Genomic DNA, 226,338 nt, shown 5'->3' with positions numbered 1-226,338 from the left:
CACCCTCGGCCGCACCTCCAGCGGCACGGTCGCGCTCGGCCACAACGGCAACCTGACCAACACCGCGCAGCTCATGGACCTCGTCCACGAGCGCTACCCGCAGCTCGACGGCGAGCTGAGCCGCGGCAACACCACGGACACCGCGGTCGTCACCGCCCTGCTCACCGGCGATCTCGACCACACCCTTGAGGCCACGGCGCTCGAGGTGCTTCCGCGCCTGCGCGGCGCGTTCTGCCTCGTCTTCATGGACGAGCACACGTTGTACGCGGCGCGCGACCCGCAGGGCGTGCGCCCGCTGGTGCTCGGCCGTCTGGAGCGCGGCTGGGTCGTCGCCTCCGAGACCGCGGCTTTGGACATCGTCGGCGCCAGCTTCGTGCGCGAGGTGGAGCCCGGCGAGCTGATCGTCATCGACGAGAACGGCCTGCGCACCCAGCGGTTCGCTCCGGAGAAGCGCGCCGGCTGCGTCTTCGAGTACGTTTACCTCGCGCGCCCCGACACGACCATCGCCGGTCGCGGCGTCTACGAGGCGCGCGTCGAGATGGGTCGCCAGCTCGCGCGCGAGCACGAGGTGGAGGCCGACCTCGTCATCCCGACCCCCGAGTCCGGCACCCCGGCCGCCATCGGCTACGCCCAGGCGTCCGGCATCCCGTTCGGCCAGGGCCTGGTCAAGAACTCCTACGTCGGCCGCACGTTCATCCAGCCGTCGCAGACCATCCGCCAGCGCGGCATCAAGCTCAAGCTGAACCCGCTGAAGGAGGTCATCAAGGGCAAGCGCCTCGTGGTGGTCGACGACTCGATCGTCCGCGGGAACACGCAGCGCGCACTGGTCTCCATGCTCCGCGAGGCGGGCGCCGCCGAGGTGCACGTGCGCATCTCCAGCCCGCCCATCACCTGGCCCTGCTTCTACGGCATCGACTTCGCCTCCCGCGCCGAGCTGATCGCGACGGGCCTCGGTGTCGAGGAGGTGCGCCAGTCGATCGGCGCGGACTCGCTCGGCTACCTCTCGGAGGACGGCATGATCGGCGCGACCGAGCAGCCCCGGGAGCGGCTCTGCACGGCCTGCTTCACCGGCCAGTACCCGATCGAGCTGCCGGACGCGCACCACCTCGGCAAGAACCTGCTGGAGCGTCCCGCGGGCGCCGAGACGGTGACCGCGACCGACGACGGGTCCGACGCCGCGAGCGACGGCTGCGAGCCGGGACCGGACGCCGAGTACGAGCGCCTGCTCAGCTACGGCGACCCCGGCCGCCAGGAGTAGCGCTCAGGCGGGCCGGCTGACGCTCCGCGCATCCCGCCGGTCGCGCAGCCACGCGAACGCGGCGTGCGCCTCCACGGCCTGGAACGGCCGCAGCTCCGGCATGCGCGGGGGCGCCGGGTTCAGCGACCCGGACAGGAACAGCCCGGCCAGCCCGGCGAGCGCACCGTCGACCGTGGATGCGGTGACGCCGTCGAACGCGGGATGCTCGGCGAGCAGGGCGTCCGTGTCCGGCGACCCGAGCCGCCGCGCGTCGATGAGCATGGTGAGCGCGTCGATCCAGGGGGCGCCGGCCGACGCCCACGCCCAGTCGACGAGGCGGGCGCGCCCGGTCCGGTCGATGAGCACGTTGTCGGCGCGCAGGTCGAGGTGCACGACGCGCTCGCCCGCGGTCTCCTCCGCCGCCGCCACGGCCAGCGCGTCGAACTCCTCGGCGAGCGGCAGCGTCCACTCTGGGACTGCGTCCGGGTGCTCCACGGCCAGCGATGGCCACACCGCGAATGCGACGCTCAGCGACGCCTCCGTGTGCGGCACCTCGTCCGGGTCCGCCCACGCCGGCGCCTGCGCGACCTCGTCGAGGATCGCGACGAGTTCCTCGCGCGTCGGCGGCTCGGACGGGTGCGTCCCGTCGATCTCCTCGGTGACGATCGCCACCCAGCCGTCCTCGCCCACGACGCCGAGCAGCTCCGGCGCCCCGACCTCGGGCGGCAGCAGCGCCAGCGCCGCCGCCTCCGCGCGGTAGAGGTCGGCGGCGGCGCCGAGACTCTCGGGCGCCGCCTTGACGAACGCGCGGCGGCCGGACGCCGTGACGACACGGTCTGCGTGACCGGGGGAGAAGCCGGAGGTCTGGCTCACCGCCGCGACCACCGGCGAGCCCAGGAGCACCGCCACCGCGTCCGTGACGAAGGCCGGCAGATCCTCCCAGGGCGGTCGCAGCGCTGTCATCCGCCGAGCGTAACAGCGGGGATGCGCGGGGCAGGGGGCGGCGCCCGGTGCGGATACCATTGTCCGGTGACCGAAGCCACCGAATCCTCCTCCTCCTCCTACGCCGCCGCCGGCGTCGACACGGCCGCGGGCGACCGCGCCGTCGAGCTGATGAAGGCGGCCGTCGCGCGCACGCACGGCGCCGAGGTGCTGGGCGGCGTCGGCGGCTTCGCCGGACTCTTCGACGTCTCCTTCCTGAAGGACTTCCGCCGCCCGCTGCTGGCGACCTCCACCGACGGCGTCGGCACCAAGGTGGCGATCGCGCAGGCGATCGACAAGCACGACACGATCGGCCAGGACCTCGTCGGCATGGTCGTGGACGACATCGTCGTGGTGGGGGCGAAGCCCCTGTTCATGACGGACTACATCGCGTGCGGCAAGGTCGTTCCCGAGCGCATCGCCGCCATCGTCGAGGGGATCGCGCGCGCGTGCGCCGAGACCGGCACGGCGCTGGTCGGCGGCGAGACCGCCGAGCACCCCGGCCTGATCGCCCCGGACGACTACGACGTCGCCGGCGCCGCGGTCGGCGCGGTCGAGGCGGATGCGCTGCTCGGCGCGGACCGCGTGCGCGACGGCGACGTCGTGCTGGCGCTCGCCTCCTCCGGCCTGCACTCCAACGGCTTCTCGCTGGTCCGGCACATCCTCGCGGGCCGCGGCATCTCCTTCACCGATCACTCCGACGAGTTCGGCGGCGTGGTCGGGGAGGCGCTCCTCGAGCCGACCCGCCTGTACACGTCGCCGCTGCTGCGCGTGCTGCAGGATGCGGCGCTCGGCTCGGCCGTCCACTCGCTCAGCCACGTGACCGGCGGCGGAATCGCGGCGAACCTCGCCCGCGTGCTCCCCGTCGGCTCGTGGGTGGAGGTCGACCGCGGCACCTGGTCGCCGACCCCGGTGTTCCGCATCCTGAGCGACCTCGCGGGCAGCACACTGGAGTCGAGCGAAGGCACCTGGAACCTCGGCATCGGGATGTTCGCCGTCGTCGCCCCCGAGGCGGCGGACGCGATCGCCGCCGCGGTGACGGCGGACGGCATCCCCACCTGGAGGGTCGGCACGGTCTCGACGGCCGCCCGGGACCTGGCCGGGTTCGAGCAGGGCGCGAAGGGCGTCGACGGCGGCGCGGTCCGCCTCGTCGGCTCCTACGCCGCCTGACCGCAGAGGGCCTCCCGCGTCACCCGTTCGTGGAGACGCGCCGGATGCCGGCCGGCCGCTAGAGTGGCGCGTGTGATCCGACCGCGTGCCAGCCTCCGTGCGGCATGCGCGATCGCCGCGGGACTCGTCGCCTCCGTCTCCCTCGCCGCCCTCGGCGGTATGGCCGCCGCGACCGCGGCGCCGGCTCCGGTATCGGCTCCGGCATCCCCGCTCACCCCCTTCGTCGACTGCGTGCAGGATGCTCCGCTCGGCGCCGTCACCGCGCGCACCGTCGTGCTCGGCTACCGCAGCACCGCGGACGCGGCGGTGGAGCTGCCCGCGGGCGGCGGGCGGAACGACTTGTCGTCCGCTCCGGCCGATCGCGGCCAGCCAACGGCCTTCCTGCCGGGCGAGCACCACGGCGCGTGGCTGCTGACAGTGGATGCGGCGGCAGAGCCCTCGCTCGGCTGGCAGCTCGACGGTGCGACCGTCGCGATCGACGGGGACGCGCCCTCCTGCACCACGGCCACCTCCGTCGCCGTCAGCGCTCCCGCCACCGCCGCCGCCGGGTCCACCGTCCCGGTCAGCGCCGCCGTCACGCGCGCCCTGCTCGCCGCGCCGGGGGACGGCACGGTCGAGTTCTCGCTGGACGGCCGCGTCGTCGCGCGGGTTCCGGTGACCGCGGGAACCGCGCGGGCCGACATCCCCGCCCCTGCGGCCGGCGCGCACACCATCGCGGCGGCGTACGCGCCCGCGGACGGGTCGGCGCTGCGACCGGCGTCCGCGTCCGCCCGGTTGACGGTCGTCCCCGCGGCGGGCCCGCTCGCGATCGCGGCGGACAGCGTCGTCGGCGGCAGCACCTCCGCGCGTGTGATCGTCAGCAGGACGTCTTCCGCGGGCGCCGCCACGGTGGAGTTCGCCACGACCGACGGGACGGCCAGGTCGGGTGCCGACTACGTCCGCACCGTGGGCACGGTCGCGCTCGCGGACGGACAGACCCAGGCGATGGTCATCGTGCCGCTCGCCGTCAGGAAGCCCGGTGCTCCGGCGTCCACGTTCTTCGTCGTGCTGCGCCGGGCGAGCACGGACGTCAGCACCGCGGTCGCGGCCGTGTCGCTCCCCGCGGTGCCGGTGGCGCGCCCGCCGGCCCCCGCGGCGGCGGCGATCGGCGGCGGTGGCGGCTCGCTGAGCGCTGCGGCCGCCGGCCCCTCCTCCGCGCTTCCCGAGGGCGACCCGACCGCCGCGGCTCCCTCGGCCGTCGGCGCATCGCAGGACCTGTTCTGGATCGTGGTCGCCGCACTGCTCACCGGCGGCGGCATCGCCGGCGTGCTGGGTCTGCTGCGCGCCGCGGGCGGCCGCCGCGGCGACCTCTGACCCACCGTCGCCCGGCACCCGTGACATTCGTCACCCCGGGATCCTGACACCCGCCCTGCGCGGGCACCCGGCCCGCCGGGCACGCTGGATGCTGTGAACGAGACACCAGCCATCCGCCTCGCCGGCCTCCGCAAGTCCTTCGGCTCGCTGACCGCCGTCGACGGCGTCGACCTCAGCGTCCGCGCCGGGGAGGTCGTCGCCCTGCTCGGTCCGAACGGCGCCGGCAAATCCACCACCATCGACCTGGCCCTCGGCCTCGCCCGGCCGACCGCAGGCACCGCCGAGCTGTTCGGCGGCGAGCCGTCCCAGGCCATCCGCGCCGGACGCGTCGGCGCCATGCTGCAGGGCGGCGCGCTGCTGCCGACCCTCACAGTTGCCGAGTCCGTCGCGCTCGTCGCCGCGGCGCACAGGCATCCGCTGAGCGTGCAGGAGGCGCTGGAGCGCGCACGCTGCACCGAGATCGCCCGCCAGCGGGTCGCCAAGCTCTCCGGCGGCCAGATGCAGCGCGCGCGGTTCGCGGTCGCGGTCGTCTCCAACCCGGACCTGCTGTTCCTGGACGAGCCGACCGCCGCGATGGACGTGGAGGCGAGGCGCACCTTCTGGCAGTCGATGCGCGAGTTCACCGATGCGGGCCGCACCGTCGTCTTCGCCACCCACTACCTCGACGAGGCGGACGCCTACGCGGACCGCATCGTCATGCTCGCCCGCGGTCGCATCGTCGCCGACGGCACACCGACGGAAGTCAAGGCGGTCGTCTCCGGCCGCCGCATCCGCGCGGCCGTCGAGTTCGCCTGGGACCCCGCCGTTGAGGCGCGGCTCGCCGCGCTGCCCGGCGTCCGCACCGTCGAGCACCGCACCGGCCAGGTGACCCTGGTCAGCGACGACTCCGACGCCACTCTGCGCGCGCTGCTGGCCGCGCACACCGACATCCACGACATCGAGGTCACCGCGCACACCATGGACGAGGCCTTCCTCGCCCTCACCGAGTCGCGGGAGCCGGAAGGAGCGATCCGATGAGCATCGCGTACCTGGGACGGGAGTCCCTGCGCCAGCTGAAGAACATGCGGGCGATGATCTTCACGCTCGCCGTCCCCCTCGTCATGCTGCTCGCCTTCGGCGGCACCTTCGGCGGCAACGGCCAGGTCGACCCGGTGACGCACCTGCCCTGGATCGTCGTCACGACCATCCAGGTGGCCGCGTACGGCGGGATGATGGCCGCGCTCTCGCAGGCGTTCGGCATCGTCACCGAGCGCTCCCTCGGCTGGAACCGCCAGCTGCGGGTCACTCCGCTCACCGGCACCGGCTACCTGGTGTCCAAGGTGGTCGCAGCACTGGCGCTGGCGCTGTTCAGCATCCTCGTGATCGTCGCGGTGTCGATGGCGCTCTACCACCCGGTGCTGTCGGTCGGGAGCTGGCTGCTCGCCTGCCTCGGAATCTGGTGCGGCGTTGTCCCGTTCGCGCTGCTCGGCATCCTGGTCGGTCAGCTCGCCAAGCCGGAGTTCGCCCAGCCGCTGTTCATGGCCGTGTTCATGGGGATGGCCGTGCTCGGTGGTCTCTGGATACCGCTGCAGATCTTCCCCGCCTGGGTCGCGAACGTCGCGCAGGCCGTGCCGTCGTACTGGCTGAACCGGGTCGGTCAGCTCGGCGCGCTGCAGAGCGGGGACGCGCTCACCCCGGCGCTGGTGCTGGTGGCATGGACGCTCGCGCTCGGCGCGCTGATCATCTGGCGCTACCGACGCGACGCGGCGCGCGGCTGACCGGCCCTAGGGTAGGGACGTGTTCACGAGCGACGTCGACGCGCGGAGGCCGGCCGGTCTCTGGGCCCGGCTGGCCCACCCGGCCGCCTACCGCTGGTACCCGGGCGCGGCGATCGGGCTCCTCTACCAGATCTCGGTGCTCGGCGGCCTGTGGGCCTCCGACGGGACGCTCGGGATCAAGATCCTCGCGACCGTGCTGCTCGCCGTCGTCTACGCGGCCTTCCTCGCCCTCCCGCCGGTGCTCTGGTGGGAGGGCGAGCGCCTGCGGATCGCGGGCGTCGCCGCGTACTTCGTGCTGACGCTCGTGCTGGTGCCGTTCATCGGGATCGCCGCCTGCTGGACGTGGGTGTACGTCGCCTGCGTCGCCGGGATGGTCATCGCCCGGTTCGCGGTGGCGACGGGGATCATCCTCGGCCTCGGCGCGCTGCAGCTCATCGTCTTCGTCGTCGCAGGCACGTTCGAGGACGACTGGTACATCGCCCTCATCACGGTCTCGATCGGCATCATGATGAGCGCGTTCGCGCGGCAGATCGACGCGCTCCGCCGCCTGCGCAACGCCCAGGGCGAGATCGCCCGGCTCGCGGTGGTGGAGGAGCGGGCGCGGTTCTCCCGCGACATGCACGACGTGCTCGGGCACTCGCTCACGGTCGTCACCGTGAAGTCGGAGCTGGCGCGCCGGCTCATCCCCGTGGATCCCGCCCGGGCGGAGGAGGAGCTCGCCGACATCGAGCGGCTCACCCGCTCGGCGCTGGCCGACCTGCGCGCGGCCGTCGCCGGCTACCGCGAGATGAGCCTGTCCACGGAGCTCGCCGCCGCGCAGGCGGGACTGGCCGCCGCGGACATCCAGGCGCACCTGCCGCGGAACGGCGAGGAGGTGGCGCCCGACCTGCGGGAGCTGTTCGGCTGGGTGCTGCGCGAGGGCGTCACGAACGTGATCCGCCACTCCCGGTCCCGCAACTGCTGGGTGACCGTCGGGCCGGACAGTCTGGAGATCGAGGACGACGGCCGCGGCCCGGTCGCCGTCGGTGAGGCTCCCGTGGGAGCTGCGGGCGTCGAGCGGCACGGCAGCGGGATCGCCGGGCTCAGCGCCAGGGCGCAGGCGTCCGGCGCCACCGTCAGCGTCACCGCGGGCCCCCGCGGCGGGACGCTGCTGACCGTGAGGAGGGCCGTGTGACCATCCGGCTGCTGCTGGCCGACGACCAGGCGCTCGTGCGCGGCGCCCTGGCGGCGCTGCTCGACCTGGAGCACGACCTGGAGGTGGTCGCCCAGGTCGGCCGCGGAGACGAGGTGCTCGATGCGGCGCGCGCGGCCTCCGTCGACGTCGCGCTCCTGGACGTGGAGATGCCCGGGCTCGACGGCATCCAGGTCGCGTCCCGGCTCGCCGCCGAGCTGCCGTCCTGCCGGTCGCTGATCGTGACGACGTTCGGCCGTCCCGGCTACCTGCGCCGGGCGATGGAGGCGGGAGCATCCGGCTTCATCGTCAAGGACACTCCCTCCGGCCAGCTCGCGGATGCGGTGCGGCGCGTCGCCTCCGGCCTGCGGGTGGTCGACCCGGCGCTCGCCGCGGAGTCGCTCGCCTCCGGAGCCTCGCCGCTGACGGCACGGGAGGCCGAGGTGCTCGCGGTCGCCGGCGGCGGCGGCACGATCACGGACATCGCGCGCCGGCTGCACCTGAGCGACGGCACGGTGCGCAACCACCTGTCGAGCGCGATCGGCAAGACGGGCGCGCGGAACCGCTCGGAGGCGGTGGCGATCGCCACGCGTCAGGGCTGGCTCTGAGCCTGCCCATATGCCGCGGGCGGCATCCGGCCTCAGGTCAGGCGCGGCGCTTCGGCGTCTCGGGCTCGGTGCCTTCGAGGTCGTCGTCGGCGTCGTAACCGCCGTAGTCGCCCTCGGGCTCGTAATCGGACCACGCGGCGTACGGGTCGCCTTCGTGGTGGGAGTGTCCGGTGAGCTCACGCTCGAGCGCGTCGTAGTTGACGTCGGGGCTGAACGACTTCAACTGTCGAGCGATCTTGGTGTGCTTTGCCTTCTGACGGCCGCGCCCCATGCGTGACCCCCTTTTGGTCCCGTCCCGGGGATGGCTACCGGGAATCGAACAGAAACGATGAAAACTAGCATCGAGTTTAGCATGCAGGCCCTCGTGAGCCTGGAGTTCGCCCACAGCGAGAAATGATGGAATGAGCGCGTGACCGCAGCAGTGAACGACACCCAGGTGGTGATCGTCGGGGCCGGCCAGGCGGGCCTCGCCGTCGCCTACTACCTGCGTCGCTTCGAGCTCACTCCCGGCACCGACTTCGTGGTCTACGACAGGGGTCCGGGAACGGGAGGAGCCTGGCAGCACAGGTGGGACGCGCTCCGTCTCGGCAGCGCCCACCACGTGACGGATCTGCCAGGGATGGCGGAGCTCGGTCTCAGCTTCGAGACCGCCGACCGCCTGCTCCCTGCGAAGGATATCGTGGCCGGCTACTACCGCCGCTACGAGGAGCACTACGGGCTGGACGTGCGGCGGCCCGTGAACGTGCACAGGATCTTCGACCGCGGCGCCGACCTCGTCGTCGCACACAACGAGGGGGAGACGCGCACCCGCGTCGTGGTGAACGCGTCAGGGACCTGGGGTGCGCCGTTCATCCCGTGGTACCCCGGGATGGACGGATTCCGCGGCAGGCACGTACACACCTCCACCTACGTGTCGGCGGAGGAATTCGCCGGCCAGGACGTGGTGGTGGTCGGCGGGGGCACCAGCGCCATCGGCTTCCTGCTGGAGCTGGAGGGCGTCGCGTCCTCGCTCACCTGGGCGACGCGCCGGCCCGTCGACTTCCGGGACGAGTCCGAGCTGACGATCGAGGGCGGCGTCGCTGCGGTGGCCCAGCAGGACGCGGCGGCCAGGGCGGGGGCGGCGCTGCCGAGCATCGTCTCCGGCACCGGGGTCCCGCGCACGCGGCGGATCGCGGCGGGCATCGACCGCGGTCTCCTGGTGGAGCGCCCGATGTTCTCGCGGGTGGAGCCGGACGGCGTCCGCTGGGACGACGGTTCGTTCACGCGGGCGGACGCGATCATCTGGGCGACCGGCTTCCGGCCGGAGCTGCGCCACCTGTCGCCGCTGAAGCTGCGCGAGAAGGCGGGCGGTCTGACCGTCGCCTCCGGCGCCTCCTGGCAGGACTCCCGCATCTTCCTCGCCGGCTACGGACCGCAGGCCAGCACCATCGGCGCGAACCGCGCCGGGCGCGTCATCGCGCGCCAGGTCGTCGCCCAGCTCTAGCCCCGCGCCGCGCACGCCCCGCAGGCCCGGTACGCCCGGCGGCCGGGCACGCTCCGCGGGCCCAGCGCGCCCGGTACGCGAAGACGCCCCCACCCGGTGTGGATGGGGGCGTCTCCTGCCCCTCGATGGGGCGAGGGCAGGCGGGCGAGGGCGGCGCGGGTCAGCCAACCTCGATGTCGCGGGCCTCGCCGGCGAACCGCACCCCGCTGACGCGGATGCGGCCGGCGCCGTCGCTCGGGTTCACCTCGAGGGTGCCCTGCTGCGCGTCGGCGCGCAGACCGAGTCGCGCGGCGAGCACGGCGACCGCGGCGGCCGCTGACCAGGCCTGCGGACGGCACGCGGCCGGGTAGGGGACCGGCGTCGCCGTGTCGGCGGCGCTGTCGCCGGAGTGCAGTTCGGGCATCCGGTAGCCGAAGCCCTCCGCCGCCGCGAGCAGCCCGTCGGCCAGGACGTCGGCCTCCGCGGTGTGGCCGTCCTTCGCGAGTCCCGCGACCGCGATCGCGGTGTCGTGGGCCCAGACCGAGCCGCCGTGGTAGCTCAGCGGCCAGAAGCCGCCGGCGTCGGTGGACATGGTGCGCAGGCCGTAGCCGGAGGAGAGCTCGGGCGAAGCGAGACGGCGGGCGATCAGGGCGGACTGCTCCGGGGTGAGGATGCCCGTGCCGAGCAGGTGGCCGATGTTGCTGGTCACCGTGTCCACCTTGCGCTTGGCCGCATCCAGTGCGACCGCAGGGTATGCGCCGGCGGGGTCGTCGATCCAGAACGCCTCGGCGAACCGTGCCTTGAGCGCTCCGGCCCAGGCGCGCCACTCGTCGGCGCCCTGGCGCCCGAACGCGGCGAGCAGCTCCGCGCCGCCGACGGCGGCCTCGTACGCGTAGCCCTGCACCTCGCACAGCGCGATCGGGCCGTCCGCCAGGGTGCCGTCCCCCCACTGGATGGAGTCGCCCGAGTCCTTCCAGCCCTGGTTGGCGAGGCCGTGACCGGTCGTGTCGACGTACTCCAGGAAGCCGTCCCCGTCGCTGTCGCCGTAGTCGCGCATCCAGGCGAGAGCCGCCTCGAGGTGGGGCAGGAGCGCCTCGACCTCGGCCGTGGGCATGCCCCACTTCCACGCGTCATGGAGCAGCATCACCCACAGCGCCGTCGCGTCGACCGTGCCGTAGTACAGCGGGGGCAGCACGACGCCCTCGCCGGGGATCGTGAGCGCGGCCGGGCGCAACTCGTGCATGATCTTCCCCGGCTGTTCCGCGGTCTCGTCCACGGACCGGGTGCCCTGGAAGTGCGCGAGGATGCGCAGGGTCGATGCGGCGATCTCGGTGCCGAGCGGCAGCAGCATCCGCGCGGCCCAGATCGAATCCCGCCCGAAGAGGGTGAAGAACCACGGCGCGCCGGCCGCGAGGAACACCTCGTCGGGCTGCGCGGCGGTGGACATCCGCAACGCCTGCAGGTCGCCGATTGCCTTCTCCAGCCAGCCTGCGAGCCGGGAGTCGCCGGTGGATGCGGCGAACGCCGACCACTCCGCCGACGGCGACGCACCGCTGACGACAGCACTGGGATCGTCGACGGTCACGCTCCAGGCGACCTCCACGGAACCGTGCGCGGGAACCTCGACGGCCCAGCGCAGCACGCTCTGCACACCGTCCACCGCGATCTCGGCTCCCTCGGCCGTCAGCCGGGCGCTGACCGGACCGGAGGAGAGGACGAGACCGCCCTCCTTCTGCGCGACCGCGACCGGGTGCTCGGCTCCGGTGAGCCCGGCCTTGATGACCTGCATCGGGCTGAAGTCCGCGCGCAGCTCCACCGAGACGCTCGTGCGCACCGGGGCGGACAGCGCGTTGCGGACGATCACCGACTCCCGCAGTTCGCCGGCTCTGACGCGGCGCGTGCGCTCGACGCGCACCCGCGGGTCGGCCGTGGCGTCGTCGATCTGCCGCGCGAGCGAGGTGAACACCGCGGTCGCGGCGTCGGGGCCGGCGGACTGGATGTGCTCGGGCACGGCGTCGCCGACGCGCAGGACGATGCGGTCGAGCACGCGCAGATCGGAGTGGTAGAACCCGTGGATCCCGCGGCCGTCCACAGTCCCGTCGACGGCGGACCAGGCCTGGCTGGGCGCGGTCAGGACGACGGTGCTGTCGTGGAGCAGGGGTTGGAGCGGCTGGGTCATCGGGGCGTTCGCGCCTCCTCGATCGTGGATGGTGTGGTGGATGGTGTGGATGCGGCGGGGGAGTCGGACACCGGGCGGCCGAGCACGCGCGGGACGATGCGGGTCTCCTCGGTGCCGTTCGTCGCGGTGCCGTTCGCCTCGGTGCCGTTCGCCCCGGTGCCGCCGTCGGTGCGCCGGACGCGCCAGGCCGAGACGCCGGGGCGCTCGGCGACGACGTCGACCAGTTCCGTGCCGAAGTAGACGAGCCCGACGCCCTCGTCGAGGGCGTATCCGTCGGGCAGCACCCCCGCGGCGACCGCGCGCTGGTGCGCGGGGCGCCGGTTCGGATCGGAGTCGTAGTGGACGGCGAGCGAGCCGGGGACCAGCCCGAGTCCGTCGGCGAGCGGGGAGATGTCCGGTCCGAACGACGCGGTGGTCCCGCCCTCGTGCCAGCAGACCGCGCCCGCCGAACCGCCCGCGAGCACGACACCGGCCCGCCAGGCCTCGGCGAGCAGCTGGTCGAGACCGTGCAGCCTCCAGAGCGCGAGCAGGTTGGCGAGGCTGCCACCGCTGACCCAGATCACGTCCTGAGCGAGCAGGTGCGCACGCATGTCCGGCAGGTTCGGGTGCGGGAACAGCCGCAGGTGCGTCGCATCGACGCCGGCCGCGCGTGCCGCCTCCAGCTCGGCGCCCTCGATGTGGCGCTGGTCGCCGCCCGCGGTGTTGATGTGGGTGACGCGGGGCGGCCGTCCCTGCACGCGGGCGAGCTCGATGGCGTGCTCCAGCAGCGGACCGTACGCGGAGTCGGTCCACGCGCCTCCGGTGAGTCCGCCGCAGGTGGCGACGATTGTCGGCTGTCCCGCGGTCACTCCTTCACCGCGCCCTCGCTGGAGTTCATGATGCGGCGCTGGAAGATGAAGAACAGCACCGCGACGGGGATGGTCATGATCGCAGCGGCGGCCAGTTTGAGCGGGTACTGGCTGCCCTGGCTGAGCTGTCCGCTCGCGAGACCGGCGACGCCCTTGGTCAGCGTCGTCAGCGACGGGTCCTGCGTCGACACGATGAAGTGCGCCAGCTCGTTCCACGATCCCTGGAAGGACAGGATGATGATCGTGATGAGCGCGGGGCGCGCCATCGGCAGCACGATCGACCAGAACACCCGGAAGGTTCCTGCGCCGTCGATGCGTGCCTGCTCCTCGACGCTCGCCGGGATGGATTCGAAGAAGCCCTTCATGATGAACACGCCGGCAGCATCGGTGAGCAGCGGCAGGATCATGCCTGCGTACGAGTCGTACATCCCGAGCTGGTTGATCACCAGGAACTTGGGGATGAGCAGCACCACCATCGGCACGGACATGACGGCGACCAGCGCGGCGAAGACGACGCTGCGTCCGCGGAAGTGCAGCCGGGCGAGGGCGTAGCCCGCGAGCGAGTCGAAGAACACGCGGCCGATGGTGACGAACACGGTCACGATGGCGGAGTTCATGAACCAGATCGGGAAGTCGGAGTTCACGAACAGCTTCGTGTACGCCGCCGCCGTCCACACCTGCGGGATCAAGGAGACCGGGTTTGCCGTCGCGTCAGCATCCGTCTTGAACGACGTGGCGAGCTGGATGAGGAACGGCATGATGTAGACGATCGCGAGCACGACGAGGATCGCGTACGTGATCGAGGTGGCCGCGATCGTGCTCGTCGAGCGCCGCCGCGGTGGCAGCGGACGGGGTGCGGTCGTCGGCGACGCCGCCGGCGCCCCGGGGGTCACGGCGGACGTGGTGGCGGTCATCGCCGTCCTCCCTTCGTGGCCGAACCGGCCGATTCCATCAGTGCCGTCGATGCGCTGGGCGCGGTGGAGGCCGTGGAGGCGACGAGCGCCGTCTGGTACGGGCGCATCCTGCGCTTGGAGACCTTCCGCTCGCGCAGCACCCAGCGCTGGAAGATCGTAAAGAGCACGATGATGACGAAGAGGATGAACGCGATCGCCGCGCCCTGGCCCCACGACTGGTTGACGAACGAGGTCTGGTAAGAGAGGTACGCCGGTGTGAGGGTGGTCTTGCCCGGAGCGCCCCTGCTGCCGGTGTAAATCTGGTCGAAGACCTGCCAGCAGCCGATGAGGCCGAGGGTGAGCACCGTGAAGAGAGTGGGACGCAGCTGCGGGAGCGTGATGCGCCAGAACCGCTGCCAGCCGTTGGCGCCGTCCATCATCGCCGCCTCGGTGATATCGCCGCCGAGGTTCTGCAGCGCCGCGATGAACAGCAGCATGAACGTGCCGCTCGTCGTGAAGATCGCCATGATGATGTACGCCGACATCGCGACGGACGGGCCGCCCAGCCAGTCCCACCAGGAGACGCCGAGCAGCGTGTTCTGCGTCAGCGCGGATGGCCCAGTGGTGATGCCGAAGGCGCCGAGCAGGTTGTGGATGATGCCGTCGGGATCGTTGAACCAGTTCGGCCCGTTGATGCCGAACCAGGCCAGCACCTTGTTGACGGCGCCGCTGGTGCTGAACAGGAAGAGCCAGAGCACCGTGATCGCCACGGAGCTGGTCACCGACGGGAAGTAGAACGCGGTGCGGAAGAAGCCGCGGCCGCGGAGGATCGCCCGGTTGACGAGCACCGCGAGCAGGAGGGAGACCGCGGTCTGGATGGGGACCACCAGCACGACGTACCAGGCGTTGTTCTTCAGCGACATGCCGAAGTCCTGCTCGGCGAGTCCGCCGCCGCCGAGAAGAGATGAGTAGTTCTTGAGCCCGACGAAGTTCACGTCGGAGCCGAAGGGGCTGCCCCGGCCTCCCCAGTCGGAGAAGCTGACCCAGAGCGCCATCAGCACGGGGACGACGAGGAAGACGCCGAGCAGCAGGATGACCGGGGCGGTGAACAACCACCCCGAGGCGGCCTCGCCGCGCCGGATTCCGGAACGGCGAGACCGACTCGTGGCTTGCGACATTGTGTGATCCGATCCCTACTTCAGAAGAGCTTCGAGGTTCTTCTGGGTGGCGTCGAGGATGGCCTTCGGGTCACCGGTCTTCAGGGACTCGAGCTTGCTGTTCAGGTCGGTGACGACGTCGGCCGAACCCTTCGCGGTCGGAACGCCCTTGGCGTAGTCGGCAGCGGCGAGGAACGGGACGAGGTCCGGGTTGGCCGACTTCCAGTCGTCGGCCGCGGACTTGATGGACGGCATCGGGCCGAACGCCTTCGAGAAGGCGAGCTGCGAGTCCTTGCTGGTCAGCTGCTCGACGAGCTTGAGCGCGGCGGCCTGGTTGGGGCTGTCCGCGGCGATGCCCCAGCAGTTGGTGAACTGCAGGGTGCCCTGGCCGGCGGGGCCGGCGGGGAGCTCGGCGACCGTGTACTTGATGTTCGGGAAGTCCGACTTCAGGGCGCCCGTGATCCAGTTGCCCTCGATGGTCATCGCCGCGAGGCCCTTGCCGAACGCCTCGCCGCCCCAGCCGGCGCCGAGGTCCTTGGCGTACTTCAGCTCGCCGCCGTTCAGCATCTTCTTGACGAAGTCGAGCGCCTGGACGTTGGCGTCGCTGTTCGCCGTCGCCTTGGTGCTGTCCTCGTTCATGAGGTTGCCGCCGGCCTGGACCATGAAGGAGCCGACGCGGGCGTACTCACCGGAGATGCCGAGGCCGACGTGGCCACCGGTGGTGAGCTTCTTCGAGACGGCCTCGAGCTGGTCCCACGTCTTCGGGACGTCGGAGTCGGTCAGGCCGGCGGCCTTCCACATGTCCGTGTTGATGATCAGCTGCAGCGTCGAGAAGTCCTTCGGCGCGCAGTAGAACTGGCCGTCGTAGGTGAAGGACTTCACCAGGCTCGGGTAGAAGTCGCTCTTGTTGCTCAGCTTGTCGCCGTACGCGAGCAGCGAGCCGTTGGATGCGTAGCCCGCGAGCGCGTCCGTCGACAGGTAGAAGACGTCCGCCGGCTTCTTCGCCGCGAAGCCCTGCGAGAGCTGCTGGTTGAGGTCGCTGGCCGCGACGACGCTGGCCTTCGTGCCTGAGTCCTTCGACCAGCCGGCGACCGCCGACTTCACCGCGGCGGTCTCGGCGTCGCCCGACGAACCGATCATGACCGTGAGGGCCTTGTCGGACGAGGTCAGCTTGCCGGTGTCGTCGCCGCTGCTTCCCCCGCTGAAGCCGGAGCCGCAGGCCGTGAGTGCGAGCGCGGCCGCTGCGGCGACGGCGCCGCCCGCGAGCCAGCGGGATGTGGTTTTGCGCATGTGTTTCTCTCCTTGGTGTGAGTGTGCCCGAACGGTACGAGCGCACGCGTGATGGGTCGGCGAAGTCGTGGAGAATGCCGCTGGCATGCGGACCTGTGGAGGACCGTACGCCGCTCGGGGAGCGTCGCCCGGACGCCAGGGCTCGCCGAGGGAGGGGACGCTCCGCGTCGTAGCGCGCATCCGACCTCCTCTGGTCCGGTACCTTTCGAGCCCCCGACTTCTTTGATCGATCAAATCCACAAGTGCTACGGTGGGTTTGAACGATCAAATCGGGATGCCATCACCATAACCACGGCGTTTCGAGGGTGTCAAGCTCGCTGGCGGTAGGGTCGAGGCGCGCGGCACCGCGCGGGAGAGGAGCAGGCATGGGGGCGCAACCGACGGTCAGCGATGTCGCCGGCGTCGCCGGCGTCTCGCGGCAGACGGTGTCGAACGTCCTCAACTCCCCCGAGGTGGTCAGGCCGGAGACGCGCGAACGCGTCGAGGCGGCCATCCTCTCGCTCGGCTACCGACCGCACGCCTCGGCCCGGCGGCTGCGCACCCAGAAGAGCTCGACCATCGGCATCCGGCTTGACCCGCTGACCAGAGACGGCATCTCCGGGAGCGTGCTCGACCGCTTTCTGCACGCGCTGACGGAGCAGGCGGATGCGCTGGGCCTGCGGGTCCTGCTGTTCACGGCCCGTGACCCCGAGGATGAGATCGAGCAGTTCCGGCGGCTCTCGGATGCGGCCGACGTCGACGCCTTCGTGCTCACCTCCACCTTCCACGGCGACCCCCGCACCGAGTGGCTGATCGCGCACGGTCAGTCGTTCGTGACCTTCGGTCGCCCGTGGGGCATCGACGACATGACCGATCCCGAGCATCTCTGGGTCGACGTGGATGGGAGGTCGGGCCTGCGCGCCGCGACAGAGCACCTGCTCGACGCCGGCCATCGGAGGATCGGCTTCCTGGGCTGGCCCGCCGGCTCGGGGACGGGCGACGACCGCCGGGCCGGCTGGCTGGAGGCGATGCGCGCGGCGGCCGCGGTGGCCGACGAGGATCTCGGCGGACTGGAGGAGGCGGCGGAGGACGGCGTCACCCCCGGCGCGGACGCGATGCGTCGTCTGGACGCCCGGCTCGGGGGAGAAGTGGATGCGGTGGTGTGCGTCTCCGACTCGCTCGCGCTCGGTGCACTGACGGCGACGGGCGGCCGCATCCCCGTCATCGGCTACGACGACACCCCCGTCGCGTCCTCGCTCGGGATCTCCAGCGTGGCGCAGCCGCTCGACGAGGTGGCCGCGGGCGTTCTCGAGCTCCTGACGGGCGAGCACGGCGGACGGGTACGGCCCGGCTCCGACGTCGCGGACGCGCGGCACCGACTCGTCGTGCCGCGCCTTGTCGTGCGCGACGGCGCCACCCTCATCCCGCCGCGCTGATACCGCCCGGCTGTCCTGGCCGACTGTGCCCGTTCGGTGCGTTGCGCCGGTGCTCGAGCAGGGTCATGTGTACCGAACGGGGTCGCTCGGGCCCGCGAAACGTGCGCGAAACGCGAGGCGGCGACAATGGGGGCATGACTCCACAAGAGCCGATCGCGGACGCGCCATCCCTGCGTTCCGCCTCCCGCACGGCATCCACAGAAAGCGCGGCCCGGACCGCAGCCACCACCCCGCTCCCCGTCACAGTCTCGATCACGCGCCGCGTCGACCGCGAGCGCCTGCCCGAGGTCACCCACTGGGTGCAGGCGGGCGTCAACCTCGCGAACACGTATCCCGGCTTCCTCGGATCGGGATGGGTGCGCGCCCACGCCGACTCGGACGAGTGGCACATGCTGTACCGCTTCGCGGACGCGGCCACCCTCGACGCCTGGGAGGCCTCGGACGACCGCGCCGGCTGGCTCTACGACGGGCGCGAACTGGTGGAGGTCTCCCGCGTCGCCCGGCGCACCGGCATCGAGGGCTGGTTCGACGAGCCGCAGCCCGGCGTGCCGGCCGCGCCGCCGCGCTGGAAGCAGGCGGTCACCATCTGGCTCGGGTTCTTCCCGCTGTCCCTGGCCTTCACCTGCCTGACCGGCTGGCTCGTCCCGGGCTGGCACCAGCTCTGGCCGCTCGCCACCGTTCTCATCACCACGCTCTGCCTGACGCCGACCATGACGTACCTCCTGCTCCCCTTCGTGACGCGGATGCTGCAGCCCTGGCTGCGCCGGTAGCCCGGCTGCAGTCCCGCGCCGGCCGGGCGCCGACCCGGGGCGGGTCGGGGGAGACCCTGACCCGACCCTGAGAATCCCTCGGAGCTCTTGCGCCCTCACAAGACGCGATATATCGTGAATCCCGTCAATCGCGATATATCGTGAATCAACAACGTGAGGAGCCAGGACATGGCACAGGAGAAGTGGCTGATCCAGCCCGGAGAGAGCCGGACGATCGACCTCGAGGTCGTTCGCTCGCTCAAGGTCGGGCTGCTCGGCGGACAGGTGGACATCATCGGGCACGACGAGCCCGGTGCTCGCGTCGAGATCCACTCGGTGAGCGGACGCGACCTGAAGGTCACGATCGACGGCGACCGTCTGGAGATCGACCACCCGCAGCTGCGCTGGGACAACTTCATCGAGGTCTTCCGGTCCATGAAGTCCAGCGCCCGCGCCGACATCAGCCTGCTGGTGCCACGGGATGTCGCGCTCAAGTTCGGGGTGGTCTCCGCCGGCGCGCTGATCTCCGGCCTCAGCACGGACGCGCGTCTCAGCACCGTTTCGGGCGACGTCGTCGTCGACGGCGTGACCGGCGACCTCGAGCTGAACTCCGTGGGCGGTGAGCTGTCGGTACGCGATCACCGCGGCCGTATCAACGCGCACACCGTGTCCGGTGACGTGACGGCAGCGGGCGACATCCCGCGCTTCAGTGTCGATGGCGTCTCGGCGGACGTGCTGCTGGATGTCACCGGCACGCCGGACGAGATCCAGATCAACACGGTCTCGGGCGACACCACGATTCGCATCACCGAGGCGATCGGCGCGCGTTACCGCGTCAACACGGTCTCCGGAAAGATGCAGCTGGACGGCGTCATCGTGATCGGCTCGCCCGGCCGCGCCTACGCGGACACCACGGGCACCCTCGACGGGTCGTGGGTCGACATCAGCGTCAACTCCGTCTCGGGCAACGTCGCCGTGCTGCGCAGTGCGGCGGCCACGAGCTCCACGGAGGCGTCCGCGTGAGTCCCGTCTTCGCCCATGGCAACCTCCGGCTGTACCTGCTCAGCCTGCTCGCCGACCGCCCCATGCATGGGTACGAGCTGATTCAGGCGCTCAGCGACCGCTTCGGCGGCACATACACGCCGAGCGCCGGCACGATCTACCCGCGGCTCGCGAAGCTGGAGGAGGAGGGCCTCGTCGTGAAGACGGTGGACGGCAGGAAGACCGTCTACACGATCACCGAGGCCGGCCGGGCCGAGCTCGCGGCACGAGGGCATGAGCTCGATGCGATCGAGGACGAGGTCACCGACTCCGTCCGCCGGCTCGCGGACGAGGTGCGCGCCGGCGTCGACGACGCCATGCGCACCCTGCGCGCCGAGCTCGCCTCGGCGGCACGGGAGGCGAAACGGAACGCCACCCGCGTCGACCCCCGCCAGGAGGTGAGGGACGCCGCACGGGATGCGCGCGCCGCCGCGAACGCCGCCGCGCGCGAGGCCGAGGTCGCGATCAACGACTTCCGTCAGCAGCTGCGCACCGACCTGCGGCACCGCGCGGCACGCGGGGTGCTTCCGGCCGACATCGTCCCCACGATCAAGGACGAGCTGACGCGCGTGCGGCGCGTGATCACCGAGGCGCTGGACCGGCGCTGAGGCGCTGGACCGGCGCTGAGGCGCTGGACCGGCGCTGAGGCGGCATCGACGCCACTGAAGAAAGACTCAGGCCATGCTCATCTCACTCCCAGTGAGACCCCTGGTGGGGCCTTCCGCCGCGGGATTCCGCGGCGGCGGAGCAGTCCGAGGTGCGGCCACCAGTGTTGCCAGAATCACCCGCTGACGACGGGCCGACGCGCCGACTTGACAGTCAATTGGCAGCGAGTATTCTCGTCCCTCGTGACAACTGAGGGGAGATCCCCGAAGCGGTGGTTGATCGGCGACCCGCTTCCGAGTGAAAAACTCGAAGGACAGCTACTCCCGAAGCACCTCGCCCTACCCATCTTCGCCTCCGATGCTCTCTCCAGCGTCGCCTACGCGCCGCAGGAACTCCTGATGATCCTGCTGCTGGGCGGACTGGCGTTCCTGAGCTTCGCGCCGTGGGTCGCCGCGGCCGTCGTCGTGCTGCTGGTGACCGTCGTCCTCAGCTACCGGCAGCTCGTCAAGGCGTACCCGTCCGGCGGCGGGGACTACGAGGTGGCCCACAAGAACCTCGGCGAGAAGGCGGGCCTGGTGGTCGCCTCCGCGCTGCTGGTGGACTACGTGCTCACCGTCGCGGTGTCGGTCGCCTCCGGCGTCGACAACATCATCTCCGCGCTGCCGTTCCTCTCTCCCTGGCGCGTCGAGCTCGCTGTGCTCTGCGTCGTCATCCTGGCCGCCGTGAACCTTCGCGGCGTCCGCGAGTCGAGCAAGGCGTTCGCCCTGCCGACCTACATCTTCATCGGCAGCATCTTCGTGATGGTGATCACGGCGCTCGTCCGCACCGTGTTCGGCGATGCGCCTGTCGCCGAGTCGTCCGCCTACTCGGTGCACGCCTCCAGCCTCACGCAGGCCGCGGTCGTGCTCCTCCTGCTCCGCGCGTTCTCGAGCGGCTGTTCCGCCCTGACCGGCGTGGAGGCGGTGGCGAACGGCGTGCCCGCCTTCCGCACGCCCAAGATCCGCAACGCCCGCATCACCCTGGGGCTGATGGGCAGCATCGCGATCGTCCTCTTCATCGGACTGACCGCGACGGCGCTGATCAGCGGCGTGCACTACGCCGAGAACCCGTGCGACCTGCAGGGCTGGGCGCAGTGCGCCACCCAGCCGCAGCGCTCGCTGATCGCCCAGATCGCCGCGGCGACCTTCGGCAACAACACCGTCTTCTTCTTCATCGTGCAGGCCGCGACCGCCGTCGTCCTGCTGCTGGCGGCCAACACCGCGTTCAACGGGTTCCCGCTGCTCGGCTCGGTGCTCGCCCGCGACTCCTACGCCCCCAAGGCGCTGAACACCCGCGGCGACCGCCTCGTCTACTCCAACGGCATGATCGTCCTGGCGCTGGCGGCCACCGCACTGCTGGTGGTCTACCAGGCGAACCTGACCAACCTGATCCAGCTGTACATCATCGGCGTCTTCGTCTCGTTCACGCTCGGCCAGTCCGGCATGGTGAAGCACTGGATCACGCTGCTGCGCGGCGGCGGGCTGACCGGTCGCGAGCGGACCAGCACCGTCCGGTCGCTCTGCATCAACGCCTTCGGGGCGACGCTCACGTTCATCGTGCTCATCGTGGTGACCATCACGAAGTTCACGCACGGCGCCTACCTCGTCTTCATCTTCATGCCGATTCTCTGGTTCCTGATGCTCGGCGTGAACCGGTACTACCGGGACGTGGAGAAGGAGATCGAGGTCGACCCGGTCACCACGTTCGGAAGCGTCGGCGACCACGCGATCGTCCTGGTCGGAAAGATGCAGAAGCCGGCGCTGAAGGCGCTCGACTACGCGATCGCCGCCCGCCACGACTCCATCGAGGCCGTGCACGTCTCCATCGAGGAGGAGGCGACGCAGAAGCTGCAGCGGCAGTGGGTCGAGCAGAACATCCACGTGCCGCTCACGATCATCGAGTCGCCGTACCGCGACTTTGGCGTCCCGCTGGTGAAGTACCTGAAGCACCGCCGCGAGGAGCACGGCTCCGAGGTGGTCACCGTCTACCTGCCGCAGTACATCGTCGGGCACTGGTGGGAGACGCTGCTGCACAACCACCGCGCCCGCCGGCTGGCGAAGCAGCTCATGCTGTGCCACGGCGTCACCGTCGCGCTCGTTCCGTGGCTGCTCGACTCGTCCTCGCTGATCTACGGCAGGCGCTCGCGTCCACTGCCCGGCCAGGATCGTCGCGGTGAGCCGGTGCGTCCGGTCGCGCGTCGTCCGCTCGCGCCCGCCTCGCGCGCGCACTCGCGCATCCACATCCACCCGAGCCCGATCACGATCGGCGAGCCGGAGAACGCGAACGGCGAGACCACGCCGCCGTCGGTGCCGGCGCCCGCGCCGGAGTCGGCGCCGGTGAAGGTCCCGGCGAAGGCCAAGCGCTAGAGCCGCAGCAGCGGGCCGTGGCCCGGCAGCACGATCGCGGTGTCGCAGAGGTCCAGGCTGCGTGCGCTCGCCGCTGCCGCGGCGACGTCGTGGTGGAAGAACGCCGGCAGCTGCTGCAGCTCCCCGGACTCGCGCAGCAGCGCGTGGCCGGTGACCACCACGTCCCCGGTGATCAGCACGCGCGCGTCCGGCTCGAAGAGGCAGGCGTGGCCGGAGGTGTGGCCCGGCGTCGCGACGACGTGCAGCCGGTGTCCGGTGCTCAGCTCGAGCGTGTCGCCGTCGAACGCCGTGGCCGAGGGGACGCCGACGTCGCCCAGCCCGCCCGCGCGGATCGCCTCGACCGCCCAGCGCACGGTCCCACGCTTCAGCACCGACGGCAGCAGGTCGGCGACGGTGACCTGCTCCGTCACCTCCCGTCGCACGTTGGGCAGCTCGGCCGCGGCGGTCTGCACCGCGGCGCCGTGCCGGACCGCCAGTTCCCGGCTCGACCCGAGGTGGTCGGAGTGGCCGTGCGTGATGAGGATGCGGCGGAGGTCTGCCGGCTCCGCGCCCGCCGCGCGGATGGAGGCCTCCACCAGCGGCCGGTCGGCGGGGTAGCCGCAATCGACGAGCTCGACGGCGCCGTCGCCGTGGAACACGGTCCAGTTGGAGGCGGGACCCTCCACGAACAGGATGCCGGGGGCCACCTCGGACGTCGATCGGATCTCACGCACGCGGAAAAGCGTAGCGGCCCCTGTTGACCTTGACGTAACGTCAACATCTACCGTGAGATGCGCAGCCCACGGGAGAGGAGAGGGACGTGACGGACACGGTGGCCGACTGGAGCATCCAGGACATCGCCCGGCTCGCCGGGACGACCAGCAGGACCCTGCGTCACTACGACGACATCGGCCTGCTCCCGCCCACGCGCGTCGGGTCGAACGGCTACCGCTACTACGACCGCGACGCGCTCGTGCGGCTGCAGCGCATCCTCATGCTCCGGGACCTCGGGCTCGGCCTCCCGGCCGTGGCCCGGGTGCTCGACGATCGGCGGGATGCAGCGCCCGCGCTGCGCGACCACCTGACGTGGTTACGCGCGGAGCGGGACCGGCTGGCGCGGCAGATCGCGTCGGTCGAGTCGACGATCCACGCGATGGAGGAAGGAGAGCAGATCATGGCGGAAGACATGTTCGACGGGTTCGATCACACCCGGTACAAGGACGAGGTCGAGGAACGCTGGGGGAAGGAGGCGTACGCCGTCTCCGACCGCTGGTGGCGCGGGATGAGCGAGACGGAGCGCGCCGCGTGGCAGCACCGCCAGCGCGCGCTCGCGGCCGACTGGATGGACGCGGCGGCGCGCGGCGTCGCGCCGGACTCGGACGAGGCGCAGGCCCTCGCCCGCCGGCACGCGGAGTGGCTGGGGGACATCCCCGCGACTCCCGGCTACGGCGAGGGCGGCCCACCGGCTGCGTACCTGACCGGGCTCGGCGACATGTACGTCGCCGACCCGCGCTTCGCCGCCAACTACGGCGGCGTGGAGGGTGCCACCTTCGTCCGCGACGCCCTGCGCATCTACGCCGCCGCCCTCTGACACCCGCCCCATGGCAACCGCCGAGTACGCAGATCCTCTGCGTACTCGGCGGTTTTCGCGCGACTTTCTGCGTACTCGCGGGTTACGCGCGGCGGGTGCGGGTGCGTGAGCGGGCGCGGGCGGTGAGCCGGTCGTCGAGCCAGTGCGCCGCGATGAGGCGGGAGCCCCGCGCCGGGCGCTGCGCCGGCTCGGCGGGGGCGCGGTCCGGCTGCGGACCGCGGACGAACGGGGAGTCGGCACGGTCGGCGCCGCGCGAGCGCGTGGCCGCGTCGGACTCGAGCAGGATGCCGTCTCGCACGTCGAAACGGACGGCATCCTGCTCGTCCCGAAGGCCGGCGCCTTGCACCGCCGTGCCTTCGAGCTCGCCCTCCAGCTCCGCGGGCGCAGCGACGGCCTGCGGGAGCCGGATGGCGAAGAACGGGAGGGTGATGCTGCATAGCGGCCCGATGAGCAGCGCCTCGGCGAGCGTCCCGATCCCGACGTTGCCGCCGAGGAACCAGCCGATCACGAGCACAGCCACCTCGATGCCGGTGCGGACGGCCCAGATCGGCCAGCCGGTGCGGGCGTTCAGCCCGGTCATCAGCCCGTCGCGCGGTCCGGGGCCGAGCTTCGGCCCGATGTAGAGGCCGGTGGCGACCGCGAGGAGCAGCAGCCCGGCCGTGAACACGAGCACCTGCGCCCACAGCACGGTCTGCTGCGGGATCAGCCAGAGGCCGAACTGGGCGCTCGGCCCGACCAGGAGCACGTTGAGTACGGTCCCGAGTCCGGGACGCTGCCTCAGCGGGATCCAGAACGCCAGCACGACGAGGCCGACCAGATTGGTCACCCAGCCGAACGCGATGCCGGTGTGCAGCGAGATGCCCTGCGCCAGCACATCCCAGGGTGAGACGCCGATGCCCGCGCGGATCATCAGGGCGATCGCCATCCCGTAGAGGAACAGGCCGACGAGCAGCTGCACGATGCGTCGAGTGAGGAGGAGGCTGCCGGACATGGTCACAATCCAATCGGTGGATTGGCCTTCCATCAAGAGTCCAATCGACATAGAGTGGCCTGCATGTCCGACGCGCACCTCACCGCCCGCTCGCTGGAGACCCTGCTCGGCAGCTGGCGGGGGGCCGCCCCGTCGTACCAGTCGCTCGCCGACCGCGTCCGGCTGCTGGTGCTCGACGGCCGCATCCCGATCGGGACGCGACTGCCCGCCGAGCGCGAGCTCGCGGCCCGCCTCGAGCTCAGCAGGACCACCGTGACCGCGGCCTACCGCCAGCTGCGCGACGCCGGATTCGTGGACAGCGTGCGCGGCTCCGGCAGCGTCACCCGTCTGCCGGGGCCCGCCCTCGCGCTGCCCGCCGCAGGTTCCGAGGGGATGCTCGACTTCACCAAGGCGGCGCTGCCCGCCGCCGCATCCCTCCCCGCCGCGGCCCGCGCGGCGGCGGAGGAGCTGCCGCACTTCCTGCCGGACTCCGGATACGACCCGGTCGGGCTCCCGCACCTGCGCGAGGCGATCGCCGAGCGCTACCGCGAGCGCGGCCTCCCGACCGACCCCGAGCAGGTTCTCGTCACCGTCGGCGCGCAGCAGGCCATCGCCCTGATCGCCCGCGCCTTCCTGACCCGCGGCGACCGGGCGCTCGTCGAGATGCCCACCTACCCGCACGCCACCGAGGCGCTCCGGCTGTCGGGTGCGCGCCTCGTGCCGGTGACCGTGACGCCGCCGGAGGACGGGCCGCACGTCATCGGTGCGGAGGACGACGGCTGGGATGCGGACGCGATCGAGCAGACGATCCGCCGGGCCAACCCGGCGCTCGCGTACGTCATCCCCGACTTCCACAACCCGACCGGCGCCTCCATGTCACCGGCCACGCGCGAGCGGCTGCTCGCCGCCGCCGCCGCGCACGGCACCATCGTCGTCGGCGACGAGACGACGGCGGAACTGGACATCGACCGTCCCGGCTCGCTGCTCCCGCTGCCCGCGTACGCCGAGCGCTCCGCCGGCGCCGCGCCGGTCATCCTCATCGGTTCGGCGAGCAAGAGTCTGTGGGGCGGGCTGCGGATCGGCTGGATCCGCGCGGACCGCCCGCTCGTCCAGCGGATGATCGCCGCGAAGCCGGCGACGGACCTCGGCACCCCGATGCTCGAGCAGCTGGTCGTCGCGCGGATGCTGCCGCAGACCGCCGGGATCCTGGAGGAGCGTCGCGTGCAGCTGCGGGAGGGCCGGGAGAACGTGCGCAGGCTCGTGGCGCAGACCTTCCCGGAGTGGACCGTGCCCAGCCTGCACGGCGGGCTCGCGGCCTGGATCGGGATCGGCGCACCGGTCAGCTCGGCCCTCGCCCTCGCCGCGCGCAACCACGGCCTGCTGATCGCCGCGGGGCCGCGGTTCGGACTGGACGGCGCCTTCGAGCGCTTCCTGCGCATCCCGATCACCTACTCCACCGAGGAGACAGAGCGCGCGTTCGTCGCGCTCGCGCGGGCGTGGGCGACGGCCGCCACGGAGCCGGCGCCGTACTTCGAGGCCGGCGCGCTCCCCAACGTCGTCTGAGCGACTCCACCCACTGCTCGCACCGGATCTCCACCCGGTAAGTGGTACCTGGGCATGAGGATCACGCTCATGCTGCGGTGAGATACTTTCGCTGCGCCGTCGTCGCCGTGCCTCCTGCATCCACACCCGCCGAGGGGAAACTCCGTGCATTTTCTCGCCGTTCTCAGCATGAAGAACCGTGCCCTGATCGCTCTGGTGACGATCGTCGCCGCAGTGTTCGGCGGCCTCGCGCTGACCAACCTCAAGCAGGAGCTCATCCCGTCGATCTCGTTCCCGCAGCTCGTGGTGCTCTCCAGCTACCCCGGCGCGTCGCCTGAGGTCGTCAACAACGACGTCAGCACCCCGGTGGAGGCGGCGATCCAGGGGGTCCCGGATCTCGAGAAGACGACGGCCGTCAGCAGCACGAACCAGTCGATCATCACGGCCCAGTTCCACTACGGCACCGACCTCGCGACGGCGGAGCAGAAGATCGACCAGGCGGTCAACCGGATCAAGTCGACACTGCCGGACGGCGTCGAGCCGCAGGTGCTCGCCGGATCCATCGACGACCTCCCCGTCATCCAGCTCGCGGTCAGCAGCGACTCCGACCAGCGGAAGCTCGCGGACGACATCACGAAGCTCGTGCTCCCCGACATCAAGCAGGTCGACGGGGTCAACGACGCCCAGCTGGTCGGCGAGGTCGGCCAGCGCATCACCATCACGCCGGACCCCGCCAAGCTCGCGGCGGCGGGGCTCAGCAGCTCGGCGATCAAGGACGCGCTGCAGCAGAACGGCGTGCTGCTCCCGGGCGGCTCGATCACCGAGGACGGCAAGACGCTGACGATCCAGTCGGGATCGCAGCTGAAGTCGGTCGAGGACATCGCGAACCTCCCGCTGATCGGCAGCAGCGCCGGGGCGGCGGGGGGCGCAGGCGCCGGCGCGGGTACGACCGGCGGCGCGGGCGCGACCGGTGGCGCTGGCGCGACCGGCGGCGCGGGCGCGACCGGTGGCGACGCTGCCGGGCAGACGGCCGGCGCGGGGGCCGGGGCCGGTGCCGGCGCGACGGGCGCGGCGATCACCGTCGTCACCCCGCACACGATCGGCGAGGTCGCGTCCGTGGCCAAGGCCGACGACCCTGTCACGTCCCTCTCGCGCGTCGACGGCAAGCCCGCGCTGACCATCGCGGTCACCAAGCTGCCGTCCGCCAACACCGTCGAGGTGTCGCACGGGGTGACGGCGCTCGTCTCCGACCTCGAGAAGAAGCTCGGCGACGGCGCGAAGATCACCGTCGTCTTCGATCAGGCGCCGTTCATCACCCAGTCGATCAACTCGCTCACCGAGGAGGGCCTGCTCGGTCTGCTGATGGCGGTCATCGTCATCCTGGTGTTCCTGCTGTCGATCCGCTCGACGCTGGTGACGGCGATCTCGATCCCGACCAGTGTGCTTATCACCTTCGTGGTGATGTGGGCAACCGGTTACACGCTCAACATCATCACGCTCGGGGCCCTCACCATCGCCATCGGCCGTGTGGTGGACGACTCCATCGTCGTCATCGAGAACATCAAGAGACAGCTCGTACCCGGCGCCGACCGCGCCGTGACGATCGTGCGCGCCGTCCGCGAGGTCGCCGGCGCGATCACCGCATCCACCATCACTACGGTGGCGGTGTTCCTGCCGCTGGCGTTCGTCGGCGACGTGACGGGGGAGCTGTTCCGCCCGTTCGCGCTGACCGTGACGATCGCGCTGCTGTCGTCGCTGCTGGTCGCGCTGACCATCGTCCCGGTGCTCGCCTACTGGTTCCTGCGCGCGCCGAAGCCGCGCAAGCACGAGGAGACGGCGCACGACGCCGCTTCCGCGCACCTCTCCATCGACGAGGCGACCGCCGCAGGCGAGGACGAGCTGGAGCACCCGTCGCGCCTGCAGAGCGGATATCTGCCGATCATCCGGTGGACGCTGAAGCACTCCGTGACGACGGTGGCGCTCGCGCTCGCCGTCCTGATCGGAACCGGCTTCCTCGCGCCTCTGATGAAGACCAACTTCCTCGGCTCCAGCGGCCAGAACTCGCTGACCGTGACGCAGACGCTCGCCCCGGGCACCAGCCTGCAGGCGAAGGACGACGCCGCCACGGTGGTCGAGAAGAAGCTGCTGGACACGAAGGGCGTTGACACGGTCCAGGTCTCGATCGGGTCGAGCGGGTCGTCGCTGCGGGACGCCTTCACCGGCGGGGCGGGCAACACCACGTTCTCGATCACCACGGACCCCGACGTCGACCAGGACGCGCTGCAGACCACCATTCAGGACGAGCTCGCCGCCATCGACGGCCAGGGCGAGATCCAGGTCTCATCGCAGAGCGGCTTCGGCGGCTCCAGCGACATCGAGGTGGACATCTCGGCAAGCAACGAGGACGACCTGCAGAAGGCGACCGACTCGGTCACCGCCGAGCTGAAGAAGCAGTCCGCGCTCGGCCAGGTCACCGACAACCTCAGCGCGTCGCTGCCGTACGTCTCGGTGGATGTGGACCGCACCAAGGCGGCGGAGGCCGGCCTCAGCGAGGTGGCGGTCGGCACGCTCGTCTCGCAGGCCATGCAGCCGACGCAGGTCGGCACGGTCGCCATCGACAACACGACCCTGAAGATCTACCTGCAGTCGGACAACCCGCCCACCACGGTCGCCGGGCTCTCGGAGCTGCAGATCCCGACGGCGACGGGCGTCGTGCCTCTGAACACCCTCGCGACCGTGAAGGAGGCGAAGGGCCCGGCGACGGTCACCACCGAGCGCGGACTGCGCACCTCGACCGTGACGGCGACGCCCGCGACCGACAACCTCACCACCGCCAACGAGCAGGTCTCGAAGGCGCTCAAGGCGGCGGACCTGCCCACGGGCGCCACGGCGACGATCGGCGGCGTCTCGTCCAGCCAGTCGGATGCGTTCGGCCAGCTCGGGCTCGCGCTGCTGGCGGCCATCCTCATCGTCTACATCGTGATGGTGGCGACGTTCCGGTCGCTGCGTCAGCCGCTGCTGCTGCTGGTCTCGGTGCCGTTCGCCGCGACCGGCGCCATCCTGCTGCAGATCGTCTCGGGCATCCCGCTCGGCGTCGCCTCGCTGATCGGCGTTCTGATGCTGATCGGCATCGTCGTGACGAACGCGATCGTGCTCATCGACCTCGTCAACCAGTACCGTCGTCGCGGGCTGTCGGTGTCGGACGCGGTGCTGCACGGCGCCTCCCGCCGTCTGCGGCCGATCCTGATGACGGCGCTGGCGACCATCGCAGCGCTGACCCCGATGGCGATCGGGCTCACCGGCCACGGCGGCTTCATCTCGCAGCCGCTCGCGATCGTGGTGATCGGCGGCCTGATCTCGTCGACCATCCTGACGTTGGTCGTGCTGCCGACCCTGTACAACCTCGTCGAGGGAGCACGGGAGCGGCGACTGGCGCGGAAGGCCGCGAAGGGCGGCGGCGACGCCGGTGCGGCCGGCCGCGGCGGCCACCCGGGACCGGGCGACGGCACCGGGGACGACGGCGACGCGACCCGACCGGAGCCGCCGGTGTTCACGGCGCCGGCTGGCGGGACGCAGGTGTGAGCGCGGCGACGCGCGCGGGCACGCGGCCCGAGCTCAGCACCGAGGGGCCGCAGCGTCAGCTGACGCAGCAGTCGTCGCCGGAGCTGTGGGGGCGGCTGGTGTTCGAGGCCACGCGCCTGGCGCACATCCGCGAGGGACGGAGCGCCGTCTCCCCGGTCGACTCGCGAGCCCTGCTCGTGGCGGACAGGGACGAGCCAGCGGTGCCGGAAGCGACCCTCGCGCCGGGGGCGCCGGTCGAGCCCGCGCACGTGCACGGGGTGCACGACACCAGCCTGCATCTGGTGCTGCCGCGGCAACGGGCCGAGCAGGTCTGCGCGGACGGCTGGGGTGTTCCGCACGCCTACGGCGACTTCGGAACCGAGATCCTGGTCTACGGGCCGCGGGACGCCGACGAGCTGGCGCTCGTGCTCGGGCTGGTCCGCGAGAGCATCGCGTTCGCGCGCGGGGAGTAGGCGCCGCGACGTGAGTGTGCCCTCTCGGTACGTTTGCCGGTGCTCGAGCACCGGGCAAACGTCCCGAAGACGGACAGTCGCGCACTGTCCGGGATGCCAGACGGTGCGGAACGGGGAGGGGCACCCGGGTCGGTGCCGCGTTGCTAGCGTCGCGGTATGAGCCTTCCCGTCGATCCCCTGTGGCCGCGTGCCGGGGGCTGGCCCGCATTCGCCGACGCGTCCGCGGACGGGCGTCCGGACCTGACGCTGCTCGGCATCCCCACCTGGCGCACGTCGCTCTCTCCGACCGGCGCGCACGCGACGCCGGCTGCGGTGCGGGAGGCGCTGCGACGCTACTCCGCGCACGTGCCTGGCCTCGACGTGGAGGCGCTCCGCTTCGTGGATGCGGGCGACGTGTCCGAGCCGGACGGTGCGGACGGTGAGGCGCGGGCGACCGCGGCGATGCGTGCCGCTGTCACCGCGTCCCGGCTGACCGTCGCGGTCGGCGGAGACAACGCACTGACGGTACCCGCGGCGCTCGGCGCGTTCGGCGACGACCTGCCGGATGCCGGGCTCATCACGCTGGATGCGCACCACGACCTGCGCGACGGCGTGTCCAACGGGTCGCCCGTGCGGCGCCTGGTGGAGGCCGGACTTGACGGTCGCCGCATCGTCCAGATCGGGATCGCGGACTTCGCCAACTCCGCGGCGTACGGCCGGCGCGCCGCCGAGTACGGCATCACGGTCGTCCACCGCGACGAACTGCACCGGCGCCCGATCGACGATGTGATGGCAGAGGCGCTCGCCGTCGCCGGTGCCGGAGGGGGACCGGTGCACGTGGATCTGGACGTCGACGTCTGCGACCGGTCGGTCGCCCCCGGCTGCCCGGCCTCCGTGCCCGGGGGCCTCGCGGCGTGGGAGCTGCGTCGTTTCGCGCGGCTCGCCGGCGCATCCCCTGCGGTGCGCTCGCTCGACATCGCCGAGGTGGACGCCACCGCCGACGCCGAGGACGCCCGCACCGTTCGCCTCGCGGCGCTCCTGGTCCTCGAGGCCGCCGCCGGCCTCGCCTCCCGCTGACCGCCCGCCCAGCCTCGCGCCGCCGCCAGGCCGGCGAGCACAGGAAAAGTGCTCCGATCCGCCCCGAATCGGAGCACTTTTCCTGTGCTCGGCGGCCCGCGCGGGGTCAGGGACGAGCGCGGTGGGTGCGCGCGACGAGGGGGACGCCCGGGCGGTAGGCGAGGTGCACGTGCGAGGGCGCGTCCAGAACGACGTAGTCGGCGCGGGCGCCGGGCCGGAGGTGGCCGACATCGGTGCGGCGCAGCGCCTCGGCGCCGCCGAGGGTGGCTGCCCGCAGCGCCTCCGCGACCGTCATCCCCATCTCGCGCACGGCCACGGCGATGCAGAAGGGCATCGACGATGTGAACGACGAGCCCGGGTTGCAGTCGCTCGCGAGTGCGACGCGCACCCCGGCCTCGATGAGCCGCCGCGCGTCGGGGTAGGGCTGCCGCGTCGAGAACTCGACGCCGGGAAGCAGCGTGGCGACGGTGCTCGAGCCCGCCAGCGCCGCCACATCGGCGTCGGTCAGATAGGTGCAGTGGTCGACGCTCGCCGCATCCAGCTCGACGGCGAGTGCGACACCATCGCCGGGACCGAGCTGGCTCGCGTGAAGCCGCACGCCGAGCCCGCGTGACGCGCCGGCGGCAAGGATGCGGCGCGACTGCTCGACCGTGAACGCCCCGCTCTCGCAGAACACGTCGATCCACCGGGCGTGCGGTGCACACGCGTCAAGCATCGGCCCGGTGACGAGCTCGACATAAGCCTGAGGATCCTCCGCATACTCCGGCGGCACCACGTGCGCGCCGAGGAACGTCGTCTCGTCGGTGACCTCGCCGGCCAGTCGGAGGAGGCGCTCCTCGTCCTCGACCGTGAGGCCGTAACCGCTCTTGATCTCGAACGTCGTCGTCCCCTGCGCCTCCAGCTCCGCCACGAACCGGGCGAGACGGGACCGCAGCTCGCCCTCGGACGCGGCTCGCGTCGCCGCGACGGTGCTGCGTATGCCTCCGGCGGAATACGGCCGTCCGGCCATCCGCGCCTCGAACTCCGCGGACCGGTCGCCGCCGAAGACGAGGTGGGTGTGGCTGTCCACGAACCCGGGGATGACGGCGGCGCCGCCCGCATCCACCACCTCGTCGACGTCGCGGGGCGCCGCCGACGCGGGGCCGGTCCACACGACCCGGCCATCCACCTCCAGCAGCGCCGCGTCCGCGACGATGCCGAGCGGACCGGCATGCTCAGGGTCGAGGGTGACGAGCTCGCCGATCCCGGTCAGCAGCGTCGCGCGGGACATCAGATGGCGCCGCCCTGCATGGGGATGCGCAGCCCGCGCTCGCGGGCGACCTCGGCGGCGTGCTCGTAGCCCGCATCCACGTGGCGCATCACGCCGGTTCCGGGGTCGTTGGTGAGCACCCGCTCGATCTTCTGCGCGGCGAGCGGGGTGCCGTCCGCGACGATCACCTGTCCGGCGTGGATGCTGCGGCCGATCCCGACGCCACCGCCGTGGTGAAGCGACACCCAGGTGGCGCCGGACGCGGTGTTCAGCAGGGCATTCAGCAACGGCCAGTCGGCGATCGCGTCGGAGCCGTCCTTCATCGCCTCGGTCTCGCGGTACGGGGAGGCGACGGAACCGGAGTCGAGGTGGTCTCGGCCGATCACGATCGGGGCGCTGACCTCCCCGGAGGCGACGAGCTCGTTGAACCGCAGGCCGGCGAGGTGGCGCTCCTTGTAGCCGAGCCAGCAGATCCGCGCTGGCAGTCCCTCGAAGTGGACCTTCTCGCCGGCCTGGGTGATCCAGCGGCGCAACTTGTGGTCGTCAGGGAACAGCTCCAGGATGGCCCGGTCGGTCGCCGCGATGTCGGCGGGGTCGCCGGAGAGCGCCGCCCAGCGGAACGGCCCGCGACCCTCCTCGAACTGCGGGCGGATGTACGCGGGAACGAAGCCGGGGAACGCGAACGCGCGGGAGTAGCCGCCCAGCTGCGCCTCCGTGCGGATGGAGTTGCCGTAGTCGAAGACCTCGGCTCCCGCATCCAGGAAGCCGACCATCGCCTCCACCTGCTTCGCCATCGAGAGGCGCGCGGCGATCGTGAACGCCTCGGGGTCCGCCTCGGCGCGCTCGTGCCACTCCGCGACGCCGATCTCCTCCGGCAGGTAGCTGAGCGGGTCGTGGGCGCTGGTCTGGTCGGTGACGATGTCGATCGGGACGCCGCGTCGCAAAAGCTCGGGGAACACGGTGGCGGCGTTGCCGACCAGTCCGACCGAGAGGGCGCGCCGCTCGTCCTTCGCCGCGGTCACGCGGGCGATCGCGTCGTCGAGGTCGTCGGCGAGCTCGTCCAGGTAGCCGTGGTCCACGCGCCGCTGAAGGCGGGTGCGGTCGACGTCGACGATGAGGACGGCGCCGCCGTTCAGGGTGACGGCGAGCGGCTGCGCTCCGCCCATCCCGCCGCAGCCGCCGGTGAGGGTGAGCGTCCCGGCAAGGCTGCCGTCGAACCGTTTGTCGGCGATGGCGGCGAACGTCTCGTAGGTGCCCTGCAGGATGCCCTGCGAGCCGATGTAGATCCAGGAGCCCGCGGTCATCTGGCCGTACATGGTGAGGCCGAGCGCCTCCAGCCGGCGGAACTCGGGCCACGTCGCCCAGTCCCCGACCAGGTTGGAGTTGGCGATGAGCACGCGCGGCGCCCACTCGTGCGTGCGGAAGACGCCGACCGGCTTGCCCGACTGCACGAGGAGGGTCTCGTCGGGCTCCAGGTCGCGCAGGGTGGCGACGATCGCGTCGAACGCCTCCCAGCTGCGCGCGGCGCGACCGGTGCCGCCGTAGACGACCAGGTCGTCGGGGCGCTCGGCGACCTCGGGGTCGAGGTTGTTCATCAGCATCCGCAGCGGCGCCTCGGTCTGCCAGCTCTTCGCGCTCAGCTCGGTGCCGCGCGGTGCGCGCACCTCTCGTGCTCCCTGCATTCGTGTGGTCCTCTCTCGAGCAACGGTCGAGTACGCGGATTGTCTACGTACTCGGCGGTTTCGGGGCGATCTTCTGCGTACTCGACGGCTGGGTGGGGTGTGGACGGGCTAGGCGAGGGGGCCGGTGGTCGTCTCGGCGGCGGCGCGGATGGCGCCGGAGGCGACGAGGGCGACGGCCGCCTCGATCTCGGGGGACAGGTGCCGGTCCGGCCCGGGGCCGGGGACCGTCGTGCGGAGCGCCGTGGTGACCGCCGACGTCGCCGGCCCCTGGCGCAGCGGGGCGCGCAGCTCGGCGCCGCGCGCCGCGGTCATCAGCTCGATCGCGAGCACGCGGCCGAGGCCGTCGATGGCGCGGCGCAGCTTGCGGGCGGCCGCCCATCCCATCGACACGTGGTCCTCCTGCATGGCCGACGACGGGATGCTGTCGACGGACGCGGGCGCCGCCAGTCGCTTCAGCTCGGAGACGATCCCGGCCGCCGTGTACTGCGCGATCATCAGCCCGGAGTCCACGCCGACCTCGTGCGCGAGGAACGGCGGCAGGCCCTGGTTGCGGGCCGGGTCGAGGAACCGGTCGGTGCGGCGCTCGGACATGCTCGCCACGTCCGCGACGACGATCGCGAGGAAGTCGAGCACGTACGCGACCGGTGCGCCGTGGAAGTTGCCGTTCGACTCCACCCGGCCGTCGAGCGTGAGCACCGGGTTGTCGACCGCGGAGGCGAGCTCGCGCTCGGCCACCAGGCTCGCGTGCGCGACGGTGTCGCGTGCGCCGCCGTGCACCTGCGGTGCGCAGCGCAGCGAGTAGGCGTCCTGGACGCGCGTGCACTCCGGGCCCTTGTGGCTCGCCACCAGCGGGGATCCGGCGAGCAGGCTGCGCAGGTTCCCGGCGGAGACCGCCTGACCGGCCTGCGGACGCAGCCGCTGCAGGTCGTCGGCGAAGACGGCATCGGTTCCGAGCAGCGCCTCCACGCTCATCGCCGCGGCGATGTCGGCGGTGGTGAGCAGGGTCGCGAGGTCGTGCAGCGCGAGCGAGAGCATCCCGAGCATCCCGTCGGTGCCGTTGATGAGGGCGAGGCCCTCCTTCTCGGCGAGCACGACCGGCTCGATGCCCGCGGCGGCGAGGGCGTCCGCCGCATCGCGCAGCTCGCCGTCCACGCGCACCTGGCCCTCGCCCATCGCGGCGAGCGCGCAGTGCGCGAGCGGGGCGAGGTCGCCGGAGCAGCCGAGCGAGCCGTACTCGCGGACGATCGGCGTGATCCCCGCGTTCAGGAGCGCCGCGTACGTCTCGACGGTCTTCCGCTGCGCGCCCGTGCGCCCGGTCATCAGCGTGGCGAGGCGCAGCAGCATGAGCGCGCGGACGACCTCGCGCTCCACCTCGGGTCCGGACCCGGCCGCGTGCGAGCGGACGAGGCTCGCCTGCAGCTGGGCGCGGCGCTCGGCGGGGATGAACGTGGTCGCCAGGGCGCCGAAGCCGGTGGAGATGCCGTAGTGCGGTTCGACGTCGTCGGCGAGGGCCTCGACGATCGCGCGCGAGGCGTCGACGGCGTCCAGCGCCGCGGCGTCCAGGCGGACGGGCGCGCCCTCGCGGGCGACCGCCACGACATCCGCGATGGTGAGCGGTGTCGCGCCGACGGTGATCTCAGTGGTGGTGGCGAGCATGCTCCGATCATGCGCCGGGGAGCGTCGTCCGCGCGCGGGAGGTACGCTCATCCGTGTCCGGGATTCCAGACAACGCGCTCGCGGCGCGCGCCGCGATCGGGAGGAGGCGATGCAGCCCATGCCGAGCAAGGTCCCGGCCGCGGAGAACACTCTGCGCATCCTCGGCCACCTGGCCGCACAGCGCGGCCCCGTCCCCGCTGCCGGCATCGCCTCCGCCCTCGGCCTGCCGCGCTCCACCGTCTACCACCTGCTCACGGTGCTCGTCGAGCACGGGTTCGTGCTGCACTTCCCGGAGGCGAGGCGGTACGGCCTCGGCGTCGCCGCCTACGAGCTCTCCAGCGCCTTCTCGCGTCAGGAGCCGCTCAGCCGGCTCGGCCGACCGATCGTCGCCGGGCTCGTGGATGCGCTCGGCGAGTCCGGGCACATCGCTGTTCTGCACGGCCGCGACGTCGTCTACATCGTGGAGGAGCGCGCCCGGCGGCGGCCGCGGCTGGTCACCGACGTCGGCGTTCGCCTGCCCGCTCACCTGACGGCCAGCGGCCGCGCCCTGCTCGCGTCCCTCCCTCCCGGGCAGCTGCGCGCGCTCTACCCGGACAGCGACGCCTTCGAGGACCGCACCGGCGCCGGCCCGCACTCCTACGCCGAGCTGCGCCGGCTGGTGGTGGACGCGCGCGAGCGCGGGTACGCGACGGAGGACGGCGACGTGACGCCGGGCTTCGCGTCCGTCGCCGTCTCCGTGCGCGACCACGCCGGCTGGCCCGCCGCCGGGATCGCCATCACCTTCCCGCGCGAGAACGTGCCGCCCGAACAGTGGGATGCCCTGGCCGGCCGGGTGCGCGAGGCGGCCGCCGAGCTGTCCCGGCGCATCCGAGGGAGCTGACGCCGGCCGCGCGGGGGCTCAGCGCAACGTCACCTTCGTGGTGTGCTCGCGGCCGCCGCGCACGTAGACGACGTCGACCGTGTCGCCCGCCGAGCTCGTCACCTGGACCGCGGTCAGCGCGTCAGCGCTGACGGACGGCTGGCCGTTCAGGCTGACGATGATGTCCCCCGGCCGGATGCCGGCCTTCGCCGCCGGTCCGCCGACGACGATCCCCTGCACGAACAGCCCGTCCGTGATCCCGTAGGCCGCGGCGACCGACGGCGGGATGGGCGTGACGGAGATCCCGGCGCTGGGATGGTTCACCTCGCCGTGCTCGATCAGCTCGTGCGCGATCGGCAGCGCCTGCGCGACGGGGACGGCGAAGCCGATGCCGACGCTGCCGGTGCTGCGCTGGCCGGCGGAACCCGGCACCGTCGCGATCGCGGTGTTCACCCCGACCAGCCGGCCGGAGCAGTCCACCAGGGCGCCGCCCGAGTTGCCGGGGTTGATCGAGGCGTCCGTCTGGATGGCGCCGGCGAGCACCGCGTTGGTGTCGTCATCGCTCGGCACCGGGACCGTGCGGCCGAGGGCGCTGACGATGCCCGCCGTCACGGTGCTGGACAGCCCGAGCGGTGCGCCCAGGGCCACGACCGGCTGGCCGACGACGAGGGACCCGGAGTCGCCCGGCTCGATCACCGGGAGCGGTTCGTCGTCGTGCACCTTCACAACGGCGAGGTCCGTCTTCGGGTCCCGGCCGACCAGCGTCGCGGGGAGTTCGTGCCCGTCGCTGAACCGCACCGTGAGTTCTCCACCGTCCGCCGCCGAGGCGATGACGTGGTTGTTGGTGAGGATGTGGCCGTCCTCGTCGATGATCTGGCCGCTGCCGTTGCCCGCCCCGCCCGCTCCCGTCACCTGGACGGTGACGATGGTCGGCAGCACGCGGTCCGCGACGCCGGCCGCGTCGCAGCTGCTCCGGTTGCCGGAGAGCAGCAGCGTCGTGAAGACGCCCGCGATCATCCCGCCCCCGATGAGCACGAGGGCGGCGCCGGCGGCGAGGAGCCCGATCACCCAGCCGCGGGTGCGGGCGGCATCGGCGGGCCGTTCTGTCGCGTCGGTGGTGCCGTCGCCGGTGCTTCGGGTGGTGCTGCGGTCGTCCGTCATCGCTGCCTCCCCAGGGGTGGCGCCAGGCTAGCGGCCCCGGGCAGCACCCGCTAGAGCCGATCGCGGCTGCCGGGATGTCAGCGCCGGGTCAGCGCCTTCTCGTAGCAGATCGAGTTGGGGTCGCCGATGTACTCGCCGAACAACGGGATGGGGGAGTAGCCGCGACGCTCGTACAGCGCGATCGCGGCCGGCTGCCGGGGGCCGGTCTCCAGCCGCAGGACGGCGACCCCCGCGTCGGCGGCGGCGCTCTCCACCGCGCCGAGCAGCGCGGACGCGAGCCCCCGGCCCCGTGCCTCCGGCCGGACGAACATCCGCTTCAGCTCCGCGGAACCATCGTGCTTGGCGACCAGCGCGGCCATCCCGAGCGCGGAGCCGCCCTCGTCGCGGCCGACGAAGACCGTCACGCCGGGGCGCTCGAGCTCCGCCACGTCGAGCAGGTGGCAGCTCTCGGCCGGGTAGAGCGCGCGGGTGAAGTCGTCTCCGAGCCGCAGCAGCTCCTCCACCTCCGGCTGGCGGGGCGGTTCCGGGCGGATCGAGGTCTGCATGCGCCCGATGCTAGCCGTGCCATGCGTCGAACATGTTTCGGTCGACACGGTCGAGTACGCGGAGAATCTGCGTACTCGGCGGTGTGGGGACCGGCTAGGCGGAGGCGGAGGCGCGGCTGCCGGCGAGGCCGCGGGCAACCCACTCCAGGCGACGCAGCGTCTCCACGTTGCGCACGTGCAGGATGACGTCCGCCAGCATCGACGGGATCAGCGTCACCGGGCCGCGCACCGGGTGCTCCTCCATCCGCACCACGCATCCGGGTCCGCGCGGGCTCGCCTCGATCTGCACGCGCTCCTCCCCGAACGGCCAGGTCCTGGCGGTGAGCACCATCCTCCGCGGCGGATCCCACTCCTCCACCTTCGTCTCGTCGTTCAGGACGAACGGCCAGACACCGATGGAGTGGTGCAGGCGCGCGCCCTGCTCCGGGTAGCGCCGGTCGGCCGCGCGCAGGCGGGAGGCGCCGACCACCCAGGTCGGGTACACCCAGGGGTCGGCGAGGGCGGCGAAGACGTCCTCGGGCGGGCAGCTGAAACGTCGGACGGTGACGGCCATCAGGCACTCCTCTCCGGTGCCAGCGAGGGCATCCTGGTGATCCCGAACTCGTGTCGAAGCGCGCTGCGCGCCGCGTAGTAGCCGGCCAGCCCGTGCACGCCGGGCCCGGGGATCGCGGACGACGACGCCAGGTAGAGGCCGCGCCCCGGCATCCGCCACGGGTCGGCGGAGAGCACCGGACGCGCGACCAGCTGGCCGAACGACGGCATCCCGGCCGAGATGTCGCCGCCGATGTAGTTGGGGTCGAAGCGCTCCATCTCCCGCGCGGTCTTGGTGGCCGTGCTCAGGATCAGGTCGCGGAAACCGGGGGCGAACCGTTCGATCTGCGCGATCACCGCCTCGCTCCTGTCGGACGTGGACCCGCGCGGAACGTGCGTGTACGCCCACAGCACGTGCTTGCCAGCCGGGGCCCGGGTGTCGTCGAAGAGCGTCGGCTGGGAGACGAGCAGGTACGGGTCATCGCTCTCCCTGCCCCGGGCGACGGTCCGCTCCGAGCGCGCGATCGCGGCGCGGTCGCCGCCGAGGTGCACCGTCGCCGTCTCCCCGAGCGCCGGGTTGCTCCACGGCACCGGGCCGGAAAGGGCGAAGTCGATCTTGAAGACGCCGTTGCCGTTCCGGAAGCGCGAGATCTTGCGCAGGTAGCCGCCGGGCAGCCGGTCCTCGCCGAGGCGCGCCGCCGCGTCGACATGCGTGTCGAACAGGATGGCGCGGGCGTCGGGCAGCTCGCCGAGCGATGCGATGTCGCTGCCGGTGATGACCTCCCCGCCGTGCGCCGTCAGGTCCGCGATCAGCGCGTCCGCGATCGACTGCGATCCGCCGACCGGGATGGGCCAGCCCCGGGCGTGCGCGTACGCGGCGAGGGTGAGGCCGGCGGCTGCGCCTGCGACGCTCGGCAGCGGCACGGTCGCGTGCGCGAACACGCCGGTGAGCAGGGCGCCCGGCTCCTCCGTGCGGAACGGCAGGTCCCACCACGGCCCTCCCTGGGCGATCGCGGTCAGACCGAACCGGGCGGCGACGAGCGGGTGTCGCGGGATGCGCAGCACCGGTGACCCGGTGAACTGTGCGACCGCGTCGGCCTCCCGAGCGAGCGGGCCGAGCAGTGCGCGCCAGGCGGGGCCGTCGACCCCGAGCGCGTCCGCGGTGCGGTCGATGTCGCGGTAGGCGATGGCCGCCCTGCCGCCGTCGAGGGGATGCCCGTACGAAGCCGACGGTGTGACGAACGGGATGCGCTCCTCCAGCCGGAACCGGCGGAAGAAGCCGGAGGCGAAGGCGAGGGGATGCACGGCCGAGCACATGTCGTGCCGGAAGCCGGGGAGGGTGACCTCCTCGGTGCGCAGGCCGCCGCCGGGGATGGCGCTGCGCTCGTACACGTGCACGGAGAGACCGGCGCGGGCCAGCGTGACGGCGGCGGCGAGCCCGTTCGGGCCAGAGCCGATGACGATCGCGTCGACGGAAGTCATAGCTCCCTTATACCCCTGCCCCTGCTTCGCGGGATCGGCAGCCCTTTCCCAGCCTTGATCCTGTAACGTAGGACGGTCGGCTCTTGACACGCGCGTGCTGCGCGAATGGGTTTGTAGTCAAGCGGGCCGGTTCCGCCCCCGATCGGTGGTGCGGACAATCACGATGTGAACGGCCCCGGACGATGTTCGATGGGGATTCCCCGGTGCGCTTCTGCGCGCCGCCGCGCACCTGACAGAACCCAGGAAGAAACACGCATGCCCCCCTTCAAGAAGAACGACCGACGACCGCAGCAGTCTGCGGGCAGCCGCAGCGCCAAGCACCGCGGCTACCGCGCCGAGGACCAGGCCACCGCGGGCAAGAAGGCCCGGTGGAGCGCCGAGGACCGCGCCAAGCGCGCCGGCGCCGCCGAGCGCGGCCGCGCCGTGTACGGCAGCCGCGACGAGGCCGGCGCCGGCCGTGGTCGCACCGAGCGCCCGAACTGGGAGCCCCGCGGCAAGGATGCGCGTCGCACCGAGCGCGAGTGGGACAACCGCGGCCGCTCCGAGCGTCCGCGTCGCGACTCCGACGACCGCGCCGACCGCCCTCGCCGCGACTCCGATGACCGTCCGCGTCGTTCGTTCGACGACCGCGCCGAGCGTCCGCGCCGTTCGTTCGACCGGGACGACCGCCCGCGTCGTTCGTTCGACGACCGGGATGAGCGTCCCCGCCGTTCGTTCGACGACCGTGCCGAGCGTCCCCGTCGTGACTTCGATGACCGCGCCGACCGTCCGCGTCGTTCTTTCGATCGGGACGACCGCCCGCGTCGTTCGTTCGACGATCGGGCCGACCGCCCGCGTCGTGACGCCGATGACCGTCCGCGTCGTTCCTTCGACGACCGCGCCGACCGTCCGCGCCGCAGCTTCGATCGGGACGACCGTCCCCGTCGTTCGTTCGACGACCGCGCCGAGCGTCCCCGTCGCGACTTCGACGACCGCGCCGACCGTCCGCGCCGCAGCTTCGATCGGGACGACCGTCCCCGTCGCTCGTTCGACGACCGCGCCGAGCGTCCCCGTCGCGACTCCTCCTTCTACCCGTCCCGCGAGGAGAAGCAGGCCTTCACTCCGCAGGACGACGTGGTGCTCGAGCGCCTCGAGGCCGAGGCCATCCAGGCCGAGGACGTCGACGGCGTGACGTTCGCCGACCTCGGTCTCGGCGGCAACGTGGTGCGCGCCCTCGCCGAGCTCGGCGCGGAGAAGCCGTTCCCGATCCAGGCCGCGACCGCCCCCGACGTGCTGGCGGGCAAGGACGTGCTCGGCCGCGGCCGCACCGGCTCCGGCAAGACCATCGCGTTCGGCGCGCCCCTGGTCGAACGCCTCATGCAGCTCTGGGCCGAGTCCGGCAAGTCCGGCGGCAAGCGCCAGATCGGCCGTGCTCCGCGCGCGCTCATCCTGGCCCCGACCCGCGAGCTCGCCCTCCAGATCGACCGCACCGTGCAGCCGATCGCGCGCAGCGTCGGCCTCTTCACCACCCAGATCTACGGCGGCGTCCCCCAGGGCCGCCAGGTCGGCGCGCTGCAGCGCGGCGTCGACATCGTGATCGGCACCCCCGGTCGCATCGAGGACCTGGTCGAGCAGGGTCGTCTCGATCTCAGCCAGGTCGTCATCACCGTCCTGGACGAGGCCGACCACATGTGCGACCTCGGCTTCCTCGAGCCGGTGCAGCGCATCCTGCGCGAGACGTCGGAGGGCGGCCAGAAGTTGCTCTTCTCGGCGACCCTGGACAAGGGCGTCGCCCAGCTCGTCGACGAGTTCCTCGTCGAGCCGGCCGTGCACGAGGTGGCGGGCGAGGACCAGGCGTCCTCGACCATCGACCACCGCGTTCTCGTCATCGAGCACCGCGACAAGCCCGCCATCATCGAGGCGCTGGCCGATCGTGAGGGCAAGACGCTGATCTTCGCCCGCACCCGCGCGTTCGCCGAGATGCTCGCCGACCAGCTCGACGACGCCGGCATCCCGGCCGTCAGCCTGCACGGCGACCTGAACCAGTCGCGCCGCACGCGCAACCTGGCCCAGCTCACGAGTGGACGCGTGAACGTGCTCGTCGCGACGGATGTCGCCGCCCGCGGCATCCACGTCGACGACATCGACCTGGTCATCCAGGCCGACGCGCCCGACGAGTACAAGACCTACCTGCACCGCTCCGGCCGCACCGGCCGCGCCGGCAAGCAGGGCACGGTCGTCACGCTCATCCCGCGCCAGCGCCAGCGCCGCATGGGCGAGCTGCTGCAGCGCGCCGAGATCGAGGCGGACTTCGTCCCCACGGCCCCCGGCGACGACCTGCTGCTCACGCTTTCGCAGGGCTGAGCCGCCCCGCCTCCGGGCGGACGCGTCTGCACGAATGCCGGTTCCCGCGCTGCGGGGGCCGGCATTCGTCGTTCCTGGCGGGTCAGCCGAGCGTGTCGGCAGCCAGCTGCGCGACGGCGTGCGCGCCGAGGGCCGCCATCCGCGGATTGTCGCCCGAGCTCGCCGCCAGCGCGGAGCCCATGGATACCGCCCAGCCGCGGGCGCGGCGCCAGGTGGCGTCGTCCGGCGTGGGACGCAGGGCGGCGCGGAACCGCTCGCGCCCGTCCGCGTCGAAGGTGAGCCAGGCGGTCGCGAGGTCGGTCGCAGGGTCGCCCGCGGTCACGTCCCCGAAGTCGATGACCGCGGCCAGCCCGCCCTCCGGGGTGAGGAGCAGGTTACCGGGATGCGGGTCGCCGTGCAGCCACAGGGCGGGTCCGGTCCAGACCGGCGCCTCGAGCGCGTCGTCCCAGGCGGCGACGAGCGGGGCCACGTCCATCCGATCGGCAAGGGTCCGCAGCCGGTCGCGGATCGCGATGTCCCGGTTGGCGAGCGGGACGCCGCGGACGGGGTTCTCCGGCGCGTCGTCCGGGGCCGGCGTGTGCACCGCGTCGAGGAAGGCGGCGAGCGGCTCGGCGATCCCGGCGCGCTCCGCGGCCGTCACCGAGGCGCCGTCGACGCCCTCCAGCCACGGGATGATGCTCCACGGCCAGCCGAACGTCTGGCTCGGCACGCCGATCCGCACCGGCGCGGGCACCGGCACCGCCACCCGCGCCGCGATGCCGGGAAGCGTCCGCTGCTCGTGCTCGATCAGGTGCGCGGCGACCTCCCGGCGCGGGATGCGCACCGCGAGCCGGTCGCCGAGCCGGTAGATCTGGTTGTCCCAGCCGTCGGACATCAGCCGCAGCGGCCCGGCGAGGTCGGGATGCTGCTCCTCGATCAGGCGGGCGACGAGCCGCTCGTCGGAGACGATGTCCGCGGGAGGGGTGAATGGTGAGGGCACCGGTCGACGCTAGCAGAGCCGGTCAGCGCACGTCAGACCGCGTCCCAGCCGGAGAGCGCCTCCTCTGCGACCTGTCGCGGGGTCCGGTCGTCGGTCGTGACGGTCGTGTCGGGGAGGCCCGCGCCGTCGAGCACCGCCTCCAGCTCGCCGCGCCGGGCCAGGTGCCAGTCGAGACCGTCGGGGTCCGCGGAGTGGCGGGCTCGCAGGCGGCGCTCCGTCACGCCGGGATCCGCACGGAGACGCACCAGGGTCACGGGGCCGCCCACCGCCTCCTCATACCGGGGGAGCGCCGCGACCTCCTCGACGACGCCGGCGAGCACCAGCACCCGGGCGCCCGCCGCGCTCGCGTTGCGGGCGTAGTCGCTCAGGTTGGCCAGCTCGAGCTCGGTCTGGAACGGGTCGTCCGCCGGTGCAGGCCAGACCCGGCGCAGCGCGTCCAGGTCGATGACCGCGTGCGGGATGCCGCGCTCGGCGAGCAGATCGCCGACGGCGTCCGCGGTGGCCGACTTGCCGGATCCGACCGTGCCGTTCAGGAAGAGCGCTGCCGTCATCCCGCCATCGTAGAGGCCTAAGGGGGCCGGGGAACGCCGCGATTGTTGTGTTATTGTCAAGACATAGTTCACTGGCGAAAGGAAGCCGATGACCGCGTCGACCCGGACCGGGATCACCGCATGAAGGCCACGGTCGCCGGCGCACCGGTGAGCTTCGGCGTCTTCGAGATGACGCCGCCCGACGCGGAGACGCTCGGCCCTGACGAGATGCTCGACCTGCTCGTGGAGACCGGCTACGCGGGCGTCGACCTCGGTCCCGTCGGCTTCTTCGGACGCGGGGCTGCGCTGCGCTCGCGACTGTCGTCGCGCGGCCTCGAGCTCGCCGGCGGCTGGGTCGAACTGCCGCTCGCCGATGACGACGCGTTCGCGGCCGCCCTTCCGGAGCTGGACGACGCGCTCGCCGTGTTCGCAGACGCCGCCGAAGGCGGCCCTGCGCGATTGCCGAAGCCGACCCTCGCCGACACCGGTTCCGCCGCCCGCAAGGCACGCCCGGGCTCGGCCGCCGAGCCGCTCGACCCCGCGCGCTGGGACCGCCTCGCCGCGAACGCCCAGGCGGCGGCCGACCGCGTCCGCGCCGCCGGCTTCGAACCGACCTTCCACCACCACGCCGGGACGTTCGTCGAGTCACCGGAGGAGGTCGACCGGTTCCTCGACCGCGTGGACGTCGGTCTCACCCTCGACACCGGTCACCTCCTGATCGGCGGCGGCGACCCGGTGGACGCGGTGCGTCGCTGGGGCTCCCGGATCAACCACCTCCACCTCAAGGACGTCGACACCGCCGAGCTGCGTCGCGTGCTCGCCGCGGGCGGCGGCATGACGGAGGTGTGGTCGTCGGGGGCGTTCGTCGCCTTCGGGCGCGGGGACATCGACCTGGCCGCCGTGCTCGACGCGGTCGACGCTGCCGGCTACGACGGCTGGGTCGTCGTGGAGCAGGACGTGCTGCCCGCGCCCGGCACCTCCCTCGCCGCCTTCCGTGCCGAGCGCGCGGCCGACCAGAAGCTCAACCGCGACGCCCTGTGCCCCTGGTGCTGACGGCCGTCTGACGAAAGGACTCCCGCTCCCGTGACCACGACCCCGATCCGCTTCGGCCTCATCGGCACCGGCCGCATCGGCCAGGTCCACGCCCGCAGCATCGCCGCCGACCCCGACACCGAGCTCGCCTGGGTGTGCGACCCGATCGTCGCCGGCGCGGAGGCCGTCGCCGCGCGCTACGGCGGCCGGGTGACCACCGCGGCCGAGGACGTGTTCGCCTCCGGCGGGGTGGATGCGGTCCTCATCGCCTCGCCGACTCCGACCCACATCGACCTGATCTCCGCGGCCGTGGATGCGGGCATCCCCGTGCTCTGCGAGAAGCCGATCGACCTCGACATCGCCCGCGTCGACACGCTGCGCCCGAAGGTGGCCTCGGCGGGCGTGCCGGTCGCGCTCGGCTTCAACCGACGCTTCGACCCGGCGTTCGCCTCGGTGCGCGCTCGCGTCGCCGCGGGCGAGATCGGCGAGCTCGAGCAGCTCTCCATCGTCAGCCGCGACCCGTCCGCCCCGCCCGCCGCCTACGTGGCGGTCTCCGGAGGCATCTTCCGCGACATGACCATCCACGACTTCGACATGGCCCGGTTCTTCCTGCCGGACATCGTCGAGGTGCAGGCCACCGGGGGCGCCCTGTTCGATGCGGGCGCGCGCGAGCACGGCGACTTCGACACCGCGGTCGTTGTGCTGCGCGCGGCCTCCGGCGCTGTCGTGACGATCACGAACTCCCGGCACAGCGCCGTCGGCTACGACCAGCGCCTGGAGGCGTTCGGAGCCGGCGGGATGCTCCAGGTCGCGAACGCGCGTACCAGCCTGGTCAGCCTGTCGACCGCGAGCGCGGTGGAGGCGAAGCCGCCGTACCAGGACTTCTTCCTGGAACGCTACGCCGAGGCGTACGCGGCCGAGCTGCGCGCGTTCGTGAGCCTCGTCCGCGGCGAGCCGTCGACCAGCCCCACCTTCGAGGACGGCCGCGCGGCCCTCCTCCTCGCCGACGCCGCCCAGCGCTCCGCCGAGCAGCACGCGGCCGTACCGGTCGACCTGGGCTGAGCCGGGACCGCACCTGCGGCAATTCCGGAGGCGTGGACCGACACGCCGGCGGAAGCTCCGGAGTTCCGGAGTCTGTGGGGCCGCGGCGGCAGGATCCCCGGATGGAGCGTCGGGAGGGCTGGGCCGGCCGCTGCGGCCGTTTGCTGCGCGCGGCCGAGCAAGTGCGCAGCAAAGCTGCGCCGCCCGTCAGAATCGTGCCGATCGGTTGTGTCACGATGGTCTGCGGAGGCCCGAATGACTGACGAGACCCGCATGCACGCCGTGACGCCCGAGACCCGTGAGCTCGTCGACCTCGTGCTCGACTACTCGCGGCGCCGCATCCTCAGCGAGGACACGCCGCTCGACAAGCCGCTGCCCGAGGCGGAGCTCCGCCGGCTCGCCGGACGCACTGTCTCCGAGAACGGCATGGGCGCCGAGCGCGCGCTGGCGCTCTTCGAGCACGTGCTCGCCCCTGCGTGCATCACCACCGACCACCCGCGCTACCTCTCGTTCATCCCGACCGCCCCGACGAAGGCGGCGACCGCCTTCGACCTCGTCGTCTCCGCGAGCGCCGTCTACGGCGGCTCCTGGCTGGAGGGGTCAGGCGCCGTCTATGCCGAGAACCAGGTGCTCGCCTGGCTGGCCGCCGAGTTCGGGCTCCCGGAGACCGCGGGCGGCGTCTTCGTGCAGGGCGGGACGCTCGGCAACCTCTCGGCCCTCGTCGCCGCGCGCGACCACGCCCGCGCCCAGCGCGGGAACCCCGCTGGACGCTGGGTGATCGTCTGCAGCGCCGAGGCGCACTCCTCCGTCGCCTCCGCCGCGCGGGTGATGGATGTGGACGTGGTCGCCGTCTCGCCCGGCGAGTCCGGCAGGCTCACCGGTGACGCCGTCCGTCCCGCGCTCGAGGAGTACGGGGACGCGGTGTTCGCCGTGGTCGCGACCGCCGGGTCCACCAACTTCGGCATCGTCGACGACATCGCCTCGGTCGCCGCCCTGAAGGACGACCATGCGTTCTGGCTGCACGTCGACGGCGCCTACGGACTCGCGGGCATGCTGTCCCCGCTGGCGCGTCCGCTCTTCTCCGGGGTGGAGCGCGCGGACTCGCTCATCGTCGACCCGCACAAGTGGCTGTTCGCCCCCTTCGACGCCTGCGCGCTGCTGTACCGCGACCCCGAGGCGGGCCGCCGCGCGCACACTCAGCACGCCGAGTACCTGGACACCCTCACGGAGACCGCAGAGTGGAGCCCGTCCGACTACGCGGCGCACCTCACCCGCCGCGCCCGGGGCCTGCCGTTCTGGTTCTCGCTCGCAAGCCACGGTGCGGCGGCGTACCGCGACGCGGTGACGTCGTCGCTGGAGCTCGCGCGGCGCATCGCCGAGGAGATCGAGCGGCGGGACGGCTTCCACCTCGTGCGCAGCCCGCAGCTGTCGGTCGTCGTGTTCGAGCGCGAGGGGTGGACCAAGGAGGACTACGCGCTCTGGTCGGCCAAGCTGCTCGATGAGCAGCGTGCGTTCGTCACCCCGAGTTCGCACGCCGGGCGCGCGAACACGCGGTTCGCCGTGCTCAACCCGCTGACGACGTTCGAGGATCTGGTGGGCATCCTGGACACGATGGAGCGCTAGCCTCCGCGCCGCGGATCAGCCGCAGCACGCACGTCCCTGCGCCGTCGGACCGCACGTCCATGACCCGGAGGGGACCGTCCACCCTGCCGAGCACACTGCGCATCACCGCGGCGTCGACGCCGCAGATCGTGTGCTGCTCCATCGACCCCTGCAGCTCGCCGAACGGGCAGGCGAGCCGGACCGCGAGCGCATCGCGGTCCACCCGGGGCCGGAACCCGCGACGGTCGAGGTAGTCCTCGAGCACGTCGATCTGCGCGGTCCCGTCCGCCTCGTCGGCGGGATCCGGGAAGCCGTACGCGTGCCGGTACGCCTCGCCGAGAGCGAGGGCGCGACGGGTCTGCGCGGCGGCGGAGGCGCTGAGGCCGACGCCTCCGGCGGCCGCCGAGAACAGCACGTGCGGCCGGCCGCGCTGCGTGCGGTGCTCCGTCTCGCGGACCACGAGGCCGTCGTCGACGAGGCGGTCGAGGTGCTCGCGCACGGTGTTGTGGTGCAGGTGGACGCTGTCGGCGAGTTGCGGCGCCGTCTGCGGGCTGTCCCGCAGCAGCCGGTCGAGCAGGAGGAGACGAGGGCGGGAGAGCAGCGTGCGCCGGGGGTGTCTCGTGGCGTCTCTCCTGCGCATGGCGTTCCTCTCCGGTTCTTCTACGCAGTGTAGAGGGAGTGCCGGATGAATTCCATCGCTGATATTTTTTACGGCACTTTTCGCCCTCGGGCCGCGCGTTCCCCGCAGAGAATCGAGCGAGCGGAAGGACACCCATGACGGCGATCACGACTCGGCCCGACACCAGCCCGGCAGCGCCGGTCGGCGCGCCCGCGAGGCCGCCGGCCAGGGCGACCCGCAAGGGCAACGCCGTCGTCGCCTGGATCACCTCCACCGATCACAAGACGATCGGCTTCCTCTACATGATCGCCTCCGGCGTCTTCTTCGGGGTCGGCGGGGTGATGGCGCTGCTCATCCGCGCCCAGCTCTTCGAGCCGGGGCTGAACATCGTCTCCCCGGAGCAGTACAACCAGCTGTTCACGATGCACGGCACCGTGATGCTGCTGCTGTACGCGATGCCGTTCTTCACCGGAGCGGCGAACTTCATCATCCCGTTGCAGATCGGCGCACCCGACGTCGCGTTCCCGCGACTGAACGCGTTCTCGTTCTGGCTGTTCCTGTCCGGCGGACTGATCGCGGCGGGCGGCTTCCTGACCCCGCAGGGCGCGGCGGACTTCGGCTGGTTCGCCTACCAGCCGCTCGCGGGGGAGACCTTTTCACCGGGGAGCGGAGGCAGCCTGTGGTTCGGCGGCGCCATCCTTCTCGGCTTCGCGACGATCTTCTCGTCGGTCAACTTCATCACCACGATCGTGTGCATGCGCGCACCCGGCATGACGATGTTCCGGATGCCGGTGTTCTCCTGGACGACGATGGTCACCTCGATCCTGGCGCTGATCGCCTTCCCGGTGCTCGCGGCCGCGCTGGTCGGCGCGATGTCGGACCGGGTGTTCGGCTCGCACCTCTTCGAGGCGGCGACCGGGGGTGCGCTGATGTGGCAGCACCTGTTCTGGTTCTGGGGACACCCCGAGGTGTACGTGATCGTGCTGCCGTTCTTCGGCATCATCTCCGAGGTCCTGCCCGTGTTCAGCCGGAAGCCGATCTTCGGGTACAAGACCCTGGTGTACGCGACCATCTCGATCGCGGCGCTCTCGGTCACGGTGTGGGCGCACCACATGTACGTGACGGGGTCCGTGCTGCTGCCCTGGTTCTCCCTCATGACGATGCTGATCGCGGTGCCCACCGGGGTGAAGCTCTTCAACTGGGTGGGGACCATGTGGAGAGGGTCGATGACCTTCGAGTCGCCGATGCTCTTCGCCATCGGCTTCCTCATCAACTTCACGTTCGGCGGTCTCACCGGAGTCATCCTGGCCTCCCCGCCGCTGGACTTCCACGTCTCCGACACCTACTTCGTGGTCGCCCACTTCCACTACGTGCTCTTCGGCGCCGTCGTCTTCGCGTCGTTCGCCGGCATCCACTTCTGGTGGCCGAAGTGGACCGGCAGGATGCTGAACGAGAAGCTCGGGTACTGGACGTTCTGGTTGCTGTTCATCGGCTTCAACACCACGTTCCTCATCCAGCACTGGCTCGGCGTGATCGGGATGCCGCGGCGCTACGCGAGCTATCTGCCGACGGACGGCTTCACCTGGATGAACCAGGTGTCGACGGTCGGCGCGATCATCACGGGCGTCGCGCTGTTGCCGTTCATCCTCAACGTCTACGTCACCATGCGGAAGGGCAGCAGGGTCGCGACGGACGACCCGTGGGGCACCGGGCGCTCGCTGGAGTGGGCGACATCGAGCCCGCCTCCGCGCCACAACTTCGTGTCCATCCCGCGCATCCGCTCGGAGTCGCCCGCGTTCGACCTGCACCACGGCCCGGCGGCGATGGCTGCGCTGGCGGCGAAGACCGAGGCCGGCGAGCCGCCTGTCCCGGAGGTCGCGTCGCGATGACCAGCGTCACGGTGATGACGTTCGAGGAGGCCACGCGCATCCGGCGCCAGGCCGAGCGCGGCGCCCTCGACCTGCGACTGCCCGGAACGGCGGAGGTCGTGTCCGAGGCGGATCGCGTCTGCGCGGCGGCGGCGGTCTGGGGCGACACCCCCGCCGACCGTCGCCGCTCGATGTGGGGAGTGGCAGGAATCAGCGCCGCCGTCCTCGCGATCGTCGCCGCTTGCATGCTCCCCCTCCCCTTCTGAAGCGTCCTCCCCACAGGATCAGCCGGTCGGTCATGGGCGGCGACGGTGACGCACACAGAGAAGCGGCCCGCGTCGGATGACGCGGGCCGCTTCTCTGTGTCGTACGGATCAGATGATGTCGTCGTCCCCGCTGGTGCGACGGGTGACGCGGTCACCGGTCGCGGGGTCCACCGACGTGTGCGTCGTTGCGACCGAGCGGCGCCGGCGCGTCAGCAGGATGATCCCGAGGATGATCCCCACGACGCCGGCGACCATCAGGATGTAGCCGACGAGGTGGAGGTCGATCCAGGTCACCTGGACGTTGAGGGCGAACGCGAGGATCGCTCCGATCACGAAGAGGAAGATTCCCGCGCCGAGGCTCATGTGAGGCCTCCTCTAAACCCGACGGCTGCCGGTGAGCAGCCGTACCAGCCAGACGATCACGGCGAGAACGAGCAGGATGATGCCTACCCAGAGGAGGAAGTTCAAGGACTGCACGAAGCCGCCGGTCAGCAGCAGGATGATCGCGATGATCGCGACGATGATGAGCAGGATGTTCATGAAGGGGTGTCCTTTCCTTGACGCGCCCCAGACAACAACTGTTTCGGTTGTCTAGGAATCCCCTTGACTCAGCGGCGGTTTCGGCCTATTCGCGTGTCGTCCGTCCGAGATCCGGTCCACGGTCTCGCGCATTTTCGTGAGGAAGCGCGTGACGGTGGCCGCCTCGTCGGGGCTGAGGTCGGCGGTCGCGGCCGCGAGCTCCTCGTTGGCGGCGGCGAGCAGGGGGCCGGTGTCGCCGATCGCCGAGGGCGTCGGGACGATGACGGTCGAGCGTCCGTCGGACGGGCTGGGCTGACGCTTCACGAACCCGCCGCGCTCCAGCCGGTCGACGAGTGCCGTCGTCGAGGCGCTGGAGATGCCGAGATAGGTACCGACGTCCTTCAGGGCGGTCGGACGGCCGGCCGCGGTGTTGTCGAGGAGCAGCCGCAACGCGAGCAGGTCGTTGTCGCCGATGCCCAGAGCGGCGCCGGTCCGGCGGCGCATGGCGGCCTCGGCCGCGCGGTAGACCTGGAGCGCCTCGAGCACTCCCGGCGGTTCCGGTACCTCGTTCACTCCTCTCAGTCATGCCCGAGGCGGGCACGGCTGCAACGGGGTGAACAGGACTGTCGGCGGATTCACGGCATCAGCCGGCGCGCGTATGCTCGCGTGGTGGATGACACCTCCCTGTACCTCGACCGCTACGAGCTGCGCGAGCGGCTCGGCCGCGGGGGCATGGCGACGGTCTACCGCGCGTACGACCGGAACCTCGAGCGCACCGTCGCGCTGAAGCTCTTCGCGCCGGGCACGGCGACCGACGACGCCCGCCGCCGGGCGGAGGCGACACTGCTCGGCCGACTCAGCCACCCGAATCTGGTCACGCTGCACGACGCGCACCTCGCCGCGGAGGGCGACACCACCCCGAGCCTGCTGGTAATGGAGCTCGTGGCAGGCGAGGATCTCCGCACCCGCCTCGAGCGCGGACCGCTGCCGGCCGAGGACGCAGCGGTCGTCGCCGAGAGCATCGCGGAGGCGCTCGCGGTGGTCCACGGCGCGGGGATGGTGCACCGGGACCTCAAGCCGGCGAACATCCTGCTCGCGGACTCCGGCATCCCCGGCGGGCGCCCGATCGTGAAGCTGGCCGACTTCGGGATCGCGCACCTGCTCGGCACCGAACGGCTCACCACCGCCGGCACCGTGATCGGGACGGCGGGCTACCTGAGCCCCGAGCAGGGGCTCGGCGGCGAGCCGGGCCCGTCGGCGGACATCTACGCGCTCGGGCTCGTGGTGCTGGAATCGCTGACCGGCGTCCGCGAGTACCCAGGCAGCCCGGTGGAGGCGGTCTCGGCGCGCGCGGCGCGCGACCCGCGCATCCCGGCGAGCCTTCCGGAGGACTGGCGAGGGCTGCTCGGGGCGATGACCACCCGGGAGCCCGGCATCCGCCCGACGGCGGTCGAGGTGGCGATCATGGCGCGCGAGCTCGCGCCGCAGCTCGCCGGCTGGGAGCCGGAGCCGGCGACGACGGTGCCTGCGGGCACGGTGCCCACGGTCGCGATGACCGCCATAGGCGGTGCTGCCGCGGGTGCTGCCGTGGGCCGTGCTGCCGCGGCCGATGCTGCCGGGGCGACGGGGCCGACGGCGGCGGTGCGGGACCGCGGCGTGACCCGGTCCCGGCGCAGGCGGCACACCCTGGATGCGGTGCTGGTGACGAGCGCCGCCGCCGCGGTCGTCGGGCTCGCCTTCTCGCTCGGCAGCATCCTCTCGCCCGGGCCCATCCCTGCCTCCGGCGACACGACGCCTCGGCCGACGCCGTCCGTCGTCGCGCCGCCGGCCACGGTCGCACCGGCCGACACCCCCGCGCAACCGTCCGATCAGCAGCAGACGGATCAGCAGCAACAACAACAGCAGCAGCAGCAACCTCAGCCGAAGCCGCAGCAGGACAACCCCAACAAGGGGCCGGGCAAGAACAACGGCAACGGCAAGGGGAAGGGCAAGGGCGGCGGCTAGAGCGCCGACCACTCTTGGTGAGTGGTGAATGGATGCGCTCATCCACGGCGGATAGCAGCATCGACTCACTCTTCGTCATCATCAACGCAGGCGGGATCGTCGCGCGGGTGCGTCCCCTCAGCCGGCATGGCGTACTGTCGCAGGCAGCATCGACGGAGGGAGACGGATGAGCAGGGCCGCGATCGTGGTCAACCCGGTGAAGGTGGACGCGGAGGCGTTGCGCGCCGCCCTGACGGCGGCGGAGAAGCGCCACGGCTGGGAGGACACCCTCTGGCTCGAGACGACCGTCGACGATCCGGGAACCGGCCAGAGTCGAGAGGCCCTCGAGCGCGACGTCGACGTGGTGATCGCCGCGGGCGGTGACGGCACGGTGCGCACGGTCGCCGAGGAACTGCGCGGCACCGAGACACCACTGGCCCTGCTGCCCTCCGGCACGGGCAACCTGCTCGCCCGCAATCTCGACTTGACGCTGGACGACGTCGAGCACGCCCTCGACACGGCGTTCGACGGCACGGACCGTCCGATCGACGTCGGGGTCGCGGAGATCCGGGACGGCGACGGCGCCACCCAGCGCCGGGCGTACCTGGTGATGGCCGGCCTGGGCATGGACGCCAGGATGATCGCCGCCACCGACGACGACCTCAAGGCCAAGGCGGGCTGGCTCGCGTACGTGAAGGCGATCGGCACGGTGCTGCGCGACAAGAACGAGCTGCGGATGCGCTACCAGCTCGACGGCGGCCGGGTGCACTCGGTGCACGCCCACACGATCCTGATCGGCAACTGCGGGTCGCTGCCCGCGAACATCCTGCTGCTCCCGGAGGCGGCGGTGGACGACGGCGAGTTCGACATCGTGATCCTCCGGCCAGAGGGATTCCTCGGCTGGCTGCGCATCGTCGTCAAAGTGTTCTGGGAGAACGGCGTGCTGCGCCGCACCTCGGTCGGGCGGCGGCTGATGGGAGCCGACCACGAGGTGCGGGCGATGAACTACCTGAAGGGCCGCGAACTGGTGCTGCGCCTGAGCCGACCCGAGGAGGTGGAGCTCGACGGCGACCTGTTCGGCCGTGCCTCCGCCATGCGCACGTACATCGACCCCGGAGCCCTGCGGGTGCGCGTGCCGCGGGACTGACGCCTACGTGCGGGCGGATCGCACGATCTGCACGAGGGCGGCGCGCAGCGCCTCCGGGTCGTCGACCGCCGGGAAGACGTCCTGTTCGAGCCCGCGCACGGCCTCGAACGCGCTCCGTCCGGCCGGGGTGACCGCGAGCACGTGACGGCGGCGGTCGAGCGGGTCCGGCGTGCGCGTGACCAGGCCCTCGCGCACCAGCCGGTCAACAGTGCGCGACATCGTCTGCGCCTCCACCTGCGCGAGGCGGGCCAGGTCGGCCTGCGAGTCGAATCCCGACTCGAGCAAATGCAGCGCGACGAGGCCGGCGTGGGTCAGGCCGCGGGCCTCGAGGGCGTCAGCCCAGGCGCGCTCGACCGCGCGGGACGCGGCGCCGAGCAGCCGGCCGAGCGGCCAGTTCTCGGGCCGGTGCTCGGCCGCCTCGATGTCGTGCTGATCCATCTGCTCATCGTACGTATGGCCGCCGCAGTGCCGCCGCACGCGACTGACCCCGTTCGGTACGTTCGCCCCCTGCTCGCGCAGGGTCAGTCGTGCCGAACGGGGTCAGTCGCGGTGTCCGCTGCGCTCAGTCGGTGCCGGAGTCGAAGGCCGCGCCTTCGCTCGACGCGTCGATCTCGCGGGACAGCTCCTCGTCCACCGGGGTGACGTCCAGCTCCAGGATGGAGCGGGCGCTGCCCTCCTCCAGTGCGCCGACGAGCTCGCCGGTCGGGCCGCCGATGAGGCCGGATGCGGCGTACTGCTCCAGTCGCGAGCGCGAGTCGGCGATGTCCAGGTTGCGCATGGTCAGCTGGCCGATGCGGTCGGAGGGGCCGAACGCGGCGTTGCCGACCCGCTCCATCGACAGCTTGTCCGGGTGGTAGCTGAGGGCGGGACCCGTGGTGTCGAGGATCGTGTAGTCGTCGCCGCGGCGCAGCCGCAGGGTGACCTCGCCGGTGATGGCGGAGCCGACCCAGCGCTGCAGCGACTCGCGCAGCATCAGCGACTGCGGGTCGAGCCAGCGGCCCTCGTACATCAGGCGGCCGAGGCGGCGGCCCTCGTTGTGGTAGTTGGCGACCGTGTCCTCGTTGTGGATCGCGTTGAGCAGGCGCTCGTAGGCGATGTGCAGCAGCGCCATGCCCGGGGCCTCGTAGATGCCGCGGCTCTTGGCCTCGATGATGCGGTTCTCGATCTGGTCGGACGCGCCGAGACCGTGGCGGCCGCCGATCGCGTTCGCCTCCAGCACGAGCGCGACCGGGTCGGAGAACTCGACGCCGTTCAGGGCGACCGGGCGCCCCGCCTCGTAGCGGACGGTCACGGTCTCCGGGGCGACCTCGACGTCCTCGCGCCAAGCGGCGACGCCCATGATCGGGTCCACGATGTCGAGGCCGGCGTCCAGCTCCTCGAGGCGCTTGGCCTCGTGGGTCGCGCCCCAGATGTTGGCGTCGGTCGAGTACGCCTTCTCGGTGGCGTCGCGGTACGGGAAGCCGCGCGCGACGAGCCACTCGCTCATCTCCTTGCGGCCGCCGAGCTCCTCGACGAACGCCGCATCCAGCCAGGGCTTGTAGATGCGCAGGCGCGGGTTGGCGATGAGGCCGTAGCGGTAGAACCGCTCGATGTCGTTGCCCTTGTAGGTGGAGCCGTCGCCCCAGATCTCGACGTCGTCCTCCATCATGGCGCGGACCAGCATCACCCCGGTGACCGCGCGGCCGAGCGGCGTGGTGTTGAAGTACGTCTTGCCGCCGGAGCGGATGTGGAAGGCGCCGCACTGCAGCGCGATCAGGCCCTCCTCGACCAGCGCGCGCTTGGCGTCGACGAGGCGTGCAACCTCGGCGCCGTACTCCTTGGCGCGGCCGGGGACGGCCTCGATGTTCGGCTCGTCATACTGGCCGATGTCGGCGGTGTACGTGCAGGGCACGGCGCCCTTCTCGCGCATCCAGGCCACCGCGCAGGAGGTGTCGAGACCTCCCGAGAACGCGATGCCGACTCGCTCACCGACGGGAAGACTGCTCAAGACTTTGGACACGGCTTCAAGCTTAGAGGTTGTGCGCTTCGCGGGCAGGCAGCGGGTCAGTGGCCGCCGTCGATGCCGGGGTGGACGCCTGCGCGGTAACCGGCGGCGGCGACCAGCTTGGTGAGGGTCGCGACGAGCGCCGTGCGTTCGGCGGCGTCCAAGGTGGCGAGCGTCGCCTCCTCCTGCTCGTCGGCGAGCCGCTCGCCGGCGGCCAGCACATCGCGCGCCGCCGGGGTGAGGTGGATGGCGTACGCGCGCCGGTCGTTCGGGTGCCGCCTGCGCTCGACGAGCCCGCGCTCCTCCAGGTCGTCGATCATCGCGACCATCGAGTTGCGGTGCAGCCCGAGCGCCGTCGCGAGCTCCTGCTGCGTCCGGCCCTCCTGACGCGCCAGGTGCGCGAGGACGCCGAACCGGTTGGGCGTGATGCCGAGCGGCGCGAGCGCCGCCGTGAACCGCTGGGCGCTCTGCATGCCGAGCTGGGAGAGGAGGAAGCTCGCGCGCGTCTCGAGCGCGGGGAAGTCGGACGACGACATCCCGATATCGTACCAATGCATGATTGCACATGACTGTGACGATCACTTACTATGACGACATGCGAGTGACAATCTTCGGAGCAGGCGGCCGCACCGGACGCCTGCTCGTCTCCCGGGCCCTCGACCGCGGCGACGCGGTCACGGCCGTCCTGCGCAGGCCGCAGGAGCTGGATCCGCGTGCCGAGCTGCGCGTCATCCCCGACTTCGCCGACACCGATGCGCTGCGTTCCGCGATCGAGGGATCGGGTGCCGTCCTCTCGGCGATCGGACCGCGCTCGCGGAAGGACGCACCGGTGGCCGCGCCGGCGACCCGGCTAATCCTGGCGGCGGAACCGGACCGCATCGTCGTGATCAGCGCCGCCCCCGTCGCGCCGCCTCCACCGGACGACAGCCTGATCAGCCGCCGCATCGCGCTGCCGCTGATCGGTCGCATCCTGCGCCCGGTCTACGACGACCTCCGCGCGATGGAGGACGAACTGGCGGCCTCGGGCTCGGCCTGGACGGCGTTCAGGCCGCCCATGCTCACCGGCGGCGCGGCGACCGGCCGCTACCGCACCAGGGTCGGCGGCAGCGTCCCGCGCGGTTTCACGGTGTCGCGAGCGGACCTCGCCGACGCGATGCTGGAGAGCCTGGGGCGACCGGAGACCGTGCGTCAGCCGGTCGGGATCGCCGGCTGAGCCGGGGCGACCGCGGGTTACCCCCGGGCCTCGACATGTCGCCGGCCTGAACGGCCGGCTGCGTGCTCCGGGGCCGGGATGTCTCTTCGAACTTAGATCTAGAATATTATATGCTCTCGTCACAACCGCTTCCGCGATGGGGTCAAGCGACGTGAATGAGGAGCGACATGTTCGAGAACCACGAACCGGATGATGCCGGCCCAACGTCGGGGCTGGGCCCGGTTGGCCGCCCACTCTCCGCGCGAGAACGGGAGATCCTCTTGCTCCTCGCGGACGGGCACACGAACCGCAGTATCGCGGAGGCGCTCAACATTGCGATCGGGACCGTCAAGCGGCACTTGGCGAATGCGTACCCGAAGCTTGGCGTCGATTCCAGGCTTGCCGCCGCGTTGCGTGTTCGTGAACTCGAGAGCGCGATCGGCGATCGGATGCCGCGACCGTGAGCACTCGGGTCATGAGGAAACGCGTGGCCGCACCTCTTTTCGCGCTCCTCTCGATCACACTATTGGGCATCGGATGGGTTCTGGCGTTCGTTTTCCAGTCGGGAGCGCAGCGCGAGGCAGCGGCAAGCGCCCCGCAGCCCCATCCGGTTACGAGCCAAGTGTTCCGGGGCACCCTCGAGCAAACGATGAGCGCACGCGCTGATGTGGGTCGAGAAGTCAATGAGAGGCTGCCGCTTCCTCACGTTGACGACACGTCAGTCATCACTCGTCGTACGATCAGCGCGGGAGACGACGTACAGGCCGGCTCTCCGCTTCTCGAGATCAACGGACGCCCGCTCTTCGTGTTTGCGGGCGCCTTTCCGTTCTACCGTGACCTCGAGCCGGGGATGGATGGGCCCGATGTCGCCCAGCTGCAGTCGGCCCTGAGCGCGTCGGGGCACCCGGTGTCGGTGGATGGTCGACTCGGGTCCGAGACCGTCGCCGCAGTAACGGCCCTGTACTCGGCAGCCGGGTACAACCCTCCCAGTGTGTCGACGCCTGCTCCGGTCGAACAGGGCATCGCGCCGTCGGAGATGGGCTCGGCCACGCACTCTCTGCCCTCGCCGACACTCCGAATCCCGCAATCGGAACTCCTCGTCGTATCCCAGACGCCTTGTTATCTTGTCGAGGCACCTGCCCTCGGCCAGGTCGTGACGCCTGAGACGACAGTCACCCTCGAATATGGCAAGGTCGTCGCCGTTGCCGAGATTGCGGCCGCTGCCGGTGGCCGCCTTGAGCAAGGTATGGCCGTGCACCTCGACGACGGTCGCGGTGAAAAGCTTCTCGGCGAGGTGGCGTCCGTTGGCGATGTAGCGACGGTTCCGCCTGACTCGTCCAAAGCTCCGGCTGCCGGAAGGGTGGAGTCAAACGGGTCTTCGGCCTCGAGCGCTCTTCGCTTGGTCTTTTCAGGAGCGGATGGGGGGTCCCTTCCCGAAAAGTGGCTGCATACGAACGTCCTCGCCGTGATCTCGATTCGCCTGGTGGCCACGGACTCGTTGATCGTTGCTTCGATCGCCGTCGTTCCCAACGGTAACGGTCCTCCCGTGGTCTACAAGCGGCTCTCAGACGGTAGCTTTCGGGCCGTCGACGTGAAGGAGGAGGCTGTCTTCGAGGGAAAGTCCGCGATCAGGCCCGTTTCGGAGGGGCAGATCGACGCAGGCGATGTTGTGAGGGTGGGCTAGCTGATGGTGCGTCTCCACATGAGGGACGTCACCCGCATCGTTGGTGCCGAGAGCTCGGTGACGGTGCTCAAAGGAATTTCGCTTGTCATCACTCAGGGCGAGTTCACCGCTATTGAAGGGCCTTCGGGCGCGGGAAAGTCCAGCCTTCTGAATATCGTCGGCGCGCTCGATGCTCCGACATCGGGTGACTACGCGATCGACGGTCAGCAGACCCGTTCCGCCGCCGACAGAGAACTCTCGCGCATTCGATCCGGAACATTCGCCTTCGTATTCCAAAGCTTCCACCTGATGGACCGGCGGCCCGCCGTCGATAACGTAGAGCTCGGGCTGCTCTATCGGGGCGTAAAGGCGCACGAGAGGCGGACGCGGGCGCTCGAAGCGATGGCGGCCCTCGGGATCGAGAGGCTCGCTCATGTTCGAAGCGGCAACCTTTCAGGAGGGGAGCGACAGCGGGTAGCGCTTGCTCGAGCGCTAGCGTGCAAGGCCCCGGTCGTCATTGCGGATGAACCCACCGGCAACCTGGATTCTGAGAATGCGCAGGTCGTTGTGCGAGCATTGCGCGAGCTCCACGAATCAGGAACGACGATTGTCCTGGTCACGCATTCGCCCGAGATCGCTGCGGTGGCTTCTCGGCGAATTGGCATCGCGGACGGACGAGTCGTTCGAGAGTCCCATCACGTCGACACGGCCGAAGCGGGGTCGACACGCGTGTCGAGCTCGCAAATTCCGGGCGCATCGTCGCGGCTGAGGCTGACCGATCTGCTTCGCGATTCCGTTGCGAACATCTCCTCTCGCGGAGGCAAGACGGCCGGACTCGTCGCTGCAGTCGCGCTTGCCGTTTCCTTGACGGTTGGGAGCCTTGGCGTCGCCGGTTCGGCGGGGTCTCAAGTGTCGGCGCGATTTGACGAACACGCCAACCGGGATGTCACCGTCGAATGGCCCTCGACCGGCCTCGACGATCAGTCGGCTGAGATGCGTAGCGGCCTGAGGGATCGGCTGGCAGGCGTGGCGGGCGTAGACAGCGCCTCCATCATTGAGAATCACGGGCAAACGAGTGTCCAGACCGGCAGTTCGCGAGAGGTACGGCTCGTCACGGGGTTCACAGGAACTCGCGAATCCGCTTCGTCCGCCCGGTTGAAAGTGACCTGGGCGCCGGGCGTCTCGAAGAAGTTGGCGCGGGGTCAACTGCTTATGGGGTCGACCTTTGCGCGGCAGCTGGAGCTCGCACCCCCCTCGCTCTCGCCGGTCGTCCTCATCGAAGGTGAGCCGTTCCAGGTCATCGGTCTCGTCACCCAGTCGCCGCGACTCCCAGAGCTGTTGGCAGGCGTCCTGCTGTCGACCGAGGATTCGGGCGTGCTCAATGCTCCCGAGAGAACGCGGGCTCTCATCCTCACCCGCTCAGGTGCCGCACAGCAGGTCGCACGTCAAGCACCGCTCGTGGTCGATCCTTTCGATCCGACGAGCCTGACGGTGAGCGCTCCGGTAGACCCCCGTACACTCCGCTCAGAAGTCGAGGCCGACGTGTCCACGACGCTGCTCGGCTTGACGGGTCTCGCGCTGTTGGCGGCCATCGCGGGACTGGCGAACGCGATGGTGCTCTCCGTGACCGAAAGGAGACAGGAGCTTGGGCTCCGGCGAGCGATCGGTGCGAGGCGCTTGCACGTCTCTGCGATGATCCTGTGCGAGTCGGCGTACATCGGCCTCATCGGTGGATGTGCCGGACTCGCGCTGGGGCTGGGAGGGGTTCTCGCGGTGACGATCAGCCAGCGGTGGATCCCCGTATTCGACCCGCTTCTCGCGCCTCTTGCGATTCTGGGGGGAATCGGCGTTGGAGCCTTCGCCGGAGTCGTTGCCGCATGGAGGGCATCGAGAATCCAGCCGAGTGAAGCCCTGCGCCTCTGAGAATGCATCCGTTGATACATTGTACTCCATATTAAGAACTGCAAATATCACAGATATTCACTGTTGGGCACGAAGGGTGGGAATCTGATGAAGTTCTTGAAGAAGGCTCTGGCCGCGGCTGTTGCCACGGGTGGAATCGCTGCGTTGAGTCTGGCGACTGCTGCTCCGGCCTCGGCGGCGGCCTCCAACTGTCCATCCGGCTTTAGCTGCCATTGGTCGGATGCCAACTACGTCACCCAAGGCTCCGGCGGGTGGTACGTCGCGTTCACTTCGTATGCGAGCGACTTCCAGCTGTACTACTACGGTTCGTACAGCGGGGAGGTGAACATTCCCGGAAAGATCGGAGCGAACGACTCTGCGTCGTCGATCTACAACAACGGGAACAGTTGCACGTCGGGCTACTATCGCGACGCCCGCTACGGCACTCTGGCCATCCGGACCACGAAGAAGACGGGCTGGGCGAATCTTGCGGTCTCCGGTGGGTACAACGACGACCTGTCCTCTGGCCAGTTCATCTGCTGAAACTGAACACCCAGTTGGGGCGGCGCGGACGCGATCCGCGCCGCCCCTCACCTGAAGTCAAGGGGAATCGGATGAAGAGGAATGCTCGCGTCGGCCTGGGAGTGACGTGTGCCGTTGTCGTGGCGACTGCATTGTGGGGATGCACTCACGAGAAGGGGCCCGATCCAGGGCCACTCCCAGCGAAGAATATCGCTCAATGGACGATGCCATTGGATGACTACGTGTACTCGCACACAATCCAGACGGACTACGCGGAGGACCTCCTCACGCGCCCGTGCATGACCGAGAAGGGGTACGACTGGGCTGTTCCGTGGCGAAATCTCGAAGCGCTCCAGAGCGAGTCGTACAACCACATCGGGCTCCGCCTCTTCAACCTCGGCCTGGCCAGCCAGTTCGGTTATCACAGCGCACCCAACACAGACCCGAGTGCTGTGGCACGGATGGAGGTCGTCAGACAGCACGCCACGATCCCTGCAGATGAGGACGCTGCACTAACCGCATGTCTGGCCGAGGTTCGAAAGACGCTCCCGGTGCTTCCGCTCGATGCCCAGAACGCCGCCAACTACTCGAATGACGCTCTCGACGAAGCGAGAACGAGCGACGTGGTCGTCAAGGCGGCCGCCGACTGGCGGGCATGCATGGAGCCAGAGGGGATCGCCGACCTTCCAGCAAACCCCGATGAGATGCCAACGCCCGGGCTCAGTCAGCAGTTCGGGCTCGTCGGGGATGGGGAGGCCGAAAGCGCAATCACTGCCGAGGAGATCCGGATAGCAACGGCCGACGCCACATGTCAGGAGTCCAGCGGATTCAAGCAAGCGTTGTACGACCAGGAATGGAGCAATCAAATCGCCGTCATGGCAGCGAACGCCGATGACCTGGCTCGGATTCGCGATCTCTTGTCCGAGAACAAGAAGCGAGTCCTGGACATCATTGCTCAGAACGCGCCCGACGAGCCACGAGAAGGACGATGAAAGCTAGCAACGTGATCGACCGCCAGCGCCGACGGCGCTTTGCCGGAGTGGCGTGCGTCGGAGTCGTGGCCGTGGTCTTGATGGGTTGTGCGGCTCCATCCCCGACTTCTCAGGAGATCCGGCCCGTTGAGGACTTCGCCGGTGTCCCGGACGGGACCTACGCGCCGCCCGGCACAGAACCCGGGACCGACTATGCCGTCTGGACCACGGACGGAAAGCACATCGGCATCGTTCTCTTCGGGAGTTCAAGCTGTCCGGAGCGAGCAACGAAGATGACTGTGCCCGAGGGGTTTCTCGAGTCGACCGTCGCGCTTGCGCCGCCTGACAGATCGAAAACCTGCACGACAGACTCGGCCCCGCACACGACGCTCTTCGATGCGCCTGAATTCTTCCGTGCGAACGGGTCCGACGTCATGATCGGCCTTCTGTCGGGCAAGGTCGTCCTTTCGCACGGTGGGGGAAACTGAAGCTACGACCCTCACCCGCGGCCGTCGGCGTCCTGCGCGGGGCACTCGCCGCCGGGCTCCGTGAGCAGCTCGAAGTGCCACGCCTCGTTGGCGTAGCGCTGGCAGAGCCCCCACTCGGCGCCGAACCTGCTGAGGAAGTCCATCGCGTCGGCGGTCGCGATGTCCACCGCCCGGCCTGCGACGTGCTCGGAGTCGGAGCCGCGCTTGGCCCAGCGCAGGGCCTCGTCCTCGCTCCCGTATTTCCGCACGGCCTGGGCGAACAAGTACTCCTGGTAGCGCTCCGACCGCCAACCGTCGGCGATGGTGATCGCGGTGCCGCGCTCCTGCTGTGCCGCCGCCGCGGCGGCGTTCAACGCCGAGCGCAGCGCCGGGTCGAGGCGCGTGACCGCGGGCCGGTCGCTGTCCAGCGGGAGGGACGAGCCGTCGGGGATGTAGCCGTCCGCGTCCGTGAGCTCGCTGCTGTCGGAGACGGCCGAGCGCGCGGGGGCCGGTGCCGACGGTGCGCCTGCGACCGCGGCGGAGCAGCCGGCGAGACCGCCGAGCAGGGCGAGCGCGGCGGAGGCGGCGATGGCGGCACGGGCGAGGCGGAGGGGATGCATCCCTCCACGCTCGCAGCCCCGCGTCCGGCGGTCGTCCGCCGGAAGGCGCATCCTTCTCCGTCGCTGGGGGGATGCCGCGGGCTACCCCAGGCGCGGCGTGCGCGGCGGCTCCGTGCGGCGGCTGCCGGTCGCCTCGAAGGCGGCGGCCAGCGTCAGGAGCGCCGCGTCGTCGTAGGCGCGGCCGGCGAACGTGAGCCCGACGGGCATCCCGATGTCGGACATCGTGCCCATGGATACGGTGACCGTCGGGATGCCGAGGTGCCGGGGGACGAGGTTGCCGTTGGCGACCCAGACGCCGTTGCGCCAGCCGAGGTCCGCGGACGCCGGGTTCACGTCCATGTCCGCCGGTCCCACGTCCGCCACGGCCGGGAACACCACCGCGTCGAGGCCGAGGCCGTCCATCCACTCCTCCAGGTCGACGCGACGGGTCTCCTCCAGCCCGCGGACCCCGTCTGCCAGGTGCGGGATGCTCTCCATCGTCGCGCCGGGATGCTCGCGCACCCAGGCCGGGTACTCCGCGATGTCGTCGTCGAAGCCGGTGTAGCGGTCGGGGAGCGCGCCCTCCGGGTGCGGGAAGATGCGTGCGCCGTCCACGTCCGCGAGCGTGCTCAGCGCCGGGTCGCCGTTCGCGGCGAGGAAGTCCTCCCATCCCCACGCCGAGAGGTCGACGATCTCGCTGCGCAGGTACTCGGGGCTCACGAGTCCCCGCGTGGCGATGGTCGGAGCGCCGGGACGGTCGCCCTCGTAGTTCGAGACGACGGGGAAGTCGGTCTCGACCACCTCGGCGCCGGCCGCCTCGAGGTCCCGACGGGCCGCCTCCCACAGCTCGATCACGGAGGGCCGGGTCTCGATCCGCCGGCCGGTGGGACCGCCGATGCCGGGGTGTTCGGCCGTGCCGGCCTCGTCGTCGGCGTTGATGTACATGCGCGGGATGCCGACGCGGACGCCCGCGAGCGAGCGCGATCCGGCGAGGGCGGGATACGAGTCCGGGCGCAGCGCGGACGCGGCGGGGATGCTCACCCACGGCTGCACGCGCCAGAAGTCGCCGCGGGTCTCGGCGTCGTCGGCGACGATCACGTCGAGCACCTCCAGCAGGTCCGCCATGCTGCGGGTGTGCGGGACGACGACATCCATCGTCGGCACCAGCGGCCAGTTGCCGCGCACCGAGATCACGCCGCGCGAGGGCGTGTACGCGCACAGCGCGTTGTTGGACGCGGGTGCGCGCCCGGACGACCAGGTCTCCTCGCCCAGGCCGAAGGCGGCGAAGCTGGCGGCGGTCGCGGTGCCGGAGCCGTTGGACGAGCCGGAGCCGAACGCTGCGGTCAGGTAGTCGCCGTTGTACGGGCTCTCGGCGCGACCGTAGACGCCGCGCTGCATCCCGCCGTTCGCCATCGGCGGCATGTTGGTGAGGCCGAGCAGGATGGCCCCGCCCGCCCGCAGCCGCTCGATCGTGAAGGCGTCGCGCTGGGCGATCAGGTGCTCGAACGCGGGGGACCCCGCGGCCGCGGTGAGACCCGCGGCGAGGTAACTGTCCTTGGCGGTGTACGGGATGCCATCGAGCGGACCGCGCGTCTCGCCGCGGGCGCGCCGCTCGTCGGACGCGGCGGCCTCGGCGCGGGCGTCCGGGTTGCGGACGACGACCGCGTTCAGGTGCGGACCGGCCGCGTCGTAGGCGTCGATGCGTGCCTGGTAGGCATCCACCAGCTCGACGGCGGTGACCTCGCCGGCCTCGAGCGCTCGCCGCAGCTCGGCGATCCCGGTCTCGACGACGTCGAAGCTCATGAGGTGGACCGTTCCTTCATCCGGAGGATGTGTTCGACACGCCGCGCGGATGTCCGTTCGAACGGAGATCCGGCCGCGGATGCGGAGACCAGTCCGGAGTTGTGAGGGGCGGCGACGTCGACGCTCATGCGGTCACCGCCGGCTGCTGCTGGGTGATGCAGTGGATGCCGCCGCCGCGCGCGAAGATCGGGCGCGAGTCCACCATGGTCACCCGGCGGCCAGGGTAGGCGGCCTCGAGGATTTCGGTCGCCTCGGCGTCGGCCCGCTCCTCGCCGAAGCCGCAGGCGACGATCCCGCCGTTCACGACGAGGTGGTTCACGTAGCTCCAGTCGACGAAGCCTTCCTCATCGCGCAGGGTCTCCGGGGCGGGCAGCTCGACGATGTCCCAGGCACGGCCCGCCGCGTCGGTGGTGCCGGAGAGGAAGGCGCGCAGCTCGCGCGAGACCTCGAAATCGGGGTGCTTGGGGTTCCGCTGGGTGTGCAGCAGCAGCCGGCCGGGGGAGGGGATGGTCGCGACGATGTCGACGTGACCGTTCGTGCCGAACTCGTCGTAGTCGCGGGTGAGCCCGCGCGGCAGCCAGATCGGATGGGTCGCCCCGATCGTGCGGGCGAGCTCCGCTTCGACGCGCGCCCTGTCCGCGTACGGGTTGCGGCGCGGGTCGAGCTGGACGGTCTCGGTGAGCAGGACCGTGCCGTCGCCGTCGACATGGATGCCGCCGCCCTCGTTCACGAGGACCGAGCTGACCAGCTCGGCGCCGGTGCACTCGGCGACGAAGCGGGCGATCTCCGCCGACTTCCGCCACTCGGACCACGCCGGGTCGCCCCAGCCGTTGAAGGTCCAGTCCACCGCGCCGAGGACGCCGGGGCGCTCGTCGTCGACCACGAACGTCGGACCGAAGTCGCGCATCCAGAACTCGTCGAGCGGCGCCTCCACCTGCTCGACGTGCGAGCCGAGCATCCGGGCGGCGCGCTCGCGCTCACTCGGGTCGACGACCATCGTGACCGGCTCGTACTCGGCGACCGCGTGCGCGACGTCGGTCCACGCCCGGTAGGCCTCCTCGGCGGACGCCGCGTCGTCGCCGAGGGTGATCCCGGCGCGGGGGAACGCCATCCATGTGCGCTCGTGATCTGCGGTCTCGGCGGGCATGCGCCAGCTCATCTGGAACCTCCGGGCTCTATTGATCGGATGATCAATAGATACCTATACTGGACCCACGATGTCAAGAGCAGCCCGCAAACCGCCGGCCGAGCGCCGCGCCGAGTTGGCCGCCGCCGCACGGTCCCTCGCGCTCGCCGAGGGCCTCGCCGCGGTGACGCTGCGCGGCGTCGCGGCCTGCGCCGGGGTCGCCCCCGCCTTGGTCGCGCACTACTACGAGTCGATGGACGCCCTGGTCGCCGACACCTTCTCCAGCGTGGTCGCAGCGGAGATCGACGACGTCCGCGCGCTGCTGGCCGCGGCACCGGATCCCGTCGCGCGCCTCCGCGCACTCGTCGCCACCCTCCTCGACGGCTCCCGCGACGACGTCACCCTGATCTGGGTCGAGGCGTTCGCACTGGGACGCCGCAGCGAGACGCTCGGCGCCGCGGTGCGCGTGCAGATGGACGCGTGGCGCGCGGTGATCGAGGGCGTGATCGCGGACGGCGTGGCCGCCGGCGCCTTCCGCACCGACGAACCGGAGGCCGTCGCCTGGCAACTGCTCGGCATGATCGACGGTCTGAACGCCCAAGCTCTCGTCCGCTGGGGCGGGGCCGCCGACCGCGGCTCCCAGCTGGCCCACGCGCTCGAGGGGATGCTCGGGCTGCGGCGCGGGGAGCTGCACTAGCGGCCCCGCACTCGCCGGCGCTCTGCGCCGCCATCGCTTCCGGAGGTGTTCACGCAACACGCCGGTGCGAGGCGTGAAGAACTCCGGAAGCGACGGACGCCACCGGGCTCAGCCGATCCAGGCCTGCAGCTCCGCCAGGAACTCGGCCGGCTTCTCGATGTGCGGGGAGTGGCCGCAGTCCTCGAAGACCACCTCGTGCGTGTCGCCCCCTGCGGCCGCGTAGCGTTCGAGCACCGCCCGGATCTGGGCGAGCATCGGCTGCGGAGGGGCCACCTCCTCGCCGGGCCAGCCGGGCACGATGCCGGCGGCGCCCAGCTGGTTGAGGTCGAAGAAGGAGGCGTCGTTCACGATCGCGTCGACGGCGCCGTGGATCCAGAGGATGGGCGGTTTGGGGTCGGCTTCGACGATGCCGGAGGTGTCGAAGTACGTCGGCGCCATCGTGTTCAGCACGCCCCGCGGTCCCGGCGCGAAGCCCGGCCACTCGGCGGTCGCGGTCGCGTCGCCCGGGTAGTTGTCCTCGCCCGTCGCGGTCGAGAGCATCGACTCCACCCACAGGTCCTCGTACTCGCTGGTGAACCCGGGCGCGACGTACGCCGAGCGGTAGACGGCCCGCGGCGAGGTCGGCGACTCCTCTCCCGTGTCGCCGGCGGCCAGGCGGGCGACGAAGTCGGGATTGGCGCCGCCACCGCCGGAGCCGGACGCGTCCGCGTTGAGCAGGCTGCCGTCCGCCGCGGTGCCGCCGAACCCGTACGGCGACACGGTCGAGACCAGGGTGAGGCTGCGCACAAGGTCGGGCCGATCGAGGAGCAGCTGCATCACGACCCCGCCGCCCATGCTCCAGCCCACCAGGTGCACCGCACCGGTGCCGAGCTCGTCGAGCACGGCCGCGACATCGTCAGAGAAGTCGCGGACGCCGCGGGTCGCGTCCACCGGCAGCGTCTCGCTGTCGCCGAAGCCGCGCAGGTCGACCGCCAGCGCACCAACCGAGGCGGGAAGGGCGAGCATGACCGGTTGCCAGAACAGCGACGACGACACGTTGCCGTGCACGAACACGACGGTCGTGGTGGCAGCGGGCGCCGGACGCTCGAGCACGTTGGCGGTGGAACGGGGAGTGCGGACGCTGCGGGCGTCGATGCCGGCGAGCAGGGTTCCTGGCATTCAGTTCTCCTTCGGGTGGTGTCCGATCCGTGGTGGAGCCGGCAGGTGCGGGGTGAGCTGGCGCGCGCCCTCCTGCGTCATCAGGATCGTGTAGTGGTTGACGTCCTCCGCCTCGAACGCCTCGAACCACGGCAGACGGCCGCGCCATCCCGCGACCGTCGACGGGTCGTACAGCGGCTCGGCGTCGAGCAGCCCGCGCGGGGCGCGCACGAACGCGATCGGGAGGGTGAGCCCGGCCAGCGCCTCCTCGTAGCCGGCGCTGCCGTCCAGCTCCTGCGCGTTCACCGCCATCGCCTCCTCCGAGACGCTGGAGCGGAGCTCCGGCGCGGTGCCGGTCAGGTCGTAGCGGGCGTACTCCTCGACCGCGTCGTTCCACCACGGGCCGAGCGCAGGGTGCCGGCGCCAGAACGCGAGGTACTCCTCGACGCTCGGGAACGTCATCCGGAGCCGGTCCCGCGCGGGTCCGAGGTCAACGTCGCCGTGCACCGGCAGGCCGCCGTCGATGAGGACGAGCCGCTCCACGCGGTCGGGATGGCGCTCCGCCAGCCGCACCGCGACGAACGCCCCCATCGAGTGGCCGACGACGATCGCGCGCTCCACGCCGAGTGCGTCGAGCATCCTGGCGACGTCGTCCGCGTGGTCGACCAGCCCGTACGGCCCGGGCAGGCCGCCGCTCCGGCCGCGCCCGCGCAGGTCGGGCGCGATGAATCGGACGCCGGGCAGGGCGTCGGCGACGACCGACCAGGCGACGTGGTTGGAGGTGATGCCGTGGATGCCGACCAGGGGCATCCCGGACGCATCGCCGTTCCACTGCCCGCCGGCGAGCTCGCCGCCAGGCACGGGGACCGCGAACGGGGCGGCACTCACTTCGCGCTCCAGCCGCCGTCGATGGTGTAGCTGGCGCCGGTGACCATCCGCGCGCCGTCGCCCGCCAGCCAGAGGGCGAGGCCGGCCACCTCCTCCGGCTCCACCAGGCTCTTGATCGCGGGCTCGCTCAGCATGATCCGCTCCAGGACCTCCGCCTCCGGGATGCCGTGCAGGCGGGCCTGGTCGGCGATCTGCTTCTCGACCAGCGGCGTGCGCACGTAGCTCGGCTCGATGCAGTTGGAGGTGACGCCGTGCGCCGCCCCCTCCAGCGCCGTCACCTTCGACAGGCCCTCGAGGCCGTGCTTGGCGGCGACGTACGCGGACTTGAACTCGGAGGCGCGGATGCCGTGGACGCTGGAGACGTTGATGATCCGGCCGAAGCCGCGCTCGTACATCCCGGGCAGCGCCGCCCGGATGAGCAGGAACGGCGCCTCCAGCATGATGCGCAGGAGGAGCGCGAACGACTCCGGCTCGAACTCGTGGATCGGCCGCACGTGCTGGAGCCCGGCGTTGTTGACCAGGATGTCGGTGTCGAGCCGCAGGTCCCCGAGCGCCTCGGTGCGGGAGAGGTCGACCTCCCACGCCTCCCCGCCGACGCGCTCCGCGGCCGCACGGGCGGCGTCGCCGTTCAGGTCGGCGACGGTCACGTGCGCGCCCGCTGCGGCGAACGCCTCCGCGCACGCCAGGCCGATGCCGCTCGCTCCGCCCGTGATGAGGGCTCTGCGCCCCGAGAGGTCCGCCATCGTCGCCTTCCTTCCCGGGCCTCGCGCGCCCCTCGGGCCGCACTCTACCCGCGGCCCGCCCGGACACGGAAGCACCCGGCACCAGCCGACGGCGACGGGAACGCGAACGCCCTCATCCGCACGGGATGAGGGCGTTGGCGTGCGCTTCGGGGGAGCCTCAGACGGTGGGAGCGGGAGCCGTCGCGGCCACCTCCACGCCGACCAGGCGGCCGTCCGCGGCGGTGACCGGGTGGACGGCGCCGGTCAGCGCGATGCGGGTCTCCGTCTCGCGCACGGCGCACGACGGGCCGACCCACAGCTCGACGTCGCCCGGCTCGACGATGCGCACACCGTCGCGGCCGGTGAAGGCGAGACGGGCGGTCGGGACGCGGAACCGGACGACCGCCTCCTCGCCCGCCGCCAGCGGGAGCCGGGCGTAGCCGAGCAGCTGGGCGACCGGACGCGTGACCGATCCGTAGACGTCGCGGGCGTAGAGCTGCACGAGGTCGGTGCCGTCGCGGTCGCCGGTGTTCCTGACCGTGACGGTCGCCTCGAACACGTCGCCGGCGGCGACCGCCTCGTCCGCCTCCAGCGCGCTGCGCTCGAAGGTCGTGTAGCCGAGACCGTGGCCGAACGGCAGCACGGGAGTGCTGTCGGCGCTCGTCACATCGGACGGCCCGCCGAGCAGCGGGTGCAGGTACGAGAACGGCTCTGCGCCCGCGGAACGCGGCAGCGAGACCGGAAGGTGGCCGGTCGGTGAGACGCGTCCCGAGAGGACACCGGCGAGCGCACGGCCGCCCTCCTCGCCGGGGAAGAACGCCTGCAGCACGGCCGCGGGCGCGTCCGCGCCCTCGATGGCCCAGCCGATCGCATACGGCCGGCCGGAGAGCACGACCACCACGGTCGGCGTCCCGGTGCGGACGACGGCCTCGACCAGCTCGCGCTGCACGCCGGGCAGCTCGAGGCTCTCCACGTCGTTGCCCTCGCCGACGGTGCCACGGCCGAACAGACCGGCCCGGTCGCCGACGACGACGATGGCGACGTCCGCGCCGGCGGCGGCCGACGCCGCGGAGGGGATGCCGGACCGGTCGTCGCCGTCGACGTCGCAGCCGCGCTCCGCGACCAGCTCGGCGGCGGGGAACTCCTCGCGCAGGGCGTCGAGCACCGGCGGGATGGCGAACCCGAGCGGCACCTCCGGGTGATGTGCGAGAACGTGGTTGGCGAACGAGTAGCAGCCCATCAGCGCCTCGGCCGCATCGGCGTTCGGGCCGATCACCGCGATGCGCCCGGCGTTCGCGGCGAGCGGCAGCGCGCCGTCGTTCGTCAGCAGCACGAGCGACTCCTCCGCGAGGCGGAGCGCGAGCGCCCGGTGCTCCGGGGTGTCGAGGTCGATCGCGGTGGGCGGGTTCTCGAACGTCTCGTCCAGCAGGCCGAGCTCCTCCTTCTGCGCGAGCAGCCGCAGCACGGCCCGGTCGACGAGCGTCTCGTCGGCGAGCCCGGCCCGGATGCGCTCGGCGAGCGGGGTCAGGAAGGCGTCGCCGGTCGGCAGCTCGACGTCGATCCCGGCGGTCAGCGCGAGCTCCGCCGCCTCGCCGCGGTCCGCCGCGATGCGGTGCATCGTGTGCAGGAACGCGACCGCGAAGTAGTCGGCGACGACCGTCCCGTCGAAGCCCCACTCGTCGCGCAGGATCCCGGTCAAGTACGCCGGGTTCGCCGCGACGGGCACGCCGTCGATCTCGGCGTACGAGTTCATCACCGAGCGGACGCCGCCGTCGCGGACGGCCATCTCGAACGGCGGGAGCAGCACATCCCGCACCTCGCGCTCGCCGGCGTGGACGGGCGCGTGGTTGCGCCCCGCCTGCGACGCGGAGTAGCCGACGAAGTGCTTGAGCGTTGCGTGCACGCCGGACGACTGCAGGCCGCGCACGTACGCGGTGCCGATGGTGCCGACGACGTACGGATCCTCGGCGATGCACTCGTCGACCCGGCCCCAGCGCGGGTCCCTGATCACGTCCAGCACCGGCGCGAGGCCCTGGTGGATGCCGAGCTCGCGCATCGAGGCGCCGATGGCCGCGCCCAGCTCCTCCACCAGCTCCGGGTCGAAGGCTGCGCCCCAGGCGAGCGGTGTCGGGAAGGTCGCCGCCTTCCACGCGGCGAGCCCGGTGAGGCACTCCTCGTGCACCAGCGCGGGGATGCCGAGCCGGGTCTGCTCGCGGAGCCTGCGCTGCTCCGACCAGAGCCAGGATGCGCGCTCCACCGGGTCGACCGGGCGGGTCCCGTACACGCGGGTGAGATGGCCGATGCCGTTCGCCGTCGCGTCCTCGTAGCTGGTCGCGACGACCATCTCGCCGTCGAGCGGCGCGACGTTGTCGTCGCCCTTGTCGACCCAGTAGCCGACGAGCTGAGCCAGCTTCTCGTCCAGGGTCATCTCGGCCAGCAGCCGTCTGACCCGTTCGGAGGCGGCCGGGAGTGAGGGAGTCGTAGTCATGCTTCTTTCCTGAAACGTGTGGGGACGGCCGGGCTCAGCCCTTGACCGCTCCGGTGAGGCCGCCGACGATGCGGCGCTCGAAGATGCTGAAGAACACCAGCGCGGGGATCATCGAGAGCGAGGTGAACGCGAGCACGGCCGCGGTGTCCATGGCGTATTGCCCGGAGAACGCCTGCACGCCGAGGGGCAACGTGAACGACGACTGGTCGTTCAGGATGAACAGCGGGAGCAGGTAGCCGTTCCAGCTTCCGATGAAGGCCAGGAGGCCCGTTGTGATCACGCCGGGCATCGCAAGGCGGATCACCATCCGGAAGAAGAAGCCGAGCCGGCCGAGGCCGTCGATGAACGCCGCCTCCTGGAGCTCGTCCGGGATGGCGCGCAGGAACGGCACCAGGATGATGATGGTGGTCGGCAGAGCGAACGCGATCTGCGGGATGATGACGCCGCCCAGCGAGTTCATCAGTCCGAGGTTGCGGATCACGATGTACAGCGGGGTGATCGCGACCGTGATCGGGAACATCAGCCCGGCGGCGAACAGGGCGTAGAGGACCCCGCGCCCGCGGAAGGAGTACCTGGCCAGGACGTAGCTGGCCATGAGGCCGAGGAACACGGCCCCGATCGTGGTGCCGAGCGCCGCGATCACCGAGTTCAGCGCCTGCTGCCAGAACGTGCCGCCGGTGAGGACGGTGAGATAGTTCGAGAAGTTCCACGGGTTCGGGAGCCCGGACGGGTCGACCGTGATCTGCGCGTTCGTGCGGAAGCCGCCGATGATGATGTACGCGATCGGTGCGAGCATCAGCGCGATCACCACGAGCGCGATGAAGTAGACGACGGGCGAACCCCAGGGGAGGCTCTTGCGCTCCGCGCGGCGCTTCGCACGGGCGGTGGGTGCGGCGAGGGCGGTCATCGTGCCTTCCTTTCCTTGGCGGCCTTCTCGGTCTTCTTCTGCTCCTTGGTGGTGAGGGCGCCCTCCGTGTCCCTCCGCAGGACGAAGCGCTGGTAGAACAGCGCGACGATCAGCGAGATGAGGAAGATGACGACCGCGACCGCGTTGCCGTAGCCGTAGGAGCCGGCGTTGCGGCCGTTCGCGACCATGTAGGTCGCCATGGTCGAGGTGCCCGCGGTGCCGGCGACGTACTGACCCCAGACGATGTAGACGAGGTCGAACAGCTGCAGGGCGCCGATGATGGAGAGGAAGGCCCAGATCCGCAGGGTCGGGGCGAGCAGCGGCAGGGTGATCCTGCGCTGGATCTGCCAGTAGCTCGCGCCGTCCAGCGCGGCTGCCTCGTACAGCTCCTCCGGGACGCCCTGGAGGCCGGCGAGGAAGAGGATGGTCGCGAAGCCGATGTACTTCCAGGTCAGGATCGCCATCAGCGTCCAGATCGCGATGCTCGGATCCGACAGCCACTCGGTCGCGAGCCAGCCGAGCCCGATGTTCTGCAGAAGGTCGTTGAGCGCCCCGTTGCTGGCGAGCATGAGGCTGAGGCCGGTTCCGACCACGACCTCGGAGATCACGTACGGGACGAAGATCAGCACGCGGATGATGGACTGGCCCTTCATCCTGCGGTTCAGCAGCAAGGCCAGCAGGATGGCGAGCGGGCCCTGGATGACCAGGGACATCACCACGATGAAGGCGTTGTGGCCGAGGGCGCTCAGGAATTCGGGATCGGTGAGGATGACGACGTAGTTCTGCAGGCCGATGAAGTCGGTGACGGGTCCGTACCCGTTCCAGCGGAAGAAGCCGTAGTAGGCGGCCATCACCACGGGCAGGATGACGAAGGCCACGAAGACGATGACGGCGGGGCCGGCAAGGAGGGCGATCTCGGCCCTGCCTCCCCAGCGGCCGCGGCGGGAGCGCGGCCGCGACGGGAGCGACGCCGTTGCGCCGCTCCCGTCGTGCTGCGCGAGATCCGCCGTCGACACGGAATCGGTCGAGGTTTTCTCGCGGATGGAGCTCACGGGATGTCTCAGCCCTTCTTGCCCGCGTTGTTCGCGGCGGCGACGAGACCCTTCGGGTCGCTCTTGCCCGCGAGCATGTTGACGACGGCCGTGTTGAGCGCGTTTCCGACGTTCTGGCCGAGGACCGTGTCCAGCCACTGCGAGACGAACGGCGCCTTGTTGTAGGCGGCGAGGACGTCCTTCAGGTAGGGCTCGGTGACCTTGGCCTGCGCCTCGGTGTTGACCGGCGGGGCGTTGAACGCCTTGTAGTAGGCCTCCTCGACCGGAGTGGTCGCGATGTAGTTCAGGAAGTCGACGCACTCCTTCGGGGCCTTGGCCGAGCAGGAGTAGCCGTCGACGCCGCCCATCATCGAACCGGGCTCGCCGTCACCGGCGTTGTCCAGCTCGGGGAACGGGTAGAAGCCGAGGTCGGGCAGCGGCTTCTGGTCCGGGGTGAGTGATGCGATCACACCCGGGTCCCACGCTCCCATGAGCTCCATGGCCGCCTTGTGGTTGGCAAGCAGGCCAGCGGACGAGCCGGCGCCCTGCTGTGCAGAGGTGGTGAGGAAGCCGTCGTTGAACGGCTTCTGCTTGGCGAAGTCCTGCAGGTCCTCAGCGGCCTTCAGCCAGCACGCGTCCGAGAAGTCCTTGCTGTCCGCGCTCTTCTCCATGGTGGAGGCGGAGCACTCGCGCAGCGCGAACCAGTAGTACCAGTGCGCCGCCGGCCAGGCATCCTTGCCACCGAGCGCGATCGGGGCGACGCCCTTCGCCTTCAGCTTCGCGACGTCGGCACTGAGGTCGCTGATGGTGGCGGGCGCCTCGGTGATCCCGGCCGCCTTGAAGAGGTCCTGGCTGTACCAGAGGCCGCCGGGGAGCACCGCGACCGGCATCGCGTAGATCTTGTCCTGGTAGGTCTCCGCCTTGAAGGAGCCCTCGGAGATGTTCTTCTTGGCGTCGGCGCTGATGCCGCTGGTGAGGTCCTTCAGCTGGCCGGCCTGTGCCTCGGCGTTCATCTTGCCGCCGCCGCGCTGCAGGAAGATGTCCGGGGCGTCGCCGGAGTTGAGGGCGGTCTGGAGCTTGCCGTCCAGGTCCTCGTTCTGCACCTGCTGGATCTTGATGGTGACGTTCGGGTTCGCCTTCTCGAAGCCCGCGACCGTGTCCTTCCAGAACTGAGCGCCGGGTCCCGTCGCAGCGTTGTGCCAGAAGGTCATCGTGACCTTGCCGCCCGACGCGTCGTTCGACGTCCCGCTACAGGCGCTCAGTGCGAGCGCACCAGCCGCCAGGACGGCGGCCCCGGTCAGGAACTTGGTGACTTTCATGTGATTCCAACCTGTTCTCTTCGTTGAGCGGCATCCGCGCGGATGCCCCGGTGTCTCGAGCGCGCCGGATATCGGCTGTGGTCCGCCTCGTGAGGGAGGAGGCGCGTCTCGCAGGGGGCCCGGGGCGACCCCGGACGCTGACGAGTGTCGCAACCCTCCTGCAAGGTGTCAAACGTTTTCGAAATCCTTTTCGAAATCCTTTTCGAGCTTGCTAGGCTGCACCGCTATGGGACGACGACCAACCATCAACGACGTGGCGCGCGCGGCCGGGGTTTCGGCCGCGACGGTGTCCAAGGCGGTCAACGGCCGCTACGGGGTCGCGGCGCACACGGTCGAGCGGGTGCTCGAGGTCGTCGAAGAGCTCGGCTATGAGTCCAGCCTCGTCGCGAGTAGCATGCGAGCACGGCAGACCGGCGTGATCGGCGTGCTGGTGGCGGACTTCGAGCCGTTCAGCGCGGAGATCCTGAAGGGCGTCGGCGCCGCGCTCAGCGACTCGCGCTACGACCTCCTCGCCTACAGCGGCAGTCGCCAGCTCGCACCCGAGGGCTGGGAGCGCCGCTCGCTCAGCCGCCTGAGCGGGACGCTGATCGACGGCGTGATCATGGTCACGCCGACGGTCGTCAACGTCTCGGCGGATGTGCCGATCGTGGCCATCGACCCGCACACGGGCCGCGCCGATCTGCCCACGATCGAGTCGGACAGCTTCGGGGGCGCTCGCAACGCCGTTGCCTTCCTCGCGGGGCTCGGCCATCGGCGGATCGGATTCGTCGCCGGCCGTCCTGACCTGCGCTCATCGGCCGCTCGCGACGCCGGGTACCGCCGCGCACTCGCGGATGCGGGCATCCCGTTCGACCCCGCCCTGGTCGCCGTCGGGAACTACGAGCAGGAGAGCTCCCGGGACGCCGCGCGCCGGCTGCTCGGACGGGCCGACCCGCCGACGGCGGTGTTCGCGGCGAACGACCTCTCCGCGATCGTCGTCATCGAGGTGGCGTCCGAGCTGGGGCTGGATGTGCCGGGCGACCTCTCCGTGGTCGGTTTCGACGACATCCCGGAGGCATCGCGGTTCTCGACGCCGCTCACGACGGTACGGCAGCCGATGGGCCAACTGGGGGCGGCCGCGGCGGAGATGGTGGTCGCACTGATGAACGGCGAGCAGCCGGACCCGACCCACATCCGGATGCCGACCCGGCTCATCCGTCGCGCCACCACGGCCCCGCCCGCCGCGCTCCGCGAGACGGCCTGACGGCGGCCTCGCGCTCCGGCTTCTCCGCCCGCTCCGCCCGCTCCGGCCTCGACGCGGAGCGCCCGGTCGCGGGAGAATGCACGCGACGGCGGAGGAGGCGCGCATGGGGGACGGCGGCAGGACGCGGGTGATCGAGCGGGCGGGGCCGTGGGGCTTCGTGTTCCTGCTCGCCTACATCGGTGCGGCGATCTACTTCGTCTCGGTGTCGGACGGCTCCTTCTGGGGCATCGTCCTCGGCCTGCTCCAGGCGATCGTCTGGCCGGCCTACGTCGTCTACCACGTGCTCGTGCTGCTGCACGCCTGACGCGCTTCAACTGCCGGGGTAGACCAGCCCGATCCGCTCGCGGACCGCATCCAGCGTCCCCATGATCTCGACGGACTGGCGCAGCGGCATCCGCGGGTCCTCGCCCCCGCCCACCTCGATCAGGCGCTCCATCGCCCGTGCCTGGTACTGCATCCCGCGGCCGGTGACGGTCGCCTCGAAGCGCTCGATCAGCCGGTCCTCGCTGTCGAGCACGCGGAACGAGGTGGGCGAGAAGAAGAACGGGTCCAGCTCGATGCGGCCCGACGTCCCGACGATGACGGCGTCGTTGCTGCCGCGCGCGTCGAGGCCGCAGGTGAGGACGGACTGCGCCCCGCCCGCGTGGGACAGCAGGATGGCGGTCTGCCGGTCGACGCCGGTGGCGGTCGACGCGGAGGCCGCCTGCACTGCGGTCGGGGCGCCGAGCACATCCCAGGCGAACGACACCGGGTAGATGCCGAGGTCGAGCAGCGCGCCGCCGCCGAGGGCCGGGTCGAGCATCCGGCCGGCCGGGTCGGCGCTCAGCCGCTGGGCGTGGTGCGCGACGACGGTGCGCACCTCGCCGATGGTGCCGTCCGCGATGACCTCGTGCAGCCGGAGGATGTGCGGCAGCCACCTGGTCCACATCGCCTCCATCGCCACGAGCCCGCGCTCCGTTGCAGCGTACGCGATCCGCTCCGCCTCCGCCCGGTTCATGGTGAAGGGCTTCTCGACGAGCACGTGCTTGCCCGCCGCGAGGGCGAGCAGCGCGTTCGGTGCGTGCTGGGGATGCGGCGTCGCGACGTAGACGACGTCGACGTCCGGGTCCGCCACGAGCTCCTCGTAGCTGCCGTGCGAGCGCGGGATGCCGTGCGCCGCGGCGAACCGCGCGGCCGACTCCGGCGCGCGCGAGCCGACGGCTCCGACGGTGTGGCCGTGCAGCTGCAGGTCTGCGGCCATGGCGGCGGCGATGCCGCCCGTGCCGAGGATTCCCCAGGAGGTCATCCCCTCAGCCTAGGGTCAGGCGGGTGCGACCGCCCTGGAGGGCTCGACCGCGACGGTGACGCGGCGCGGGGCGGCGTCTGCGAGGGCGGCCCAGGCGCGGTCGCCGTGGGTGTAGAGCGTGAGCGGGCGGCCCAGCGTCGCGGCCGCCTCACGGGCCGCGGAGCGCCACTCGATCAGCTGGATGTCCAGTTCGTCGGCCCGCACCATCACCGGCCCGGCGAGAAGCCGTCGTCCGATGTCCAGCACCAGCTGCGCGCGTCGATTCCTGTCCATGCTCCCAGTAGAGCCGGATCCGGTGAACCGCACCAGGGGATTGCGCGGGGCCTGCGGATGTGCCTACCGGTCGCGGTCCGGTTCGGCGCCCGGCTCGGCGTCCGCCCGGTGACGGGTGCGCGGGGACACGGGCAGGCGCGGCGAGCCGAGGATGGGGAGCTGCAGCCACTGCGGCACGCCGGCCCGTCGCCCGGCGAGCCAGAAGCCCGCGGCGCATCCCACGAGCAGGAGGAGCCCGCCCCAGAGCGCGAGCGGCGCCCAGGCGCCGAGCAGGTCGCGGGCGCCTTCGATCGAGCCGAAAGCGATGCCGGCGACGCCGACCACGAGGCCGAGACCGAGGAACCCGGCGCCCGCCTTCACCGCCTCCCCGCCGAGCACGGCGGCGATCGCGAGCGGCACCAGGACGCCGCCGACCACGACGCCGGCCGCGACGGCGCCGAGGGTCTCGCCCGCCTCGCCCGGCACTGCGTCGGAGGCGAAGCCGAGGGCGAAGCCGCCGGCGACGAGCACGCCCATCGCGATGAGCAGCGCGGTCGTGGCGACGCGGATGAAGCGGTCGCTGAACCGGTAGCGTCTGGCGGGCGTCACGCCGTCCACTCTACGAGGCGCGAGTGCGGCGTTACGGAACGACTGCGGTGGGGCGCCGGGCCGCAGTCGTGACACGGAGGCGCAGTCGCGGTCACTGGGCGCGGAAGAAGGCGGCGAGGGCGGCGGTGAGGTCGTCGGGCGCCTCCTCCGCCATGTGGTGGCCGGAGTCGATCGGGTGGCCGGTCACGTCGTCCGCCCAGGCCGGCCAGATGGCGAGCGGGTCTCCGAAGAGCTCCTCCAGGTCGTCGCGCGACGACCACAGCGCGAGCAGCGGTTGCGTGAGCCGGCGGCCGGCGGCGCGGTCGGCCTCTTCGTCGGCGCGATCCACCGTGAGGCCCGCGCGGTAGTCCTCGAGCATCGCCCGCACCACCTCGGGCCGGTGGATGGCGTCCCGCCGCTCCGCGAAGTTCTCCGGCCCCATCGTCGCGGGGTCGCCGCCGTACCAGGCGTCAGGGTCCGCGCCGATGACGCGCTCGGGGATGCCGGGCTGGGCGAAGAAGAACCAGTGGTACCAGGCGGTCGCGAACTCGGGCGTCATCCGGTCCAGATGCTCGACGATGGGGATGCTGTCGAGCAGCGCGACCGCGCGCACGGCCTCTGGGTGGTCCATCGCGAGCCGGAACGCGACGTAGCTGCCGCGGTCGTGTCCCGCCACCGCGAACGAGCTGTGGCCCAGCGCCCGTGCGACGGCGAGCACGTCCGATGCCATCGCCCGCTTGGACGCCTGGGAGTGGTCCGGCCGCGGCACCGGGGCGGTGGAGCGTCCGTAGCCGCGAAGGTCGGGCACGATGACGCGGAACCCGGCGTCCACCAGCGCGGGGGCGACGCGATGCCAGGTCGCCCCCGTGCGCGGATGCCCGTGCAGCAGCACGACGACGGGACCGTCCCCGGCGTGCCTGACGTGGATGCGCGCCTCCGGCGTCGCGACGTCCTCGACCGTGAATCCCTCGAACACGTCCCGGATGGTACGCCCGCGTCGGCCGGGCGCCTCAGCGGACGGCGGTCGGTGCGCCCAGTCCGTCCGCCGCCGCGCGCATCGCCGCCTCCGCGCTCTCGACGGTGATCAGGCTGTTGCCCGCGACGATGTGCAGGCCGTAGGCGTCCTCCAACGCGACCAGGTTCATGGCCAGGGTCTCGATCGGCAGCGCGGGGGCGAATGCGCCGGACGCTGTCCCGCGCTCGAGGATGTCGGTGTAGGTGGCGAGCTGCCTGCGGTACATCCGCTCGACGAGCTCGTCGTGCAGCGCCGAGGTGCCGGCGAGCACGTCGAACTCGTAGAGCAGGCGCATCAGCGCGTCGTCCGGTCCGCTCGGCAGGCCCTCCCGGATCGCCGCCGCGAGCTGCAGCTGCGGCTCCGGGATGCCCGCGACCACGGCGTCCCTCCGGTCGCAGAACCGCTCGAGGCCGGCGCGGTGCGCCTCCACGAGCAGCTGGTCGAGGTCCTCGTAGTAGTAGAGGATCGCGCCGCGGGTCAGCCCCGCCTTCTCGGCCACGTCCGCGAGCGAGAGTGAACGCAGGCCGCGCTCGCCGACCGCGCTGAGCGCCGCCTCGATGAGCCCGGCGCGGCGCTCCTCCTGCTTGCGGGGTCTGGCCATGCCTCGACCCTACCGGCGGGCCGGTCGCCCGCCGTCGTCGGGCCGCCCGCTGCGCGCGGCCCAGAGCAGCACGGGGATCAGCAGCAGTGCCAGGATCCCGCCCGTGAACGACAGCACGCTGTAGTCGCTCGCGGCCATGACGACCCCGGATGCGGCACCGGCGCCCGCCCCGGACAGCGCGATCAGCACGTCGATCGTGCCCTGCGTGCGTGCCCGGTTCGCCGGGACCGTGGCGTCGACGACGAGGGCCGTGCCGGCGAGGAGGCCGACGTTCCAGCCGAGGCCGAGCAGGGTGAGCGCGAGGATGAGCAGTCCGAGCGAGCTCTCCGGCGCGAGCGCCGCGACGATGCCCGCCGCCAGCAGCGTGACGCCGGAGGCGATGGCCATCGGCACGCGCCCGACCCGGTCCACGAGGATGCCGGTGACCAGCGAGGGCAGATACATCGCGCCCACGTGGATGCCGATCACGAGCCCGACCGCGGAGAGTCCGAAGTCCATCGCCCGCATGTGCACCGGGGTCATCGTCATGATCGCCACCATCGCGATCTGCGTGAGCACCATCACCGCCGCCCCGGCGATCGCGCCCGGCCCCGGCCGAGGGGGAGGCGAGGGCGGCAGGGCCGCGCCCGCCGCGCCCGCCGCGCCCGCCGCCTGTTCGTCGGCCGGGGCGGCTGCGCGCGCGAGCAGGAACGGGTCCGGGCGCAGGAAGACCAGGAGCACGATCCCGGCCGAGAGGTAGGCCACTGTCGCGAGCAGGAATGGTCCGGCGAGGGCGGGGATGCCCATCCCGAGCGCGAGCCGCCCGAGCGGGTCCACCAGGTTCGGGCCCGCCACGGCGCCCGCGGTGGTGGCGACGAGCGCGATGCTGGCCGCGGTGCCGCGCTGAGCCGGGGCGGCGAGGTCGGTCCCCGCGTAGCGCGCCTGCAGGTTCGTGGCGGTGCCCGCTCCGTAGACGAAAAGCGAGACGAACAGCAGCGGGACGCTGCCGGCGGCCGCCGCGACGACCACCCCGAGCGCGCCGAGGCCGCCCGCGGCGAAGCCGAGGCCGAGCCCGAGGCGGCGTCCGTGGCGCTGCGTGAACCGGCCGATGAGGAACGCCGCCAGCGCGGAGCCGAGCGTGAAGAGAGCGGTCGGGGCGCCGGCGAGGCCGTCGCCGCCGACGAGCTGCTGGGCGAGCAGCGCTCCCACCGTGATGCCCGCGGCGAGGCCGGCGCCGCCGAGCACCTGGCTGACCGCCACGACCGTCAGCGTGCGCCGCTGCAGGGCCCGCCGGGCGTCGTCGTCGGTGCGGATGCGCTGCGCCAGGGCGCTGAGGTCGTGCACGGGACCCGACCCTAGCCGCGCTTGACACCCTTCGCGGGCCCGTGACACACTTCAGGAATTATTTGACGCAAGCGTCAAAGAATTCTCCTCACCGTCGACGGGAACACCATGACCGCACCGCAGACCACCGATCTCCTCCTCACCGGCGGCCGCATCCGCACCTTCGATGACGCCCGGCCGTGGGCGGAGGCGGTCGCCGTGACTGCCGGCCGGATCAGCTACGTCGGCCCGGCGGCGGAGGCACCCGCCGCGCGCGAGACCCGCCACCTCGACGGCGCGCTCGTGACGCCCGGAATCATCGACAGCCACAACCACCTCCTGCTCGGCTTCGACCCGGACGCGGTCAGCCTGGAGGGCGCCGAGACGCTCGACGAGGTGCGCGACCGCATTCGTGACCTGGCCGACAGGCGGCCGGACCTCGACTGGATCTGCGCCGAAAACGCCGTCTACTCGGTCGTCACCGGCCGTCGCCCGAACGCGCGAGACCTTGCCGGCCTCACCGACCGCCCGGTCTTCGTGACCACCTACGACCAGCACTCCGTCTGGCTGAACGACGCCGCGCTGCGCGTGCTCGGCATCGCCGACGGCGGCGACATCCCGTGGGGCAGGCCCGAGCGGGATGCGCAGGGCGAGCCGACGGGATGGGTCACCGACTTCTACACGAGCGCCATGACCACCGCGGGCCTCGCCGGCCTGCAGCGCGACATCCCGATGTACTCGCCGGAGCGCCGCTACCGCAAGCTGCTCGGCAGCCTCGCCCTCGCCACCGCCAGCGGCATCACCACCGTGGTCGAGCCGCAGGTGCCGCTCGCCGAGCTCGGCCTGTTCGACCGGGCGCGCGAGGCGGGGCTGCTCAGCTCCCGCGTGATCGCAGCCCTCTTCCACCCGATCGACGCGGACGCCGCGTTCCGCCGCGACCTCCGCGACGCCGTCGACGGTGCGACGACGGACGACCGGCTGCGCTTCGGTCCCGTCAAGCTCTACGCCGACGACGTCATCGAGCCGCACACCGCCTGGATGCTGGACGACTACGCCGACCGCCCTGGCCACCGCGGGCATCCCTCCGCTCCCGTCGGCGAGCTCACCCGCATCGTCACGGAGCTCGACCGGCTCGGCTTCCAGACCCACACCCACGCGACCGGCGACGGCGGCATCCGGCTGGCGCTCGACGCGATCGAGGCCGCGGCCGGGGTCAACGGCGCCCGCGACCGCCGGCACGGGATCGTGCACGTCGAGTGCCTGCACCCCGACGACCTCGCCCGCTTCGCATCCCTCGGCGTCACCGCCGCGATGCAGCCGCGGCACTGCTCGCCCGACCTCGTCTCCGGCACGTGGATGGAGAACGTCGGCGAGCAGCGCTGGGACCGCGCCTGGCGCATCCGCTCGCTCATGGAGTCCGGAGCGCACGTCGCCCTCTCCAGCGACTGGCAGGTGGGGGAGATGGATCCGCTGGTCGGCCTGTACTCGGCGCTCACCCGCGCCGGGCTGGACGGTCGCGACTCCTGGACGCCCGACGAGCGGATCGGCCTCGACGACGCACTCAGCGGCTACACCCGCGAGGGCGCGTGGGCCTGGCACGCCGAGGACGACCTCGGCGTGATCCGTCCCGGAGCGGCGGCCGACCTGGTCGCCTGGTCCGGGGACCTGTACGAGCACGACGGCGACCCGGCCGCTCTGCTCGACCAGCACGCCGCCCTCACCATCGTCGGCGGGGACGTCGTGCACGACGCCGCCTCCGACGCTCCCGCGCCCGCGGTGTACGGCGGACGGGCGCACTGCTCAGCCGCCGCGCACTGATCCGCCCTCCCGCACCCCGCGCCTCCTCTCCCGCCGTCGCGAAAGGAACACCCGTGTCCCAGCTCGACCCCGCCATCGCCCCCACCCGCTCCGCCGAATCGCCCGCCGACCCGCAGACGGGACTGCGCCGCAGCCTGAAGCTGCGCCACATCGTGTTCCTCGGCCTCGCCTACATGGCACCGCTCGCGGTGTTCGACACCTTCGGGATCGTCGCCGACATCACGCACGGGCACGTCCCGCTGTCCTACCTGCTCGTGCTCGTCGCGGTGCTGATCACCGCGCTCAGCTACGCGAAGATGGTCCGCTTCTACCCGCGGGCGGGTTCCGCGTACACGTACACGCGGGAGGCGATCAACCCGCACCTCGGCTTCCTGGTCGGCTGGGCGGCCACCCTCGACTACCTGCTGCTGCCGATGATCAACGCGCTGCTCTCCTCCATCTATATGACGGCGGCCTTCCCCGACGTGCCCGCCTGGGTGTGGATCGTGTCCACGATCGTGGTGTGCACCGTCCTGAACCTCATCGGGGTGAGGATCGCGGCCAAGGTGAACGTGATCCTGGTGGGCATCCAGGTGGTCGTCGCTGTCGCGTTCGTCGTTTTCACGGTCAAGAATATCGTGGAGGGGGCGAACGGCTCGGCCTTCTCGGTCGCGCCGTTCTTCTCGGCCGACCTGGACGTCCCGGCGATCGCGTCGGGCGCGGCCATCCTTGCGCTGTCCTTCCTCGGCTTCGACGCCGTGAGCACCCTGGCGGAGGAGGCGGAGCGGCCGCGCAGGGACATCCCGCGCGCCATCCTCATCATCGTCGGCGTCGCCGGACTCTTCTTCGTGAGCGTCACCTACGTGATGCAGGTGCTCTTCCCGGACGTGTCGGCCGTCGGGAACATCGTCGGCGCGTCGCCGGAGATCGCGAAGTACATCGGGGGAGCGGCGTTCCAGGCGGTCTTCATCGGCGGCTACATGGTGGCGGTTCTCGGCTGCGGCATCACGCAGCAGATGAGCGCCGCGCGGCTGCTGTTCGCGATGGGTCGCGACGGCGCGCTGCCACGGCGGTTCTTCGGCTCGCTCAACCGCGCGGGCGTGCCGGCCGCGAACGTGCTCCTGATCGCGGCGCTCGCCTGCACGGCGGTGTTCCTCGACCTGAACAAGGCGGCATCCCTGATCAATTTCGGCGCGTTCGTGGCGTTCATCTTCGTGAACCTGTCGGTGATCTTCACCTACACCCGGTACGTGAAGGAGCGGGGCTGGCGGAAGGCGCTCGGGTTCGTCGTGCTGCCGGTGCTGGGCGTCGCGGTCAACGTGGCGCTGTGGTTCAGCCTGGACACCAGCGCGATGGTGGTCGGCGCCGTGTGGGTGGCGATCGGCCTGGTCTACCTGCTCTGGCGCACCCGGTTCTTCCGGGCGGCGCCTCCCGCCCTCAGCGGTCCGGCGCAGTTCGACTGATGCAGAGAAGGGAGGAACCCCCGAGCCGGTCGGCCCGGGGACTCCTCCCTTCCCGTCACGCCTGCGGCGTGTCGAGCGCGACGTCCTCCCGACCCGGCGCGCCCCGGCCAGCGCGGCGACGGCGCGGGGCTGCGGCGATCGCGAGACCGGCCACGGCCAGCGCTGCGCTCAGGTAGAGGCCGGGCCGGAAGTGATCGAGCTGCGCCGCCGCGCCCGATCCCTCGGTGCCGCCCGAGATCAGCGCGGTCGTCACCGCGAGGGCGAGCGCGCCGCCGACCTGCGCGCTGGTCTGCACGAGCCCGGCAGCGAGGCCCTGCTCGTCGTCCGTCACGCCCGTCGTGGCCTGCACCTGGATGGACGGGAAGCCGATCCCGAAGCCGACGCCGAGCAGCAGCACCGACGGCAGGATGTCCGTCCAGTAGACGGGAGAGGTGCCGAGCCGCAGGAACAGCAGGTAGCCGGCGGACAGCGCCCCGAGCCCGAGCACGATCAGCGGTGCCGGGCCGAACCGGTCGATGAGGCGGTCGGTGAACGGTGCGCTGAAGGCGACGACCAGGCCGGTCGGCAGCAGGGCGAGCGCCATGCTGAGCGGGCTCCAGCCGAGCACATCCTGCAGGTAGAGCGTCAGCACGAACTGGAAGGAGACGTAGGAGCCGAACAGCGTGATGGCTGCCAGGTTGGCGCGCAGCACGGCGGCGACCCGGAATATCCCGAACCGGATCAGCGGGCTGTGCACCCGCAGCTCCAGCACGATGAAGGCCGCGAGCAGGACGGCCGCGATCACGAAGCCCGCGACCGTCTGGAGCGATCCCCAGCCGGCGCCGGGAGCGGAGACCACCGTGTAGACGAGCGTGAGCATCCCGAGCGCCAGCGTCACGGCGCCGGGGATGTCGTGCCCGGCCCCGCGTTCGCGGGCGTCCTTGGGGATGAAGAAGAAGCCGAGGACCAGGGCCAGGACCGCGAGAGGCACGGAGAACAGGAACGTCCACCGCCAGCTGAGCGAGGTCATCAGGCCGCTCATGATCAGGCCGAGCGAGAAGCCGCTGGCCGCGAACGTGGTGAAGATCGAGATGGCGCGGTTGCGCTCCGGTCCCTCCTCGAAGTTCGTGGTGATGAGGGAGAAGGCGGCCGGGGCGGTGAACGCGGCCGCGACGCCCTTCACGAAGCGGCTGGCGATCAGCAGCCCGGCGTCGGCGGACAGGCCGCCCGCGAGCGACGCGACGGTGAAGACGGCGAGGGCGATCAGGAGCACGGACCGGCGGCCGAGCAGGTCGGCGAGACGGCCGCCGAGCAGCAGCAGGCTGCCGTAGCCGAGGACGTAGCCGGAGACGATCCACTGGAGCGAGCCGGTCTCGAGGCCCAGCTCCTTGCCGATGGAGGGCAGGGCGACGCCGACCATCGAGACGTCGAGGCCGTCCAGGGCGATCACGATGCACGTGGCGAGCAGCAGGAGCCAGCGGGCGCGCGACCAGCGGAGGCGGCCGGAGCCGCCGATCGCGCCGGAGACGGCGGGGCGGGATGCGGTGTCGGAGTTCAGCACCCGGCAACTATATGACACGGAATAGATTGTGTCAGCAAAGTATGCACATTCATTTAATTCTCATGGATGCGAGGTAGGCTGACGCCCGTGAACACCACGGTCGACGTCTCGGCCCGCTGGCGGGAGCTGCAGGTCACCTACCTGAACACCGCGGCGGAGCTGGAGCGCACTCTGCAGCAGACCCACCAGCTCGGGCTCAGCGAGTTCGAGGTCCTCGACGCCGTCGCCGGCTACGTGTCGGAGGGCTGCACCATGCGCAATCTCGTCGACGTGACGCCGATGACACAGAGCGCGCTCTCGCGCATCGTCGACCGGCTGGTGAAGGCGGGGCTCGTCGAGCGCAACACCTGCGACTACGACAGGCGGGCGCTCTTCGTCGGGATCACCGAGGCAGGAGCCGCGGCGCACGCGGCGGCCAAACGCGACTACGACACGCTCCTCCAGCGGGCGTTCGAAGGGAAGTGAGCGCGATGCGCGCAATCGTCCAGCACCAGTTCGGCGACCCGGCGCGGGTCCTCGACGTCGAGGAGCGGCCCCTGCCGGAGCCGGGACCGGGCCAGGTGCGCGTGCGCACCGTGCTCAGCCCCATCCACAACCACGACCTGTGGACGATCCGCGGCACCTACGGTTTCAAGCCGGAGCTCCCTGCGGGCGCGGGCACGGAGGCGGTCGGCATCGTGGATGCGCTCGGCGAGGGCGTCGACTCGGTGGCCGTCGGGCAGCGCGTCGTCACCGGCGGCACGTTCGGCGTCTGGGCCGAGGCGTTCGTGACCGGCGCGGCAGGGCTCATCCCGGTGCCGGACGGGATCGGCGACGAGACGGCATCCCAGCTCGTCTCCATGCCGTTCAGCGCACTCAGCCTGCTCGACTTCCTCGACGTGAAGGCCGGGGATGTGGTGCTCCAGAACGCGGCGAACGGCGCCGTCGGGCGGCTGCTCGCGCAGTTCGCCGTGTCCCGCGGCGTGACCGTGATCGGGCTGGTGCGCCGTCAGCGCGACGCGGACGACCTCGGCGCGCAGGGCATCCCCCACCTCGTCGCGACCTCCGACGATGGCTGGCGCGATCGCGTCCGCGAGCTCGCGGGCGGTTCGCCGATCGTCGCGGCCGTGGATTCGGTGGGCGGCGAGTCGAGCGGCGAGCTGCTGGCGCTGCTCGCCGAGGGCGGCACGCTGGTGTCGTTCGGCGCGATGGGCTCCGATGGGATGCAGCTGTCCTCCGGTGACCTGATCTTCAAGCAGGCCGTGGTGCGCGGCTTCTGGGGCAGCAAGGTGAGCGCGGCGATGGCGCCGGAGAAGCGCGCGGAGCTGTTCGGCGAGCTGATCCGCGCCGCCCTGTCGGGTGCGATCACCCTCCCCGTTGAGGAGACGTTCGCGTTCGCCGACGTGCGGGGCGCGGCCGAGGCCGCCGCTCGTTCCGGCCGGCGCGGCAAGGTCCTCCTCCGGCCTTAGCACCCGTCGAGTGCGCAGAAAGTCGCGCGAAAACCGCCGAGTACGCGGATAATCTGCGGACTCGCGCGTTGGGATGCCGGTTTCGTGCGTGAGGCGTGTCGCCCGAAGTGGGGTACAAATTCGTGTCCTCCATATGGCCCACAGACGGCGGTTTCTAGCTATGCTCGGGGCTGTCCTACTCCCCGGCGCGTCGTCGCAGGGCCAGGACCGCGCACCACCCGAGCACCGCGCACCACCCGACACGCACCAGCGCACCACCCGAACCAGCGCACCACCCGCACGCGCGCACCCGGCGCCGTACGGAGAGCAGTCACGTCTACCCGAAGGACACGCTGTGAACACGCACGCCTACGACCACGCCCGCGACCAAGCCCAGAGGCTCGCCCGACGCCACGAGCGCGACCTGCACTGGGCGAAGGAGCGCCGCCGTCAGCATGAGCGCGAGACCGCCGCCGCGGTGGCGCTGCTCGCGACCAGCCGCGCGGCCCTCGCCCGCCGGACGGTCGTCGTCTCGCTCATCCTGCTCATCGGCATCGCCGCGGCGCTCGCCGTCGCGCTGGCCGCCGGTCTCCCCGCCTTCTGGCCCGAGATCGCGGAGTCCGTCGCCACCGTCGCCGCGGCGGGCGTGCTCATCGGCGCCTTCGTCTCGCTGCAGCGCATCCGCGCCCGCCGGTCCGCCGCCCGCGACCTGCTGCACTCGCGGGAGGCGCGGCTGTCGCACACGCAGTTCCACATCCACGAGTCGGTGCACTCATACATCGACTCGCACGGCGAGGTCGTCGGCACGCGGCTGGCGCGCTCGGCCTGAGGCGCGGCGCCCCGCGCGAGGCCCGTTCGCGGGCGCACATTCGGCACACATGTCGGTCGCGCCGCGCTGATAACCGACATTCGGCGCAGATGTGAGCCGCCCGACGGCCGGCTCAGCCCGCCGCGCCGGGCAGCGGGCGCACCGTCAGGATCTGCTCGGCCGTCCCGACCGGCCCGGTCTCGTCGTGCAGTCGTGAGCTGGTGAGGCCCTGGCCGGTCGGTCCGAACGACACGGTCGTGTCCAGCCCGACCCAGCGTCCCCTCGGCTGACGGAACAGGTGGACGGTCAGGTCGAGGTTCGGGAACATCCACGTCTCCGGGTGCGTGCGCACCGCGATCCCGTTCGCCGTGTCGATGAGCGCGACGAACGACGCCAGCGCGCCCGCCTGCTCGCCCGCCACGAGCGGGACGTCCGTGGAGATCCAGGCGGCGGCCCGCCCTGGGCGGTGTGGTGTGATCTCGCGGGCGTCGATGGACGCGATGTAGCCGCCGGTCCAGGTGTCCGTCATCGCGCGCGTCGTCAGCGTCTCGGGGTCGGGCAGCGGCGTCCAGTCGGTCCCGGCGACGGCGGACGTGTCCTCCGAGGCGATCAGCCAGGCGCGCGCCGATACGGTGGCGCGGCCGCCGATCGTGGCCACCGCCTCCACCAGCTCGATGGTGCGACCGGGTCGCAGGGTCCGCACGGTCAGCTCGATGTCGTCGTGGGCGATGCGGCCGAGGATGTCGAAGCTCACCCTGCCGATCAGCATCCCGGAGGCGAGCCGGTCGCTCAGCTCCCGTTCGAGCTCGTGCACGATCAGCCCGCCGACCGGGCTGAAGTGCTGCTCCTGCGGGTCCCAGGCGCCGCCGACGTGCGAGGTGGGGCGGTACACGCCGTCGCGGATGCGGACGAAGTAGCTCGCCTCCCGGCCGGGTTCGATGCTCATGCGATCGAGCGTATGCGCGGCGGCCGAGGGATCACAATTGAGGGATGGCCTACCGCGCGACCGAGCGTCTGATCCCGGCGACCGTCACCCGCATCGAGCTGGAGGCGGACGTCCCGTTCGACACCCTCCGCCGCTCGCTCGAGGCCGAGGTGCCACCGCTGGACGTCGCGGCGCTGCGGCGGCTGCTCGACGACGGCGCCGACTGGTCGCGGCTGACGCGGGAGCTGGCGGGGCCGGGATCCCACCGCCTTGTGCGGTTCCTCAGCGACGACCCGACGGCGGTGATGCGGGTGGGCGGTGCGGACATCCCGAGCGCCGCCTACCTGATCGGTGACTATCTGACGGCGGCGAGGATGTTCCGCCACGATCCCGGCGCGCTGCTCCACACGCCGATGCGGCTGGTGCTGCACGCGCGCGGCCCGGCGCGGACGGTCCTGACCGTCGAGCAGCCGAGCAGTGCCCTCGTCGGTTTCGGCAGCAACAAGATCACGCAGGCCGGCTACGAGCTGGACCGGATGCTCGGCGACCTCCTCGAGGACATCGGCCTGCCTCGCCCCTCGTCCCTCCGCCTCTGACCCCCCGTCCACTTATCCACACCTCCCCCGGCGAGTACGCAGAAAGTCGCCCCGAAACGGCCGAGTACGCAGATCATCTCCGTACTCGGCGGGTGGGGAGGCGGGGTCACCAGCGGTTGCGGACGTCTTCGGCCCAGCCGAGGAGGCCGTCCACGAGCAGCGGGCCGGAGACCGTGGGGACCGTGCCCGAGTAGTGGCCGAAGCACTGGTGACCGCGGCTGCCCACGACGCCGAGCTCGGTGCGGCTGACGTGGTCCCAGAACGGCTCGAAGACCAGGTCCACCTCGCCGCCGCGGATGCGCCACGGCCGCAGCCAGTCGTCCTCGTCGTACGTCCACTCCAGGGTGTCGTGGATCTTGTGCAGCCTGCCGTCGAGCACGGTCGCGTTCTCGGTGCTCCCGGTGCCGTCGGTCCAGCGGCCGCCGAGCTGCAGGCCGAGGACGGCGCCGCCCTGAACCCCGGACGCCGCGCCCCAGTTCCAGCGCATCCGGTACGGCCAGCGGCCACGACCGTGGTCGAGCACGCTCCAGGTGTCGCCGTCGGCGAGCGTCGTGGCGGCGCCGCGGACGGTCACCGTGCCCGTCGCCGGGCGGGCCACATCCTTGACGGTGTACTGGAAGCGGCGGTCGCTCCACGGGACCACGACGCCGAGGCGCTCGTGGCCGGGAGGCAGCGCGGCGAGCACGTCGATGTCGACGTCGTCGCTGTGGGCGCGGAGACGCGTGCCCGCCTCCGTCTCCTCGATCGTGAGCTCCAGCCCGCGGGCGACCGCGTGCGCACGCCCGGTGCCGAGGGATGCGGGCAGCTCGGGACGGACCCAGGGCGGCGCCACCGTGCCGTGCTCGATCGTCTCCCCGCTCGCCCGGTCGTGGACCATGAGCGAGTGGACGCCGGAGTAGTCGAGCGAGGACACGGTGATGGCGACCAGGTGCGTCGGCGAGGTGATCGCCCAGTACTCCCAGCGCTTGTTGCGCCCCCAGCCGTGCCGCCCACCGATGCCGGACGTGTCGTGCAGCGGAGTGCGACTCCAGCCGACGGCGGCCCGGTTCAGCCGGCCGTCCGGGAGGCAGAGGGCGACGGGTGCGGTGAGTTCGCGCTCGGTCATGCCGGCGCCTCCGTCTCTCCGGCCGCCCCGCGCACCGCCCGGGCGCGCAACCACGCGAACGGGATCACGAGCACCAGCACGACGGCCGCGGCCAGGAAGATCCCCGGTCCCGGCACCGGAAGCGTCTGGCCCAGGTCGACGTAGTGCTGCGGGTTGCCGGCGATCACGGCGGCTCCGATGAACGGCCCGATGACCATCGGCACCATGACGGCAAGCAGCATCCGCAAGCCCTGAACCCCGCCGGCGCGGCCGATCGGGGTCGCGTCCCGGGAGAGTGCGGACACGGCGGCGATGGAGGTCATCATGCCCGTCATCATGACAGTGGCGGCGATCGTGACGGGGAGGAACTCGTGCACGAACGCCATCCCGACAAGCCCGGCTGCGAAGACCGGGACCGCGATCGACAGGGTGGGCAGCTTGCCGATGCGGTCCATCAGCCGGCCGGCCAGGACGCTGAGGCCGGAGGCGAGGATGAGCACGACACCGAGCAGGAGCGCGTACGACTCGATGCGGAGCGTGCGCTCGAGGTAGATGATCACGTACGGCAGGAACACCTGGGAGCTGATCCCGACGACCGCCCAGATCGCGAGGGTGAGGTAGAGCACGGGCTGCCGTCGGATGACCGACGGACGCAGGCCGTGGACGGTCGCGGCGAGAAGGCGGTCCGAGGAGGGGGCGGCGATACCGCGGTCGCGGACCAGGAACCAGGAGAGAACGCCCGTGATCGTCGTCGCGATGCCGACGATGCCGAAGAAGAGCCGCCAGTCGCCCGCGCGGGTGAGGCCGTCGAGCGCGCCGAAGACGACGAGCATCCCGAGTAACGGCATGACCGCGAGCGCGCCGTCGACGCGGCCACGGTTCGCGGGTGTCGTGGAGTCGGTGACCCACGCCATGAAAGCGGCGTCGTTGGCGGACGACCCGATGGCGCTCATCAGACAGTCGAGCAGGATGATGGCGACGACGCCGCCGATCGCGACGGTCGCGGCCGCGGGAGGGCCGGCCTGAGCGGCGCCCGCTCCGGTATCCGTGCCCGCCGCGCCGACGAAGCCGAACGCGGCCGTGCTGATCCCCCAGGCGACGTAGCCCCCGGCGATGAGGACGCGGCGGCGGCCGGTTCTGTCCGACCATGCGCCCGCGATGAGCGTGGCCAGCGTTGCGGCGACGGCGCTGAGCGCGACCATCGTCGCAATCACCGTCGGGTCGGTGCTGAGGGTGTCGTAGACGAAGACGTTGAGGTACATGTTCTCGACGGTCCAGGCGAGCTGGCCGGCGAAGCCGACGAGGACGACGGCGGTCCACGTCCGCGGGCCGAGGCGTCCGAGGCGTCGGGGAGGAGCGGGTTGCGTTCGGGGTGCATTTCCACGTTGAAATGACGTCACGAGGCCCGACTCTAGCTGGCTGGCGTCCCCGCGTGCAAAGACGTCGTCCCGATTGTGTACATTGGGGATGTTTCAACGTTGCAACATCCGTCGGAGAGGACCCGTGTGGACGACGCCATCCCGCTGCCCGAGTACCCGCGCCCGCAGTTGGCGCGCGACAGCTACCTCTGCCTCAACGGCGCCTGGGGTTACGCGATCACCGACGGCAGGGCGCCCGCGCCGTGGGACGGGGAGATCCTCGTCCCGTACTCCCCGGAGGCGCCCCTGTCGGGAGTCGGCAGGCGGCTGCTCCCGGGGCAGACGCTCTGGTATCGCCGCGCCGTCACGCTGCCGCAGGGCTTTCGTGCCGCCGGCGACCGGTTGATCCTGCAGTTCGGCGCGGTCGACCAGGACTGCGAGGTCTTCGTCGACGGTCGCCCGGTCGGTGCGAATCGCGGCGGCTACTGGCCCTTCGCCCTGGACGTGACGGACACCTTCGCGGATCCGGGCCCGCACGAGATCACGGTCGCGGTACGCGACGAGAGCGACGCGGGGTTCCGGGCCCGGGGCAAGCAGTCGCTGCGGCCGGGAGGGATCTGGTACACGCCGCAGTCCGGCATCTGGCAGACCGTGTGGATGGAGGCGGTGCCCGCGGTGCGCGTGGAGCGCGTCGACTACCGGACGCTGCTCGACGACGGGGTGCTGGAGGTGACGGTCACGACGAACGAGGACGTCGATGTCTCGGTGGAGGTGTCGGCCGCCGGGTCCCTCATCGCTCGTGCCGCGGGTCGCGCGGGCCGTCCGATCCGGTTGGGCATCCCCGAGCCGCGACTGTGGAGCCCTGGTGACCCGTTCCTGTACGACGTCGCCGTCACCGCCGGTGCCGACCGCGTGCGCAGCTACACGGGGATGCGGACCGTGTCGGTCGCGCCCGATGCCGCGGGGGTCCCCCGACTGACGCTCAACGGCGAGCCGTACTTTCACGCCGGCGTGCTCGACCAGGGGTACTGGCCGGATGGGCTCTACACCCCGCCGTCGGACGACGCGTTCGTGCGCGACATCCTCGCGATGAAGGAGCACGGCTTCACGATGCTGCGCAAGCACATCAAGGTGGAGCCGCTGCGCTGGTACCACCACTGCGACCGGCTCGGGATGCTGGTCTGGCAGGACCTCGTCAACGGCGGCCGCCGCTACAACCCGCTCGTCATCACTGCGCCGGTGCTCACGCCGCTGCGGCTCTCCGACCGTCGGCACCGCGCCTTCGGCAGACAGGACGCCCAGGGGCGCCGGGAGTTCCAGGAGGAACTGGACCGCACGGTGACGCTGCTCGCCGCGGCGCCGTCCATCGTGTGCTGGGTGCCGTTCAACGAGGGCTGGGGGCAGTTCGACGCGCTGGATGCGGTGGACCGCATCCGCGCGCTCGACCAGGACCGGCTGGTCGACCACGCGAGCGGCTGGCACGACCAGGGCGGCGGGGACCTGCGGAGCCTGCACGTCTACTTCCGCCGCATCCGCCCGCGCCGGTCGTGGGGACGGGACGGTCGGGCGGTCGCGGTGTCCGAGTACGGGGGATACAGCCACCGGGTCCCTGGGCACGGCCACAGCGACCGCGAGTTCGGTTACCGGCGCCTGCGCAGCACGGCCGCGCTCGGCGACGCCTTCGAGCGGTTGCACCGGGACGAGGTGCTGCCCGCGGTGCGGGCCGGCCTCTCGGCGATCGTCTACACGCAGCTCTCCGATGTCGAGGACGAGCTGAACGGTCTCCTCACTGCCGACCGCAGTGTCGAGAAGCTGAGCGCCTCCCGCGTCCGCGCCGTGCTCGACGCCCTGCGCGCCGCCTACGCTGCCGGGTCCTAAGCCACCTCCTTCGGCGGACAGCGGCGGGAGCCGGCTACGCGCGGCCGGTCGAGTCGCGGCGGACGACGGCGTACGGGGCGGGGATGGTCTGCGGCTCGCTGTCCGGCTCGTCGAGGCGGCGGAGCATCGCGGTGATCGCGAGGCGGGCCAGCTCGTCCATGTCGGGGGCGACCGTTGTCAGGCTCGGGGCGGAGAACGCGGCCTCGGCCGTGTTATCCCAGCCGACGACCGCCACATCCTCCGGAACGCGCACCCCGTGTTCGCGGAACGCCCGCAGCGCACCGATCGCGAGCAGGTCGTTCGCGCAGACCAGGCCGTCGATCGAGACGCCGGACGCGATCAGCTCGCTGGTGCGGTCGTAGCCCTCCTGGCGCGAGTAGTCGCCCTCCGGGTTCACCTGGTCCCACTGCGAGACGGAGACGACGCGGACGGGGGAGAGATCGGCGGCGTCGAGCGCGCGCATGAAGCCGGCGAGACGCAGATCCGCGGGCGCCGCTCCGACCGTGCCTCGCTCCACGTCGCCGAGGAACGCCAGACGCGTGCGGCCGTCGTCGAGCATTGTCCGGGTGACCTCACTGGTCGAGCCGACGTTGTCCACGACCACCGAGTCGATCCGGTCGCTGCGGAACCGCTCGCCCAGCAGGACCAGCGGCGTCGGTCCCCGCTCCGCCTCGAAGCGCTCGAGGTCGATGGTGAGTGGGCTGAACAGGATGCCGTCGGTCAGGATGGCCCGGAACCCGCCTGCCACCCGCAGCTCCCGCTCCAGGATGCCGCGGGTCTCGTCGATGACGACGTCGTAGCCGAACGTCTCCGCCTGCCCGACGACCGCGTGGGCCAGCTGCGCGAAGTAGGGATGCGACACGAACGGCACCGAGAGCGTCAGCAGGTTGCTGCGCCCGCTGCGCAGCTGCCGCGCCGCCAGCTGCGGGCGGTAGTCGAGCTCGGCGATCGCCGCCTCCACCTTGTCGCGGGTCGCCTGGCTGATGTACCGGTGCCCGTTCACGACGTTGGAGACGGTGCGGTAGGAGACGCCGGCCACCGCCGCCACATCCTTGAGCGTCGGCGGCCCGTTCGGTCGGCGCCCCGGTGGCGGAGTTTCGGTCGTCACCCGGTCATCGTAACGGCGGTGACGTGCAGCAGAGAGTGACACGCTGTTTCCACGTTGCAATATTGTGATGTTTCCACGTTGCAATATTTCGGTAATGCTGATTGAGTGGCATCTGCGATCGCGTGATGCACCCCCGCTCCACGGTCCCGGTCGCGGATCTTCCACAACGACGAGGAGATGAAACCATGACCCGTTCCCCCCGGGTGCGCCGGCTGCTCGGCATCGCCGCAGCGTTCACGGCAACGGCCGCTGCGCTCACCGCGTGCAGCGGCGAAGACGGCGGCACGAAGGCCGCCGACGGCGGCGGTCTCGGCACCGCCGAGAAGCACGTCGCGATCACCATGATGTCCAACGACGCGTTCGCCCAGCAGTGGCAGGAGCAGCTCGTCCCCGAGTTCAACAAGAAGTACCCGTACATCGACGTCACGATCGACTCGACCCCCTACGACGACCTGCTCGCCAAGGGGATGCTCAACGGCACGGACACCGACCCGCAGTACGACCTGATCACGCTCGACGACCCGTGGACCCCGCAGATGGCGCAGGCCGGCGTGCTGCTCGACCTCAAGAAGGACGCCGGCTCCTGGACCGAGAAGGACTACGACTGGTCCGACTTCAACTCCGCCCCGCTCGCGGCGAGCGAGTGGAACGGGGGCCAGTACGGTGTCCCGCTGCGCTCCAACATGCTGCTGATGTTCTACAACAAGGACCTCTACGCCAAAGCCGGTCTCGACGCGCCGACCCCGGAGCTCACCTGGGACCAGTATCTGGATGAGGCGCCGAAGCTCGTACAGGACACGAACGGCGACGGCAAGACCGACTCCTGGGCGGTCGGCCTCACCTGGCAGAAGGGCGTGCTGTCGCCGCCGTTCTGGCAGGCCGTGCTCAACTCGAACGGCGGGAAGCTCTTCACCGACGACATGAAACCGGCCTTCGACACCAAGGCAGGCGCCGCCGCGTTGCAGACGCAGGTGGACCTGCTGAAGTACGCCCCTCCCGGTGCGCAGGCCTACAACTACACGGAGCCACTCGACGCCTTCCGCCAGGGCAAGATCGCCACGATCTTCACCTGGGGCAGCGCGTACAAGTCGGCGGCCGTCGACCCGGCGGTGACCAAGCTCACCCCCGAGCAGGTCGGCATCCAGACCATGCCGGTCGGCTCGAAGAGCGCGAGCACGCACCGCGGCATCTGGAGCGGTGCCGTGTTCAAGAACTCGAAGCATCCGGAGGCGGCCTGGACGTTCCTGCAGTGGATGAGCTCCAAGGACGGCGAGAAGTGGTGCACCGACACGTTCGGCTCGTTCCCCGCCCGCAAGTCCACTCTCGCCTCCACCCCGGGTCAGCCGTGGCTCGCGCCGGTGTTCTCGACCCTGCAGAACGCGTACGACGTGGCCGCGAAGGGCGAGATGTGGCGGCCGCGCTCGCCGCAGTCCAACGCCATCCAGCAGGCGCTCGCCGACCAGACGAGCGCGGCGGTGCTCGGCCAGATCTCCAGCGCCCAGGCGCTGAAGAAGGCCGAGAGCCAGATCGACGAACTGCTGGCGGAGTAGGCGGATGACGATCGCGCTCTCGAAGCGGAAGACGCTGCCGTCCCGCCGCTCGGCGCGGATGCGGGATGTGCTCGGCCGCTGGTCGTTCATGATCCCCGCGACCGTGCTGCTGGTGGCCGTGCTCGCCTACCCGCTGCTGTACACCCTGCAGATCAGCTTCTCATCGTTCGACCTGAGCACCTTCTCCCCGTCCCAGTTCGTCGGGCTGGAGAACTACACGAAGGCGCTCGGCAGCGAGAGGTTCCAGAACTCGCTCGTCGTGACGGGCGTGTACCTGGTGCTCGCGCTGCCGCTGCAGATCGTGCTCGGGTTCGCGATCGCCTTCCTGCTCAACGCCGAGTGGAGGGGGCGCGGCGTCGTCCGCGCCCTCTTCCTCATCCCGATGGTGGTCGCCCCTGTCGTCTCCGGCGGCATCTGGAAGATGCTGCTCGACCCGCTCTGGGGCGTGGTCGGCTGGGCGACCTCGCTCGTCGGCCTGCCGCCGATCAACTGGTTCGGCGACGCGACGATGTCCATGATCAGCGTGGTCATCATCGACACCTGGCGATCGGTGCCGTTCGTCGTGCTGATCGCCTCTGCCGCACTTCTCGCCCTGCCGAAGGACGTCTTCGAGGCGGCGCAGGTGGACGGGGCGAACTGGTGGCAGACGCTCTGGCGGATCAGTCTCCCGATGCTCGCGCCGATCATCGCCGCGACCTTCATCGTGCGCTGGCTCGGCGCCGTGAAGATGTTCGACATCATCCTGACCACCACGAACGGAGGCCCGGGCCAGGCCACGGACGTCGTCAACCTCTACATCTACCAGCAGGCCTTCCAACTGCTCCGGTTCAGCGAGTCCTCGGCCATGGCGGTCATCGTGCTGGTGCTGACGACGGTGCTCACGCTGGTGTTCCTGTGGGGGAGCAAGAAGCTGGAGGACCGGGTATGACCGCCACCGCAGAACGGCCGGCCACTGCACCGTCGCACCGGGACATCCGCAGCGAGCGCCCCGCGCAGCGCCGCCGCCGCAGCGGCCACCGCGCCCGGGTCTGGGCGGGCGTCGTCGTGTGCATCCTCTTCATGCTGCCCCTGGTGTGGATGCTCATCACGTCGTTCAAGTTCCAGCGCGACATCTTCACCGTGCCGCCGACCATCTTCTTCGACCCGACGATCAGTCAGTACATCGACGCCTGGGTGAACCAGGGCCTCGGCCCGAAGATGGTGAACACCGTCATCGTCGCGCTCGGCGCCGGACTGGTGTCGCTGGTCGCCGGGGCGATGGCGGGCTACGCGTTGGCCCGGCTGCGCATCCGGGGCGCCGCGACGATCGGCGTGCTCATCCTCGCCTCCCGCGGGGTGCCGCCGATCGCGCTCGCCGTCCCGATGTTCCTGGTCGCCAGGACACTCGGGATCACCGACACCCACATCACGCTGATCCTCGCCTACTGCTCGTTCGTCATCCCCTACGTGATGTGGCTGATGCGGGGCTTCTTCCTGGCGCTGCCGAAGGAGCTCGAGGAGTCCGCGATGCTCGACGGCTGCTCCAGGATGGGCGCCTTCTTCCGCATCATCGTGCCGATCTCCGCCCCCGGCCTGATCTCCACGTTCATCTTCAGCATCATCCTGGCGTGGGAGGAGCTGCTCTTCGCGCTCGTCCTCACCAACCGCAAGGCGACGACCGTCCCGGTGGCGATCGCCGGGATGGTCGGCGACACCGAGCACGGGGCCAACTGGGGCGCGCTCGCCGCGGCCGGGATGCTGACCGTCATCCCCGTGGTCGTGCTCGCGCTCGTCGTCCAGAAGTGGCTGATCCGCGGCCTCGCCGACGGCGCGACCAAGGGCTGACCCGATCCGTTCCGCGCGTCGCCGCGCACAACACCGCACCCGCGAGAGAGAGGTTCCCGTGAGACTACCCCTGCGCGCCGTCGCGCCCGGAGGCGAGAGGATCGCCGAGCGCGAGATCGTCGTGCCCGTCGATCTGTGCCGTCCGGACGGCGCCCTCAACCCCGACGCCGTCGGCTGGACGCGGAGGGCGCTGCACCGCACCGGGCTGCCCGGCTGGGGCCGCAACAAGCGCTTCGAGTACTGGGCGATCACCACGCCGGACGCCATCCTCACCTTCAACATCTCGCACCACGACTACCGCGCGAACGTGTCGGCGACCTTCGCAGACCGCGAGCGCTACGCCGAGATCCGCCAGGGCGGAAACACCTGGTTCCCGGGACCGGGCGGGATGCGCGACGAGCACAACACCGCGCCGATGGAGGCGCGCCGGAAGGACGTGCTGGTGCGTTTCACTCCGCAGGGGACCGGGACGCGCATCCAGGCGGAGTCCCCGCGCATCCAGGCGGACATCCGGGTGCTGGCCGCTCCCGACCACGAATCGATGGGTGTCGTGGTGCCGTGGAGCACGCGCGCCTTCCAATACACGAAGAAAGACAACAGCCTGGCGGCGGAGGGCGTCGCGGTCGTCGACGGGGTCACCCACCGGATCGAGCCGCACACCGCGACTGCCGTGCACGACCGCGGCCGAGGGCGCTGGCCGTACTTCACGTTCTGGAACTGGGGCGCCGGCGTCGGTCGAACGAGCGACGGCCGGGCGCTCGGCCTGCAGCTCGGCGGCAAGTGGACGGACGGCACGCCGTCGTCCGAGAACTGGGTGCGGCTGGACGGTCGCCTGCACAAGATCCAGAACCACCTGGACTGGCGTTACGACCCGCAGAACTGGACGGCGCCGTGGACGATCGCCGGCCCAGACGTCCAGATCACGTTCCGGCCCGAGCACCACTCGCAGCACCTGTTCGACCGGTGGATCGTCAAGAGCCGCGCCGACAGCTGCTTCGGCCACTACGAGGGCCGCATCCGTCTCACCGGCGAGGAGATCGCCTTCTCCGGCGTGTTCGGGCACGTCGAGGAGGTGGAGCGCCGCTGGTGACCGACCGCTCCGGAGTGCACGGCGCACGTCCACGCGCCGCCGGAGCCGGGCGGGGAGCCGTCCCACACCGATGACGGTTCCCCGCCCACATCTTGTTCCGCCCACATCCACCGCAAGGAGTCGCCATGACCGACATCGCCGTCCCCACCGTGCTCCGCATCACCTCCGCCGAACTCGATGCCGCGTCGCCCGCAGACGGCGTCCACGGCCGCTACCGCGCCGTGCTCGACGGCCCCGCCGGCTCCGGCACCGCGCGCGTCGTCACCATCGCCGGCGGATCGGAGCCGCACGATCTCATCGTCGTCGACTACGCCAGCTCGCCCGGCTACAGCAGGGCCTGGCTTCGCGGCGCCGACGTCGGGGACGGCACGCATTACAGCCTGCTCGCCGAGCTGCCGGCGTCGTTCCCGGCGCGCGGGATCACCATCGTGCGGTAGCCGCCCGCGCCATTCTTAGAGCCTGCTCAGCGGGAACGCGGTTGACTGGTCCTCTCCCGACCCGGAAGGACCGACCCCGTGACCTCAGCCCTGCTCCGCATCCCCCGGCACTGGGTGATCTGGACGATCGTCCTGTTCGTCCTGACCTTCGCGCTCGGGTTCGCCGCCAAGGCGGTCGTCGCGCTGCGCTTCGCCTCCCTCGACGCGGCTGTGAACCGCACGCACTCCGGCGCCCTGGATGCGGTGGCGATCGTCCTGGACAAGCTCGACCATCCTGTCGTGGTGGTCGTCGTGCTGGCCATCGTCTTCGTCGTACTGGTCTTCCTCCGCGGCTGGCGGCTCGCGATCGCGGTCTGCGCGGTCACGGGCTTCGGCTGGATCACCACCCTGATCGTCAAGTACGCCGTCGCCCAGCCGCGCCCGACGACGACGGACCTGACGCATCCGCTGCACATCAGCCCCGCGACGCTCAGCTACCCGAGCGGTCACGTCGTCTTCGCCGCCGCCCTCGTCACGGCCCTCCTCATGGTGTGCCACGGCATGCTCTCGCGCACCATCGTCGGCATCGTCGGCGCGCTGTTCGTCGTCGCGGTCTGCTGGTCGCGGCTGTACGTCGGCGTGCACTACGCGACGGACGTCGTCGGCGGTGTCCTCAACGGCGTCGCGGGCGCGCTGCTGTTCGCCGGGCTCTGGAACCTCCTCGCGCTGCGGCTGTTCGGCGCGCGGCACGCGCCGGTGGTGGCGTGAGGCGCGCTACCCGACCGTCAGCGCGAGATTCACGACATCGGAGAGCGTGAACTCTCCCTCAACGGGCCCGAGGCTCGGCCTCCAGTTCGGTTCCACCGAAAGATAGCTCAGGTGATCGCCGGCGAGCAGCCCGATGAGCACCTCCGCCACGATCCGCCCGCCGACGGGACCGAGGCACTCGCCTGCGGCCCGCACCTCCGACTCCTTGAGGATGTAGTACCAGAGGGGCGTCCGTCCGCTCAGGTCGTCCACCGTCGTTTCCGCGAGGTGCACGCCGTCGAAGACCTGGGTCGGCGTCAGCGGCTCGATGCCCATCGCGCGCGAGACGTCCTCACCCGAGGGCAGGCCGAGGCGCTTGCCGCGGAGCAGGTTGCGGATGGCCAGCGACTGTGCGAGGTCGGCACCGCCGGCGGGCGTGACGAGCTCCGGCGCGGCGACCGACGCGGGAAGCGCCCTCAGCGGGGTGGCGATCTCCGCGTCGAGCTTGTAGCTCGGCTGCGGCAGCGTGGCGTCGGCCGGGTCGGAGCCGGTGATGCGGGGGAGGAGGAACGTCCAGTCCACTCCCCAGAACGCGGGCAGCGTCTTGAAGCCGTTCAGGCCACCGCGGTCGTGGCTCATGTCCGGAGTGAAGATCGGGATGCGCTGCGCCCCGTCGATCGCGGGGTCGGGGCGGGCGGTCCCGTTGATGAAGTAGCTCGGTCGCACGATCGAGTGCCCGAACCGGTAGGCCGCCACGCTGAACTCGAGGGGCATGAACGGGCTCTTCCGGTAGTGGTAGAACCGCAGCTTCGGGCGCTGCTGGCTGACGTGCGTCGCGGGTGAGGTCAGATAGCCCTCGTCGGGCAGGATGTCGGCCACGACATCGGCGCCGACCAGTCGCGGAAGGTAGTCGTGCACGACGGCCCACTGGTAGTGCCAGCGCACAAGCCGCTGCGCGTGCTTCAGGTGGTCGGCCGCCGACCAGCCGGGGAACTCGGCCGCGACGCGATCGACCACGGCGTTGTGGAAGCGCAGGAACACGGACTGCAACTGCGAGACGATGACGTTCTCGTCGTTGCGCGGGTCGCCGATGATGGCGCGCCCGTTGGCCGCGCGCGGCAGATCCGGTCCGCCGAGCGAATCCGACACCGACTGGCCGAGCGCGAGGTGGATGCCGTCGGAGTAGAGGTACGGCTGATCGGACGGTCCGCGGCCGTAGAGCGAGTCCAGGTCGAACTTCGGCGTGCGGAAGTTGACGATGGCGTTCGGGTCGTTCTGCCGGGTGAGGCTGGACGCCGGATCGAAGGTGATGTCGTGATCGATGAACTGGCCGAAGTAGGTGTACCCGGCGGGCAGGCGGAGTTCGCCCCCGAGTTTCGCGGTGTTCTCGTCCTCGTCGGGGACGCCGAGCTCTTTGGCAGGCTCCGGCGGCTGGATCATCGCTTTGCCGAGGTCGACAAGCGAGCCGTCGGCCACGTCGTACGTCGGTAGGTCGCGGAACATGCGGCCGTAGCGGCCGCCGTCGAAGCTCGACTCAGGGGTGGATTCGAGGCCTCGGGGCTGGGGTCCACCGTGCTCGCGCGCACCGGTGGGCGTCGTTGTGGACATGATTCCCCTCTTCTTCTTTTCTGGTGGGGTGGGTGACACGGTCGGTCTACTCCACACCCTGCCGATCGGCAAGAGGAATCCTCATGATTTCCCCGACGTTCATGAAGCGGCTTCCGATCTCTGCCGCAGGCGGCCTCTCGCGGATATATAGTTAACGCATATAAATCACCCGGATCTCTCCGCACCCGCCACGGAACGCACGACGAAGGACGCCTCCCCTTGCCCCGTACCGGCATCTTCACCAAGGACCACCCGCACTACCGCTGGGTGGCGCTCTCGAACACCACGCTCGGCATGCTCATGGCGACGATCAACTCGTCGATCGTCATCATCTCGCTGCCCGCCATCTTCACCGGCATCAAGCTGAACCCGCTCGAGCCCGGCAACGTCTCGTACCTGCTCTGGATGCTGATGGGCTACATGCTCGTCACCGCGGTCCTCGTCGTGATGTTCGGCAGGATGGGCGACCAGTTCGGCCGCGTGCGCATCTACAACCTCGGCTTCGTCATCTTCACCGTCGCCGCGATCGCCCTCTGCCTCGACCCGTTCAGCGGGGGACCGGGCGCGATGTGGCTGATCGCCTGGCGGTTCGTGCAGGGGGTCGGCGGCGCGATGCTGTTCGCCAACTCCACCGCGATCCTCACCGACGCGTTCCCGGCCAACAAGCGCGGCTTCGCGCTCGGCCTCAACCAGGTCGCCGCCATCGCGGGATCGTTCATCGGCCTCATCCTCGGCGGCGTGCTCGCCGAGATCGACTGGCGCGCGGTGTTTTTCGTGTCGGTGCCGTTCGGCATCATCGGTACCATCTGGTCGTTCAAGTCGCTGCACGAGGTCGGTCAGAAGAACCCCGGTCGCATCGACTGGCTCGGCAACGCCACCTTCGGCATCGGCCTGATCGCGCTGCTCACCGGCATCACGTACGGCATCCAGCCCTACGGCGACTCCTCCCAGGGCTGGGGCAACCCGTGGGTGCTCGGCTCGATCATCGGCGGGCTCGTGCTGCTCGCCGCCTTCGTGTTCGTCGAGCTGAAGGTGCCGTCACCGATGTTCGACATGCGGCTGTTCCGCATCCGCGCCTTCTCCTCCGGCATCTTCGCCGGCTTCCTCGCCGCGATCGGCCGAGGCGGACTGCAGTTCATGCTGATCATCTGGCTGCAGGGGATCTGGCTGCCGCTGCACGGCTACAGCTACGAGTCGACGCCGCTCTGGGCGGGCATCTACATGCTCCCGATCACGATCGGCTTCCTGATCGCCGGGCCGATCTCCGGCGCGCTGTCCGACCGGTTCGGGTCGCGCGCGTTCGCCACGGTCGGGCTGGTGCTCGTGGCGGCGACCTTCGTCGGCCTGCTGCTCATCCCGGTGAACTTCGAGTACTGGCAGTTCGCCCTGCTCACCGGCCTGAACGGCATCGGCTCCGGTCTGTTCTCCTCGCCGAACCGCACGGCGATCATGAACAGCGTGCCGCCGAACGAGCGCGGCGCCGCATCCGGTATGGCTGGAGTCGCCCTCAACGCCGGAAGCTCCCTCTCCATCGGCATCTTCTTCTCGCTGATGATCGCGGGCCTCTCGGTCGCGCTGCCGACCGCCCTGACCACCGGGCTGACCTCGCACGGCGTTCCGCAGAACATCGCGGCGCAGATCGGGAACACCCCGCCGGTGGGCAGCCTGTTCGCCGCCTTCCTCGGCTACAACCCCATCCAGAGCCTGCTCGGCCCGACCGGGATCCTGCAGGCCCCGCACGTGGACGGCAGCATCCTGACGGGCAAGGAGTTCTTCCCGCAGCTGATCTCCGGCCCCTTCCACGACGGCCTCGTGGTGGTCTTCATCGCGGCCGCGGTCATGAGCATCATCGGCGCCGTGGCGTCGTTCCTCGGCGGAGGCAAGTATGTTCATGAGGAGGCCGTCGCGTCCGTGCGACCGGCCCACGAGGAGGGCGAGGAAGTCGGTGCGGGACGCGCATGAGGATTCGGGACTGACGGGACGGCCGACGACCGGCGACAACGACGTCCCCGGTCGTCTGGCCCTGGCCGTCGGACGGCTGAACCGCCGCATCCGCTCGGCGACGGGCGGGCTCTCCCACGGGCAGCTGTCGGCGCTCTCCACCATCGTCCGGCGCGGACCGCTCCGGCCGAGCGAGATCGCGGCGATCGAGGTAGTCGCGGCCCCCACCATCACGCGGGTGGTCTCCGATCTGGAATCGCGCGGCCTCGTGCAGCGCACGCCTGATCCGGACGACGGCCGCTCGTTCTTCGTCTCCGGCACCGACGAGGGCATCGAGCTGCTGCTCGCCGCCCGCTCGGACCGAGCGCGCGCCGTCGCCGCCATCCTCGACGAGCTGGACCCGGACCAGGTGGAGGCGCTGCGCGCCGCCCTTCCCGCCCTCGAGCGGGCCGCACAGGTCGCCCGTCCCGCCTGACCCTCGCCGGTTCCCGCCGGTGCAGGCCGCCGAGCACAGGAAAAGTGTCGCGTTTCGCGCTGAAACGGAGCACTTTCCCTGTGCTCGCCGGCCTGGGGTGCGGGTCAGGGGGCGAGGAAGAGCGCGAGGGTGAGGAGCCAGAGGGTGGCGGTGAAGAGGGTATCGCGGGGGCGCCAGCGGGACGGTGTCCGCTCGGTGCGGGTGGGATGCGCGCCGAACGCCCGCGACTCCATCGCGAGCGCCATCCGGTCGGCGTGCCGGATGCTCGACGCCAGCAGCGGGACGACCGCCTCCAGCGGCCCCCGCAACCGGCCGACCCCGCGCACCCGCTGCGCCTGCCGGATCACCACCAGCTCGCTGCGGAACCGCGGCAGGAACCGGTACGCCGCGATCGCCGTGTAGCCGATCCGGTACGGCACCCGCAGCTGCGCCACCAGCGCCCGCGCCAGGTCCGGCCCGGTCGTCGTCAGCCCGCCGACGAGGGCGAGCGTCACCAGGGCCGTCAGCCGGAGGGCGGTCGCCAGTCCGATCGCGAACGCGCCCGCCGTGTAGGTGTACGCGCCGATCGTGAACAGCGGGATGCTGTCGGCGACCCGGGAGGGGTCCGTCCAGAACCCGAAGCTCAGCGCCATCACCAGCACCACGACCGGGATGCCGACGAGCAGCGCCACCACGACCGCCGCGCGCAGTCGCGCCCCCACGAGCAGCAGCAGCACCGCGGCCACGATCGCGATCAGCGGGGTCAGCACGTCCCGCGTGAAGAGCAGGCCGATCCACGCGGGCAGGATCGCCGCGACCTTCGCGAGCGGGTTGAGGTGGTGCAGGAAGCGGCCGCGCGGCGGAGCGCCGGTTCCGTACGGGTCGGCGGAGAGGAACGTCACGCGTCACCGCCCGGCAGGTCGCGGAGCCGGGTGACGCCCCGGAGCGGATCGGGGACGCCCGGCGCGCTGAGCGCGGTCGCGAGCGGCGGGCGTCGCAGGCCGTTCCGCCGCAGGAGGTGGTCGTCGCGGAGGACGTCCGCGGCCGTCCCGTGGGCGGCGAGCCTGCCGTCCGCGACGATCGCGACGTGGCTGGCGTACTCCGCGGCGAGGCCGAGGTCGTGGGTCACGATGACGACGGTGGTGCCGTCGGCGTTCAGTCGCGCGAGCATCCCGAGCAGTTCGGCGGCTCTTGCGCGGTCCTGGCCGAAGGTGGGCTCGTCGAGCACGAGCAGCGGCGCTCCGGCGATGAGCGCCGTTCCGACAGAGAGCCGGCGCTTCTGGCCGCCGGAGAGCAGGAAGGGATGCGCGTCCCGCTGCTCGGCCAGTCCGAGCGTCGCGAGCATCCCATCCACCCGGGCGGCGACCTCGTCGGCCGGGAGGCCGCGGAGCCCGAAGGCGAGTTCGTCCGCCACGCTGTGCCGGACGAACTGGTGCTCCGGGTTCTGGAAGACGAAGCCGACGCGGTCGGCCACGACCGTCCCGCGCGGCACGCGGAGCAGCCCGGCGATCGCCTGGACGAGCGTGGTCTTCCCCGCGCCGTTCGGTCCCACGACGGCGAGGAAGTCGCCGCGGCGGACCGTGAGCGTCACGTCGCGCAGCACCTCCCGTCGGCCGCGGCGGACGGAGAGGCGCCGCACGCTGACCGCGGCGGCGCTCTCGGGGATGGACGCATCGGCCTGGTCGGCTGGCGCGGCACGCCCCGCGGCACCCGCCATCGCCCCGAGTCCCGCCAACGCCTCCACCGGCAGTCCGCTCAGCGCCTCCGACAGCTCGCCCGGCGTGACCGGCAGCGGCTCGATCGGCACCCCCGCGCGGCGGAGCCGGAGTCCGGCGAGCGTCGCGGTCGGCAGCCACACCCCCAACGCGAGCAGCTCCTCCGCACGCGAGCGGAGCACGTCGGCCGCGGGGCCGCTGGCCACCATCCGGGCGTCGCCGTCGAGCACGAGCACCGTGTCCACGATCGCCATCGCCGCATCCAGGTTGTGCTCGACGAGAACGATCGCCCGGTCCAGGTCCGCGAGGATGCCGTAGAGCTCCTCCGCACCGGCCGGGTCGAGGTTCGCCGTCGGCTCGTCGAGCACGAGCAGGGGAGCATCCAGGGCGAGTGCGCAGGCGATCGCGAGGCGCTGCTTGCCGCCGCCCGACAGCGTGTCAGGGTCGTCCGCCCTGCGCTCCCACAGCCCGACCGCTCGCAACGCCGCCTCGGCCCTGCGCAGCACCTCGTCGGCCGGCAGCAGCCGGTTCTCGGGTCCGAAGCAGACCTCGTCGAGCACGGTCCCGGTGACGATCTGGGCGTCAGGGTCCTGGAAGACCATCCCGACGTGCTCGCTCAGCTCCGCCACCCGCGCGCTCGCCGTGTCCGTTCCGCCGACCGTGACCGTCCCCTCGATCACGGCGGGGACCGCGTGCGGGATGAGCCCGTTCAGCGCGAGCGCGAGCGTCGACTTCCCGCAGCCGCTCGGCCCGAGCACCAGCAGCACCTCACCCGGAGCGACGTCGAGGTCGACGCCGTCCGGCGTCCACGAGCCGGCGCCGTCGTGCTGGATGCGCACGCCGCGCGCACGCAGGAGTGCCGCCGTCGCGGGCATCCCGGCCTCAGGCGGCCGTCATCGGCAGCGCGTCGCGGTCGCGGCCCTGGCGAGTGCGCGGGCGGACGACCGGCAGCTGCAGGCCGCGGCCGGCGCCGGTGCGGTCGAGTCCCTTCGCGACCGTGCGGCCGATCCAGGTGAAGAGGATGGGGCTCGCCACGAACAGCCCGACGTGCACGATCTGCACCCACGGCGCCGCCTGTTCGGCGCCCTGGGCGACGAACACCCCGAGCCCGAAGAGCAGCCCGGCGATCGTCACCGCCAGGTAGAACAGCCAGGCCTTCCAGTACCGGTAGAGCGTGACGGCGAACGGCACCTCCTGCAGCAGCCCGATGGATCCGGCGGCCATGACCGCCATGAAGCCGATCGGCTGGAACGGAACGGAGACGAGACCCGCGATCACCGAGGTGATGAGGGCGACGCCGCCCCGCCGCAGCAGTGCCTGCGCCACAACGCCGGGCAGGAAGTAGACGCCGATGACCGCGCCGTAGAACATGGGCGCGGCGGCGGCGAGGGTCCCGGAGATGTAGGCGGACACCGAGAACACGATTCCGCCCGCGACGCCGATGGCGGCGCAGGTGAGCAGGAGGCGGGTGCTGGTGTTCGTCATGGCATCACCAGCCTAGGAGAGGTAAGGCTTGCCTTACAACGTTGCCGGCTCAGCCGCGGTCGCGGCGACGGCGCCGGGGCGGCCGCGCCGCGATCACGGGGTGCGCGCCGGTATAGCCCTGCCGCTGCTGCGCGATCTCGAGGATGCGCGACCGCTGCGCGTACCAGCCGAGGATGAGCAGCGGGATGATGACGACCAGCGAGGCCACCGTCCAGGTGCCGGTCGGGTAGTCGAAGGCCATCAGCACCAGCACCGCGAGCAGGAACAGCAGGGTGAGGTAGGCGGTGAACGGCGCCCCGAACAGCCGGAACGACGGCCGTGCGATCTTGCCCTGCAGCGCCCACCGCCGCAGCTGCATCTGGCAGAGCACGATCATCGCCCAGCTGGTGATGATCCCGAGCGACGCGACGTTCAGGACGATGTTGAACGCCTCCGCGGGCACCACCAGGTTGAGGAAGACGCCGAGCACGCCGATGCAGGCCGTGAGCAGGATGCCGCCGTAGGGGACGCCCCGCGTGTTCATGCGTCCGGTGAAGCCGGGGGCGGCACCGGTCTGCGCCATCGAGTGCAGGATGCGGCCTGTCGAGTACATCCCGGCGTTCAGGCTGGAGAGCGCCGCGGTCAGCACGACGAAGTTCATCACGGAGCCGACGATCGCGCTCAGCTCCGGTCCGCCGAGGTGGCTGAAGAACGTGACGAACGGGCTCTCGCTCCCGCTGTACGCGCTGGCCGGGAGAAGCAGAGCGAGCAGCAGCACCGAGCCGCAGTAGAACACGGCGATGCGGAACACCACGCTGTTGATCGCGCGCGGCATGACCTTCTCCGGCTCCGCGGTCTCACCGGCGGCGATGCCGACGAGCTCGATGGCCGCGTAGGCGAAGACCACGCCCTGCACGAGCACGATGGCCATGCCGATCGTGGCGACGCCGTGCGGGAGCAGCCAGCCGTTGGCCGCGAGCATCGCGATGCCCGTCGGTCCCTCGTCGGTCGGCCAGCCGGCCGCGAGAACGACGATGCCGACGACCAGGAAGGCGACGAGCGCACCCACCTTGATCAGCGCGAACCAGAACTCCATCTCGCCGAACACCTTCACCGAGATCAGGTTGAGGCTGACCACGACCACGAGCGCGATGAGGGCGAGCAGCCACTGCGGCACCGCCGAGAACGCGCTCCAGTACTTGACGTAGAGCGCGACGGCGGTGGAGTCGACGATCGCCGTCATCGCCCAGTTGAGGAAGTACATCCAGCCGGCGACGTACGCCATCTTCTCGCCGTAGAACTCGCGGGCGTACGACACGAACGAGCCGGACGACGGACGGTGCAGCACGAGCTCGCCGAGCGCGCGCAGCACCAGGAAGGCGAAGAAACCGCACACCGCGTACACGAGCACCAGCAGCGGGCCGCCCTGCTCCAGCCGCCCGCCCGCGCCGAGGAACAGGCCGGTTCCGATCGCGCCGCCGATGGCGATCATCTGCAGCTGCCGCGCGGAGAGGGTCTTGTGGTACCCCTCCTGCTCGCTCGAGAAGTCCTGGACCGACTGGCTGACGTCGCCCAGGTGCTCGTGGCGGTTCTCCAGCTCCCCTGCCGGATCGTGCGGTGTCGTCATTGCGGCGCGCCCTTCGTTCGTCCCCCGTACAGGGTACGCGTGGGGCGCGTTCGCGGCCGTCACGCCACGGAGAGCATCCCGGCCGCGGTGATCGCCAGTACCAGTCCCACCCACTGCACCGCGGCGATGCGCTCCCGCAGCACGAAGGCGGCGAGCAGGATGGTCCCGGCAGGGTAGAGGGCGACCAGGACGGACATCGTCGACAGCTCGCCGATCCGCAGGCCCAGCAGGATGAGCACGTTGGCGGAGGCGTCAAGGAGGCCGGCGCCGGCCGCGAGCGCCGCCCCGCGCCGGGTGAACCCGGCGCCGCCGGCTCCGCCGCGGGCACGCAGGACCAGGATGCCGACGACCGTCCACATGATCGCGCCGTTCACCGTGCGGTTGGCGATCAGCGGCACGAGTCCGGAGTCGGCAGGGGTCTGGTCGAGGAGGATGAGGAAGACCCCGATGAGCGCGCCCGCCGCCACCGCCATCAGCAGCGCGCGTCCACTCGGCCGCACGGCGCCGCGCTCCGGCACGAAGCCGACGAGCACCACCGCCACCAGTGCGAGACCCAGGGCGACGTAGCCGATCGGCGCGAACCGGTCCCCGCCGATGAGACCCCACGCCAGCGGCACGACCGCGGACACCAGGGCCGTCAGCGGCGACAGGATGCTCATCGGCCCGAGCGCGAGGCACGCGTAGAGGAGGGCGACCGCGACCGTCCCGACCGCGCCGGAGAGCGCGCCCCAGCCGACCGCGGAGGCGGACCAGACGCCGCCGACGAAGGGCAGTGCGATCAGCAGCAGGACGAGCCCGCTCACGGCGCCCGTCGCCGTGGTGCGCACCGGCCCGATGCGCCGGGAGGCGACGCCGCCGACGAAGTCGGCCGACCCGTAGACGAGAGCGCTGACCAGGCCGAGCAGTGCGGCCGGCATCAGCTCCCGGCCAGGCGGTAGGTGTGGAGGACCGCGCCGCTGGAGAAGCGGTCGAGTTCGGTGAGCTCGAACGCCCACTTCTCTCGGTCGTCAGGGAAGATCCGCTTTCCTCCGCCGAGCAGCACGGGGTAGACAAGCAGCCGCAGCTCGTCGACGAGGCCCCAGACGATGAGCGACCGGGCGAGCGTCGCGCTGCCCGCGAGCAGGATCGGGCCGCCGTCGGCATCCTTGAGCGCGGCCACCCCCGCGCGCACCCCGCCCGGGGCGTCGAGCCGTTCGGCCCTCCAGCCGAGCTCGTCGGTGCGGGTGGTGACCACGGTCTTCGGCATCGCGTTCATCTTCTCCGCGAAGGCGCCGTCGCGGCCGGGCCACGCCTCGGCGAACTGCTCGAACGTCCGCCTGCCGAGCAGCAGGGACTCCGCCTCCTGCGTCTCCCGCAGCTTGTACGCGAAGAGGTCGTCCGCGCCGTACGGGATGGTCCAGCCGGCGTGCGGATGTCCGGCCTCGCCGCCCGGCGCCTCGACGACGCCGTCAAGGCTCAGGAACTCGGTCACGATCAGCCGGCGCATGCGCCGATGCTACCGTGCGGCTCGGCGGGTTATCCACAGGGCGCCCGCGTCCCAGGCTCGCGTCGGACGCGGTCGTTACGATCGAGGGATGAGCTGGAACACCTGGGTGCCCGACGACCGGGACGCGCCGCCCCTCGACGAGGAGCCGCCGCCGCCGGACTTCGCGGACGACCCGTACGCCGACGGCGGGTGGGCGACGGCGGTGCCCGGTGCCCCGGCCATGTCTGCCGCCGGCACGCGCGCCGCGCCTGCAGCGCCTGCAGCGCCGGCTGCGCCCGTGATCCGCGCGACCCCGCCGCGGTTCGCCGATCCCGCCGAGGCGCTGCGGGCCGTCTTCGGCTACGACTCGTTCCGCGGCCAGCAGGCCGCCATCATCGACCGCGTGGTGTCCGGCGGAGACGCCGTCGTGCTCATGCCGACCGGCGGCGGCAAGTCGCTTTGCTACCAGATCCCGTCGCTCGTGCGCGAGGGCACCGGCGTGGTCGTCTCGCCGCTGATCGCGCTCATGCAGGACCAGGTGGATGCGCTGACCGCGGTCGGCGTCCGGGCCGCATTCCTGAACTCCACACAGGACCCGGCGCAGCGCGCCACCGTCGAGCGGGCGTACCTCGCGGGCGAGCTGGACATCCTCTACGTCGCCCCCGAGCGACTCTCCAGCGAGGCGACCAAGCGCTTCCTCGAGCGCGGCCGCATCGCCCTGTTCGCCATCGACGAGGCCCACTGCGTCTCGCAGTGGGGGCACGACTTCCGGCCCGACTACCTCGCCCTGTCCGAGCTCGCCGAGCGTTGGCCGGACGTGCCGCGCATCGCGCTCACCGCCACCGCGACCGAGGCGACGCACAAGGAGCTGACCGAGCGCCTGAGGCTGGAGCAGGCGGAGCACTTCGTCTCCGACTTCGACCGGCCGAACATCCAGTACCGCATCGTGCCGAAGGCGGAGGTGCGCAAGCAACTGCTGGACTTCATCACGGTCGAGCATCCCGGTGAGGCGGGCATCGTCTACGCGCTCTCCCGCAACTCCGTCGAGCGGACGGCGGAGTTCCTGTCCTCCCGCGGCCTGACCGCCCTGCCGTACCACGCCGGTCTCGACGCGCGGCTGCGCGCGCAGACCCAGTCCCGGTTCCTGCGCGAGGACGGCGTGATCGTGGTGGCGACCATCGCGTTCGGCATGGGGATCGACAAGCCGGATGTGCGGTTCGTCGCGCACGTCGACCTGCCCAAGTCGGTCGAGGGCTACTACCAGGAGACCGGTCGCGCCGGACGCGACGGCCTGCCGTCCACCGCCTGGCTCGCCTACGGCCTGCAGGACGTCGTGCAGCAGCGCAGGATGATCGACGACTCCCCGGGCGACCTGGCGCACCGGCGGCGGATGACGCAGCACCTGGATGCGATGCTCGCGCTCTGCGAGACGGTGCAGTGCCGCCGCGTCAACCTGCTGAACTACTTCGGCCAGCGCGCGGAGCCGTGCGGCAACTGCGACACCTGCCTCACCCCGCCGGAGAGCTGGGACGGCACGGTCCCCGCGCAGAAGCTGCTCTCCACCGTGGTGCGGCTGAAGCGCGAGCGGAACCAGCGTTTCGGTGCCGGCCACCTCGTCGACATCCTGCGCGGCAAGCGCACCGCTCGCGTCGAGCAGTACGGTCACGACGCCCTCGCGACGTGGGGCATCGGCGAGGACCTGAACGAGAGCCAGTGGCGCGGCGTGGTCCGCCAGCTGATCGCGCAGGAGCTGCTGAAGCCGGAGGGGGAGTACGGCGTGCTGACGCTGACCCCCGCGAGCGCCGCCGTGCTCTCCGGGGAGCGTCAGGTGGTGCTCCGCCGCGAGCCCGACCGGCCGGAACGCGCGTCGCGGTCCTCGCGCAGCACCGTCGCGGCCGATCTCGCGCCCGGCGACCAGCCGCTCTTCGAGGCGCTGCGCTCGTGGCGGGCCGGGCAGGCGCGCGAGCAGGGCGTTCCCGCCTACATCGTCTTCGGCGACGCGACCCTGCGTGCCGTGGCGTCCGCGCGCCCGGCGAGCATGGCCGACCTCGACGGCATCAGCGGCATCGGTGCGAAGAAGCGCGAGGCCTACGGCGAGGCGTTGCTGGAGGTCGTCGCCGCGAACGCGTAACGAGGTCGTTTGGTGAGAGGTGAGAAGACGCCCTCATCGAACGCGGAATAGCGGCATCTACTCACTCCTCGGCGTCATCAAGGCGAGCGCGCGCAGGGCCAGCCATGCCGCGGTGCGGTCGTCGGCGTCCGCCATCGAGAGTCCCGTCAGCTCCTCGACGCGGTGGATGCGCGCGGTGAGCGTCTGCCGGTGCACGCCGAGGCGCTCCGCCGTCACGCCCCACGCGCCGTTCTCCGCCAGGTACACCCGCAGCGTCTCGGTCAGCTCGCCGTGCTCGCCGTCGTGCTCGCCGCCGGCCTCGCGGAGCGGATCGAGCAGGTGCGCCACCCGGCGCGCATCCCCGTCGCCCAGCCGGTCGATCACGTACTGCACCGTGGGGATGGTCCGGTAGCGCACGACGCGCCGTCCCTCCGCCCGCGCCGCCTCGACCGCCTGGCGCGCCTCGGCGGCGCTGCGGCCCAGCGCGTCGGTCGGCGCGGGCGAGCCGATGCCGAGGAACATCGCGGACGAGTACGCGTCCACCCGCGACGCGAGGGCATCCACGTGGTCGTCGCGCAGGAACCCGGTGACCGTCCCGCGGTCGGCGGTGTGGATGTGCGCAGCGCCGAGCTCGTCCAGCCAGTGCGACACCAGGCGCTCCACCTCGACCGAGGCCGAGCGCGCCGTCAGCACGAACCCCGTCAGCGAGGTCTCGTGGACGCCCCACTTGCGCAGCAGGGCGGGAGCGGCGTCGCCGCCGCCGAGCAGCGCATCCACCATCACGGCCCGCCCGAGCCGCTCGGTGCGGGTCGGGTCGTCCGTGCGCAGCAGCAGGTCGAGCAGCGCCGCGGCCTGCGAGCCGAGCTCGCGCGCCCGGCTCGACGCCTCGGTGCGCGAGCTGACCACGAGCTGCGCGGAGAGGTCCTCGCCGGGTCCCACCGCGTGCACCTGGAGGCCGCGATGCCGCACGCGCACCGGGCGGCCGAGGGCGACGGCGATCGCATCCTGGATGTGCAGGCCGCCCGCGCCCGCCGTGGTGATGACCTGCCCGTGCCGGTCGAGCAGCACCGCCCAGCCGTCGATGCGGTGGGCCAGCTCCGCGACGACGCCCGATGCTCCGCCGCGCCGTGCCGCAAGCGTCAGCACCTTCATCGCCGTGGTCACCGCGCGGTCCTCCGCCGCCTGGTCGACTGCCAGCAGCGCGGTGAGCAGGGGCGCCAGCAGCTCGTCGGAGGGGCCTGCGCCGAGGATGGCCGTTGCGCCGGCCGCCTCGACCGTCCGCCGGGCGGCCGCACCCCCGGCGTGCGTCACCAGCACCGCCTGCCGCAGCGACGCGGCCCTCGGCGACCCGTCGCCGAGGGCGTCGGCGAGACGCCGCCCCGGCACGACCACGAGGGTCGCGAAGCCGGGGTGCCCCACCACCGAGAAGTCGTCGAGCCCCACCACCTCGTCCACCGGCGTTCCGGGCGTTCTGGGCCCGTCGACGAGCTCGCCGCCGAGGGAACGGACGATGGAGGCGATGTCGCGGGTCACCCGCCAAGTGTACGGAATGTCGATCCCGAGCACCCGCGTCCACAGTTTTGTCGAATGACAGTCCGCGCTCCGGCTTCCTAGCATCGAGCGAGGTCCCGAACCCGCCGGACACGAACACCTGAGGAGCACCATGAAGGCCGTCGTCTTCCGCGACCCGTCGTCCCCGATCGAGTACACCGACGTCGAGCTCGCGGCACCGGGCCCCGGCGAGGTCCGCGTGAAGATCGCCGCCGCCGGCGTCTGCCACTCCGACCTGCACGTCAAGCGCGGCGAGTGGGACGCCCCTGCCCCGCTGGTGATGGGACACGAGGGCTCCGGCGTCGTCACCGAGCTCGGCGACGGGGTCACCTCGCTCGCCGTCGGCGACCACGTCGTCCTCAGCTGGGTGCCGCCGTGCGGCGAGTGCCGGTACTGCCGCTCCGGCCACGAGGCGCGCTGCCAGAAGGTCGCCACGGTCGTCGCGCCCAAGGGCGTCCTCTTCGACGGCACCTCGCGGCTGTCCCGCGACGGCGAGCAGGTGCACCACTACCTCGGCGTCTCCTCGTTCGCCGAGGAGGTCGTCGTCCCGGCCTCCGGCGCCGTCAAGGTGCGCGACGACGCGCCGCTCGACGTGATCGCCGTCGTCGGCTGCGCGGTCGCCACCGGCGTCGGCGCTGTCCTGAACACGGCCGCCGTCGAGCCCGGCTCGACCGTCGCCGTGATCGGCTGCGGCGGCGTCGGCCTCAATGTCGTCCAGGGCGCGAAGCTCGCAGGCGCCGAGCGCATCGTCGCGATCGATGTGCTCGCCGACAAGACCCAGATGGCGCTCCAGTTCGGCGCCACCGACCGCATCGACGCCTCGCAGGCGGACGCGGTCGACCAGCTCTTCGAGCTCATCCCGGACGGCGTGGACTACGCCTTCGACGCGATCGGCCGCACCTCCACCACCGAGCAGGCCATCCGGATGCTCGGCCTCGGCGGCGCCGCCGTCATCGTCGGCCTGCCGCCGACGGGCGCGAAGGCCTCGTTCGAGCCGCTCGTGCTCGCGGAGGCGGACCAGCGCATCCTCGGCTCCAACTACGGCTCGGTGCGCCCCTCCATCGACATCCCCGCGCTGGTGGACCGCTACATGGACGGCCAGCTCAAGCTCGACCCGCTGATCTCGGGCCGGCGCCCCCTCGCCGAGGCCGCCGACGCCTTCGACGACCTCGAGAAGGGCTCGGTCCTGCGCACCCTGCTCATCCCGTAGGACCCGTAGCACCCGTTGCACCCGCAGTTCCCGCTCCATCCCACCCCCATCGGAAGCCCCACCCGACTCACTGGAGAGCCAGCCATGACAACGACCACCCGGGCGGACAGCCCCACCGACGCCGGCCTGCGGCGCGGCGTGATGAGCGGGCCAGAGCTCGCCGCTCAGGCCATCGCCAACATCGCGCCCAGCGCCGTCATCGCCTTCACCGCCGCGTCGATCTTCATCGGCGCCGGCAACGGCACGATCTACTCGTTCGTGCTCGCCACCATCGTCATCCTCTGCGTCGGCTACTGCGTCGTGGTGTTCGCCCGCAAGCACGCCTCGGCCGGGTCGCTCTACACGTACGTCGCGAAGGGCCTCGGCCCCACCGGCGCCTACCTCGCCGGCGTCTCGCTGGTCATCGGCTGCTGGGGTATCGCCGCGGGCTCGCTCGGCGGTGCGGTGTCCTACTTCAACCAGTTCCTGGTGCTGCTCGGCGTCCCCGCCGGCGGACCCGGCTGGTACATCGCGCTCGCGATCGTGCTCGGCGGTCTCGCCACGCTCTTCACCATCCGCGGCATCCGCCTCTCGGCGCGCGTCTCGCTGGTGCTGGAGCTGGTCTCGGTCACCATCATCACCATCCTGCTCATCGCCGCGCTCGTCTGGGCAGGACCGGCGGCGTGGGACCCGGCGCAGGTGTTCGCGAAGGGCGCCCCGTTCCAGGGCGTCGCCGCCGGCATGGTGCTCGGCATCCTCGGCTTCGTCGGCTTCTCGTCGGCTGACGCGCTCGGCCGCGAGGCGAAGAACCCGTACACGGCCATCCCGCGCGCCATCATCTGGAGCGCCGTCGTGGTCGGCGTGCTCTACGTGTTCGCCGCGTACACGCAGATCGCCGTGCTGCACGACGGCCTGGCCACCAGCGCCAGCCCGCTGGAGGACATCGCGAAGCTGATCGGGATGCCGTCCTGGTTCGCGCCCATCCTGACCTTCGGCGTCGGCGCGTCCTTCTTCGCCGTCGTCGTCGCCCCGCTGAACGTCGTCGGCCGCGTCATGTACGTGATGGGCAAGGAGGGCGTCCTCCCGGAGCGCTTCGGCCGCACCCACGAGCGCCACCTCACCCCGCACCGCGTGCTGCTGGTCGCCGGCCCCGCCGCCATCCTGCTCGACGTGATCCTGCTGCTGGTCGGCTCCGACCCGATGGACATCACGGTCTGGGTGGACACCTACGGCACCTACGGCTACATGGTCGCCTATGCGCTGGTCGCCATCGCGTGCATCGCGTACACCCGCCGCGCCGGAATCCCCAACACGCTGGTCTGGGTGTGCGCCGTGGTCGCGGTCGCCGCGATGGCCTACGTGTTCTTCGCCAACGTCTGGCCGGTGCCCGCGTTCCCGCTGAACGTCATCCCCTACCTGTTCCTGCTGACGATCGTCGCCGCGGTCGGCTGGTTCGTCTACCTCGCGCGCCGCCGGCCGCAGGTGATCCAGAACATCGGCAACACCGAGACGGACGCCCTCGAGGGCGTCGGCTGACCCGTCCCTCCGACCGCCCGCACCGGCAGTTCCCCCGCTGCCGGTGCGGGCTTTTCACGCCCTCGGCGCCGGAGGCGGCTACGCCTAGCGCAGCCAGGTGGCTGACGCGACCGCGGAGGCGGCCGTGAGGGCCGCCAGTGCGCCCAGCCCGAGCGGCAGCCCGGCGGCGGCGCCGATCGCTCCGACCAGGAGGGGCCCGCCCGCGTCGCCCACCTCGCGCCCGAGCTCCGCGTTGCCCATGGTGCGGCCCATCCGTTCCTCCGGCGTCGTCGCGGCGAGATGGGCGTAGGCGAGCGGTGTGGCCACGCCGACGGTCAGCCCGACGAGCAGCGCGGCGACGAAGATCGCGACCGGATGCGCCCAGACCATCAGAACGAGGGCGACGCTGCCGACGGCGAGTGCGGAGGCGACGCCGACGCGGGCCGCGAGCCGGCCTCGATCGTGAGCACGTCCGACGAGCGGTTGGGACACGGCGGACACGACCGCGATCAGAGCGACGGCCGCACCGCTCACCAGGGCGGGAAGACCGGCGCGCGTCGCGAGCAGCGGCAGGTAACCGACGGCGACGCCGAGCAGGCCGGTCGTCGCCGCGAGCGCGAGCGTCGGCAGCAGGAAGCCGCGGTCGGTGGTCTGCCGAACCAGGTCCGCGAGTGTGTAACGCGGGCGCGGGAGCACGGGCAGGGCGGGAACGGCGAGTGCGACCCACAGTGCGGCCACGGCCGCCAGCACCGCGAGAGCGAGCGAGAGCGCACCGATGCCGCCCACGCCGACGAGGCCGGCCCCGAGAAGCGGTCCGGCCGCGTAGCCGACGCTCTTCCACGCGCCGTAGCGGCCGAAGTAGCGACCGAGCCGCTCCTTCCCCGCCAGGCGCGCGACGGCGCTGGAGGATGCGGGGGAGAAGGCGGACGCCGCGGCGCCCTGGCCGAGCCGCGCGATGGCGATCACGAGCGGCGTCGGGCTGACGATCGCGATGGATGACGCGACGACGAACGCCACGAGGCCGCCGACGATCACCGGTTTCACCCCGATCCGGTCGCTCAGCGCCCCGAAGACCGGCTTGAGCACGACCTCCGCCAGGTCGTACAGGGCCAGCACGAACCCGAACGTCAGCAGGCCTATCCCGAGTTCGCCCGCCTCGACGCCGAGCGCCGTCGCCACGCCGTGCGCACCGAACGCGGTGGTGAACCCCGCGAGGTAGAGGGGGGCGAGGGAGCGGCTTCCCGGCGATGACGTCACGCTCCGATTGTGCCCTCCGCTGGGGCCTTCTTCTCGCGGCAAAAACCTAGCACTGTTCGGTTTATGATCGTGACGACCGTCACGTGACGCCCGAAGGAGTGCGAATGACCGACACCGACCAGACCGTGGACACCCGCTACCGCGACCCCGGCCTCCCCATCGACGAGCGCGTCGAGAACCTGCTGCGGCAGATGACGCTGGAGGAGAAGGCGGGCCTGTTCTTCCAGACGATGATCATGATCGGGAAGGACGGCGAGCTCGCCGGGGCCGACCCGTCGTTCGGCATCCTCGACACCGACGAGATGGTGCGCGGCCGCCACATGACGCACTTCAACGTCTTCGGGGCGGCGAGCACCGCCGAGCAGATGGCGCGGTGGCACAACCGCCTGCAGGAGCTCGCGGCGGACACCCGCCTCGGCATCCCCGTGACGCTCTCCACCGACCCCCGGCACTCGTTCAGTGACAACCCCGGCGCCGCGATCATGGCGGGCCCGTTCTCGCAGTGGCCGGAGGCGCTGGGCCTCGCCGCGATCGGCGACGAGGCCCTCGTCGAGCGGTTCGCCGACATCGCGCGCCAGGAGTACACCGCGGTCGGCATCCGCGTCGCTCTGCACCCGCAGATCGACCTGGCGACGGAGGCGCGCTGGGCGCGGCAGGTCGCCACCTTCGGCGAGGATCCCGACCTCACCTCCCGGCTCGGCGCCGCCTACATCCGCGGATTCCAGGGCGCCGAGCTCGGGCCGGACTCGGTCGCGACGATGACCAAGCACTTCCCCGGCGGCGGCCCGCAGAAGGACGGCGAGGACCCGCACTTCCCGTACGGGCGCGAGCAGGTCTATCCCGGCGGCGCGTTCGAGGCGCACCTGAAGCCGTTCGAGGCCGCGTTCGAGGCCGGGACCAGCCAGATCATGCCCTACTACGGGATGCCCGTCGGCACCGAGTACGAGGAGGTCGGCTTCGGGTTCAACAGGTCCGTGATCACCGGCCTGCTCCGCGAGCGGTTCGGGTTCGAGGGGATCGTCTGCACCGACTGGGGCCTGATCAGCGACGTGGACATCGCCGGTCAGCCGTTCCCCGCGCGCGCCTGGGGCGTCGAGCACCTGAGCCCCCGCGAGCGGATGCGGAAGGTCATCGAGGCGGGCGCCGACCAGTTCGGCGGCGAGTCGATCCCCGGCCTGCTGGTCGAGCTGGTGCGCGACGGCGAGATCTCCGAGGAGCGGATCGACGTCTCGGCGCGACGGCTGCTGCGTGAGAAGTTCCGGCTCGGGCTCTTCGACACACACCGACCGTTGATCCTGCCCGTGCCGGCGCGATCGTCGGCAGCCCCGAGTTCGTCGCGGCGGGGGAGGACGCGCAGCGCGCCTCCGTCACGCTGCTCAAGAACGACGGCGTGCTCCCCGTGGCCCGTGGCGCGAAGGTCTTCGTGCAGGGCTTCGACGAGGCGATCGCCGGCGAGTACGCGACCGTGGTCGACCGGCCGGAGGAGGCGGACGTCGCCCTGCTGCGGCTGCACGCGCCGTACGAGCAGCGGGCGACCGTGTTCGAGAACTTCTTCCACGCGGGCTCGCTCGACTTCCCGGCCGACACCGTGGAGGAGGTCCTCGCCGTCGCCCGCGCCGTCCCGACGGTGCTGCAGGTGCTTCTGGACCGCCCGGCCATCCTCACCCCGTTCGCGGAGGACGCCGCCGCGATCGCCGGCGACTTCGGCGCGAACCAGCGCGCGCTGCTCGACGTGCTGTTCGGCGCGGCGGCCCCGCAGGGCCGGCTGCCCATGGACCTGCCGTCGTCGATGGATGCGGTCAGGGCCGGTCGCCCCGACGTGCCGTTCGACACCGCGGACCCGCTCTACCGGTTCGGTCACGGCCTGTCCTACTGAGAACTCGCCGAATACCCCCTGGTCGCCCCCGGAGTCGGCGCGTACAGTGCCCTTTCCGTGGGGCGATCAGGAATTCTTCCGGGTCGCTTCGCGTTATGTCAGCTGGGAAGAAACGCGACGATCTCGAAGGAGGGATGAGATGGCGAGAATGATCGAAGAGCTCGAGGACGAGACCGGCGCAGTCATCAAGTACAGGCGGCACGCGAACGGCAGGGGCCTCGTCTCCCCGACCGCGCGCGTCGCCGAGTCGGCATACATCGAGCCGACCGCATACGTGGAGGCGGACGCCCGCGTCGGCCTCGAGGCGTACATCGGCGCCGGCAGCTGGATCGACAAGGGGGCGACGATCGGCGACCGCACGTTCGTCGGCGCGAACGTCCACATCGGCGCGGGATGCGTCGTCGGCAGCGGCGCCAAGATCGGCAGCAACGCCAAGCTGGGCGCCAACGCCATGATCGGCAACGGCGCACGCATCGGCAGGGACGAGCAGGTCCAGGAGGGCGCCGTCGTGGAGCTGAAGGGCTCCGCCGCCGCCCGGGCCGCGCTCGCCGCGCCGCTGCGCGGACCGGCGAACCGCCGCGCCGCGTAGGCACGCCGTCACCGGAACCGCCGGGCGCCCCATCGGGAGCCCGGCGGTTCTGCGTGTCAGGATGACCGGGTGGACGACTCCGTTGACCCCGGCGCATGGACCCGCCTGTCCGAGCGCGAGGCGTACGCGCACTTCATCCGGGTGCGCGTCGACACCTATCGGACGGGCTCCGGCAGCGTCTCGGAGTGGGACGTCCTTGTACAGCCCGACTGCGTCTGCGTCGTCGCCTTCACGGCGCACGGCACGGCGCTCGTGTTCGAGCAGTTCCGCGTGGGCCCCGAGCGCTGGATCGCCGAGATCCCCGGCGGCATCGTCGACCCCGGCGAGGAACCGGTGGCGGCGGCCCTCCGGGAGCTGCGGGAGGAGACCGGCTTCGTCGCCGGTGCGCACTGGTACGGCGGCTCGGAGTGGACGGGGGCGTCGTCCACCCGCCGCAAGCACGTGGTGATCGCCGGCGACTGCCGCAGGGCGGGCGCACCGGAGTGGGGCGCCGATGAGTCCGGGATCGTCCGGGAGCTGCCCTCCCGCGACCTTCTCGATCACCTGCTCGCGGGCGAGGCGACCGATTCGGGTCCCGCCGTGCGCGCCCTGGTGCGATTCGCGCGGGCCGTGGACGTGCCGGCGGAGCTGACCGCGCTGCGCGAGACGGTGCGCTCCCTGCTCCTCGACGCCTGATCGTCCCCGCCCGTTGTCGGTACCCGCCGATCCGAGGGGGCCCGATTTGGAGCTTCCCACAAACGGGCTCGGGCACGTGGCGTGGCGTTTTGTAGCCGCCGCACCGACGGTTTCCGCTCCGCGGGAGTCGGTCGTAGCGTGGCGGTGACCCCGACATCGAAGAGGAACTCATGGTTGATACCGCTGAGCGCACGACGGCCCCGAACACCCCCCGCACCACCACCTCCACCGGAAACCCGCCCGCGGCCGGCGCAGCGCCGCGCGTCGACGTGGAGGCGCTGGGTCGCCAGCTCCTCGGCGACTGGGCGGAGGTCCGGCTGGCCTCCCGCGAGCTCGCCGCCCGGCCGGAGATGCAGAAGATCGAGGGTCAGAGCGTCGCGGACCATCGGAAGCGGGTGTTCGAGCAGCTGAAGCTGCTGGTCGAGCACGGCCAGGTGCACCGCGCCTTCCCGAAGTCGGTCGGGGGAGCCGAGGACCACGGCGGCAACATCGCCGCCTTCGAGGAGCTCGTCGCGGCGGACCCGTCGCTGCAGATCAAGTCCGGCGTCCAGTGGGGCCTGTTCGGCGCGGCGGTGCTGCACCTCGGCACCGAGCCGCACCACGAGAAGTACCTGCCGGGCATCATGTCGCTGGACGTGCCGGGTGCGTTCGCGATGACCGAGACCGGGCATGGCTCCGACGTCGCCAGCATCGCGACGACGGCGACGTACGACCCCGAGACCCGGGAGTTCGTCATCGACACCCCGTTCCGCGGGGCGTGGAAGGACTACCTGGGCAACGCCGCCGTCGACGCCACCGCTGCGGTCGTGTTCGCGCAGCTCATCACTAAGAACGTCAACCACGGCGTCCACGCGTTCTACGTGCCGATCCGGGATGCCGACGGCGCGTTCCTGCCCGGCATCGGCGGGGAGGACGACGGCCAGAAGGGCGGCCTGAACGGCGTCGACAACGGCCGCCTGCACTTCAGCGGGGTCCGCATCCCGCGCACCGACCTGCTGAACCGCTACGGCGACGTCGCGGAGGACGGCACGTACAGCTCGCCGATCCAGAGCCCCGGCCGCCGCTTCTTCACCATGCTCGGCACGCTCGTCCAGGGCCGCGTCTCGCTCGACGGCTCCTCGACCATCGCCGCGAAGATCGGCCTGAAGATCGCGCTCACCTACGCCGACCAGCGCCGCCAGTTCATCGCGGGCAGCGACACCGACGAGGAGGTCATCCTCGACTACCAGCGCCACCAGCGCCGCCTGCTGCCGCTGCTCGCCACCACGTACGCCGCGAGCTTCGCGCACGAGGTGTTCCTGCACAAGTTCGACGACGTGTTCAGCGGCGCGGCGGACAGCGACGCCGACCGTCAGGACCTGGAGACCATCGCCGCGGCCCTCAAGCCGCTGAGCACCTGGCACGCGCTCGACACGCTGCAGGAGGCGCGCGAGGCCTGCGGCGGCGCCGGCTTCCTCACGGAGAACCGGATCACCTCGCTGCGCCAGGACCTCGACATCTGGGTCACCTTCGAGGGCGACAACAACGTCCTGCTGCAGCTGGTCGCCAAGCGCCTGCTCACCGACTTCAGCCGCAAGTTCGCGAAGGCGGACGCCGGCGCGCTGGCGCGCTACGTCGTCACGCAGGCGGCGGGCAAGGCGTATCACGGCACGGGGCTCCGGAGCGTCGCGCAGACCGTGCGCGACTTCGGCTCCACCGCCCGCGCGGTCAACTGGTTGCAGGAGCCGGCGACGCAGCGCGAGCTGCTCACCGACCGGGTGGAGACGATGATCTCGCAGATCGGCGGCCGGCTGCGCCCCGCATCCAAGTTCGGCAAGAAGGCGGCGGCCGACCTGTTCAACTCGCAGCAGAACGAGCTGATCGAGGCGGCACGCGCGCACGGCGAGCTGCTGCAGTGGGAGGCGTTCACCGAGGCGCTCGAGAAGGCGCCGGACGCGGGCACCAAGCAGGTGCTGACCTGGCTGCGCGACCTGTTCGGCTTCGGCCTCATCGAGAAGCACCTCGCCTGGTACCTGATGAACGGGCGGCTGTCGCCGCAGCGCGCGCAGGCCGTGACCGCGTACATCGACCGGCTGCTCACGCGCATCCGCCCGCACGCCGTCGACCTGGTGGACGCCTTCGGCTACGGCCCCGACCTCGTCCGCGCGGCCATCGCGTCCGGTGCGGAGGCCGAGCGTCAGTCGGAGGCGCGCGCCTACTTCGCCGAGCACCGCGCCGCAGGCACCCTCCCCGCCCAGGAGAAGTCCCAGAAGAAGAAGTAACCCAGCCGCCGAGCACAGGGAAAAGGTCGCGATTCGATCCGAATCGCGACCTTTTCCCTGTGCTCGAGGTCCGGGCTAGAGGAGGCCGAGGGCGCGGACGGCGTCGCGCTCGGAGACGAGCTCGGCGACGGAAGCGTCGATGCGCTCGCGCGAGAAGGCGTCGATGCGGAGGTCCTGGACGATGTGCCACTCCCCATCCACCGCGCGCACGGGGAACGAGGACACCAGCCCCTCCGGCACCCCGTAGGAGCCGTCGGAGACGATCGCGGCGGATGTCCAGCGCTCGCCGGTCCCGTTCACCCAGTCGAAGACGTGGTCGATCGCGGCGCTCGCCGCTGACGCGGCCGACGACGACCCGCGCACGTCGATGATCTCGGCGCCGCGCTTGGCGACGCGCGGGATGAACTCGTCCGCGAGCCAGCGCTCGTCGACGAGGTCGGTGGCCGGGCGCCCGTTCACGGTCGCGTGGCTGAGGTCCGGGTACTGGCTCGCCGAGTGGTTGCCCCACACGATCACGCCGTCGATCGCGGACACGGGCACGCCCAGGCGCGCCGCGAGCTGCGCGACGGCCCGGTTGTGGTCCAGTCGCGTCATCGCGGTGAACCGGGAGGCGGGCACATCCGGCGCGTGCGCGGAGGCGATGAGCGCGTTCGTGTTGGCCGGGTTGCCGACGACGAGCACCCGGATGTCGTCCGCAGCCCCGGCATTGATCGCGGCGCCCTGCGGGCCGAAGATCGCACCGTTGGCCTCGAGCAGGTCGGCGCGCTCCATGCCGGCCCCGCGCGGCCGTGCGCCGACGAGCAGCGCAACGTTGGCGCCGTCGAACGCGGCCCCCGCGTCCTCCGTGACGTCGACGGAGGCGAGCAGCGGGAACGCCGCATCCTGCAGCTCCAGCGCGGTGCCCTCGGCCGCGCCCCGACCTGCCGGGATCTCCAGCAGCCGCAGCCGCACGGGGACGTCCGGACCGAGCAGCTGGCCGCTCGCGATGCGGAAGAGAAGGGCGTAGGCGATCTGCCCGCCTGCGCCGGTGACGGTCACGTTCACGGGGTCGGTGCTCATGTTCCCGAGCCTAGCCCGGCGCTCCCGCCGCCGACGAGGGCGGCGTACGGTGACCGCATGACGTTCGACCCCAACGCCGACATCAGTGGAGGAAAGGTCCGGCGCCGCGGGCGCACGACCGGGATCGCCGCCGGGGGCGTCGGCCTCGGCGCCATCGCCGTGTTCCTCATCGCGCAGCTCCTCGGCGTGGACATGTCCGGGCTGGTCGGCGGCGGGTCGGGTGGCACGCAGCAGATCGGCACCGGCGACCAGGCCGTCAGCTGCGGGACCGGCGCGGAGGCGAACACGAGCATCGACTGCAGGATGCAGGGCGCAGCCGCCTCCCTCGACATCTACTGGGCGCAGGAGCTGCCGCGGCTCGGTGGCAAGTACGCGAGTCCGGGGTTCATCCTGTTCACCGACCAGACGGACACCGGATGCGGCGGTGCGACGAGCGCGGTCGGCCCGTTCTACTGCCCGCCGGACGAGACTCTCTACGTCGACACCGGGTTCTACGACGAGCTGCGGTCGCGGTTCGGCGCGAGCGGCGGCCCGCTCGCGGAGATGTACGTGGTCGCGCACGAGTGGGGGCACCACATCCAGAACATCTCCGGGATCATGGACCAGCACACCGGCCGCGGGACGGGGCCGGCCTCGGACAGCGTCCGCACCGAGCTGCAGGCCGACTGCTTCGCCGGCAGCTGGGCGGGTGCGGCGTCCACGACGAAGGACGAGAAGGGGGTCGCGTTCCTCGAGCCGATCACCCCGGCGCAGATCCAGGACGCGCTGAGCGCCGCGGCGGCGGTCGGCGACGACCGCATCCAGAAGGCCGCGACCGGTCGCGTCGACCCCGAGGGATGGACGCACGGATCGGCCGAGCAGCGTCAGCGCTGGTTCACCCGCGGCTACCAGCAGGGCGCCTCCGGCTGCGACACGTTCTCGGTCGCCGGCTCCGCTCTCTGACCGTCGCAGGCGCGACCGATAGCCTCGGGAGCATGCGCAGCCTCTACCCGGAGATCGAGCCGTACGACAGCGGGATGCTGGATGTCGGCGACGGACAGCAGGTGTACTGGGAGGTGAGCGGCGACCCGGACGGGAAGCCGGTCGTGTTCCTGCACGGCGGCCCGGGCGGCGGCACCACCCCCTCTCACCGCCGGCTCTTCGACCCGGAGCGCTACCGCATCGTGCTGTTCGACCAGCGGATGTGCGGCCGCAGCCTCCCGCACGCCAGCGAGCCGGAGGCCGACCTCGCCGTGAACACGACCTGGCACCTGGTCGAGGACATGGAGCGCCTGCGCGAGCACCTCGGCATCGAGCGCTGGCAGGTGTTCGGCGGGTCGTGGGGGAGCGCGCTCGGCCTCGCGTACGCCGAGACGCATCCCGAGCGGGTGACCGAGCTCATCCTGCGCGGCATCTTCACCCTGCGCCCGCAGGAGCTGGACTGGTTCTACGAGGGCGGTGCGGCCGCGCTGTTCCCCGACCTGTGGGAGGGCTTCATCGAGCCGGTGCCGGCGGAGGAGCGCGGGCACCTCGTCCGCGCGTACAGCCGACTGCTCGCCGACCCCGACCCCGCCGTGCACGGACCGGCCGCGGTGGCCTGGTCGCGCTGGGAGTCGTCCACGATCACGCTGCTGCCGAGGCCGGAGGTGGTGGCGACCTTCACCGAGGAGAAGTACGCCGTCGCGTTCGCCCGGATCGAGAACCACTACTTCGTCAATGGCGGCTGGTTCGAGCCGGAGCAGCTGATCCGTGATGCGGGACGGCTGGCGGACATCCCCGGCGTCATCGTCCAGGGCCGCTACGACGCGTGCACCCCGCCGATGACCGCGTGGGACCTGCACCGGGCGTGGCCGGAGGCCGAGCTGCGGATGATCCCGGACGCGGGCCACGCGTACGACGAGCCCGGCATCCTGGACGCGCTGATCGAGGCCACCGACCGGTTCGCGGACCGATGACCGCGCTGCTGCGGAACGTGCGGCCGTGGGGCGGCGCCGCCAGCGACGTCCTGATCGAGGGCGGCAGGATCGCCGCCGTCGAGCCGCATCTGCCCGCTCGGCCCTCGGACGACGCGATCGACGGCCGCGGCCTGCTCGCGCTGCCGGGGTTCGTGAACGCGCACGCCCACCTCGACAAGAGCTGGTGGGGCAGGCCGTGGGTGAGCTACGGCGGGGAGGCGACCACCCAGGGTCGCATCGCGCACGAGCGGGCGCACCGCGACGAGCTCGGCATCCCGAGTCTCGAGTCGACGAGCGCGCTGCTGCGCGCGCTGGTCGCGCAGGGCACCACGGCGTTCCGCTCGCACGTCGACGTGGACCTCGGCGTCGGCCTGCGCGGCATCGCGGTGGTCAGGGAGGCGGTCGCCGCCCTCGGGCTGCCGGTCGCGCTGGAGATCGTCGCCTTCCCGCAGGACGGTGTCCTGCGGCGTCCGGGCGTGATGGACCTGCTGGATGCGGCCGCGGCGGAGGGCGCCGACCACATCGGCGGCCTGGACCCCGCATCCATCGACCGCGACCCGGTCGGCCAGCTGGACGGCCTGTTCGAGATCGCCGGGCGCCGCGGGGTCGGGATCGACATCCACCTGCACGACGGCGGCGAGCTCGGCGCGTTCCAGTACGAGCTGATCATCGAGCGCACGAGGGCGCTCGGGCTGGCCGGGCGGGTGAACGTGGCGCACGGCTTCGCGATCGGCGAGCTGCCGGCCGCCCGCCAGCACGCGCTCGTGGACGGGATGCGGGAGGCGGGCGTGTCGATCACGACGGTCGCGCCGATCAACGCGCCGCGGCTGCCGCTGCGGCTGCTCCGCGACGCCGGCGTCCCGGTCGGACTCGGCACCGACGGCATCCGCGACCTCTGGGGGCCGTACGGCGACGGCGACATGCTGGCTCTGGCCACGCGCCTGGCGCAGCTCTCCGGGGCGCGCCGCGACGAGGAGCTGGTGGAGGCGGTGCGCATCGCGACGAGCGACGCCGGCGTGTTCGTCGGCCGGGCGGTGCACGATCTGGTCCCGGGCGCGCCGGCGGATGTGGTGCTGGTCGACGCCGAGAACGTGCCGGAGGCGCTCGTGGCGGCGCCCGCGCGCGAACTGGTGCTGGTCGGCGGCGTCCCGGTCTGAGGCCGGGTCAGTCCGCCCGGGTCAGCCGGCCAGCGCGGCCAGCGCCTGGCGCAGCTGGGTCGAGGACGTCGTCATCGTGTACGGGAAGTAGACGACCTCCACGCCGACCGCGGCGAACTCGCGCTCCAGGCGCAGTCCCTTCTCGGTCCCGCGCCAGTCGTCGCCCTTGAAGAACACGTCGAAGCGCAGCTCGCGCCACATGTCCAGCTTGTCGGGCACCGTCTCGGCGACCGCCTCGTCCACGTAGGCGATGCTGCGCACGATCTCCAGGCGCTCGGCGAGCGGGATGACCGGGTCGATGCCCTTCGTGAGCCGCAGCATCTCGTCGGAGACCACTCCGGCGATCAGGTGGTCGCACTCGCTCTTCGCGTGCTTGAGGATGTTCAGGTGTCCGATGTGGAACAGGTCGAACGCCCCTGCTGCGTAGCCGACGGTCACGAGGGTCCCCTTCGCTCGATGAGAAGTACTCGGCTATTCTTCCAGAAAAGTGAGTATTTGTCACCAAAAGGAAACCGGCCGTTCGCCGAGTGTTCAGGCGAGCGACTCCTGGTTCTGCGTTCCCGGGAAGTCGGACGGCTGACGGTCCGTGTGCGCGACCGTGCGCAGCCGGCTCTTCTTGTGGCGCGTCCGCGCGTCGTTCGGAAGCCAGGTCTGAGCGACGACGATGCGGCGCCAGCGCGGGACTCCCGTCATGAGCACGCCGAGAGGGCGCACGTTGGAGAGCTCGAGCTGCGCGAGCAGGCGGCTCACGTCGCTCGGGCGCGTCTTCGCGTACTCCGTGACCAGCACGACGGTGTCCGCGTCCTGGGTGGCGAGCTCGATGTCGATGGGGCGGGCGCCGTGCGTCGACTGCATCACGATGAGGGCGAACGACTCCTCGAGCTCGGAGAGGATGCCGCTGATCCGCGTGGCCACCGCATCCCGCATCGGGAGGCGGCTGTGCCGGCCGACGGGGAGGATCGCCGTGCCGCTGGTCGAGTCGACGATCGCGTCCGCCAGCGAGGCCTCGCCGTCGAGGACGGTCGCGAGTCCGACCTCGCTGAGCCGGGCGTCGGCGGGAAGGGATCGGGCGGACGCCACGTCCGCCTCGAGCACCAGCGTCTTGCGCCCCGATGACTCGGCGGCGACCGCGAGCTGCACGCGGGAGTCCTTGGCCGCACCGTGCCCGCCCGCTGGGATGAGGGTCAGGATCCGCGGCAGGCGCCCGGCCGAGAGCAGCCCGATGTTCGTCAGCACCTCGCTGTACGCGCTGACGGCGTCGCCGGCGCGGGGCCGCCGGAGGAGGCCCTCCCAGCCGCGCTTGCGCCGCGGCAGCTGGCCGACGAGCGGAAGGCCGCCGATCTTGCGGACGTCCGCGCTGGTGCGCAGGCGCCGGTCGGCGAGGGAGAGCAGGATCGCGAGGATCAGTCCGGCCGCGAGGCCGCTGGCCGCGCCGATCACGAGGTTCAGCGTCCGGTTGGGCGACAGCGGCTTGCTGGGGGTCACGGCGGGAACGGTGAGGACCAGCTGGACCGACGAACTCGCCTTCGCGGAGCTCGACGCCGCCTCCAGGCGGGCGACCTCCTGCGAGAGCTCGGAGGAGACGGCGTTGGCGATGGCGGCGGCCTGCTTGGCGTCCGCGGAGAGGGCCGTCACTCGCAGGGCGACGGTGTCGATGGGGTTCGTCGCGGAGACGCTGGTGGCGAGGGCCTCCGGAGTGGTGTCGAGGTGGAGGTCGCTGATCACCGGTCGGAGCACGTCGGGGCTGTCGACGAGGTCTGGATAGGACTTGACGCGCTGGACGCTGAACTGAGACCGGTCGAAGAGCGAGCCGCTGTCGGAGGTCACCTTGAGGAAGAGGAGCGCGTTCGCCTGGTAGGTCGGCGCAGTGGAGACGGTCACGGCCGCCGCGGTCCCGATGCCGAGGAGGAGGCAGAGTGCGATCGCGAGCCAGCGCTCGCGGAAGACTTTGAGGTAGCCGCCGAGGTCCATGTCGTGTCCAAGTCGTCGGGTGGGACAGTGCGAGTCTTTCGACAGTAACACTAAAACTGAGGATCTTTCGACACCTGAGTGGGGGGCAGAAAGTCCCTGAGAATGCGGGCAGACTTGGCGGGTATCCGGCCGATGAGAGGGGGTGAGCGAGCTGCGCGTTCTCATCGACGGCTACTGGTGGACCGGAGGACCGCCGTCCGGTCGCAACGTGCTGATCTCGCTCGTCCACGCGTGGGCCGCTGCGTTCCCGGAGGACAGGATCGTCCTCGCGCGTCCGGACCCGGGGGAGGCGAGCGCTGACCGGCTCGCGCCGCCTGCGGCTGTGACAGAGGTGCGGCTCCGCACGCCGCAGCACGCCGCCGCGGTGATGCTCGAGCTCGACGCACGCGGACGCGGCGCCGACCTGGTCCTCAGCCAGAACTTCACCCCGCTGCTGTCGCGGGCGCTCCGGGCGGTCTACGTGCACGACGTGATGTTCCAGGAGCATCCCGAGTGGTTCTCCGCGCGGGAGCGCGCCTACCTCTCTCTCATCCCGCGCGGCGCCGCTCGCGCTGACGTGATCGCGACATCGTCGCAGACCGAACGGCGTCGCATCGAGGCCCGCAATCCGCGGTTGGCCGGGCGGACGATCGCCACCGGGCTGGCGGTGTCCGAGGGGTTCCGCTCGGCTCGGAGCTCGCCGCCGGCGCTGCCCGGCCTCTCGGGCGGGTTCCTGCTCGCCGTCGGGCGGATCAACGTCCGGAAGAACCTGGAGCGTCTGGTGCGCGCGCTCGGGGATGCGGGGGTCATAACCGCGCGGTTCCCCCTGGTCGTCGTCGGCGTGCCGGACGGGCTCGCGGGCGCGTCGGCGGTCTTCGACGATGCGGTCGCCGCGGGGAGCGTCATCCGCGCGGGCTTCCTGCCGGACAGCGAGCTGAAGTGGCTGTACGAGAACTGCGCGGCGTTCGTGTTCCCGTCCCTGGACGAGGGTTTCGGCCTCCCCGTGCTCGAGGCGGCCTCGTCCGGCGCGCGGATCGCGCTCAGTGCCATCCCCGCCTTCGAGGAGTTCGGGCCGGTCGGGGACTTCTTCGACCCGCAGGACGACGCGTCCATGGTCCGCGCGGTCCGGGCGGCGATGGCGCGAGCGACCCCGGTGGACGGCCGCTGGGCCGCTGCCTACCGGTGGGACCGCGCGGTCGCCGCGATCCGCGGGGCCGCGGTCGAGGCCGGGCGGATGCGACGAGGAGGCGACAGGCGTGCTGCGACAGCTGGTCGATAAGGCGTATCGGAAGACGAGGAAGCTCGAGCAGGGCCTCGACCCCGCGCTCACCGCGGACGACATCGTGGCGTCCGTGGCTCGGCGCGTCCGGGAGCGGGCGCGCGGCGCGGTCCGCGGGCTCCCCTCCAGCTACCTGGCGCGCGGGGTGACCATCCGGAACCGGCGGCACGTGCGGCTGGGCGCCGACACCGTGATCGGGTCGGGCGTGACGATCGACGGGCTGTCCCGCCGCGGCGTCGTGCTCCGCGACGGGGTGACCGTCGACCAGGGTGCCGTGCTCAGGGGGTCCGGCGTCATCCGCAATCTCGGAGTGGGGATCCTCATCGGACCGCGCACCTCGATCGGGGCGTTCAACGTCATCCTCGGCCAGGGCGGGGTCCGCATCGGCGCCGACTGCCTGCTCGGACCGTCCGTCACCGTCGTTTCTGAGAATCACGTGTATTCCGATCCGCACCGGCCGATCCGGGAACAGGGCGAGGTGAGGGCCGAGACGGTGATCGGCGACGACGTCTGGATCGGAGCGGGCGCGGTGGTGCTGTCGGGGGCGAAGATCGGCGCGGGCGCTGTGATCGCGGCGGGTGCGGTGGTGCGCGGGGAGGTGCAGCCTGGCGAGATCGTCGGGGGCGTCCCGGCACGGAGGCTTGGCTCCCGTGCGGGGGACTGAATGGGCGATGTGACCCCCGTTCGGGTCACATTCGAGTTGTGCTCGGGCACCGAGATGGGGTAGACCGGTTACTGGTCTCGCGGGTGCTTCGGCACCCATCTTCGTCATGCCCTCCCTCTGCCTTAAGGACACCCGTGAGCCGTAGCACCCACCGTGCATCCTGGAAGCCCACCCGTCGCCAGAAGCTGGTCGCCGCTCTGACCTCGATCGGAGTCGTCGCGGCCGTCGCCGCTGTCGGCACCGTCGCGAGCGCGGCGCCCGCCACCGTCGCCGCCGGTTACACCGACGGGAGACTGCTCGTCTCCGACCCGATGACGCGCACCACTGCGCGCGGATGGGGCGCGGCCCCCGTCGGCGGCGCCTACACCGTGAACGACCCGTCGTCCTTCAGCCTTGACGGCTCCGCGGGCACCGTCCGGGTGCCGGAAGCGGGCCAGTCCCGCACCGCGACGCTCAAGGGCGTCAGCGCAGGCGACGCCCGCGCCACCTACGCCCTCGCGATCGGGAATCTGCCGACGAGCGGTCGCGGTGTCTCCACCGGCGTCCAGCTGCGTGCCACCGGCGGCTCCTACTATCGCGCCGACGTCCGCGTCGCGCCGGGAGGGACCGCCGAGCTGCAGATCGTCCGCGTCGACGGCTCCGCCACCGCACAGACCCAGCTCGCCGTGGCGACCCTCCCCTTCCGGGTCCCCGCGCACACCCTCGCCTTCCTCGAGTTCCGGGCGACCGGCACCGCCAGCGTCAACCTCGCCGCCCGGGTGTGGACCTCGGCGAGCGGGCCGCAGGCCTGGCAGGCGGTCGCGGAGGACGGCTCCGCGAAGCGGATCACCCGCCCCGGCGGCGTCGCGCTCTGGACGTATGCGTCCGCATCCTCCGGTGCGGCGACCGTGACCGTCGACAACCCGACCGTGTACAGCCTGGTCAAGGGCACCTCCGGCGGGTCGACGCCCACTCCGACCCCGACCCCCACCTCGACACCCACCCAGCCGACGCAGCCGACCGAGCCGACTCAGCCCACCGAGCCGACGCAGCCGACCCAGCCCACGCAGCCGAACCCTCCGGCCGCCGGTGGTGGCGCCCCGTCGACCGACAAGCCGGCGACCGCCACCCGCGTCTCGGCCGGGTCCGCGGCGATCGGCTCGACCTCCTACCCCGTGCCCGCGAACGCGATCTTCGTCGCGACCACGGGCAAGGACGGCGCCGCCGGCACCAGCGCGGCCCCGCTGCGCACGATCGGTTCCGCCATCGCGAAGGCCCCGAGCGGCTCGACCATCGTCGTCCGCGGCGGCTCCTACCATGAGGGGATCAGCGTCCCCGACGGCAAGAAGGTGACCATCCAGTCGTACCCGAAGGAAGCGGTCTGGCTCGACGGCAGCAGCGTCGTCGGCGGCTGGGCGGCATCCGGATCGCGCTGGGTCGCCAAGGGCTGGACCGCTCAGTTCGACGCGAGCCCGACGTACACGTTCGGGGCGCCGGACAACACGACCCCGAGCTGGCAGTTCGTGAACCCGGCCTACCCGATGGCGGCGCATCCCGACCAGGTCTGGATCGACGGCGTCGCCCAGAAGCAGGTCGCGTCCGCCGCGCAGGTGACGGCGGGAACGTTCTACGTCGACTACGCGGCCAAGCAGCTGGTGCTCGGCAGCAACCCCGCCGGACACGTCGTCCGCGCGAGCGACATCGCCAAGGCCGCGAGCATCCGCGGCGCCGGAAGCACCCTGCGCGGCATCGGCGTCACCCGGTTCGCCCCGTCGGTTCCGCACATGGGAGCGGTCACGGCCGAGAACCCCGGCATCACCATCGAGAACGTCGCGATCACCGACTGCGCCACCACCGGCCTGTTCGTGATGCAGTCCGGCTCCACGGTGCGCAACGTCACCCTCGCACGCAACGGGATGCTCGGAGCGAGCATGTCGACGGCCGACAACCTCACCGTCGACCACGTCCTCGCGTTCGGCAACAACACCGAGCACTTCAACAACTCGCCGGTCTCCGGCGGCGTGAAGATCTCGCGCTCGCGGACGGTGCACGTCACGAACAGCGTCTTCGTGGACAACGCCGGCCCCGGCCTGTGGTTCGACGAGTCCGTCTACGACGGCACGGTGGCGCACAGCGACTTCGTGAACAACGCCGGGCACGGCCTGATCACCGAGATCTCCTCGAAGTTCTCGATCGTCGACAACATCGTCTCCGGCAACGACGGTGACGGCATGAAGATCAACGACACCAGCCAGGTGCGGATCTGGAACAACACCGTCACCGGCAACGGCCGCAACATCAACCTCGTGCAGGACACCCGCCGGGCGAGCAACCTGTCCGTGCAGGGCCACGACCCGCGCCGCCCGGCGCCCGATCCCACCGTCACCTGGATCAACGGGCCGTTCGACGTGCAGAACAACGTCATCGGACAGGGCTCGGCGGACTGCCTGCTCTGCGTCCAGGACTACTCCGGCGCGTACTCCGCGGCGCAGATGGGCGTCACGGTGAAGGGCAACGTGTTCCAGCGCTCGTCGGCGTCCGCTCCGAGGACCCTGGTGGTCTGGTCGAAGGGCGCGGGGGTGTCCCAGTACACCGATCTCGCCTCGTTCACGGCCGCGACCGGCCAGGAGCGCACAGGGCTCGAGCTGACCGGCTCGCCGGCGCTCGGGAGCGGATGGAAGCTGACGGCGGCGCTCGCCGCGAAGCAGTCAGCGGTCGCGAGCCCGCTGCCCAGCGACCTGGCCGCACTCGCCGGCCTGACGGCAGCCCTCCGGCAGCTCGGCGCGTCGAGCTAGCGCGTCGCCGCCGCCTCCCGCTCTCCTGATTTGCCCCGAATCGTGGCTCCGAAGCGTCCATGACCACGATTTGGGGCAAATCGGCTATCCGCTGAGGTGCGGTTACCATCCACTGCCCCGTCCCGTTGTCGCTACCGATTCGCCACGAATGAATGCCATTCGCGAGGAACTGCGCACATCCGTGAGGAATGGATGCGGTGCCGAGAAGGTGACCGTGCGGTGGATGTGTTGCTCACAACTCCGGAGGTATCGCCCGACACACCGCCGAACTCACCGGAACTCCGGAAGATCGTGGCTGGAGAGGGCCGAGGCTCCGGAGTTGGGGGAGCTCGCTGGAGGGGCGCCGCGCAGATCCAGCCGGCGTCCCTCCAGCAGGAGGACCACCGTGAAGAACAGCACGAACATCACGTTGGTGTCCACCAGGCCGTTCTCCAGGAAGCTGCGGATGAACACGAACACCAGCAGCGGCGTGGTGATCGAGCGCAGGCCACGGGTCTGCACGCTCCAGACGAGCGCGCACAGCGCCCACGCCGCCATGATCACGACGCCGATCACCCCGGCCTGAGCCAGCGCCGAGATCCAGCTGCTGTCGAGCACCTGGTTGTCCCAGTACTGCCCGGCGACCTGCACCTGGCGCACCGCCATCCCCGAGCCCACCCAGCGAGCCCAGGTGTTGTCGGGCGTCGAGAGCACGGCGCTCCATGCGATGGTGCGGGCGCTCAGCGTGAGCAGGTTCTGACCCGTCGGGTCGCCGCGCTGGACGAGGGAGTCGACGATGCCGGTCGTCGTCACCGCGACCAGGCTCAGCGGCGCCATCACCAGCAGGCCGACCATGGCGCGCGGCGCGAGGCGGCGCGCGTGCAGGAGCACCACGAGGCAGCCGGCCAGCATCGCGAGAAGGCCGGTGCGGGACTGGGTCACGAAGACGATCCCGGCCAGCAGCGCGAAGAGCGGCAGAGCGCGCCTCCACCGGGCGTCCCCGATGAAGAGTTCGTGCATCAGGCCGATGGCAGGCGCCGCGCACAGCAGCGCGATGTCGTTCGGGTTCAGTGGCGGGAACGTCCCGGACAGCCTGCTCCCGGAGGCGAGGCTGCCGAGACCGGAGACGGTCGCGAGCAGGCCGACGCACGCCATCGAGGTCAGCAGCGTGCGCAGCACTCGCTCAGCGTCCGTCGACACGACGACGAACGCGATGGTCGCCGCCACGATCCCGAGCCGGATGGTCGAGATCCCCGCCGCGAGGCCGTTCCCCGATGCCAGGCTCCCGATCATCGCGACGGACGCGAACAGGACGAGGAAGCCCACCGAGACGAGGCCGATGCGGTGCGATCGGGGCCGCCGGGACGCGACAGAGGCCGCGACCAGGAGTGCGGCGACGCCGATGACGGCCTTGGCGACGACGACCGGGTCGAGACCTCCCTCGAAGTAGACGTCCCTCCGCCAGGGCACGATGCTCGCCAGCAGGAGGAGCCAGACGACGTAGAGGGTGCCTCGTCCTCCGTCCGTCCGCGGGGCGACCGGGGCGGCCCGCTCCGCGTTGCGGGCGAGCGCGGCGGACCGGACGTCAGTCAAGCGCTCTCACCGCCCGGAACCAGCGCACGAGGCACACCAGCAGCACGAGCACGTTGGCGGCGAAGAGGGCGGTGTACAGCACCGCGAACACGACGGGCAGGCCGAAGAGCAGGAAGACCACGCACAGCAGGCCGTAGTCCGCGGGGACGACCGCCAGCGCATAGAGGGCGCTGGTCGGCCCCGACCGCTGCAGGATCATCGCCGAGGAGCCCCGATGCAGCCGCCGTAGCTGGTCGGTCAGGATCATGCAGAAGAAGAACACAGCCGAGACGACCATGAAGCCGAGCGGGACGAGCAGCATCCCGCCGTCGACCGGGCCGAAGCGGAACCAGCTGACAAGGACGGCGGCGTGCAGGAGGCTCGCCTTGAACGCGTCGACGACGTGATCGAGCCACTCGCCGGCGAGTGAGCCGCCGCCGCGCAGGCGCGCGAGCTGGCCGTCCGCCGCGTCGAAGGCGTAGCCGACGACGAGGAGCAGCGCCGCGGCGATCCCGGTCACGATCATCGGCGGCGCGGCGGCGATCACGGCGATCCCGGCCAGGGTGAAGGCGGCGCTGATCGCCGTCACCTGGTTCGGTGTCAGCCCGATCACGAATGCGACGGCCGCGATCATCCTGCCGAGCGGGCGGTTGACGAACCGGGAATACGCCGGAGCGCCCGCGGACGGCTTCTGCGCCTTCCGCAGCGATTCGAGTGCGGCGGAGACGCTCTTGCGCTCGGGGCCGCCGAGCGTCGCGGGATGGACGGTCTCAGACACGGTCGGCCACCTCCACCGAGGTCATGGCGGGGGTCCACGCGGAGTTCTCGGTGCGCCTGGCGCGCTTGGACCGCACCGTCGAACGGGCCGCGAGCCTGCGGGCGAGCGCCTCGTAGCCCGAGGCGACGGCATCCCAGTTGTAGCGCTCCTCCGCCCGGTCGCGCAGGCGCTCGCCGGCGGCGACGGCCTGCTCCGCGGAGGCCTCTGACGCGAGGATCGCGCGGCCGGCCTCGTCCTCGTCCCGGAAGTAGCGCCCGTCGTCGCCGAGCACCTCCCGGTTGAAGACCACGTCGAACGCCGTCACCGACGTTCCGGCCCCCATCGCCCTCAGCAGCGACGGGTTGGTCCCGCCGACCGAGTGGCCGTGCAGGTAGGACAGCGCGTTCGCGTAGAGCTGGTCGAGCAGCTCCTGATCCCAGACGCCGCCGAGGAGCCGGACACGGTCGTCGACCGACGCCATCCGCTCGATCGCGTTCGTGTACTCCGCCGAGTACGGCGCCGTGCCGACGACCACCAGGGGCAGCCGGGCGTCGCTCATGCTGTAGCCCTCGACGATCATGTCCACGTGGTTCTCCGGCTCGAACCGCGCCACCACGAGGTGGTAGCCGCGCGGCTCCAGGCCGAGCTCGGCGAGCCGGTCCCGGCCGGGGGTGCGCTGGATGGGCGCGCCGTAGGTGAGCAGCTCGGTCGGCACTCCGAATTCGTCGGAGTAGTAGTCGGCGATGCCCTGCGCGTCGGCGATGAGAGCATCGGCGCTGCGCACGGCGATCGACTCGGCCGCCCGGTAGTACTGCCGGCCGACCCTGCCCCACTTGCCGCGCATCCACTCCAGCCCGTCGACGTGCACGGCGGTCGGGATGCGCCGGGTGTGCAGCAGCGGCACGAACGGTGCGTTGGCGGCGTTGAAGACGAACGCCGCGTCCGGTCGGTTACCCAGCGCGTGGGTCACCGACAGGGCGGTGTGGCTGAGCGTCTCCAGGGACTTCCGGCGCAGGGCGGGCCGGTACACCAGGCGCATGCCCAGATACTCGTCCCGCTTCTCGCCGGTCTGGTTCCTGCAGTACACGGTGATCTCGTGCCCGCGGGCCGCGAGGCGGCGGCCGATCTCATCGACCGCCGTCTCGAAGCCACCATAGGAAGCGGGCACGCCGCGAGTGCCGATCATCGCGATCCGCAGCCGGTCCGCGTTACCGCTGGCTTGGTGTCTCATTGGTCCGAGCTCCCCGTGTCCTCGTGTTCAGTTGCCGGTCTTGGTGGCGACCAGGTCGTCCCAGCTCGCCACGACCGGCGCGTTGGTGGACGACCCGGACAGGTAGGCGAAGAGGCCGATCCGGCCGGCTGCCTGCAGGGCGGCTGTCGAGTCGGTCGCCGTCCGCTGCCAGGTGGAGGGCTCGGTGGTGCCGACCTTCCAGACGCGGGCGTTCACCGTGGTCGGTGACGTGCCGTACACCTGGACCTTGATGTTCAGCCGGTCGCCGACCGCGTAGGTCAGTCCGGAGATCACCTGGTCGGCGGCGATGGCCGTCTGGGCACCGGTCGAGTCGGTCCGGGTGAGGCCGAGCGAGACTGTGCCGTTGGCGAGGAACATCACCTTGGCGCGGTAGTCGCCCTGCGTCCCGACGCCGCGCGCGATGACCGAGGTCGTCACGCCGCCGCCGGTCGGCGCCTTGTCGAGGCCGACGCTCGCCGTCACCTGCGTGTCGGTCGAGCTCACCGAGCTCAGGTAGATCGACGGACCGGATCCCGCGCCGGACATCCGCTGGTTGCCGACACCGCCGGCGACCGAGAAGTTGGCGGAGGACCCGCTCGTCGTCCACGCACCGCCCGCGTCGGCCGTGCCCCAGCCCGTCGCCACCGTGCGCCCGAAGGCGTCCTGGGCGAGGGTCGCGGGCGGGGTGACCGCGGTCACCGTGACGCTGTTCGTCGCGGAGGCGGTCGCCCCGCCGTTGTCGGTGACCGTCAGCTTCACGCTGTAGTTCCCCGCCGCGGCGTAGGTGTGGCTGGACGTGGCGCCCGTCCCTGTCGCCCCGTCCCCGTAGTCCCAGGCGTAGCCGGTGATCGTGCCGTCGGAGTCGGACGAGCCGCTCCCGTCGAACGATGCGGTCAGCCCGGAGCTGGTGGAGGAGAAGGAGGCGGTCGGGGGCACGTTCGCGGGTGCGCTGACCGTGACCTGGTGGGCGACGGGGGAGCTCGAGGCGCCCTTGTCGTCCGTGACCACGAGCGTGACCGTGTACGTGCCGGCCGCAGCGTATGCGTGGCTGGTGGTGGCGCCCGTGCCGGTCGCCCCGTCGCCGAAGTTCCAGGCGTAGGAGGCGACGGTGCCGTCGGGGTCGCTGGATGCGGTCCCGTCGACGTTCGCGGTCAGGTTGGACGCGCTCACCGAGAACGCGGCGGTCGGGGCCTGGTTCGGCGGAGTGACCGTGACCTGCTTGGTCACCGCAGCGCTCTGCGCTCCCTTGTCGTCCGTGACCACGAGCGAGACCGTGTAGGTGCCGCCTGCGGCGTAGGTGTGACTCGGGGTCGCCCCGGTGCCGGTCGCGCCGTCACCGAAGTTCCAGGCGTAGGAGGCGACGGTGCCGTCGGGGTCGCTGGATGCGGTCCCGTCGAACGATGCGGTCAGGGCCGACGACGTGGAGGTGAAGGCGGCCGTCGGCGGCTGGTTCGCGACGACGCCCGCGCCGGCCTGGTAGTGCGCCAGGATGCGGGATGCCGAGAGCGCCGTCGGGTAGACCGCGGCCTCATCCAGCTTGCCGTTGAACCACGCGCTCGACGAGCCCCAGGTGTTGTCGCCGCCGATCCGCCAGTACCCCGAGTAGTCCTGGGCGCTGGTCTGGGCGTTGGTTGCGACGAGCTGGCCGTCCACGTACAGCTTGAGGCCGTCCGAGGACTGGGTGGCCACCGCCTGGTGCCAGGCTCCGTCGTTGTAGGAGTTGGGGCTGATGGCGAGGTTCGTCTGACCCGTCCACACGCCGAACGCCAGCTGCCCGTTGTCCTGCATGTAGATGTGCCGGTCGTAGTTGCTCGACAGCCCGGACTGGGCGTTGCCGAAGCCGATCAGCTTGCCGCCGACCGTCGTTGTGGTGTTGAACCAGATCTCCTCCGTGTAGTTCAGCGGGTTGGAGGCCGATGCGCTGGAGGCGACCATGCCGCTCGACCCGTCGAAGGCGTAGGACTTGCCGATGCCGCCGGCGAGCGCTCCGCTCTGGTTTCGGGTGACGGTGCCGCTGATGACGCCGTCATTGCCGGTCACACCGGAGTCCTTGGCGGCCGAGCCGCTGGTGTCATCCAGACGCCAGTAGAGGTCGGGGCTGTCCTGGTAGACCAGCTTCCCGTAGGAGTCGGAGGGCGCCGACGGGACGGAGGAGGTGCGCCCCGTCGCGGTGTAGTGGTTCAGCACCGCGGTCGCGGAGAGCACCGACGGGTAGATCGCGACCTCGCCGATGGAGCCGGTGAAGTACTGGTTCGATCCCGTGTTCGGCCAGCCGTTCAGGTTGTCGCCGCCGAGTCGCCAGTAGCCGGAGTAGCCCTGTGCGCTCGTGACATCCGTCCGGCTGCCGGCGCGGACGCCGTCGAGGTACAGCTTCATGCCGTCGGGGCCGAGGGTCGCCGTGGCGAGGTGCCACTGACCGTCGTTGTAGCCCGGCTTGCTCGTGAGGGTGACCACACCGCCCGGGTAGACGCCGAAGGTGACGCGTCCCGAGCCGTCCATGTAGACATGGCGGTCGTAGCTGCTCGAGCTGCCGGTCTGCTGGTCGCCGAAGCCGATGATCTTCCCGCCGCTGGTGCTGGTGGTCTTGAACCAGGTCTCCAGGGTGAAGACGTTCGGGCCGGTGATCGCGGACCGGGTGTAGGTGGTGCCGTTCGACGATCCGTCGAAGGTCGACGCGGTCACACCGCTGACCGGCCCGGTGTCGCCGCGGCCCACCGTCGAGCCCGCCGTCGCATCGGTGAAGCCGACGTTGTCGTAGACGTTGGTGCCGCTCGGCTCGTTGAGGGGCCAGAGCGTCGACGCGCCGTCAGCGCTGATCAGCTGGGAGTACGAGCTCGGCGCCGCCGACGAGACCGTCACCGGGTCGGAGCGCGGGCCGATCGTGCTGTTGCCCCACGGGTCCTTCACCTGGATGCGGTAGGTGTGCGTGCTTCCCGGCGCCAGTCCCGAGTCGATGTAGCCGAGTTGCGGCAGCGACCACCACTGCGAGAGCTGGTCGGTGGAGTAGATCGGCGTCAGGCTGTTGTCGCGCAGCACCTGGTAGGTGAGCGTCGCGTCGTCGACGTCGGCCGTGCCGGTGAACGCGACGCGAGCGGTGCCGTTCGACAGCGACAGCACGCTCGGCTTGAGCGAGGTCGTGTACTGCGGGCCCTTCTTGTTCGGAGCCACGTTGCGCGTGGCGAAGGTGGCCAGGCCCTGCTGGGCCGTCCCGTCGATGCTCGTGAACTCGCCGCCCATCACCAGGTAGTTTCCGTCCGTGCCGAGCGACCAACCGCCCTGGAAGATGCCGGTGTAGCTTCCGGTGTTCACGCTCGGGTACCAGTTGAGCTGGGTCGGGATCGGCTGCCCGGAGTAGTTCGAGTTCGCACCGGGAGGCGTCTGGTCGTTGCCGGTCGCGTAGATCGTGTTCGCGATCGCGCGCTTCCAGACGGTCGGGTTCTGCTGCGGGAAGGTGTTGACCGAGGTGCAGTCGTGCGAGTGGTCGACGTAGTAGGCGACCTGGCCCATCACCTGCACGCCGTAGGTAGCGCCGTAGCAGTTGTCGAGCCAGATGAGGTCGCCGTTGCTCAGGTTCGCCGCGAACCGGCCGTCGAACCAGTGGCCGCCCTCGCCGTCCGCGCTGCCGTAGACGACGCCGTCCTTGATCAGCAGGTCCGTCGTCCACGAGCGGTTGCTGCCCTGCGCGGTCGGGATGGGCCGGCTCGTCCAGGTCTGCGTCGCGCCGGTCGCGCCGTCCACCGCGCCGATGCCGACGATGCCGGCGCCGTTCATGTTCTGGAACCGGCCGCCGACGATGACCCGGGAGCTGTCCGGCGTGACCGCCAGCGCCTCCACGATGTCGTCCGCGGTCGGCGCCCACGGGAGGAGCGCGCCGTTCGTGCGGCTGAACGCGGCCAGGTTGGTCCTGGTCTGCCCGCCCGCCGAGCTGAACGAGCCGCCGGCGTACACGGTCGTGTTGGAGACCGCGATGCCGACGATGGCGCCGCTCGCCGGAGGCTTGAAGTTCGGGTCGCGGTTGCCGGAGGGCAGATCGAACGCGACGATCTTGCTCTGAGCGATCCCGCCGACGGTGTTGAAGTCGCCGCCGACGTAGAGCTTGGTCTTGTCGGGCGACGCCTTGACGCTGCGGCCCTGCGCGCTGAGGTTCGGATCCCACGGCAGGATGGCGCCCGTCGTCACGTTGAACGCCATCGCGTTGTTGCGGGTCACCTCGTTCACGCCGGCGGCCGCGCCGGAGGGCCGCGCCTTGGTGAAGCTGCCGACCGCGTACGCGGTGTTGCCGACGACGGCCACGTTCCACACCACGCCGTTGATCTGCGGGGTGGGCAGAACGTCAGCGCTGACGGTCTGCGGCAGTGTCGACGCCGCGGAACCGGTGTCGGCGGAGGCCGCCGTCGCCGTGGCGACGCTGAGCCCGGCGGCGATGAGAACGGTCGCGGCTACGGTGCTCGCGACTGTTGTCAACCTCCGGGTGAGGGTTGAAGCGAACATGATGTCTGACTCCTGTCGGGATGGGTGCTAGGGGTTAGGAGCTGGCGCCGAGGCGGCCCTGCGAGACGAGTGCCGGCTCGGGAGCGTCGACGCGTCGTGGTGGTGCGGTGGTGCGGAGGAGGACCAGGCGGATCACCGCGCCGCCGGCGATGGAGCCGACGGCGAGGGCGATGGGCACAGTCCAGAGGGCGCCGCCCGCCCAGAGGGACAGGGCGGCGAGTGCGAGGGAGACCAGGGAGTCCGAGAGGCGGACGACGAAGACGCCCACCTGCCGTCCCCGCACGGCGGCGAGCGCCCCGTAGGGCGTGACCGCGGCGACCGACCCGGCATAGATCATCCACGCGATGACGGTCGGCAGATCGAGCGCGTGACCGGTGACGAGAGCACCGATCCAGGGGATGAGCAGGATGGAGACGCCGCCGATGAGGATCGTCGCCGCGAACAGCGCGACGACCCCCGTGTCCGCCCGGCGGCGGAGGGCCCGAAGGTCCTCCTCCTTGGCGAGGGCGAAGGAGGCGAACAGGAAGGACGAGAGGCCGCCGATGAAGAGCAGCGTCGGCGACGCGTAGATGCGCGCCGCCTCCAGCTGCCCGGTCGCCGCGAGCCCGATGACGGCGAACACGAGCGTCCTGGTCGCGGCGAGAAGGCCCGGCCGGACCGCCTGCTGCGCCGCCCGCCAGACACCATAGCGCGCGACCGCGGCGTACCCGCCGCCGACCAGTGCGACGAGCCTCCGCTCGCTGCGCGGCAGCAACGCGGCGCCGGCCGCGAGCGCGGCGAACTGACCGAGGGCGAGCGCGGCGAGGAAGTCGCCGAGCGTGAGCGGTCGCATCCCGGCGATGACGCCGAGGACCAGGACGGACACCGCCAGCGAGGTGAGGTCGGTCGCGACGATCTTCCAGAACCGCATGACTGCCATCAGCGTGCGCCGGATCACGTCCTCGAGAAGGAAGACGACCGCCGCGACCGCGAACAGCGCGGCGTCGGTCGCCGACACGAACCCGGTCGCCGCCAGGACGACCGCCGCGGCGGACGCGCTGCCGACCGCGATGATCAGCGCCCAGCCCTGCAGGGCGGACCGGACCCGCCGAGCGCCCCGATCGAGCACGGTCAGCGAGTCGCCGACGAAGCCGGTGGAGAAGCCGGTCAGGAAGACGATGACACCGTAGAGGAGGGCGAACGCGCCCAGACCCTCGATGCCGAGCGCGCGGGCCGCGAGCACCTGGAGGGCGAGGCTCGCGAGCGCCTGCGATCCCTGGGCGCACACGGCACCCACCGCGCGACCCCCGATGCGGGAGGTCGCGGCGTGGGCGGACCGGGCGCGCGCGGTGGTCATCGCGGGATGGAGCCCGTGAAGGTCGCCGGGGTGTGCGCCCCGTCGATGTCGACGTACAGGGTGGCGGTGTCCGTGCCCTTCGGGAGCTGGAACGCGTAGGCCGCATCGCGGGACGCCCCGGCCTTGAGGGTGCCGGTGAAGTCGCTCACGGCGACCTCGTCGTACACCGGCGCGGCGACCGTGTTGCCGGCGTATTTGAGGGTGACCACGACCGAGGAGAGGTCGAGCGTCTTGGAGCCGCCGTTTGCGAGGGAGATGCGGAAGACGATGTACGGAGCGCCGGTGATGATCCCCGAGCCGTGACCGGAGATCGTGCCGCGGGTGAACCCGGAGACGGAGACCTTCACGCCGTCGGTGTATGCCGCCGGCTTCGAGAACGCGGCGGAGGGCGAGGTGGCCCGCTTGCCGGCGGGCAGCTCGCCCGCCCGGTGCACGACCGGTGCGCCGGCGCCCGCGGCGACCGCCGCGGGGTGCGCGACCCCGGGAGGGGTGGACGGCGTCGGTTCCGCCGTCGCGGCCGGCTTGGACGGGTCAGCCCCGTTGTAGCCGGCGAGCTTGGTGTGTCCGCTGCAGCCGGTGAGCAGCACCGCGGCGAGAAGCGCGGATGCACCCACCAGGATGCGTGTCGATCGGTGTTCCATGATCCACCTGTGTTCCTTTCACTGCGGCGCGTTGGTCGGGTCAGTACGCGCCGACGGGATGGGCCAGCACCTTCGCTGTCCGCCAGATGATGACGAGATCCCCGGTCAGCGACCAGTTCTCGACGTAGTAGAGGTCGAGGCGCACGCTCTCGTCCCAGGACAGGTCGGAGCGTCCGTTGACCTGCCACATCCCGGTGAGTCCGGGCTTGATGTAGAGACGGCGGTGCACGTCGTCGTCGTAGCGCGCGACCTCGGCGGGGAGCGGGGGCCGGGGGCCGACGAGGCTCATGTCGCCGAACAGCACGTTGAACAACTGGGGCAGCTCGTCCAGCGAGAACTTGCGCAGCGTGCGCCCGATGCGGGTGATCCTCGGGTCGTCCTTCATCTTGAACAGCAGACCGTTGCCCTCGTTCTGCGTCTGCAGGGCCGCGAGGCGTGCCTCCGCGTCGATGACCATCGACCGGAACTTGTACATCCGGAACGTCTCACCGTTGCGTCCCACCCGCTCCTGCGCGAACAGCACGGGCCCGCCGTCGTCGAGCTTGATGGCGATGGCGACCGCCAGCAGCAGCGGGGTGAGCAGGAGGAGCCCGATGCTCGTCGCGATCATGTCGAATCCGCGCTTGAGCACGTGCTTCGTCCCCTCGAACTGCGGGATCTCCACGTGGATGAGCGGCAGCCCCTCGACCGGCCGGAAGTGGATCCGGGGGCCGGCGACATCGGTGAGCGGCGAGGCGAGGACAAGCTCGGTGGCGGTGCCCTCCAGCTGCCAGGCGAGCCGGCGGATGAACTCGCCGCCGCTGAGCGCGCGACCGGCGACGATGACCGTGTCGACGCCCAGCCGCGCCGCTGCGGCGGCGACGCCCTCGAGGTCCGACACGATGGGGACCTCCCGGTCGGGCGAGGAGATCCGCCTGCGCATCGCGGCCTCCTTCTTCTGGCCCTTGCGCTTGCCGGTGTCCAGCGCGGCACCCACGACGTTGTAGGCCGCGCCGGACTTCTGGTGGATCTGCCGGACGACGTAGTCGACGTCGGTGAAGCGTCCGACGACGAGCGCCCGCGACAGATAGTGGTCGAACAGGCGCTGCCCGCTCAGCCACTTCCGCCACAGCCAGCGGCCGAAGAGCACGGCGAGCATCCCCGACGGGAGGGCGAGCACGAAGTAGCCGCGCGCGATGTCGACCTTCGCGACGAGGAAGACGATGGCCAGGATGCCGAAGGTGAGGGCGCTGGATGCGATCACCCGCCGGTACTCGGTGACGCCGACACCGACGACGCGCGCGTCACGCGTGTGGTAGACGGCGAGCGCGAGCAGCCAGGTGGCGGCGATCGTGAGCGAGATCGTGAGGTAGCCGGTGCGGAACCCGGCGGCGGTGGTGTCCGCGTCGTCGAAGCCGAAGCGGAGGAAGACGGCGCCGATCGTGCTCGCCAGGACGAGGACGGTGTCCGTCACGACGAGCCGCTGCTTGTATCGCCGGGCCCAGGTGCGCTCCGAGCTGAGGCTCTGCAGCGCTTCGCGGCGACCGCCGAGGGTCGTGCGCGCCTTGACGACGGTCATCGTGTCACCTCCCGCGTGAGGAGGAGCGGGGAGCCGACGACGGCTTGGGGGAAGCCGTGGTCTCGAACGGTTTCACCGCCGCCGGCTCCGTTCCGCGAGGGCGACCCGCCGCCCAGCGCCTCCCGGGCGTCCGCGAGGGGGTTGAGTGCTCGCGTGGCTCGGAAGATGTGCGTCGGGTTCACGGGTCGTCCCTGGGTTCTGGTGGTGCATTCGGGTGGTGGTGTGAACCGGTGTGGGACGTCGGGTGGGTGTTCGGGTCTTTCCCCCCAGTAAAGTGATTGTTCCTCACCTATTCACAAAGGTGAGAATACATCGTTTTTTCAGGTTCGCGCTCCCCGCGTTTGGGGGGTGAGCGCGTTCGCGAGGGGGTGGAGGGGAGCGTCGCTGGGACGGCCTAGTCGGCGTCGCTCAGCGGCTCGATCAGCGTCGGGTCCTCGGGGTCGACCGTGCGCGAGTTGTTGACGCGCCTGTCCACCTCGTAGCTCGCGATCGTGCCGGCGACGTGGTCGGACTCGCTGGCGAGGAACGCCACCATGTCCTCCTTGGCTGCCTCGTCCAGCTTGTCGGGGTCGAGGTAGTCGTCCCATGCGCTGCGCTCGAGGAACACCGGCATCCTGTCGTGGATCTCGCCGGACGCATCCCGTGCGGGCCGCGTGATGATCGCGGTCGAGACCTGCCACTCGCCGTCCACCTTGCGGGCGGTGTAGAGGCCGGCGGCCGCAAGGAGCCCTCCGGTCTGCGCGTGCAGGAAGTGCGCGCGCTTGTGCCCTGCCTCGCCCGTCCACTCGTAGTAGCCGCGCATCGGGACGAGCGCGCGCGAGGACGCGAAGGCGCCCTTCCACATCCCGTTGCTCGCCACCGTCTCCAGACGCGCGTTGAAGTTCGGGCGCTTGGAGTCGCGGATGAACGCGGGATGGAAGTCCCAGACCGCCGCGTCGACGGTGCGCTCGATCTCTCCGGTGCCGCTCCGGACGCGCTCACGGACGATCGGCACCGGGTCGGTGGGCGCGATCGAGTACGTCGGCCGCCAGTCGCGGAAGTCCCCGCCGGCCGCGACGAACTCCTGGATCAGCTCATCCGTCTCCGAGTCCAGGGCGAAGCGTCCGCACATGGTGACAGTCTGCCCCTAACCGCCGACGTTCGCGCCGCCGACGTTCGCGCCGCCGACGTTCGCGCCGCCGACGTTCGCGCCGTCGACGTTCGCGCGGGCGGATGCGCCGGCCTGCTGCGCGCGCACGCTCGCCGTCGTCGTGTCCTGGGTCGTCGCCACGGTGACCCGCAGGAAGACGATGATCCAGCTGAAGATCAGAACGGCCGCGACGAGCTCGACCGCGGTGAGGTTGTAGTACCCGATGGCGAAGAAGACGGCGACGGCGACGATCACCGCCATGAACACCCAGCCCAGCCACACGAACGCCCGCGGCAGCCCCGGCATCGCCCAGCGGATGCCGATGGCGAGCAGGCAGAAGACCACGGCCATCCCGGTGGCTACCGTGTTGTGCAGCAGGAAGAACCGGTTGACCGGGAACAGCCCGACACAGGCGAGGAAGGCGCCGACGAGGATGAGCGCGGCGCGCACCTGCAGCTCGCCGCGCTCCGGCGGGCGGTCGTCCGCGCCGGGCGAGCCGGTCGCGTACCGGGCGATCGCGGTGACCAGGATGCCGCCGACGATGACGGTCAGGTTGAACGTCATCCCGGAGACGTCGTCCGTCATCCCGAGCGCGCTGAGGTTCTGCTTCCACCAGTGCGGGTTGGACGCGGTGAGCATGCTCGTGATGGCGCCGACGACCAGGAACACCGCGAGCACCGTCGAGAGCAGCAGCGGGTTCATGTTGGCCGCCGACAGGAAGACGTAGTACGCGCTCACCGCCGCCGCCGTGCCCACCAGCAGGACCCCGGGCAGCGCGAACACCTCCGCATCCTGGAAGCTCTTGGCGAAGACGTCGCCGAGCACGGTCCACAGCAGCAGCACGACGATGGCGTGGGCGACGGCGATCGCGAGCGAGTCGAAGACCTCGACCGCGGCGCCCATCCGCGACCGGTACTCGACCGCGCCGCCGAACCAGGGGATGCGCCAGCTCGCCAGCCGGCCGCCCGCGTAGGCGAGCACGGCGACGACGGCGCCGGAGACGGCGGCGAACTGGCCGATGGACCCGTCGCCGTCGATGGTCAGGTCGCGGCCTGCGAAGACGAAGAGGGCGACGACGGCGACCGCCGCGAAGGCGACCGCACCCACGCCGAGCGCGACGGACTCGACCGACGCCGCCCGCAGCCGCGAGAGCCGTTCGGCCGCCCCGTGCGGGAGACCCGTCCCCTCCGACTCCGCTGCCCTCATGCGTTCGAGCTTACGCACCCCGCAGGGTCACGCAGCGGCCCCGCTCGGAGCGCGTCGATTCCGGGCTCACCGGCTCAGCTCGATGAGCATCGTGCGATGGGTCGGGACCATCAGCCCGGTCTCCTCGAAGCCGATCGCCTCCAGCTCGGCCATGCCGTACCTGCTGAGGTCGCCGTCGATGTCGTTCTCCACCAGCCAGACCCGCCTCACGCCGTCGAAGCGGCCGCGCTCGGCGGCGGCGGTGACCGAGTAGGCGCGGTCCGCCCAGCCGACGTTCCGCGCGAACGGCGTCGCCAGCGTCACATCCCGCACCTCCGCGAATCCGTCCGGGTAGGTGTGCATCGCCAGTCGCGGACGCGCGGACGGCTTCGTCGACTCGTCGAACACGACGGCGTCGCCCGGCTGCGCATGCGCGGCCATCGCCGCGCTCACCTCCGACCAGTCGGAGTCGTTCTTCGCGTACGGGCCGCGCTGGAGCAGGTAGACCGGCGTGCAGACCGCCACGAAGGCCAGGACGCCGGCGCCGGTCGCCGCCGCCACCGGCAGCCGCCAGCGGCCGGCGATGAGGCGACCGAGGACGAGCAGACCTTCGGCCACGAGCAGCGCGGCCGCGGGCGCGGCGAAGGTCGAGTAGCGCGCGGTCCACATCGGGACGATCAGGTTGAGCAGGAGCATCGAACCGGTCGGGACCACGAGCCACGCGGCGGCCACCCACGCCGTCGAGAACGGCAGGGCGCCTCCGCCGGAGCGGCGCCACGTCCTGATCGCGGAGCCGATGGCGAGCAGGACGAGCGCCCAGGCGACGGCCGCCACCCAGGGCGTGCTGAACCACGGCGTGTAGAGGGCGCCGAGCGGGTCGGACGGTTCGCTGCCCAGGTAGCCGATCTGGCTGCGCTCGAGGAAGGCGAGCACCGCGAGCGGGATCAAGGACGCGATGGCGGCGCCGGCCGCGATCGCCCAGGCACGGACGGTGCGCCGCGCGGTGCGCGTCGCGAGCAGCAGCACCAGGTGCGCGAGGAGCATCGTCGAGAAGTAGAGGAAGAGGTACGAGGTCGCAGCGACCCCGACGCCGTATCCGATCCAGGAGGCGCGGCGCACCCCCGCCGTCGCGGTCCGGCCGCGACCGTCCGCGAGCCACACGAGCAGCAGGGTCAGCCACACCGCCGCGGCCGCGGTGAGGGCGAACGAGCGCGTCTCCTCGCCCGCGTAGGTGAGCCGGGGGAGGACGCAGCCCACGATCCCGGCGACGACCGCGGCGGCCGGCCCGCCGCGCCTGCCGGCGAGGAGCGTCATCCCGGCGACGGCGAGCCCGATCGCGACCGCGCTCGGGAACCGGAGCGCGAACGCACTCTCGCCGACCAGCCGGATCCAGCCGTGCATCCCGAGGTAGTAGAGGCCGTGCACCGCATCCACGTGCGTCAGCATCGCCAGCAGGCTGCCCACTGGGCGCTGCGCCGAGAGCAGCGTCGTCGCCTCGTCTCCCCAGAGGGACGGGATCCAGCTGCCCGCCGCGCACACCACGAGCGCCACCAGACCGAAGGTGACCGCGATCGTCCACGGTCGGACCGCCGCGAGCGGTTCGGCCGGGGTTTCGACGTCCTCCGCGGGCCTGCGGCCCGACTCGGTCAGCGCGCTCATGTCCCCCACTTCTACCCGGCGCAAGGAAACAGTCGATAGCCAATCAGAGGACCTCTGTAGTCGCCTGGACGAGAACTGCGGAAACTCACACGTGCGCCGACCGTGCCGCGCGCTGGGTGGGGCATGCTGGATCCCGGGCGGCCGGCTTCCGCCGACCTCCCGGGATCCGCCCCACGCGCCGGGAAGACGCGATACCCGTGATCCGCATCGCGACGCGTCCAGCGCGTTGCCCGCAATCTATGTCCCCGCCGCCCCGACCGGCAGGGGATTCACACCCCATCCCCGGGGTGGTAAACGCCGGCCCGCTGCCGCACGGGCTGCCGCCGCCGGGCGTCGAGGGGCAGGAAAACGTCGCTTTCCCGGGTGAGAAGCGACAACAACGTGCCCCTCGGCGCCCGCGCCACGTCGCGGCCGCCGAGGGGCACGGGGAGCGGGAGGGTCCCGCTCAGAGCTCCCCGCGGCGCGCGCCCGCCCAGAGGTCGACGCCGGTGTCCACGGCGTGCTCGTCGATGGCGGCGAGCTCCGCGTCGGTGAACGAGAGGTTGTCGAGGGCTCCGACGTTCTGCTCCAGCTGGTCGACGCTGCTGGCCCCGATGACGAGCGAGGTGACGCGCTCGTCGCGGAGCGCCCAGGCGAGGGCGAGCTGGGCGAGGGACTGCCCGCGGGCCGCCGCGATGTCGTTCAGGGCGCGCAGCCGGCGCACCGCCTCGTCCGTCAGCCAGTCCGCGTCGAAGGACGTCCCGGCGCTCGCCCGGGAGCCGTCCGGGATGCCGTTCAGGTACTTGCCGGTCAGCATCCCCTGCGCGAGCGCGGTGAACCCGATGACGCCGACGCCGAGCTCGCCGGTGGCATCCAGGAGGCCCTCCGTCTCGATCCAGCGGTTCAGCATGGAGTACGACGGCTGGTGGATGAGCAGCGGAGTGCCCAGGTCACGAAGGATCTCGGCCGCCCGGCGGGTCTCCTCCGGGCCGTACGAGGAGATCCCGACGTAGAGCGCCTTCCCGCTGCGCACCGCCGTGTCCAGCGCGGCCATCGTCTCCTCGAGCGGCGTGCTCGGGTCCGGCCGGTGCGAGTAGAAGATGTCGACGTAGTCGAGACCGAGCCGCTGCAGCGACTGGTCGAGGCTCGCCAGCATGTACTTGCGGCTTCCGCCGCCCTGACCGTACGGGCCGGGCCACATGTCCCAGCCCGCCTTGGAGGAGACGACGATCTCGTCCCGGAACGGACGCAGGTCCTCGCGCAGGATGCGGCCGAAGTTGATCTCCGCCGCGCCGTACGGCGGGCCGTAGTTGTTCGCCAGGTCGAAGTGCGTGATGCCGAGGTCGAAGGCCCGCCGGACGATGGCCCGCTGGGTCTCGAACGGGCGGTCGTCTCCGAAGTTGTGCCAGAGACCGAGCGACAGGGCGGGCAGATCGAGCCCGCTGCGACCGGTGCGGCGGTAGAGCATGGAGTCGTAACGTGTCGGGGAGGGTTCGTAGGCCATGCTTCCCAGCGTCGCGGCTTCGCCCTGCGTTGTCCAACAGTTCGCGACGATCCGATTGTGCGGCGCGGCTGCTGAGTGCCGCGCCGCACAGCGGATGTCAGCTGCGGTTCGCGCCCCGCCGCATCCAGCCCACGATCAGCGTGATCACGAAGAACACGATGCCGAGGATGGCAAGCCACAGCAGCCCCTTGATGGCGAAGCCGAGGATTGCCAGGATTGCCCAGACGACGAGCAGGATGATGATGAGAGCGATCATGCTCTGCACGAAACCCCGAGCCGTGCGTCCGGTCAAGCGGTTGACACGCACCGGGGCCGGCTGATCACCGACGCGATCGGCGCGCGGCCCGGTTCCTCGCGAAGATCCAGCCCACCACACCGCCGACGACGAAGACGATCAGCACGAGGGCCCAGGTCGGGATCGTCAGTTGCGCCCACAGCAGCAGGATCGTGGACGTCTCGTCCGCGACGCCGTTCTGGATCGCGACCACCAGCAGCAGCACGACCAGCACGATCGCGAGCCACTTGCGCTTCAGGAACCGAACGAAGCCGTTCTCGCCCGCGGGGTCGGTGTTCTGGCTCATGGGCACAGTATGGCGGGCGCCGGGCCGCGACGCCTAGACGCCGGCGAACCGGGAGGACTAGATTCCGTCCCAGCCGAAGCACCGATACGGAAGAAGGCACCGTGTTCGCCGGACGCAGCGAGGAGCTGGACCTGGCGGCCGCCCTGGTCGCCGCCGGCACCAGTGTGGACGTCGTCGGGGCTCGCGCGAGCGGCAGGACCGCCTTCCTGAGGCAGCTCGCGAACCGGCTCGGCGACGACGGCTGGGCGGCGATCACCATCCGCGGCGTCGCGTCCCTGCGCGAGCAGCCGTTCGCCGCGATGCACCTGGCCGGGGTGGGGGCACCGAGCGATGTCCGCGGCACCTCGACGCTGCAGGTCACCGCCGGCGCGCTGCTCGACCGTGCCGAGCGCCCGCGCTCGGTGCTGTTCATCGACGACTGGGACGACCTCGACGAGACCTCGTGGGGCGTCGCCGAGTCCGTCCGCCGCGCGACCGGCCTGCCGATGGTGCGCACCCGGTTGCAGGGCCGTGCCGCGCGGCACACGCCGACCGGCCTCACCGCGTCCAACCTGGACCCGGTGATCGTGGTCGAGATGACCCCCATGCGGTTCGAGGAGCTGGAGGAGGTGGTCGAGGGCGTCCTCGGCGGCCCGGCCGAGTCGGGCACGATGAGCCGGCTCTACTCCAAGTCGGGCGGCAGCATCGGTCTTGCGTTGAGCATGGCGGAGGTCGCGCTCAGGGAGGGCCGCATCCAGCGGGACGAAGAGGGCCGCTGGGCTGCGGTGCGCGACCTGTGGAGCCCGGCACTGTCGGCGATGATGGAAGTTCACCTGGAGAACATCGGTCCGGCGGCGCGGGATGCGCTGGAGACGATCGCGCTGGTCGGTGTGGCGGACCTGGAGACGGTGCGCAGGCTCGTGGACTGGGATGCGCTGGAGCAGCTCGAAGAGCGCTCGATGATCACCCTCGTCCCGTCCGGCGACAGGCAGCTGGTGACGGTGATCCCGCCGCTGCTGGTGGAGTTCTTCCGCCATCAGCCGGTCGCGGTGCGCAGGGTGCGGATCACCGAGCTGATCATCGACAGGCTGGGCACCTCGGACACGATCGGCGCGATCCTCGCGTACGAGGCGGCCGTCCACCGCCCGCAGGCCGAGAACGACGCCATCCTCGCCCGGCTCCTCCGCGAGCGCGACCGGGCGCGCCGGATCGTGACGGCCGCGGAGTGGACGGCCGACCCGTCGCCGGCGACGGCGGTGCGGTTCGTGTCGACGTTGCTGGACGCCGAACCGGCCGACCCGGCGATCGCGGAGGTGATGACGAAGACCGACGCCCACATCGGCGAGGCCGCCGACCGGGCGGAGTTCGCGGTGCTGCGCGCCCGCTGGACCGCCTACATCGTCGGCGACGTCGACGCGGCCCTCGCCTCCCTCGAGAGCCAGAGCGAGGGGATGGGCGACTACGCCCCCCTCCTCCAGGCGGAACGCGTCGCCATCGTCGCCCAGACCGGAGGCGACCACGCCGGGCTCGGCCTGCCGGACGACGAGGCGGTGGTGGACGGACCCGTCCCGGTCCACGTCCGGGTGCTCGAGGTCAGGATGCTGCTGCAGCTGGCCCGCGGCGAGTTCGACGCGGTGAAGCAGCTCTTCGCTCGGATCACCCGGATCGACCCGGAAGGGACCTCCCATCGGGCGCGGATCTACGCGGCAGAGGCGGACATTGCGCTCGGCTCCCTGGATGCGGCCGTCGCCGCCATGTTCTGCGGGCTCGACGAGGCGCGCGGCCAGCTCGACGTCGGCGCGATCAGGGCGTACAGCGCCACCATCGCCCGGGCCCTCGTCGTCGCCGGCGACTACGAGGGCGTCGACGCCGTGCTGGACACGGTGTTCGCCGCAGGCGACCCGCCTCCGGTGCCCCCGCCCGTCCCGATGATGCTGTTCACCTCCGCGGCCGTCGTCGCGATCCGGCGCGGTAATGCCGCGCTCGGGGAGCGCTACGCCAACGCGGCCGCCGCGCTGCGGTTCGACGACGGGCCGCTGCCGGTACAGGCCAAGGTGATGGCGGCGGCGCAGCTGCGGGCGCTCACGGATCCGTCGGCCGCCGCGTCCATGCTCTGGGAGCTGGCGGAGCGCGAGTGGGCGAACGGGAACCGGTACGCGGCCAGTTACAGCCACCTGGTCTCCCTGGAGATCGAGTTCTCGGAGGACAGGGCCGGCGTCGCCGTCGAGCGGGTCGGCATCATCGGTGGCCGGCTTCTCGTCGACCGGTTGGCGTACGTGCTGGCGAACCACGCCAAGGACCCGGACGCGCTCCTGGGCGTGGCCGCCGAACTCGAGTCGTCCGGGCAGGTCGGCCTGGCCCTCTCCGCGACGCGCACCGCGTCCATGCTGTTCACGGACCGGCGCCAGAGCGAGCGGGCACGCGAGGCGATCGACGACGAGCGCCGGCTGCTCGCGCAGTCCCGGCCGCGCCGCATCCACACAGAACGGTTCTCTCCCACAACGCACGCCCTGAGCGAGCGCGAGCGGGAGGTGGCCAGGCTCGCGATCGACGGGCTCAGCAACCCGGAGATCGCGGCCCGGCTGGTCATCAGCGTGCGAACGGTCGAGAGCCACATCCACCACGTCATGCGGAAGCTCGACGTCAGCACCCGCCAGGCGCTGCGCTTCTACGCGGGCAGGGTCTGAGCGACCGCAGGAACGCGGAACGCCCCGCCGTCGCGCACGGACGTGCGGTTGCCGTGCCCCGGTCGGTTGCGTAGGCGCCGTACTCTCGCGCCATGACTCCTCTTCCCGGTTCGGCGCCCGCAGCCCGGCTCAGTCCGCTCGCGGTCGTCGCATTCGTCTTCGTGTTCGTGTTCCCGCCGGTCGCGATCCTGCTCGGGTGCATGGCTCAGAGTGCAATGCGGCCCACGCCCGGTCGCGGCCGCGGTCTCGCGAAGGCGGCCGTCCTCCTCGGATCGGTATTCACCGCCCTGACCGCGCTCTCCCTGCTGGTCTCGTTCGGCCTGATCGGGGCCTCGCTCCACGTCGGCTGATCGGCCGTCGAACGACCACCGGCTCAGCCCGCCGCGGGGTCCGGCTCCGGGCGGCGCAGCAGCAGGAAGCGCGCGCCGTAGGGGCCGATCCGTAGCGGGAAGCTGCTGAGGTTGTCCACCACGGAGACCTCGCGCTCGTTCGACGCGTCGACGACCGTGGCCCCGAGCGGCAGCGCGTCGGAGCGCACCGTGCCGTCGACCGCGTCGCCGGTCATGTTGAGCACCGTCAGCTGCACGATCGGCAGGCCGTGGTCGTCCAGCGTCTCCAGCTGGTGCACGAGCACGAGCATCCCGGGATGCGCGACGTCCGGCACGTCGATCTGGCGGGCCGTCGCGATGCCGTAGCGCGAGCGGATGCGCAGCAGGCCGCGCAGCCGGCTCGCGAACGAGTCGCGGCGCTTCAGCTGCTCGGGAAGCGTCCCGTACAGCGAGCGGGCCCGCGGCATCCCGGAGGCCGAGCGCTCGGTCTCCGGCGCGATGCCGAGCAGGTCGTGCGCGCCGCGCTCCACCCAGCGGGTGTCGCCGTCGGCGATCAGGTCGGCGACCTCGGTGCGGGGCAGCGTCAGCGCGCCGAGCAGGTCCCAGCCGGAGAGGGCGAAGACGCCGGGCTGCCAGGCGTTGAACGCGGCAAGCAGCAGGTGCGCGTCCCGGATGCTCGGCACGTCCTCCTCGGTGATCGAGTCGAGCGTCGCGTGGCCCTGCGTCGCGGCGATGAGGGATGCCGTGGTGCAGGCGATCCCGTTCGTCGTGAACACCAGGTTGAAGTCGGCGGCGGGCTCGGTCAGCGCCTGCACCAGCTCGGAGCGGATCAGCTCGGCGAGCTCGCCGCCGGTCAGCTCCTGGTACCGGAACGGGTACAGGTCGTCCTTGTGCAGCGTCGCCCAGTGCACGAGCTCGTAGGTGAGCTCGTCGTGGTTCTGCAGGCCGTGGACCAGGCTCACCGGCTCGACGCCGAGCTCGAGCGAGGTGCGCAGCGTGAGCCGCAGGAACTCGGTGTCGCCGGTGGCGAGCGCGTGGTGGTACGCCGGACGGTTGATGAAGTCGTAGGAGAGGTCGGCTCCGACCGCGCCGGTGTCGCGGATGTCCTCGATCGTCAGGTTCAGCTCCTGGAACGTGAACCCGCCGACCTTGCGCACCATCCCGGCGATGACGTGGTTGGCCGCGTGCGAGAGCGGGTGCCCCTCCGACCAGGCGGGGAGTCCCTCCGCGCTCTTCTCCACGCCGAGGAAGCCGTTGGCGTCCAGTCGCAGGGCGCTGGTGCCCAGGTCGCCGAGGGAGTGCAGCGCGTCGCCGATCACCAGGCGCATCCCCGAGAACGTCGGGTCGAGCCAGTTGACCGACGGCTGGCCCTCCTTGAAGTAGTGCAGATACACCCAGCGCCGGGTGACTCCGTCGACGCCCACCACGGGCGCGGTCACGCTCCAGTTCGTCTCCTTGACGCCGGGCGCGTAGAAGATCACGCGCTGCAGCTCGCCGATGATGTAGCCGCGCTCGGCGAGCGCGGCCTCCGTCGCCGAATCCAGGTTCACCGAGTCGCGGTGCTCGGGGACCTCGGGCAGCAGGTGCCACTCGTCCGGCGGGATCTCGACCATGTGGTAGATGCCCGGGTAGTCCTTGTACGCCATCTCGGCGAGCCGGAAGTCGGCGCCCTTGCCGGTGTGGCCGGGGACGATGTCGTCGATCAAACTGCCGCCGTGCTCCTCGGCGACGTCGGTCATCCGCTGGAAGGTCTGCTCGTCGCCGAAGACCGGGTCGATCTGGGTGCCGATGCGGTCGAAGTGGCCGTCCACGCTCGGCGTCTCCTGCCAGCCGCGGATGCCGCCCGCGCGCTTCACCGGGCCGGTGTGCACGCCGGTGATGCCGATGCGCTGGAACACCTTCCACAGCTCGGGGTCGGCGAGGGCGGCGAGGAACGACTGATCCGGCCGGGTGATGAGCGAGATCGGGTAGGCGGTGAACCAGACATCGGAGACGGACACCGCACGGCGGGCGTCCGGGCGCGCGTACGGGTTCCGCCACATGCTCGGCGAGCCGGAGAGCTGCCGGCTCAGCACGTCGGCGTCCTTCAGCATCGACTGGCGGACGAGCCACTGCACGTAGGCGGGGTTCAGCCCGTTCGCGGCGCGGGGGTCGGCGGCGTTGCGCCTGATGCTGCCGCTGCGCAGGTTCGCCCGCGGGCGGAGCCGGCGCGGGCGGGCCGGGTACAGCTGTTCGTCGTAAGTGATCTCTGTGGCTTCCGGCTCGACGCTCTCGTTCTCTGTCGTGTCGGCCGATGTCTCGCGGGCCCCGACGGGCTCATCCATGTGCTCTCCTCCCGGCGCCTCACACGGTATCCCAGTGCCCGGGGATTCACACCGGCCGTTCCGCCGACTCCGTGAGAGCCTCGTCAGGATCGGAGGGAATCCGGCGATGTCCGGCCTCGGAAGCCCTCCCGTCCCCGCGATCGGCCGGCGTGTCGCGCGGGGCGTCCTCCCGTGCCGACCGGCGCGGCCGCAGCTCGCTGACGAGAACGCCCGCGACGACGAGCAGCGCGCCGACGATGGTCGTCAACGGCATCCGGTCGCCGGCCAGCCGTCCGACGATCCCGCCCCACACCGGCTCGCCCGAGTAGATGATCGTGGCTTTGGTCGGCGAGACGTGCCGCTGCGCCCAGTTCATGGTGAGCTGGATGAGGCAGCTCGCGATGCCGAGGCCGACGGCCGGCAGCACCCAGTCCCACGACGGCGCGGGTGCGCTCTCGCCGGTCAGCGGCATCGCGGCGAAGCCGAAGACACCCGCCGCCAGGAGCTGGACGATGGTCACTCCACGCGCGTCGACGCGGGAGGCGAAGGCGCCGATCAGGATGATCTCCGCCGCGATCGGCACCGTGCTGACGAGCGTGGCGATCTCTCCGGGGCCGAGGCCGACGGTGAGCGCCGACGGCCCGGCGATGAACAGCAGCCCGGCGAACGCGAAGGCGACACCCACCAGCGTCATCCGGCGTGGCGGCCGGCGCAGGACCGCCCACTGCAGCAGCGGGACCAGCGGCACGTAGAACGCCGTGATGAAGGCGGAGGTGCTGCTCGGGATGCTCGCGAGCCCGGCGGTCTGCAGCCCGTAGCCGAGGGCGATGGCGGCGCCGATGGCCGCGCCCGCGCCGATCTCGCGCCAGCGGATGCGGAGGAGCGAGCGGTGGAAGACGATGACGCTCACCAGGCCGGCGACCACGAAGCGCAGGCCCACGAAGAACCACGGGCCGGTGTGCTGCATCGCCAGGTGCACGATGAGGAACGTCGCACCCCACAGCGCGGTGATCGCGATCAGCGCGAGCTCGTACCGGCTCACGGCGATGCGGACGCGCGACCGGATGTGCAACATAGTGCACATACTATGGTGCAGAATAATGCACATGCAAACGGGAGACAGCAGCGTCCTCGTCCACCTCGGCGAGAACCTGCGCCGCCTGCGCCGCGACCGCGGGATGAGTCAGGAGGCGCTGGCCCAGGCCTCGGGCATCAGCCGCCGGACCATCATCAACCTGGAGGCGGGCGAGACCAACGTCAGCCTGGTCGCGCTCGACCGGCTCGCCGGCGCCCTGGACGCGACCTTCACCGACCTCGTCGTCGAGCGGACGGAGCACGCGGAGCCGTCGGCGCCGTCGGCGCCCTCGGGGGAGGTGGACGTGGTGGTGTGGCGGGGCGCGGACCCGGCGAGCATCGGGCGGCTGGTCGGCGCGGCGCCGGCCCGCGCCGAGGCGCAGGTGCTCGCCTGGGAGCTCGCGGCGGGGGAGCGCTACGACGCCGAGCCGGACCCGGCCGGCTGGCACGAGATCGTGCTGGTCGCCTCGGGAAGCGTGCGGCTGCTGTTCGATGGGGGCGTCGACGGCCGCCTGCTCACCTCGGGCGAGCACGCGCTCTTCTCGAGCGCTCAGCGCTACGGCTTCGAGCAGGTCGGGGACGCCCCCGCGCGCCTCCTCCGCGTCGTCCTCTCCTAGCCGCCCACTCGCGTGCCCCGGCCGACCCGTCGAGTACGCAGAAAGTACAACCACAACCGCCGAGTACGCGGATTCTCTCCGTACTCGGCGGTTGGCGAGGGGGCGCGCGGACGCGTGGGTGAGCGGGTCAGCGGGTCTGCAGGGGCTCGCGGAACGAGGAGCGGAACGAGCCGGGTCCGACGATCGGCAGCAGTGACGCGAGGATGCGCTTGCCGAGGCCGCGCGGCGTGCGCGTCAGCTCGACGTCGACGCGCGTCCCATTCTCCTCGGGCGCGAGCTGGAAGATCCAGCCGCCGCCAGGGCCGAACACCTTGGAGTCGTGCGTGGTGATGGTCACGCGGCCGGCCGCGTCGTCCCACTCGTAGCGGGCGCGCTCCCACGCGGACGCCGTTCCCTCGGTGACCTCGGCCCAGGTCTCGCCGCGGTCGTGGACGGTGAAGTGGTCGGCATCGATGCTCGGCCAGGCGGCGGGACGCGCCGGGCTGAAGTCGGTGAGGACGCTCATCAGCTCGGGGGTGGAGAGGCGGGAGTGCAGGGTGAGGGCGACGGTGGTCACGGGGTTCTCGCTTTCGGTTCGTAACTGTTCTGGATGGTTATACCGTGGCAGAGAGACGCATAACTTGTCAAACGGGTTATTTGCATGCTTGTAACCGGATAGAACGGTTGCATTCCGAACGGTGACCGCTTAGAGTGGTTACATGCACGCTTTCCCCTGTGGCACCTCCGCACTCGACTTCGTCGGCACCCTGCGCGCGCGGCGCAACGATGAGCCGACGGAGAAGCTCGACTCGCCCGACGCGCTCGACGCGTGGTTCACCGAGGCCGGCCTGATGGACAGGGCCCCGGGCGCCCGCGCGGCCGACGTCGAGGAGGCGGTCGAGCTGCGGGAGGCGATCTACGCGCTCGTGTTCGCGCGGATGCACGAGGAGGCGCTGCCTGCAGGGGCCGTCACGGTCGTCAACCGGCACGCGTCGGGGTCGCCCGTCGGCCTCAGGCTCGACCGCGACGGGGCCGTGGTCCGCGACGCCCGCGTCGGCGAGGGGCTCGCGCAACTGGCGCGCCAGACCGTGGAGATCGTCGGCGGCCCGGAGGGCGCCGTCCTCCGCGAGTGCGGCCGCCCCGAGTGCACCCAGGTCTACCTCGACCACTCCCGCGGTCACCGCCGCGAGTGGTGCTCCATGAAGACCTGCGGCAACCGGATGAAGGCGACGGCGTTCCGCGCCCGCCAGAAGCAGGAGAGTGTCGTCGGGGCCTGAGTCCTCGACTGAGCCCGCGGCCGAGCGCGAGCACTCTACGCGCGCGGCCCCGCCCATCCAATCCCCTGCGCGAGCGCGCGGTCCCGGGGTTGTCTGGATGCCGTCCACGAACGGAGGTATCCCATGTCCTTCCCCGAACAGCAGCAGCATCCGCCCGGTGAGACCGAGGCGATGGAGCCGCGCCCGGACCACGGTGAGCAGAGCTACCGCGGCAGCGGGCGCCTGACGGGCAAGGTGGCGTTGATCACCGGCGCCGACAGCGGCATCGGCAAGGCCGTCGCCATCGCCTACGCGCGCGAGGGCGCGGACGTCGCGATCGCCTACCTCAGCGAGCGCGACGACGCCGAGGACACCGCGAAGTGGGTGCGCGACGCGGGCCGGAAGGCCGTGCTGCTGCCCGGCGACGTGTCCGAGCCGCAGCACTGCCGTGACCTGGTGGCGCGGACCGTCGACGAACTCGGCGGCATCGACATCCTCGTCAGCAACGCCGCGTACCAGATGACCCGCGAGTCGGTGGAGGAGATCCCCGACGAGGAGTGGGATCACACGATCGCGACGAACCTGTCTGCGTTCTTCCATCTCGTCAAGGCCGCGGTGCCGCACCTGAAGCCCGGGTCCAGCATCATCGGCTCCTCCTCGGTGAACTCCGACATGCCGTCGCCGACCCTGCTGCCCTACGCGGCCACCAAGGCGGCGATCGCGAACATGACGGCGTCGCTCGCGCAGCTGCTGGGGGAGAAGGGCATCCGCGCGAACAGCGTGGCACCCGGCCCGATCTGGACGCCGCTGATCCCCTCCACCATGCCCGAGGAGAAGGTGAGCCGGTTCGGCAGAGACACTCCGCTCGGCCGCGCCGGCCAGCCCGCCGAGCTCGCGCCGGTCTACGTGTTGCTCGCGTCCGACGATGGCTCCTACGTGTCCGGTGCGCGGGTCGCGGTCACCGGCGGCCGGCCCATCCTCTGAGTCGGGCGCGGGGCCACGTGGGCGGGACGGTCGGGCGCGGCAGGTACGGTGACGTCATGTCACGCGTGCACCAGGTCGCCCGATGGTCCTTCGGCTGGGAGGAGCTGCGGCCCGGCATCGCCGACGCCGCGCAGACCCTCATCGACGGCGGCGACGTGCTCGCGGTCATGCCGACCGGCTACGGCAAGTCGGCGATCTATCAGCTCGCCGGCACCGTGCTGGGCGGCGTGACCGTCGTCGTCTCCCCGCTGATCTCCCTGCAGGAGGATCAGGTGCGCGCGCTCGGCGCGGCGAAGGACGTGGCTCGCGCGGTCGCCATCAACTCGACCGCAGGCGAGGCCGGGCGGGAGCGCGACTGGGAAGCGCTGGCCGATGGTGAAGCCGGCTTCGTCTTCCTCGCCCCGGAGCAGCTCGCCCATCCCGCGGTGCGGGAGCGGCTGGGGGCGATCGGCGTGCGCCTGTTCGCGGTGGACGAGGCCCACTGCGTCTCCGCCTGGGGCCACGACTTCCGGCCCGATTACCTCCTGCTCGGCGAGGTGATCGACGACCTCGGACATCCACCCGTCGCCGCGCTGACCGCCACCGGCGCACCGCCCGTGCGCGCCGAGATCGGCGAGCGGCTGCACCTGCGCGAGCACCGGCTGTTCGCGGTCGGCTTCGACCGCCCCAACCTGCGGCTGGAGGTGGTTCGGTACGAGCGCGACTCCGAGAAGCGGGAGGCGGTGCTCGCGCAGGTGACGGACGGCGACGGCGGAGGGCTCGGCGGTTCCGGCCTGGTCTACGCCGCGACCCGGCGCGACACCGAGCTGTACGCGGACGCCCTGGGGAAGCGGGGCGTCAGCGCCGCCGCCTACCACGCGGGGCTCCGCGCGCGCGACCGCGACGAGGTCTACGAGCGCTTCATGGCCGGCAACGCGCGCGTGGTCGCCGCCACCAGCGCGTTCGGCATGGGCATCGACAAGCCGGATGTGCGCTTCGTGCTGCACGCCTCCGTCACCGACTCTCTCGACAGCTACTACCAGGAGGTGGGGCGAGCCGGGCGCGACGGGCAGCCGGCGGTGGTCACCCTGCACTACCGGCCGGAGGACTTCGCGCTGACCGCGTTCTTCTCCGGCGGCGAGCCGGACGCCGCGGAGCTGCGGCGGGTGATGGCGGCCGTGGCCGCATCCCCCGGTCGCAGCCGGGCGGAGGTCGCCGCCGAGCTCGAGGTCTCCCCGCGGACGCTCGGTCGTCTGCTCGGGCTGCTCCGGGACGCGCGGATGGTCTCCGGCTCCGACGACGCGCTCGCCGCCGCGGACGTCCCGGCGGACGAGGCCGCGCGCGCTGCCGTGGCGGAGGCGGCGATGCGCCGGCGGATCGAGCACTCCCGCTCCCAGCTGATGCGGGAGTACGCGGAGACCGCCCGCTGCCGACGGCAGTTCCTGCTCGGCTACTTCGGCGAGGAGCTGGCCGAGCCCTGCCGCAACTGCGATACCTGCGCCTCCGGGAGCGCGGACCGGTGGATGCAGGAGCACGCGGTCGCCGGTCCCGAGCCGTTCCCGCCGTCCTCGCGGGTGCGCCACGAGGCGTGGGGCCCCGGCATCGTGATGCACGCGGACACGGACAGGATCACCGTGTTCTTCGAGAGCGAGGGCTACAAGGTGCTCGCGCTGGAGGCGGTGCGCGGCACCGAGCTGCTCCAGCCGGTCTGAGCGCATCCTGCCGTGGTCGCATCCCGTCGGCAGACCAGAGCCCGGCTGATCGCTCAGTCGGGCTCTGGCGATTTCCCCATACCCGTAGCTACGGGGACCACCACCATACATTCCTGCGGGCCGCTCATCCAGTGCTCGCCTCACCGCGCGAGTACGCAGAAAGTGCGCCCGAAACCGCCGAGTACGCGGATTCTCTCCGTACTCGGCGGTGGGGGAGGTCCGCTAATGCTTCCAGGCTCCGCAGTCGAGCGCGCCGGTCGTGATCGGCGTCGGGGTGACCGCAGGGGTCGCGCGCACGCTCAGCTTCTTCGTGTCGGCGTGCGGGGCGACGAGATCGAAGGTGACCGTGCGGGTCTCGCCGGGCTGAAGGGTGACCTCCGCCTGCTGCACCACGTACTCGCCGTCGGTGCCGCGGGTGCCCGCGCCGCCGGCGCCGTCGCTGACCGTGACGCCCGCGACGGTGTAGCCGTGCGGGGCGTAAGTGGAGGCGCGCAGCCGGATGTGGCCGTCCTGCGCGACATAGGAGGGGAACTCCGTGCCCGGCGGGACGGTGTTCTGCAGCGTGATCGTGATGCGCACGTCGTTCTTGCCGCCCGCAGTGCACACGGCCTGCGACACGTTCACCGACTGCTTCAGGTAGACCGCGAGCTTCGACGGGGTGATGTCGCGCAGGTAGACCCCGAACGCGTCCGTGTCGGCCGTGCTGGCCGGGGGAGCGCCGTAGAACGCGGAGTCGCGGATGGCGGCCTGCTCGGCCGGATCGTCGCTCCAGAGCAGGATGCGGTGCTGCGCCGACGCCGTCGCGACGAAGGAGGCGAGCTTCTTCGGGTCGACGTCCCCGGCGAGCAGACGCCCGAAGACGGCCGCCGAGAGTCCCTGGTTGAGCTGGTCCACCTGCTCGGCCGTGTACGTCTTGTACACGTCGATGAGCAGGGTCTGGGCGGCGTTCGCGGCGGTCAGCTGCGTCCCGTCCGGCAGGTCGACCGGACCGGTGACGGCGAGGAACTGGCTGAGCGCGACGATGTCGACGGCGACCATCCCGTCGATGTCGACGCCCTTCCGCTCCTTCCACATCGCCTTCGCGACGGCGTAGGACTCCGAGAACCGCGGCGTCTCCGTGAGGTTCTGGATGTAGAAGCCGAGCGTGTTCGGATACAGGTTCTGCGCGTCAGCCGGGATGGTCGTCGGAGGCATCCCGAAACGGGGGAAGTCGGCCTCGCCCGCGGAGGCCTGCTGGGTGAGCTGGATGGACCCCTTATCCACGTGGAGGATCGCCATCGAGCCGATCGTCCCGCCCCCCGGCATGATCTCGCCGTTGTTCTGGAACGCGAGCAGGTAGTTGCGTGGCTTGTCCTCGCCGAGCACCTTCGGGACGAGGGACAGTAGCGCATCGGCCTGGCCGAGCTGGGCAGCCACCGGGGTGAGCATCGTGACGAGCTTCGACTTCGCGGACGCGATCGGGCCGACGGCTCCGGATGTGTCCAGCTTCTTCACCTGGGCCAGCGCCGAGTCGACCGCCTTCGACGCCTTCGACACGGGGGCCTGGAGGGCGGAGAGCGCCGCGACGTCGATGCGGCCGTCCTTCGGCTTCAGGGACTCGAGCGACAGCGAGCCGCTGACGTCCACGAGCGGTTTGATCGCGCCGGTCACGACCGCGTCGGTCTGTGCGGCGAGCGTGCGGGTGACGCTGAGGTTGGCGCCTACCCCGGGGACGATCTCGGCGGCCCGCCAGATCGGGTCCCCGGTCAGGCTCGCGGCCTTCGCGGCGCGCGGAGCGAGCTGGGCGTACGTCGCCTTGGCCCCCGCCGCGTCCTGGGCGAGCACCTGGGCCTTCAGCGTGCCGACCAGCGGCATCGCGCCGTCCAGCTGCTGCTTCGCCTGCAGACCGCGCACGCCGACCCACGCCGCGGCGCCGAGCACGATCAGGACGACCGCGACGATCGCCCACACCCACCACCGTGCGAACCAGCGGCGGCGCGGCGGAGCGGCGGCACGCCGGGAACGGCGCGATTCGGGGAGGGCGGACACCGGACCATTCAATCAGACCGGGCGCAGAACCCGATCGGATAGGGTGGTCGCGCGGCCGGGGCCGGGTTCCCGGTGTGAGAGCACTCGAGAAAAGGGCAGCAGTTTGACGCGCAAAGCCGTGATCGTGGGGCAAGGATACGTCGGCCTTCCGGTCGCGATGCGGGCCGTCGAAGTCGGGTACGACGTCGTGGGAATCGATCTGGACTCGAATCGCATCGCCGCCCTGAAGGTCGGCGCCTCCTACGTCGACGACATCTCCGACGCCGTCCTCGCCCGAGCGCTCGAGAGCGGACGTTATCGTGCGACCACCGACTATGACGACACGGCTGGATTCGATGTCGCGGTCATCACGGTGCCGACGCCGCTGCGGGAGAGCCTCCCCGATCTCACGTTCATCGAGGAATCGTCACGCTCTCTCGCCACCCGGCTGAAGCGGGGCGCCACCGTCGTGCTCGAATCGACCACCTACCCCGGCACCACCGAGGAACTCGTCGTGCCGCTCCTGGAGGAGGGATCGGGACTCGTCGCAGGCACGGACTTCTTCGTCGGCTACAGCCCCGAGCGGATCGATCCGGGCAACACGACGTGGGGCTTCGTCAACACCCCGAAGGTCGTCTCCGGCATCGACGCCGAGTCGCTTGCGCGCGTGCAGAGCTTCTACGACGACCTCGTCGATCGCACCGTTCCGGTGAGCACACCCAAAGAGGCGGAGCTGACGAAGCTGTTGGAGAACACCTTCCGTCACGTCAACATCGCCCTCGTCAACGAGCTCGCCATCTTCGCTCACCAGCTGGGAGTGAACATCTGGGAGTCGATCGACGCGGCCTCCACGAAGCCGTTCGGCTACATGAAGTTCACGCCGGGACCCGGAGTAGGCGGTCACTGCCTCCCGGTCGACCCGAGCTATCTCTCGTGGCAGGTGCGTCGCAAGCTCGGCCGGAGTTTCCGTTTCGTCGAGTTGGCGAACGACGTCAACGACCACATGCCAGACTATGTGCTGCAGCGGCTCATGGCGATCCTGAACGCCGACAAGCGGCCGCTGAACGGCTCGCGAATCGCGCTGATCGGGCTGGCGTACAAGAAGAACTCGGGCGACATCCGCGAGTCGCCCTCGCTGCGCCTCATCGAACTCCTCGATGAATACGGAGCAACCATCGTCGCCGTCGATGAGCATGTGGTGAAGGAGCGATGGCCGGCCGCGGTGGAGCGTGCCGGCGACGTCGCCGCCGCGCTCGAGGGCGCCGACGCGGCCATCCTCGTGACGGACCACGACGAGCTGGACCTTCGCGGCCTGGAAGGTGCCGGTGTTCCCGTCCTGGACACCAAGAACCGGTTGGTCGGCGACACCGTCGTGCGGCTCTGAGCCGTCAGCGGCTGCCCGCTTCGGCGATGATCTCCGACCGGACGAGTTCGAGAACGTGCGGTTGCGTCGGGCGCGCCCGCCACTCTGCGTACGCTTCCCCCGCACGCGTGCGTGAGGCATCGCGCTCGCCGGTCGAGAGCTCGGCGTAGCGACGGAGAGCGTCTTCCCAGGCGGACTGCGACCGATCGAGCGCCCAGCCTCCCCCCGACTCCAAGGTCTCTGTCCAGGGGGTCCGGGTGGTGCACATCACAGCGCACGAGACGGAGAGCGCCTCGGCGATCACATGGCCGAAGTTCTCACCGGCCGTCGGCATCAGTAGAAGCTCATGGCCCTCCAGTGCGGCCCGTGAGTGGTCCGGGTCGACCGATCCGTGGAACCGCACGCGGATCGTGTCCGGGAGCGCTGTCGCGATGGTCTTGCAGCGCTCGACGTACGCGGGATCCTCCTCCGGTCCATAGACGTCGAGCTCTACGGGAACCGGGACGTCCGCGAGCGCCGCAAGCGCGATGTGCAGCCCTTTGTGCTCGACCAGCCGACCCAGAAACACCGCCCGCAGTGTCTCGCCGACGGGCTCGGGCTCGAGCGCACTCACGGGGAGCTGCGTCTCGTTCTGCCTGATCACGATCCGCGCGTCCCCTCCCCACAGGCGACGGATGTCGCCGGCCTCCACCTCGGACGAGGCGTGCCAATACAGGCCTCGGTGGAGACGCAAAGCGCGGTACAGGGCGATGAAGGCGCGCTTCTTCGCGGACCGGCGGGAAAGCGCTCCTTCGCCGAACTCGCCTCGCGGCGCGAGCAACCGGGTGGTCGGACCCCAGAAGCGCACCCGCCACAGCAGCTGCGGGAAGATCGAGAACCGGGGGTCGAAGAAGCCGTTGAAGTAGAGCACCTCCGGCCGCCGGGCCTTGAGCGCCCGCATCCCCCTGAACAGCCCGCCCGGTGTCGTCGCCGACGCGTAATAGACCTCGGCCGATCCGCGCGTCGTCCATCGATCGCTCTGGACCGGGAGCCGGACGCTGGATCCGAGATCGTGATCGCCCGTCAGCACGAACGTTTCGAACGCATCAGGGACGGCGGAAACGAGGGCGTCGAGCGTCCGGATCGGGCCCCCGCCGAGCTTCGCGGGAGGGAAGAGGGGCGCGAAGATGCCGACGCGGGTCATGCGGTGGCCCGCTGCGGTCGAAACTCGGGGAGCCCGGTCGGGGTGGAGCTCGCGAGCGGCGCATTCCTCCGACCGATATCCAGGTCCGCGATCGTCAGCCATGTCATAGCGAAAATGAGGATCATCGGCCCGACCGGCGAGAGCAGCCAGCCCTCGAAGCAACTGTGGATCACCGCGGCGACGGTGAGGGCGAAGACCCGCCCTCCGATTCGTGCGCTGAGGACGAGCATGGCCAGCCAGAGAATTGCGATCGTTATGAGACCCGGATAGCCGGCGTCGGCGGCAGCACGCAGCGGACTGCTTGCGATGATCGACGCCTCGTTTCCGAGCCCGACGCCGCTCCACGGGCTGAGATTGAGAGCGGAGACCGCGACATCCCACGAGCCGCTTCTGGAGTTGTTTCCTCGGACGATGCCATCGAAGAGATCGAAGAAGTTCGGCCAGACGAGTCCGACGCAGACCCCGACCAGGGCGAGTGCGCCGGCGACCAGGACCCCCGTCGCGAAGCGCGTGAACAGGATCAACACGATCACGGCGATGACGAGTGCGAGCGTGCTCGCCCTGCTGGCCGTCCAGAGGAGCGTGATCGCGGATACGCCAAGCAGCCCCCAGCGCGCAGGTGCCCGCTTCACCAGGGTGAGCGCGACGACACCGAGAAGGAAAGCGTAGAACCCCAGGAGGTTCGCGTTGTTGAGAACGCCGCGCAGCCTGCCCTGCTCGATGGCGAGATCAGGGATGAGGAAACCCGCCAGCAGTGAGGCGATGATCGTGGTTGCGAGTGCGAGCACGACAGCCTGCCGGAGCGTGCCACTCGCCAGTTGTGGCGCGCTCGACGTCACTATCGCAGCCATCAGGATGACACCGATCCCGTACGACAGGAAGGTCGCCCACATGCTGTGAGGGATCGTGGCGAGGGTGATGTAGAGCGCCACCGGCACGAGCAGCGTCATGAGCCAGGCGAACACCAGACGGCGCTCGGCGCGAGATGCGGTGAAGCCGTGCGCGGCCGATTGGATGGCTCCCCCGACGAGCAGCACCGTACCGGCTACCCGGAGGGCGATGGACGCGGTCGCCCCATCATCCGGAATGAACACACTCGAGGCGAACACGATGAGCAGGCACCCTGCGGCGGCGAAGAAGACCGCGCGCGCCCGCGGGAAACCGAGGGTGATGAGAAGCGCGACGATCGCCAGGCCGGCGAGGACGACCCCGGCGTTTCCCGCGCACGCAAGAATGGTCGCGGCGATCGCAAGCACGACGGCCGACCCGATCCAGATGACGTTGCTCATCGGCGCCGGCCTGTCGAATCAGACATTCGCGCCTCCGGACTCCCACGGCGCGTGTCTCGCGCTTCCCGGATCGGTGAACCGGGCCACCAAGTATCTTGCCATCACGCTCGGAGCGATGTGCGAGGCCGCCCAGGCGGCCAGTTTCTCGCGCCGCGAAGGATCGCCGGCGGTCGCGAGTTCGGACGTCAGAAGCGCGCCGAGTGCCGGAGCATCGCCCGCGGCGAACACGGCCCCCTGCAGCGGCGAGACCACCAACTCGCTCGCTCCTGCCCCGTCGCTCACAAGCACGCGCGTCCCCGACATCAGCGCCTCGGACACCACTGCTCCCCACCCGTCATAACGACTCGGGAGGATGAGCACGTCGCTCTCGGCGATCTCGTGCCGTACCTGCGTGGCGGGAAGCGCTTCGATGAAGCGCACTCGATCGCCGAAGCCCCGAGCGCTCACCTGTCGTTCGAGGGACTGCTTCAGAGGTCCGCGCCCGATGAGAGTCAGAGTCCAATCCGACCGTCTCACCCGACTGAGCGCCTCGAGAATGAGAGCGGGATCCTTCCACTCCGTGAGCGAACCGACGAAGATGAGGCGCGAGCGGTCCGACTGTGAGCGTGCGACGGGCCGAGCGTCCTCCACCGCGTACGCGAAGGGCACGACCGTCCCCGCTCGGCGCACCGATCGAGCGAATTGGCGATGTGCCAGCGGCCCGATGGTGAAGATGGTGTCGACAGTCCCCGCTTCTCGCGGCGCGCGGATCCGAAGCCGGAGGACCCGGGCGACTCCTCTGACGCCGCGGGAGTCGAGCGACTCGGTGACCACGGCCAGGTGCGGATGATCATCGACCACTGCGAGCTGTCTGCGCACGGCGTCGATAGCGGGGTAGGCGCCTAGGCCGGAGAAGACGTGTGCACGAGCGGCCAGCGTCTCGCGTGCGACGCGTGAACGTTCCTCTGGGCTGTCGGACACGAGAACCCGCGTCGAGCCGTAGTCCAGGTCCTCCCATCCGAAACCAATGCGGTCGTCGCTGGGTCCTCGCGTCACCACCAGGAGGACGCGCTGATCGAGGGAGTCGCTCAGAGCTCGCAGCAAGGGCGCCTGGTGCGCCGAGAGGGTGTTCTGCCAGAAGACCAGGTCATATGCGCTTGGCACGGAGCCTCCACATCAGATGGCCGAGAATGACGATCGCGCCGATCCCGCTGCACGCGCACACTAGCCATTCGGCGAGCTCCCCGGGCACGAGTGCGGCGAGCAGGCACCCCGCAGTTGCCGCAACGGCTCCGTAGGCCAGTCGTGGGGTGAGACCCGTGCGCCATTGGAGGAGGAGGAAGTAGACCAAGAAGCCGAGCGTCACGCCAGCGGCCGCACCCGTCGTGCCCAGCACCCATGCTCCGGCCGCCGTGATCACGACACCGGCGACGGCGGCGATCCACGTGCGCCTGCTCACGACTGCGGCCTCGAACTGGAACTGGTGGTACCAGCCGGAAAGCTGGCCCATCGATGCGAGGGCGGTGCCAAGGGTGAGGGCCGGGATGATCGCTCCATCGAGATAGTCGGTACCGACGACGAGGCGTACGATCCAGAAATTCCCGAACGTGAACACCGCGATGGCTCCGAGGGCACAGCCGAGGCAGACTTCGGCGAGGAAGGCCAGCCGCGTGGTCGCCACCGCACGGTGGCCGTCGTCCCAGAGCCGCCGCAGTGCGGGATACGCCACCGTGAGGATGAGGCCGAGCACCGCACCACAGGTGAGGGTCGCGATCTGCGTCATCGCCGCGAAGCGACCCACCTCGGTCTTGCTGACGAAGGCAGGAAGCATCACCAGACTCGCGCTGGTGAGTACGGTCACGGCAAGTGAGGCTGCTGCCAGATGCATTCCGAACTGCCATGTCCACGGGGGCCTGCGAGGGGCGATCACACCTCGGACCTTCGGGCTGAGGGCGAGGGTGGCGAGGGCCGAGGCGACTCCCGCGATCGCGATGGCCAGCGCACCCTCAACACCGACGACGATCAGCCCAACGAGCCCGGCGGTGCGAACACCGGTTGAGACCATGAGGTTGACGGCGTAGCGCCACGGGTCCGCCCACATCAACCACGCAGTGGACACGAGGCGGGTAACGGCCATCCCGATGCCCCAGCCGACGATCGCCAGAGCGGTCCGCCACTCCCCGATGAAGATGGCCACCGCGACGATGGCGATGCCAAAGCCCAACAGCGCTGCGGAACTGCGTGTGAGTGCGTAGCGATACGTCCCTCGGTCGTCCCGTGAGCCCGGATACCGCTGGAATGCGAGGATCATCGGCTCGGCGGTGACCAGGCTGAAGTAGGTGGAGACGGCGATCGCAAGCGCGACGAGAGAGTATTCCGCGGGCGTGAGCAGCGCGGTGAGCAGCGGAAGCTGCACCGCCGCGCAGACGAGCGAGAAGACCCGAGCCGTTCCGACGGCCGCGCCCGCGCCGAGGACCGAGCGCGCAGATCCGCGTTCCGCCGTCACACCACTCACCCCTCTCAGCCGAGCTCTCTGATCACCTTGGCGGGTACTCCTGCCAGCAGGACGTTGGGAGGGAATTCGCCTGTGACTACGGCACCGGCGGCGACCACCGTGCCGATCCCGAGGACGGTTCCGCCCAGTAATGTCGCCCGGGCGCCGATCCACGATCCGTCCCCGACGGAGATCGCGCGGTTGGTTCCGGAACCGGCCCGCTTGTCCGTGTCACCGATCTCGTGCGATCCGGTGACGAAGAGCACGTCCTGCGAGATGTCGCAGTGCGCGCCGATGATCACGGCGGCGCGAGGTGAACAGGCGAACTCCGACCGACGCCCGACCCAGGTCCCTGCGCCGATGGAGACGTTCGGGTACTGGATGACAACTCCACCGTTGATGCGCACGTCGGCGCCGACGCGGACCCCGACCGACCTGTACATCCGGCGTCGGAGACCGAACGCACGTGTCTGCGGAAGGACCGCCGAGACGAGATTGACCAGATGAACCAGCGCGCTGCTCATCGAGCGTGCACCCTCTGCGCATTCCGGGCGTGGTGCGTGAACACCGTGGAGTGGATGAAGTTCACTGCACGCACGGAGCAATCGGCCACCAGGTACTCCGCCGGAACCTCGTGCGGGGTATTTTCGGCTTCTTCGCGGAGGACCAGCCGCACGGCGGCGAGTACCGACCGAGCGGTCACGCCGGCGGTCACCATCGCCCCGGCATCGATCGCCTCCGGTCGCTCGATCGCGTCCCGCAGCGTCACCGCGGGGAAACCGAGGATGCTCGACTCCTCGCTGATCGTGCCGCTGTCGGACAGCACCAGCTTGGCGGACTGCTGCAGCTTCACGTAGTCGTTGAAGCCGAAGGGCGGGTGGAAGCGGAGCTTCGACTTCAGCTCGTCGGGCTGCGATTCCAGGCGGTTGCGGGTCCGGGGGTGCGTGGAGACCAGGACCGGCATGTCGTACTCGTCGGCGAGCTGCCCGAGCGCGTCGAGCACCGAGGCGAGGCGTGTCGGATCGTCCACGTTCTCCTCGCGGTGCAGGCTGACCAGGAAGTATCCGCCCTCGGTCAGGCCCTGCTCATCGACGATGGTGCTGGCCGCGATCGCGTCCGCGTTCGCGGCGAGCACCTCCCGCATCGGCGAGCCGGTGAGCAGGATCCGCGACGGGTGGATGCCCTCGGCGAGCAGGTTGCGCCTGGCGTGCTCCGTGTAGACGAGGTTGTAGTCGGAGACGTGGTCGACCATGCGCCGATTCACCTCCTCCGGCACGTTCTGGTCGAAGCTTCGGTTGCCCGCCTCCATGTGGTACACCGGGATGCGCATCCGACGGGCCATGAGGGCCGCGATGCAGCTGTTCGTGTCGCCGAGGACGACCACGGCGTCCGGGCGCTCGTCGCGCAGCACCGCCTCCACCTTGGTGAGGACCGAGCCGAGCACGGCGCCGAGCGAGCTGGTGTCCGCGTCGAGGAAATGGTCGGGGCGCCGCAATCCGAGATCCTCGAAGAAGACCTCGTTGAGCTCGTAGTCGTAGTTCTGGCCGGTGTGCACGAGGACGTGGTCCGTCGTCGCGTCCAGGCGCTTGATGGTCGCGGCGAGGCGGATGATCTCGGGCCGGGTGCCGACGACGGTGAGAACCTTGAGCCGGTCGGCGGTCGTGCTGGGGGTGGTCATACGGGCTCCGCTATCGTGTCGGGGCGCTCCGGATCGAACAGCTCGTTCGACCAGAAGGCGGTGTACAGCTCGGAATCGCCGACGTTCGTGATGTTGTGCGCCCACATGGTCGGCATGTCGATGCTCGCAGGCGAATCGCTGGAGACGCGGAACTCGAGCACTTCTGTCGTGAAGAGCCGGCGGAGCGAGATCACCGCTTCGCCGGAGAGCACCGTGAACCGCTCGACCTTGCGCCGGTGGTAGTGCTGGCCTCGGGTGATCCCCGGCGCCGTGGTCGAGAAGGAGGTCTGTCCCGCCCCGCCGTGCGAGCGGACGATCTCGAAGAACGAGCCGCGCGCGTCGGCGTGCCGGTCGGGGCGGATGGGCGTCACCTCTTCGAAGGCGGCCCCGCGGAAGGTGTTGAACAGATCGCGCTCGAACGCATCGCTCAGGTCGGGGATCTCGCCGCCGTGCGTGTACGTGGCGGCCAGGGCGGAGAGCCGGGTCAGGAGTCCCGTGACGCTCTCCCGGACCTCGCTCCCGGCGAGGCCGACTCCGTCGAGCGTCCCGAGCAGGGCGTCCGCCGCGTACTGGGCGTGCAACAGGACCAGCTCGCGGTCCTGGTCGACATGCGGCGCATCTCCGATCGCCAGCTGGTGGCTGAAGGTGGCGACGACGGAGTTGTAGAAGGGCCTTCCGTGCTCGCCGAACAGGTTCGGGAGCCGCAGGTCGACGAAGTCGGCACCGATACGCTCCGCGGCCGCCCGCAGCACGTCGGCCGCGGCCTGCTTGCCGTGGCCGTACGGCGTGCCGTTGCCGGACTGGATGGAGTTCGCGTAGGCGACCGTCGCCGGCGGTCGCTCGGCGCGCTCCAGCACGCTCGCGGCCTGCTCGGCGAGACGGACATTGCCGGCGAGCACCTCCTCCTCGGGCGCCCGGTTGATCCCGGCGATGTGGATGAACCGGTCGGCTCCCGAGATCGCATCGGCGGCCGACTCCGGGACGAAGGCGTCGCCGAGCGGGACGGGGCGTGCGTCGATGCCCTGGGCGTGCGCGGCGGCACGGGTGTGCCAGCCGAGGAAGCCGCCCGCTCCGGTGAGGGCGACCGTGGTCATGCGACCACCACCCGCTCGGGGTCGATCCCCGCGGCGCGCAGTTCGGCGTGCACCTCGGGCAGGGTGAGCAGCAGCTCCTGCACCTCGGGGATCGTGAGCCGCGTCGTGGTGTGCGAGTCGTAGTCGGTGTACTCCGTCTGCGTCGTGTCGCCCTGCTCCACGTACACGCTGTAGTTGAGGTCGCGCTTGTCGGCCGAGATCTGGAAGTAGTCGCCGCGGTCCAGCGCACGCGACAGCTCCTCGCGGCTGGCGAGCACCTCCGAGACCTTCTCGGCGTGACGGGTGCCGATCACCTCCACGCGAGGGTCGGCACCGAAGAGCGTCGCAACCGCCGCCGCGAGGTCGCCGATCGTGCAGGCCGGCGCCTTCCGGATGAACAGGTCGCCCTGCCGCGCGTTGCGGAACGCGTACTCGACGAGGTCGACCGAGTCGGCGAGCGACATCATGAAGCGGGTCATCTCGGGATTGGTCACGGTGAGCGGGCCGCCGGCCTTCAGCTGGCGGATGAACAGCGGGATCACCGAGCCCCGCGAGTACATGACGTTGCCGTAGCGCACGCACGAGACGATCGTGTCCGCATTCGGGTTGTTGAGCCCGTGCGACTGGGCGACCTTCTCCATCAGCGCCTTGCTCATGCCCATGGCGTTCACAGGGTAGACGGCCTTGTCGGTGCTGAGGCACACCAACGAGCGCACGCCCGACCGCTCTGCGGCGCGCACCACGTTCTCGCTGCCGATGACGTTCGTCTTCACCGCCTCCATCGGGAAGAACTCGCCCGACGGGACCTGCTTCAGCGCGGCGGCGTGGAACACGTAGTCGACATCCCTGCTGGCCCGCTCGACACTCTCGTAGTCGCGAACGTCGCCGAGGTAGAAGCGCGCGCGCGAGTCGCCGAGCTCGTGGCGCATGAGGTCCTGCTTGGCCTCGTCACGGCTGAGGATGCGCACCTCGGCGACATCCCTGGTCAGGAGCTTCGCCGCAACCGTGTGGCCGAATGAGCCCGTTCCGCCGGTGATGAGGACGCGCTTGCCCTCGTAGCCACCGCCAGGCGTGGCGTCGGTCCGTGCGTCCTGATTCATCGGGTGCCCTCCGTAGCCGCCGTGGCGAGGATCTGCTCGATCCGGGCCGTCGACGTCTCTCGCGTCATCGTCTTGTCGTAGTAGTCGAGCGCCCGCTCGGCGAACGCGGAGCGCTGCTCCGCCGACGCCGCGTGCGCTTCGCGGAACGCCCGAGCGAGCGACGCCGGGTCCTCTGGCCGCGCGGCGAACCCCAGCTCGTTCGTCCGTACGATCTCGGTGAGGTCGCCGGCGACGGTCGTCACCACAGGGATCCCGAGGGACATGCTCGCCTGGAACTTGGACGGTATCGTGCCCCGGAAGATCTCGATATCGCGCAGTGGCACCAGTTGGAAGTGCGACCGTCGGTACATCGCCGCCATCCGGTCCGAGGGGACGAGGCCGTGGAACCGCACGTTGGTGGTGCCGAGCTCTTCGGCGAGGCGCCGGAGCCGCGGTTCCGCCAGCCCTCCGCCGACAATGTGCAGCGTGAACCCTTCCAGGTCCGACGCGAGATGCGCGGCGTGGATCGCCGTGTCGAGGTCCTGCAGATCGCCGAGAGTCCCTGCATACATCACATCGAGCCCCACCCCGTCGGCTTCGTTCTCGCCGGTTTCGCCGCCCGCGGCTGGATCGGTCGGATCGGCGATCCGCCTGCCCCAGTTGAACACCACGTGGCCGCGATCACGCGGTACACCGCGCGTACGCAGTGTACGCAGCATGGTCGGAGCGATCGCGATCGTCGCAGCCGCCCGCTGGTACGTCCAGCGCAGCCAACCCGACAGCGAGCGTTCGACGGTCTTCGAAACGGCCGGGGGCAGCATGCCGGACTCGGTGATGGACTCGGGCCACAGGTCCTGCACGTGCAGTACGTACGGTGCACCGCCGAACGCGCGCCAGATCGCGGGAGCGAGAGCCGCCGTCATCTGCGTCGCGTACACGTAGACGACGTCGGCGCGCCGGGCGAGCCCGGAGGCCGTGAGCGTCGACAGGGCGAAGCTGGCGTAGTTGAGGATGCGCCCGAGGGGATTCGACGAGTGGCTCGTCACCAGCGGCACTCGCCGGACCGTCACGGCGCCGTCGCTCTCCACGGACCGCCACGACTGGCGGTAGCCCTCGAACAGCACGCCAGCCGGATAGTTCGGGAAACCGGTGAGGACGACGACCTCGTGTCCGCGCTCGGCGAGTGTCTCCGCCAACTCGTTCACCACGTGCGCGCCCTCGGGCCTGTAGTACTGGCTCACCATGAGGATCCTCATGCGCGGGAGTCCTCCCGAGCACGGAGGGCGTCGAAGTCGGAGCGCAGCATCCCGATCTGGATGAGGTCGACATAGCGGCCGTGGCGCCAGACATGTTCGCGCAGCACGCCCTCCTCGGTCCAGCCGCACTTGCGAACGTACGCCGCCCTGGAGGCATCGTTGTCGGCGAGGATCGTGCTGTACAGCTTGTTCAGGCCTGCGTCGAGGAACGCGAAGTCCATCACGGCGCGGATGGCACTGGTGCCGTAACCACGGCCGCGCACGTCTTCCGCGCCGCCGAGTTTCAGAGCCGTGAGCGCGGTGCGGTCGCGCCAGTTCATATCCCAGAGGCCGGTCATGCCGATGGGCTGGCCGGCGGCCGTCTCGACGATGAAACGCCTCGTGGCGCTGTCCCGCAGGGTCGTCTCGTACCACGCCTCCTGTCCTGCGAGCGAGAGCGGCCAATCCCAGCCGACCACGTGGTCCCGCACGAACGGTTCGTTGGAGAGCTCGCGCAGGAAGGCGAGGTCGGTCCGTTCGACGGGGCGAAGGGCGACGGTCGGCTCTGCAGCGTTCACGATAGTTCTCCTCGTTCGGTCGGGATGCCGGTGTCGGCGGGCGGTGCGAGATCGTCCACGTCGGCCGCGGTCTGGCCCTCGACGACACCCGATGCGGTCAGAAGCCCGCGCACGGTGAGGGCGAGAACGCGCGCGTCCATCCGCAGACCGATGTGCTCCGCGTAGTGGACATCGAGCTCGATCCGCTTCGACCACGGCGCGTCGTTTCGGTAGACGACCTGGGCGAGGCCGGTGATCCCCTGCGGAACCGACACTCGACGCTTCTGCTCTGGCGTGTAGCGCGCGAACTGGCTCACCAGCGCCGGTCGCGGGCCGATGAACGCCATGTCTCCGCGCACGACGTTCAGCAGCTGCGGGAGCTCATCGAGGCTGGACCGCCGGAGGAACCGACCGAGGGGCGGTACCAGGTCGAGGCCGTCTGGGAAGTACCCTCCGCCGATGCGTTCGGCATCCGGCACCATCGTCCGGAACTTCAGGATCTCGAACGAACGGCCGCCCATGCCGATCCGTTGCTGGCGGAACAGGACCGGCCGGCCCATCCTGACGGCGATCGTCAGCGCGATGACGGCCATCACGGGCAGCGCGGGGACGAGAAGGACCGCGGCGACGACGCGGTCCGCGACCGAGCGCGCCCGCACGTAGCGTCGATTCATCCCGCCGCCTCCGTCGCGCGGAACCCGGGGAAGTACCCGGAGTCCACGAGGGCGGACACCGGTACGGCTCGTTCGGCGGCCCTCCGGGAGACGAGGCGGTCGTATTCGACGGGATCGATGACGGCGCTGCCGATATGAAACGGAACGATCGCGCCTCCGAACGACTCCTTGAAACGGAACAGCGAGTCGGCGTTCGACACCCCTCCGCCGAGGTGGACGTGACGCAGGCCGCGGGCGCTCGCATCGGAGAGGATCTGCCAGATCAGCAGGTTGTTCGCCCCGGCCCTCGCGCCCTCCGGCGTCGATCCGGAGAGGTGGTAGTGGAGGCCGTCGCCGTCGACCATGACGAGCGACGCCGCGACCGGTCCGTGAGCGGCATCCCGGACGGTGCAGACGAGCAGGTCCTCGCCGAGGCCGTCGAGAAGCGCGCGGTAGTAGTCGTCGGCGAAGTAGTACCGATCCGCCGCGCCGACCCGCGCCATGGTGCCCTCGTACAGCCGCCGGAACGCCGAGCCGGACGAGAGGTCGTCCGCGGTCGCCGGCCGCAGCTCGGCGGTCATCCCCGCCGCCCTGGCCTTGCGGATCGCCGTCCGGGCCCGGCCGCGCAGCGCGTTCCAGACGGAATCCGCGTCCGCGGTCGAAACGAGGACCGTATCCGAGACGTGCCGCACCGTCAGCCCCTCGAGGTCGCGCGCCCGCAGAGCGGATCCGACGTCGAGCGGCGAGAACCGGAGGAAGACCGTCACGACGTCCAGCCCGCGCAGCACCTCGATGGACTCGCGCCACAGACGTTGCGCCTCGCCCGTGCCGATGGCGGGGTCGATGTGGATGCCGGCGTACCCGTACGGACTTCTCGCCTCGAACCCATCACCGTACGGGGCGGGGACCAGGACGAGCGGCAGCTGCCACGATCCGTCCGCCGTGGACAGAATGGTCCAGCGGCCGCCGTCGGTGATGGCGGCCGCCTCTCCGTAGCCGCGTGTGAAGTAGACAGAGCGCGACGTGATGCCCTCGCCCGTTCCGATCAGGAGACCGTTCATGCCAGAGACTCCTGCAGGGCGCGTGCCGCACGGCGCATGTCGTCCGCGTCGTAGCGGTGGTCGACCGGGATGGAGAGGAACTCGGACGGCCAGGGCCGACCTCTGGGGAGCAGGGTGCTCTCGGGCCAGTGGATGGGGCAGAACACGCCGCGAGCCGCCATCCGCCGCTGCACAGCGGCGGCGCGGGGTACGCGGACGACCAGGTGCGAGGGGATCGATTCATCGACGGGGGGATTGAGCACCGGAACACCGAGAGGCGCGAGCTCGCTCGTGAGCGCTGCCGCGTTGCTGCGGCGGCGCTCAGCCAGTGCCGTGTAGTCGAGGACGCTCAGAGTCCGACGGGAGCGCTCGCCGATAAGACGCGGGGTGTCCGCGCGCTCGAGGCGCTCGTCGGCCGCGGCGAACAGGCTCTTGTAGCGGTCTGATCCGCTCGTGCCGTTCCCGTTTCGCGACTTCTCATCCATCGCATCCCACCGCTCCGCGTCCTCGCCTTCGTCGGGAAGCCGGGGCTCGGGCAGGGGACGGGCCGAGGAGCGCAGGTAGGCGCCGGTCGCCACGGGGAGCACCTTCCGCAGGCTCGCGATCGTGAGGTCGGCGCCGGCGTCGCGGGGATCGAGGACGCGGTGGGTCTCGTCGTCGATAACCGTGCCCCCGGTGGCCTGGAGACCGGCGATCAACGCGCGGAATCCCGCATCGGGGCTGCGTCCGAAGTACTCGGCGACCAGCGCGACGAAGGGCTCGCCTATGAGCGATGCCGCTACGCTCATCGCTTCCTCGCCGTCCGGGTGCAGGTCCGGCGTCATCGGATACGCGAGGAGCCGCCAACCGCGGTCGACGAACGGCTGGATCATGCTGTCGCAAAGGTAGGCGGGCGCGAGCAGGGTGCGCGGCCCGTCGGGCAGGAGACGGTCCGCGAGAAGAGCCAGGGCCTGCCGTCCGGTCTGCGTGTAGATGGTGCGCGACCCGTCCCGCGTCCACGGTTCGGCAGCGGGTGAATCGGACATCAGCTCAGGGCCGGCGGTCTCGAACGCGGAGCCGATCCCACCCCTCACGGCTGTGACCGCCGCATCAGACATGAGCGCCCAGAAACGCATCGAGGGCGTCGGCCGTGCGCGCGATCTGCTTCTCGCTGAGGGCCGAGCCGCTGGGCAGGGTGAGGCCCGTCTCGAACAGTCGCTGCGCGTTGCCGTTCAGGAGTGCCGGGGCGTCCGCGAACACCGCCTGCAGGTGCATCGGCTTCCAGAGCGGGCGGCTCTCGATGTTCGCCGCGTCGAGTGCGGTGCGCAGGTCGGCGGCCGTCCAGCCCGTGAGCTCGGGGTCGACGACCACCGAGGTGAGCCAGCAGTTGTCCTCGGCGTCGTCCGCGCCGCCGAAGATCTCGACGCCGTCGACGTCGGCGACCAGGGCGCGGTACACCTCCCGCACGGCCCGCCGTCGCCCGATCATCTCGTCCAGGCGGGTCAGCTGGGCGCGGCCGAGGGCGGCGAGCAGGTTGCTGAGCCGGTAGTTGTAGCCGACCTCGGTGTGCTCGTAGTGCACGGCGGGCTGCCTGGCCTGGGTGGACAGGTAGCGGACGCGGGACGCGATGTCGGCGTCGTCGGTGAGCAGCATCCCGCCGCCGGAGGTCGTCATGATCTTGTTGCCGTTGAACGACAGCGCGGACGCCGCGCCGAACGAGCCGGCCGGCGCTCCGGCGTGGCTCGCGCCGAGCGCCTCCGCCGCGTCCGAGAGCACCGGGACGCCGAAGCGCTCCGCGATCGGCAGGATGCGCGTGTAGTCCGCCGCCTTGCCGAGCAGGTCGACCGGCACGACGGCGGCGACGCGCGCACCGGACGCGGTCAGCTCCGTGAGGGCGCGTTCGAGCAGCGCGGGATCCATGTTCCCGCCCGCGGGCTCCGAGTCGACGAAGTAGGGCTGCGCGCCCGTGTAGACGATCGCGTTCGCCGTGGCGGCGAAGGTCATGGTCGAGGTGACGACGACGTCGCCCGGTCGCACGCCGAGCGTCAGCAGGCCGAGGTGCAGCGCGGCGGTTCCCGAGGCCAGCGCGGCGGCGTGACGGACGCCGACCCGCTCCGCCACCTCGCGCTCGAACGCGTCGACGTCCGGGCCGAGCGGTGCGATCCAGCCGGATCGGAACGCCTCGACGAGGAAGCGCTCCTCCACCTCGCCGACATCCGGGGAGGACATGAGGATGCGGTCGGTCATCGGCTGCTCCGCCGCTCGGGGACGACGCCGATCACGGCCGTGTGCGCACCGTTCGTGCGCAGCCGCTGCAGCCAGTCCTCGTGGTCGAGGTGCTCGGGCGCGAGCGGAACGATCCGGGTGTGCGAGATCTTCGGGTGGCGCGGCCGCTGGTCGGTCTCGCCGAGCCCGACGAGGTCCTCGTGCAGCTTCTCGCCGGGCCGAAGGCCGGTGAAGCGGATCTCGATGTCCTTGCCGCTGTGCGCGATCATCCGGCGTGCGATGTCCAGGATGGCCACCGGCTCGCCCATGTCCAGGATCAGCACCTCGCCGGGCTCGCCGATGCCGCCCGCCTGGACGACGAGCTGGCACGCCTCCGGGATCGTCATGAAGTAGCGGGTGACCTCGGGGTGCGTGACCGTCACCGGGCCGCCGGCCTCGATGAGCGCCGCGAACGTCGGCAGCATCGAGCCGCGGCTGCCGATCACGTTCCCGAACCGCACCGACAGGTAGCGGGCGGAGGACGCATCCGCGGCACCGGCCGTGAGCTTCTCGGCGACACGCTTGGAGTGACCGAGCACACTGGTCGGGTTGGCCGCCTTGTCCGTCGAGATGTTGACGAACGTGCTCACCCCCACCTCGCCGGCGGCGTGCAGCACGTTGCGCGTGCCGAGCACGTTCGTCTTCCAGGCCTCCTCCGGGTACTGCTCCAGCATCGGCAGGTGCTTGAGCGCGGCCGCGTGGAAGACCACCTCCGGCCGGCGGCGGCGGAAGATGTCCACCAGCGCCTCCCGGTCGCGGATGTCCGCGAGCACCACGTCCTTCGTGTCGAGCAGGCCGTGCCCGTCGACGGCGAGCTGGACGGACTGCAGGTTGGTCTCGTCGCGGTCGAGCATGATGAGCTCGGACGGGCCGAACCGCACGATCTGCCGGCACAGCTCCGAGCCGATGGAGCCGCCGGCGCCGGTCACCAGCACGCGCTTGCCGGTGAGGTAGCTGGCGATCGCGGCCACGTCGGTGTCCACCGGCTGGCGGCCGATCAGATCCTCGATGCTGATGTCGCGCACGTCCGAGAGCCCGGCGTGCCCCATCAGCACCTCCTCGAGCGTCGGAAGCACCTTCACCTGGAGGCCGGACTCCTCCGCGATGTCCTGCACCTGCCGCAACAGCGCGGCATCGACGCGGGCGATGGCGACGACGATCACGCGGGCGCCGGTCGTGTCGGCGACGGCGGGAAGATCGCGCAGCCGGCCGAGGACGCGGACGCCGCGCACCTGCCGGTGGGAGGCACGCGGGTCGTCGTCGATCATCCCGACCGGCAGGTAGGGCGAGTACCGGTCCGTCAGCATCCGCTGGACGAGCGAGCGGCCGAGGTAGCCGGCGCCGAAGATCAGCGTGGGCGCCGCACCGTCGCCGGGGCGAGACTTGGCCTCGACGTAGAGGCGCTTGATGTAGCGGGCGGAGCCCATGAGGACGAACGCGAACGGCAGCGCGAGGAACATCGTGCTGCGCGCGAGGTGCACGTTGTTCCCCCAGACGATGACGGGGACGCCGACGACCACGGCCACGGCGCACACGGCGAGGAGCAGCGCGCGCACTTCGTCGAAGCTGCCGTAGGTGAACTGACCGCGGTACAGCGAGAACGCTCCGCCGATGATCAACTGCGCCAGCATCGCGATCGCCGAGACGAAGAGCAGGGCGAGCAACGGCATCCTCTGGACCTGGAAGTCGTAGGCCAGCAGCGCCGCCGCGAAGACGGCGACGAGCCAGGCGACCGCGTCGAGCGCGAACTGCGATCCGAACCGCTGGAGCAGGGTCTCGCCCCGGCGCGCGGTCTCCGCCCGCACCGTGTCGCTGAAGATGCGCTTCGTCAGCGCCATGTGGTTCCCCCGTCTGTGGATCTCGTCGTCGCGTCCCCCGCCCACAGCCAGACCGCGTCGTTGCCGAAGCCGGCCGCGATGGCGACGTCCACCGGTGCCGGAGCGGTCGAGCCGACGCAGGCGCGTTGCGTTGGCTCCCCGCTGCCCGCATCGAGCGCGACGACCGACGTGCCCGCGCATCCGGCTGCTCCGACCGCGGCGACGAGGTAGCCGGACCCGGAGGTCGTGATCGCCACCCCGCCAGGCACGGTGCGCGGGGCACCCCAGGTGGCGCCGCCGTCCGTCGTGGTGCGCACGTCGTGGCCGGCGCAGAGCACCGCGGCGTCGCCGCCCGCCCCGACGGCGAGCCCGATGACGGTCGCGCACGGCGCCGCCTTGTCTCCGGTCGGCGTGTGCACCTTCCCCGGATCCTTCGGGTCGGCGTACCAGGCCGACCCGAGCTGGTCGGGATAGGCGGCCCAGTTGTCGCCCGCGACGTAGGTGCGGATGAACTCGGGGTTGCAGCCCTGGGCGCTCAGCGCGACGGCGCTCGCCTGCCGGTCGGACTGCACGGTCAGCCGGACGATCGCGGACGCTCCGGTCGGACCGGACGCGTCCGACGGCTTCCAGGTCGCCCCTCCGTCCGTGCTGACCTCGGTCTGCGCTGGCGTCGCCGGGCACGCCCCGGTGCGGGCGCGCCAGGCGGTGGTGTCGCTGAGGACCGCGAGCAGACGGTGCGGGGCGACGGCATCCGCCACCGGGATCGGCGCCGAGGATGCGGTGGCCGTCGGGCGCGCAGGGGTCGTGGGGGAGGCGGTCACCCGCCCGGCGGCGCTCGCCGCGGCGGCCGGGGCGCCGGAGGTCTCCCGCGGCGTGCGGGAGGCCGTGACCGCCCAGATCACCAGCACGATGTCGACGACGACGAAGACGATGAGGCCGATGATGGCCAGCCGCCGCCACTGCGAGGTGGTGGTGGGGTCCGTCCTCACCCGCTTGACCGAGCGCGCCATGGCTACGGGAACCCCGCGCTCGCCCGGCGGAGCACCGGGCCGATCGACCGGATGGCGGGGACGAGCTGCGCCACCGATGCGGCGTAGACGGCGTCATGCTGGCGGAAGGGGTCGACGATGTCGTCTTCCGCGGGTTCATCGGGGAGTTCTGCGACGCCGCGGTTGATCGCGGCGATGTCGACGAGCTTCGCCAGGCGCGCGTCCGCGTCGTCCTCCGCCGCGATCTCCGCACGGTCGTCGTCGTTGAGCGTGTCGAGAAGCCGCGCGAACTCACGGATCGTGAAGCTGGAGCGCGACCGTCGGGGCAGCAGCTCGACGACGCTCCTGCGGTGCCGGCGCGAGGCGACGAGCACCAGCTCTGTCTCGCGCAGGGTGTCGGCCGTCAGCTGCCGGGCGGCGTGCCCGTCCGGGTCGCCGCCGAGCTCGACGGAGTACGCGGCGGCGCGCTCGTCCATCGGGTGGCCGACGAGGGCGTCGGTGCCGGCGCTGCCGAGCGTCGCATCCACACCGGTGAGCTCACGGCGCAGCAACTGCTCCGCGAGCGGCGAACGGCAGATGTTGCCGGTGCACACGGTGAGGATGCGGAACGTCATGCCTGGGCCGCCCGCCGCACGCGGTGATCGCTCACCTCGTCGTCGACGATCTCGTTCTGCACGCCGTAGCCGTAGACGCCGTAGCCGTAGGAGTCCGGCCCCTTCACCGGGAGCATCGTGACGACCACCCCGACGAGGCGGCTGTCGATGTGGTCGAGGGCGCGGACCGCCGCCGCGAGCTCGTTCTTCTTGGTCCGGCCGGACGCCGCGGCGAGGATGGCGCCGCCGGTCAGCTTGCTGATCACCGCCGCGTCGGTCACGAGCAGCAGCGGGGGCGCGTCCACGAGGACGAAGTCGAACTCGCTCGTCAGATCGTTGATCAGGTTCGCCATCACCGCGGAGCCGAGCAGCTCGCTCGGGTTCGGCGGGATGGCGCCGGCGGGGAGCACGTACAGCTGGCCTCGGCCCCACTTCTGCAGCACATCCGTCAGCTCGGCGCGTCCGATGAGCACGTCGGTGAGGCCGACGGCGCCCTCGATGCCCATGTACTCGGCGACCTTGGGCAGCCGGAGGTCGCCGTCGATGAGCGCAACACGGGCGCCCGTCTCGGCGAGGCTGATCGCCAGGTTCGCGGCGGTCGTGCTCTTGCCCTCACCCGGCACGGAGCTGGTGATGACGTAGCTGCGCGGGCCGCCGATGTTGACGAACTGCAGGTTCGTGCGGAGGCTCCGGAACGACTCGGCGCGCGGGTTGCGCGGGTCGGCGTGCACGATCAGGGGACGCTTCTTGGCCGACGGGTCGAAGCTGACCGCGCCCAGGATCGGGCGGTCGGTCACCTGCTCGATGTCGTGCGCGTTGTGGATGCGCGTGTCCAGGATGCTGCGGAGGAAGCTGGCGAGGATGCCGACGCCGAGTCCGACGAGAAGGCCGAGCAGCACGTTGATCGGCACGTTCGGGCTGGACGGCCGGGTCGGCGTCGTCGCCGGCTGGATGGTCTGCACGTTGACGAGGCTGGCGCCGCCCTGCGCGTTCTCGAGCTTGTTGGTCACGATGTACGACGTGTTCTTGCCCACCGAGTTGGCGATGTCGGCCGCGCGCTGGGGATCGTCGTCGGTGACCGTGATGTCGATGAGCACCGTGTTGAGCGGGGATTCGGCCGAGACCTTCGCGGCCAGTGCACCGGGAGTGGTGTCGAGCTTCAGCTCTTTGATCACCCGATCGAGCACGCTCGCGCTGTCCACCACGCTCACGTAGCTGGTGACCGCCTGCCGGGCGAAGCTGGTGCCCTGCACGAGGTCGGTCGTCGCGGCCGTGTCCCCGGCGCGCACGGAGACGTACAGCTCGGTCTCCGCCTTGTACTTCGGGGTGGCCATCAGCGAGAAGACGGCGGCGACGGCGACCCCGACGAGGGCGCAGAGCGCGATGAGGATCCAGTTCTTGTGGAAAATCCTCAGATAGTCACGCAGGTCCAAACGTCTCTCCGACTCCAAGGCTCGGCCACGGCGGCGAGCGTCACGGTGTTCGGGCGCCCTGGCTCGGGTAAAGGTGGAACGCCTTTTCTATGGGAATGCAGCTAATACTCGCATATTTACGCCTTCGCACCGGATTCGGAAGAGTTTCGACGATGCGTGTCGTAATGCGTGCGCGGAGAGGCGCCGTCCCCCGCCGCGCGCACGTCCCTCAGGCCGCGGTCAGCGCGCGCGCACTCCGGAGGAACGACGCGGCGAGGGCGTCCGCGTCGTCGAGGTAGCCGGCGACCATTGCGCCGTCGCGGATGAGCATGAGGTCGTCGGCGGTCGCCGCAGGGTCATCCAGCCCGAGCGGGCGCACGATGTCGGCGAACGTCGTCTTGCACCAGGCGCGGTGCGCATCCACCTGGATGCGGACGGCGCTCGCCGCGTCCGGGTACTCGGCGGCCGCGTTGATGAAGGGGCAGCCGCGGAAGCCCTGCTCGCACGCCATCGTGCCCAGCTGCTGGGCGATGAGCTGGAACGTGCGGTCCGGGTCGCCGCCGGCCGCCTCGATCGCCGCCGTGATCCCGGCGCGCTCCTGCTCCGCTCGGCGCTCGAGGTGCGCCACCACCAGATCGTCCTTGCTCTTGAAGTGCCGGTAGAAGGTGACCTTTGTCGTGCCGGCCTTCTCGATGACCTTGTCGACGCTGACGGCGCGGAGACCGTCCGCGTAGAACAGCTCGGTCGCCGCCTCGATCAGCGCCTCCCTCATCGACGTCTTCACGCTCCCGATCATAGGTGCTCCCTTCCGAGCCTCTTGCGCCCGCTGCCTGTGGTCGCTACGGTGTAACGATGTAGAGTGACTAGTCATTCTACATCGATCACTCGACACAGGAATGGACACCGCATGACATCGGTCACACCCCTCTCACGCCCGGCGACGATGGCCTCGGCGCTGCGCACTCTGTATTTCGTCCGGTTCGGCTTCGCGGTCGTCTGGGCGATCCTGGTGGCGGTGACCGCGACCGCGATCACGCCGCTCGTCGCGGTGCTGCTGGTGATCTATCCGGTGTTCGACGCGATCGCGGCGGTGATCGACCATCGTGCGTCGCGCGGGACGAGGTCGTCCGCGCTCCTGTACGTGAACATGAGCCTCAGCGCCCTGGCCGCGATCGGTCTCGCGTTCGCCGCGACGTCGGGCCGATCGGCCGTCCTTCTGGTGTGGGGCCTCTGGGCGATCGCCGCCGGGGCGGTGCAGTTGATCGTCGCTGTGGCGCGTCGCAGCCTCGGCGGTCAGTGGCCGATGATCCTGAGCGGCGGCATCTCGGTGCTCGCCGGCCTCGCCTTCGCGCTCCAGTCCGGCGGCGCGTCCGCCTCGCTGGTCGGGGTCGCGGGCTACGCGACCCTCGGCGGCGTCTTCTTCCTGGTCTCGGCTCTCCGCCTGCGGCGCACGGCGCGGACGGACTCGACACAACAAACCGACAACAACCGATAGGAGAGGGAACACCATGCCCACCAAGATCACGATCATCATCGACAACCCCGCCGAGCCGGAGTCCTTCGAGGGCGGCTACCCGGAGATCGAGTCGCTCGCCGGGAGGCTCCCCGGTGTGCGCCGGGTGGAGTCGGCCAAGGTCTGGCCGAAGGAGGACGGCACCCCCACCCCGGCGCACCGCACGCTCGACCTCTACTTCGACGACTACGACGCCGCGTCCGCCGCGGTCGCCACCCCCGTCGCGGGCGAGTTCTTCCAGCGTCTCCTGGGCACAGGGGTGACGTTCACCGGGCTGTTCTCCGACATCGAGCGGAGCTGACCGTCGCTACGCGACCGCCTTCCGGATCAGCCCGCGCAGCGTCTCCTCCGTCGCGGCGTCGAGCGAGGTGATGTTCCACACGAGGGGGTGCATGCCGGCGCCATCCTCATAGGCGGGGTTCAGATCCTCGCCGAAGCCGAAGGCGATGAAGTCCGCGCCCGTCTTGATGTAGCAGACGTCCTTGCCGTCGCGCGTATAAAAGGGGAGTCCCCATCGCACGATCGGCTCGAGCGAGGGTGCGCTCTCGCGGATGATCGCGTGCAGCCGTTCGGCGATCGTGCGGTACCGATCCGGCGCCCCGGCCAGGTTGGCGAGAACCGCTGCGTCACCCTTCTTGGAGAACATCGCCGATCGACCTCCCTCGGTGCGATGTGAGCTCGCCTCACGATACCGCGGCGGGATGGTCGCGTGACCTAGCGAAGGGCGACCGGGAACAGCTCCGTGCGCGCCACCACCCGGTCCCGGACGCCGGTCAGCGCGACCCGGTCGGGGTCGGCGACGTAGGCGTCGAGCGCGCTGTGGTCCGGGAACCGGTAGAGCTGGACCTCGTGCGGCCGGCCGTCGGCGCCGTCCCCGACGGCCCGCTGGATGACCTCGCCGCCGTGCCGCGGAATCAGGGCGAGCACACCGTCCTCGTACTCGGTGAGTGCTTCGGCCTCGCCGTCGCGAGCCCACAGCAGGCAGCAGAGGAGGATCTCGGAGGTCGGTGTCATCGTCCCAGCGTAGGGGTGCCGCGCCGCCCGTTAGGCTGGCGACCGTGTCGCTGAACTCACTCTTCGGGCTGAACGGGCTGACCGCCCTGGTGACCGGTGGCAGCTCCGGCATCGGCAGGGCGATCGCGGTGGCGCTCGCCGACGCGGGGGCCTCCGTGCTGGTCGCCGCGCGGACGTCGTCGAACATCGACGCCGCCGTCGGCGGGATCGTCGCCGCCGGAGGGGCGGTGGAGGGCGTGCGGGCCGACCTCTCGACGCGGGACGGCGTGCACGCGCTCGCGGACCGGGTGCGAGAGGTGGACATCCTCGTCAACTCCGCCGGCATCAACCTGCGGCCCCCGATGGCCGAGCTGGATGAGGCGACCTGGGATGCGACGATGGCGGTGAACCTGGACGCCCCGTTCATCCTCGGGCAGCGGCTGGCACCCGGGATGGCCGAGCGGGGCTTCGGCAGGATCATCCACATCAGCTCGCAGCAGGCGCATCGCGCGTTCGCCTCCAGCGGCGCCTACGGTGCGTCCAAGGCGGCGATCGAGGGACTGGCCCGCTCCCAGGCGGAGGCGTGGTCGCCGTTCGGCGTCACGGCCAACGTCCTCGTCCCCGGCTTCGTCGAGACGCCCCTGAACGCGAGGCTCAGCGCCGACCGGGATACGGTCGCCGCGCTCGCGGCCCGGACCCTCGTCGGCCGCAACGGCCGCACCGACGACTTCGCCGGCGCCGCCGTCTTCCTCGCGGGCCGGTCGGCCGGCTACATCACGGGCCAGTCGATCGCGGTGGACGGCGGCTTCTCGGTTCACTGACGCGCGCCCGGCCGTGGTGCCCGAGAGCGCGACGCACCGTCCGGCAGCATGTCGTAGACCTCCGCCCACTCCGCCTCGTAGGTCGCCGGATCGACGCGGCCTGCCCGGCGTCGCGCCTCCAGCTCCGCGAGACAGGCCGCGGCCGCACGGAGGAGGTGGACGTCGCCGAACTCCCGGATGCCGCCTCCGACGTACTCGGAGGCGACCGTCACGACCCGGCAGCGCTCGCGCAGCGCGCGCGTGAGCCGTGCGGTGACGAGGAATCCGCCGATGTAGCCGGTCATCACGGTCGCCAGGCCGAGCACTGGGCCGGCGTCGCCGAGGAGGACGAGCGTGAACAGGGAGAGGATCGCTCCCGCGACCGGCCACGAGTGGCTCAGGTGCAGCAGCCGCCGCTCGGCCGGGGTGATGCCGGGCGGGTACACGGTCAGCCGGACCCGCTGCCAGAGTCCCCGGGTCGCGGGTGAGACGTCGACGGTGCCCCACGGGGCGGGCCCCTCGAGCAGTCGCCGCGCGAGCTCGTTCACTCGTGCGGGGAGGTTCGTGGTCATCGTCCGCATCCGGACGGGGTCCACGGATCCGGTGCCGGCAGGTCCTGCGTCGCGCGGGCGAGATGGCGTCGGTCCGGGTCGACCTGGTGCAGGAGGGCGGCGCCGCGACAGGGCACGGCGAGGAGGTCGCCGACGCGCAGATCGGACACCAGTTCGCCGACGCGCAGGGGAGTGGTAGCCTCGCCCGCCGGGTGGATGCGCGCCTGCGCGTCGCAGGCGGTGGAGATGCGGCCGATCATCCGCAGCTCGTCGGCGACGACCGGCGTCTCCGCGAGGCGGGCGTCGATCCAGACGTCGATCGTGCCGTCCGTGGCCCCGGCGATCGCTGTCACACGCGTGACGATCACGGATGCGGTGTCCGTCGCGGAGGGCATCCCTCCTGTGCCGGGGACCACCGCGGCCGCGGTGTGGATGCAGGGCGTGCCGCACCATTCGGCCAAGCGGGTCAGGGAGACTCCCGCGATCACGACATCGCACAGCGATGCGGTGGTGAACTCGGGCCAGAGGTCGCGCCCGAGCGGGTTCGGCACGGAGGCGCGAAGAGAGGGGATGAGATGCGTCAGGGTCATGCGGCACCTGCGGAAGGAAGGATGTTCACAAGCGTCGGTTCTACGCCGCGGGCGGCCACCGTGGTGGACTCCTAACGGAACCCCGACGCGCGGGCGCCCGACCCTCACGGTTCCCGAACGTCGGGGGTAGGGGCCACCTCCCACGCGCCCTCCGCCGGCGGGACCAGTTCATCGAGAATCGTGACCGTTCCGCCGAGGCGCTTGCGCACATCGGCCACGATCGGCGGGCTGCGGGCGGGCTCAGGGGAGTGCGGTGACGGTCTCCTCGGCTTCCTGGCGGGGTCGAACGACGCACCAGACCGCGCAGGCGAGGGCGATCACAGCTGCCGCAGCCCAGCCGGTCGGCGTGCCGAAGGCGGTGGCGACGAGGACGATGACGGCCGTGCCTATCGCGGTTCCCAGCTGCGCGCCGGTGTTGACGATCCCGGCGGCACTGCCCGTCAGAGCGGCTGGAACCGCGGTGCCGGTCCGCGTGGCGGCGACGGAGGCGGCGGCGAGGCCGAGTCCGCTCGTCGCGAGTCCGGCGACCATCCCGGCGACGCTGCCGATCGTGACCGCGAGGACGAGGGTGCCGATGGCGACGAGGGCGAGACCCGCGGCGGCGAGCCGATCGGGGCCGAGGGCGGTCGCCACCCGTGCGGTCGCCGCCGAGCCGGCGACCACCGCGATGCTGAAGACCATGAGCGTGAGGCCGGCGAGGACCGCCGGCAGTTCGATGAGATCCTGAAGGACGAGCGTTGCGAGCACGGCCGACGAACTCGTGGCGGCAGTGTTCGCGAACGACTGCACGGTGCCGCGCCGGAGGTTGCGGGAGGCGAACGCGGCGCGCGGGATGAGGGGCGCTGCGGCCGTCCGCATTCTGAGAACGAAGGCCGTTGCGAACAGCCCGGCGAGCACGATCAGCCCGATGGCCGGGAGCAGAGCGCCCTTCTGCTCCAGGAGGGCGGCACCGCCGATCAGCGGCATCACGCTCATGACGAGGAGTACCGCGCCGAGGATGTCGAGACGCACCCTCTCGTGCTGCGGGGGCTCATCCCGGGCGAACCCCACCACGAGCGCGACCAGTGCGGCCGCGACGGGGACGTTGACCCAGAACACGGCCTGCCAACCGATCGCGGAGGTCAGTGCGCCTCCGACGAGGAAGCCCGTCGCGCCGGCAGCCGCGCCGGAGGCGCTCCAGGCGGCGATCGCCCGATCCCGCTTCGCGGCGTCGGTGACGGTGTGCAGGATCAGTCGCAGCGCCGACGGCGCGGAGAGGGCAGCAGCAGCGCCCTGGACCGACCGAACGATGAGGATCGCCACGATCCCGCTCGCGGTTCCCCCGAGGATCGAGATGCCGCCGAAGATCACGATCCCGATCAGCAGGATGCGGCGGTGACCGTAGCGATCACCCAGGCGCGCACCGATGATGAGCGTTGCGCCGAAGAACATCGCGTACGTCGTTGCCAGCGGCCCGGCCGCTGCCGGATCGGCCCGGACGCCCGTGAGGATCGCGGGGATGGCGGTGACGACGCTCGTGACGCCGAGCACGTCGACGAACTGGACGAGGCAGAGCACCGCGACCGTGACCGCCGCCGATCGACCCCCGCGGCCTCCCGTCATCGCCCAACGATACGACTCCGCCCCCGGACCGCCAAGGGCGGCCGCAGCGGTTCGGTGCGCAGATCGATCCTGCCGGGGGAGACGAGAGCCGCGTGCGAGATCATCGCGGGGTGACGAGCCGGGCCAAGTTGTCCAGCTCGTTGGCGCGTCCGGCGAGCAGTCGCTCTGTCCAGACGTCGTCGTGCAGCTCCTCCACCTGCATGACCACGCGCGTGCCGTCCGCGGCCGGCTCGAGGTCCACGACGGTGAGCTGCTCGTAGGGCTCGTGGTCGGGCACGAAGTCGATGACCGACCGGTAGGCGATCCGGCTGGGTTCGCGGAGCTCGGTGAACACCTTCCGCGCCCGCGTGCTGAGCGGCAGGCCGTTCTGCTCGAGGAAGGCGACCTGGGCCGGGTCCTCCGCGGTCATCGTGTAGACCAGCTCCCCCTCGGGGCGGAGGTCGATGCGCTCGACCTCCGTGCGGAAGCCGTCCGGCGACCACCAGCGGGAGATGCCGTCGGCGGTGGTCCAGAGCTCCCACACCGTCTCGGGCGACGCGGGGACGGTGCGTTCGATGGTCTTCATTGTTCGGTCCTCTCTCTCGGATTGCGTCGGTACGTGCGAGACGATATATTCGTCAGAACGAATGTGTCAAGAGGAGAGTGAGATGGAGGCTCAACAGGCGCTGGCGGCGATCGGGGAGCCGACGAGGTTCCGCATCCTTGGGGTGCTCGCCTCGGGGCCGCGTACGGTGGGCGAGGTGGCCGCGGCGATCGGTGCGCTGCAGCCGCAGACCACCAAGCACCTCCAACTGCTGGAAGCGGTCGGCGTCATCACCGTCGAGCGGCTCGGTCGCCGTCGCCTCGCGCGGGTCGACCGGGACGCCGTGCGCGAGCTGGCCGACTGGCTGGGAGGCTTGGCCTCCGCCACGGCCGACGACGACGCCCTGCAGCAGTACGCCGCCGCTGTCCGTGCAGGCGGAGCGACAGCCGACATCCTGCTCCAGCGCACGATCGCAGCGACCCCCGATGCGGTGTGGCGCGCCTGGACAGACCCGGCCCAGGCCGCGCGCTGGTGGGCGCCCCGGCACTTCGAGGTCGTCCGCTGCTCCGTCGCGGCCGAGGCCGGTGCTCCGGTCGAGCTCGTGCTTCGCGAGGGCGACGGCGCCGAGTACGCGTCCGCCGGGGTGGTGCGTTCCGTCCATGACGGGCGGCAGCTCATCTTCGATCTCTCGCCGGTCGATGAGACGGGTCGGCCCGTCTTCGAGGTCATCGTGGATGCGGTGCTCGATCCTTCCGGTGACGGCACAGCACTACGCGTGCACATCACCGCGAGGGGCGCCGACGCCGACGCCGCGCCGATGCTCGCGGGACTCGAGCCCGGCTGGAGCCAGCAGCTCGACCGGCTCGGTGAACTGCTGCAGTGAGCGGCTGGTGACTGCTGGCCGACGTCGGTGCCCGCTCAATCGTCGTCGAGCAACTCCAGGAGCCGTGTCGTCACACGCCAGGTCCGCACGGTCATCTGCTGGAACATCGGCATCGCCATCACGCGCTGGATGCGGGTCTTCGTCGCGAGAGCGGCCGAACGGGAGAAGTACAGGGCGCCGGGACCGATCGCCATCGAGTCGACACCCTCGCGCAGCTCGGGGAGCTGGGCGAACGCCGCTTCTGCCGTCAGCGGGTGCTTCACGAAGAACACGTCGCTGCGCAGCTGCGCGGAACCGTGTCCTTCGGGCGCTGCCGCGACCGTGGCGGCCAGCTCCTCACGCGAACGGACGACGACCAGGACGGGGGCGGGGAACCGATCCGCGAGCAGCCGCTCGATCCTGCTCTCCAGCGCGGGTCCGCCGGCGTGGTTCGTGTCGAACAGCACGTTGCCGCTCTGGCCGTGGGTCCTCACGTGTTCGAAACCGCCATCCCGGAAGACGGACGCCAGGTCGCCCATAGCGATCGGGTTCACGCCACCCACATTGATTCCGCGCAACAGCGCGACGTAGCGCGTCACCCGTGAGTCAGCCATGAACCGAGGGTGCCAGACACCACCGACTCCGGTTCAGGTCGCCGGTTCCTGGAAGTCCGTGATCGCCGGGCCGTGCTCGCGTGCCCACCGGGTGAGTGCCTCGATCGGCTCGTCGAGGGTCCGTCCGAGCTCGCTGAGACGGTACTCGACGTGCCGGCCGTTCAGCGGCACGCGCTCGACGAGTCCGTAATTCTGAAGCCGCCGGAGCGTGTGGGTGAGGACCTTGCGCGAGACTCCGCCGATCAGCTCGATGAGTTCGGTGTGCCGCCGCGGGCGGTCGCGCAGCGCGTGGAGGACGAGCACCGACCATTTGTCGGACAGGATCTCGATCGCCAGCCGGGTGGGGCAGTCGGCGAGGAACACGGAGCCGGCCTGATCGAGCATGGACCCACGTTACCCGGAGGTAACGGTCGGGTTCGTAGCGTGGAAGACGGCTGGGGGCACGCCCCGGCGGGAGAGGGGTTCACATGTCGCGCGTCGTCGTCTTCGACCGGTTCGGAGGGCCGGAGGTTCTGCACGTGGTGGACGAGGAGGCGCCGGTGCCGTCTCCCGGGGAGGTCGGGGTGCGCGTCGAGGCGACTGCGGTCAATCCGATCGATGCGATGATGCGCGCCGGCGCCTCGCCTGCGCCGGTCCCGCTCCCGCACGCCCGGCTGGGCATCGAGGCGACGGGGATCGTGGAGGCTGTCGGGGACGGCGTCGCAGGCGTCGCGGTGGGCGACGCCGTGATCGTCACGGCCATCCCCGATGCGCACCGCCGCGGCAGCTATGCGGATCGGATCACCGTTGCCGCGAACTCCGTCATTCCGCGTCCGGCAGAACTCACCGTTCCGGAGGCGGCGGCCGTCTGGGTCGCCTTCTCGACGGCGTTCGGCGCGCTGGTGGAGGTCGGGGGGATGCGGCCGGGGGAGCGGGTGGTGATCTCCGGCGCGTCGGGCGGCGTCGGGCGGGCGGCCATCCAGCTCGCGAACCGGATCGGCGCCGAGCCGATCGCGGTCACCCGCCGCTCGGCCCGGGTCTCGGAACTGCGCGCGGCGGGTGCTGCCGAGGTCGTCGCCACGGACGAGGTCGACCTCGTCGATGCCGTTCGCGAGATCACGGGCGGCGCCGGTGCCGACATCGCACTCGACCTTGTCCGGGGCCCGGGACAGCGGGAACTCATCCGGGCGCTTCGCCCGTCCGGATCGTTGGTGGCGGCGGGCTTCCTCGACAGCCGACCGACACCTCCGGTCGAGGATCCGACCGTACGGGTCGCGAACTACCGCGGGTTCGGCCTCCTGTCGGACACCGCCGCCGTCGCCCGCATGGCGGCCTCCCTGAACGACGGTGTTCGCGCGGGTGCGTTCCGCCCGGCCGTCGACACGGTGGTGCCGCTCGAGCGGATCGTGGAGGCGCACGAACGCTTCGAGCGCGGCGAGAACGGTGGGCGCAAGATCGTCGTCACGACCGTCTGAGGCGGGACGTCAGAGCCGGAGCGCTCCGGAGCCGGTGATGACGCCGGACCCGCTGATCGTCACCTGACCGGCGTCGACGGTCACCGCGATCCGGCTCGGCCGACCGAGGGAGCGGCCCTGCTCGATGATCACGGGCGCACCCGTCGCGGCCGCGCCGTCCCGGACCAGCAGCGCCGCCAGGGGGCCGGCGGCCGTCCCGGTGGCCGCATCCTCGGCGATCCCGACCGTCGGGTTGAAGAAGCGCGCGTACGCCCGGGCAGCGCTGTCGGCCGGTGCGGCGGTCGTGTAGACGTAGCAGCCCTCGGCGCCTGAGGCTGCGAGCACCGCCTTCAGGGCGCGGGGATCGGGGTGGACGGCATCCACCGCCTCCGCCGAGACCAGCGGGACGAGGAGGTGGGCGGCGCCGGTCGAGCCGACCTCGGGGGAGCCGGCGACCGTGGCGTCGGCCACCCCGAGAGCGGCGGCCAGCGGTGTGACGTCCGCCACCGTCGCGGTGAACGCGGCAGGCGACTGGTCCATCGACACCCGCGGCCGTCCGTCGTCGTCCCAGTCCACCCGGACCGGCAGGATGTCGTCGCCGATCTCCTGAACGAACGCACCGCCGGTGCCGAGCCGTCCCGATTCGGCGAGCCAGAGCCACGCCCCCATCGCGTTGTGGCCCGCGCCGAACACCTCGCTGCCATCGGGGGTGAACGACCGCAGCCGCGCATCCGCCCGTTGGTCGGTCGGCGCGACGAGGAACGTCGTCTCCGACTGATTGAACTCGCGCGCGATCGCACGCATCGTGTCTTCGTCGAGGGGATCCGCATCCGGCACGAGGGAGAGCGGGTTGCCGGTCAGCTGCCGGTCGGCGAACACATCGATCCAGAAGAACGGGACGTCCATAGGAGGATCATGCCCCTCCTCGGCTGCCGCTGCGCGAGCCCGACCGGTGTGTGACCGCTCGGCCCCCCATCAGGAAGCGGAGCGGTCGATTCCATCGATGAGCACCCGGATCGCGAAGGTGCGTCGGGCCTGATCGTCCGGGCTCGTCAGCAGCGCGGCCCGTTCCCGGATGCGGGGGAAGCGCTCGGGGTCAGCGTTCTCATATGCCGCTCGCACCTGTTCGCGTTCGCCGTCGCCCCGGTTGCCGTTCGGCCGCACGGTGCGCTCGATCGCGGACGAGGCGGCGAACTGCGCGATGAGGTCCACGGCGAGCGCCGCACGCTCGGCGGTGATGCCACCCGCCTCCATGAGGGAGAGTTCGTGTTCGGCGAGTCGGAGCGCTCCGGGGAGGACGGGGATGGTGCCGAGTGCGACAGAACCCAGTCCCGGGTACCGCGCCAACGTCTCGATCGTGTTCACGATCGTCTCGGCGAGCGCTTCCCGCCACCCGAGCCCACCGTCGTCGATGTCGACGAGCTGGACCTGCGCGTAGGCGGCGTCCAGGACGTGCTCGAGGAGGACCTCGCGGCTCGCGAAGTACGCGTACAGCGATGCCGGCCCTGTCTCCACCTGGTCCGCGACCTGCCGAAGTGCCACAGCATCCACTCCGCGCTCCCGGATCAGACCGAGCGCCGCATCGACGATCGACTGGGACGTGAGGGGGGCTTTCGCCGAGCGTCCGCGGCGCCGCCCCATCGACGGTGCTGCCTGCTGTGCCATGGCGGAAGCCTACCACTTGACTCGAACGCTGTTCGTAACGAATACTGTTCGCGAACGGTATTCGTAACGGTGGGAGGAAATCATGTCGGTTCTGGTCGTCGGGGCGAGTGGTGCGGTCGGTGGCGCCGTGGTCACGGGGCTGATGGCGCGCGGAGTGGAGGTGCGCGCCTCGAGCCGGACTCCGGAGAAGCTGGCGCTGCCCAGTGAGGTGCAGGTGTTCGCGGCCGACCTGAATGAGCCGGCGTCGTTCGCTGCCGCACTGGAGTCGGTGGACCGGGTGTTCCTCTACGCGGACCTGGCGGAGCCGGAGGCGCTGATCGCTGCGTTCGCTGCGGCCGGCGTGCGGCATGTGGTGCTGCTGTCGTCGTCCGCCGTGACGTTCCCTGGTGCGGCCGAGGATTTCAACGGCTCCCGGTTCATCCGAGTCGAACGTGCCATCGAAGCGTCAGGGGCTGCATACACGTTCCTGAGGCCGGGCGGGTTCGCAAGCAACGCCGCCCGGTGGAGCTGGGGCGTCCGGAGCGAAAGCGCGGTGCCGCTGCCCTACCCGGAGGCGGTGCAGGCGCCCATCCACGAGCAGGACATCGCTGACGTCGCGGTGATCGCCCTCACCGGAGACGACCTGATCGGGAAGGCGCCGGTCCTGACCGGTCCGGAGCGGCTGACGTTGCGGCAGCAGGTGGACACGATCGGTGCGGTGATCGGCCGACCGGTGGCGGTGATCGAGCAGACCGAGGAGGAGTCCACTGCGATGCTCTCGCGGTACCTGCCCGAGGTGTGGGTGCGGCAGATCGTGAAGGACTGGAGGGAAGCCGTCGGCGCGACACCGTCCATCTCGAGCGAATACGAACGCATCACGGGAAGGCCCTCCCGCACGTTCCGAAGCTGGGTGGAGGACCACGCCGACCTGTTCCGCTGAACTCGGTCGGGAGGCGCGGATCCGAGCTGTTGCGGTCGCCTTCGACCGCACCGGGTGAGCGTGCCGCTCAGGGGATCGGCCGGGGATCGGCCGCCCGCAGCCGTTCCGCCGCGACGGCCGACGTCTGCCCGATGGGGAAGAGCTCGATGGTCTTCGCGTACGGCGTTACCGGCTGCTCCGTGCGGATGGTGATGACTCCTCCCTTCGTCTCGACACCGACTCCGACGGTCTTCCTGACGCCGTCGATGGACACGATCGCGGACCACGAGATGAGACCGAAGTCGGTCAGCCTCCGGCGCATCAGGGCCCACAGGTGGATGCCCTGCGTCGTGGCAGCGACGGCGACATCCACGCCGCGACCCGGCACGCCGCGCGGGTCGGCGAGAAACGGCACCGTGTTGAGCCGGCTCCAGTAGCCGAGCACCGTCGGCTCGTCGATTCCCGCCGCTTCGAGCGCCCTGCGCAGACGCGAGCGGCGGGCGAACGTCAGAGCGACGGACAGCGCAACGATGACCACCACGGTGAGGACCACCGCAAGCACGATCAGCACCGGGTCCAGGTGGACGCCCTCGGCCTCCGCATACCTCACGCGCGCGATGAACCCGGCAAGCAGCACGACGAACGCGAGGGCGTGTATCCCCAGTACCGTCCACGCACCCCGCCGTCGCCTTCGCTCCTCTGCCGACATGGCGGCACGGCCGACGGGCGCCGTCGGCCTCGCACGCCGATCAGCGATCACGGCCGCCGCCCCAGTCCGGCCCCGGGATGTTCGGATCGGCCGCGTCGCCGGGCATGCGCTGGATCGTGCCGCCGCTCGGGAGCCGTCGCACCGGGTCCTGTTCCCGTCGGCCGGGCGGAGGCTCGTACGCCCGGCCCGCTCTCCACCAGGTGATCAGTCGATCCCACACGGTCGCCATGTCTCGTGACGCTATACCGATAGGCCCGAGCGGCGGGGCCTGACCGCAGTGCCTGTGAGAAGCCGCAGGACGGCCCCATCGTACGAAGGAGCCGCGGGTCGTGTGTCGCACGCCCGCGGGTCGCTCAGCAGCGGGGCTCGCGGCGCAAGTGCGCCGTCACCTCCATCGATACGGATGTCAGCACGTTAATGGTGGCTAACCCAGAAATGTTCTCGTCATCGCGTGTCGAGGACGTCGTGGTGAATATCCGGGATTTCCAGACGGCGGGCGTCGTGGCGCACGCGCGTGGCTGCCAGCTCTACGCGCAGCGCTCCGGTCGGATGGATGTAATGGGCAAGCGGGTGCAGGTCAAGAGCGATTACCTTGCTCTCTGTGTGGAGGCCATGCAGGACTTGGTCGACGTTCTGTAGGACGTTCTAAGGTGGGGGACGCGTGGGAAGCGCGGGCCTCTTGATCTTGTGTAGAAGATTCCGGGGCAGTGTTCGGGTCAGCCCCACTTTCTAATGATGCTGAGGTGTCGTTTCGCTGACCAGTAGTCCGCCTTCGGAAATAGAGTCGGAACATGCCAGTAGCCGGGGATCGACGATGGGCACTTCTCGATAGTGCGGGCCCGATGGTGACGGCATGGTTTCGATCGCGTGGCGTGGTCGCGACGAGGTTCGTTGCAGCCTTCCCCGAGCTTCCGGGCGCAGGCATATGGCTGTGCACAGCAACCGATGAGGAACGGGACGACTTGCGCCGCGACACCGAGCTCGTAACGGCCGCTCGGGACGTGCTACATCAGGTCGGATTCTCCCCGCTCGACTTGGCCGAAACCGGCGTCGTCGTCGAGTCGCAGCAGACAGTTGACCGCGAATATGGCGGCAGCTGGTTCCACGCCATGCGCTAGCTTCAGCGGTTGCGGATTCGCAGGCTTCGACTAGCGGTAGTCCTCGGTCTTGAGCGGGTGCTGCGCCCACCGGTTGACCGTGCTAGCGGCCACTCCTAACGCTGCCGCGGCCTCGCGCTGCGAGTAGTTGCCGTGACCCAGATCTACGCGGACACAAGGCGCGGCGCTTTCCGGCGTGGGGGAGTGGCCTTGTCTGCCGACTGGGAGAAGTCGATGGGTCAATCTGAGGGAGGTGTTTTCAAGGGAAAAGCAAAGGCCCCGCTTCAACTGAGTTGAGCGGGGCTTGCGGTGGCTCCGACCGGCATCGATCCGGTGACCTTTCGATTTTCAGTCGAACGCTCTACCAACTGAGCTACAGAGCCTCACCGCCGAGGCGGTGGTAGACGGAAGCCCTTCCGAATGGAAGGGCTTCTCGCCGTGGCGACCCTGACGGGACTTGAACCCGCGACCTCCGCCGTGACAGGGCGGCACGCTAACCAACTGCGCTACAGGGCCTTACTGTGGTGCTTTTCAATTGTAGTGGACGCCATCGGTGCTGACGGACAGTGACCCCAACGGGATTCGAACCCGTGCTACCGCCGTGAAAGGGCGGCGTCCTAGGCCGCTAAACGATGGGGCCGGATCGTCCCGAATCGCTTCCGCTTTCCGATGACCACCGACGAACAAGCATACGGAAGTCCGCTCTATTAAGCGAATCGGCGTCTGAGCCCGGGCGGGTCGGAGGCGCGCGGGTTCGCGCCACGCCCCGCGCCAATGCCCGGGCGGCCCGGCGTGGCATGGGTAGATTGCGAGCGACGGTCCCCCGGCCGTCCTCGCCGACCGTTCATTCCCCGTCCCCTCTTTCGCCTCCGTTCACCGGGGCGCGCGGAGAGGGGAGTTGCTAAAGTTGCACACGGTGACAGTGGGACTGATGTGACTGGCGTGACAAAAGATACTGGTGTGAACGGTGCGGTGAGGATGAGACGCGAGACCAGCAGGAGCCGACGGCGGCATCCCGCGCCCCGACGCGCCAGGACACTGCGCGCAGCACTCGCCGGCGCCGTCGTCGCGATCATCGCCAGCGTCGGCGCGGTCGGCGCACCGGCCTACGCCGACTACCCCAGCTGGGGAGACGTCCAGAAGGCGAAGGCGAACGAAGCCTCCGCCTCCGCCACCGTCGCGCGCATCAACGGCCTCATCGCGCAGCTGAAGGGCGAGGTCGCCAGCACGCAGGCCGAAGCAGAGAAGCGCGGCGCCGAACTCCAGGTCGCCGAGGCGAACTACGACCGCGCAGACATGAAGGCGCGGGACCTGGAGGCGCAGGCCGCGGCCAGCCAGAAGAAGGCGGACGCCGCGAGCACGCAGGCCGGCAAGCTCGCCGCCCAGCTCTACCGCACCGGCGGTCGCAACCTCACCGCGAACCTCTTCCTCAGCGGCAACGGTGCATCCTCGTCCAGCCCTGACCAGCTCCTCTCCGACCTCGGCAGCATGTCGAAGCTCGTCGAGCAGTCGAACAAGGTCTACGCGGACGCGAAGGCTGCCCAGAACTCCGCCGCCTCCCTCGCCGACCAGGCGGCGGTGGCGAAGGCCGAGCGGCAGAAGCTCCAGGTCGCTGCCCAGGCGGCGCTGAAGGCGGCGATCTCCGCGGCGAAGGCGGCGCAGGACAAGCTCGCCGAGCAGCAGAAGCAGATCGTGGTCATGCAGGCGCAGCTGAAGGCGCTCCGCGACAAGAGGGCGAAAACCGTCGCGGGATACGAGAAGGGTGTCGCCGCGGCTGCGGCGGCGGCCGCCGCGCGCGGATCAGGCGGCCTCCCCGGCGGTTACGTCGGCCCGATGGGCTGGGCCGTCCCCGCCGCGGGTCCGATCACCGACGGCTTCGGTGCCCGTCCGTCGCCCGGAGGCGTCGGCAGCACCTACCACATGGGCATCGACATCGGGGCGGGCTGCGGCTCACCGATCTACGCCGCGTACGGCGGCATCGTCGAGTACGCCGGCCCGAACGGCTCCTACGGCAACTTCGTGCTGATCAACAACGGAGGCAGCACGCAGACGGGCTACGCCCACATCCGCGACGGCGGCATCCTGGTCGGCATCGGCCAGCAGGTCAGCGCGGGGCAGCCCATCGCACGCGTCGGCACCACCGGCGCATCGACCGGATGCCACCTGCACTTCGAGGTCAGGATCGACGGCCAGAAGATCGACGGCATCCCGTTCATGAGAGACAGGCAGGCACCCCTTGGCTAGCGACCCCTCGAAGAACTCGCGCGTCCGACCCGGCCTCGCGATCGGCGCCGGAGTGATGGGCGCGGTCACCGCGTCCATCGGCATCGTGACCCCGGCGCAGGCCGTCGACTACCCGTCGTGGAACGACGTGCAGCAGGCGAAGGCGAACGTCACCGAGCAGCAGGCGATGATCGACAACATCACCTCGCTGATCGGCAACCTCCAGTCCAGTGTGGACGCCGCCCGCGTCGCCTCCGAGAAGGCGGCCGAGGCCTACTTCCAGGCGAAGGACGCGCTCGAGAAGGCGACGTCGAAGGAAGCAGACCTCAAGAAGCAGGCCGAGGCTGCGGCGGAGAAGGCGAAGACGTCGCAGATGCGCGCCGGACTTCTCGCCTCCCACCTCGCGAAGTCGGCCGGCGGCGGCGACCTGAGCACGGAGCTCATGCTCAAGGGAGGCGGCTCCGGCTCCGACGCGGACAAGCTGCTGTTCCAGCTGGGCACGATGAGCAAGCTCACCGAGCAGTCCAAGGCCGTCTACGACCAGGCCACCAAGGACAAGAACAACGCCCAGTCCCTCAACGACCAGGCCAAGGTCGCGAAGACCGAGCGGGAGGCGCTGGCGACCAAGGCGTCCGAGGCGCTCGCGGCAGCGCAGCAGGCCCAGAGCGCGGCGCAGGCGGCGCTCGCGGAGCAGCAGACCAAGTCGACGCAGCTGGTCGCACAGCTCGCGACGCTCAAGAACACGTCCGCTCAGGTGGAGGCCGCATACCTCCAGGGCGAGCAGATCAAGGCGCAGCAGGCCGCGGCGGCGAAGGCCGCCGAGGAGGAGCGCATCCGGCAGCAGCAGCAACAGCAGCAGGAGCACCAGCAGAACCAGGGCGGCGGTGGCGGTGGCAGCACCGGCGGTGGTGGCGGCGGTGGCAGCACCGGTGGTGGCGGCGGCGGTGGCAACACCGGCGGTGGTGGCGGAGGCGGCAGCACTCCCGCCCCGCCGAACGGCAACGTCGTGCAGACCGCGATCGCGTACGCGCGGGCGCAGCTGGGCAAGCCGTACATCTTCGGTGGCGAGGGTCCGAACGGCTACGACTGCTCGGGTCTCACCATGAAGGCGTACGCCTACGCCGGCCTCTACATCGGCTCGCACTCGGTGAACAACCAGTACTACACGGCCGCCAACAGGGGGCAGCTCGTCTCCTACGGGAACAAGCAGCCCGGCGACCTGATCTTCTGGGGTGACGCCCCCGGCGACTTCTACCACGTCGGCATCTACATCGGCGGCGGACAGATGATCGCGGCGCCCACCGAGGGCGACGTGGTCAAGGTCCAGTCCGTGTGGGGCTCGCCGTGGGGGATGGTGGCGCGCCCGTCCGCGTGACCACACTCCGCGTGACCCGCGGTCTGGGGGCCGCGGCGTCGGCCGGGATCCGGTAGAAATAGTCGTTCGCCCGCCCGAGGCGACCGATGGGGGTTTCGCCGGTGAAGGCAGGTTCTGTACGCGCGCGCGTCGTCGCGCTCGCGGCGGTGGTGAGCATGACCGCTCTGTTCGCGGGGATCGCGTCCCCCGCCTACGCGGAAGAGGATGCGGCTCCGGCCGCGCAGACGCCCGCGCCGGCGCCCGACGGCACGCCGACGGAGGCCCCAGCGCCCGACCCGGCGCCCACCGACCCGCCGACCCCGGACCCGACGCCGACCCCGGACCCGTCGCCGACCCCGGACCCGACTCCGACGCCCGATCCCACCGCGACCCCGGACCCGACCTCCACGCCGGATCCCACCCCGACCCCGGAGCCCACGCCGGACCCGTCCTCGGCCCCGCAGCCGTCCGCCGCCGCGACGACGGCACCCAAGGACCTCGTCCTCACCTCGCCGGAGGACGGCGCCGAGATCCACGGCCCGCGCGTCGTGACGTTCGTCGGCCGCGCTCCGGTCGGCTCGAAGATCACGGTCGAGAACGACGGGGGCGATATCCGTGTCGGGGCGACCGCGGACGCGAACGGCGACTTCAGCGCGCAGGCGACGGTCGCCGAGACCGCCACCTACGATCAGTGGTTCACCGTGTCCGGCACCGCGGGCAAACGAGCGCTCACAGACCAGTATGTCGAGGTGTTCTTCGACGCGGCGCAGAGCGTCCCGCCCGTCGTGGTCAGCCCGCAGAGCGGTGCCACCGTGCAGGCGACGCACCTCGTCACGGACCCGGACGGCAACGGCGGCATCACTGTCACGGGCACCGCGACGCCCGGGGACGTGGTCTGGATCGACGGCGCGGGGCCCAGTGACGACGACTACGCCTGGGGCGCCGCTCTCGCGGGTGACGACGGAACGTGGAGCGCTCGCGTGTCCCTCTCGCCCGCCCTCTGGACGCTGAATGTCGTAGCCCAGTCCTACGCTGAGGACGGCGGCCCGAGCACCCACGAGTCCGACCCGGCCGTCATCGCCGACCTCACGGTGGTCGGCCCGCAGGGCTGCGTCTCCGGCCCGAGCATCACGTCGCCCGTCGAGCCCGACCCGACCGACGACGCCGGCTCGCCGGGGGACGAGCCCCAGAGCCCGTCCGAGTGGATCGTCCGGTACGGCGCCCAGGTCGCCGCGGCCGCCGATCCCGCGCACCCGGGGAACCTCCTCGTACCGGTCGCGGGCACCGGCGTGCCGGGCTCGGGCGTCCAGGTCTACAGCGCGGACCCGGACACCGCGGTCGACTACCTCAACACGCTCTTCGGGGAGCAGGTGGGCGGCGACCCCGCCACCGCGCCGGCGTTCGACGGTCGGACCGTCGTGGGAGCCAACGGAAGCTGGTCGACGACCCTCTCCGTGCCCGCCGGCCCGCGCGTCATCATCGCCTTCGGCTACGGACCGCAGCTCGCCGGAACGCGGTGCGCCACCATGGGCGACGTCAGCATCTTCAACGCGACCCTGCACGTCGTCGTGGCCCCGGCCGTCGTCGACGGCGGGACGCACATGCTCGCCGACACCGGATCGGACCCGGCCCCGCTGCTCGGGCTCGTGGCCGCGCTGGTGGTCGCCGGCGGCGTGAGCGTGGCGATCGGCCGCCGGCGCGCGGTCCGCACCCGCCGCGGCTGAACGACGGCGGCCGCGCCGGCGACCGCCGAAACGGAAGGGCCGGCGCATCCACTCGGGATGCGCCGGCCCTTCGGCGTTCGGAGCGAGGTCAGTGGCCCTCGGCCTTGAGCTTCTCGAAGCCCGCTTCGACGATCTGCTCGGCCTCCGCCGCGTCGCCCCAGCCCTCGATGTTGACGAACTTGCCCGGCTCCAGGTCCTTGTAGCGGGCGAAGAAGTGCTCGATCTCCTTGCGGGTCTGCTCCGGGATGTCGTTCACGTCCTGGATGTGCTGCCAGCGCGGGTCCTTGTGCGGCACCGCGATGATCTTCGCGTCGCTGCCGGCCTCGTCGGACATGTTCAGCACGCCGACCGGGCGGACCTTGACGCCGACACCCGGGAACACCGGGTACTCGAGCAGCACAAGCGCGTCCACCGGGTCGCCGTCGAGGCCGAGGGTGTTCTCGAAGTAGCCGTAGTCGGTCGGGTACACGAAGGCGGTGAACAGCACACGGTCGAGGTACACGCGGCCGGTCTCGTGGTCCACCTCGTACTTGTTGCGGCTCCCCTTCGGGATCTCGATGACGACGTCGTATGCGGCCATGCCGTTGCTCCTTAAACGTGCGGGAAAAGTCCTGCACTAACGTTACTGGATGCACCTCGACGCGTCCCCGGAGCCGGAGGCCAGGCGCCCCCGGCTCACCCCGCCGATCGCCGACGCACGGCGCGCGGTCCGCACCGCGCTCGCCGAGGCGGCGGCGCTGCCGGAGCCCGACCCGCATGACGACCACGGTCCAGCGCGCCCCCGCCCGCTCTCCGCGAACGCACTCGTGATGGTCGGGCTGAGCGGGGGAGCGGACTCGCTCGCGCTGGCCGCGGCGACCGCGTTCGAGGCGCCGCGCGCCGGATACCGGGCGGGCGCCGTCGTCGTGAACCACGGCCTGCAGGAGGGCTCGGCCGCCGTGGCCGAGGACGCCGCGGCGAAGGCGCACGCGCTCGGTCTGGACCCCGTGTTCCTGGAGTACGTGACGGTGGATCCCTCCGCGGGCGGTCCGGAGGCGGCGGCGCGCGCCGCGCGTCACGCCGCGTTCGACGACGTGCTGCGCGCGACCGGTGCCGAGCGCATCCTGCTCGCGCACACCCTCGACGACCAGGCCGAGACGGTGCTGCTCGGTCTCGCCAGGGGCTCCGGCCCGTCGAGCCTGCAGGGGATGCGCCCCGACACCGGTCGGCTGCTCCGGCCGTTCCTGTGCCTCCGCCGCTCCACGACACGCGCCTTCTGCGCCGACAGCGGCCTCCAGCCGTGGGACGACCCGCACAACGACGATCCCTCTTATACGCGCGTGCGGGTGCGCCACGAGGTCCTCCCCGTCCTCGAGCGCGAGCTCGGGCCCGGCGTCGCAGAGGCGCTCGCCCGCACCGCCGAGCAGCTGCGCGAGGACGACGACGCGCTCGACGGACTCGCGCTGGAGTGGGCGCTGGAACTGGTCAGTCAGACCGAGGATGGCGCGGTCGCGCTCGACGTCCGCGGTCTCGCCGCCGATCCTCCCGCGCTCCGCCAGCGGATCATCCGGCTGGTCGTCTCCGCGGAGTTCGGGGTCTCGCTCTCGCGGGCGCACACGCTCGCCGTCGCGGAGCTCATCACCGGCTGGCACGGCCAGGGACCGCTCAGCCTCCCAGGCGTTAGAGTGGTCAGGCAGAACGGGCTGCTCACGTTTCACCCCAACACCTAAGGACAGCGCCTCCCCCATGGAACTCACGGACGTTCACGACGACCTGACCGAGATTCTGATCACCGAGGAGCAGATCCGCTCCCGCATCGCCGAGCTCTCCCGTGAGATCGAACGCGACTACGCAGGCAAGGACGTCCTGCTCGTCGGCGTGCTGAAGGGCGCGGTCATGGTGATGGCCGACCTGTCCCGCGAGCTCGGCATACCGGTCACGATGGACTGGATGGCCGTCAGCTCCTACGGCAGCGGCACGGAGTCCAGCGGCGTCGTCCGCATCCTCAAGGACCTCGACACCGACCTCAGCGGCAAGACCGTTCTCATCGTCGAGGACATCATCGACTCGGGCCTGACGCTCTCCTGGCTGCTGTCGAACCTCCGCAGTCGCGGACCTGAGTCGATCGAGATCTTCACGCTGCTGCGGAAGCCGGACGCTGCCCGCGTTGAGATCGACGTCAGGTACGTCGGCTTCGAGATCCCGAACAGCTTCGTGGTCGGTTACGGCCTCGACTACGCCGAGCGCTACCGCAACCTCCGCGGGGTCGGCGTCCTGGCACCCGCCGTCTACAGCTAGCCCCGGCCGCCCGTTCAGCGGGTTCGATACACCTCACGCCGGTGGCCGACTCGGAGCACGAGGATGACCAGCCTGTCGTCTTCGATGTCATAGACGATGCGATAGTCGCCGACCCGCACGCGCCACGCCCCACCACTATTGACCAGCTGCTTCGCAGCCGGGGGCCGTGGCGTCTCCGCCAGGAGTTCGACGGCGGCTTGGATGCGCCGGCGCGCTCGAGGGTCGAGCTTGCGCAGTTCCCGGGCCGCCGCGGGGGCGACCTCCACCAGGTAGGTCACGACAGTCCGAGCTCGGCCTTGACCTCGTCCCAGGGGATCGGCGTGGACTGGGTGTCCTCCAGTTCGGCACGCGCGGCGACGGCCGCCTCGGCGTCCTCGATTTCCTCGAGCCGCTCGAGCATGCGGTCGTACTCGCCGGCATCGACGATCACGGCGACCCGCTTCCCTCGCTTGCTGAGCGAGACCGGTGCGTGCTGCAGGTGCGCCTGATCGACGAGTGCTCCGAGGCGCTGCTTCGCTTCGGAGATCGCGAGGCCGGGAGAGGTCAGAGTCATGCGACTATTCTAACCAAATCGACCGAATAGACCCAATAGGTCTCTGATCGCCCTTGCGCGGCGGCAGCGGCGGTGGTGGGATGTGCGCATGCCGTCAGAGTCGAACGAGCAGCTGTACGAGCGCTGGCTCGCCGTGTGGGGCGACCGCCACCAGTCGCTGGAGGCCCTCATCGCGGAGGACGCGGTCGGGCACTGGCCGGAGGGCGACGTCGTCGGCCCGCGCGGATTCGCCCAGGCGATCGCGCAGACCATCGACGCGTTCGACAGCGTCCGGTTCGACGTGCAGGCGGGCCCGCTCTCCCGCGACGACATCGTCGCCGCGCGCTGGCTCGTGACGTGCAGGATGGGCGACGAGACGATGGTGTTCGCCGGGCACGACTTCCTGCGGATCGACGGCGGGATGATCGCCGAGTACTGGCCGTCCATCCACCCCGTCGGGGCCGCGTGAGCGCTAAGCGCGCCCAGAGCGAACACGCAGCCGGTGTACAAGCGGCAGGCGGTACTGTGGGGGCACCATGAACGTCAAGAAGATCTTCCGCGGCCCGATCCTGTACGTCGTGCTCGCGATCATCGCCGTGTGGATCGGCTCGAGCCTGATCACGATGTCGGGCTTCAAGGGCGTCAGCACCCAGAAGGGGCTGGAGCTGCTCGACCAGGACAAGGTGTCCAGCGCGAAGATCGTCGACGGTGAGAACCGCGTCGACCTGACCCTCAAGCAGGCGGACGGCTCGCTCGGCACGCAGGTGCAGTTCTACTACGTCACGCCGCGTGGCGCGGACGTGGTCAAGGCCGTCGACGATGCCAACCTGCCCAAGGGCTACGACGACGAGGTGCCGCAGCCGAACTGGCTCGTCAACATCCTCGGCTTCCTCATCCCTGCCCTGCTCATCGGCGTGTTCTTCTGGATCATGATCTCCGGCATGCAGGGCGGCGGGAACAAGGTCATGCAGTTCGGCAAGTCCCGGGCGAAGATGGTCACCAAGGAGACGCCGAAGGTCACCTTCGACGACGTCGCCGGCTCGGACGAGGCCATCGAGGAGCTGCAGGAGATCAAGGACTTCCTGAAGGAGCCGGCGAAGTTCCAGGCGGTCGGCGCGCGCATCCCGAAGGGCGTGCTGCTGTACGGCCCTCCCGGAACCGGTAAGACGCTGCTCGCCCGCGCGGTCGCGGGTGAGGCGGGCGTCCCGTTCTACTCGATCTCCGGTTCGGACTTCGTCGAGATGTTCGTCGGCGTCGGCGCGAGCCGTGTCCGCGACCTGTTCCAGCAGGCCAAGGAGAACTCGCCCGCGATCATCTTCATCGACGAGATCGACGCGGTCGGCCGTCACCGCGGCGCCGGCCTCGGCGGCGGTCACGACGAGCGCGAGCAGACGCTGAACCAGCTGCTCGTGGAGATGGACGGCTTCGACCCGAAGACCAACGTCATCCTGATCGCCGCGACGAACCGTCCCGACATCCTCGACCCCGCGCTGCTGCGCCCGGGCCGCTTCGACCGGCAGATCGGCGTGGACGCGCCCGACCTGCTCGGCCGCAAGAAGATCCTCGAGGTGCACGGCCGCGGCAAGCCGCTGGCGGCATCCGTCGACCTGGAGGTCCTGGCGCGCAAGACGCCTGGCTTCACCGGTGCGGACCTCGCCAACGTGCTCAACGAGGCGGCGCTGCTCACCGCGCGCTCCAACGCGCAGCTGATCGACAACCGTGCGCTCGACGAGGCCGTCGACCGCGTGATCGCCGGCCCCCAGAAGCGCACCCGGGTGATGAAGGACCAGGAGAAGCTCATCACGGCGTACCACGAGGGCGGTCACGCGCTCGCGGCGGCGGCGATGCGGCACACCGACCCGGTGACGAAGATCACCATCCTCCCGCGCGGTCGCGCCCTCGGCTACACGATGGTGATGCCGCTGGAGGACAAGTACTCGGTCACCCGCAACGAGCTGCTCGACCAGCTGGCCTACGCGATGGGCGGCCGCGTCGCCGAGGAGATCGTCTTCCACGACCCGACCACCGGCGCCTCGAACGACATCGAGAAGGCCACGTCGATCGCCCGCAAGATGGTCACCGAGTACGGCATGAGCGCCGACATCGGCTCCGTGAAGCTCGGCCAGGCCAACGGCGAGATGTTCCTCGGGCGCGACATGGGCCACCAGCGCGACTACTCCGAGCGCATCGCCGAGCGCGTCGACTCCGAGGTGCGTGCGCTCATCGAGAAGGCGCACGACGAGGCGTGGGAGGTGCTCAACGAGAACCGGGCGATCCTCGACCGGCTCGCCGCGGCGCTGCTGGAGCACGAGACCCTCGACCACAACCAGATCGCGGAGATCTTCGCCGACGTGAAGAAGCTGGACGAGCGCCCGCAGTGGCTCTCCAGCGACAAGCGGCCGATCTCGGACCTGCCTCCGATCGAGTTCCCCAAGGCCCCGATCGACGCCGGTGCGGTCGACGGCGGCGTCGACTCCGAGCCCCCGTCGTCGAAGCCGAAGCGCTCGCCCGCCATCAAGCCGCGGCCGGCGACCGCCTAGGTCGCGCGCCGCATGACCGGTTTCGATCGCGCACGCATCGAGGCGGCCGTCGCCGAGATCCTCGCCGCCATCGGCGAGGATCCGTCGCGTCCGGGGCTGGTGCGGACCCCGTCCCGGGTCGCCGACGCGTACGCGGAGTTCTTCGCGGGCGTCGGCAAGGACGCCGCCGAGGAGCTCGGCGATCCGGTGCCGCTGGAGCGCGGATCGGCGGAGACGGTCATCCTGCGCGACATCGAGTTCCGCTCGGTGTGCGAGCACCACCTGCTGCCGTTCCTCGGCGTCGCGCACGTCGCGTACCTGCCGGGGGAGGAGGTCGTCGGGCTCGGTCGCATCCCGCGCGTCATCGAGACGCTCGCCGCCCGGCCGCAGCTGCAGGAGCGGCTCACCGAGCAGATCGCCGACACCGTCGAGTCCGGCGCCCAGGCGCGCGGCGTGCTGGTGGTGCTGGATGCCGCGCACACCTGCGTGACCACCCGCGGCGCACGGCAGACCAACGCGACGACGGTCACCATCGCCGCCCGCGGCGCGTTCGCCGACCCGGTGGCGCGCGCCGAGCTCGTGACGCTGATCGGACGTGGCATCGCGTGACCCTCATCATGGGCGTCCTCAACGTGACGCCGGACTCGTTCAGCGACGGCGGGCTCTGGCTGGAGCCGGACGCGGCCGTCGAGCACGCGCTCGAGCTCGTCGCTCAGGGCGCCGACATCATCGACGTCGGCGGGGAGTCGACGCGGCCCGGTGCGCACAGGGTGGACCCCGCGGAGGAGCGCGCGCGCGTCGTTCCGGTGATCCGGAGACTCACCGAGCAGGGCGTGACGGTCAGCGTCGACACCATGAACGGCTCGACCGCCCGCGCCGCCGCCGACGCCGGTGCGGCGATCATCAACGACGTCTCGGGCGGCCTGGCGGACCCAGGGATGCCCGACGCCGTCCTCGAGACGGGCCTGCAGTACGTGGTGATGCACTGGCGCGGCCAGCTCGACTCGGCCGACTCGCACGCGGTCTACACCGACACCGTCGCCGAGGTGCGCTCCGAGCTCTCGGCACGTGTCACCGACCTGCTCGAACGCGGCGTGGACCCGGCCAAGCTGATCCTGGATCCCGGCCTCGGCTTCTCGAAGAACGCATCCCACAACTGGCAGGTGCTCGCCGGACTGCGCGAGGTGGAGACCCTCGGCTTTCCCGTGCTGATCGGCGCCTCCCGCAAGCGCTTCCTCGGCGCACTTCTGCCGGAGGGCGCTCCGGTCGCCGACCGGGACGCGCCGACCGCCGTGATCTCCGCGCTCGCCGCGCAGGCGGGCGTGTGGGCGGTGCGCGTGCACGACGTGACGTCCACGCGGCTCGCACTGGATGTCGTGCGGGCATGGCAAGCTGGATCCGATGACTGACCACGGACGCCAGGGGGGCGACGCCCTCATCCTCACCGGGCTGCGCGTGCGCGCCAACCACGGCGTCTTCGACTTCGAGCGCGAGAACGGCCAGGACTTCCTCGTCGACGTGACGGCGTGGCTCGACCTGTCGCCGTCCGCCGCCGTCGACGACCTCTCGCGCACCGTCCACTACGGGGAGCTCGCGCTGGAGATCGCGGACGCGGTTCGGCGAGATCCGGTCGACCTGATCGAGACCGTCGCCGAGCGGATCGCGGGCGTCGTGCTCGCGCACCCGCCGGTGGACGCCGTCGAGGTGACCGTGCACAAGCCGGACGCCCCGATCCCGGAGCCGTTCCAGGACGTCGCCGTGCGCATCCTGCGGAGCCGATCGTGATCGCCGCGCGCCCCGAGCGGATGCGCGTCGGCGTGCCCGCCGTGCTCGCGCTCGGCAGCAACCTCGGCGACCGCGCGGCGATCATCCGCGCGGCACTCGACGCCATCGCCGGCGACGCCGGCATCGAGCTCGGCCGGGTGTCGCCCCTGTACGAGACGCCGGCGCTGAAGCCCGACGGCATCTCGGAGGAGGCGCCTGCCTACCTCAACGCCGTGGCCCTCGTCCGCACCGTGCTCGACCCGCTCGCCCTGCTCGCCGCCGTGAACCGCGTCGAGGACGACCTCGGCCGGGTCCGTGAGGAGCGCTGGGGCGATCGCACCATCGACATCGACATCGTCGACTACGACGGGATGGTGTCCGACGACCCGCGCGTCACGCTTCCCCATCCGCGCGCCCACGAGCGCGCGTTCGTGCTGGTGCCGTGGCTCGACGTCGACCCGGACGCGGTGCTGCCAGGGCACGGCCCGGTCGCCGGGCTCGCCGCCCGCGCCGGCGATCCCGTCACGCCCTACGCGGGGGAGGATGGAGCGTGAACCGCACCCGACCCACCTCGCTGATCGGCCTGGGCGTCGTCGGACTCGTCGTCGGCTTCCTCGGCGAGCTGGCCGCGTCCGGGATGGGCGCCCCCGTCTTCATCCCGCCGCTCACGCTGCCGATCACGCTCGTCGCGGTGGCGATCATCATCGTCGCGTTCGCCGTGCCGATCCGGCGCGCGGTCCGCGGGCGCAGCTCCCGGCGCGTCGACCCCTTCCAGGCGACGCGGATCGTCGTGCTCGCCAAGGCCTGCAGCCTGAGCGGCTCGCTCCTGGTCGGCGCAGGCGCCGGCATCCTCGCCTACCTGCTGACCAGGGACGTCCTGCCGGCCGGGAACGCCGTGCTGCTCACGGCCCTGGGACTCGTTGGCGCGGTCGTCCTGCTCGTCGCCGGGCTGGTCGCCGAGTCGTTCTGCGCTCTGCCGCCCGACGACGACACGGACTCGGAGGAGAGCGCCGATGCCCGATCGGATTGACCTCGCCGTCGGCGAGTGGAACCGCGTCTCGCCGAAGTACGTCGTGGTGGTCATCGTCGGCACGTTGACCACCGGGGTCGTGCTGGCGGCCGCGTCGCTGTTCCTCTGGCTGGTCGCCGGCTGGAGCTGGGGATGGCTGCTGCTGGCGGTCGTGGCCGTCGTCACGGTGATCTCGCTCGTCATCGCCCAGCGCCGGACCCGGTCGATCGGCTACCGGCTGCGCGACGACGACCTGCTGTTCCGGCGCGGGATCATGTTCCAGCGCTTCGTCTCGGTGCCGTACGGGAGGATGCAGCTCATCGACATCACCCGCGGGCCCGTCGGCCGGATCCTCGGCCTCGCCGACCTCAAGTTCGTGACGGCCGCCGCGTCCACCAACGTCATCATCCCCGGCCTCCCGGAGCCGGAGGCCGCGGGGCTCCGCGACCGGCTCGTCGAGCTCGCGGAGAGCCGCCGGGCGGGGCTATGACCGGCACGCCGACCCCGGGCGGCCAGCTCCCGGGCGGCCCGCTCTCGCCGGCGGAGCGCGCCGCGGAGCGGTTCACCGACGGCGAGTGGCACCGCCTCCACCCCGCCACCCCGCTGCTGCGCGGCGGCATCGTCTTCATCGCGGTGCTCGGCTTCGTGCTCTCGAACCTCCGCGAGCGCATCGTCAACTTCTTCGTCGGCGCACCCGACTTCGGCGGTGACCCGCTGGACGAGATCTACAACCGCGGCTGGGAGGGTTGGGCGCTGCTCGCGCTCGCGGTCGTGCTGATCGTCTGCCTGGCGGCGTTCTACCTCTCCTGGCGGATGCACAGCTTCCGGATCACGGGGGACGCCGTGGAGGTGCGAAGCGGCATCCTGTTCCGCACGCAGCGCAAGGCGCGGCTCGACCGCATCCAGGGCATCAACATCGTGCGGCCGCTGCTCGCCAGGATCTTCGGCGCGGCGAAGCTCGACATCTCGGTGGCCGGCCACGACGCGAACGTCCAGCTGGCGTACCTGGGCTCGGTGCTGGCGGACGGGCTGCGGTCGGACGTGCTGCGGCTCGCGTCGGGGGTGAGGGCCGAGGAGTCGGGAACGGCCGCGACGCTCGCTGCCGCCCGGGGCGCGCCGCAGACCCGTGCGGGCCAGGTGGGCGACTTCGTCACCCAGCGCGTCAACGAGTTCCTCGCCCCGGAGCTCGATCCGAACGCGGCTCCGCCCGAGTCGGTCGTCAAGATCCCGCCGCTGAGGCTGTTCGGCTCCCTTCTGTTGAGCGGGTTCACCGTGTTCCTGCTCATCGTCGTCGGGCTCCTGATCTACGGCGCCTCCGCCGGCGCCCCGTGGCTGCTGATCGTGGTGCTGCCCGGCCTCATCGGCTCGGCCAGCTTCTACATCAACCGGTTCACCAAGTCCCTGCGATATTCGATCGCGGGGACGCCGGACGGCGTCCGCATGGGCTTCGGCCTGCTCAGCACCTCGAACGAGACGCTGCCGCCCGGCCGCATCCACGCGGTCGAGGTGCTGCAGCCGCTGCTCTGGCGGCCGTTCGGCTGGTGGCAGATCCGCATCGACACCGCAGGGCACTCGAAGGAGAAGGGCGCGGCCGGCCAGGCGAACACGACGATGCTGCCCGTCGGCGACGCCGAGGATGTCGCCCGCGTGCTCGCACTCGTGATGCCATCGCTCTTCGCGGACGGGGAGGCGGCGGCCGCGGAGCACCGCGACGTCATCGCCGCCGGGATGACGTCGCGCGGTGGCGACGACTTCACCGGCAGCCCGAGGCGGGCCGTGTGGCTGCGGCCGCTGTCGTGGCAGCGCACCGGGTTCCGGATGGTCGACGGCGCCGTGCTGCTCCGGCGCGGGTTCGTCTGGCGCAGCCTCGCCGTCGTGCCGCTGGCCCGGCTGCAGAGCCTGGAGCTGGAGCAGGGGCCGGTCGAGCGGATGCTGGGCCTCGCCGAGGCGCGCTTCCACACGGTGAGCGGCCCCGTGCGGCCCCGGCTCGGCGCGATCGACGCGGCCACCGGCATCCGGCTCTTCGAGACGGTCTCCGCGCGGGCGGTGCAGGCCGCCGAGGCGGACCGCAGTCACCGGTGGGGCCTGCATCGGCCGGAGCCGCGTCCGCCCGTGGCCGCGCCGCCTGCCGCACCCGTGCCGCCGACGACCCGGCCCGCAGCCCCACCCGCAGCCCCGCCCGCACCGACCGAGGAGGCCCCGTGAACGCACCAGCACATCGATCCGGCCGGCTCGGGCTCGGCATCGTGGGAGCGGGACACGTCGGCCCGGTCCTCGGCGCCGCGCTCGCCGGTGCGGGCCACGCCGTCGTCGGCATCTCCGCGGTGTCGGAGGCGAGCAGGGAGCGCGCGGAGGCGCTGCTGCCGCAGGCGCCCATCCTCGACGTGCCCACCCTCGTCGAGCGCAGCGAGCTCGTGATCGTCGCCGTCCCCGACGCGGAGCTGCACGGCCTGGTCGCGGGTCTCGCCGCCACCGGCACCTGGCAGCCCGGCCAGATCGTGCTGCACACGGCCCCCGGCCACGGAATCGGCGTGCTGCAGCCCGCCGCCGCGGCCGGCGCCATCCCGCTCGCCGTCCATCCCGCGCTCGAGTTCACCGGCACGAGCCTCGACCTGGCTCGCCTCGCCGAGAGCTACTTCGCCGTGACGGCCGCCGCGCCCGTCCTGCCGATCGCCCAGGCGCTCGTGGTCGAGATGGGCGGCGAGCCCGTGGTCGTGGCGGAGAAGGACCGCGCCGCCTACGCGGAGGCGATCGCGACCGCGACCGCGTTCTCGCGCTCGATCGTGGAGCAGTCAACGGGCATCCTCACCGAGATCGGCGTGGAGAACCCGGGATCGTTCCTCAGCTCGCTCGTGCGCTCGGCGGTGGACAACGCGCTGACCCGGGCCGGCGCGACCGCACGGCTCGACGTCGGGGACGTGCTCGACGCGCTCGGCGAGGACGAGGACGGCGACGACCCGCACGGCTGGTACCTGCGCGGCGAGTAGCCTGGTCGGTGGCCTCAGCCGGGGCCACCGCTTGCGAGAGGACCCTGATGCCCGAGGTCGTGACCACCATCGCCGAGCTGCGTGCGCGCATCCGTGACGCACGCCGCGCGGCAGCGCTCGAGGGACCGGCCGACGCGCCGGCCGGTCGCGTCGTGCTCGTGCCGACGATGGGTGCCCTGCACAATGGCCACCTGAGCCTCGCCTCCCGCGCGCGAGACCTCGGCGGTCTGGTGGTCGTCTCGATCTTCGTCAACCCGCTGCAGTTCGGCCCGAACGAGGACCTCGACCGCTACCCGCGCACCCTCGACGCCGACGTCGAGGCGCTCGGCGACCTGGCCGACCTGGTCTTCGCGCCGACGGCAGCGGAGATGTACCCGCGGGGCGCGTCCTCCACCCGCGTCACGGCGGGCGAGATCGGCGGCCTCTACGAAGGCGCGTCCCGTCCGGGTCACTTCGACGGGATGCTGACGGTCGTCTCCAAGCTCTTCAACATCGTCCAGCCCGACGTCGCCGTGTTCGGCCAGAAGGATGCGCAGCAGGTGCACCTCGTCGGCCGGATGGTCGAGGACCTGAACCTGCCGGTGACCATCGCGGTCGTCGACACCGTCCGCGAGCCAGACGGCCTGGCGCTCTCCAGCCGCAACCGCTATCTCGGTCCGGACGAGCGGACCGCCGCCCTCACCCTCTCCGCCGCCCTCGCCGCCGGGGCAGCGGCCGTGACGGGTGGAGTCGAGGCCGCGCGCGCGGCGGCGGTCGCGCGCGTGGAGGCCGAGCCAGTCGTTAAGCTTGACTATCTCGTGATCGTCGATCCGGACACCTTCCGCGAGGCGGCTTCCGACCACACGGGCCCGGCGCTCATGCTGATCGCCGCCCGCGTCGGCGGGACGCGCCTGATCGACAACGAGCGGATCACGCTCCCCTGACCCATCCCTCATCCCCGCGGAACGGAAGACCACAATGACCGAAGCGCCTCCCACCTCCACCGATCTCACCGACGAGGAGATCAGCGAGCAGAAGGCGGTCCGGCTCGGCAAGCGCGAGCGGCTCATCGCCGACGCGCAGGACGCCGGCGGCGGGGCGTACCCGGTGCAGGTGCCCGTCACCACGACCATCCCGGCGGTGCGCGCGGCCTGGGGGCACCTGGCGGCGGACGAGGCGTCGGGGGCGACGGTCGGCGTCGCGGGACGCGTCGTGCACCTCCGCAACACCGGCAAGCTCTGCTTCGCGGCGCTGCAGTCCGGCGACGGGTCGCGCATCCAGGCGATGGTGTCCCTCGCCGAGGTGGGCGAGGAGTCGCTGGCCCGCTGGAAGGAACTCGTCGACCTTGGCGACCACGTCTTCGTCTCCGGGGAGGTCATCTCGAGCCGCCGCGGCGAGCTCTCGATCATGGTGCGCGGCTGGGAGATTGCGGCCAAGGCGCTGCTGCCCCTGCCCAACCTGCACAACGAGCTGAGCGAGGAGACGCGGGTCCGCTCGCGCTACCTCGACCTGATCGCCCGTGAGCAGGCGCGCCGCACCGTCCTCGACCGCGCCGCGGCCGTGGCCAGCCTGCGCAAGACCTTCGCGGAGCAGGACTTCGTCGAGGTCGAGACCCCGATGCTCCAGGTGATGCACGGCGGCGCGTCCGCCCGCCCGTTCGTCACCCACTCGAACGCCTTCGACACCGAGCTGTACCTGCGCATCGCGCCGGAGCTCTACCTCAAGCGCGCCGTCGTGGGCGGCATCGACCGGGTGTTCGAGATCAACCGCAACTTCCGCAACGAGGGCGCCGACTCCACGCACTCGCCCGAGTTCGCGATGCTCGAGGCCTACCAGGCCTACGGCGACTACAACTCCATCGCCGACCTGACTCAGAAGCTTATCCAGGACGCCGCGATCGCCGTCTCCGGATCGCACGTGGTCACCTGGGCCGACGGCACCGAGTACGACCTCGGCGGCGACTGGGAGCGCATCCGGATGTACGACTCGCTCTCGGAGGCCATCGGCGAGGAGATCACGCCGCAGACGCCCATCGAGCGGCTGCGCGCGCTCGCCGCGGACGCGGGCATCGAGATCGAGCACCCGCTGCCCGGCAAGTACGTTGAGGAGCTCTGGGAGCACCACGTGAAGTCCGGTCTCGTGCGCCCGACCTTCGTCATGGACTTCCCCGTCGACACCAGCCCGCTGGTGCGCGCGCACCGCTCGCGCGAGGGCGTCGTGGAGAAGTGGGACCTGTACACGCGCGGCTTCGAGCTGGCGACCGGCTACTCCGAGCTGGTCGACCCGGTCGTGCAGCGCGAGCGCTTCGTCGAGCAGGCCCGCCTCGCCGCGGCCGGCGACGACGAGGCGATGCGCCTGGACGAGGAGTTCCTCCGCGCCCTCGAGTTCGGCATGCCGCCGACCGGTGGGATGGGGATGGGCATCGACCGCCTGCTGATGGCCCTGACCGGTCTGGGCATCCGCGAGACCATCCTGTTCCCGCTCGTCAAGTAGTGTCCGGGCCCGGCCCGCGTCAGCCTCGGCGTTCGAGGTGAGCGCGGGTGAGCGCCTCCATCTGCTCGTCGGTCAGCTCGTCCATCCGCGTGCCCTCGCGGCGGTCGAGCCGCATCCAGCGCACGAACAGGATGATGAGCACCGGCACATCGGCGATCTCGGCGATGAACCACAGCAGGTCGCCGGAGAGGTGCTGGTCGTGCAGCGCGCTCGGGAACCAGAACGGCATCCTGCCGACGATCGCCGGTGCGTGGTCCAGGATCCCGTCGTTCAGGCGCAGCAGCAGGCCGGGGATGGCGTCGAGGATCATCGCGACGAACGCGAGCAGGAACTCCACCGTGACGAAGAAGCTCGTGCGGACGACCGAGTGCGCCGCGATCGGCAGCACCATCAGGAGCCCCGCGATCGGCACCAGCACCGAGATCGTCCACTCCGACCACGGGCTGTCGCGCAGGATGGCCGCGACCGGCGTCAGGAAGATCATGAACGCGACGCACGCGAACACCGTCGCGAAGATGGCGTTGCCGAACAGCCTCACCGGACGGGACTGCAGGAACCGGTCGGTTCGCGCCTGTCCCGTCCCGCCGAGCGCGACCCTGGCGAGGGCGACCGGGCGGCCGAGGCTGAGCAGCCCCGGCACGACGAACAGCAGCAGGGCGATGCGGGTGGTGAACGCCCAGCGCAGGTCGGTGCTCTCCGCGCCGAGGAAGCCGAACGAGACGACGGCGTAGGAGCCGAGGCCGAGCAGCAGGAACGACGCCGTCAGCCGGGCAGGCCACCGGTGGCCGTGCGCCCGGAGCCGGGCGACGCCGGCCAGGTAGAGCGCGGCCGCGGCGACCAGCAGGGCGGCCGCGGCGGGGTCGAACGACCAGGTGGTCAGGAGGACGGCGAGGGGAGGCGTGAGGGGACTCCGTTCCCAGGTGGGCGGGATACCATTATCGCGCTATGGGTGAAATCATCGGCGGAATCGTCTGGTCGCTCGCCCCGACCGTGCTGGTCGGCCTGATCTTCTGGCTGATCATGCGCAAGATCGTGCACGCCGACCGCACCGAGCGGAAGGTGTACGCGCGCATGGAGGCCGAAGAGCGCGCCCGCCGCGGCCTCGCGCCGAAGGCGTAGCCGCTCCGGCGGACCCGGCCGCGGGGCGGTCTGCCCAGGACCCGCGCGCTTCGCTACGGTAGCTCTGAGGACGGCGGCCGCCGCTCCCCACCCTGACGGCAGCGGAGGTCCCCTTGGACGCAGGATTCATGACCACGGCCATCGTGGTCTTCCTGCTCCTCGTCGACTTCGTCATCCGCGTCATCGCGATCATCGTGGTGCCGAGGAACCGCAAGCCGACGTCCGCCACCGCGTGGCTGCTGGCGATCTTCTTCATCCCGTACATCGGCGTCCTGTTCTTCCTGCTGATCGGCTCGTACAAGCTGCCGAAGGCCCGGCGCGAGAAGCAGGACGAGATCAACCGCTTCATCATCGACAGCACAGAGGGCATCGAGCGCGTCAGGCGCGACCATCCCTGGCCGACGTGGCTGGAGTCGGTGGTCTCGCTGAACCGCAACCTCGGCGCGATGCCGCTGGTCGGCGGCAACCGGGCGACGCTGAACGGCGACTACGCCGCGTCCCTCGCCGCGATGACCGCCGAGATCGACGCCGCCCGGCGCTACGTGCACGTCGAGTTCTACATCCTCACGCTCGACGCGACCACGAAGCCGTTCTTCGACGCGATGGCGGCCGCGGTGAAGCGCGGCGTCGTCGTGCGCGTCCTGCTCGACCACATCGCGTCGCGGCGCACCCCCGACTACAAGCGCACCATCGAGCGGCTCACCGAGATGGGCGCGAAGTGGCACCTGATGCTGCCGGTGCAGCCGTTCAAGGGCAAGTACCAGCGACCCGACCTGCGCAACCACCGCAAGCTGCTCATCGTCGACGGCAAGGTGGCGTTCATGGGCTCGCAGAACGTGATCGACCGCAGCTACAACAAGAAGTCGAACATCCGCCGCGGGCTCAAGTGGAAAGAGCTGATCGTCCGGCTGGAGGGACCGATCGTCGCCGGTCTGAACGCCATCTTCATCACCGACTGGTACTCGGAGACGGACGAGCTGCTGCGCCGCGAGACCGAGCCGATCACGGACGACATCGACCCCGAGGAGCTGGATGCGCAGGTCGTGCCGTCCGGGCCGGGGTTCGCCGGCGAGAACAACCTCCGCCTGTTCCTTGCGCTGCTCTACTACGCGCAGGAGCGCATCGTCATCACCTCGCCCTACTTCGTGCCGGACGAGTCGATGCTCACCGCGATCACGACCGCGACCCAGCGCGGCATCGCCGTCGACCTGTTCGTCTCCGAGATCGGCGACCAGGCCCTCGTCTACCACGCGCAGCGCTCGTACTACGAGGTGCTGCTGCGCGCCGGTGTGCGGATCTGGATGTACAAGGCGCCGTACATCCTGCACGCCAAGCACTTCACGATCGACGACGATGTCGCGGTGATCGGGTCGAGCAACATGGACATGCGCTCGTTCCAGCTCAACATGGAGGTCTCGCTCATGGTGCGCGGCCGCTCGTTCGTCGAGCAGATGCGCGAGGTCGAGGAGGGTTACCGCCGCGACAGCCGCGAGCTCACCCTGGACGAGTGGATGCAGCAGCCGCTGCGCTCCACCGTGCTCGACAACCTGGCCCGCCTCACCTCCGCGCTGCAGTAGCGCGGGGTCGGGAGCGGGCTCACGAGCGGGGCTTGAGCCGCACCGTCGGCAGGGCCGGCGCGGGAAGGGCGCTGCCGTCGTAACCCTCGACGGTGCCGAAGCGGCCGGCGGGGTCTTCCGCGTCGATCACATCGCGCTGCCATTCGGCTCGCGCGGCGACGACGTCCTCGTGGCTGCGGCCGATGAAGTTCCACCACATCACGATCTCCTCGCCCAGCGGCTCGCCGCCGAGAAGCACGAGCCGCGCATCCGCGGCGCCCGCGGTGATCTCGACGCTCGCGCGCCCGGGGCACAGGTACGCGAGGTGGGCGCGCGGGACCGGAGCGCCCGCGACGGCGACCTCGCCCGCGTCTACCAGGATCCCGTGCTCGAAGGCGGTGTCGAGGGGCAGCTGAACCGTCGCGCCGGCCGGCAGAAGGACCTCGGCGCCGACCAGCGGCGAGAACACCGTGGCGTCTGTGCCGCTCCCCGCGAGAGCGCCGACGAACGTGCGCACGCTCGCCGCCCCGAGGGTCGCGGGCAGGGGAGCGTGGTGCTCGAAGAACGGCGCGACATCGCGGGATGCGCTCGGCAGCGCGACCCAGAGCTGAACGCCGTGCAGGCGTTCCGTCCCCGGAGTCGAGACCTCGGAGTGGCTGATCCCGCGTCCCGCCGTCATCAGGTTGAGCTCGCCCGGCCGCACGAGCGCGTGGCTGCCGACGCTGTCGCGGTGCTCGATCTCGCCCTCGAACAGCCAGCTCACCGTCTGCAGACCGGTGTGCGGATGCGGCGGGACGCGCATCCCGCCGGTCGACGCGACGTCGTCTGGACCGTAGTGGTCGATGAAGCACCAGCCGCCGATCAGCGAGCGCTTACGCTGCGGGAGCGTGCGGCGCACGGTCATCGCCCGGGGGCCGCCGAGCGGCACCTCGCGTGGCTCGAGGATCTCCACGCCGGCGTCCGTCACCACGACGTCGTCGCCGGCCAGGACCTCGGCGGGATCGCGCTCCAGGTTGCTCATAGCGGCATCCTAGGACGCCTCCAGGATGCGCGAGGGGCCGGTTCCTAGAATGGTCGCGTGACCCGTGCCGCTCGCCCCCTGTCCGCCGCCGCCGTCGTGGCGCTGGCCGTGCTGCTCGCGGGCTGCACCACCACCCAGACGAAGCCGCTGGAGGACTACGCCGGCGAGCCGAAGGGCGTCGAGGCCCCGCCCAGCAGCGCGGGGGGCGCGTCCTGGGCGGCCTGGCTGCAGGACGGCGACCAGTTCGGCATCGTGCTCTACGGCAGCTCGACGTGCCCGCCGAAGGTGCAGTCCATCCACGTCGGGCAGAGCAACCAGATCGAGGCGACGCTGGCCCCTGCGCCCGGCGGCGTCTGCACGAAGGACTACTCGCCGCACACGACGGTCTTCGCCACCCCGAAGGGCGTCACGACGACCTCGGACGTGACGATCATCCTGCCGAGCGGCGACCTGACACTGCCGGGCCTTCCCGGCTGAGGTCCCGCCTCAGTCCTTCCGCAGCGACTCCGCGAACATCACGATGATGCCGCTCGGCCCGCGCAGGTAGGTCAGCTTGTAGACGTCCCCGTAGGTCGCGACACCGCGCAGCGGGTGGCAGCCGTGCCGGGCGGCGATCGCCAGGGCCTCGTCGATGTCGTCGACCGAGAAGGCGACCCTGTGCATGCCGATTTCGTTCGGGAGGGTCGGCTCCGTCTCGATCGCGTCCGGGTGGATGTACTCGAAGAGCTCCAGCTGCCCGTCGCCGTCCGGGGTCTGCAGCACCGCGATCTTGGCGTGGTTGCCGTCGAGTCCGACCGCGGTGTCGGCCCACTCCCCGCTGACGGTGTCGCGACCGAGCACCGTGAGGCCCAAGTCGGTGAAGAAGGCGATGGTCGCTTCGATGTCCCGGACGGCGATGCCGACGTTCTCCAGTCTGATGGTCATGCGCCGAATGTTAGCCCTGGCGGGCGGCGGGCGGCTCCGGAGCGAGCACGAGCAGGTCGCCGATCCCGCAGTCGAGCGCCCGGCAGATCGCGACGAGCGTGGAGTAGCGGATCGCCTTCGCCCTGTCGTTCTTCAGAACGGAGAGGTTGACGACGCTCACCCCGACCAGCTCGGAGAGCCGGACGACGGTCATCCCGCGTTCGGCGAGCAGCTCGTCCAGGCGGCAGTGGACGCCGGAGTCGTCCTCGCCCATCAGACCAGGCCCTCGGTGTCGCGGCGCATCCGGTCGCCCACCGTGAAGGCGGTGCTGACGATCGCCGCGGCGAAGGCCAGCAGCAGCACCACTTGGAGCGGGATGGACATGACGGGGATGTCGAACTCGCGGTCGCTGATCAGCGCGATGGCGCCGTTGGCCACCATGGTGTTCAGCAGGGCGATCGCAGCCCAGGCCACGAGGCCGCCGATCGACGCGACGGCGACCAGCGTCGTATTGGTGGGGGAGAAGATCCGGCCGCGCAGCACATTGACGGCGAGCCAGATCAGGCACAGGACGATGCCGGCCACGGCGACGGAGCCGAGCAGCTCACGGGCGATCAGCGCCCAGAACGAGGCGAGCGGGAGCTGCGGGGCGCTCACATAGGCGCTCTCCAGCTCCACCTCGCGCATCGCCCCGCCCGGTCCGATCGGGGCGTGGGCGGTCGTGCCGGAGAAGTCGGCGAGCACGCGGACATCCCGGTTGCCCGCCGCGGCCGCGATCGCCAGCCCTGACTGGATGACCGACCAGCCGGCGAGCAGGCTGCCGGCGACGATGAACAGGAGGATGGCGACGCGGTCCCCTCGCGAGGTCCTGGTGTCAACGGTCGTGCTCATATCGTCTCCATATCGAATCTCGTTAATAACGAATATCGATATGCTTGCACGTGCCGCGTTCCGGCGCAACCTCGGTCACGCCCACGGCGAACAGGGCCACACGGACGGGAAGCGGTGGTTACTCTCTTTGTATCGGCGCCGACCCTGCAACGGTGTCGCGAGGAGTAGACATGTTCGAGAGATTCACCGACCGAGCCCGCCGGGTGGTCGTCTTGGCCCAGGAAGAGGCCAAGATGCTCAACCACAACTACATCGGCACCGAGCACATCCTGCTCGGCCTGATCCACGAGGGCGAGGGGGTGGCCGCGAAGGCGCTCGAGTCGCTCGGCATCTCGCTGGATGCCGTCCGTGAGCAGGTCCAGGACATCATCGGCCAGGGCCAGCAGCAGCCGACCGGTCACATCCCGTTCACTCCGCGCGCCAAGAAGGTGCTGGAGCTGAGCCTGCGCGAGGCGCTGCAGCTCGGCCACAACTACATCGGCACCGAGCACATCCTGCTCGGCCTGATCCGCGAGGGCGAGGGCGTCGCCGCCCAGGTGCTCGTGAAGCTGGGCGCGGACCTCAACCGTGTGCGCCAGCAGGTCATCCAGCTGCTCTCCGGCTACCAGGGCAAGGAGCAGGTCCAGGTGGGCGGCAACGATCAGGCGACCGCGCAGGCCGGCAGCCAGATCCTCGACCAGTTCGGCCGCAACCTGACCCAGGCCGCTCGCGACAACAAGCTCGACCCGGTGATCGGGCGCGAGAAGGAGATCGAGCGCGTCATGCAGATCCTGTCGCGCCGCTCCAAGAACAACCCCGTGCTGATCGGTGAGCCCGGCGTCGGCAAGACGGCCGTCGTCGAGGGCCTCGCCCAGGCGATCGTGCGCGGCGACGTGCCGGAGACGCTGAAGGACAAGCAGCTCTACACGCTCGACCTCGGCTCCCTCATCGCCGG

Annotated in this window: 214 protein-coding genes, 3 tRNA genes and 1 pseudogene (2 of these 218 running past the window's edge); 101 read left to right on the top strand and 117 right to left on the bottom strand. The window is 71.1% G+C overall.

Annotation, left to right across the window (positions count from 1 at the left end; genetic code table 11):
- Window positions 1-1,258 carry the 3' portion of an amidophosphoribosyltransferase gene (gene purF / locus AAME72_RS04870; protein ID WP_348789113.1) on the top strand. Its footprint begins 326 nt before the window's first position, so 1,258 of the gene's 1,584 nt are visible here — the last part of the coding sequence; its start codon lies off the left edge, out of view; the stop codon is at window positions 1,256-1,258.
- 3 nt (window positions 1,259-1,261) lie between these two features.
- On the opposite strand, the gene AAME72_RS04865 is transcribed toward purF, so the two are convergent.
- Entirely contained in the window at window positions 1,262-2,200 is a 939-nt protein-coding gene (locus tag AAME72_RS04865; RefSeq protein WP_348789112.1) for a phosphotransferase, read from the bottom strand.
- 66 nt (window positions 2,201-2,266) lie between these two features.
- On the opposite strand from AAME72_RS04865, the gene purM reads away from it, so the two are divergent.
- From purM to AAME72_RS04835, 6 genes are all read left to right on the top strand, one after another.
- On the top strand, window positions 2,267-3,388 hold the full coding sequence (gene purM / locus AAME72_RS04860) for a phosphoribosylformylglycinamidine cyclo-ligase (protein ID WP_348789111.1): 1,122 nt from the start codon (window positions 2,267-2,269) through the stop codon (window positions 3,386-3,388).
- Between the two features lie 72 nt (window positions 3,389-3,460).
- Complete coding sequence (locus tag AAME72_RS04855) at window positions 3,461-4,741, top strand: Calx-beta domain-containing protein (RefSeq protein ID WP_348789110.1); 1,281 nt, start codon at window positions 3,461-3,463, stop codon at window positions 4,739-4,741.
- A gap of 93 nt (window positions 4,742-4,834) precedes the next feature.
- Entirely contained in the window at window positions 4,835-5,758 is a 924-nt protein-coding gene (locus AAME72_RS04850) for an ABC transporter ATP-binding protein (protein WP_348789109.1), read from the top strand.
- On the top strand, window positions 5,755-6,498 hold the full coding sequence (locus AAME72_RS04845) for an ABC transporter permease (RefSeq protein WP_348789108.1): 744 nt from the start codon (window positions 5,755-5,757) through the stop codon (window positions 6,496-6,498). Before AAME72_RS04850 ends, AAME72_RS04845 begins: the two co-directional genes overlap by 4 nt.
- A 19-nt stretch (window positions 6,499-6,517) precedes the next feature.
- Window positions 6,518-7,672, top strand: a complete 1,155-nt coding sequence (locus tag AAME72_RS04840) for a histidine kinase (RefSeq protein WP_348789107.1) — start codon at window positions 6,518-6,520, stop codon at window positions 7,670-7,672.
- Window positions 7,669-8,277 carry a response regulator transcription factor gene (locus tag AAME72_RS04835; RefSeq protein ID WP_348789106.1) on the top strand — a complete coding sequence of 203 codons (609 nt, stop codon included), beginning with the start codon at window positions 7,669-7,671 and terminating at the stop codon, window positions 8,275-8,277. The genes AAME72_RS04840 and AAME72_RS04835 overlap by 4 nt, the downstream gene beginning before the upstream one ends.
- 37 nt (window positions 8,278-8,314) lie before the next feature.
- Here AAME72_RS04835 and AAME72_RS04830 read toward each other — a convergent pair whose 3' ends face one another.
- On the bottom strand, window positions 8,315-8,548 hold the full coding sequence (locus AAME72_RS04830; protein ID WP_348789105.1) for a DUF3073 domain-containing protein: 234 nt from the start codon (window positions 8,546-8,548) through the stop codon (window positions 8,315-8,317).
- A gap of 138 nt (window positions 8,549-8,686) precedes the next feature.
- Between AAME72_RS04830 and AAME72_RS04825 the strand changes: the two genes are divergently transcribed.
- Window positions 8,687-9,760 carry an NAD(P)-binding domain-containing protein gene (locus AAME72_RS04825; protein ID WP_348789104.1) on the top strand — a complete coding sequence of 358 codons (1,074 nt, stop codon included), beginning with the start codon at window positions 8,687-8,689 and terminating at the stop codon, window positions 9,758-9,760.
- 160 nt (window positions 9,761-9,920) lie between these two features.
- Here the strand turns inward: AAME72_RS04825 and AAME72_RS04820 are convergent, their stop codons facing one another.
- From AAME72_RS04820 to AAME72_RS04800, 5 genes are read right to left on the bottom strand one after another with little or no spacing between them, the layout of a single operon-like run.
- Window positions 9,921-11,918 (bottom strand): glycogen debranching N-terminal domain-containing protein, encoded by a 1,998-nt coding sequence (locus AAME72_RS04820; RefSeq protein ID WP_348789103.1) that lies wholly within the window; start codon window positions 11,916-11,918, stop codon window positions 9,921-9,923.
- On the bottom strand, window positions 11,915-12,766 hold the full coding sequence (locus AAME72_RS04815) for a peptidase E (protein ID WP_348789102.1): 852 nt from the start codon (window positions 12,764-12,766) through the stop codon (window positions 11,915-11,917). The genes AAME72_RS04820 and AAME72_RS04815 overlap by 4 nt, the downstream gene beginning before the upstream one ends.
- A complete protein-coding gene (locus tag AAME72_RS04810) occupies window positions 12,763-13,680 on the bottom strand; it encodes a carbohydrate ABC transporter permease (protein ID WP_348789101.1) in 918 nt (305 codons plus the stop codon). Before AAME72_RS04810 ends, AAME72_RS04815 begins: the two co-directional genes overlap by 4 nt.
- Entirely contained in the window at window positions 13,677-14,837 is a 1,161-nt protein-coding gene (locus AAME72_RS04805; RefSeq protein WP_348789100.1) for a sugar ABC transporter permease, read from the bottom strand. The genes AAME72_RS04810 and AAME72_RS04805 overlap by 4 nt, the downstream gene beginning before the upstream one ends.
- A 15-nt stretch (window positions 14,838-14,852) precedes the next feature.
- Window positions 14,853-16,106, bottom strand: coding sequence for an extracellular solute-binding protein (locus AAME72_RS04800; protein ID WP_348789099.1), 1,254 nt, complete (start codon window positions 16,104-16,106; stop codon window positions 14,853-14,855).
- A 365-nt stretch (window positions 16,107-16,471) separates the two neighbouring features.
- Between AAME72_RS04800 and AAME72_RS04795 the strand changes: the two genes are divergently transcribed.
- From AAME72_RS04795 to AAME72_RS04775, 5 genes are all read left to right on the top strand, one after another.
- Complete coding sequence (locus AAME72_RS04795; RefSeq protein ID WP_348789098.1) at window positions 16,472-17,521, top strand: LacI family DNA-binding transcriptional regulator; 1,050 nt, start codon at window positions 16,472-16,474, stop codon at window positions 17,519-17,521.
- A gap of 134 nt (window positions 17,522-17,655) precedes the next feature.
- Entirely contained in the window at window positions 17,656-18,291 is a 636-nt protein-coding gene (locus AAME72_RS04790; protein ID WP_348789097.1) for an antibiotic biosynthesis monooxygenase, read from the top strand.
- 168 nt (window positions 18,292-18,459) lie between these two features.
- The gene (locus tag AAME72_RS04785) at window positions 18,460-19,293 is read left to right on the top strand and encodes a DUF4097 family beta strand repeat-containing protein (protein ID WP_348789096.1); all 834 of its coding nucleotides are present in this window, start codon (window positions 18,460-18,462) and stop codon (window positions 19,291-19,293) included.
- Window positions 19,290-19,919, top strand: coding sequence for a PadR family transcriptional regulator (locus AAME72_RS04780; RefSeq protein ID WP_348789095.1), 630 nt, complete (start codon window positions 19,290-19,292; stop codon window positions 19,917-19,919). The genes AAME72_RS04785 and AAME72_RS04780 overlap by 4 nt, the downstream gene beginning before the upstream one ends.
- A 273-nt stretch (window positions 19,920-20,192) precedes the next feature.
- Complete coding sequence (locus tag AAME72_RS04775) at window positions 20,193-22,322, top strand: APC family permease (protein ID WP_348790207.1); 2,130 nt, start codon at window positions 20,193-20,195, stop codon at window positions 22,320-22,322.
- On the opposite strand, the gene AAME72_RS04770 is transcribed toward AAME72_RS04775, so the two are convergent.
- Window positions 22,319-23,035, bottom strand: a complete 717-nt coding sequence (locus tag AAME72_RS04770; protein ID WP_348789094.1) for an MBL fold metallo-hydrolase — start codon at window positions 23,033-23,035, stop codon at window positions 22,319-22,321. The two genes, AAME72_RS04775 and AAME72_RS04770, sit on opposite strands and share 4 nt — an antisense overlap.
- Before the next feature lie 86 nt (window positions 23,036-23,121).
- Here AAME72_RS04770 and AAME72_RS04765 point away from each other — a divergent pair, with 86 nt between their 5' ends.
- Window positions 23,122-23,892 (top strand): MerR family transcriptional regulator, encoded by a 771-nt coding sequence (locus tag AAME72_RS04765; protein WP_348789093.1) that lies wholly within the window; start codon window positions 23,122-23,124, stop codon window positions 23,890-23,892.
- 82 nt (window positions 23,893-23,974) lie between these two features.
- Here the strand turns inward: AAME72_RS04765 and AAME72_RS04760 are convergent, their stop codons facing one another.
- A complete protein-coding gene (locus AAME72_RS04760; RefSeq protein ID WP_348789092.1) occupies window positions 23,975-24,883 on the bottom strand; it encodes a membrane protein in 909 nt (302 codons plus the stop codon).
- 63 nt (window positions 24,884-24,946) lie between these two features.
- Between AAME72_RS04760 and AAME72_RS04755 the strand changes: the two genes are divergently transcribed.
- The 4 genes from AAME72_RS04755 to AAME72_RS04740 all read left to right on the top strand — a co-directional run bounded on the left by AAME72_RS04755 (window position 24,947) and on the right by AAME72_RS04740 (window position 31,494).
- A complete protein-coding gene (locus tag AAME72_RS04755; protein WP_348789091.1) occupies window positions 24,947-26,425 on the top strand; it encodes a PLP-dependent aminotransferase family protein in 1,479 nt (492 codons plus the stop codon).
- 144 nt (window positions 26,426-26,569) lie between these two features.
- On the top strand, window positions 26,570-29,986 hold the full coding sequence (locus tag AAME72_RS04750) for an efflux RND transporter permease subunit (RefSeq protein ID WP_348789090.1): 3,417 nt from the start codon (window positions 26,570-26,572) through the stop codon (window positions 29,984-29,986).
- A complete protein-coding gene (locus tag AAME72_RS04745; RefSeq protein ID WP_348789089.1) occupies window positions 29,983-30,438 on the top strand; it encodes a hypothetical protein in 456 nt (151 codons plus the stop codon). Before AAME72_RS04750 ends, AAME72_RS04745 begins: the two co-directional genes overlap by 4 nt.
- Before the next feature lie 156 nt (window positions 30,439-30,594).
- The gene (locus AAME72_RS04740) at window positions 30,595-31,494 is read left to right on the top strand and encodes an arginase family protein (RefSeq protein WP_348789088.1); all 900 of its coding nucleotides are present in this window, start codon (window positions 30,595-30,597) and stop codon (window positions 31,492-31,494) included.
- A gap of 106 nt (window positions 31,495-31,600) precedes the next feature.
- On the opposite strand, the gene hutI is transcribed toward AAME72_RS04740, so the two are convergent.
- From hutI to hutH, 3 genes are all read right to left on the bottom strand, one after another.
- Window positions 31,601-32,764: an imidazolonepropionase gene (gene hutI / locus AAME72_RS04735; protein WP_348789087.1), complete on the bottom strand. Its 1,164-nt coding sequence runs from the start codon at window positions 32,762-32,764 to the stop codon at window positions 31,601-31,603.
- Window positions 32,764-34,425, bottom strand: a complete 1,662-nt coding sequence (hutU, locus tag AAME72_RS04730) for a urocanate hydratase (protein ID WP_348789086.1) — start codon at window positions 34,423-34,425, stop codon at window positions 32,764-32,766. Before hutU ends, hutI begins: the two co-directional genes overlap by 1 nt.
- A gap of 108 nt (window positions 34,426-34,533) precedes the next feature.
- Window positions 34,534-36,081 (bottom strand): histidine ammonia-lyase, encoded by a 1,548-nt coding sequence (gene hutH, locus AAME72_RS04725; RefSeq protein ID WP_348789085.1) that lies wholly within the window; start codon window positions 36,079-36,081, stop codon window positions 34,534-34,536.
- A gap of 118 nt (window positions 36,082-36,199) precedes the next feature.
- Here hutH and AAME72_RS04720 point away from each other — a divergent pair, with 118 nt between their 5' ends.
- Window positions 36,200-36,961 carry an IclR family transcriptional regulator gene (locus AAME72_RS04720; RefSeq protein ID WP_348789084.1) on the top strand — a complete coding sequence of 254 codons (762 nt, stop codon included), beginning with the start codon at window positions 36,200-36,202 and terminating at the stop codon, window positions 36,959-36,961.
- Between the two features lie 18 nt (window positions 36,962-36,979).
- Here AAME72_RS04720 and AAME72_RS04715 read toward each other — a convergent pair whose 3' ends face one another.
- The 4 genes from AAME72_RS04715 to AAME72_RS04700 all read right to left on the bottom strand — a co-directional run bounded on the left by AAME72_RS04715 (window position 36,980) and on the right by AAME72_RS04700 (window position 40,659).
- Window positions 36,980-38,101: a trypsin-like peptidase domain-containing protein gene (locus AAME72_RS04715; protein ID WP_348789083.1), complete on the bottom strand. Its 1,122-nt coding sequence runs from the start codon at window positions 38,099-38,101 to the stop codon at window positions 36,980-36,982.
- A gap of 77 nt (window positions 38,102-38,178) precedes the next feature.
- On the bottom strand, window positions 38,179-38,646 hold the full coding sequence (locus AAME72_RS04710) for a GNAT family N-acetyltransferase (protein ID WP_348789082.1): 468 nt from the start codon (window positions 38,644-38,646) through the stop codon (window positions 38,179-38,181).
- A 94-nt stretch (window positions 38,647-38,740) separates the two neighbouring features.
- Window positions 38,741-39,199: an SRPBCC family protein gene (locus tag AAME72_RS04705; RefSeq protein WP_348789081.1), complete on the bottom strand. Its 459-nt coding sequence runs from the start codon at window positions 39,197-39,199 to the stop codon at window positions 38,741-38,743.
- Window positions 39,199-40,659, bottom strand: a complete 1,461-nt coding sequence (locus AAME72_RS04700) for an NAD(P)/FAD-dependent oxidoreductase (protein ID WP_348789080.1) — start codon at window positions 40,657-40,659, stop codon at window positions 39,199-39,201. Before AAME72_RS04700 ends, AAME72_RS04705 begins: the two co-directional genes overlap by 1 nt.
- A 255-nt stretch (window positions 40,660-40,914) precedes the next feature.
- Between AAME72_RS04700 and AAME72_RS04695 the strand changes: the two genes are divergently transcribed.
- On the top strand, window positions 40,915-43,002 hold the full coding sequence (locus tag AAME72_RS04695; RefSeq protein ID WP_348789079.1) for a DEAD/DEAH box helicase: 2,088 nt from the start codon (window positions 40,915-40,917) through the stop codon (window positions 43,000-43,002).
- A gap of 82 nt (window positions 43,003-43,084) precedes the next feature.
- Here AAME72_RS04695 and AAME72_RS04690 read toward each other — a convergent pair whose 3' ends face one another.
- Complete coding sequence (locus AAME72_RS04690; RefSeq protein ID WP_348789078.1) at window positions 43,085-43,981, bottom strand: aminoglycoside phosphotransferase family protein; 897 nt, start codon at window positions 43,979-43,981, stop codon at window positions 43,085-43,087.
- 32 nt (window positions 43,982-44,013) lie between these two features.
- Window positions 44,014-44,532 (bottom strand): hypothetical protein, encoded by a 519-nt coding sequence (locus AAME72_RS04685; protein ID WP_348789077.1) that lies wholly within the window; start codon window positions 44,530-44,532, stop codon window positions 44,014-44,016.
- Window positions 44,533-44,652: 120 nt separating this feature from the next.
- On the opposite strand from AAME72_RS04685, the gene AAME72_RS04680 reads away from it, so the two are divergent.
- From AAME72_RS04680 to AAME72_RS04670, 3 genes are all read left to right on the top strand, one after another.
- Window positions 44,653-45,564 (top strand): sugar phosphate isomerase/epimerase, encoded by a 912-nt coding sequence (locus tag AAME72_RS04680; protein WP_348789076.1) that lies wholly within the window; start codon window positions 44,653-44,655, stop codon window positions 45,562-45,564.
- A gap of 30 nt (window positions 45,565-45,594) precedes the next feature.
- Window positions 45,595-46,605 carry an inositol 2-dehydrogenase gene (iolG, locus tag AAME72_RS04675; RefSeq protein WP_348789075.1) on the top strand — a complete coding sequence of 337 codons (1,011 nt, stop codon included), beginning with the start codon at window positions 45,595-45,597 and terminating at the stop codon, window positions 46,603-46,605.
- 234 nt (window positions 46,606-46,839) lie between these two features.
- Window positions 46,840-48,207, top strand: coding sequence for an aminotransferase class V-fold PLP-dependent enzyme (locus AAME72_RS04670; RefSeq protein ID WP_348789074.1), 1,368 nt, complete (start codon window positions 46,840-46,842; stop codon window positions 48,205-48,207).
- On the opposite strand, the gene AAME72_RS04665 is transcribed toward AAME72_RS04670, so the two are convergent.
- Window positions 48,149-48,826: a helix-turn-helix domain-containing protein gene (locus AAME72_RS04665; RefSeq protein ID WP_348789073.1), complete on the bottom strand. Its 678-nt coding sequence runs from the start codon at window positions 48,824-48,826 to the stop codon at window positions 48,149-48,151. The genes AAME72_RS04670 and AAME72_RS04665 overlap by 59 nt on opposite strands.
- 134 nt (window positions 48,827-48,960) lie before the next feature.
- Between AAME72_RS04665 and ctaD the strand changes: the two genes are divergently transcribed.
- On the top strand, window positions 48,961-50,694 hold the full coding sequence (ctaD, locus tag AAME72_RS04660) for a cytochrome c oxidase subunit I (RefSeq protein WP_348789072.1): 1,734 nt from the start codon (window positions 48,961-48,963) through the stop codon (window positions 50,692-50,694).
- Window positions 50,691-50,939, top strand: coding sequence for a hypothetical protein (locus tag AAME72_RS04655; protein ID WP_348789071.1), 249 nt, complete (start codon window positions 50,691-50,693; stop codon window positions 50,937-50,939). The genes ctaD and AAME72_RS04655 overlap by 4 nt, the downstream gene beginning before the upstream one ends.
- 108 nt (window positions 50,940-51,047) lie before the next feature.
- Here the strand turns inward: AAME72_RS04655 and AAME72_RS04650 are convergent, their stop codons facing one another.
- Genes AAME72_RS04650 through AAME72_RS04640 form a run of 3 tightly spaced genes read right to left on the bottom strand, consistent with a single transcriptional unit; the run spans window position 51,048 to window position 52,031 of the window.
- Complete coding sequence (locus tag AAME72_RS04650) at window positions 51,048-51,302, bottom strand: DUF6458 family protein (protein ID WP_348789070.1); 255 nt, start codon at window positions 51,300-51,302, stop codon at window positions 51,048-51,050.
- 12 nt (window positions 51,303-51,314) lie between these two features.
- Window positions 51,315-51,479 (bottom strand): hypothetical protein, encoded by a 165-nt coding sequence (locus AAME72_RS04645; protein ID WP_183080093.1) that lies wholly within the window; start codon window positions 51,477-51,479, stop codon window positions 51,315-51,317.
- Window positions 51,480-51,530: 51 nt separating this feature from the next.
- A complete protein-coding gene (locus AAME72_RS04640) occupies window positions 51,531-52,031 on the bottom strand; it encodes a MarR family transcriptional regulator (protein WP_348789069.1) in 501 nt (166 codons plus the stop codon).
- A 96-nt stretch (window positions 52,032-52,127) separates the two neighbouring features.
- Here AAME72_RS04640 and AAME72_RS04635 point away from each other — a divergent pair, with 96 nt between their 5' ends.
- Complete coding sequence (locus AAME72_RS04635; protein WP_348789068.1) at window positions 52,128-53,462, top strand: serine/threonine-protein kinase; 1,335 nt, start codon at window positions 52,128-52,130, stop codon at window positions 53,460-53,462.
- 166 nt (window positions 53,463-53,628) lie between these two features.
- Window positions 53,629-54,588 carry a diacylglycerol kinase family protein gene (locus tag AAME72_RS04630; protein ID WP_348789067.1) on the top strand — a complete coding sequence of 320 codons (960 nt, stop codon included), beginning with the start codon at window positions 53,629-53,631 and terminating at the stop codon, window positions 54,586-54,588.
- A gap of 3 nt (window positions 54,589-54,591) precedes the next feature.
- Here AAME72_RS04630 and AAME72_RS04625 read toward each other — a convergent pair whose 3' ends face one another.
- From AAME72_RS04625 to AAME72_RS04615, 3 genes are all read right to left on the bottom strand, one after another.
- On the bottom strand, window positions 54,592-55,026 hold the full coding sequence (locus AAME72_RS04625) for a MarR family transcriptional regulator (RefSeq protein ID WP_348789066.1): 435 nt from the start codon (window positions 55,024-55,026) through the stop codon (window positions 54,592-54,594).
- 124 nt (window positions 55,027-55,150) lie between these two features.
- On the bottom strand, window positions 55,151-56,587 hold the full coding sequence (gene argG / locus AAME72_RS04620) for an argininosuccinate synthase (RefSeq protein ID WP_348789065.1): 1,437 nt from the start codon (window positions 56,585-56,587) through the stop codon (window positions 55,151-55,153).
- Between the two features lie 44 nt (window positions 56,588-56,631).
- On the bottom strand, window positions 56,632-57,108 hold the full coding sequence (locus AAME72_RS04615) for a MarR family transcriptional regulator (protein ID WP_348789064.1): 477 nt from the start codon (window positions 57,106-57,108) through the stop codon (window positions 56,632-56,634).
- A gap of 59 nt (window positions 57,109-57,167) precedes the next feature.
- Here AAME72_RS04615 and AAME72_RS04610 point away from each other — a divergent pair, with 59 nt between their 5' ends.
- The 7 genes from AAME72_RS04610 (at window position 57,168) to AAME72_RS04580 (ending at window position 63,310) form a co-directional block, all read left to right on the top strand.
- A complete protein-coding gene (locus tag AAME72_RS04610; RefSeq protein WP_348789063.1) occupies window positions 57,168-57,785 on the top strand; it encodes an NAD(P)H-binding protein in 618 nt (205 codons plus the stop codon).
- A gap of 167 nt (window positions 57,786-57,952) precedes the next feature.
- Window positions 57,953-58,228 carry a helix-turn-helix transcriptional regulator gene (locus AAME72_RS04605; protein WP_348789062.1) on the top strand — a complete coding sequence of 92 codons (276 nt, stop codon included), beginning with the start codon at window positions 57,953-57,955 and terminating at the stop codon, window positions 58,226-58,228.
- A gap of 11 nt (window positions 58,229-58,239) precedes the next feature.
- Window positions 58,240-59,448: a peptidoglycan-binding domain-containing protein gene (locus AAME72_RS04600; RefSeq protein ID WP_348789061.1), complete on the top strand. Its 1,209-nt coding sequence runs from the start codon at window positions 58,240-58,242 to the stop codon at window positions 59,446-59,448.
- Window positions 59,449-59,466: 18 nt separating this feature from the next.
- On the top strand, window positions 59,467-61,350 hold the full coding sequence (locus tag AAME72_RS04595) for an ABC transporter ATP-binding protein/permease (RefSeq protein ID WP_348789060.1): 1,884 nt from the start codon (window positions 59,467-59,469) through the stop codon (window positions 61,348-61,350).
- Between the two features lie 87 nt (window positions 61,351-61,437).
- On the top strand, window positions 61,438-61,872 hold the full coding sequence (locus AAME72_RS04590; protein WP_348789059.1) for a hypothetical protein: 435 nt from the start codon (window positions 61,438-61,440) through the stop codon (window positions 61,870-61,872).
- A 209-nt stretch (window positions 61,873-62,081) separates the two neighbouring features.
- On the top strand, window positions 62,082-62,843 hold the full coding sequence (locus AAME72_RS04585) for a hypothetical protein (RefSeq protein ID WP_348789058.1): 762 nt from the start codon (window positions 62,082-62,084) through the stop codon (window positions 62,841-62,843).
- An 11-nt stretch (window positions 62,844-62,854) separates the two neighbouring features.
- A complete protein-coding gene (locus tag AAME72_RS04580; protein WP_348789057.1) occupies window positions 62,855-63,310 on the top strand; it encodes a hypothetical protein in 456 nt (151 codons plus the stop codon).
- An 11-nt stretch (window positions 63,311-63,321) separates the two neighbouring features.
- Here the strand turns inward: AAME72_RS04580 and AAME72_RS04575 are convergent, their stop codons facing one another.
- From AAME72_RS04575 to AAME72_RS04565, 3 genes are all read right to left on the bottom strand, one after another.
- Window positions 63,322-63,909, bottom strand: a complete 588-nt coding sequence (locus tag AAME72_RS04575; protein WP_348789056.1) for a D-alanyl-D-alanine carboxypeptidase family protein — start codon at window positions 63,907-63,909, stop codon at window positions 63,322-63,324.
- Between the two features lie 81 nt (window positions 63,910-63,990).
- The gene (locus tag AAME72_RS04570; protein ID WP_348789055.1) at window positions 63,991-65,691 is read right to left on the bottom strand and encodes an amidase; all 1,701 of its coding nucleotides are present in this window, start codon (window positions 65,689-65,691) and stop codon (window positions 63,991-63,993) included.
- A 124-nt stretch (window positions 65,692-65,815) separates the two neighbouring features.
- Window positions 65,816-66,850 carry an agmatine deiminase family protein gene (locus AAME72_RS04565; RefSeq protein WP_348789054.1) on the bottom strand — a complete coding sequence of 345 codons (1,035 nt, stop codon included), beginning with the start codon at window positions 66,848-66,850 and terminating at the stop codon, window positions 65,816-65,818.
- Between the two features lie 58 nt (window positions 66,851-66,908).
- Between AAME72_RS04565 and AAME72_RS04560 the strand changes: the two genes are divergently transcribed.
- Window positions 66,909-67,514 (top strand): TetR family transcriptional regulator C-terminal domain-containing protein, encoded by a 606-nt coding sequence (locus AAME72_RS04560; protein WP_348789053.1) that lies wholly within the window; start codon window positions 66,909-66,911, stop codon window positions 67,512-67,514.
- A 108-nt stretch (window positions 67,515-67,622) separates the two neighbouring features.
- On the opposite strand, the gene AAME72_RS04555 is transcribed toward AAME72_RS04560, so the two are convergent.
- The 7 genes from AAME72_RS04555 to AAME72_RS04525 all read right to left on the bottom strand — a co-directional run bounded on the left by AAME72_RS04555 (window position 67,623) and on the right by AAME72_RS04525 (window position 76,006).
- A complete protein-coding gene (locus tag AAME72_RS04555) occupies window positions 67,623-68,672 on the bottom strand; it encodes an alpha/beta hydrolase (protein ID WP_348789052.1) in 1,050 nt (349 codons plus the stop codon).
- Window positions 68,673-69,539: an alpha/beta hydrolase gene (locus AAME72_RS04550; RefSeq protein WP_348789051.1), complete on the bottom strand. Its 867-nt coding sequence runs from the start codon at window positions 69,537-69,539 to the stop codon at window positions 68,673-68,675.
- On the bottom strand, window positions 69,536-70,282 hold the full coding sequence (locus AAME72_RS04545; RefSeq protein WP_348789050.1) for a 3-hydroxybutyrate dehydrogenase: 747 nt from the start codon (window positions 70,280-70,282) through the stop codon (window positions 69,536-69,538). Before AAME72_RS04545 ends, AAME72_RS04550 begins: the two co-directional genes overlap by 4 nt.
- A 157-nt stretch (window positions 70,283-70,439) precedes the next feature.
- Window positions 70,440-72,749 carry a glycoside hydrolase family 3 N-terminal domain-containing protein gene (locus AAME72_RS04540; protein WP_348789049.1) on the bottom strand — a complete coding sequence of 770 codons (2,310 nt, stop codon included), beginning with the start codon at window positions 72,747-72,749 and terminating at the stop codon, window positions 70,440-70,442.
- Between the two features lie 34 nt (window positions 72,750-72,783).
- A complete protein-coding gene (locus AAME72_RS04535) occupies window positions 72,784-73,656 on the bottom strand; it encodes a carbohydrate ABC transporter permease (RefSeq protein WP_348789048.1) in 873 nt (290 codons plus the stop codon).
- Window positions 73,653-74,672 (bottom strand): sugar ABC transporter permease, encoded by a 1,020-nt coding sequence (locus AAME72_RS04530; RefSeq protein WP_348789047.1) that lies wholly within the window; start codon window positions 74,670-74,672, stop codon window positions 73,653-73,655. Before AAME72_RS04530 ends, AAME72_RS04535 begins: the two co-directional genes overlap by 4 nt.
- A 44-nt stretch (window positions 74,673-74,716) precedes the next feature.
- Complete coding sequence (locus AAME72_RS04525; RefSeq protein WP_348789046.1) at window positions 74,717-76,006, bottom strand: extracellular solute-binding protein; 1,290 nt, start codon at window positions 76,004-76,006, stop codon at window positions 74,717-74,719.
- Window positions 76,007-76,232: 226 nt separating this feature from the next.
- On the opposite strand from AAME72_RS04525, the gene AAME72_RS04520 reads away from it, so the two are divergent.
- Together AAME72_RS04520 and AAME72_RS04515 are read left to right on the top strand one after the other, a co-directional pair.
- Window positions 76,233-77,249: a LacI family DNA-binding transcriptional regulator gene (locus tag AAME72_RS04520; protein ID WP_348789045.1), complete on the top strand. Its 1,017-nt coding sequence runs from the start codon at window positions 76,233-76,235 to the stop codon at window positions 77,247-77,249.
- Window positions 77,250-77,352: 103 nt separating this feature from the next.
- Window positions 77,353-77,553: a hypothetical protein gene (locus AAME72_RS04515; protein WP_348789044.1), complete on the top strand. Its 201-nt coding sequence runs from the start codon at window positions 77,353-77,355 to the stop codon at window positions 77,551-77,553.
- A 6-nt stretch (window positions 77,554-77,559) separates the two neighbouring features.
- Here AAME72_RS04515 and AAME72_RS04510 read toward each other — a convergent pair whose 3' ends face one another.
- From AAME72_RS04510 to AAME72_RS04485, 6 genes are all read right to left on the bottom strand, one after another.
- A complete protein-coding gene (locus AAME72_RS04510) occupies window positions 77,560-78,534 on the bottom strand; it encodes a Gfo/Idh/MocA family oxidoreductase (protein WP_348789043.1) in 975 nt (324 codons plus the stop codon).
- Between the two features lie 15 nt (window positions 78,535-78,549).
- Complete coding sequence (locus tag AAME72_RS04505) at window positions 78,550-78,807, bottom strand: hypothetical protein (RefSeq protein WP_348789042.1); 258 nt, start codon at window positions 78,805-78,807, stop codon at window positions 78,550-78,552.
- A 63-nt stretch (window positions 78,808-78,870) separates the two neighbouring features.
- On the bottom strand, window positions 78,871-79,395 hold the full coding sequence (locus tag AAME72_RS04500; RefSeq protein ID WP_348789041.1) for a hypothetical protein: 525 nt from the start codon (window positions 79,393-79,395) through the stop codon (window positions 78,871-78,873).
- A 91-nt stretch (window positions 79,396-79,486) separates the two neighbouring features.
- A complete protein-coding gene (locus AAME72_RS04495) occupies window positions 79,487-80,350 on the bottom strand; it encodes an alpha/beta hydrolase (RefSeq protein ID WP_348789040.1) in 864 nt (287 codons plus the stop codon).
- A gap of 34 nt (window positions 80,351-80,384) precedes the next feature.
- Window positions 80,385-80,990, bottom strand: a complete 606-nt coding sequence (locus AAME72_RS04490; protein WP_348789039.1) for a TetR family transcriptional regulator — start codon at window positions 80,988-80,990, stop codon at window positions 80,385-80,387.
- A 9-nt stretch (window positions 80,991-80,999) separates the two neighbouring features.
- Window positions 81,000-82,313, bottom strand: coding sequence for an MFS transporter (locus AAME72_RS04485; RefSeq protein WP_348789038.1), 1,314 nt, complete (start codon window positions 82,311-82,313; stop codon window positions 81,000-81,002).
- Window positions 82,314-82,421: 108 nt separating this feature from the next.
- On the opposite strand from AAME72_RS04485, the gene AAME72_RS04480 reads away from it, so the two are divergent.
- Together AAME72_RS04480 and AAME72_RS04475 are read left to right on the top strand one after the other, a co-directional pair.
- Entirely contained in the window at window positions 82,422-84,110 is a 1,689-nt protein-coding gene (locus tag AAME72_RS04480; protein WP_348789037.1) for an amidohydrolase, read from the top strand.
- A 53-nt stretch (window positions 84,111-84,163) separates the two neighbouring features.
- Window positions 84,164-85,552 carry an APC family permease gene (locus AAME72_RS04475; protein ID WP_348789036.1) on the top strand — a complete coding sequence of 463 codons (1,389 nt, stop codon included), beginning with the start codon at window positions 84,164-84,166 and terminating at the stop codon, window positions 85,550-85,552.
- Window positions 85,553-85,607: 55 nt separating this feature from the next.
- On the opposite strand, the gene AAME72_RS04470 is transcribed toward AAME72_RS04475, so the two are convergent.
- Window positions 85,608-87,092 (bottom strand): MFS transporter, encoded by a 1,485-nt coding sequence (locus AAME72_RS04470; RefSeq protein WP_348789035.1) that lies wholly within the window; start codon window positions 87,090-87,092, stop codon window positions 85,608-85,610.
- An 87-nt stretch (window positions 87,093-87,179) separates the two neighbouring features.
- Between AAME72_RS04470 and AAME72_RS04465 the strand changes: the two genes are divergently transcribed.
- The 3 genes from AAME72_RS04465 (at window position 87,180) to AAME72_RS04455 (ending at window position 89,348) form a co-directional block, all read left to right on the top strand.
- Window positions 87,180-87,557 (top strand): helix-turn-helix domain-containing protein, encoded by a 378-nt coding sequence (locus tag AAME72_RS04465; protein ID WP_348789034.1) that lies wholly within the window; start codon window positions 87,180-87,182, stop codon window positions 87,555-87,557.
- A 5-nt stretch (window positions 87,558-87,562) separates the two neighbouring features.
- Window positions 87,563-88,540: a zinc-binding dehydrogenase gene (locus AAME72_RS04460; protein ID WP_348789033.1), complete on the top strand. Its 978-nt coding sequence runs from the start codon at window positions 87,563-87,565 to the stop codon at window positions 88,538-88,540.
- A 334-nt stretch (window positions 88,541-88,874) separates the two neighbouring features.
- A complete protein-coding gene (locus tag AAME72_RS04455) occupies window positions 88,875-89,348 on the top strand; it encodes a hypothetical protein (protein WP_348789032.1) in 474 nt (157 codons plus the stop codon).
- Between the two features lie 112 nt (window positions 89,349-89,460).
- Here the strand turns inward: AAME72_RS04455 and AAME72_RS04450 are convergent, their stop codons facing one another.
- Complete coding sequence (locus tag AAME72_RS04450; RefSeq protein ID WP_348789031.1) at window positions 89,461-90,273, bottom strand: thioesterase family protein; 813 nt, start codon at window positions 90,271-90,273, stop codon at window positions 89,461-89,463.
- 44 nt (window positions 90,274-90,317) lie between these two features.
- On the opposite strand from AAME72_RS04450, the gene AAME72_RS04445 reads away from it, so the two are divergent.
- Window positions 90,318-90,848 carry a hypothetical protein gene (locus AAME72_RS04445; protein WP_348789030.1) on the top strand — a complete coding sequence of 177 codons (531 nt, stop codon included), beginning with the start codon at window positions 90,318-90,320 and terminating at the stop codon, window positions 90,846-90,848.
- Between the two features lie 106 nt (window positions 90,849-90,954).
- Here AAME72_RS04445 and AAME72_RS04440 read toward each other — a convergent pair whose 3' ends face one another.
- Window positions 90,955-91,953 (bottom strand): DUF2804 domain-containing protein, encoded by a 999-nt coding sequence (locus tag AAME72_RS04440; RefSeq protein ID WP_348789029.1) that lies wholly within the window; start codon window positions 91,951-91,953, stop codon window positions 90,955-90,957.
- Window positions 91,950-93,332 carry an MFS transporter gene (locus AAME72_RS04435; protein WP_348789028.1) on the bottom strand — a complete coding sequence of 461 codons (1,383 nt, stop codon included), beginning with the start codon at window positions 93,330-93,332 and terminating at the stop codon, window positions 91,950-91,952. Before AAME72_RS04435 ends, AAME72_RS04440 begins: the two co-directional genes overlap by 4 nt.
- A 105-nt stretch (window positions 93,333-93,437) precedes the next feature.
- Between AAME72_RS04435 and AAME72_RS04430 the strand changes: the two genes are divergently transcribed.
- Window positions 93,438-95,168, top strand: coding sequence for a sugar-binding domain-containing protein (locus tag AAME72_RS04430; protein WP_348789027.1), 1,731 nt, complete (start codon window positions 93,438-93,440; stop codon window positions 95,166-95,168).
- Window positions 95,169-95,202: 34 nt separating this feature from the next.
- Here the strand turns inward: AAME72_RS04430 and AAME72_RS04425 are convergent, their stop codons facing one another.
- Entirely contained in the window at window positions 95,203-96,276 is a 1,074-nt protein-coding gene (locus tag AAME72_RS04425) for a LacI family DNA-binding transcriptional regulator (RefSeq protein WP_348789026.1), read from the bottom strand.
- 185 nt (window positions 96,277-96,461) lie between these two features.
- Between AAME72_RS04425 and AAME72_RS04420 the strand changes: the two genes are divergently transcribed.
- The 6 genes from AAME72_RS04420 to AAME72_RS04395 all read left to right on the top strand — a co-directional run bounded on the left by AAME72_RS04420 (window position 96,462) and on the right by AAME72_RS04395 (window position 101,924).
- A complete protein-coding gene (locus AAME72_RS04420) occupies window positions 96,462-97,826 on the top strand; it encodes a sugar ABC transporter substrate-binding protein (protein WP_348789025.1) in 1,365 nt (454 codons plus the stop codon).
- A 4-nt stretch (window positions 97,827-97,830) separates the two neighbouring features.
- Complete coding sequence (locus AAME72_RS04415) at window positions 97,831-98,754, top strand: sugar ABC transporter permease (RefSeq protein ID WP_348789024.1); 924 nt, start codon at window positions 97,831-97,833, stop codon at window positions 98,752-98,754.
- Complete coding sequence (locus tag AAME72_RS04410; protein WP_348789023.1) at window positions 98,751-99,650, top strand: carbohydrate ABC transporter permease; 900 nt, start codon at window positions 98,751-98,753, stop codon at window positions 99,648-99,650. Before AAME72_RS04415 ends, AAME72_RS04410 begins: the two co-directional genes overlap by 4 nt.
- Before the next feature lie 58 nt (window positions 99,651-99,708).
- The gene (locus AAME72_RS04405) at window positions 99,709-100,740 is read left to right on the top strand and encodes a DUF2804 domain-containing protein (RefSeq protein WP_348789022.1); all 1,032 of its coding nucleotides are present in this window, start codon (window positions 99,709-99,711) and stop codon (window positions 100,738-100,740) included.
- Window positions 100,741-100,865: 125 nt separating this feature from the next.
- Window positions 100,866-101,177, top strand: a complete 312-nt coding sequence (locus AAME72_RS04400) for a hypothetical protein (RefSeq protein WP_348789021.1) — start codon at window positions 100,866-100,868, stop codon at window positions 101,175-101,177.
- Window positions 101,178-101,255: 78 nt separating this feature from the next.
- On the top strand, window positions 101,256-101,924 hold the full coding sequence (locus AAME72_RS04395) for a phosphatase PAP2 family protein (protein WP_348789020.1): 669 nt from the start codon (window positions 101,256-101,258) through the stop codon (window positions 101,922-101,924).
- A gap of 6 nt (window positions 101,925-101,930) precedes the next feature.
- Here the strand turns inward: AAME72_RS04395 and AAME72_RS04390 are convergent, their stop codons facing one another.
- Entirely contained in the window at window positions 101,931-103,511 is a 1,581-nt protein-coding gene (locus tag AAME72_RS04390; RefSeq protein WP_348789019.1) for a heme peroxidase family protein, read from the bottom strand.
- 219 nt (window positions 103,512-103,730) lie between these two features.
- Between AAME72_RS04390 and AAME72_RS04385 the strand changes: the two genes are divergently transcribed.
- The gene (locus AAME72_RS04385) at window positions 103,731-105,473 is read left to right on the top strand and encodes an MFS transporter (protein WP_348789018.1); all 1,743 of its coding nucleotides are present in this window, start codon (window positions 103,731-103,733) and stop codon (window positions 105,471-105,473) included.
- Entirely contained in the window at window positions 105,457-105,927 is a 471-nt protein-coding gene (locus AAME72_RS04380) for a MarR family transcriptional regulator (RefSeq protein WP_348789017.1), read from the top strand. Before AAME72_RS04385 ends, AAME72_RS04380 begins: the two co-directional genes overlap by 17 nt.
- A 104-nt stretch (window positions 105,928-106,031) precedes the next feature.
- On the opposite strand, the gene AAME72_RS04375 is transcribed toward AAME72_RS04380, so the two are convergent.
- The 6 genes from AAME72_RS04375 to AAME72_RS04350 are packed head-to-tail and all read right to left on the bottom strand — an operon-like array spanning window position 106,032 to window position 112,198.
- Window positions 106,032-106,808, bottom strand: coding sequence for an energy-coupling factor transporter transmembrane component T (locus tag AAME72_RS04375; protein WP_348789016.1), 777 nt, complete (start codon window positions 106,806-106,808; stop codon window positions 106,032-106,034).
- Window positions 106,805-108,496: an ABC transporter ATP-binding protein gene (locus AAME72_RS04370; protein WP_348789015.1), complete on the bottom strand. Its 1,692-nt coding sequence runs from the start codon at window positions 108,494-108,496 to the stop codon at window positions 106,805-106,807. Before AAME72_RS04370 ends, AAME72_RS04375 begins: the two co-directional genes overlap by 4 nt.
- Before the next feature lie 7 nt (window positions 108,497-108,503).
- The gene (locus AAME72_RS04365) at window positions 108,504-109,106 is read right to left on the bottom strand and encodes an ECF transporter S component (protein ID WP_348789014.1); all 603 of its coding nucleotides are present in this window, start codon (window positions 109,104-109,106) and stop codon (window positions 108,504-108,506) included.
- Window positions 109,107-109,155: 49 nt separating this feature from the next.
- Window positions 109,156-110,712: an amino acid permease gene (locus AAME72_RS04360; protein WP_348789013.1), complete on the bottom strand. Its 1,557-nt coding sequence runs from the start codon at window positions 110,710-110,712 to the stop codon at window positions 109,156-109,158.
- A 59-nt stretch (window positions 110,713-110,771) separates the two neighbouring features.
- Window positions 110,772-111,629 (bottom strand): DMT family transporter, encoded by an 858-nt coding sequence (locus tag AAME72_RS04355; RefSeq protein WP_348789012.1) that lies wholly within the window; start codon window positions 111,627-111,629, stop codon window positions 110,772-110,774.
- A complete protein-coding gene (locus tag AAME72_RS04350) occupies window positions 111,629-112,198 on the bottom strand; it encodes a dihydrofolate reductase family protein (protein WP_348789011.1) in 570 nt (189 codons plus the stop codon). The genes AAME72_RS04355 and AAME72_RS04350 overlap by 1 nt, the downstream gene beginning before the upstream one ends.
- Before the next feature lie 88 nt (window positions 112,199-112,286).
- On the opposite strand from AAME72_RS04350, the gene recQ reads away from it, so the two are divergent.
- Window positions 112,287-114,308, top strand: a complete 2,022-nt coding sequence (recQ, locus tag AAME72_RS04345) for a DNA helicase RecQ (protein ID WP_348789010.1) — start codon at window positions 112,287-112,289, stop codon at window positions 114,306-114,308.
- A gap of 57 nt (window positions 114,309-114,365) precedes the next feature.
- On the opposite strand, the gene AAME72_RS04340 is transcribed toward recQ, so the two are convergent.
- Window positions 114,366-115,820 (bottom strand): helix-turn-helix domain-containing protein, encoded by a 1,455-nt coding sequence (locus AAME72_RS04340; RefSeq protein WP_348789009.1) that lies wholly within the window; start codon window positions 115,818-115,820, stop codon window positions 114,366-114,368.
- Between the two features lie 130 nt (window positions 115,821-115,950).
- Between AAME72_RS04340 and AAME72_RS04335 the strand changes: the two genes are divergently transcribed.
- Both AAME72_RS04335 and AAME72_RS04330 read left to right on the top strand, forming a co-directional pair.
- Window positions 115,951-117,048 (top strand): Zn-dependent alcohol dehydrogenase, encoded by a 1,098-nt coding sequence (locus tag AAME72_RS04335; protein WP_348789008.1) that lies wholly within the window; start codon window positions 115,951-115,953, stop codon window positions 117,046-117,048.
- 84 nt (window positions 117,049-117,132) lie between these two features.
- A complete protein-coding gene (locus tag AAME72_RS04330; protein WP_348789007.1) occupies window positions 117,133-118,563 on the top strand; it encodes an APC family permease in 1,431 nt (476 codons plus the stop codon).
- A gap of 84 nt (window positions 118,564-118,647) precedes the next feature.
- On the opposite strand, the gene AAME72_RS04325 is transcribed toward AAME72_RS04330, so the two are convergent.
- A complete protein-coding gene (locus AAME72_RS04325; RefSeq protein ID WP_348789006.1) occupies window positions 118,648-119,799 on the bottom strand; it encodes an MFS transporter in 1,152 nt (383 codons plus the stop codon).
- A 104-nt stretch (window positions 119,800-119,903) separates the two neighbouring features.
- Between AAME72_RS04325 and AAME72_RS04320 the strand changes: the two are divergent.
- From AAME72_RS04320 to AAME72_RS04305, 4 genes and pseudogenes are all read left to right on the top strand, one after another.
- Window positions 119,904-121,675: pseudogene (locus tag AAME72_RS04320) on the top strand (glycoside hydrolase family 3 N-terminal domain-containing protein).
- A gap of 139 nt (window positions 121,676-121,814) precedes the next feature.
- Entirely contained in the window at window positions 121,815-122,264 is a 450-nt protein-coding gene (locus AAME72_RS04315) for a DapH/DapD/GlmU-related protein (protein WP_348789005.1), read from the top strand.
- Between the two features lie 69 nt (window positions 122,265-122,333).
- Entirely contained in the window at window positions 122,334-122,939 is a 606-nt protein-coding gene (locus AAME72_RS04310; protein ID WP_348789004.1) for an NUDIX hydrolase, read from the top strand.
- A 170-nt stretch (window positions 122,940-123,109) separates the two neighbouring features.
- On the top strand, window positions 123,110-125,200 hold the full coding sequence (locus AAME72_RS04305; protein ID WP_348789003.1) for an acyl-CoA dehydrogenase: 2,091 nt from the start codon (window positions 123,110-123,112) through the stop codon (window positions 125,198-125,200).
- Window positions 125,201-125,275: 75 nt separating this feature from the next.
- Here the strand turns inward: AAME72_RS04305 and AAME72_RS04300 are convergent, their stop codons facing one another.
- Window positions 125,276-126,259, bottom strand: a complete 984-nt coding sequence (locus AAME72_RS04300) for a malate dehydrogenase (RefSeq protein WP_348789002.1) — start codon at window positions 126,257-126,259, stop codon at window positions 125,276-125,278.
- 57 nt (window positions 126,260-126,316) lie between these two features.
- Here AAME72_RS04300 and AAME72_RS04295 point away from each other — a divergent pair, with 57 nt between their 5' ends.
- Genes AAME72_RS04295 through AAME72_RS04285 form a run of 3 tightly spaced genes read left to right on the top strand, consistent with a single transcriptional unit; the run spans window position 126,317 to window position 129,350 of the window.
- Window positions 126,317-127,201: a neutral zinc metallopeptidase gene (locus AAME72_RS04295; RefSeq protein ID WP_348789001.1), complete on the top strand. Its 885-nt coding sequence runs from the start codon at window positions 126,317-126,319 to the stop codon at window positions 127,199-127,201.
- A 32-nt stretch (window positions 127,202-127,233) separates the two neighbouring features.
- Window positions 127,234-128,193, top strand: a complete 960-nt coding sequence (pip, locus tag AAME72_RS04290) for a prolyl aminopeptidase (protein ID WP_348789000.1) — start codon at window positions 127,234-127,236, stop codon at window positions 128,191-128,193.
- A complete protein-coding gene (locus tag AAME72_RS04285; RefSeq protein ID WP_348788999.1) occupies window positions 128,190-129,350 on the top strand; it encodes an amidohydrolase in 1,161 nt (386 codons plus the stop codon). The genes pip and AAME72_RS04285 overlap by 4 nt, the downstream gene beginning before the upstream one ends.
- A 21-nt stretch (window positions 129,351-129,371) precedes the next feature.
- On the opposite strand, the gene AAME72_RS04280 is transcribed toward AAME72_RS04285, so the two are convergent.
- Both AAME72_RS04280 and AAME72_RS04275 read right to left on the bottom strand, forming a co-directional pair.
- A complete protein-coding gene (locus AAME72_RS04280) occupies window positions 129,372-129,788 on the bottom strand; it encodes an adenylyltransferase/cytidyltransferase family protein (protein ID WP_348788998.1) in 417 nt (138 codons plus the stop codon).
- A gap of 93 nt (window positions 129,789-129,881) precedes the next feature.
- Complete coding sequence (locus tag AAME72_RS04275; protein WP_348788997.1) at window positions 129,882-131,321, bottom strand: Wzz/FepE/Etk N-terminal domain-containing protein; 1,440 nt, start codon at window positions 131,319-131,321, stop codon at window positions 129,882-129,884.
- A gap of 142 nt (window positions 131,322-131,463) precedes the next feature.
- Here AAME72_RS04275 and AAME72_RS04270 point away from each other — a divergent pair, with 142 nt between their 5' ends.
- The 3 genes from AAME72_RS04270 to AAME72_RS04260 all read left to right on the top strand — a co-directional run bounded on the left by AAME72_RS04270 (window position 131,464) and on the right by AAME72_RS04260 (window position 136,017).
- Entirely contained in the window at window positions 131,464-132,579 is a 1,116-nt protein-coding gene (locus AAME72_RS04270) for a glycosyltransferase family 1 protein (RefSeq protein WP_348788996.1), read from the top strand.
- Entirely contained in the window at window positions 132,557-133,243 is a 687-nt protein-coding gene (locus tag AAME72_RS04265; RefSeq protein ID WP_348788995.1) for a DapH/DapD/GlmU-related protein, read from the top strand. Before AAME72_RS04270 ends, AAME72_RS04265 begins: the two co-directional genes overlap by 23 nt.
- Window positions 133,244-133,377: 134 nt before the next feature.
- A complete protein-coding gene (locus AAME72_RS04260) occupies window positions 133,378-136,017 on the top strand; it encodes a right-handed parallel beta-helix repeat-containing protein (RefSeq protein ID WP_348788994.1) in 2,640 nt (879 codons plus the stop codon).
- A 270-nt stretch (window positions 136,018-136,287) separates the two neighbouring features.
- On the opposite strand, the gene AAME72_RS04255 is transcribed toward AAME72_RS04260, so the two are convergent.
- From AAME72_RS04255 to AAME72_RS04195, 13 genes are all read right to left on the bottom strand, one after another.
- Window positions 136,288-137,589: an O-antigen ligase family protein gene (locus AAME72_RS04255; RefSeq protein WP_348788993.1), complete on the bottom strand. Its 1,302-nt coding sequence runs from the start codon at window positions 137,587-137,589 to the stop codon at window positions 136,288-136,290.
- Window positions 137,582-138,346 carry a CDP-alcohol phosphatidyltransferase family protein gene (locus tag AAME72_RS04250; protein ID WP_348788992.1) on the bottom strand — a complete coding sequence of 255 codons (765 nt, stop codon included), beginning with the start codon at window positions 138,344-138,346 and terminating at the stop codon, window positions 137,582-137,584. The genes AAME72_RS04255 and AAME72_RS04250 overlap by 8 nt, the downstream gene beginning before the upstream one ends.
- Window positions 138,339-139,556, bottom strand: a complete 1,218-nt coding sequence (locus AAME72_RS04245) for a DUF1972 domain-containing protein (RefSeq protein ID WP_348788991.1) — start codon at window positions 139,554-139,556, stop codon at window positions 138,339-138,341. Before AAME72_RS04245 ends, AAME72_RS04250 begins: the two co-directional genes overlap by 8 nt.
- Before the next feature lie 27 nt (window positions 139,557-139,583).
- Window positions 139,584-144,047, bottom strand: a complete 4,464-nt coding sequence (locus AAME72_RS04240; protein ID WP_348788990.1) for a PKD domain-containing protein — start codon at window positions 144,045-144,047, stop codon at window positions 139,584-139,586.
- 34 nt (window positions 144,048-144,081) lie between these two features.
- The gene (locus AAME72_RS04235) at window positions 144,082-145,383 is read right to left on the bottom strand and encodes a hypothetical protein (RefSeq protein WP_348788989.1); all 1,302 of its coding nucleotides are present in this window, start codon (window positions 145,381-145,383) and stop codon (window positions 144,082-144,084) included.
- Window positions 145,380-146,024, bottom strand: coding sequence for a hypothetical protein (locus AAME72_RS04230; protein ID WP_348788988.1), 645 nt, complete (start codon window positions 146,022-146,024; stop codon window positions 145,380-145,382). The genes AAME72_RS04235 and AAME72_RS04230 overlap by 4 nt, the downstream gene beginning before the upstream one ends.
- A 40-nt stretch (window positions 146,025-146,064) precedes the next feature.
- Window positions 146,065-147,582 (bottom strand): sugar transferase, encoded by a 1,518-nt coding sequence (locus AAME72_RS04225; protein WP_348788987.1) that lies wholly within the window; start codon window positions 147,580-147,582, stop codon window positions 146,065-146,067.
- Between the two features lie 394 nt (window positions 147,583-147,976).
- A complete protein-coding gene (locus AAME72_RS04220) occupies window positions 147,977-148,693 on the bottom strand; it encodes an SOS response-associated peptidase (protein WP_348788986.1) in 717 nt (238 codons plus the stop codon).
- A 15-nt stretch (window positions 148,694-148,708) separates the two neighbouring features.
- Entirely contained in the window at window positions 148,709-149,917 is a 1,209-nt protein-coding gene (locus AAME72_RS04215; RefSeq protein ID WP_348788985.1) for a DUF998 domain-containing protein, read from the bottom strand.
- 66 nt (window positions 149,918-149,983) lie between these two features.
- Window positions 149,984-151,555, bottom strand: coding sequence for a hypothetical protein (locus AAME72_RS04210; RefSeq protein ID WP_348788984.1), 1,572 nt, complete (start codon window positions 151,553-151,555; stop codon window positions 149,984-149,986).
- A gap of 445 nt (window positions 151,556-152,000) precedes the next feature.
- A complete protein-coding gene (gene mgrA / locus AAME72_RS04205; protein ID WP_348788983.1) occupies window positions 152,001-153,038 on the bottom strand; it encodes an L-glyceraldehyde 3-phosphate reductase in 1,038 nt (345 codons plus the stop codon).
- 97 nt (window positions 153,039-153,135) lie between these two features.
- Window positions 153,136-153,294, bottom strand: a complete 159-nt coding sequence (locus AAME72_RS04200; RefSeq protein WP_348788982.1) for a hypothetical protein — start codon at window positions 153,292-153,294, stop codon at window positions 153,136-153,138.
- A gap of 64 nt (window positions 153,295-153,358) precedes the next feature.
- Entirely contained in the window at window positions 153,359-153,619 is a 261-nt protein-coding gene (locus tag AAME72_RS04195) for a DUF1049 domain-containing protein (protein WP_348788981.1), read from the bottom strand.
- A 101-nt stretch (window positions 153,620-153,720) separates the two neighbouring features.
- Between AAME72_RS04195 and AAME72_RS04190 the strand changes: the two genes are divergently transcribed.
- Complete coding sequence (locus AAME72_RS04190; protein WP_348788980.1) at window positions 153,721-156,285, top strand: LuxR C-terminal-related transcriptional regulator; 2,565 nt, start codon at window positions 153,721-153,723, stop codon at window positions 156,283-156,285.
- Between the two features lie 92 nt (window positions 156,286-156,377).
- Entirely contained in the window at window positions 156,378-156,635 is a 258-nt protein-coding gene (locus AAME72_RS04185; protein WP_348788979.1) for a DUF4190 domain-containing protein, read from the top strand.
- 23 nt (window positions 156,636-156,658) lie between these two features.
- On the opposite strand, the gene treS is transcribed toward AAME72_RS04185, so the two are convergent.
- Together treS and AAME72_RS04175 are read right to left on the bottom strand one after the other, a co-directional pair.
- Window positions 156,659-158,938 (bottom strand): maltose alpha-D-glucosyltransferase, encoded by a 2,280-nt coding sequence (treS, locus tag AAME72_RS04180; RefSeq protein ID WP_348788978.1) that lies wholly within the window; start codon window positions 158,936-158,938, stop codon window positions 156,659-156,661.
- Between the two features lie 46 nt (window positions 158,939-158,984).
- The gene (locus tag AAME72_RS04175) at window positions 158,985-159,992 is read right to left on the bottom strand and encodes a DMT family transporter (RefSeq protein WP_348788977.1); all 1,008 of its coding nucleotides are present in this window, start codon (window positions 159,990-159,992) and stop codon (window positions 158,985-158,987) included.
- A gap of 31 nt (window positions 159,993-160,023) precedes the next feature.
- On the opposite strand from AAME72_RS04175, the gene AAME72_RS04170 reads away from it, so the two are divergent.
- Window positions 160,024-160,608: an XRE family transcriptional regulator gene (locus AAME72_RS04170; RefSeq protein WP_348788976.1), complete on the top strand. Its 585-nt coding sequence runs from the start codon at window positions 160,024-160,026 to the stop codon at window positions 160,606-160,608.
- A 127-nt stretch (window positions 160,609-160,735) separates the two neighbouring features.
- On the opposite strand, the gene AAME72_RS04165 is transcribed toward AAME72_RS04170, so the two are convergent.
- Entirely contained in the window at window positions 160,736-161,164 is a 429-nt protein-coding gene (locus AAME72_RS04165; RefSeq protein WP_348788975.1) for a hypothetical protein, read from the bottom strand.
- A gap of 142 nt (window positions 161,165-161,306) precedes the next feature.
- On the opposite strand from AAME72_RS04165, the gene AAME72_RS04160 reads away from it, so the two are divergent.
- From AAME72_RS04160 to AAME72_RS04150, 3 genes are all read left to right on the top strand, one after another.
- Entirely contained in the window at window positions 161,307-161,864 is a 558-nt protein-coding gene (locus tag AAME72_RS04160) for an ABATE domain-containing protein (RefSeq protein ID WP_348788974.1), read from the top strand.
- A gap of 123 nt (window positions 161,865-161,987) precedes the next feature.
- Window positions 161,988-162,827, top strand: a complete 840-nt coding sequence (locus AAME72_RS04155; protein ID WP_348788973.1) for an SDR family oxidoreductase — start codon at window positions 161,988-161,990, stop codon at window positions 162,825-162,827.
- Window positions 162,828-162,883: 56 nt separating this feature from the next.
- Window positions 162,884-164,518 carry a RecQ family ATP-dependent DNA helicase gene (locus AAME72_RS04150; protein ID WP_348788972.1) on the top strand — a complete coding sequence of 545 codons (1,635 nt, stop codon included), beginning with the start codon at window positions 162,884-162,886 and terminating at the stop codon, window positions 164,516-164,518.
- A 222-nt stretch (window positions 164,519-164,740) separates the two neighbouring features.
- Here AAME72_RS04150 and AAME72_RS04145 read toward each other — a convergent pair whose 3' ends face one another.
- Complete coding sequence (locus tag AAME72_RS04145; protein WP_348788971.1) at window positions 164,741-166,546, bottom strand: DUF4012 domain-containing protein; 1,806 nt, start codon at window positions 166,544-166,546, stop codon at window positions 164,741-164,743.
- Between the two features lie 43 nt (window positions 166,547-166,589).
- On the opposite strand from AAME72_RS04145, the gene AAME72_RS04140 reads away from it, so the two are divergent.
- Window positions 166,590-167,909 (top strand): nucleotide sugar dehydrogenase, encoded by a 1,320-nt coding sequence (locus AAME72_RS04140; RefSeq protein WP_348788970.1) that lies wholly within the window; start codon window positions 166,590-166,592, stop codon window positions 167,907-167,909.
- 4 nt (window positions 167,910-167,913) lie between these two features.
- Here AAME72_RS04140 and AAME72_RS04135 read toward each other — a convergent pair whose 3' ends face one another.
- From AAME72_RS04135 to AAME72_RS04045, 19 genes are all read right to left on the bottom strand, one after another.
- Entirely contained in the window at window positions 167,914-168,828 is a 915-nt protein-coding gene (locus AAME72_RS04135; RefSeq protein WP_348790206.1) for a glycosyltransferase, read from the bottom strand.
- 239 nt (window positions 168,829-169,067) lie between these two features.
- Window positions 169,068-170,360, bottom strand: coding sequence for an O-antigen ligase family protein (locus AAME72_RS04130; protein WP_348788969.1), 1,293 nt, complete (start codon window positions 170,358-170,360; stop codon window positions 169,068-169,070).
- Between the two features lie 18 nt (window positions 170,361-170,378).
- Window positions 170,379-171,503: a glycosyltransferase gene (locus tag AAME72_RS04125; protein WP_348788968.1), complete on the bottom strand. Its 1,125-nt coding sequence runs from the start codon at window positions 171,501-171,503 to the stop codon at window positions 170,379-170,381.
- Window positions 171,487-172,845 carry a hypothetical protein gene (locus AAME72_RS04120; protein WP_348788967.1) on the bottom strand — a complete coding sequence of 453 codons (1,359 nt, stop codon included), beginning with the start codon at window positions 172,843-172,845 and terminating at the stop codon, window positions 171,487-171,489. The genes AAME72_RS04125 and AAME72_RS04120 overlap by 17 nt, the downstream gene beginning before the upstream one ends.
- A gap of 14 nt (window positions 172,846-172,859) precedes the next feature.
- Complete coding sequence (locus AAME72_RS04115; RefSeq protein ID WP_348788966.1) at window positions 172,860-173,357, bottom strand: acyltransferase; 498 nt, start codon at window positions 173,355-173,357, stop codon at window positions 172,860-172,862.
- Entirely contained in the window at window positions 173,354-174,511 is a 1,158-nt protein-coding gene (gene wecB, locus AAME72_RS04110) for a UDP-N-acetylglucosamine 2-epimerase (non-hydrolyzing) (protein ID WP_348788965.1), read from the bottom strand. The genes AAME72_RS04115 and wecB overlap by 4 nt, the downstream gene beginning before the upstream one ends.
- Window positions 174,508-175,605 carry an NAD-dependent epimerase/dehydratase family protein gene (locus AAME72_RS04105; protein WP_348788964.1) on the bottom strand — a complete coding sequence of 366 codons (1,098 nt, stop codon included), beginning with the start codon at window positions 175,603-175,605 and terminating at the stop codon, window positions 174,508-174,510. Before AAME72_RS04105 ends, wecB begins: the two co-directional genes overlap by 4 nt.
- Window positions 175,602-176,684, bottom strand: a complete 1,083-nt coding sequence (locus AAME72_RS04100; protein ID WP_348788963.1) for a polysaccharide biosynthesis protein — start codon at window positions 176,682-176,684, stop codon at window positions 175,602-175,604. The genes AAME72_RS04105 and AAME72_RS04100 overlap by 4 nt, the downstream gene beginning before the upstream one ends.
- The gene (locus AAME72_RS04095) at window positions 176,681-177,919 is read right to left on the bottom strand and encodes a glycosyltransferase family 4 protein (protein WP_348788962.1); all 1,239 of its coding nucleotides are present in this window, start codon (window positions 177,917-177,919) and stop codon (window positions 176,681-176,683) included. The genes AAME72_RS04100 and AAME72_RS04095 overlap by 4 nt, the downstream gene beginning before the upstream one ends.
- Complete coding sequence (locus AAME72_RS04090; protein WP_348788961.1) at window positions 177,916-178,476, bottom strand: GNAT family protein; 561 nt, start codon at window positions 178,474-178,476, stop codon at window positions 177,916-177,918. Before AAME72_RS04090 ends, AAME72_RS04095 begins: the two co-directional genes overlap by 4 nt.
- The gene (locus AAME72_RS04085) at window positions 178,473-179,129 is read right to left on the bottom strand and encodes a sugar transferase (protein WP_348788960.1); all 657 of its coding nucleotides are present in this window, start codon (window positions 179,127-179,129) and stop codon (window positions 178,473-178,475) included. The genes AAME72_RS04090 and AAME72_RS04085 overlap by 4 nt, the downstream gene beginning before the upstream one ends.
- Window positions 179,126-180,169: a GNAT family N-acetyltransferase gene (locus AAME72_RS04080; protein ID WP_348788959.1), complete on the bottom strand. Its 1,044-nt coding sequence runs from the start codon at window positions 180,167-180,169 to the stop codon at window positions 179,126-179,128. The genes AAME72_RS04085 and AAME72_RS04080 overlap by 4 nt, the downstream gene beginning before the upstream one ends.
- Entirely contained in the window at window positions 180,166-181,173 is a 1,008-nt protein-coding gene (locus tag AAME72_RS04075) for a hypothetical protein (protein WP_348788958.1), read from the bottom strand. The genes AAME72_RS04080 and AAME72_RS04075 overlap by 4 nt, the downstream gene beginning before the upstream one ends.
- A 64-nt stretch (window positions 181,174-181,237) precedes the next feature.
- Window positions 181,238-182,374 carry an aminotransferase class I/II-fold pyridoxal phosphate-dependent enzyme gene (locus AAME72_RS04070; protein ID WP_348788957.1) on the bottom strand — a complete coding sequence of 379 codons (1,137 nt, stop codon included), beginning with the start codon at window positions 182,372-182,374 and terminating at the stop codon, window positions 181,238-181,240.
- Window positions 182,371-184,230: a nucleoside-diphosphate sugar epimerase/dehydratase gene (locus AAME72_RS04065; RefSeq protein WP_348788956.1), complete on the bottom strand. Its 1,860-nt coding sequence runs from the start codon at window positions 184,228-184,230 to the stop codon at window positions 182,371-182,373. The genes AAME72_RS04070 and AAME72_RS04065 overlap by 4 nt, the downstream gene beginning before the upstream one ends.
- Window positions 184,221-185,198 carry a hypothetical protein gene (locus tag AAME72_RS04060; RefSeq protein WP_348788955.1) on the bottom strand — a complete coding sequence of 326 codons (978 nt, stop codon included), beginning with the start codon at window positions 185,196-185,198 and terminating at the stop codon, window positions 184,221-184,223. Before AAME72_RS04060 ends, AAME72_RS04065 begins: the two co-directional genes overlap by 10 nt.
- Window positions 185,199-185,221: 23 nt before the next feature.
- Window positions 185,222-185,812 (bottom strand): low molecular weight phosphatase family protein, encoded by a 591-nt coding sequence (locus tag AAME72_RS04055; RefSeq protein ID WP_348788954.1) that lies wholly within the window; start codon window positions 185,810-185,812, stop codon window positions 185,222-185,224.
- Entirely contained in the window at window positions 185,809-187,224 is a 1,416-nt protein-coding gene (locus AAME72_RS04050; RefSeq protein ID WP_348788953.1) for a polysaccharide biosynthesis tyrosine autokinase, read from the bottom strand. Before AAME72_RS04050 ends, AAME72_RS04055 begins: the two co-directional genes overlap by 4 nt.
- A gap of 208 nt (window positions 187,225-187,432) precedes the next feature.
- Window positions 187,433-187,987, bottom strand: coding sequence for a helix-turn-helix domain-containing protein (locus tag AAME72_RS04045; RefSeq protein ID WP_348788952.1), 555 nt, complete (start codon window positions 187,985-187,987; stop codon window positions 187,433-187,435).
- A 123-nt stretch (window positions 187,988-188,110) separates the two neighbouring features.
- Between AAME72_RS04045 and AAME72_RS04040 the strand changes: the two genes are divergently transcribed.
- Window positions 188,111-188,698, top strand: a complete 588-nt coding sequence (locus AAME72_RS04040) for a DUF308 domain-containing protein (RefSeq protein WP_348788951.1) — start codon at window positions 188,111-188,113, stop codon at window positions 188,696-188,698.
- A gap of 13 nt (window positions 188,699-188,711) precedes the next feature.
- The gene (locus AAME72_RS04035) at window positions 188,712-189,017 is read left to right on the top strand and encodes an EthD family reductase (protein ID WP_348788950.1); all 306 of its coding nucleotides are present in this window, start codon (window positions 188,712-188,714) and stop codon (window positions 189,015-189,017) included.
- A 6-nt stretch (window positions 189,018-189,023) separates the two neighbouring features.
- On the opposite strand, the gene AAME72_RS04030 is transcribed toward AAME72_RS04035, so the two are convergent.
- Window positions 189,024-189,362, bottom strand: coding sequence for a DUF1801 domain-containing protein (locus AAME72_RS04030; RefSeq protein ID WP_348788949.1), 339 nt, complete (start codon window positions 189,360-189,362; stop codon window positions 189,024-189,026).
- 68 nt (window positions 189,363-189,430) lie between these two features.
- Window positions 189,431-189,730: a hypothetical protein gene (locus AAME72_RS04025; protein ID WP_348788948.1), complete on the bottom strand. Its 300-nt coding sequence runs from the start codon at window positions 189,728-189,730 to the stop codon at window positions 189,431-189,433.
- Window positions 189,731-189,774: 44 nt separating this feature from the next.
- Between AAME72_RS04025 and AAME72_RS04020 the strand changes: the two genes are divergently transcribed.
- Window positions 189,775-190,530 carry an SDR family oxidoreductase gene (locus AAME72_RS04020; protein ID WP_348788947.1) on the top strand — a complete coding sequence of 252 codons (756 nt, stop codon included), beginning with the start codon at window positions 189,775-189,777 and terminating at the stop codon, window positions 190,528-190,530.
- Here AAME72_RS04020 and AAME72_RS04015 read toward each other — a convergent pair.
- The 4 genes from AAME72_RS04015 to AAME72_RS04000 all read right to left on the bottom strand — a co-directional run bounded on the left by AAME72_RS04015 (window position 190,524) and on the right by AAME72_RS04000 (window position 193,817).
- Window positions 190,524-191,081, bottom strand: a complete 558-nt coding sequence (locus AAME72_RS04015) for a DUF6611 family protein (RefSeq protein ID WP_348788946.1) — start codon at window positions 191,079-191,081, stop codon at window positions 190,524-190,526. The genes AAME72_RS04020 and AAME72_RS04015 overlap by 7 nt on opposite strands.
- A complete protein-coding gene (locus tag AAME72_RS04010; protein WP_348788945.1) occupies window positions 191,078-191,650 on the bottom strand; it encodes a hypothetical protein in 573 nt (190 codons plus the stop codon). Before AAME72_RS04010 ends, AAME72_RS04015 begins: the two co-directional genes overlap by 4 nt.
- Window positions 191,651-191,890: 240 nt before the next feature.
- On the bottom strand, window positions 191,891-193,252 hold the full coding sequence (locus tag AAME72_RS04005) for an MFS transporter (protein ID WP_348788944.1): 1,362 nt from the start codon (window positions 193,250-193,252) through the stop codon (window positions 191,891-191,893).
- Between the two features lie 100 nt (window positions 193,253-193,352).
- Window positions 193,353-193,817: an SRPBCC domain-containing protein gene (locus AAME72_RS04000; RefSeq protein WP_348788943.1), complete on the bottom strand. Its 465-nt coding sequence runs from the start codon at window positions 193,815-193,817 to the stop codon at window positions 193,353-193,355.
- A gap of 82 nt (window positions 193,818-193,899) precedes the next feature.
- Between AAME72_RS04000 and AAME72_RS03995 the strand changes: the two genes are divergently transcribed.
- The gene (locus AAME72_RS03995) at window positions 193,900-194,658 is read left to right on the top strand and encodes a metalloregulator ArsR/SmtB family transcription factor (protein ID WP_348788942.1); all 759 of its coding nucleotides are present in this window, start codon (window positions 193,900-193,902) and stop codon (window positions 194,656-194,658) included.
- Window positions 194,659-194,693: 35 nt separating this feature from the next.
- On the opposite strand, the gene AAME72_RS03990 is transcribed toward AAME72_RS03995, so the two are convergent.
- Together AAME72_RS03990 and AAME72_RS03985 are read right to left on the bottom strand one after the other, a co-directional pair.
- Window positions 194,694-195,251 (bottom strand): DUF1697 domain-containing protein, encoded by a 558-nt coding sequence (locus tag AAME72_RS03990; RefSeq protein ID WP_348788941.1) that lies wholly within the window; start codon window positions 195,249-195,251, stop codon window positions 194,694-194,696.
- Window positions 195,252-195,284: 33 nt separating this feature from the next.
- Window positions 195,285-195,635: a helix-turn-helix domain-containing protein gene (locus AAME72_RS03985; protein WP_348788940.1), complete on the bottom strand. Its 351-nt coding sequence runs from the start codon at window positions 195,633-195,635 to the stop codon at window positions 195,285-195,287.
- Window positions 195,636-195,718: 83 nt separating this feature from the next.
- Here AAME72_RS03985 and AAME72_RS03980 point away from each other — a divergent pair, with 83 nt between their 5' ends.
- Entirely contained in the window at window positions 195,719-196,705 is a 987-nt protein-coding gene (locus AAME72_RS03980; RefSeq protein WP_348788939.1) for a zinc-dependent alcohol dehydrogenase family protein, read from the top strand.
- A gap of 9 nt (window positions 196,706-196,714) precedes the next feature.
- Here the strand turns inward: AAME72_RS03980 and AAME72_RS03975 are convergent, their stop codons facing one another.
- Both AAME72_RS03975 and AAME72_RS03970 read right to left on the bottom strand, forming a co-directional pair.
- Window positions 196,715-197,590 carry a PhzF family phenazine biosynthesis protein gene (locus AAME72_RS03975; RefSeq protein ID WP_348788938.1) on the bottom strand — a complete coding sequence of 292 codons (876 nt, stop codon included), beginning with the start codon at window positions 197,588-197,590 and terminating at the stop codon, window positions 196,715-196,717.
- Window positions 197,591-197,659: 69 nt separating this feature from the next.
- Window positions 197,660-198,349: a TetR/AcrR family transcriptional regulator gene (locus AAME72_RS03970; protein WP_348788937.1), complete on the bottom strand. Its 690-nt coding sequence runs from the start codon at window positions 198,347-198,349 to the stop codon at window positions 197,660-197,662.
- Between the two features lie 82 nt (window positions 198,350-198,431).
- Here AAME72_RS03970 and AAME72_RS03965 point away from each other — a divergent pair, with 82 nt between their 5' ends.
- Window positions 198,432-199,268 carry an NAD(P)H-binding protein gene (locus AAME72_RS03965; protein ID WP_348788936.1) on the top strand — a complete coding sequence of 279 codons (837 nt, stop codon included), beginning with the start codon at window positions 198,432-198,434 and terminating at the stop codon, window positions 199,266-199,268.
- A gap of 67 nt (window positions 199,269-199,335) precedes the next feature.
- Here AAME72_RS03965 and AAME72_RS03960 read toward each other — a convergent pair whose 3' ends face one another.
- Together AAME72_RS03960 and AAME72_RS03955 are read right to left on the bottom strand one after the other, a co-directional pair.
- Window positions 199,336-199,857, bottom strand: a complete 522-nt coding sequence (locus AAME72_RS03960) for a hypothetical protein (protein WP_348788935.1) — start codon at window positions 199,855-199,857, stop codon at window positions 199,336-199,338.
- Between the two features lie 139 nt (window positions 199,858-199,996).
- Window positions 199,997-200,185, bottom strand: a complete 189-nt coding sequence (locus AAME72_RS03955) for a hypothetical protein (protein ID WP_348788934.1) — start codon at window positions 200,183-200,185, stop codon at window positions 199,997-199,999.
- A 188-nt stretch (window positions 200,186-200,373) separates the two neighbouring features.
- On the opposite strand from AAME72_RS03955, the gene AAME72_RS03950 reads away from it, so the two are divergent.
- Window positions 200,374-200,595: a hypothetical protein gene (locus tag AAME72_RS03950; RefSeq protein ID WP_348788933.1), complete on the top strand. Its 222-nt coding sequence runs from the start codon at window positions 200,374-200,376 to the stop codon at window positions 200,593-200,595.
- 152 nt (window positions 200,596-200,747) lie between these two features.
- Complete coding sequence (locus AAME72_RS03945) at window positions 200,748-201,074, top strand: hypothetical protein (protein ID WP_348788932.1); 327 nt, start codon at window positions 200,748-200,750, stop codon at window positions 201,072-201,074.
- Window positions 201,075-201,363: 289 nt separating this feature from the next.
- Here the strand turns inward: AAME72_RS03945 and AAME72_RS03940 are convergent.
- From AAME72_RS03940 to AAME72_RS03930, 3 genes are all read right to left on the bottom strand, one after another.
- A tRNA-Phe gene (locus tag AAME72_RS03940) sits at window positions 201,364-201,436 on the bottom strand.
- Between the two features lie 56 nt (window positions 201,437-201,492).
- A tRNA-Asp gene (locus AAME72_RS03935) sits at window positions 201,493-201,569 on the bottom strand.
- 51 nt (window positions 201,570-201,620) lie between these two features.
- Window positions 201,621-201,693: transfer RNA gene (locus AAME72_RS03930), tRNA-Glu, on the bottom strand.
- 338 nt (window positions 201,694-202,031) lie between these two features.
- Between AAME72_RS03930 and AAME72_RS03925 the strand changes: the two genes are divergently transcribed.
- From AAME72_RS03925 to AAME72_RS03915, 3 genes are all read left to right on the top strand, one after another.
- Window positions 202,032-203,297, top strand: a complete 1,266-nt coding sequence (locus AAME72_RS03925; protein ID WP_348788931.1) for a M23 family metallopeptidase — start codon at window positions 202,032-202,034, stop codon at window positions 203,295-203,297.
- Complete coding sequence (locus AAME72_RS03920; RefSeq protein ID WP_348788930.1) at window positions 203,290-204,651, top strand: NlpC/P60 family protein; 1,362 nt, start codon at window positions 203,290-203,292, stop codon at window positions 204,649-204,651. The genes AAME72_RS03925 and AAME72_RS03920 overlap by 8 nt, the downstream gene beginning before the upstream one ends.
- A gap of 101 nt (window positions 204,652-204,752) precedes the next feature.
- Window positions 204,753-206,354 carry a hypothetical protein gene (locus AAME72_RS03915; RefSeq protein WP_348788929.1) on the top strand — a complete coding sequence of 534 codons (1,602 nt, stop codon included), beginning with the start codon at window positions 204,753-204,755 and terminating at the stop codon, window positions 206,352-206,354.
- An 88-nt stretch (window positions 206,355-206,442) separates the two neighbouring features.
- Here AAME72_RS03915 and ppa read toward each other — a convergent pair whose 3' ends face one another.
- Window positions 206,443-206,934 carry an inorganic diphosphatase gene (gene ppa / locus AAME72_RS03910; RefSeq protein WP_348788928.1) on the bottom strand — a complete coding sequence of 164 codons (492 nt, stop codon included), beginning with the start codon at window positions 206,932-206,934 and terminating at the stop codon, window positions 206,443-206,445.
- A gap of 49 nt (window positions 206,935-206,983) precedes the next feature.
- Between ppa and tilS the strand changes: the two genes are divergently transcribed.
- Both tilS and hpt read left to right on the top strand, forming a co-directional pair.
- Entirely contained in the window at window positions 206,984-208,063 is a 1,080-nt protein-coding gene (tilS, locus tag AAME72_RS03905) for a tRNA lysidine(34) synthetase TilS (RefSeq protein WP_348788927.1), read from the top strand.
- A gap of 16 nt (window positions 208,064-208,079) precedes the next feature.
- Window positions 208,080-208,631 carry a hypoxanthine phosphoribosyltransferase gene (gene hpt, locus AAME72_RS03900; RefSeq protein ID WP_348788926.1) on the top strand — a complete coding sequence of 184 codons (552 nt, stop codon included), beginning with the start codon at window positions 208,080-208,082 and terminating at the stop codon, window positions 208,629-208,631.
- A gap of 14 nt (window positions 208,632-208,645) precedes the next feature.
- Here the strand turns inward: hpt and AAME72_RS03895 are convergent, their stop codons facing one another.
- Complete coding sequence (locus AAME72_RS03895; protein ID WP_348788925.1) at window positions 208,646-208,909, bottom strand: type II toxin-antitoxin system RelE/ParE family toxin; 264 nt, start codon at window positions 208,907-208,909, stop codon at window positions 208,646-208,648.
- Window positions 208,906-209,184 (bottom strand): type II toxin-antitoxin system Phd/YefM family antitoxin, encoded by a 279-nt coding sequence (locus AAME72_RS03890; RefSeq protein WP_348788924.1) that lies wholly within the window; start codon window positions 209,182-209,184, stop codon window positions 208,906-208,908. The genes AAME72_RS03895 and AAME72_RS03890 overlap by 4 nt, the downstream gene beginning before the upstream one ends.
- A gap of 88 nt (window positions 209,185-209,272) precedes the next feature.
- Between AAME72_RS03890 and AAME72_RS03885 the strand changes: the two genes are divergently transcribed.
- From AAME72_RS03885 to lysS, 12 genes are all read left to right on the top strand, one after another.
- Window positions 209,273-209,632, top strand: coding sequence for a nuclear transport factor 2 family protein (locus AAME72_RS03885; protein ID WP_348788923.1), 360 nt, complete (start codon window positions 209,273-209,275; stop codon window positions 209,630-209,632).
- A gap of 67 nt (window positions 209,633-209,699) precedes the next feature.
- Entirely contained in the window at window positions 209,700-211,703 is a 2,004-nt protein-coding gene (gene ftsH / locus AAME72_RS03880) for an ATP-dependent zinc metalloprotease FtsH (RefSeq protein ID WP_348788922.1), read from the top strand.
- Window positions 211,704-211,715: 12 nt separating this feature from the next.
- Window positions 211,716-212,291 carry a GTP cyclohydrolase I FolE gene (gene folE, locus AAME72_RS03875; RefSeq protein ID WP_348788921.1) on the top strand — a complete coding sequence of 192 codons (576 nt, stop codon included), beginning with the start codon at window positions 211,716-211,718 and terminating at the stop codon, window positions 212,289-212,291.
- Window positions 212,288-213,091: a dihydropteroate synthase gene (gene folP / locus AAME72_RS03870; RefSeq protein ID WP_348788920.1), complete on the top strand. Its 804-nt coding sequence runs from the start codon at window positions 212,288-212,290 to the stop codon at window positions 213,089-213,091. Before folE ends, folP begins: the two co-directional genes overlap by 4 nt.
- The gene (gene folB, locus AAME72_RS03865; protein ID WP_348788919.1) at window positions 213,084-213,467 is read left to right on the top strand and encodes a dihydroneopterin aldolase; all 384 of its coding nucleotides are present in this window, start codon (window positions 213,084-213,086) and stop codon (window positions 213,465-213,467) included. Before folP ends, folB begins: the two co-directional genes overlap by 8 nt.
- Window positions 213,464-214,000, top strand: coding sequence for a 2-amino-4-hydroxy-6-hydroxymethyldihydropteridine diphosphokinase (gene folK / locus AAME72_RS03860; protein ID WP_348788918.1), 537 nt, complete (start codon window positions 213,464-213,466; stop codon window positions 213,998-214,000). The genes folB and folK overlap by 4 nt, the downstream gene beginning before the upstream one ends.
- Entirely contained in the window at window positions 213,997-214,476 is a 480-nt protein-coding gene (locus tag AAME72_RS03855; RefSeq protein WP_348788917.1) for a DUF3180 domain-containing protein, read from the top strand. The genes folK and AAME72_RS03855 overlap by 4 nt, the downstream gene beginning before the upstream one ends.
- The gene (locus AAME72_RS03850) at window positions 214,460-214,945 is read left to right on the top strand and encodes a PH domain-containing protein (RefSeq protein WP_348788916.1); all 486 of its coding nucleotides are present in this window, start codon (window positions 214,460-214,462) and stop codon (window positions 214,943-214,945) included. Before AAME72_RS03855 ends, AAME72_RS03850 begins: the two co-directional genes overlap by 17 nt.
- Window positions 214,942-216,660 carry a PH domain-containing protein gene (locus AAME72_RS03845; protein ID WP_348788915.1) on the top strand — a complete coding sequence of 573 codons (1,719 nt, stop codon included), beginning with the start codon at window positions 214,942-214,944 and terminating at the stop codon, window positions 216,658-216,660. Before AAME72_RS03850 ends, AAME72_RS03845 begins: the two co-directional genes overlap by 4 nt.
- Window positions 216,657-217,442 (top strand): DUF2520 domain-containing protein, encoded by a 786-nt coding sequence (locus AAME72_RS03840; protein ID WP_348788914.1) that lies wholly within the window; start codon window positions 216,657-216,659, stop codon window positions 217,440-217,442. The genes AAME72_RS03845 and AAME72_RS03840 overlap by 4 nt, the downstream gene beginning before the upstream one ends.
- A 47-nt stretch (window positions 217,443-217,489) precedes the next feature.
- Complete coding sequence (gene panC / locus AAME72_RS03835) at window positions 217,490-218,365, top strand: pantoate--beta-alanine ligase (protein WP_348788913.1); 876 nt, start codon at window positions 217,490-217,492, stop codon at window positions 218,363-218,365.
- A gap of 34 nt (window positions 218,366-218,399) precedes the next feature.
- Window positions 218,400-219,914 (top strand): lysine--tRNA ligase, encoded by a 1,515-nt coding sequence (lysS, locus tag AAME72_RS03830; protein ID WP_348788912.1) that lies wholly within the window; start codon window positions 218,400-218,402, stop codon window positions 219,912-219,914.
- Between the two features lie 19 nt (window positions 219,915-219,933).
- On the opposite strand, the gene AAME72_RS03825 is transcribed toward lysS, so the two are convergent.
- On the bottom strand, window positions 219,934-220,731 hold the full coding sequence (locus AAME72_RS03825) for a cytochrome c oxidase assembly protein (protein ID WP_348790205.1): 798 nt from the start codon (window positions 220,729-220,731) through the stop codon (window positions 219,934-219,936).
- 128 nt (window positions 220,732-220,859) lie between these two features.
- On the opposite strand from AAME72_RS03825, the gene AAME72_RS03820 reads away from it, so the two are divergent.
- Together AAME72_RS03820 and cls are read left to right on the top strand one after the other, a co-directional pair.
- The gene (locus tag AAME72_RS03820) at window positions 220,860-221,033 is read left to right on the top strand and encodes a hypothetical protein (RefSeq protein WP_314146501.1); all 174 of its coding nucleotides are present in this window, start codon (window positions 220,860-220,862) and stop codon (window positions 221,031-221,033) included.
- A gap of 128 nt (window positions 221,034-221,161) precedes the next feature.
- Window positions 221,162-222,610 carry a cardiolipin synthase gene (gene cls, locus AAME72_RS03815; protein ID WP_348788911.1) on the top strand — a complete coding sequence of 483 codons (1,449 nt, stop codon included), beginning with the start codon at window positions 221,162-221,164 and terminating at the stop codon, window positions 222,608-222,610.
- Between the two features lie 19 nt (window positions 222,611-222,629).
- Here the strand turns inward: cls and AAME72_RS03810 are convergent, their stop codons facing one another.
- Window positions 222,630-223,610 (bottom strand): pirin family protein, encoded by a 981-nt coding sequence (locus AAME72_RS03810; RefSeq protein WP_348788910.1) that lies wholly within the window; start codon window positions 223,608-223,610, stop codon window positions 222,630-222,632.
- A 57-nt stretch (window positions 223,611-223,667) separates the two neighbouring features.
- Here AAME72_RS03810 and AAME72_RS03805 point away from each other — a divergent pair, with 57 nt between their 5' ends.
- On the top strand, window positions 223,668-224,087 hold the full coding sequence (locus tag AAME72_RS03805) for a hypothetical protein (protein ID WP_348788909.1): 420 nt from the start codon (window positions 223,668-223,670) through the stop codon (window positions 224,085-224,087).
- A 9-nt stretch (window positions 224,088-224,096) separates the two neighbouring features.
- Here the strand turns inward: AAME72_RS03805 and AAME72_RS03800 are convergent, their stop codons facing one another.
- Genes AAME72_RS03800 through AAME72_RS03790 form a run of 3 tightly spaced genes read right to left on the bottom strand, consistent with a single transcriptional unit; the run spans window position 224,097 to window position 225,404 of the window.
- A complete protein-coding gene (locus AAME72_RS03800) occupies window positions 224,097-224,534 on the bottom strand; it encodes a VOC family protein (RefSeq protein WP_348788908.1) in 438 nt (145 codons plus the stop codon).
- Between the two features lie 10 nt (window positions 224,535-224,544).
- Window positions 224,545-224,787 (bottom strand): helix-turn-helix domain-containing protein, encoded by a 243-nt coding sequence (locus AAME72_RS03795; RefSeq protein WP_348788907.1) that lies wholly within the window; start codon window positions 224,785-224,787, stop codon window positions 224,545-224,547.
- Window positions 224,787-225,404 (bottom strand): hypothetical protein, encoded by a 618-nt coding sequence (locus AAME72_RS03790; RefSeq protein WP_348788906.1) that lies wholly within the window; start codon window positions 225,402-225,404, stop codon window positions 224,787-224,789. Before AAME72_RS03790 ends, AAME72_RS03795 begins: the two co-directional genes overlap by 1 nt.
- 170 nt (window positions 225,405-225,574) lie before the next feature.
- Between AAME72_RS03790 and AAME72_RS03785 the strand changes: the two genes are divergently transcribed.
- Window positions 225,575-226,338, top strand: partial view of an ATP-dependent Clp protease ATP-binding subunit gene (locus AAME72_RS03785; RefSeq protein ID WP_348788905.1) — the 5' end (the start) only. 1,759 nt of this gene lie beyond the right edge of the window; 764 of the gene's 2,523 nt are visible here — the first part of the coding sequence; the start codon lies at window positions 225,575-225,577; its stop codon lies off the right edge, out of view.

This window comes from Leifsonia sp. NPDC080035, assembly GCF_040050925.1.
In the GTDB taxonomy this organism is placed as follows: domain Bacteria; phylum Actinomycetota; class Actinomycetes; order Actinomycetales; family Microbacteriaceae; genus Leifsonia.
The sequence above is the reverse complement of the archived record's forward strand: the minus strand, read 5'-3'. Positions and strand labels throughout refer to the sequence as shown.

Excerpts from the sequence above, each read along its gene's own strand:
- AAME72_RS04865 (WP_348789112.1), bottom strand. The coding sequence starts at position 2,200 with ATGACAGCGCTGCGACCGCCCTGGGAGGATCTGCCGGCCTTCGTCACG.
- AAME72_RS04845 (WP_348789108.1), top strand. The coding sequence starts at position 5,755 with ATGAGCATCGCGTACCTGGGACGGGAGTCCCTGCGCCAGCTGAAGAAC.
- AAME72_RS04830 (WP_348789105.1), bottom strand. The coding sequence starts at position 8,548 with ATGGGGCGCGGCCGTCAGAAGGCAAAGCACACCAAGATCGCTCGACAG.
- AAME72_RS04820 (WP_348789103.1), bottom strand. The coding sequence starts at position 11,918 with ATGACCCAGCCGCTCCAACCCCTGCTCCACGACAGCACCGTCGTCCTG.
- AAME72_RS04810 (WP_348789101.1), bottom strand. The coding sequence starts at position 13,680 with ATGACCGCCACCACGTCCGCCGTGACCCCCGGGGCGCCGGCGGCGTCG.
- AAME72_RS04805 (WP_348789100.1), bottom strand. The coding sequence starts at position 14,837 with ATGTCGCAAGCCACGAGTCGGTCTCGCCGTTCCGGAATCCGGCGCGGC.
- AAME72_RS04800 (WP_348789099.1), bottom strand. The coding sequence starts at position 16,106 with ATGCGCAAAACCACATCCCGCTGGCTCGCGGGCGGCGCCGTCGCCGCA.
- AAME72_RS04795 (WP_348789098.1), top strand. The coding sequence starts at position 16,472 with ATGGGGGCGCAACCGACGGTCAGCGATGTCGCCGGCGTCGCCGGCGTC.
- AAME72_RS04790 (WP_348789097.1), top strand. The coding sequence starts at position 17,656 with ATGACTCCACAAGAGCCGATCGCGGACGCGCCATCCCTGCGTTCCGCC.
- AAME72_RS04785 (WP_348789096.1), top strand. The coding sequence starts at position 18,460 with ATGGCACAGGAGAAGTGGCTGATCCAGCCCGGAGAGAGCCGGACGATC.
- AAME72_RS04760 (WP_348789092.1), bottom strand. The coding sequence starts at position 24,883 with ATGTCCGGCAGCCTCCTCCTCACTCGACGCATCGTGCAGCTGCTCGTC.
- AAME72_RS04755 (WP_348789091.1), top strand. The coding sequence starts at position 24,947 with ATGTCCGACGCGCACCTCACCGCCCGCTCGCTGGAGACCCTGCTCGGC.
- AAME72_RS04740 (WP_348789088.1), top strand. The coding sequence starts at position 30,595 with ATGAGCCTTCCCGTCGATCCCCTGTGGCCGCGTGCCGGGGGCTGGCCC.
- hutI (WP_348789087.1), bottom strand. The coding sequence starts at position 32,764 with ATGTCCCGCGCGACGCTGCTGACCGGGATCGGCGAGCTCGTCACCCTC.
- hutU (WP_348789086.1), bottom strand. The coding sequence starts at position 34,425 with ATGCAGGGAGCACGAGAGGTGCGCGCACCGCGCGGCACCGAGCTGAGC.
- hutH (WP_348789085.1), bottom strand. The coding sequence starts at position 36,081 with ATGCTCGCCACCACCACTGAGATCACCGTCGGCGCGACACCGCTCACC.
- AAME72_RS04720 (WP_348789084.1), top strand. The coding sequence starts at position 36,200 with ATGCCGAGCAAGGTCCCGGCCGCGGAGAACACTCTGCGCATCCTCGGC.
- AAME72_RS04715 (WP_348789083.1), bottom strand. The coding sequence starts at position 38,101 with ATGACGGACGACCGCAGCACCACCCGAAGCACCGGCGACGGCACCACC.
- AAME72_RS04710 (WP_348789082.1), bottom strand. The coding sequence starts at position 38,646 with ATGCAGACCTCGATCCGCCCGGAACCGCCCCGCCAGCCGGAGGTGGAG.
- AAME72_RS04705 (WP_348789081.1), bottom strand. The coding sequence starts at position 39,199 with ATGGCCGTCACCGTCCGACGTTTCAGCTGCCCGCCCGAGGACGTCTTC.
- AAME72_RS04700 (WP_348789080.1), bottom strand. The coding sequence starts at position 40,659 with ATGACTTCCGTCGACGCGATCGTCATCGGCTCTGGCCCGAACGGGCTC.
- AAME72_RS04695 (WP_348789079.1), top strand. The coding sequence starts at position 40,915 with ATGCCCCCCTTCAAGAAGAACGACCGACGACCGCAGCAGTCTGCGGGC.
- AAME72_RS04685 (WP_348789077.1), bottom strand. The coding sequence starts at position 44,532 with ATGACGGCAGCGCTCTTCCTGAACGGCACGGTCGGATCCGGCAAGTCG.
- AAME72_RS04680 (WP_348789076.1), top strand. The coding sequence starts at position 44,653 with ATGAAGGCCACGGTCGCCGGCGCACCGGTGAGCTTCGGCGTCTTCGAG.
- AAME72_RS04670 (WP_348789074.1), top strand. The coding sequence starts at position 46,840 with ATGACTGACGAGACCCGCATGCACGCCGTGACGCCCGAGACCCGTGAG.
- AAME72_RS04665 (WP_348789073.1), bottom strand. The coding sequence starts at position 48,826 with ATGCGCAGGAGAGACGCCACGAGACACCCCCGGCGCACGCTGCTCTCC.
- ctaD (WP_348789072.1), top strand. The coding sequence starts at position 48,961 with ATGACGGCGATCACGACTCGGCCCGACACCAGCCCGGCAGCGCCGGTC.
- AAME72_RS04655 (WP_348789071.1), top strand. The coding sequence starts at position 50,691 with ATGACCAGCGTCACGGTGATGACGTTCGAGGAGGCCACGCGCATCCGG.
- AAME72_RS04650 (WP_348789070.1), bottom strand. The coding sequence starts at position 51,302 with ATGAGCCTCGGCGCGGGAATCTTCCTCTTCGTGATCGGAGCGATCCTC.
- AAME72_RS04645 (WP_183080093.1), bottom strand. The coding sequence starts at position 51,479 with ATGAACATCCTGCTCATCATCGTCGCGATCATCGCGATCATCCTGCTG.
- AAME72_RS04630 (WP_348789067.1), top strand. The coding sequence starts at position 53,629 with ATGAGCAGGGCCGCGATCGTGGTCAACCCGGTGAAGGTGGACGCGGAG.
- AAME72_RS04625 (WP_348789066.1), bottom strand. The coding sequence starts at position 55,026 with ATGGATCAGCACGACATCGAGGCGGCCGAGCACCGGCCCGAGAACTGG.
- AAME72_RS04615 (WP_348789064.1), bottom strand. The coding sequence starts at position 57,108 with ATGTCGTCGTCCGACTTCCCCGCGCTCGAGACGCGCGCGAGCTTCCTC.
- AAME72_RS04610 (WP_348789063.1), top strand. The coding sequence starts at position 57,168 with ATGCGAGTGACAATCTTCGGAGCAGGCGGCCGCACCGGACGCCTGCTC.
- AAME72_RS04605 (WP_348789062.1), top strand. The coding sequence starts at position 57,953 with ATGTTCGAGAACCACGAACCGGATGATGCCGGCCCAACGTCGGGGCTG.
- AAME72_RS04600 (WP_348789061.1), top strand. The coding sequence starts at position 58,240 with ATGAGGAAACGCGTGGCCGCACCTCTTTTCGCGCTCCTCTCGATCACA.
- AAME72_RS04595 (WP_348789060.1), top strand. The coding sequence starts at position 59,467 with ATGAGGGACGTCACCCGCATCGTTGGTGCCGAGAGCTCGGTGACGGTG.
- AAME72_RS04590 (WP_348789059.1), top strand. The coding sequence starts at position 61,438 with ATGAAGTTCTTGAAGAAGGCTCTGGCCGCGGCTGTTGCCACGGGTGGA.
- AAME72_RS04575 (WP_348789056.1), bottom strand. The coding sequence starts at position 63,909 with ATGCATCCCCTCCGCCTCGCCCGTGCCGCCATCGCCGCCTCCGCCGCG.
- AAME72_RS04570 (WP_348789055.1), bottom strand. The coding sequence starts at position 65,691 with ATGAGCTTCGACGTCGTCGAGACCGGGATCGCCGAGCTGCGGCGAGCG.
- AAME72_RS04565 (WP_348789054.1), bottom strand. The coding sequence starts at position 66,850 with ATGAGCTGGCGCATGCCCGCCGAGACCGCAGATCACGAGCGCACATGG.
- AAME72_RS04560 (WP_348789053.1), top strand. The coding sequence starts at position 66,909 with ATGTCAAGAGCAGCCCGCAAACCGCCGGCCGAGCGCCGCGCCGAGTTG.
- AAME72_RS04555 (WP_348789052.1), bottom strand. The coding sequence starts at position 68,672 with ATGCCAGGAACCCTGCTCGCCGGCATCGACGCCCGCAGCGTCCGCACT.
- AAME72_RS04545 (WP_348789050.1), bottom strand. The coding sequence starts at position 70,282 with ATGGCGGACCTCTCGGGGCGCAGAGCCCTCATCACGGGCGGAGCGAGC.
- AAME72_RS04540 (WP_348789049.1), bottom strand. The coding sequence starts at position 72,749 with ATGACTACGACTCCCTCACTCCCGGCCGCCTCCGAACGGGTCAGACGG.
- AAME72_RS04535 (WP_348789048.1), bottom strand. The coding sequence starts at position 73,656 with ATGACCGCCCTCGCCGCACCCACCGCCCGTGCGAAGCGCCGCGCGGAG.
- AAME72_RS04525 (WP_348789046.1), bottom strand. The coding sequence starts at position 76,006 with ATGAAAGTCACCAAGTTCCTGACCGGGGCCGCCGTCCTGGCGGCTGGT.
- AAME72_RS04520 (WP_348789045.1), top strand. The coding sequence starts at position 76,233 with ATGGGACGACGACCAACCATCAACGACGTGGCGCGCGCGGCCGGGGTT.
- AAME72_RS04515 (WP_348789044.1), top strand. The coding sequence starts at position 77,353 with ATGGGGGACGGCGGCAGGACGCGGGTGATCGAGCGGGCGGGGCCGTGG.
- AAME72_RS04510 (WP_348789043.1), bottom strand. The coding sequence starts at position 78,534 with ATGACCTCCTGGGGAATCCTCGGCACGGGCGGCATCGCCGCCGCCATG.
- AAME72_RS04505 (WP_348789042.1), bottom strand. The coding sequence starts at position 78,807 with ATGGACAGGAATCGACGCGCGCAGCTGGTGCTGGACATCGGACGACGG.
- AAME72_RS04490 (WP_348789039.1), bottom strand. The coding sequence starts at position 80,990 with ATGGCCAGACCCCGCAAGCAGGAGGAGCGCCGCGCCGGGCTCATCGAG.
- AAME72_RS04480 (WP_348789037.1), top strand. The coding sequence starts at position 82,422 with ATGACCGCACCGCAGACCACCGATCTCCTCCTCACCGGCGGCCGCATC.
- AAME72_RS04460 (WP_348789033.1), top strand. The coding sequence starts at position 87,563 with ATGCGCGCAATCGTCCAGCACCAGTTCGGCGACCCGGCGCGGGTCCTC.
- AAME72_RS04450 (WP_348789031.1), bottom strand. The coding sequence starts at position 90,273 with ATGAGCATCGAACCCGGCCGGGAGGCGAGCTACTTCGTCCGCATCCGC.
- AAME72_RS04445 (WP_348789030.1), top strand. The coding sequence starts at position 90,318 with ATGGCCTACCGCGCGACCGAGCGTCTGATCCCGGCGACCGTCACCCGC.
- AAME72_RS04440 (WP_348789029.1), bottom strand. The coding sequence starts at position 91,953 with ATGACCGAGCGCGAACTCACCGCACCCGTCGCCCTCTGCCTCCCGGAC.
- AAME72_RS04420 (WP_348789025.1), top strand. The coding sequence starts at position 96,462 with ATGACCCGTTCCCCCCGGGTGCGCCGGCTGCTCGGCATCGCCGCAGCG.
- AAME72_RS04415 (WP_348789024.1), top strand. The coding sequence starts at position 97,831 with ATGACGATCGCGCTCTCGAAGCGGAAGACGCTGCCGTCCCGCCGCTCG.
- AAME72_RS04410 (WP_348789023.1), top strand. The coding sequence starts at position 98,751 with ATGACCGCCACCGCAGAACGGCCGGCCACTGCACCGTCGCACCGGGAC.
- AAME72_RS04400 (WP_348789021.1), top strand. The coding sequence starts at position 100,866 with ATGACCGACATCGCCGTCCCCACCGTGCTCCGCATCACCTCCGCCGAA.
- AAME72_RS04390 (WP_348789019.1), bottom strand. The coding sequence starts at position 103,511 with ATGTCCACAACGACGCCCACCGGTGCGCGCGAGCACGGTGGACCCCAG.
- AAME72_RS04370 (WP_348789015.1), bottom strand. The coding sequence starts at position 108,496 with ATGCCCGCGACGGCGGCACTCCTGCGTGCGCGCGGCGTGCGCATCCAG.
- AAME72_RS04365 (WP_348789014.1), bottom strand. The coding sequence starts at position 109,106 with ATGACGAACACCAGCACCCGCCTCCTGCTCACCTGCGCCGCCATCGGC.
- AAME72_RS04360 (WP_348789013.1), bottom strand. The coding sequence starts at position 110,712 with ATGACGACACCGCACGATCCGGCAGGGGAGCTGGAGAACCGCCACGAG.
- AAME72_RS04355 (WP_348789012.1), bottom strand. The coding sequence starts at position 111,629 with ATGCCGGCCGCACTGCTCGGCCTGGTCAGCGCTCTCGTCTACGGGTCG.
- AAME72_RS04350 (WP_348789011.1), bottom strand. The coding sequence starts at position 112,198 with ATGCGCCGGCTGATCGTGACCGAGTTCCTGAGCCTTGACGGCGTCGTC.
- recQ (WP_348789010.1), top strand. The coding sequence starts at position 112,287 with ATGAGCTGGAACACCTGGGTGCCCGACGACCGGGACGCGCCGCCCCTC.
- AAME72_RS04335 (WP_348789008.1), top strand. The coding sequence starts at position 115,951 with ATGAAGGCCGTCGTCTTCCGCGACCCGTCGTCCCCGATCGAGTACACC.
- AAME72_RS04330 (WP_348789007.1), top strand. The coding sequence starts at position 117,133 with ATGACAACGACCACCCGGGCGGACAGCCCCACCGACGCCGGCCTGCGG.
- AAME72_RS04315 (WP_348789005.1), top strand. The coding sequence starts at position 121,815 with ATGGCGAGAATGATCGAAGAGCTCGAGGACGAGACCGGCGCAGTCATC.
- AAME72_RS04305 (WP_348789003.1), top strand. The coding sequence starts at position 123,110 with ATGGTTGATACCGCTGAGCGCACGACGGCCCCGAACACCCCCCGCACC.
- AAME72_RS04300 (WP_348789002.1), bottom strand. The coding sequence starts at position 126,259 with ATGAGCACCGACCCCGTGAACGTGACCGTCACCGGCGCAGGCGGGCAG.
- AAME72_RS04295 (WP_348789001.1), top strand. The coding sequence starts at position 126,317 with ATGACGTTCGACCCCAACGCCGACATCAGTGGAGGAAAGGTCCGGCGC.
- pip (WP_348789000.1), top strand. The coding sequence starts at position 127,234 with ATGCGCAGCCTCTACCCGGAGATCGAGCCGTACGACAGCGGGATGCTG.
- AAME72_RS04285 (WP_348788999.1), top strand. The coding sequence starts at position 128,190 with ATGACCGCGCTGCTGCGGAACGTGCGGCCGTGGGGCGGCGCCGCCAGC.
- AAME72_RS04275 (WP_348788997.1), bottom strand. The coding sequence starts at position 131,321 with ATGGACCTCGGCGGCTACCTCAAAGTCTTCCGCGAGCGCTGGCTCGCG.
- AAME72_RS04245 (WP_348788991.1), bottom strand. The coding sequence starts at position 139,556 with ATGAGACACCAAGCCAGCGGTAACGCGGACCGGCTGCGGATCGCGATG.
- AAME72_RS04240 (WP_348788990.1), bottom strand. The coding sequence starts at position 144,047 with ATGTTCGCTTCAACCCTCACCCGGAGGTTGACAACAGTCGCGAGCACC.
- AAME72_RS04235 (WP_348788989.1), bottom strand. The coding sequence starts at position 145,383 with ATGACCACCGCGCGCGCCCGGTCCGCCCACGCCGCGACCTCCCGCATC.
- AAME72_RS04230 (WP_348788988.1), bottom strand. The coding sequence starts at position 146,024 with ATGGAACACCGATCGACACGCATCCTGGTGGGTGCATCCGCGCTTCTC.
- AAME72_RS04225 (WP_348788987.1), bottom strand. The coding sequence starts at position 147,582 with ATGACCGTCGTCAAGGCGCGCACGACCCTCGGCGGTCGCCGCGAAGCG.
- AAME72_RS04220 (WP_348788986.1), bottom strand. The coding sequence starts at position 148,693 with ATGTGCGGACGCTTCGCCCTGGACTCGGAGACGGATGAGCTGATCCAG.
- AAME72_RS04215 (WP_348788985.1), bottom strand. The coding sequence starts at position 149,917 with ATGAGGGCAGCGGAGTCGGAGGGGACGGGTCTCCCGCACGGGGCGGCC.
- AAME72_RS04210 (WP_348788984.1), bottom strand. The coding sequence starts at position 151,555 with ATGAGCGCGCTGACCGAGTCGGGCCGCAGGCCCGCGGAGGACGTCGAA.
- mgrA (WP_348788983.1), bottom strand. The coding sequence starts at position 153,038 with ATGGCCTACGAACCCTCCCCGACACGTTACGACTCCATGCTCTACCGC.
- AAME72_RS04200 (WP_348788982.1), bottom strand. The coding sequence starts at position 153,294 with ATGATCGCTCTCATCATCATCCTGCTCGTCGTCTGGGCAATCCTGGCA.
- AAME72_RS04195 (WP_348788981.1), bottom strand. The coding sequence starts at position 153,619 with ATGAGCCAGAACACCGACCCCGCGGGCGAGAACGGCTTCGTTCGGTTC.
- AAME72_RS04185 (WP_348788979.1), top strand. The coding sequence starts at position 156,378 with ATGACTCCTCTTCCCGGTTCGGCGCCCGCAGCCCGGCTCAGTCCGCTC.
- treS (WP_348788978.1), bottom strand. The coding sequence starts at position 158,938 with ATGGATGAGCCCGTCGGGGCCCGCGAGACATCGGCCGACACGACAGAG.
- AAME72_RS04175 (WP_348788977.1), bottom strand. The coding sequence starts at position 159,992 with ATGTTGCACATCCGGTCGCGCGTCCGCATCGCCGTGAGCCGGTACGAG.
- AAME72_RS04170 (WP_348788976.1), top strand. The coding sequence starts at position 160,024 with ATGCAAACGGGAGACAGCAGCGTCCTCGTCCACCTCGGCGAGAACCTG.
- AAME72_RS04160 (WP_348788974.1), top strand. The coding sequence starts at position 161,307 with ATGCACGCTTTCCCCTGTGGCACCTCCGCACTCGACTTCGTCGGCACC.
- AAME72_RS04155 (WP_348788973.1), top strand. The coding sequence starts at position 161,988 with ATGTCCTTCCCCGAACAGCAGCAGCATCCGCCCGGTGAGACCGAGGCG.
- AAME72_RS04150 (WP_348788972.1), top strand. The coding sequence starts at position 162,884 with ATGTCACGCGTGCACCAGGTCGCCCGATGGTCCTTCGGCTGGGAGGAG.
- AAME72_RS04135 (WP_348790206.1), bottom strand. The coding sequence starts at position 168,828 with ATGCGGGCGCTCAAGGCCCGGCGGCCGGAGGTGCTCTACTTCAACGGC.
- AAME72_RS04130 (WP_348788969.1), bottom strand. The coding sequence starts at position 170,360 with ATGAGCAACGTCATCTGGATCGGGTCGGCCGTCGTGCTTGCGATCGCC.
- AAME72_RS04115 (WP_348788966.1), bottom strand. The coding sequence starts at position 173,357 with ATGAGCAGCGCGCTGGTTCATCTGGTCAATCTCGTCTCGGCGGTCCTT.
- wecB (WP_348788965.1), bottom strand. The coding sequence starts at position 174,511 with ATGACCACCCCCAGCACGACCGCCGACCGGCTCAAGGTTCTCACCGTC.
- AAME72_RS04105 (WP_348788964.1), bottom strand. The coding sequence starts at position 175,605 with ATGACCACGGTCGCCCTCACCGGAGCGGGCGGCTTCCTCGGCTGGCAC.
- AAME72_RS04100 (WP_348788963.1), bottom strand. The coding sequence starts at position 176,684 with ATGAATCAGGACGCACGGACCGACGCCACGCCTGGCGGTGGCTACGAG.
- AAME72_RS04095 (WP_348788962.1), bottom strand. The coding sequence starts at position 177,919 with ATGAGGATCCTCATGGTGAGCCAGTACTACAGGCCCGAGGGCGCGCAC.
- AAME72_RS04085 (WP_348788960.1), bottom strand. The coding sequence starts at position 179,129 with ATGAATCGACGCTACGTGCGGGCGCGCTCGGTCGCGGACCGCGTCGTC.
- AAME72_RS04080 (WP_348788959.1), bottom strand. The coding sequence starts at position 180,169 with ATGAACGGTCTCCTGATCGGAACGGGCGAGGGCATCACGTCGCGCTCT.
- AAME72_RS04075 (WP_348788958.1), bottom strand. The coding sequence starts at position 181,173 with ATGTCCGATTCACCCGCTGCCGAACCGTGGACGCGGGACGGGTCGCGC.
- AAME72_RS04070 (WP_348788957.1), bottom strand. The coding sequence starts at position 182,374 with ATGACCGACCGCATCCTCATGTCCTCCCCGGATGTCGGCGAGGTGGAG.
- AAME72_RS04065 (WP_348788956.1), bottom strand. The coding sequence starts at position 184,230 with ATGGCGCTGACGAAGCGCATCTTCAGCGACACGGTGCGGGCGGAGACC.
- AAME72_RS04055 (WP_348788954.1), bottom strand. The coding sequence starts at position 185,812 with ATGACGTTCCGCATCCTCACCGTGTGCACCGGCAACATCTGCCGTTCG.
- AAME72_RS04040 (WP_348788951.1), top strand. The coding sequence starts at position 188,111 with ATGACATCGGTCACACCCCTCTCACGCCCGGCGACGATGGCCTCGGCG.
- AAME72_RS04035 (WP_348788950.1), top strand. The coding sequence starts at position 188,712 with ATGCCCACCAAGATCACGATCATCATCGACAACCCCGCCGAGCCGGAG.
- AAME72_RS04030 (WP_348788949.1), bottom strand. The coding sequence starts at position 189,362 with ATGTTCTCCAAGAAGGGTGACGCAGCGGTTCTCGCCAACCTGGCCGGG.
- AAME72_RS04025 (WP_348788948.1), bottom strand. The coding sequence starts at position 189,730 with ATGACACCGACCTCCGAGATCCTCCTCTGCTGCCTGCTGTGGGCTCGC.
- AAME72_RS04015 (WP_348788946.1), bottom strand. The coding sequence starts at position 191,081 with ATGACCACGAACCTCCCCGCACGAGTGAACGAGCTCGCGCGGCGACTG.
- AAME72_RS04010 (WP_348788945.1), bottom strand. The coding sequence starts at position 191,650 with ATGACCCTGACGCATCTCATCCCCTCTCTTCGCGCCTCCGTGCCGAAC.
- AAME72_RS04005 (WP_348788944.1), bottom strand. The coding sequence starts at position 193,252 with ATGACGGGAGGCCGCGGGGGTCGATCGGCGGCGGTCACGGTCGCGGTG.
- AAME72_RS04000 (WP_348788943.1), bottom strand. The coding sequence starts at position 193,817 with ATGAAGACCATCGAACGCACCGTCCCCGCGTCGCCCGAGACGGTGTGG.
- AAME72_RS03995 (WP_348788942.1), top strand. The coding sequence starts at position 193,900 with ATGGAGGCTCAACAGGCGCTGGCGGCGATCGGGGAGCCGACGAGGTTC.
- AAME72_RS03990 (WP_348788941.1), bottom strand. The coding sequence starts at position 195,251 with ATGGCTGACTCACGGGTGACGCGCTACGTCGCGCTGTTGCGCGGAATC.
- AAME72_RS03985 (WP_348788940.1), bottom strand. The coding sequence starts at position 195,635 with ATGCTCGATCAGGCCGGCTCCGTGTTCCTCGCCGACTGCCCCACCCGG.
- AAME72_RS03980 (WP_348788939.1), top strand. The coding sequence starts at position 195,719 with ATGTCGCGCGTCGTCGTCTTCGACCGGTTCGGAGGGCCGGAGGTTCTG.
- AAME72_RS03975 (WP_348788938.1), bottom strand. The coding sequence starts at position 197,590 with ATGGACGTCCCGTTCTTCTGGATCGATGTGTTCGCCGACCGGCAGCTG.
- AAME72_RS03970 (WP_348788937.1), bottom strand. The coding sequence starts at position 198,349 with ATGGCACAGCAGGCAGCACCGTCGATGGGGCGGCGCCGCGGACGCTCG.
- AAME72_RS03965 (WP_348788936.1), top strand. The coding sequence starts at position 198,432 with ATGTCGGTTCTGGTCGTCGGGGCGAGTGGTGCGGTCGGTGGCGCCGTG.
- AAME72_RS03955 (WP_348788934.1), bottom strand. The coding sequence starts at position 200,185 with ATGGCGACCGTGTGGGATCGACTGATCACCTGGTGGAGAGCGGGCCGG.
- AAME72_RS03950 (WP_348788933.1), top strand. The coding sequence starts at position 200,374 with ATGGTGGCTAACCCAGAAATGTTCTCGTCATCGCGTGTCGAGGACGTC.
- AAME72_RS03945 (WP_348788932.1), top strand. The coding sequence starts at position 200,748 with ATGCCAGTAGCCGGGGATCGACGATGGGCACTTCTCGATAGTGCGGGC.
- AAME72_RS03925 (WP_348788931.1), top strand. The coding sequence starts at position 202,032 with ATGAGACGCGAGACCAGCAGGAGCCGACGGCGGCATCCCGCGCCCCGA.
- ppa (WP_348788928.1), bottom strand. The coding sequence starts at position 206,934 with ATGGCCGCATACGACGTCGTCATCGAGATCCCGAAGGGGAGCCGCAAC.
- tilS (WP_348788927.1), top strand. The coding sequence starts at position 206,984 with ATGCACCTCGACGCGTCCCCGGAGCCGGAGGCCAGGCGCCCCCGGCTC.
- hpt (WP_348788926.1), top strand. The coding sequence starts at position 208,080 with ATGGAACTCACGGACGTTCACGACGACCTGACCGAGATTCTGATCACC.
- AAME72_RS03890 (WP_348788924.1), bottom strand. The coding sequence starts at position 209,184 with ATGACTCTGACCTCTCCCGGCCTCGCGATCTCCGAAGCGAAGCAGCGC.
- AAME72_RS03885 (WP_348788923.1), top strand. The coding sequence starts at position 209,273 with ATGCCGTCAGAGTCGAACGAGCAGCTGTACGAGCGCTGGCTCGCCGTG.
- ftsH (WP_348788922.1), top strand. The coding sequence starts at position 209,700 with ATGAACGTCAAGAAGATCTTCCGCGGCCCGATCCTGTACGTCGTGCTC.
- folE (WP_348788921.1), top strand. The coding sequence starts at position 211,716 with ATGACCGGTTTCGATCGCGCACGCATCGAGGCGGCCGTCGCCGAGATC.
- folB (WP_348788919.1), top strand. The coding sequence starts at position 213,084 with ATGACTGACCACGGACGCCAGGGGGGCGACGCCCTCATCCTCACCGGG.
- AAME72_RS03850 (WP_348788916.1), top strand. The coding sequence starts at position 214,460 with ATGCCCGATCGGATTGACCTCGCCGTCGGCGAGTGGAACCGCGTCTCG.
- AAME72_RS03845 (WP_348788915.1), top strand. The coding sequence starts at position 214,942 with ATGACCGGCACGCCGACCCCGGGCGGCCAGCTCCCGGGCGGCCCGCTC.
- panC (WP_348788913.1), top strand. The coding sequence starts at position 217,490 with ATGCCCGAGGTCGTGACCACCATCGCCGAGCTGCGTGCGCGCATCCGT.
- lysS (WP_348788912.1), top strand. The coding sequence starts at position 218,400 with ATGACCGAAGCGCCTCCCACCTCCACCGATCTCACCGACGAGGAGATC.
- AAME72_RS03820 (WP_314146501.1), top strand. The coding sequence starts at position 220,860 with ATGGGTGAAATCATCGGCGGAATCGTCTGGTCGCTCGCCCCGACCGTG.
- cls (WP_348788911.1), top strand. The coding sequence starts at position 221,162 with ATGACCACGGCCATCGTGGTCTTCCTGCTCCTCGTCGACTTCGTCATC.
- AAME72_RS03810 (WP_348788910.1), bottom strand. The coding sequence starts at position 223,610 with ATGAGCAACCTGGAGCGCGATCCCGCCGAGGTCCTGGCCGGCGACGAC.
- AAME72_RS03800 (WP_348788908.1), bottom strand. The coding sequence starts at position 224,534 with ATGACCATCAGACTGGAGAACGTCGGCATCGCCGTCCGGGACATCGAA.
- AAME72_RS03795 (WP_348788907.1), bottom strand. The coding sequence starts at position 224,787 with ATGGGCGAGGACGACTCCGGCGTCCACTGCCGCCTGGACGAGCTGCTC.
- AAME72_RS03790 (WP_348788906.1), bottom strand. The coding sequence starts at position 225,404 with ATGAGCACGACCGTTGACACCAGGACCTCGCGAGGGGACCGCGTCGCC.